Genomic DNA, 230,686 nt, shown 5'->3' with positions numbered 1-230,686 from the left:
GAGCTGCTCATGCGGGCGCTGCTGGCCGGCGGCGACGGGGTGGCGGCAATCCGTATTTTTCGGGACACCACCGTGGCGTTGGCCGATTCCGGGATGGAACCCGGCCCCAAACTGCGGAATCTGGCCGCCCGGGCCGAGCGCGGCGAGCCCGCCGGTTCGCTGCCGTCGCGGCCGGCGATGTTCACCGGGCGGACCGCCGAGCTCGCGGCGATCACCGGGGCGCGGGGCCCGGCCGTGTGGATCAGCGGGGCGCCCGAATCCGGCAAGACCGGCCTGGCGATCGAGGCGGCGTACAGCCTGCGGACACGGTACCCGGATGGCCAATTGTTGTTGCAGCTCAATGGCTTCACGCCCAATGTGCCGCCGATGACCACCTCGGAGGCGTTGACCCGGCTGCTGATCGACCTCGGGATTCCGCCCGAGCAGATCCCGTCCACCGAGGGCGGCAAGGTCACGCTGTACCGGTCGCAGCTCTACGGCACCGCGACGTTGATTGTGCTGGACAACGCTTTATCGGCCGACCAGGTGCGGTCGCTGCTGCCGGATGCGCCCGGCTGCTTCGCGATCGTCACCAGCCGGCGCATGGGCGATCCGGACACCGGCGAGCCGGTGCGGCTTTCGCCGCTGCCGCCGGAGGACGCCGTCACGATGTTCCGCGCCTTGGCCGGCGCGCACCGCATTCGCGGCAAGACGGCCGAGGTCGCCGAGGTGGTCAAGCGATGCGGGTGCCTGCCGATGCAGATCAAGGTGGCGGCCGCTCTGTTCCGCCGGCACGACAGTTGGCCGCTGGAAAACCTGTTGCGGCAGTTGCCCACCAGCGGCGCCGCCGCGGTCGAGGCGTCGTATCAGCAGTTGGATGCCCAGCAGCAGAACACGTTCCGCCTGCTCGGCCACGCGCCCGGGGATCTTCATGTGACGGGCGCGGCGGCGCTGGTGGACAGCGACGTCGCCCTGGCCCAGCTCCTGCTCGACGCGTTGCACGAGGTGTGTCTGCTGGAGGAGATCGCGCCGGACCGGTATCAGATGCTGGACCCGGTGAAGGAGTTCGCGGCCGGCCGACCCTCGGAATCCACAAAGGACGCCTGGCTGCGGCTGCTCGACTACTACCTCGTGTCGTTGCTCAGGGCGATGAAGTCCGGCTACCCCTTCGACCAGCAGCCGACCGTGGACAGGTTGTCGGCCGTAGCACCCAGGTTCGCCGACGCCGACGAGGCTGTGGCGTGGATCGCCGCCGAGCGCGGGAACCTCGTCGCCGCGATCCGCTATGCCGCGACAAACGGACTACCCGAGCACGCCTGGCGGCTGGCCGTGCTGATCTGGCGCTACTTCAACACCACCAACCAGTTCGAGGACTGGCTGGACACCATGGAGCTGGCCCGGGAGGTCGCCGTCGGCGACTACGGCCAGGCAAACGTGCTGCTGCGGCTGGCCACCGCGCACGACCGCGTCGGCAAGCTCGTCGAGGCGCGGGCGCTGGCCGAGCAGTCGCTGCCGCACTGGCAGCGACTCAGGGACGTGCGCGGCGAGGCCGCCAGCCTGTGCGCCATCGCCATTCCCACCATGGAACTCGGCGAGCACGAGCCGGCGATCACGCATTTCGAGGCGGCGCTGGAGAAGTACCGGCAGTGCGAGGACGTCCGGGGCCAGGCCCATGCCCTGAGCATGTTGGGCTACCTCAACCATCTCCGCGGCCGACAGCGGGTCTCGCTGGCCCAACAACAGGCCGCTGCGGTGATGCTGCGCGAAATCGGCCATGCCGACGGCCTGGCCCACGCCTTGAACAATCTTGGCGCGGTGCAACAGGAGTTGGGGCTGCTGCCCGAGGCCATGGCCAGCCACACCGAGGCGTACAAGAACGCCCGTGAGGTGGAGGACCGCGTGGCCACCGCCTACGCCCTCAACAACATCGGCAACGTTCACCGCCGGCAGGGCCGCCTGGCCGAGGCGGTTCGCTACCAGGAGGAAGCCAAGGTCGTGGCCACCGATCTCGCCGACGCCGACCTGCGCACCCAGCTGTACCACGATCGCGGCGCCACCGCCCTGGCCACCGGTCAGCTGGCTGACGCGCGCCGGGCGTTCCTGGCCGCGCTGGATCTGGCCACCGGCATGGGAAACCGGTCCTACCAGGCGCAGGCCAACCGAGGCCTGGCCCGAACCCTGCACACCTTGGGCAACCACGCCGAAGCGGTCGGGCACTGGCGGGCGGCTTCGGCGCTGTTCACCGAGCTGGAGCTGCCGGAGGCCGCACTCGTTCGCGTGGAGCGGGCCGACCTCGACTGCGCCTGCCGTTAATGGCGGTGCAGGACACGGCTCAGCGACGGGTGGATCTCCCGCACGGTGCGATGCCCGCGCCAGCGGCCGAGCGTCCGGGCCAGGTCCTTGAGGTCCATCCGGACGGTGGCCGAGTCGACGCGGGCGGCGTCGTCCAGGGTCTCGGCCAGCGTCAAGCAGCTCTGGTCGATCTCGCCGGCCAGGGCGTAGGCCAACGAGCGGCGCGCCCCGAACCGGGCCCGGTTGCGGCGGGACTCCTCCGGCAGTCGGGCCAGCTCCACCTCCAGGACCTCGGCCGCCTCGACGGTGCGGCCGAGGTCGCACAGGGCCCAGCCCCGGGCCAGGCCGATCGGATCCGGCGCGGTTGAGCCGAGAACCGGGTAACGATTGTCCGATGTGGACTGGCTCAGCAGCTCGACCGCCCGGTCCATGGCGCTGTCGCAGGCGTAGCGGTCGCCGGCGAGCGCATGCCCCTGTGCCTCACGACGAAGGGCCAGACCGCGGATTCTGGCGCTGGGGTGGCCGACTCGTTGTGCTTGCCGGGCCAGGTCGATCGTGCTCATCGGGTCGTGCCGGTAGAGGGCGAGCCCGGCCTCCCGCACGAACGCGTAGCTCTCGATCTCGCTGTCCCCACCGGCTTTGGCCAACTCCGAGGCCCGGCGGGTCCAGGCGAGGGCACCCGGGTCGTCGCCCGCCTCCTGGCTCATCCAGCCGGTGTACTCGGCGATCCTGGCCGCCAGCAGCAGAAGCCTCGACCTGGTCGGCTCCTGGCTGTTGACGGCCAGCGCCGTTGCCGTGCCGACCTGGGCCTTGAGCGAATCCAGCACCACCACCGGGCTGGTCCGCATGCCCAGGGCGCGGAGGTTCTCGAACGACGCCCGCATGCCGTCCAGCACGCCGTCGTCCAGCATCGGGCGGAAGGCCGGTCTCGACCCGGCGGCCAGCGCCATGCCGACCATCGTGCCGGCCGCCAGCACCTGCCGGCGGTCCAGCGTCCGCGGCGAGCGGGCGGCCTCGATGAGCCGCCCACCCGCCTCCAGCGCCGCGTCGCACAGTTTGGCCATGGTCGGATTCGGCGGCTTGAGGTCGTTCTCGATCTTGCTCAGATAACCCTTGCTGTAGTTGACCCGCCGGGACAGTTCGCCCATCGAAAGACCGGCGGCGTCTCGGCATTCACGCAGCAGTTCACCGAACGACTCGTCCACGGGCACCTTCCCTGACGACGTGTTCCGATTACACCACAATGGTGTCGCCGGCCGCGACCGGTTCGCGGCCGGCGTCCGCGATCAGCCGTGCCAGGGGTTGCCGCCGTCGGTGTTGGCGCTGGTCGTGGTGGGCGGCGGCGGGGTCGGGTCGTTGCCGTCGGCGCGGTGGACCACGCCGCCGGCCGCCGCGCCGAAGACGATGCACAACGCGATCACGGCCGCACCGACGCCGGCGAGCAAACGGGACACAGAAGTGGACATGACAAATCCTCCTGGCGAGAGAAAGTGATTGCCGGGGCGTTGTTTCCGGGAATTCCGGCGCCCACATCAAGGATTCGTCAGAGTGATCGCGGCAACAATGAGGTGACCGTTTCCCACCGCGATGGGAAACGGGAAACGGTCGGATCCACCGGTCGTCCACTTCCCGTAGACACCGTGTCCGGATCCTGCCCACACACAGCGGAACCGGAGCACCAGGAGGTTGGAGTGGACTACGACGTTGCCGTGTCGTTCGCCGAGGAGCAGCGGGACGCGGTCGGGGAGGCGGTCGAGGCGTGGCGGCAGCGGGGGCTGACCGTGCTGCACGGTCCGGATCAGACACACGAATGGTGGTCACACAAGGAAAGCGGCGACCTGCCGGACGCCCGGGTGCGGTTCTTCGTGCCGTTCGTGTCGTCCGTGGACGACTTCGCGGCGGCGATGCTTCGCGCCGTCAAGGCCGGGGACGAGCACGTGCTGCCGGTGTTGGCCGGCTCTCTTGAGGTTCCCGCCGAGTTGTCGCACCCGCATATCGCCTACCTGCGCGACTCCGAGGGCCTCACCGAAGCGCTGGCCGCCCGCATCGAGGCTTCGTCCTTGTCGGCCCCCGTCGCGGATATCGTCACCGGGGCCCGGGAATTCGTTGCCCCCGCTGCCGTTCCGGCGACCTTCAGCCGTTACGCCGAGCAGGACGCCGCCATGCGGTACCTGGGCGAGCAGTTCGCCGCCGCCCTGCCTGGTCTCTCGCGGCGCGGCTTCGCCGGCACCGCGCACGTCGGCGACGCCCGGATCTCCGTACGTATCGAGCGGGCCGGGGACACCTTGTACGCCTTGGACATTCAGCGCGGCGGCATCGGCGGCGACGAGACCGTCAACTTCGTCGTCGGCCGCCACGACGCCGGTAGCGCGTGCAGCAACGGCTGGGCCCGGCCCGTCTACGACCTCTCCGCGGGCGCCGCCGTCCTTGAGCTGCACGACCTTTCGGTGTTGGGCCGGGGCGCCGAGCCTCGGTCGTACCGTCGCGAGGAGCTGTTCGCCGCCCTGTGGCAGCGAATCAACACCGTCCTCGCCGCCACCATGGGATGAAACGCCAACGGGTTCCCCACCTCCGGTGGGGAACCCGTTGCTAGTCGCGCGCCCGGTCGAGAACTTCCTCCAGCCGCAGCGGACTCGGTGGATGGTGGCTCAGGCACAGGGGCGTCCTGATCTTGCGGAACCCGAACTTCTCCCCCGTGGCGTAGAACTGCCCCCGCTCAAGCCGGGAGATGTCCGCCACCCCACTTCCCTTGGCCCGCGCCATTTCCGTCGCCGCCGCGATCTGCGCCGGGCTGTTGAGCCGCCCGAAGAACTGCGTCGTGGCGTTGCCGACGACCTGGTTGTGCACGCCTTTCGGCGCCTGCGTGGCCAGGATCAGCCCCAGCCCGTACTTGCGGGCCTGCGAGGCCAGCAGGATCGTGCTCTGCGTGCTGGCCGTCAGATTCCCGGACGGCGCAATGGTCTGCGCCTCGTCCATCACGATCAGCCCGCCCAGCGGCCGGTCCGTCGCCGGGTTCCGCTTGACCCAGGCGAACACCTCCAGCTGCAACTGGCTCACGAACCCCTGCCGCTGCTCGTCTGCCGGCAGTCCCACGAAGCTGATCACCGACACCCGCGCCCGCTTGCCTGGCGACGGCGTCAGCAGCAGCTCCGGATCCGTCGGCGTGCCGCTCCCGCCCAGCAGCGGGTCGTTGACCATCGCCGCCCTCAGCGTCTCCGCCAGATCCGCCGCCGTCGCCGTTCCCGTGTTGAGTTGGCTCACCCCTTCCGGCAGCTCGGCCAGCGTCTCCACGAACCCTTCCAGGTCCCGGTTCCCCCTCCTCGCGTAGTACGTCAGTGCCTCCCTCAGCACCGCTTTCCCCCGCTGCGCCGCCTTCGACGCCCCCGTCAGCCCCGCATGCGGCACCAGCCTCGCCACCGCCGCCTCCACCGCCGCCTGGAACTCGTCCACGTCCTCCCGGACGCTGTCGAAGTCAGGCAGCGGTTGAAAACTCAGCGGCCTTCCGCCCGCCCTTCCCGGCGTCCACACCACCACCTCGGTGTTCGCCAGGTACTCCTTCGCCCTCTCTCCATCCCCTTCCCCCCACCCTTCCGGCCTCTCCGGCCAGGCATCCCCCATCCTCGCCAGATCGTTGTTCGGGTCCAGCACGATCGCCGACACCCCGCGCAGCGCACACTCCTCGACGATCCTGCGCAGCAGCACCGTCTTCCCGCTCCCCGATCCCGCGAAGATCATCACGTGCTTCCGCAACGACTCCAGCTCGATCCGCACCGAGTCCAGCACAATCTCCGCCGGCGCGTCGGACGGGCTCTCAGCCACTTCCGGCTCTGCTGTCGGCCAAGCCGGCTCCGGCTTCGCCGCATCGACCGGCCCTGCCGGGGCGGCCTGCTCCTGCGCATCGGCTTGCCCATCCGGCGTCGCCTGTTCCGCCGGCGCGACCTGCACCGCGCTGGCCACGGGGGTCGCCGGCGGCGGCCGCGTCTCCCGCCGCGTCGCCGCCCCCGACCCTTGCTCCGGCAATATCTCCCGCAGAAACGTCGTCGTGCTCACCGGCTTGCGCGCCACCATCCACGCGAACAGCTGCGGCGTGTGCTCGGCCAGCATGACCTTGAGCGCGCTCAGCGTCTTCAGGTCGTCGTCGGAGATCTTGATCTGGCGACCGCCCGCCGCTTCCACCTCGGCCACCTCGGCCTTGGTCTTGTCGCCGCTCCAGCCGTCCGTGCCGTTCTGGATCAACACCAGGTGCCGGTTGCTCACGCCCAGGCGGACCTGGGCCGCGTCCCGTGCGCCCCGCACCCGGCGCAACACCCGGTTGCCATGGCTGCTCGCGATGAACCGGAAGCTCCAGAACTCCTTGACATCGAGGCGCTCGTGGACCGTGCGCCGCAGGCCGGCGTGCAGCGCGCTGCCGTCGGCGATGTCCACCTCCCACTCCATGGCGTCGTTGCCGACCTCGTTGACCCAGGCCTTCAGCCCGGCCATCAACAGCGCGGGCATCACGTCGTTCTCGTTATGCTGTTTGAGATCGTCGATGGTGACGGCCGCCCGCTCGCGCAGCTTCTGGAAGCCGGTGTCGTACTCCTGGAGGTACTCGGCCGGCGGTCCGGCCCGAACCGGCGCCTCGACCGGCTTGTCCTCGAAGGAGGTCAGCTCGCGGATATCCCCGTACATACAGGCCTCGGCGTGCGCATGGATCCGCACGAGCAGTTGCCGCGGAGTGTAAGCGGTCCACGATCCGCCGAACGCGCTCGCCGCCACCGGCCAGGTCGGATGCGGCGCGGTGAAGCGCTCCCGCTCGTAGATCACCGCCAGCCACTTCTCCACGAGCGTCCGGCCCAACCCCGGATCGCTGATCGAGCCCAGGAACGGCGTCTTGGTGAACCGATCCCGCACGGAGTCGCTGGCGATGGACTCCAGCATCCGCCACGTGTCGGGCAGACAGGCCACAATGGACAGCGTCCGCCGCGTGGTCTGGCGCAGCTGCATCAGGGCGTCGGAGATCAGCGCGATCTCCTGGACCAGCTCCGGGTTGGTCACCCGCTCGCCGGCCGCGCCCAACCCCTGGTTCACCAGGGTGTCCAACTGGTCGATGGCGATGATGCACGGACCGGTCAGCGAGAGGACGCGGGAGATGTCACGCACGAGGGTCCGCGACTCGTGCGGCGTCGCCCTGATGCCCCAGCGCTGCTCGTCGTCGTCCTCGGCCAGCCCCTTCAGGTACGCCGACCCGACGTCGAAGTGCTCGGACGCGTACAGCGCCAGCATGCGGATGATGTCAGAGCACTCCACCGCGATCCGCTCGTCCACCTTGCGCAGGTGGCGAACCAGTTCGCGGAGGCTGTCCGCGGTCAGCGCCGTCTTGTTCAGCAGGGGCTTCGACACCTGGTCCGGCACGCCGGCCTTGGCGCACAGCTGCTTGAGCAGGGTAGCGATCTGGAGCTCGCCGTCGTCGCCGCGCTGGCGGAGCTCGCTGCGCATGGCCTCGGCCAGATCGTCCCAAAAGCCTTTGCCGGTGGTCAGCTCGACCATGAAGAAGTAGCCGCCCTCGCGCTGCACGATGCGACGGGCCGTGCCCAGCAGATGGGTCTTGCCGACCCCCTTCTCCCCCTGGAGCACCAAGCCGACCGGGCTGCCGCCGTTGCTGTGCTTGGCCTCCATGACGGTGGCCCGGATACGGTCCTCGGCCCGCACGTGCAAACCGTCCACATGGGAGGGTGAGGTGTGCCAGACGTCGTCCGGCGTCTCGACGGAGTTGAACCGGACCGCCGCCAACGCCCGTCGCTGCTTCTCGGTCATAGTTCCTCGATCGCCATGAGGTGCTTGTCCTCGCCGCCGACCCGGATCGCCGCCGCGTGGTCGACCTCGGTGAGCGCTTTGGTGTTGGAGTCGGGCGCGAAGTGCACCAGGCCCGTTTTGATCATCTTCAGGAACAGGTCGTCGACCTCGGACCGGTCCACGTCGTCGAGCCGCGGCCGGAGCCGGGCCAGCCGGACCCAATCCTGGGCCGGTTCCAACAGGTCCTGATGGGCCTCGCGGATCACGGCCTCCAGACTGCCCCGGTTGATCACGTCGACGAAGTCGATGTCCCGCCACTTCAGGTACTGCGGCAGGCTGCGCATCACCTCGAACACCATGCGGGGCAGCGGACCCGACCGGTCCGGCGCCTCGACGACGCCCAGCTCCTTGACGCACCAGGTGATGCCGTCGTCGGTGATCTGGTGGACCAGTCGCCGCTTGACCGTCCAGGTCCTGATCAGACCGTCCTTGTTCAGCCGGTCCCGGCCGGGCTTGGGCAGCTCGATCTTGTAGTCCTTCCGCAGGTCCGGGTTACCCACCGGCCGGCGGGCCAGCATCAGGGCGAACAGCGTCGCCTGTTCGGCGGCTTTGTACTTCTCCGGCATAACAACACCTTTCAGACGGTGAGTCGGCGGTCGATCCGGTCGAGCAGCGCGCGAACCTCGGCCGAGAGCTCCGCGGGCAGCGCGACGGAATGGGCCCGTCCACGGGTCTTGCTGAGCAGTTCGAGGTCGACGGAAAGGTCGTGCAGCAGAGCCAGATCGCCGGAGTTGAGGGCGCCGGTCATGCCGGCGACCGTCTCGCCGACCAGTGCCAGCCGGCCGGAGTAGGGAAGCTGCGTAGGCAGGTTCCGCAGCGCCGCCGCGGCCTCCCGCAGGGCTTCACGATCGGGGTTGGCGATGTCCTGCGAGGCGGTGATCAGCTCGTACAACTCCCGGGCCACGCCCGGCCCCAATTTCAGCGGCCGCAGGTTGCGCAGGAAGCCCGGCAGGCTTTCACGGTCGCCGCCGCGGGTCAGCACGAGGAACAGCTGGCGCTGCCCGTCCCCCGGGGCAAGGGTCTGGCGCAGGAAGTGCTCGGCCTCGTTGACCTGCCAGCGAGTCACCTCGCCGTCCACCACCAGGCACAGGTGCTTGGCGAACAGCGGCGACCGGTCGAGGAACTCCGGCAGCCCGGACAGCGACTGATCGGCCCGCAACCCCAGCCGGATCAGCTTGTCCACCAGCTCGGCGGCATCGTTGGCGGCGGAACGGGGGCTGGAGACCAGCAGATCCAGGTCGAACTCGTCGTGGTTGGCCCGTGCCTCGGCCACGTAGGCGTCCCGGTTGTCGGCCAACAGGTCGGTGCGGTCGAAATGCTGCGCGATGACGGCCGCGACAGTCTCCAGCGCGTAGGAGAGCTGGTCAGCCGACGGGGTCAGCTCCTCAAGCGTGGCCAGTTGCTCGCCGAAACTCCAGTAGGAGACATACGGCAGCGTGAGATGCCGGAGCATCGCGTCATCGGACATCGGCTTGGCCAGCCAGTTGCTGAACAGTGGCTTGACGACACCGGCGCACCTGCTCTGCCAGAACTCGGCGCGCTCGTACTCGACCCGGTTGTCCAGTCGGGACAGGACGGGGAGCACCAGGTGCTTCGGCCGGTCATAGGGCATCGCGTCCCGGGCGCGATCGGCTCGCTCCGCAATGTCCACTACATCTCTGAGGTTCTGCTCGTTGGCGGTGAACACCACGACGAGTTGGTCAGGCAGATGCGCGGTGCAGATCCCGGCGGTGTCGGAGATGCCGGTACGGCTGTCGATCAGCACGAAGTCATGGTCGGCGGTCCACTGCTCGCGGCACCGTTCCAGGAATGTCGCGAACCCCCGGTCGTACAGGTCCGCCCAGTCCACGGCCTGCACCCGCTCCGCGTAGTTGCGATCGACGCGGCCCGCCGCCAGCAAGGCCAGGCTGCCTTCGACATCGAGCTGGACCGCGTGCGCGCCAGGAGTCGGCTTGCCGGCGAGGAAGTCGGAGGCCAGGTCGATCACACCGCCCTCCGGCGGGTCGACCATGACCTTCTCGAAGTAGTGATGCAGGCCTGGAGCCTCCAGGTCCCAGTCGATGGCAAGCACGCGGTAGCCCCAACGCGCGAGTAGCACCGCGACGTTGGCCAGTGTCGAACTGCGGCCCACCCCGCCCTTGTACGAGTAGAAGGTGACGACGGTGCCGGTCATCGGCCGAACCTGGGCAACTTCGCCGGCGGCATGAGGACCGGACTCGGCATCTCGATGATCGGCCAGTCGGGTTGCCAGTCAGGCACCTGCTTCAGCAGCTCCACGATGTCGGCCGCCAGCGCGCGAACCATCGCGAAGAAGGGCACGTAGTCCTCGCTCTTGCGGAACGCGGGAAACGGAACCGCGAACTTCTTGAAATCCCACCACGAGACGTTTCTCCCGTCAGGCGGGAAGTTCTGCGAGTCTGCATAGAGAACCGAGCAGATCAATCCCTGCGGAATCTCCACCGTGGTCAGGCCGAGCATCCGCTGCCGTTCGCGCATGCTGTGCCATTCCGCCATGCACCACTGCGACTGGAAGTAGTGCGGCGCCAGCACCTGGACCATGATCTTGCTGCGCTGGAGAGCGCGTTGCAGGCTCGATGGCCAGTCGACCGCCTTCGGCATGGTGTAGTCGACATAGATCATCGGGGTCGGGGCGATCTCGTCGGCCAGGCAGACGTTCAACGCCGGAAGGAAGTGGTTCTGCATCCATTCGCGGGCGCTGCCGTGACGGCTGTAGCTGATGAATATGTCGTACTCGTAGCCGGACACGCGACCCATAATAGGCACGGATCGAGCGTCGAAAACAGGCATAAAAGTGGTCATTTACGGCATTAATGGGCGGGAAGTTGACAAAAAGTGGGCATTGTCGCTGAAAAGCGGGAGTGCAACCTGTCGGCGGGTGGCGCGTCCTAAGGGCCATGCGTAGGTTCTCACGAGCGGTGCTCGTTTTTGTGACGGTGGCGACGGTGGGGGCGCCGGCGGCGGTGGCGGACACGGCGCCGGGGCCGGTGGTGGACACGGTGACGGCGGCGGATCAGGCGGCGGCGTTGACGTACTGGACGCCGGAGCGGATGGCGGCGGTGGGGCAGGACGCGAACGTGCCGCCGGAGCGGCTGGCGAAGCCGTGGGTGGGGGCAGCGCCGAAGGGGGTGGGGCGGTTCTTCTTCACGGAGGAGCCGGGCGGCGACAGTTGGTGCACGGCGACGGCGGTGCCGAGCGTGAACCGGGACACGGTGGTGACGGCGTCGCACTGTGTGCACCCGGGGTTCACCAGGAACGACACGGAGATCAAGGCCAAGAACATCGTGTTCGTGCCGGCCTATGACCGCGGCCGGGCGCCGAAGGGGGTGTTCGCGGCGCGGGCGTTCGTGGCGCCGGCGGAGCACTACCTGATGCCGTACGACATGGCGATGGTGGTGCTGGCAACGCAGCGCGGCAAGCATGTGGCCGACGCGACGGGCACGCAGCGGATTGCCTTCAACACCAAGCCGACGGGGCCGGCGAACATGCTCGGATACTCGGGGTCGACGCTGGCGCGCGGGGAGTTTCTGATGCGCTGCACGGTGACGGCGACGTTCTTCAACAACGGGGCCGGCGATGGCTGGCAGACGCCGTGCGACATGGCGGGCGGCTCGAGCGGCGGCCCCTACCTGGCCGACTTCGACGGCCGGACCGGCACGATCTTCTCGGTGGTGAGCCGGGGCGGGTTGGACGACGACCTGCACACCACCAACCTGGAGGGCCCGACCATGGGTGACGCGGCGAAGGAGGTCTACGCCGAGGCGTCGGCGATGTGACGGCACGGGGCGGCGGGCCGAAGCCCGCCGCCTGGTCACGACATCGCCGCGAGAACCTTGGCGGTGTCGACGAACTGCTCGAAGCGCACGATCTTGCCGCCACGCACCACGAAGTGGTGGGCGACGCGGACGTTGATCGCCTTGCCGGTGGCCTTGTTGGTGGCCGTGTAGCGGGCCAACACCACGACGTTCTCGCCGTCGACGACGTAGGTGTCGTCGTGGGCGGTCCAGCCGTCCCAGTCGGCGGCGAGCTTCTCCATCACGTTGGCGGTCACGCCCTCGGGCGTGCGATACGTTCCGGCCAAAGGGAAACCGGCCATCTCGGTCCACTCCACGTCCGGTGCGAGGGTGTCCCGCAGCGCCGCCAGGTCGCCGGCGGCCGAGGCCAGGTACTGGCGCCGCACAACCTCCGCGGCGCTCACCCCCAGCTCATTTCGCCCTTGGCCACCTTCGGGCCGAGCTGCGCCGCGATCAGCATGCCGTGCTCGGGGTAACGGCTGGTCAGAACCTCGGTCAGGGCAGCGCCGTCGGCGGCCGCCGCCAGCTCCCGCTCGAACGTGACGAGGTACTCGCGGGTCGCGGAGATCGCCGTGACGTCCGCGGGCGCGTCCGGCAGACGGTGCCCCGGCACGACCAACTGGGCGTCCAGCGACGCCATCTCGTCCAGCAGCTGGATCCAGGCGGCGCGCTGCGACGGCTTCGGAGTGTCGGCCACCCACACGTGTTCCCGTTGGAACAAAAGGACTCCGCCGAGAATCACGCCGTCCTCCGGCTGCCACAGGTAGTGCCGGTCGGCCAGTTCGGCCGGGCCGCCGCGCAGCTGAAAGCACTTGCCCTCCAGCTCCAGGTCCCCGGTCAGCGGCTTGATGTCGACCAGTTGGGTCGGCAGGTTCGCGCCGACATGGGCCCAGGCCACGAGCTTGCCCTCATAGCTGTGTCGGATGTGCTCGATCACCGGCGGCGTCGCCACGAATTCGGCCTCCGGGAAGGCATCGGCGACGACCTCGGCCCCGAAGTAGAAGTCGGGGTCGCCATGACTGACGAACACCGTGGTCAGCCGCTTGCCCGAGTCGAGGATCTCGGCCACCAGGCGGTGCCCGTCGGCCCTCGTGAAGCCGGCGTCGACCAGCATCGCGTCGTGCTCGCCGGTGACCAGGGTGGCGGTCTTGTTCCGGCTGCCGACCGGGAAGTCGAGATCCAGGATCTTGTAGTCGAGTGTGCTCATGGTGCCCTCCTCGTGACCTGACACCTGACTCAACAGATTCTGACGCGTCAGATATTTCCCTGAGGAAGTGACGTGGGTCACCGCAGCTGGGGCAGGGCGTCCCGGGCGGCGTGACCGAGAATGCGCAGGTCAGCGAGGAACTGGGCCCGGTGTTCGACCGGCAGCGGGGCCAGGAAGTAGCGCTCGATGTTGGCCAGGTGCACCCGGGACGCCCGGACCACGATGTCCTCGCCGAGCGGCGTCAGCCGGACCAGCCGCCCCCGCCGGTCGCCCGGATCGTCGGCCCGCGCCACCAGCCCGGCCGCCGCCATCCGGTCGACGAGCCGGGTGACGCCGCCGGTGGTGAGCACCTGCTCCCGGCCGATCGCCCCCATCGACAGCCCCGGCTCGCCGGCGCGGCCCAGGATCAGCAGCACCTCGTACATGAGGTGACTGATCCCGAACTCGTCCTCGATGGCCCGCCCGAGGATGTGCCCCAGCCGTCCCGCCACGCCCAGCAGCCGGCCGAAGGACACGATCAGCTCGTCGCTCGCCGCGTCCTTCGCCGTCGAGATCTCCGCCCGCTCGTCCACGCCCCCGATCATGCCCGACGGCGTCGGGATCAGCCGCGGAGGACGGTTCGCCACGCGACGACGGCGCCGGCGGCGAAGACCACGCCGCCGAGCAGGACGCTGAGGTGGTAGCCGGTCATGAAGTCGCCGGTGCCCGTGACGAGGGCGCCGAAGATGGCGACGCCGAGGGTGCTGCCAACCTGACGACTGGAGTTGAGGGCACCGGAAGCGGTGCCGGCCATACCCGCCGGGGCGGCCTCGATGGTGGCGGCGGTGGCCGCCGGCATGGTGTAGGCGGTGCCGAAGCCGATGGCCAGCAAGGGAAGGATCAGCAGCCAGTACGGAGTGGCGGTGCCGGCGAAGATCATGGCGAACAGTCCGAGCGCACCGGTGAGCAGCCCGATGAGCATGACGGGGCGGGGCCCGAACCGGGCGGTGTGCCGCCCGGCCAGGGCGGAGGCCAACGACGCGATGCCGGGCTGGGGCAGCAGGGCCAGCCCGGCCAGCAGCGGGGTGAAGGCCCGAATGTGCTGGAAGTACAGGGAAAGCAGGAAGAGCTCGCCGTAGAAGCCGGTGTTGATGGCCGCGCCGACGAGCACGGAGCCGGTGAACTCCCTGCTACGGAACAAGGACAGCGGCAGCATGGGATGACGGCGGCGGGATTCCACGACGACAAAAACGATGCCGCCGACCATGGCGGCGGCATAGGCCCAGAGGGCGCCCTCGATGAGCCCGAAGGCCAGGCCGCCGACGGCGAGAATGCTCAGCACCTGCCCGGAAAAGTCCAGCCCGACCCGCTCCTGCGGACGAGGCGCGACAACATGGCGCAGCGTCAACACAATCGCGGCGACGCCGACGGGAACGTTGAGGAAGAAGATGACAGGCCAACCGATCCAGCCGGTCAGCACACCGCCGAGCACCGGCCCGAGCCCGGCGGCGATGCCGCCCATGCCACCCCACACGCCGATGGCCCGGGCCCGAGCGGCGCGGTCGTGATAGGAGGCGTTGATCAAGGCCAGCGAGGTCGGCAGCACGAGCGCCGCGGCCAGGCCCTGGACGAGGCGAGCGGCGTTGAGCACCCACAGGCTCGTTGCCAGGCCGCAAATCGCCGATGCCAGCACGAACAAACCCAGCCCGCACAGGTAAACCCGACGCGCGCCGAGGCGATCTCCCAGCGAGCCCGCGGACAACAGCAGACAGGCGAACACCAGCGTGTACCCGTCGAGCACCCATTGCAGGCCGCTCGCGGAGGCGTCGAGGTCACGCCCGATGGCGGGCAGGGCGGTGGCGACCACGGTCGCGTCCAGGGGAATCATGAAGAATCCCAGGCAAAGCGACACCAGCGGCCAGCGTCCGGTGGAAGAAGTCACCGTCCACGCTAACCCGATGTCGTTTCGGCCGCAGACGAAGCGGCCGCGTAACGACGGGCCAGCGCTGCGAAGGCGTCCTTGAGCTCGGGCGGGCCGACGACCTCGATGTCCGCGTCGAATCGGCCGAAGGCGGCGGCCAGCCCGGGCCAGGACCAGGCGCCGAGCACGACACGGCAGCGATCGGGACCGAGCGCCTCGACGACGCCGTTGCCGATGAAGTCCACGACCGCCTCGGCCGGACAGGCGAGGATGACCTCGCCACGGCACGGCCACGCGTCGATGCCCTCGGATCCCTTGAAGCGGCCCGCGACGAAGGTCGCCACGTCGCCGCCAGGCAGGTCACGTGGCGTGAAACGCGGGCCGGTGGGCGTGCGGGGCGCGATCCGGTCGACGCGGAAGGTGCGCCAGTCGTCGCGTTCGAGGTCCCAGGCCACGAGATACCAACAGCCGCTCCAGGTCACGAGGTTGTGCGGCTCGACCCGTCGCAACTCGGCCTTGTAGTCGAAGCGCAGCACCGCGCGAGCGTGCACGGCGGCGCTGACCGCCATGATCACGGCGACGTCGACCGACGGGTCGCTCACGGACAGGGCCGTGACCTGCAACGCATCGATACGGTGCCGGAGCCGCGACGGCATGACCTGCCGGATGGTGCTGAGCGCCCGAGCGGCGGCCTCGCCGACGCCGCTGGTGGTGATGGCGGTCTGCAACGCCACGGCCAGCGCCACCGCCTGCTCGTCGTCGAACAGCAGCGGCGGCAGCTCGGCGCCGGCGCCGAGACGGTAGCCGCCGTCCGGTCCCTTGATCGTCTGGATGGGATAGCCCAGCTCACGCAGGCGATCCACGTCCCGCCGGACCGTGCGGGGGCTGACTTCGAGGCGGTCGGCCAGCAGCTGCCCGGGCCAGTCGCGGCGCAGCTGGAGCAGGGAAAGCAGCGACAGCAGCCGCCCCGAAGTTTTCGGCATGACGTCAGAGTAGCGGCCACTACCTGTCCACTACCCCTGTCAGAGTTGTCCCATGACTGAGACCACCGACCTGCTCGCGGCCCTCGCCGCCGCCCGATCCGCCCTGGTCAGGACGGCCGACGGGCTCACCGACGAGCAGGCCGCCGCCCGCCCAACCGTCAGCTCGCTGTGCGTCGGCGGCGTGATCAAGCACGTGCTGGCCACGGAGGAGCAGTGGCTGCGCTTCACCGTCGAGGGCGCGTCGGCCTTGCCGCACGAGCTGCCCAACGGCGTCACCTGGGCCGACATCATGGCCGGCGCCGCGCAACCTCCACAGTGGATGATCGACCACCAGAACGGTTTCCTGATGCTGCCCGGCGAAACCCTCGCCGACATTCTCACCCGCTACGAGAAGGTGGCCGCCCGCACCGCCGAGATCCTGGCCACCGCCGACCTCGACACCAGCCACGCGCTGCCGCCCGCCCCCTGGCTGGAGCCCGGCGGCTCGTACAGCGTCCGGCGCGTGATCATGCACGTCATCGCCGAGACCGCGCAGCACGCCGGGCACGCCGACATCTTGCGGGAAAGCCTGGACGGGCAGAAGTCCGGCTGATGACCGTCCTGTCCCAGCGGGCCCTCAACCGCGCCACCCTGGCCCGCCAGCTGCTGCTCGACCGCGTCGACCTCCCGGTTCTCGACGCGGTCGGGCATCTCTGCGGGCTCCAGGCGCAGGAGCCACAGGAGCCGTTCATCGGGCTCTGGTCGCGGCTGCAAGGCTTTTCACCCTCGACGTTGTCGGATCTCCTTGTGCAGCGCCAGGTTGTGCGTACCCACCTCATGCGCCGCACGGTTCACCTGCTCACCGCCGACGACGTGCTGGGCTGGCGTTCGCGGCACGATTTCATGCTGCGCCAACGGGTTCTCAGTACCTACCGCCGTGAGCTGGCCGGCGTCGACCTCGACGAGCTCTTCGCCGCCGGCCACGCCGTCATGGCCGACGGGGAACCCCGCACCATGGCCGAGCTCGTGCAGGCCACCAACCGTTGGCCCGAAGTTCCCCCGCGGGTCCTCGGCGAGCTGCTCATCGCCGCCCTCGTGCCCGTGGTCCAGATCCCGCCCCGTGGGCTCTGGCGTGGCAAAGGCGGCGTACGCAACGTCCTTCTCACGTCCTGGCTCGGCCGCCCCCTCGATCCCGCCGACGCCGGGCCCGCCTTGGTCCGCCGCTACCTCGCCGCCTTCGGCCCGGCCGCCACCGCCGACATCCGCGCCTGGTCCGGCCTCGCCGGCCTGCCCGCCGCCGTCGCCGCCCTGCGCCCCGAGCTCGTCTCCTTCCGTGACGAGCGCGGCCGCGAGCTCCTCGACCTTCCCGACGCTCCTCGCCCCTCCCCCGACACGCCGGCCCCCGTGCGCTTCCTGCCCGCCTTCGACAACGCCCTGCTCGGCTACGACGACCGCACCCGCATCGTCGACGACGCCCACCGCCTCGTCTCCGTCGCCGGCACCCGCGTCGTCCTCGTCGACGGCCGCGTCTCCGCCACCTGGTCCCTCTCCGCCGACGCCGTCGCCGTCACCCCGCTCCGTCCCCTCACCCGCGCCGAACGCACCGCCGTCGCCGAGGAGGCCGACCGGCTCGCCGCCTTCCTCACCTGACGTCCAGCCGCATGCCGATCCGGTCCCGGAACGGCATGTTCTGGCTGACCAGCTGGATCTCCATCTGGTCGAGCCCATCGGTCGTCGACGCCAGCGTGAAGGCCTGCTCGCTCAGGTCGAAGCCGATCGGGTCGTAGAAGGCCCGGGCCCCGGGTGGCAGCGTGATCGAGTAGTGCAGCCGGGGAACGGGGTAGGTGAGCACCACCGTGTAGTCGTCCGGCACCCGGTCGACAATCAGCGGGCGGGCCCGCTGCGGCCAGAAGAACTCCATCACCACATGGAATTCGCCACCCCGAGGAATGGGATTCGAAAAGTGCACCAGCACTTCCATACGCCCGTCGACCAGCCATGTTGTCGTCACATCCCGGCGGGTGCCGCCGATCTCGCCGGAGATGACGCTTCGGACTTGAACCGTCACGCCTTTGCGGTGCCTGGTCGGCTGTCCCCACGCCGGCCCGGTGCGAAATCGAAAGAAGCTCAGATTCTCACAGACTGCGACCGACCGGAGCGTGATCGAGGAGAACAGGTCGCCGTTGCTCTTCACGGTCATCACCTGTTTCCAGTCGACGACCTTAAAGTACGACGCGCGGGTCTCCATCAGGATGTTGCAGTACTGGGCGATCAGCCGCCGGCCGACCTCGCTCTCACGCCGCCACCGCGCCTCGCCCGCGACCAGCGCGACCACCAGCCCCATGGTGGCGAGGATGACGGCGACGATCGCCGCTCCCTTGATCGCCGCATCACCGAACAGCGCGCTGAGCGACCCGCCGAGCGCCAGTATTCCGAGCGCCCCCTCGACCAGCCCGAGCACGCCGGCACTGGCGACGAACCGGGTCAGCCACTCGACGAAACTTCGCATCACGACGGTCCCCCTCGACTCAAGGCGAGCGCCTCCTCAACAAATGGCCTGGACTTGGTCCGTGTGTAGCGGACGAAGGTCACGGTCAGTACACATGACACCCGCCCGGCGCAGCGAAATCGCCCGTCAAAGCGCCGATCGGCGGTGACGCGCCGACCATTCGGCGGAAAGCGGAGACGCCCTGGCCCAATCCCGAAAATCAGGGACAACTCTACACACGACAAGGGCGGGGATCCACGGATCCCCGCCCTTGCGACGTCAATAAATCAGGCCCGGCGCGTGCGGCAGAGCCGTCTCGGGCTCGGAGTCACTTGTCGGGGCTGCCCTCGTCTCCCAGCAGACCGGCAACAACGAGGACAAGATTGGACACCGCTACCTCCAAGGACCCCGACAACGACTTCGATTGAACGGACAACTGGAAATGGATCATGCACGACCCCCGAGCACCCACGCAAGCGGGGCGGCGCGGCGGCCGATGGGCCGTGCACACGAATGGACGCTGGGCCGCACCGGGAATGCAAGCCCCTGGTCACGGCCGACACGGTTCGGCCATCACCGCCGACGCCTTTCCAAAAACCGAGACAACCTCACTCCTTCGAGTGGCTACGACAGGTCCACGGGAGTGCCGGCGCGGTAGACGGCGGAGACGGAGCGGACGGCCGTGAGGTCGGAGGTGGGATTACCGGACACGGCAAGCAGATCGGCGTCGTAGCCGGGGGCGATGCGGCCCTTGCGGGCGCCCAGACCGCAGGACTCGGCGGCCAGGCGGGTGACGGAGGTGAGGACCGCCGAGGGGGAAAGGGCGGAGAAGCGCTGGAATTCGGGGAGGCCGTGGGGAAGGCAGTGGTGCGGCTTGTACGCGATGATGCCGGCGTCGGAGGAGCAGACGACACGGGCGCCCTCGCGGAGCATCTGGGGGAGGAAAGCGCGGGCCTTGATGACATGGGGCGGGGTGGGCGGGGTGTCGTCGCCGAGCAGGCGGCCGGCGGTGACGCCGACGTAGGTGCCGGCGACGATGATCTCACGGATGGTGCCCCAGTCGGGGGTAGCGCCGTCGGGGGTGAGGAAGGTGGCGTGCTCGATGCCGTCCACACCGGCGCGAACGGCGTCGCGGATGCCGTCGCCGCCGTGGGCGTGGGCGGTCACGGGCAGCCCGACGGAGTGGGCGGCGTCGACGATGGCGCTGAGCTGGTCGAGGTCGTACTGGGACTGGTGCGGGGAGCTGCCGGCGGTGATGCCGCCGCCGGTGGCCATGACCTTGACGACGTCGACGCCACGGGCCAGCCGCTCGGCGACGGCGTCGATCAGGGCGTCACTGTCGGCCGGCACCTCGCCGCCGAGGAACCAGCAATGCCCGCCGGGCGTGGTGATCGGCGGTCCGGCGGCGAGGATCTCGGGCAGCAGCCCGGAAGTGCTCTCCCGGAGGTCGACGGCGAGGTAGTCCCGGTCCCCCAGATCGCGCACGGTGGTGATGCCGGCCCGCAAGGCCTTCACGGCATGCCGGCGCATCCGCTCCAGCAGGTCCTCGCGCGGCAAGGAGGTCATGTCCCCCACGGTGTCGCCGCCGGGCTCGAAGACGAGATGGGTGTGGGCGTCCACCAGACCCGGCATGAGCGTCACGTCGCCGAGGTCGACAACCTCAACGGCCGCATCGTCGAAGCCGACGATGCGGCCACCGTCGAGCACCACGGTCCGCGGACCGTGGTGCATGGTGTCGCCATCGAATAAGCGCGCGCAGCGAAGACCGATCACGCGGTGATCATGACACCACCGGCCCGATAGTCCGCCACGGCCTCCCGACGCGCGGAGGTGTCCCAGCCGAGCCGCGCGCCGACGAGGTCGGCCACCTGGTCCAGGCAGGCCTGGCCGCGTTCCGGGTACTCGAAGGCGATGCGGGTCCGCCGGCTGAGGACGTCGTCCAGGTCCTGCGCGCCCTCGTGGGTCACGGCATGCACGATCTCGGCCGCGATGTACGCCTCGGCGCCGGCCAGCGGGGCCGCAAGGGCGGGATCCTGCCGGATCAGCTCCACCACTTCGGTGACGGCCGAGCCGTAGCGGTTCAGCAGGTGCTCCACTGTGGACACCGAAAGGCCGTTGCGCGAGGCGAAGGCGATCCGGTCCGCCCACAGCTCGCGGTATCCGACCGCGCCGTGGATGGGCAGCCGTGCGGTGAGCGAAGGCGCAACGCCGCCGAGGCCGTGCACCGCGGCGTTGACGACGTCCGCCGCCATGACCCGGTAGGTCGTGTACTTCCCGCCGGCCACCACGAAATGCCCGGGCGAGGGCGAGGCGACGGCGTGCTCGCGGGACAGCTTGGCGGTCTCGCTGTTCTTTCCGGCCAGCAGCGGGCGAAGCCCGGCGTAGGTGCCGACGATGTCATCGACGGTCAGCGGCTCGCGCAGCACCTTGTTCACGTGCTGCAACAGATATTCGACGTCCTCATCCGTGACGGTCGGCCGGTCGGGCGCGTCCGAGTAGGGCGTGTCGGTCGTGCCGATGATCCAGTGCCGGCCCCACGGGATCACGAACAGCACGCTCTTCTCGGTGCGCATGATCAGCCCGGTCTCGAGCTCGATCCGCTCCCGGCGCACGACGATGTGCACGCCCTTGGACATCTGGACCCGGAAGCCGGGGTTGGCCTCGGTCCACACGCCGGTCGCGCCGATCACCCGACGCGCCCGGACACGAATCTCGTTGCCGGAAAGGCCGTCCCGGACGACAGCCCCCACGACACGGTCGTCGGAGCGCAGCAACTCCGTGACCTCGGCCCGATTCAGCACAGTCGCGCCGTGCTGGGCAGCGGTTCGGGCCACCATCATGGTGAAGCGGGCGTCGTCGACCTGCGCGTCGTAGTAGCGCACGGCCCCGGTGAGCGCATCCGGCCGCAGGCCCGGCGACATGGCCATGACCTTGGTGCGGGACAGGTGCTTGTGCATCGGGACCGAAGTGGCGCCGCCGATGGTGTCGTACAGCATCAGCCCGGCGCCGACATAGGGCCGTTCCCATCCCTTGTGCGTCAACGGGTACAGGAACGGCACCGGCTTCACCAGGTGCGGGGCGAGGCGCTTGAGCAGCAGACCCCGCTCCCGCAAAGCCTCGCGTACCAACGAGAACTCGAACTGCTCCAGGTAGCGCAGCCCACCGTGCACGAGCTTGCTCGACCGGCTGGAGGTTCCCGATGCCCAGTCCCGCGCCTCGACCAGCGCGACGGACAGGCCCCGCGAAGCGGCATCCAGGGCGGCGCCGACACCGACGATGCCACCGCCTATCACGAGCACGTCGAACTCGGTCTCGGCGAGAGTGCGCAGCGCCGCCTCGCGATAGCCGGCATCCAGCCTTGCGGACATCGGGAACTCCTTCTAGTCGATCATTCAGCGCACGTCGTCGTCGACCCAGTCGAACGACTTCGTGACCGCCTTGCGCCAGTTGCGGTAGACGCGTTCCCGCTCGGACGAGTCCAGCGCCGGCGTCCACCGCTTGTCCTCGGCCCAGTTGGCCCGCAGCTCGTCCTCGCCGCCCCAGTAGCCGACCGCGAGCCCGGCGGCGTAGGCCGCGCCGAGCGCCGTCGTCTCGGCGACCTTGGGCCGCACCACCGGAACGTCGAGGATGTCGGCCTGGAACTGCATGAGCAGCTCGTTGACGACCATGCCGCCGTCGACCTTCAGCTCGGTCAGGGCCACGCCGGAGTCGGCGTTCATGGCGTCGAGCACCTCCCGCGTCTGGAAAGCAGTAGCCTCCAGCACCGCGCGGGCCAGATGTCCCTTGCTGACGAAGCGGGTCAGGCCGACCAGCGCGCCGCGGGCGTCGGAACGCCAGTACGGGGCGAAAAGGCCCGAGAAGGCCGGCACGAAGTAGGCGCCGCCGTTGTCCTCGACGCTGCGGGCCAGGCCCTCGATCTCCGAGGCGGAGCCGATGATGCCGAGATTGTCCCGCAGCCACTGCACGAGCGAGCCGGTGACGGCGATCGAGCCCTCCAGCGCGTACACCGGGTCCTGCGAGCCGATCTTGTAGCAGACGGTGGTGAGCAGGCCGTTGCGGCTGGCCACCTTCTCGGTGCCGGTGTTGAGCAGCATGAAGTTGCCGGTGCCGTAGGTGTTCTTGGCCGTGCCGACGTCGAAGCAGGCCTGGCCGAAGGTGGCCGCCTGCTGGTCGCCCAGGATGCCGGTGATCGGCACGCCGTTGAGCACACCGACGCCGACCCCGTAGTGCTCGGAGGAGGAACGGATCTCCGGCAGCATCGACAGCGGAATGCCCATCTCCGCGGCGATCTCGGCGTCCCAGTTCAACGTGTCCAGGTCCATCAGCATGGTCCGGGACGCGTTGGTCACGTCGGTGACGTGCACGCCGCCGTTCGGGCCGCCGGTGAGGTTCCACAGCGTCCACGTGTCGGTGTTGCCGAACAGCAGGTCGCCGTTCTCGGCCTTGGCCCGGGCGCCCTCGACGTTGTCGAGGATCCAGCGCACCTTGGGGCCGGAGAAGTAGGTGGCCAGCGGCAGGCCGACCTTGGCCTTGTACCGGTCGGCCCCGCCGCCCAACGCGCCGAGTGAGTCCACAATGGACTGCGTGCGGGTGTCCTGCCAGACGATGGCGTTGTAGACCGGCTCGCCGGTGTGCCGGTCCCAGACCACCGCGGTCTCGCGCTGGTTGGTGATGCCGACGGCGGCCAGGTCGCCGATGTTCAGGTCGGCCTTGGCCAGCGCCTGGCCGACGACGTAGCGGGTGTTGGCGGTGATCTCGACCGGGTTGTGCTCGACCCAGCCGGCCCGCGGCAGGATCTGCTCGTGTTCCTTCTGCCCCACCGAGACGATGGCGCCGGCGTGGTCGAACACGATCGCACGCGTGCTGGTCGTGCCCTGGTCGATGGCGAGAATGTGCTGTGCCATAACGGATGCCCTTCCGATCAGAACGCGACGTGGGAGACGAGACCGGCGATGACACCGCCGACGAGGGGGCCGACGACCGGCACCCAGGCGTAACCCCAGTCGGAGTTCTTGGGCTCCGTGGACCGGGGTTCTCCCTTGTAGCGCAAGGGAAGGATGGCGTGCGCGATGCGCGGCCCGAGATCACGGGCGGGGTTGATGGCGTAGCCGGTGGGGCCGCCGAGGGAGGCGCCGATGCCGACCACCAGCATGGACACGGCCAGCGGGCCCAGGCCCGAGGGCGTCTTGCCGAACGACAGCACCACGAAGACCAGCACGAACGTCCCGAGGATCTCGGTGACCAGGTTCCAGCCGAAGCTGCGGATCGCCGGGCCGGTGGAGAACACGGCCAGCTTCTTGCCCTCGTCGGGCTCCTCGTCGAAGTGCTTCTTGTACGCCAGGAAGCACAGGCAGGCGCCGATGAAGGCCCCGACCAGCTCCCCGGCCAGATAGACCAGGGTCGAACCCAGCGACACCGCGACACCGGGGGCGTACGTGCTCGCCCCACTGGTCAGGATGCCGATGGTGACGGCCGGGTTGAGATGCGCGCCCGACTTGAACGCGACGTACACGCCGGCCATCACGGCCAGGCCCCACCCGAAGTTGATCAGCAGCCAGCCGCCGTCGAAGCCCTTGGACTTCACCAGCAGCACGTTGGCCACCACACCGGCGCCGAGCAAGATCAGCAAACCGGTGCCGAGCACCTCGCTGAGGAACACCGCTCCTAGAGCCACCCACTTCTCCATTCATCGTTGAACGGCCACCCACCCCCAGTGAGTGAGGGGAACGTAAGCAGCGGTGATCCGACCCTCAACGGGCAGCGGTCGACAATGTCGAACGGTGACTCACACCACAGAGTGGTCATCCGATTACTATCCGACGATCTCGCGGCTGAATGCGTCCCCTACCGTGTCCCGTCGCACCTCCGGGCGTTCGACATTGCCGACAACGTGCTCGTTTGATTAGCTGACGCCGTGCCCGGCCCCATCCAGTCCATCGAGCGTGCCGCCGCCATGCTGCGGCTGCTGGCGCGCGGCTCCGGCCAGTACGGGCTGGCCGAGATCGCCGCCTCGCTGGGCCTGCCCAAGGGCACCGCGCACGGCATCCTGCGCACCCTGCAACGGGTCGAATTCGTCGAACAGGACCAGGAATCCGGCCGCTACCGCCTCGGCGCCGCACTGCTGCACCTGGGCACCAGTTATCTCGACGCGAACGAGCTGCGCTCACGCTCGCTGAACTGGGCCGACGCGCTGGCCGCACGCAGCGGCCAGGAGGTGCGGATCGGGGTGCACCACGACGGGGCGGTCCTCGTCGTGCACCACGTCTTCCGGCCGGACGACACCATGCAGACGCTGGGCGTGGGCGCGATGCTTCCGTTGCACGCCACCGCCTTCGGCAAGGTGCTGCTGGCCTACGACGCGTCGCTGAGCCGCGATCGCGAGCTCACCTCGTTGACCCGGCGCACGATCGTGTCGCCGCAGGCGTTGGAGCGGGTGCTGACCCAGGTGCGGGCCAGCGGCTGGGCCAGCGAGGCCGAGGAGTGCATGCCGGGCGAGGCCAGCATCGCCGCGCCGATCCGCGCGTTCGGCGGCCTGGTCGTCGGCGCGATCGGCGTTTCCGGTGCAGTGGACCGGATCTGCGATCCGGCCAGCCGGCCCAAGCCGAGCCTGGTGAGTCAGGTGGCCAGCGCGGCCGAGGCCGTGTCCCGGGCGTTGACCGACTGAGCGGGGATCATGGCGCAACGGTATGTGATGGCGATCGACCAGGGCACCACCTCCACCCGGTGCATCCTGTTCGACCAGAGCGCCCGGCTGGTCTCGGTCGTGCAGCGGGAACACCGCCAGTACCACCCGCGGCCGGGCTGGGTGGAGCAGGACGCCGTCGAGATCTGGCGCAACGTCGACCGGATCCTGCCGCAGACGCTGCGGGACGGCGGCGTGGGCGCGGACCAGGTGGTGGCGCTGGGCATCACCAACCAGCGCGAGACCGCCGTGGTGTGGGACCGAAACACCGGTGTGCCCGTCGGGCGGGCCATCGTGTGGGAGGACATCCGGACCGAGGAGCTGGTCGGCGAGCTAACCGCCCGCCCGGACAGCGCCGGCATTCGCGACCGCTGCGGTCTGCCGCTGGCCACGTACTTCTCCGCACCCAAGCTGAAATGGCTGCTGGACAACACTCCTGGACTGCGGGAGCGGGCCGCGCGCGGCGAGCTCCTGTTCGGCACCATCGACACCTGGCTGATCTGGAACCTCACCGGCGGCGTGAGCGGCGGCCTGCATGTCACCGATGTCACCAATGCCAGCCGCACCATGCTGATGAACATCACCACGCAGGCGTGGGACGACGAGCTACTGTCCTTTTTCGACATTCCCGCGTCCATGCTGCCGGAAATCCGCGCGTCCACGGAGATCCACGGCAAGACCACCCGCGTGGTTCCCGGCATCACGATCGCCGCCGCGCTCGGGGACCAGCACGCCGCCCTGTTCGGGCAGACGTGTTTCGCCAAGGGCGAGACCAAGTGCACCTACGGCACCGGCAGCTTCCTGTTGATGAACACCGGCGACACGCTCGTGAAGTCCGAGCACGGGTTGCTGACCACCATCGGCTATCAGCTCGGCGGCGAGCCCGCGACCTACGCCCTGGAGGGGTCGATCGCCGTCACGGGTTCGCTCGTGCAGTGGTTCCGGGACAAGCTCGGGTTGATCCAGAGCGCCCCGGAGATCGAGACGCTGGCCCGGACCGTGACCGACAACGGCGGCTGCTACATCGTGCCGGCGTTCTCGGGCCTCTTTGCGCCGCATTGGCACAGCGAGGCGCGGGGCATCATCGTCGGCCTCACTTCGTACATCTCCAAGGGACATCTGGCCCGCGCCGTGCTGGAAGCCACGGCGTGGCAGACGCGTGAGGTCGTCGATGCGATGGCCGCCGAGTTGGGTGTGTCGTCCAAGGCGCTGAAGGTGGACGGTGGCATGACCGCCGATCACCTGTTGATGCAGACCATTGCCGACGTGCTGGATGTTCCTGTGCTGCGGCCCATGGTGGCCGAGACCGTGTCGCTCGGCGCCGCCTACGCCGCCGGTCTGGCCGTCGGTTACTGGCCTGACCTGGAGGGCTTGCGCCGCAACTGGCATCTCGCGGCGCGCTGGACTCCACAGTGGAATGCCGACGACCGGGATGCCGAGTACGCCAACTGGAAGCGGGCCGTCGAACTTACGTTCGGATGGGCGAAGCCGAGGCGTCCGCGCTGACGCTAGGGTGGCCCCCAGGGGATTCGGGGGCAGCGGACGCCGTGGTGGCGTCACCCCGGACCGGGTGGGGTCAGATGTCGAAACGTGCTGTGCTGCTTGCGGTTCTGACGGCCGTGACCGCGATCGTGACGGTGGCCGCGCCGGCCGGCGCCACGACTCCGGCCACCAAGTTCACCGCCGTGACACCGCAGCGGGTGTTGGACACCCGGGACGGCACCGGGGTCGGCGTCGAGGGCGATCACCTGGTGTTGGACCTGTCCGGCTCGGTGCCGGCCGGGACGGCGGCGGTGGTGCTGAACCTCACCGGCGTCGAGGCGAACGTGGACAGCTTCGTGACGGTGTGGCCCGACGGGCAGCAGCGGCCGAGCACGTCGAACCTGAACGTGTCGCAGCGGCAGACCGCGGCCAACCTGACCACGGTCTCGTTGCCGGACAGCCGAAAGCTCGACATCGCCGTGCGCGGCGATCTCGGCGTGGTCGCCGATCTCCAGGGCTACTACGCCGGCAACGGCTCGGGCTATGTCGGGCATTCGCCCCAGCGGGTGATGGACACCCGCACCGGCCGCGGTCCCCTCGGCCCGCACGAGTCCACCGTGCTGGACCTGTCATCCGTGCTGCCGCCGACCGCGACCGCCGTCGTGTTCAACCTGACCGCCACCAACACCACCGCCCCGACCTTCGTCACCGCGTGGCCCGACGGCGTCGCCCAACCGGCCGCGAGCTCCTTGAACCTGGCCCCCGGCTGGACTCGGGCCAACCTGGTCACCGTCGCCGTGCCGCCCAGTCGCAAGGTCGACCTGTACAACCATCTCGGCTCCGTCGACCTCATCGCCGACGTGTCCGGCTTCTACGTCAGCGACGCCGGCGACTGGTTCTTTCCCGGCGTGCCGCAGCGGGTCATCGACACCCGGGACAGCCACCCCGTCGGCCCGGGCGGCGTGCTGGCCGTCGACGTCAGCCCGCAGACCGTGCTCAGCGCCGACGCCGTCGCCGTGAACATCACCGCCACCGACGCCACCGCCTCGACGTTTCTCACGGCGTGGCCGGGTGATTCCACCCGGCCCGACGCGTCGACGCTGAACCTGGGCGCCGGCGAGACGGTGCCGAACATGGCGATCGTGAGCCTGTGGCAGCGGTCGTTCGCGGTGTCCAACCTGGCCGGCTCGGTCGACGTGGTCGTCGACATCGCCGGCTACTTCTCGGCCGACCGGCCCTAGCGGATCTCCAACCGCCGCCAGCTCCACAGAAACACCAGCGCGGCAACGATCGATCCGGCCGAGGCCAACGACTGCGCGGACAGGTAGATGATCCACGTGTCGTCCCGCAGAGCACTGTCCAGGCCGTCACGGGCCACCAGCACGACGGTGAAGAACACGCCGAAGGCCAGGAAGAACACGCCGACAAGCGCGGTGAACGTGACGATGAGGACCCGGGGGATGCGGCGCTTGCCGTCGTGACGGGAGACCAGACCCCGCCGGGCGAGCCACCAGGAGGCGAGGCAGCCGAGGGCCAAGGCGATGGCGTCGGCGGCGAGGGTGTCGGAGAGGCGGTGCCACTTGGCGGTGACGGTGTAGGCGCCGACGCCGACGGCCCAGGACAGGACGAAGAACAGCGCGACCCCACGCCACCGGTAGGGCACGACGATCAGGGCGGCGAACAGCACGGTCATGGCGATGGTGGTGTGGCCGCTGGGCAGGCTGTTGTCGGCGTAGTGGCCGGTGAGGGAGACCAGAGGCGGCCGGGGCAGGACGTAGCGCTTGAGGCCCTGGGTAATGATCTGACCGGCGACGATGACGCCGACGGCGGCCAGCGCGAGCTCCCACCGGCGGCGCAGCAGGCCGATGGCGGCGATGAGGACCACGGCTACGGCCAGGGAGTACACGGTGATCTGGTCCAGGCCCTGGCTGGCGTTGCCAGCCTCGGTGGCGCCGACCTGGTCGGCGCCGCGCAGGGCGGCGTTCTCCAGCTCCTGACCGACGGGCGTGAGCACGGCGAGCACGTAGACGAGGACGGCGACGACGCCGCTGCCGATGGCCACGTGCAGCCAGCGACGGGCGGGCACGTCCTTGCGGTCCTGGGTCGAGGACTCCGACTGAAGCACAGGCGGCATGCTATCCACAGTGGACCGGGGGCGGTGACCTGCGGAAATCCGGCCAGCAACGTCCGATCAAGGCCCACTCTGCGCCAGTGACGCCCACACGGGAAGTGAACCCCTTTCACGATTACTGTGCGAAACGGTCTAAGGTGAGCCGCCGTGGAGATCACCCACTTGCGCTACTCGGTTCCCCCGACCGGGCTCACGGAGGTGTACCGGCCATGACCAACCGCCAGAAACGCACCGTGATCATCACTGCCGCGATCCTGGGGCTGTTCTGCCTCGGCATGGTGTTCTGGGCCGTCACCCGCTCGCCCGATCCGGTCGCGGAGCCGGTGCCGTACCCCACCACCTCGGCGGCCAGCGCGACCTCGACGACACCGAGCTCCACCACTGCGACCACGACGTCGGCGCCCCCGACGACGACCACGACAACGACCACCACCAAGGCGCCGGCCGCCCCGCCGAAGACCACGGCGAAGCCGCCGGCCGCTCCCCCACCCCCGGCGACCACGCACAATGCCCTCTGCCAAGCCGGCGAATGGCAGCGGGACACGGCCTACGACAGCGGGGCATTGGTCCAGCACAACGGATCCGAGTGGTACGCCCACTCGTGGAACTACAACGCGGAACCCGGCGCCAACGCCGAGAACGCGTGGATCCGCGCCATCCAGTGCTGACCGGCAGCCGGTCAACGCCACCGGCCTAGTCCGACAGCAAAGGCTGTTCCTGCAAGGCATTGAGCACGAGGTTGACGGCCGCCCGGCGGGGCGAACCCCGCCGCACGACCGCCGCGATGGTGCGGGTGACGGGAACGGCGAGCTCACGGGTGACGACGCGGTAGCGGGGATCGACGGCGAGACCGGGCAGCAGTGCGATGGACAGCCCGGCCTCGACGTGCTGCAGCGTCATGAGGTAGTTGCTGAACCGGCACACCACCCGCGGCTCGAAGCCGGACTCGCGGCACAGCCGCAAGGTCAGATTCGCCATGTACGACTGGGGAATGTCGAGCGCCCACGGCTCGGCGGCGTAGTCGGAGAGGACGGCGGGGCCGCGCGGGACGTTGCGGTCGGGCGAGGCGACGAGCACGACGGGATCGGCGGCCAGGGGCACGATGTCGAGGTCGGGGCCCAGCGGCAGCTCGACGAAGTCGGTGGTCGTGATGATCACGTCGGCGTCGCCGCCGCGCAGGGCGGGAATGGACTCGTGCGGCTCCAGCTCCAGCAGCTCGACGTCGAGCTGCGGATACCGCTGCACGGCCGGCACGGCGAGGGTGTGGATGGCGCTCTGGAAGGCCCCGAGCCGGACCAGGCCGGCCGGCTCGTCGTGCAGGCCGCGCAACTCGGCCTCGACGGTGTCCATGTGGTCGAGGATTGCCCGCGCCCGCCGGGCCAGCAGCTGGCCTGCGGGCGTGAGGCGAACCCGCCGGCCGGTGCGTTCCAGCAGCTGGGTGCGGGTTTCCGTCTCCAGCACGGCCAGCTGCTGGGACACGCTGGAGGCCGACAGGTTGGCGTCCAGGGCGACCGCGCGGATGGTGCCCAGGGTGTCGAGCCGGCTCAGCAGCCGCAGCCGCCACGGGTTCAGCATGCCGCCCATTGTGCGGCTCAGCCGTACAACCAAGCCGGAATTGTGAGCTGGACGTGTCGCTCGCACGGCTCCTACCGTCGAGGGCATGGCCGACTTCTGGACAGACGCCGACAAGCACCTCGTCCGCTACGCGGGCCGGGCCGACTTCACCCGCGAGATCATCGCCCGCGCCGAGGGCAGCTACGTGTTCACCGAGGACGGCCGCAAGATCCTGGACTTCACGTCCGGGCAGATGAGCGCCATCCTCGGCCACTCGCACCCGGAGATCGTGGCCACCGTGCACCGCCAGGCGGCCACGCTGGACCACCTGTTCAGCGGCATGCTCAGCCGCCCGGTCGTGGACCTGGCCCGCCGCCTCGCCGAGACCCTGCCGGCCCCACTGGAGAAGGTCCTGCTGCTGACCACCGGGGCCGAGTCCAACGAGGCGGCGATCCGGATGGCCAAGCTGGTCACCGGCGGCCACGAGATCGTGTCCTTCGCCCGCTCCTGGCACGGCATGACCCAGGCCGCCGCCGGCGCCACCTACAGCGCCGGCCGCAAGGGCTACGGCCCGACCGCGCCCGGCAACTTCGCCCTTCCGGCGCCGGGCGCGGACTGGCAGCAGCAGCTGGACTTCGGCTTCGAGATGATCGACGCCCAGTCGACCGGCAACCTCGCGGCCTGCATCGTGGAGCCGATCCTCAGCTCCGGCGGCGTGATCGAGCCGCCGCTCGGCTATTTCGCCGCCCTGCACCAGAAGTGTCGCGAGCGGGGCATGCTGCTCATTCTCGACGAAGCCCAGACCGGCTTGTGCCGCACCGGTTCCTGGTACGCGTTCGAGCGGGACGGCATCGTGCCGGACATCCTCACCCTGTCCAAGACGCTCGGCGCCGGCCTGCCCCTGGCCGCGGTCGTGACCACCGCGGAGATCGAGCAGGAGGCCCATGATCGCGGCTACCTGTTCTTCACCACCCACGTCTCCGACCCACTGCCCGCCGCCGTCGGCAACACCGTCCTGGACGTCCTCGTCCGCGACCGCCTCGACGAACGGGCCCAACAGCTCGGCGCCGTCCTCCGTCAAGGCCTGAAGGAGGTCGCCGCTTCGCACGAGGTCGTCACCGACGTTCGCGGCCGCGGCCTGCTGGCCGGCCTGGAGTTGATCTCCGACGACCTCGGTCAGCGGGTCACCCGCCGCTGCCTGAACTGGGGCTGCACATGAACATCGTGCAGCTGCCGGGCATGGGCGGCGTCTTCCGCATCGCCCCCGCCCTGACCGCCTCCGACGAGGACATCGCGCTGGGGTTGACCATCCTCGACCAGGCCATCGGCGACGCGGTCAAGGCCTGATCAGCGTGGCGAAGGCGGCCAGGACGAGCTGACGTACTGGCCCGGCCGTGGGCGATGAGGACCGCCCACCACAGCAGCACGCCGGTGGCGAGCGCGCGCCGGTCAGAGTTGGCGGCTAGCGGCCCAGGGGCGCTCGACACGCCCCCAGGCCGCATTTCAGGCCGCAACGCACAGCGGCCGACCCTCGCGCAGCGGCAATTCCCCGCCCCGCCAACGGTTGCGCAGCAGCCGGTCGTGCGAGACGACGACAACCGCACCGGAGTAGTCGGCCAGCGCGGCCTCCATCTCCTCCACCAGCGTCAGCGACAGGTGGTTGGTCGGCTCGTCCAGCAGCAGCACATCCACCTCCTGCACCAACAATCTCGCCAGCGCCAGCCGGCGCTGCTGCCCGATGGACAGCGAGCCCACCGGCGTGCGCAGGTCGGACTCGGCGAACAGGCCCAGCGACATCAGCCGCTCCGCGTGCTCGTCGGCGGTGCCGACCCGGCCCTGGGCGAACGTCGCCAGCACGCCGCGTTCCGGGTGCCGGACCGTGTTCTCCTGTGGCAGGTAACCGATCCGGCCGTTGGGGGTCACCGTGCCGGTGTCCGGTCGCAGCTCGCCGGACAGCACGGCCAGCAGCGTGGACTTGCCCGCCCCGTTCGGCCCCGAGACGAACAGCCGCTCACCGGCCGACACCGTGAGGTGATCGACCGCCAGTCGGCCGGCGACATGGACGTCGGACAGCTCGATCACCGCGCCCTCGGCCACGCCGCCGGACAGCGGTGCGTTGAGCCGCAACGGATCCGGTGGCTTCGGCACCGGCTCGGCCCGCAGCCGGTCGAGGCGTTCGGCCGCGCTGCGCACCCGAGTGTAGATGCTGGCCTGCACTCGCTGGCCGTCCCCGTTGTACTTGCACTTGTTGTGGTCCTTCATCGCACGGCCGGGTGCGACGCGATACGCCGTGGTCGCGCCCCACTGCGTCCAGTGCTCGATCTCCCCGGCCCACTCGGCGTACTGCTGCTCCCAGCGCTGCCGGGCGGCCCGCTTCTCGTCGAGATAGCCGGCGTATCCGTTGCCGTAGCGGGTGATCGCGCGGCGGTCGCCGTCCACCTCGATGATCGCGGTGGCCACCCGTTCCAGCAGCAGCCGGTCGTGGGTGACCACGACCAGCGTGCCCCGGTGGGCCCGCAGCCGGTCCTCCAGCCAGCTCAGCGCCTGCGCGTCGAGATGGTTGGTGGGCTCGTCGAGCAGCAGCAGCTCCGGCTCGGCCGACAGCACGCCGGCCAGCGCCAGCCGGGCCTGCTGGCCGCCAGAGATCGTCCCCAGTGGACGGTCGCGATCGAGATGGCCGATGCCCAGCGCGGACATCGCCGCCGCCACCTTGGCGTCGGCCCGGTAGCCGTCGCGGATCTCCAGCGCCGTGAGCAGATCCCCGTACGCCGCGAGGCCACCCTCATCCAGGGTCTGCTCGGCCTCGTGGATTTTCCTTTGCAGTTCTCGGACCTCGGTCAGGGCGGCGTCGATCGCGTCTCCGACGGTGGCCGTCGGCGACAGGTCGAGCACCTGCCCGAGGTGCCCGACCCCGCCCGGCGCCTCGACGATGATCTCCCCGTCGTCCGGCCGCTCCTGGCCGGCGATCAGCCGGAGCAGCGTGGACTTGCCGGATCCGTTGTCGCCGACGACACCCACACGTTCCCCCGGACGGACCGTCGCGGAGACCGCGTCGAGCACACGCCGGTGGGCAAAGGACTTGCTGACGTTCCGAATGGTGAGCTGAGCTGACAAGGCGGCCTCCTGAGTTCGATGTGGACGGTCGGACGTGGCCTGCGACGCGCGATCACCGCACGGCCCTCCTTCTCTCAGGTGTTATGCGACCTTGCCGTCGGCGAGCACCAGTTCGGCGCCCTGCCATGTCTTGCGCAGCCACCGGTCGTGCGACGCGATGACCACCGCTCCTGGCGCCGACCGCAGCGCCTGCTCCAGTTCCTCGGCCAGGCCGAGGGACAGGTGGTTGGTCGGCTCGTCCAGCAGCAGCACCTCCGGCGGCCGGGCGATCAGCACCGCCAGCGCCAGCCGCCGCCGCTGCCCGATCGACAGCTGCCCCACCGGCCGGTCCAGATCCCTCCCGGCCAGCAGACCCAGTTGGGACAACGCGACCGCTTGCTCTCCGGCCGCCGCCGCGTAGATCTGGCGCGGCGTCTTCGTCTGGTCTGCGAAGGCAACGTCCTGCTCCAGCAGGCCGATCCTCACGCCACGGGCTCGGTGCACCACGCCGTTGGCCGGAGTCAGCTTGCCCGCCAACACTTTCAGCAACGTGGACTTGCCGGCCCCGTTGCCGCCCCGCACCATCAGCCGGGCCGAGGTCGTGACGTCCAACTCGTCCAGCTGCAGCCGGCCCGGCAGCTGCACGTGTCGCAGCGACACGGCCAGCTGGTCCGGCAGCGTGTTGCCGGTCAGGTCCGCCTTGAACCGCAACGGTTGCGGCGGCCGCCGGACCTGCGCCCTGGTCAGCTCGTCCAGCCGCTGCTGGGCGTTGCGGACCCGGCGGGAGATCTGCTTCTGCACCCGCCCGCCGTGCCGGTCGTAGGCGGTCTTGTTGTTGTCCTTCATCGCCCGGTGGTGGTTCACCTGGCGCGCGGTGACGTTCACCGATTCCTTGAGCTCGGCCAGCTCCGTCTGCTCCTGGTCGTACTGCTGCTCCCAGCGGGCCCGCTCGGCCCGCTTGGCCGCCAGGTAGTCGGTGTAGGCGCCGCCGAAGCGGGTCGCCCCGCCGCGGGCCGGGTCCAGGTCGAGGATGTCCGTGCACACCGCGTCCAGGAAGACACGATCGTGCGAGGCCACCACCACCGTGCCCGGCAGCTTGGTCAGCTGCTGCTCCAGGAACGTCACCGCCTCGTCGTCGAGGTGGTTGGTCGGCTCGTCCAGCAGCATCACCCGGGGCTGCCGGATCAGCAGCGCGGCCAGGCCCAGCCGGGACCGCTGCCCGCCGGAGAACTGCGCCAGCCGCCGGCTCGGGTCCACTTCGGACAGTCCGAGCCCGGCCAGCACCAGCTCCGCGCGGCGGTCCGCGTCCCACAGGTCGTGGTCCTGCGCCCACTCCAGCACATCGCCGTACTCGGCCAGGACTTCGTCGTCCTCGGGGTCGCGGGTCATCCGCTCACCCAGCTCGTCCAGCCGCCGCCGGGCCGCCCTGATGTCGGCCAGCGCGTCGTCGATGACGTGCCGCACCGTGTCGTCCGGGCCGAAAGGCAGTTCCTGCAACAGGAATCCACAGTCCGGCGGCCGGCTGACCGTGCCGGCGTCGGGCTCTTCGTCGCCCGCGAGCAGGCGCAGCAGGGTGGACTTGCCCACGCCGTTGTCGCCGACCAGGCCGAGCCGCTGGCCCGGGGATGCCGTCAGTCCGACGCCGTCGAGAACGCGCCGGTCACCATAGGTTTTGACCAGGTCATGGGCGTGCAGAAAGGAAATATTTGACATGCGACACCTACCGCGGAAGGAACGGGATGCGGAAAGCCCGCCGGGCCGTCGGCGACTCTCAGGTCGCGGGCCGCGGACGCGGGCTGGGTGCGAAGTCAGTAAACCATGATGGCCACAGTCTGGCAGCGAAGCTCGTGTGCGTCAACAGTTTGTCTCGGAGCCGGCCTCGACTTCGGCTCTCAGCAGCCATTGAGCATGGTGGTCAGCGCCGTCCAGGTCGCACCGTCGTAGGGCCGAACCACTTGCCCGCCATGGCCACGCAGGCGCCGTTGGTGGTCACGCTCGTGCCGTCGCGCTTGAGCACGGTCTCGCAGGTGTCGCAGGTGCCCGGCGGTCGTGCAGGTCACCAGGGCGAGGGATAACGGGCGGCCGGTCTTGGCCATGGTCGGGCCGCTGCTCAACACGTGCGACCGTGCCTGTCGCCAGTTTTCGCCGCCCACCTGCCTCGCAGTCACCCTGTTGTCGCAGCGTCTTGCGTGGAGGTTGGCAGTGCCCGCGCCGGCCGGACACCAGCCAGCATCCGGGCAGGCCAGTGCCTGGCTTCTCTACGCCGTTTCTCCGAGCCCGTCGGAGAACACCGGCCTGGCGTTCACCATCTTCACCGTCCACCGACTGTGGTGGATCAATCGGTGGTGGGATCCGCACAGCAGCACCATATTGTCCAGACTCGTCGGTCCTCCGTTCGCCCACTCGACCACGTGGTGGGCGTGGCACCGCGCCGGTTCCGTCTGGCAGCCGGGGAACGCGCAGGTGCCGTCCCGCTCGATCAATGCCTTGCGGATCGCCTTCGGGGCCGTGCGCTGCTGCCGCCCCACATTCAGAATCTCTTTGCCGGCCCCGAGCACCAGCCGCATCACCGTACTGTCACAGGCGATCCGGCGGGCTTCCGCCGCGCTCATCACACCCCCACCCTCGACCTTCGCCACACCCGTGTTGTCCATGAAATCCTGGAACGACATCGACAACGTCAGATGCGGCCGCTCACCGCCCTGCTCCGGCAAGCCTTCACTGCGGGAGGCCAGCTCGATGATCTCCACGAACGCATCCCCCTGCCGCTCCGCCGTCGTGCGCGGATCCTTGCCCGAGGTCGGCTTGGCCAGCGCACTGAGCATCGCCGCGATCTTCGCCCCGTACTCCTGGTCGAGCATTCCCCAGAACACCATGCTGCCGTCCAGCTTGCGTTCGAAGCGGAACTCCCGCTTCGGCTCCCGCAACTCCCGGTCGTCCGGCGCCTTGCCGTCCTGGTCGAGGTGGAACAGGATCCGCTGCGCGATGTTCTTGAACTCGCCCTCGTCGAACTGGACGTTCTCCAACAACGACGCCTCAACCCGGTCCCGCTCGACCGCCGGCGCTATCCGCAACGTCTCATGGATGACCTTCAGATGCTCCCGGTCCAACACCCCGCCGCGACCCGCCTCACGGATCGCCTCGCTGTGGAACAATTCCGCGTATCGAAGCCGTTCACGGGCTTCCCTGATGGTGAGCCGCCAGCGGATCACCATTGTCGACACGATCGAGGTCCGGTCCTCCTTCGACCTGCACGACCGGTCCCACACCTCCCACACCCGCTCCAACTGCTGGATGTAAAGCGCCCGATACAGGCTCTCGGCTTCCTCGCCGGCTTGCCACAGCTCCAGTTCGCCGTGCTGCCACCCTTCGGTGTCGGCAGGGAATTCAGGATTCGCTGACATACCCCCATTCTACTACCCTTCTGTGATCGACTTCCGTTACACACCAACCTATACACGATCGTGCGGCCTGCAATCCCTTCGCTGGAAAACGCTTTCCAACTTCCCGTGCAACACCTCCCTCACCATGATCGGACCCCCACCCTTCGGCCCGTCCCAAGCCTTCTGTAAACGCACTCACCCACCAAATCGATGCCGCGCAACGCAACCCGCTCACCCACTCACCGAGCGCCCCCTCGCTCCAGCACCGCATGCCGAAGAGAGAATGATTGTTGTGCAAGCAGAGACGGCAACCGCGCGGTGCGGACGCCCGACGCACCACCACGGTTCAGAAGCCACCAACAGCCGAGGAAACGGCAACTACAAGGAGCCGCCGCCGGCCATCAAACAACGAGATCGCTCGTCGCCATACCTGGCAACCAACCGACGGGCAACCGCGCGGTGTGGACACCCGAAGCACCGCCACTCAAGAATCGACACCCCACATGAACCAGCCGCTAGTTCCTCAGCGGGGCCTGGATGGTGCGGCCGTTGTTGAGGGTGGCCCGGACGTAGTTGGTGGAGGGCTGGCTGCTGTCCTCGGCGATGTTGTCGCGGACGATGAAGGTGCCGTCGCCGACCACGCCGGGGGAGACGGAGTTGTCGGGGCCGAGGAGGTCGATGGTGGCGACGTCGTGGGTGGCGATGCCGAAGTGGATGTGTTCCTTGGCGTAGTTCATGGAGGTGAGGTAGTCGAAGGGGCGGTCGGGGGTGAGCTGGGAGTAGAGGTCGGTGTCCTCGGGGGCACCGCCGATGAGGCCGGTGCCGTGGCCGTTCTCGATGGTGCAGGCGGCGGCGGTGCGATTGGTGCGGATGACGAGGAAGCCGAGCTGGGGGGAGAGGTCGAAGCGGGCGCCGGCGCGCCAGGCGGTGGGGTCGGGCATGTTCTTGCCGCTGCGGACGCATTCGCGGACGAGGGGGGACTGGCCGGAGGCGACCTCGGCGTCGTGGCCACGGAGCTGGGTGAAGGCGACGGCGACGGCGGCGGCGAGCACGACGACGGAGGCGGCGACGGCGAAGGGGGCGCGCAGGGAACGGCTCCGGGTGGCGAGCTGAGGCTCGATCTGCTCGGACCAGAGGCGGTCACGCAAGGCCTCGGGCATCTGACGCCGCTCCGGAAGCTCGGGAGTCTCGTTCATCGGCCCTCCTCCTCAAGACCCATGCCGCCCAGCAGGCCACGCAGGCGGCTGCGGGCCCGGGAGACCCGAGCCCGCACACTGACTTCGGCGATGCCGAGCACCTCGGCGGTCTCGGCGGTGGACAGCTCGCCGAGCAGGCAGAGCTCGACGGCCTGGCGCTCGCCCTTGGGCAGCTTGTCGACGGCGTCGAGCACGACCCGGAGCCGGCGGTCGGCGTCGATCTGGGCGGCGACCTCGTCGGCGTGGTCGCGGGCGGTGTCGTTGAGCGGGACCCGGGTCAGCACCCGCGAGAACCGGCCGGCGCGGCGGAACTCGTGGCGGGCCAGGTTGCTGGCCACGGTGTACAGCCACGGCCGGGCGCTGGAGTTGACCAGGGTCATGTCGCCCAGCTTGCGCCACGCGGCGAGAAAGGTCGACGACGTGAGGTCCTCGGCGGTCGACCAGGAGCCGGTCAGCCGGTAGGCGTAGTTCCACACGGCCTCGGCGTGCCGCTGGTACAGCTCGCCGAAGGCCGCACGGTCACCGCGCGCCGCGCGCTCCCACAGCGTCTGGTCATCACACGGCGGCGGATCGCCCCAGTCAGGCGTCTCCACCAGTCGCACGTACTCTCCAGCCGTCGTCACACCGGGTATGTTCCCGGCCGGCCCGCCAGCGTTGCGTCAGTTCTCAACCGCATCGCCGCGCGGGACGAGACCCCCGGCCGCCCCCGAAGACGGCCGGAGTCTCATCCTAGCCGCGGAACGGGCCGGAAACGACGCCGCCGTTGGCGAGGGTCACTCGAATGTGGTTCGTGGTGGACGCGTTGCTGTTCTCGGCGTCCTTGGCCAGCACGGCGAAGGTGCCGTCCTTGACCACGGCGGCCGCCTCGGACTTGTTCGGGCCCACCAGGGTGACGCCGGTGACGTCGGTGGCGGCGATTCCGAAGTGGACGGACTGGTGCGCGTAGTTCATGGACGTCAGGTAGTCGAACGGACGCTGGGCGGTGAGCTTGCCGTAGCCGTGGTTGTCGATCACACCGCCCATCAGGCCGGTGCCCTTGCCGTCCTCGATCACGCACACGGCGGCGTTCTTGTCGTCGCGGATCACGAGGAAGCCGTGGTTGGCGTCGAGGTTGATCCGGGCGCCGGGGCGCCACGAGGCCTTGTTGGCCACGTCGCCGGCGGTGCCGAGGCAGTCCTGAGCGATCTTCGCGTCACCGGTGAGGGGGCTCTGCAGCGCCTGGGAACCGGCGGCCGGCGTGGGGGTCGAGCCCGGCACGGCGGCGAAGGCCATCGCGCCGCCCACGGCGAACACGCCGAGCGCGGCCGTCATGGCGAGGGTCATGGTCAGCTTGTTGGTCGTCATGCCCGGTGTGTTCCCGGCCGCCACGACAGCGTTGCGTGATGCGCGTCATGGTGGCGGGCCCGCGCGCCCGGTCAGCCCGAGACGAGGTCGAACTCGTTGCCCTCGGGATCGGTGAGGGTGATCCAGTGCGCGCCGAACTCCTCGAACTCGGCGCCCCTGGTCGCGCCGATCGACACCAGGCGCTCGGCCTCGGCGTCCAGGTCGGACGTCATCAGGTCGAGGTGCAGCCGGTTCTTCGCCGACTTTCCCTCCGGAACCGTGAAGAACATCATCCGAGGCGGACCGGGCTGCTCGTCCTGGACGCCGACGGAGGCGAAGGTGGCCGATCCGCCGGCGTCGACCTTGCGGTCGGTGACCCGGGCCCAGAACTCGGCCAGCTCGGCCGCGTCGCCGCAGTCGAAGGTGATCGCGTAGACGGTGCTGCTCATTGTGGTGCTCCTAATCGGTAAGAGAGGCGACGGGCCAGCAGACCTCGGTGCGGTGCCGCGACTCGTCGCCGGTGGTGATCAGATAGGTCTCCCGGATCGGGCCGTCGGCGCCGATCTCGCGCTGGGCCACGTACGTGCCCAGGGCGCTGTAGGTCTGGTCCAGCTCGCCGAACGGCCCCCGGTGCAGGGTGACGGCCAGGTCCGCGGCGGGGAGCAGGACGGCCTCGACGGCGCCGCGCCCGGCGGGATTGCCCAGGACCGGGACGTAGGCCAGCACGTCGCCGATGTCCTCGGCGAAGAACTCCTCGTGGTAGAGGCAGCCGTCCGGCCCGGCCCGGTGCTCGCCCACGGCCGCGTGCAGGCGGTCGAAGGCCTCGGCCCACCACTGCTCGCTGTCGTCCATCGAGATGCGGTCCCTGATGGCCAGGACCGGGACGGCCGGGACCGAGCGGCACTCGACTTCGATGGGCTGCGGCTGCCGCTCCAGCAGCAGCCGCAGCGAGCTCACCGCGGCCTGTGTCCGTTCCAGCTGCCGCTCCACCCGACGCAGATGGGCGGCGATCAGCTCGTTGCGCGCCGTGACGTCCGGGGCGGCCAGCACCGCCCCGACCTCGTCCAGCGGCATGCCCAGATCCCGGAACCGCCGGATCGCCTGCGCCGTTCCGGCCTGGCCCGGCTCGTACAGCCGGTACCCCGTGCCGGGGTCGACCTCGGCCGGCACCAGCAGGCCGAGGTCGTGGTAGTGCCGCAGCGCCTTGACGCTGAGATAGGTCATCCGCGAGAAGTCGCCGATGGACAGGAGGACCGCCATGAACGCATCATCGGCCCTCCTGTTACAGGAGGGTCAAGGAGCTACCCGGACGGGTCAGACGATCGGGCCGTGCCGCTCGACCACCTCGGCGGTGGCGTCCCGGTCGAAGGCGTCGCGGCAGCGGCCGGGTCGTCGCGGGAGTCGGATATGGGGCCGGGCCGGCCCGAGGGCCAGGCCCGGCCGAGCGGAGTTCCGTCGAACGAGAAGGCCTACCAGGGCGGCCCGGACCGTGTGCTCATGCCCGTCCTGTTCCCGCTGGTCACGAAGGCGTTGCACGAGCAATGTCATTGAGGACAGAACCTGTCCGCAATGACGCCTAGGGTGGTGTCCATGGAGATCAGAATCGAGCTCGTGATCCTGCCGGTGTCCGATGTGGACCGGGCGCGGGACTTCTATGTCGACAAGATCGGCTTCACCCTCGACCACGACCACACGGTCAGCGACGAGATCCGCTTCGTGCAGCTGACCCCGCCCGGCTCGGCCTGCTCGATCGCCTTCGGCAAGGGCCTGACCACCGCCGAGCCCGGCACGGTGAAGGGGCTGCAGGCCGTGGTCGACGACGCCGACAAGGTCCGCGCCGAGCTGGTCTCGCGCGGCGCCGACGTCAGCGAGGTGGAGGACCTGGCCTGGGGCCGGTTCGTCCAGTTCGACGACCCGGACGGCAATCACTGGGCGTTGCAGCAGATCGTCAGGCCCAGCTGAGTAGTAACAATTGAAACAGGCGATTCGTCGTGTAGACAGGAATCTGTCTCGGCGAGCCGCCACGGCGAGGCGGACCACGAACCCCTGCCAACCGTGGAAGGCCAATGAAGACTCGCCACGTCACCAGACTTCTCGCCGTCGCGGCGGTGCTCGCCGCCGCCGCGATCGGCGCCCCGTCCGCCCAGGCGGCGACCGGAACGATCACGGGCATCGGCGGCAAATGCGTCGACGTCGCCGGCGGCGCCGGCGCCAACGGCACCCGGGTGCAGCTGTGGTCGTGCAACGGCGGCACGGCCCAGCAGTGGACCGCCGGCGACGACGGCACGATCCGGGCCCTGGGCAAGTGCCTGGACGTCTCCGGCGCGTCCACCCTCAACGGGGCCAAGGTGCAGATCTACGACTGCAACGGCACCGGCGCGCAGCGGTGGACGGCGTCGGGCGGCCGGCTGGTCAACGCCGGCTCGGGCAAGTGCCTCGACGCCACCGGCGTCAGCAGCGCCGACGGCACCCTGTTGCAGATCTGGACCTGCGGCGGCGGCGCCAACCAGCAGTGGACCCTGCCCACCACCGGCACCCCGCCGACCGGTGGCCCCTGCCCGAGCGGCCCCTTCGACAACCCGCTGCCCACGCCGAACCCGACCGCCACGAAGATCAAGGACGGCTACAACTTCCTTGAGGGCCCGGTCTGGGACGCCGCCAGCCAAACCCTGCTGCTGACCGACATGCACGACGGCGCCGGCGCGCAGAACGTGCAGCCGTCGGACATTCTCCGCTTCACGCCGGCCACCAGCGCCTTCGTCACCTTCGTCACCTTCGTCACCAACTCCGGCAGCAACGGCCTTTCCCTGAGCCGGGACGGAAAATCCGTCATCGCCGCCACCCACGACCAGCGCAGCGTGTCCGTCTACGACCTCGCGACCAAGCAGCGCAGCACCCTGGCCGCCAGCTACCAGGGCCACCAGTTCAACTCGCCCAACGACGTCACCGTCGGGGCCGACGGCACCGTGTACTTCACCGACCCCGACTTCCAGCGGGCCGACCGTCCGGACCAGATGTCGGGCCACACCGACGTCTTCCGCGTGCGCAACGGTGTGGTGTCACTGATCGACGACTCCATCAGCGAGCCCAACGGCATCGAGCTCTCGCCCGACGGCCGCACCCTGTACGTCGGCGGCAATGCCACCGGCAAGATCTACAAGTACCCGGTCAACGCCGACGGCAGCACCGGCGCCCGCAGCGACTTCGTGGCACTGGGCGGCACCGACGGCGGCACGGTCGACTGCGCCGGCAACGTCTACCAGGCCACCTTCGGCGACGGGAAGATCCACGTCTTCTCCCCGGCCGGCAAGGCTCTGGGCACCATCAGCGCCGGACAGAACACCACCAACGCCGCCTTCGGCGGTCCCGACGGCCACACCCTGTACATCACCTCCGGCAGCCCGTCGAGCGGCGGCGACACCGGAAACTACGGCCTGTACAGCATTCGCCTGAACGTCCCGGGCTGGCCGTACTGACCGACCGAGGCGAGTCCCGCTCTGCCGGAAACCGTATTTCGGTGTGCCGGAGAGCGGGACTCGCGGGGGTTCAGCAGGTGATGGTGCCGCGGCGCAGGGCGTGGCCGCCGTCGTTGCCGTCGTCGGACCAGTAGACGGGCTTGCTGCCGCTGACGCACTCGTCGGCGCCGGCGACGGAGAAGCCCTCGTTGTTGTAGTTGGACATGCCGCTGGGCCGGTTGTAGACGGCGGCGGGGGCGAAGGCCCCGGCGGCGTTGATCTTCATGGTGCGGTGCTGGCCGTCGCAGGTGTTGTCACACACGACCCACAGGCGCGAGGCCTGGGGCTCCCACTGGAGCTCCATGACGGCGCTCATGCCGCTGCTGACGGACGCGATCCGGGTGAAGGATCCGTTGTCCTGCAAGACATAGCCGTAGATCATGCCGGTACCCTCGACGCTGACGAAGAACACGCCGCCGGTGTGGCTGCCGTAGTGGCTCGGGGTGTAGGCGGAACCCGTTGAGGCGTCGGCGAAACCGGCGGCGGTGAGGGTGTCGTCGGAGATCCAGGTGATGCCCTCGAAACCGAGGTTGGGGTCGACCGGCGGCAGGTCCTTGGTGAGGTTCCACTCCCGGGTGGCGGTCAAGGAGGTGCCCGTTCCGCTGACGTCGTACCGAAGCACCGAGGTGCGGCTGGTGCCGGAGGCGTCGCCGTCGCGCTCGGTGGAGACGAAAACGCCGCCGGCGGAACCGGATCCGGTGAGGGTCACGCCTTCGTCATCGGGAGTGCCGGAGCCGTTGGTGTAGTGCACCGACTTGCCCTTGGACCAGCCGTTGGCGGTGTCCGGGGTCCAGTTCGACCCGTTGCGCACCAACCGCCACAGCTTGCCGGAGTTCTGTGCGGCCCACAGCACGCCGCCCTCCTGGTACAGGCCGCTGAGGTCCTCGCCGAAGACGTTGGCCGCGTCGGCCGTCGACACGGCGCCGCTGCCGGGCCAGGACACCGGGCCGGTGGTCGTGCCGCAACTGTTCGGCGCGCCAAGGGTCACGGCCGCCGACTTCAGCGCGCCCGCGCCGTCCGGGCACCGTGACCAGGACGGATCGGACTTCGTGCTCCAGCTGACGCTGTCCACCAGCGTGCTGCCGTCGGCCCGGTACAGGCGGGCCTTGTCGCTGTCCCCCAACCCGAACGCGCTGTGCACGTCGAACGCCTTCGCCGCGCCGGCGGCCAGGCTCGTTCCCGTGGCGATCTTGTACTTGGAGCTGTCCTTGTCGTCCTTGAGGATCCAGCCCGAGATGTCCACCGCAGCCGAGCCGGTGTTGTACAGCTCGATCGAGTCGTTGACGGAGCCGGTGGTCACGACCTCGTTGACGCGGACGGTGTCCGCGGCCGCGGCGTCGGCCGGCGCCGCACTCAGTGCGGCCGCCGCCAGCATCGGTCCGAATAACAGGACCAAGCCACGGCGTGTACGCGATTCGCTCACGAAACCTCTCCCAGGTAGAGGGCAATCGGCAGTCCCAGGTTCCCGGGACCGGCCGAATGTCCACAATCCTGTGAGTGGTTTTCTGCTGAACTACGGTCGAAATACTGGGGCGGAAGGGATCATTCGCCGGCCGGCGGCTGCCACAGCTCGAACTTGTTGCCCTCGATGTCGTGGGCCCAGCCGAAGCGGCCGTAGTCGGTGTCGCTGACCTCGTCGGACACGGTCACGCCGGCCGTGCGCAGCTGGGCCAGCATGGCGTCCAGGTCGGCCACCCGGTAGTTGACCATGGAGGACTGGGTGGGCTCGCCCAGGTGCTCGGCGTCGGCGTCGAAGATCGCCCACGTCGTCGAGCCGCCCGGGGTCCACGCGAACTGCTTGCCGCCCCACTCGCCCATGTCGACGCCGAGATGCTCGGCGTACCAGGCCCGCAGGGCCTCGCCGTCCCGCGCCCGAAGGAAAACCCCGCCGATGCCGGTGACTCTCTCCATCGGCGCAGTCTCCCCCACCGACCGCCCGTACGACAGGGTCGACGCGCCGTGATCCGGCCGCGCCCAGCCCCAGGCCGGCGCAGGGCGCCGCTGGCGATGAGAGGCGGATCGCTCGCGCTTTGATCACGCGACCAGGCGCAGCCAGGCGGTGGCCAGTGCGGCGTGGCCGGCCGGCGTGGGGTGGATGCCGTCGGCGGCCCAGTGCTCGGAACCGGTGCCGGCGGCCAGTTCGGCGAACATTCCGTCGGCCGCCAGGAGATGGGCGTCGTACCGGCGGGCCAATCGGCGTACGGCCTGGATCTTGGGATCGAGGTCGGCTCGCCACTCCTTGCGCTCCGCCTCGCCGATGAGCACGGAATTGCGGCCGGCGCGCATGACTCCGCCGGTCGGCAGCAGGAAAGGCTCGATGAGGACGAGCTCCGTGCCGGCCTCGGCCAACGGCGCGAGCAGGCGGTCGTAGCCGGCCTCGAAGTCCTCCACGGGAATCTTGTGCCCGTCGGGATCCAAGGTGTGCCAGCCCATGTCGTTGACCCCGACCAGGATGGACACGACATCCGGCCGGGCGGCGAGAACGTCGGCGGCCCAACGGTTTTCGAGGTCGGCCACGCGGTTGCCACGGTAGCCGCTGTTCAGCCACGTCACGGGCCGGTCCGGGTGCCGCAGCCCCCACTCGCCGGCGATGCGCAGCGGGTAGCCGTAGCCGAGGCTCTCCTCGGTCTCCAGTCGAAAGCAGTCGGTGATCGAGTCACCGGTGAACATGACCGTGCAGCCGGCGCGAAGGGTGATCGTCATGGGAGTGTTCCTGACTTCAGGCGGAGACAAGGACTTCGGACGAGATCGGCAGTGGGCCGCTACGGAAGAGCAGGCCGGCCACCAAGGCGCTGCCGAGGAAGACGGCGGCGGCGATCCAGAACACGAGGTGGTAGCCGGCCAGAGTGGCCGCGGCGGTGGCCCCCGGGTGCGCCGAGAGGCACTGGCCGATTGCCGTCGTGGCAAGGGAACTGAAGACGGCGGTGCCGATGGAGCCGCCGATCTGCTGGGCGGTGGTCACGAGGGCGGAGGCCACGCCGGCGTCGTGCGAGCGAACTCCGCTGGTCGCCGCGTTCTGCACCGGGCCGAAGATCAGCCCGAAGCCGATGCCGGTGACGAGCAGGGCCGGCAGGACGGATCCGGCGTAGGTGGAGTAGGTCCCGATGCCGGTCAGCAGGGCCATGCCGATGGCCGCGAGCACGCAGCCGATCGGGACCAGCGGCCGGGGTCCGGTGCGGGGCAACAGAACCGCCCCGGAGAAGACCGCTCCGAGCATCACCGAGCCGATCATCGGGAGGAACGCGAAACCTGTCTCCAACGGCGTGTATCCCAGCGTGTTGGCCAGGTAGTAGGTGAGGAACAGGAACACCGCGAACATCCCGGTCCCGGAGATCGCGAGCGACAGGTACGCGGCCCCGCGGACGCGGTCCAGGACAACTCGCAGCGGCAGCAACGGAAACTCGGTCCGGCGTTCGATCAGCACGAAGGCGACGAGGAGCAGCGCGCCCACGACCACCGGGCCGAACGTGCGAACGTCCTGCCAGCCGTGGGCCTCGGCGGTGCCCAGGCCGTAGACGATGCCGATCAGGCCGAGCACCACGGCGATGGTGCCGGCGAGGTCGGGCCGACGCCGCTCCGGCCGATCGCCGTCGCGCAGAAACACCATCCCACCGACAAAAGCGACCGCTGCGATGATCAGGTTGACGTAGAGGCACCACCGCCACGACAGCCCCTGGGTGAGGACGCCGCCGAGCAGCAGACCGAGGGCCCCGCCGGCGCCGGAGATCGCGCCGAAGATCCCGAACGCCCGACCGCGTTCCTTGGCGTCGTCGGCGAAAGTGACCGACAGCAGCGACAACGCCGCCGGCGCGAGCATCGCGGCGAACACGCCCTGGCCGATGCGGGCGGCCAACAGCATCGAGAAGTCCCCGGCCGCGCCGCCGAAGGCCGAGGCGACCGCGAATCCGCCGACGCCGATCAGGAACAGCCGCTTGCGTCCGAAGAAGTCCGACAGCCGGCCGCCGAGCAGCAGCAGGCTGCCGAACGCGAGCGCGTAGCCGGTCAGCACCCACTGCCGGTAGTCGGCGGGAAAGCCCAGATCCCGTTGCGCCGTGGGCAAAGCGATGTTCACGATGGTCGAGTCGAGGATGTCCATCAGCTGGGCGAGGCTGAGAACCACGAGGGCGAGCCAGCGGTTCATGGCAGCAGCACCAGCTTTCCTCGCACCAGGCCGGCCTCGCCGACGCGATGCGCCTGGGCCACCTCGGTCAGCGGAAACGTCCGGCCGACGGGCAGGGTGAACCGGCCGGACTCGATCAGTTCGCCGATCTGGCCGAGCACGTGCAGCGCACGGCCGGAATCGCCTCGGCTGAACCGAACGCCATGCCGTTGCGCGCCGGAGAAGTCGGCGATGGTGATCACGTGCTCCGCGCCGGCGGTGAGGCCGATGAGCTCCGGCAACACGCCGCTGCCGGCCACATCGAGCGCGAGGTCGACGCCGCCGAGCGCGCGGACCCGCTCCGCCATGCCGTCGCCGTAGGCAATGGGTTCGGCCCCGAGCGAGCGCAGCAAGTCATGGCTGACCGGGCTGCCGGTGCCGATCACGCGGGCGCCGCGAACGACGGCCAGCTGCACGGCGGCGCTGCCGACGCTGCCGGAGGCGCCGTTGACCAGCACCGTGACGCCGTTCTCGACGCCCAGCTGGTCGAGGGCCCGCGCCGCCGTCTCGATGGCGGCCGGCAGGGCGGCGGCCTCGGCGAAGCCGAGGGTCGGCGGCATGGGGGCGTAGTGGGACAGCACCGTCAGCTCGGCCTGGGCGCCGCTCATAACCGAGAACCCGAACACGGCGTCCCCGACCGCGACGGCCGAGACGCCCTCGCCGAGCTCGTCGACGATGCCGGCCGCCTCGTGGCCCAGGGTCTGCGGCAGCTCCTGGTCCATCAGGCCCTGGCGCTTCTTCCAGTCGCTCGCGTTGACGCCGGCCGCCCGCACGCGGATCCGGACCTGGCCGGGACCCGGGTGCGGATCGGGCAGGTCCACGATCTGGAGCACCTCGGGACCCCCGAACCGGCTGAACTCGACCGCCTTCATGCAGTTGCTCCCTTCGGCGCCCGGTCCGTCCGGGCAGGGGCAACACTGGCGGGGTCCGCTCACACGGCGCGGGCACGGGGCTCACACCGGCCGAGCCCCGATGTGAGGCGTGCGCGAAGATCGGGGCATGAACGGGCTTCGGGTCACGCTGCTCGGCGCCTTTCGGGCGTCGCGCAGCGGCGTCGACCTGCCCGTTCCCGGCGCCCGGTTGCAGGGTCTGGTCGTGCGGCTGGCGCTGGCCGGCGGGCGCGCGGTCGAGCCGAGCGTGCTGATCGACGCGATCTGGGCCGAGGATCCGCCGGCCGACCCGCCGCACGCGCTCCAGGCCCTGGTCTCCCGGTTGCGCCGGACCCTCGGCTCCGCCGATGACGTCACGCAGGTCGCGGGCGGTTATCGGCTGGCCGTGGAGGACGTGGACGCGCTGCGGTTCGAGCAGCTCGCGGCTGACGGCCGTGAGCGCCTGCGCGCCGGGGCCCACGACGCCGCTGACGTGCTGGGCGAGGCCGCAAAGCTGTGGGGCGACAGCCCCGGCGTCGAGCCCGCGACGGTCGCCGCGGTGGCACCGGCCGCCGCGACCCGGCTGGCCCAGGTGTCGATCGAGGCCGTCGCCGACCTCGCCGGCGCCGAGTTGGCGCTGGGTCGGGCCGACGCGGCCGCGACCCGGCTGACCGCGTTGCTGGCCGACCATCCCCTGCACGAGCGCGCCGCCGCGTTGCTCATGGACGCCCTGGCCGCCCAGGGACGGCAGGCCGAGGCCCTCGCTTCGTACGAGCGAATCCGCGAAGCCCTGGCCGACGAGCTCGGCACCGACCCCGGGGCCGCCCTGCGCGAGCGGCACCTGCGGCTGCTGCGGGCCGAGCCGGTCGTGCCGACCGCTCCGAGCAACCTGCCCGCGCCGCTGACCAGCTTCATCGGCCGTGAGGACGACCTGGCCCGGATTGACGCACTGCTCGCTGCCGGACGGCTGGTCACCGTGCTTGGGCCGGGCGGCGCCGGCAAGACCCGCCTGGCCGTGGAGGCCGCTCGCCGGCGCGAGGGCGCTTGGATGATCGACCTCTCCTCGGTGACCGAGCCGGCCAAGGTCGGTGCGGCGCTGTTGGCGGCGATCGGGCTGCGCGGCACGGCGTTGTTCGAAGGCACGCCGCGTAGCGAGTTGGACGTGCTGGTCGAGCAGTTGAGTGGGCGGGAAAGCCTGCTGCTGGTGGACAACTGCGAGCATCTGATCGACGCCGTGGCCCATCTGCTCTCGGCGTTGTTGGCTCGCTGCGCGGGGCTGCGGGTGCTGGCCACCAGCCGGGAGTCGCTGTCCATCGACGGCGAGGCGCTGGTTCCGCTCGGGCCGCTCCCCCTGCCTGCGCCGGCCGCCGACGTCGAGCAAGCCCGGCGGACCGCGTCGGTACGGCTGTTCACCGAGCGGGCGGCGGCCGTGCGGCCCGGGTTCGCCCTGGACGAGCACAACCTAGGCGAGGTGCTGCGCATCGTCCGCGACCTCGACGGCCTGCCGCTGGCGTTGGAACTTGCCGCGGCTCGACTGCGCACGCTCACGCTGGCCGACCTCGCCGCCGGGCTGTCGGACCGGTTCCGTCTGCTGACCACCGGCAGCCGGACCGCCTTCCCACGGCATCGCACGCTGCGTGCGGTCATCGCGTGGAGCTGGGACCTGCTGGACGAGGATGCGCGGTTCGTCGCGGAGCGGATTTCCGTGCTGCCGGGCGGAATCACGCCAGCCTCGGCCGCCGCGGTCTGCGCCATGGGCGACGTCCGTGAGCAGCTCGCGGACCTGGTCGACCGGTCGTTGCTCCAGCTCAACCCGGACACGGGCCGGTACCGGATGCTGGAGACGATCCGGGAGTACGGGCAGGAGAACCTGGGCCCCGAGGTGCGGGACCGGGCCGCCCGGTACTTCGTCGAGCTGGTCGCCCGCAACGATCCGCTGCTGCGTGGCCCCGATCAGCTCGAAGCCCTTCGAGTACTGCGGGCCGAGTACGACAACGTGCTCGCCGCGCTGCGTCACCTCTGCGACATCGCCGACGCCGACGGCGCGGTCGGGCTCGCGGTGAATCTGGCTTGGTACTGGCAGATGTTCGGCCGCGACAGCGACGCCGCATACTGGCTGGGGCAGGCGGTCGCGGTGCCGACCGAGCGTCCGAGCGACGTCGCCGAGGGGATGCTGCTCCACGCCACCGCCACCCCGAGCGCGCTGGCCAACGACCTGGTCAACGACCGGCGCGAGAACCTGCGTGCCCTCACCGACCGGCTGCTGGGCCATCCCGGGCTGCCGGGCTTCGGCGGCGCGCTGACCGTGCTGCGGCTGGCCTTTCTGGAGGACACCGAGGCGTCTCGGGCGGTCATCCAGGGCGTGATCGACGGCCCGGACGGGTGGCTCGCCGGGCTGGCCCGCTTGTTCCGGGCGCGGGCCGAGGAGAACGACGGCCGGCTCGACCGGGTGCGCGAGGACGTGGCCGCCGCCCTGGACCGCTTCACCGAGGCCGGCGACCGATGGGGGTTGGCCAGCGCCCTGCCGATGCGGGCCCTGCTGCGCCAGTACGACGGCGATCTCGACGGGGCGCTGGCCGATCTGACCGAGGCCAAGCGCCTCGCCCGTGAATTCGGGTCGCTCAGCCTCAGCGACGAGATCTTCATCGACCTCCGCCTGATCGACCTGCACCTGCGGCTCGGGCACACCACACGGGCGACCGAGCTGATCGCCGCCACCCGGGACCACGCGGCCGGCTCGGCCTTCACCGCGATCCTGCTCGACACCCGGGAGGCCGGTTTCCGGGTGCGGCTCGGAGAACTGGCGCTGGCGGGCGAACTGGTCGCCTCCGCCGAGGCCCGCTTGTCCGCACAGCACGCATTCGACCGCGACCACGGGCAGGCGTTGGTCAGCACCGTCCGGGCCCAGCTCCGCCTCGCCCTCGGCGACCTCCCGGGCGCTTCTGAGGCCGTGCTGAGGGCTTACGCCGCCGCCGTCGGCGCCATGGACATGCCTGTCGTCGCCACGGTCGCCGTCACCGTCGCCGGCCTCGCGGCGTCGTCCGGGCAGTTCCTCGACGTCGCCACCATCCTCGGCGCCGCCGCCCGCCTGCGCGGTGCCCACGACCCCACCGATCCCCAGGTCAACGCCCTGACGCGCCAGGCTCAGGACGCCCTCGGCTCGGGTTTCGCCGAGGCCTACGACAGCGGCTGGCGCTTGGACACCGCCGGGGCCTTGGCCGTCAGCCGGCCCCGATAGCGCGGAAAGCGGCGTCCAGGGCGCTGATCAGCGGGCGTGGGTCGCGGTGGATGTGGGACAGGGCGGTGCCGCCCTGCATGGCGCCGAGCAGGATCAACGCAGTCTCCGAGGGGTCGCGGTCGGCGGGGACCTGACCGGCCTGTTGGGCCCGTGCGACCAAGGCGGCGATGGCGGCCTGCCAGCGGGCGAAGAGGTCGGCGTAGAGCAGGCGCAGGGGCTCGATCTCGCCGACCTGGCCGGCGAAGGAGCCGAGTGGGCAGCCGCCGAAGCCGGCGCGTTCGTTGGCGGTCAGGAGATCGGCCCGCCACCGGCCGAGGTCGGCGCATGAGTCGTCGGCCAAGGACGGCTGGGCTCTGAGCACTACGGCCAGCTGGTGTTCCAGCACGGCGGCGCACAGGTCGCCCTTGCTGTCGAAGTGCTGGTACAGCTGGGATTTCCCGGTGCCGCTGGCCCTGAGGACGTCGCCCAGCGCGGTCGCGGCCATGCCTCGCTCGTGCATCAGCTTCGCCGCGGCCGCGACCAGTCCGTCCCTGGTTCGCTGCCCCTTTGACGTGACCGCCATGCCGCACCTCCGATTCGAATGTACCGTACGGTCTATTAGAGTGACAGGGAGGCACCACCATGGCCGATCGCGGCGACTTTCTCGTGGAGACGGACTGGCTCCACGACCACCTCGACGACGGTGAAGTGCGCGTGGTCGACATTCGCGGCTCGGTGCCGCCGGTGCCGACGCCGGGCGCGCCGGCGGCGGCCGGGCTCGGCTACGAGGGCGCGTACGACGAGTACGCGGCGGCGCACATCCCCGGCGCCGTCTATCTCGACTGGACAAAGGACATCGTCGATCCGGACGACGAGATCGCCGTGCAGGTCGCGACCGCCGAGCAGTTCACGGCGGCGATGGAACGGGCCGGTATCGGCGACGAGCACCTGGTGGTCGCCTACGACACGCATCCCGCGTCGACCTTCGCCACCCGTCTGTGGTGGGCGCTGCGCTACTACGGCCACACTCGCGTTGCCGTGCTCAACGGCGGCTTTGCCAAGTGGCAACGCGAAAACCGGCCCGTGAACGGCGAGATCCCCTCCCTCGCGCCGGCAACCTTCACCGCCCGGGCACAGCCGTCGCTGCGGGCCACCGCGCCCGACGTCGTCTCGGCCATGGCCGACCACCGGACAACCATCGTCGACGCCCGCGATCCCGGCCAGTACACCGGCGCGGTCGTGCGCCCGGGCAACCGGGCCGGGCACATCCCGGGCGCGATCAACATTCCCCGTGAGGACCTCGTCGACCTCTCCACCGGCACCTGGCTCTCGTCCACTGAGCTGGCCGGCATCTTCGCCGACGCCGGGCTCGCCCCGGACCGCCCGATCGTGGCCTACTGCAACGGAGGCGTCGCCGCCGCGTCCGTCCACTTCGGACTGGCCGTCGCCGGCTACCCTCACGTCGCCAACTATGACGGCTCGTGGAACGAGTGGAGCGCCCGCACCGACCTGCCCGTGGAGGTCGACCAATGATCACCGAGATCGCCGTGCTCACCGCGCTCCCCGACCGGGCCGACGACCTCGGGCAGGCCATCACCGCCGGCATCACTCACGTCCGCGCGGACCCCGGTTGCCTGTCGGCCCAGGTCCTGCGGGGCGTCGAGCAGCCCGACCGATTCGTCGTCACCATCGCCTGGTCGTCCCTGGAGGCCCACGTCGACGGCTTCCGCGGCAGCCCCGCCTTCGCCCGCTGGATCGGCTCCGTCAAGCCGTTTCTGGCCGCCAGCGAGACCCAGCACTACTCGGCGTGCTAGTTACGGCTCCCAGGCGATGAGCTGGTCGAAGATGGTGGGATCGCCGTCGAGCTTCAGGGCGTCCATGGAAACACGGCCGTAGAAGGCCAGGACCAGGTCGCTGGCCGTGGCTGTCGCGGCGGCGTCGGCCGGCTTGTCCGCTGTGGTGACGCGGGCGCCGGCGGAGGAGAGCTTGACGCGCCAAGAGGGGCCATCGGTGACGTGGTAGTCGATGTCGGCGGCGTCGTGGGGCCAGGCGTCGGCGGTCGAGACGCAGGTGACCAGGAACTCGTCGACGCCGTCGAGGGCGACCTCGTCCGGCAAGGGCTGGGCGGCGCCGATGGTGAGCTGGGCGTCGTAGGTGTGCAGCGAGATCTCCTGGACCTGGTGCCGGGCGACGGCGCCGGCGGTCCGCGGCGACTGCGAGGTGCCCCACCACGACCAACACCCGGCGTCCGGACCGGCCTCCCGCAGGGCGGCCAGCAGCTGCTCCGCCGCATCGGCCAACCAGGCCAGCATGGCCTCACGCTCGTGCGGGACCTCCACCTCGGGCCGCGCCGGCCGGACGTCCGACGGCCCGGCGGCGACGATCCCGGCCCAGAAACGCCGTCCCTGGCCCATGTGGTGCACCAGATCGAGCAGCGTCCACTCGGGACAGGTCGGCACCGTGACGCCGAGATCGGGCGCGGCGGCGATGGCGGCCCGGAACGCGGCCGACCGTTCGTCGATCAGTCGCAGCAGGTCAGGGAAGGCAAGCGGGGTTTCCACGACCGCTGTATACCATCGCGGTCGGTGCACGGCCCAACGGTTTTCTCACCCGAAGCCCTCACGGATCAGCAGACCGGCGCGGCTGAAGAACAACGCCGTCTCGGGGTCCAGGGGCTCGCCAACGCAGTGGATACTCAGCAGCCGGCCGCCGAGGCGGGAATACAAGGCGGGCAACAGGGTTCGGCGTTCCTGGCGGGAATGGTCGTCACTGCGTTGCAGGCCCTCGAAAACGGCGAAGACGGAGAGTGGACCGGCCACCAGCTCCGACTCCAGGGCGCGGCGAAGCATGTGCAGCAAAGGCGCGCCGGCAACGAGATCCGTGGCCTGGACGGCAAGGAGATCCGCCAACACGTCAGCGGCGCGCAGCGACGCGGCGCAGTGGACCCGGCCGCCGGCCCGGACGACGGACAGCGCCCCGGCGGCGACCGCGTCGAGATCCTCGGTGGCGAGCAAGGCCGTCCCGCCGTCAAAGGACTGCGGGGCAACGGAAAGCCGTGACCAGGCGAGCACCAGATGGTACGGCGTGACCACGCCGTCGACCATCGTGTGCTCGCCGTCGGCCACGGCCGCGACCGCCCGGCCCAGCTCCGCGTGGGTCAGCTCCACGTCCGACGAGCTCAGGGCGAGTGGGACGGCTGGAGCCGAACTCGGTGCGGGGAACACGAAGTCCGACATCCAACTGGCTCCTCACGGGGATCGGTTACGTACATCGTCGACACGGTCACCCACCGCGTCCACATCGTTGCGATGACAGGAAAATGTCACCGCCCGCAGGCGACGGGCCCGAGCGCCTCGTTCTTCAGCGCGCCGAGGCCGGTGTGCAGGTAGTAGGCCCAGTAGCCCAGGTTGTCGCCGTAGCGGCTGCGCAGCTTCTGGTTGTCGTAGCCCTCGCCGTAGACCTTGGCGGTGGCGTCGGCGAACGCGGGCATGTCCAGCGGCACGAAGTCCATCCGACCCAGGCCGCGCAGCAGGATGGCGGCGGCGGAGAACTCGCCGACGCCCTTGATGCCGCGAAGGGCCTTGGTGGCCTGCGTGTAGGAGGCGGCGCGCAGGTAGTCCTCGCCGATGTCCAGCAGCCCGTCGACCAGGCTGGCCAGGTACTCCGCCTTGCGCGCGTTCTTGACGATGGCCAGCCAGTCGGCCACCTCCAGCTGCCGCAGGTCGGTGAGCTCGGGAAACGCCTGGAACTCGAGGCCGTCGTAGCTGATCTTGCGGCCGAACATCGAGGTGATCCGGCGCTTGAGCGACGTGGAGACGTTCTTCGGGGTGCGCTGCGACAACACGGCCCAGACGCCGATCTCGGCCACCGTGAGGAAGCGGACCTGGTGCAGCCCCCACAGCGCCTTGACCAGGCGGGCGTAGTCGGGGTGGTCGCCGTCGGCCTGGGCGTAGAACTCGGTGAGGTCGTCGGACAGGCTGAGGTAGCCGTCGATCTTGTCCAGCACCTTGGCCCGCAGCCCGTCGGCGATCGGCCGGTCGGAGGTCAGCTCGAAGTCGACGCCGCCGTCGGTCGGCGTCACCCGGAACACCACGGCCTGCCCGTCGATGGCGATGGCCTTGGTCAGCGTGTCCTCGGTCATGACCTGGTCGCCGCGGCAGGCGCCGAAGCCCTGCAAGAAGCGGATCGACGTGCGCAGATCGAACGGCTGGGCCGCCGGCAGCACGCCGGAGACCGTGGTCGGGGCGATCGTGCTGGTGGTCATCGCGGGCTCCCTCGGTTGTCGTCCGCACCGAAGGTAGAAGGCATGTAGGTCAGAACATGTCCCACATCGATGGCATATTTATCGGTATGACGGACACGCCGGCCCGACTGCTCACGCTGCTGTCGCTGCTGCAGACCCCACGCGAGTGGCCGGGCAGCGAGCTGGCCGAGCGCCTCGGGGTCAGCGCCCGCACCATCCGCCGGGACATCGATCGGCTGCGTGAGCTGGGCTATCCCGTCGAGGCGTCGATGGGCGCGATCGGCGGATATCGCCTGGTCGCGGGCCAGGCCATGCCGCCGCTCCTGCTGGACGACGAGGAGGCGGTGGCCATCGCGGTCGGCCTGCGCACGGCGGCCGGGCACGCGGTGGACGGCATCGAGGAGGCGTCGGTCCGGGCCCTGGCCAAGCTCCTGCACGTGCTGCCGTCGCGGCTGCGGCACCGGGTCGGTGCCCTGAACGCGGCCACCGAGCCGCTGCTGGGCAGCGGCGGGCCGACCGTCGACCCGGACGAGCTGGCGGTGATCGCGATGGCCATCGCCAACCGCGAGCGGCTGCGGTTCGGCTACCAGGCGGCCGACGGCAGCGAGACCCGGCGGCTGGTCGAACCGCTGCGCCTGGTGTCGACCAAGCGGAAGTGGTACCTGGTCGCCTGGGACAACGAACGGTCGGACTGGCGCATCTTCCGCGTGGACCGGATGCGGAACTCGCAGCTCACCGGGGCCAGGACCACGCCCCGTGAGCTCCCGGCCAAGGACGCGGCGGCGTACGTGGCCAGCAAGTTGTACGAGCGGTCGCCGACCTACAGGGCGGTGGCGACGCTCCATGCGCCGATCGACGAGGTGCGGCGGCGGATGGGCGGCGCGCGGGCCGAGCTCGAGGTCGTCGACGAGCACAGCTGCCGGCTGCGCACCCGGGCCGACTCGCTCGACTGGATCGCCTTCCGGCTGGCCATGCTGGGCTGCGACTTCGAGGTGCACGAGCCGCCGGAGCTGGCCGCGTACCTGCGGGGACTGGGCCGTCGGGTGATCAAGGCCGCGGGCGAGCCGGAGGACGTACAACTTCCGACGTAGCGGCATGACGCTTTGCACCCAAACCTCGCCCGCACGCTGGCTGCCGCCGCCTGCACGCCCCTAGCCTCGATGGTGGGAAAGTCCTGTCGTCGAAGGAGGAAACCGTGACCGCGATGCAGTCGGCGCACGCCATCGACGAGGAAACCCTGAACCTGTACCGGCTGACGCTGCGCTACGACACCCTCGACAGCGAGCTCGTCGCGCGTGAGGCCGACATCCCGCAGGACCGCGCGGCCGACGCGCTGGCCCGGCTGCACGCCGCCCGGCTCATCCAGCCGGTCGGCGTCGGCGGGCATTTCCGTCCCACGTCGCCGGAATGGGCCGAGGCGGAGCTGCTGACCCCCGTGCTGGCCGAGATGTACGCCAAGCAGCGGTTCATCGAGGAGACCCGCAAGACCTTGCAGGGACTGGGAACCGTGTACCGCGAGGCGCGGGGCAACGGGCCGCTGGGCGAGGACTTCACGTTCCTGCCTCCGGGCGACGCGGTCAAGGCCGCCTGCTACCGGCTGATCCAGGAGTGCACCACGGAGTTCGCCGCGACCCACCTGAGCTCGACGGCCGTCGGCGATGTGCTGCCGGACGAGACGGAGATGGCGCGGCGCGGCATCTCCGTGCGAACCCTGGTGCAGCACAGCGTGTTGGCCAAGCTGACCGTACAGTCCTATGTGAACAAGCTGACCGTCGCCGGCGGAGAGGTGCGTGCGCTGCCCCAGCTGTGGTTCCGGCTGGCGATCTTCGACCGCCGCACGGTCCTCGTGTCGGCCGGCCCCGGTGACGAGGCGGCCGGCGCGGTGCTCGTGCGCAATCCCATGGTGGTGGCCCGGGTGCACGAGGTGTTCGAGCACCTGTGGGGCACCGCGACGTCCGATATGGACGGTGAGAGCGGGCGCGGTGAGCTGGCGTCGTCGCAGCTGCGGGCGGCCGTGGCGCAGATGCTGGCCACCGGCTGCACCGACGAGGTCTCCGCCCGGCGGTTGGGGATGTCGCTGCGGACCTACCGGCGGCACGTCGCCAACATGATGACCGAACTCGGCGCCCGCACCCGCTTCCAGGCCGGCCTCCTGGCCCGCGACGCCGGCCTCCTCCCCGCCGTATAAGCGCACGTCGAAAAGGCCGGCACCCATGGGTGCCGGCCTTTTCGCTTACCCCCGCGAGTCCCGCCCAGCGTCACACCGAAACCCGGTTTCGCGCAGAACAGAGACCCGAGACTCCGTTCTGCCCGCAACCGTATTTCGGTGTGCCGGAGAGCGGGACTCGCTGAGGTCTGCTTCGGGCGTGGTCAAGGCCGTCCACTCTGGGCTGGCGGCTTCGGCCCGCCCCTTGCCGGGCGCGGGGTTGAAGGCTCTTGCCCACCCAACCCATCGGTCGGCCCTGCTCATCGTCGGCGGCGTGCCCGGTGATCCTCATTGCTGGTGGTCAGAGTGGGCTGGGGCCGGCCTTGCCGTCCGGGAGAGCTGGTTTCGGCAGAGGGAATGGGTGGGCGGAGCCCGTGGTGTGGGGTGGAGAAAGCCGCCGGCCAACGGGGACAACTTGAGTTGCCGGGACGGCCCACAACCTCGGGCGGCAGGATCGACCGGCGATGTGCTTGAAACCGTATTTCGGTGTGACGGAGAGCGGGACTCGCGGGGGGAAAGAAAGACGCAGGTCCTGGGAGGGGGCCCGGGACCTGCGTCATGGGGAAGGGTCAGGAGGCCGTGGCCGGCTTGACCTTCTTGGGCAGGGCGAACATCAGGGCGAAGGCCAGGATGAGGCCGCCGGCCACCCACCAGAGGCCGTGGCTGAAGGCGGTGCTGTAGGCCGCGGCGCGGTTGGGGTCGGTGGGGGCGATGTTGCCGACGGCCCCGAAGAAGGCCACCGACACCAGGCCGAGGCCGAAGGCCCAGCCGATCTGCTGCACGGTGCTGATCAGGCCGGAGGCGGAGCCGGAGTGCTCGGCCGGCACGTCGGACAGGATGGCGTCGGTGATCGGCGAGATGATCAGGCCCATGCCGAAGCCCATCACCAGCAGCGCGGGAATCATCTCCCACGTGGTGATGCCGGTGCCGATGCCGTTGACCAGCAGCATGTAGACCAGCACGCCGACGGCCATGACCAGCGCGCCGGCCTGGAGCACCTTGCGGCCGAACTTGGGCACCAGCACGGCGACGGACACGCCGGCCGCGCCGCCGACGGCGATGGAGAACGGGACGGCGGTCAGGCCGGCCTGCAGGGTGTCCCAGCCGAGGCCGGTCTGCATGTACAGCGTCCAGATCAGGAAGAAGATGCCGGTGGTGGCGCCGAAGACCAGCTGGACGCCGATGCCGGCGGCGAAGCTCTTGATACGGAACAGGGACAGCTCGACCAGCGGCGAGCCGTCGCGGCGCATCTTGGCCCGCTCGAAGGCGACGAAGCCGACGAACACGGCCACGCCGGCGGCCATCAGCGCGAACGTCCACAGTGGCCAGCCGAGCTGCTCGCCCTGGGTCAGCGGGAACAGCACCAGCAGCAGGCCGGCGGTGGCGAGCACGGTGCCGACGATGTCGATGCGCAACGCGTTGGGGCTGCGGGACTCGGTGATGAACTTGGCGCCGAGCACCAGGCCGGCGATGCCGATGGGCAGGTTGACCAGGAAGATCGGCCGCCACTCCAGGCCGAAGAGGTTCCACTGCGTCAGCAGCGCGCCCAGCAGCGGGCCGGCCACGGCGCCGAGGCCGACCATCGCGCCGTACATGCCGAACACCTTGCCCCGCTCCTGCGCCGGGAAGGTGACGTGGATGATCGACAGCACCTGCGGCACCATCATCGCGCCGGCCACGCCCTGCAGCACTCGGGACGCCACGAGCATGTCGGGGCTGACCGCGAGGCCGCACAGCGCGGACGCGACGGTGAAGCCGCCGATGCCGAGCAGGAACAGGCGCTTGCGGCCGAAGATGTCGCCGAGTCGGCCGCCGGTGATCAGACCGAGCGCGAACGCCAGCGCGTAGCCGCCGGTGATCCACTGGACGGCGCTGAACGAGGCGCCGGTGTCCCGCTGGATGCTGGGCACGGCGATGTTGACGATGGTGACGTCGACCAGGTCCATGAAGGCGGCGGTCATCACCACCGCGAGGGCGAGCCACCGGCGGCGATCGGCCGCGGCGGGCGCTGTGGGAGCCACAGCGGTGGGGGCGATGGTCATCCGTCTCTACCTTTCCTGCGCTTCGAGTGGAGCAGCGGTGACGCTAGCCCCGATGTAGGCCAGTTCCCGTCCTACTTCCGGACCGGGTGTTTCGGTGCGGACCCGGCGCGGCCACCACATGGCCTCCCCCAGGTCCAGGGTCAGCGCGGTGACCAGCACCGAGCGGACCACGAACGTGTCGATCAGCACGCCGACGGCGACGGTGAAGCCGAGCTCGGCGGCGAACACCATCGGCAGCGACGCCATGGCGGCGAACGTGCCGGCCAGCACCAGGCCGGCCGAGCTGATCACGCCGCCGGTCGCCGTCAGGCCGGTCAGCGCGCCCCGCCTGGTGCCCAGCCGCCGGGATTCCTCCCGCACCCTGGTCACCAGGAAGATGTTGTAGTCCACGCCGAGCGCCACCAGGAAGGTGAACGCCTGCAACGGGAACGCGGCGTCCATGCCGCCGAAGTGGAACACGTGGTCGAACACCACGGTGCTGATGCCCATGGTGGCGGCGAAGGACAGCACCACGGTGCCGACCAGCACCAGCGGCGCGACGATCGACCGCAGCAACAGCACCAGGATCGCCAGCACGACCAGCAGGATGGCCGGGATGACCACGAGCGAGTCGCGGGCGGCGCCGTCCTGCATGTCCAGCGTGATGGCCGAACCGCCGCCGACCTCCGCCTCGGCGCCCTTGATGCCGTGCACGACGTCACGCACCTGCCGCGCGGTGGCCAGCGATTCCGGGCTGTCCGAGGCCGCCCGAGGCGTGGCCATGACGAACGCCTTGCCGTCCTTGGCATCCAGCTGCACGACCGTGGCGATCGTGGGCAGCAGGGACAGCGTCAGCCGCACCTGGTCCGAAGTGGACGAGTTCACCACGACGCAGATCGGATTGCCGGCGCCGGCCGGAAAGTGCTGTGTCTGCAGCTGTTCGCCGGCGACGGCCTCGGTGACCTTGGTGAACTGGTCGTCCTGCGGGATGCCTTCGGCGTGCAGGCCGACCATGCCCAGCGCGAACGAACCGAGCACGACCGCCGTGCCGATCCAGGTCAGCCGGGGCTTGCGGGCCACCAGTTTCCCAACACGGGCCCAGATTCCCTCGCGGGCCGGCGGCAGCGAGCCGAACGCCGGCCGCACCGGCCAGAAGATCCACCGGCCGCAGATCACCAGCAGGGCCGGCATGAGCGTCATCATCGCCAGCAGGGCGACCACGATGCCGACCGCGCACACCGGACCGAGGCCGCTGGTGGAGTTCAGCGTGGCCAGCATCAGCACGAGCAGGCTGACCGCGACCGTCGCGGCGCTGGCGATGATCGCCGGGCCGGATCGGCGCAGCGCCGCCGCCATCGCGTCGTGACGGTCCACGTGCAGCCGCAGCTCCTCGCGATATCGGGCCACCAGCAGCAGTGCGTAGTCCGTGGCCGCGCCGAACACCAGCACGCTCAGGATGAAGCTGCTCTGCGAGTTCACGACGATGCCGGCGTACTTGGCCAGCACCGCAATCACCGCCTCCGAGGCGAACACCGCCACCACGGCGGTGATCACCGGCAGCAGCCACAGGGTTGGGCTGCGGTAGGTGAACAGCAGGATGGCCACGACCACCAGCACAGCGATGATCATCAGCAGGTCGGCGTCGCCGAACGCCTTGCCGGAGTCGGAGGCGTAGCCGCCGGGGCCGGTGACGTGGCTGACCAGACCGCCGGAATCCTTGCCGGCTATGGCGTTCAGCGCGTCGACCACCTTGGCGATGCCGGTCCAGCCGGACTCGCCGACCCGCACCGGAACCACGGTGGCCACGGCCTTGAGGTCGTCGGACACCAGTGGCAGCTGCACCTGGCCGGTCACGTCCGGCACGTGCTGGAACAGCACCGCGTCGGCGTTGACCTTCTTCAGGTCGGCCGGGGTGAGGCCGCTCGACCGGGCGTAGACGACGATGGTCGGCATGGTGTCGCCGGCCTCGAACTTCTGGGCGGCGGCCAGGAACCTGGCCGACTCCGACGAACTCGGCAGCCACGCCGAGATGTCGTTCTTCTGCACCGAGCCGAGCATCCCGGCCAGCGAGAAGGCCGGCACGAGCAGCGCGATCCAGGCCACCAGCACGACCCACTTGGCCCGGCGCCCACCGGGCAGGGCAACGATTCTGTGGAACATGACTCAGCCCTCCTCAGGTGTGGTAGACGTCGATGTGCCAGCGGCCGTCGGCCTGGTTCACCGTGCGGACATGCCATTCCACGGTGATCGGGATGCCGTTGATGATCACGTAGAAGTCGGCGGCCATGGTGACCTTCCCGGTGCCGTCGCCGGTGTGCGAGGACCAGTCCTTCAGGGCGTCGTAGGCGAATCCGCCGTAGTGGCAGGTTCCGCCGGTGGCCGACACGGCCGCGCCGTCGTAGCTCAGTCCGAAGTCGACGGACGCGTGCCAGGCGTCGCAGCTGTAGGCGGAGCACAGCTGCACGGTCCGAGCCGTCTTCGTCGAGGTGAAGGTGGCGATGTTGACGCAGTCGGTCTCCGGCACGCCTTCGGGGTACTTCTTGTGCAGGAAGGCGCATTCTGCGGTGGAACCGGTGTAGCGGACGCTGGTGGTCCCCTCGGCCGGCGCGTCGGCGTTGACGATGAGCTTGCCGGACAACGGAGACGTGGCGCCGACGATGCTGTCGCCGACCGGAGCGGCCGGCGCCTTTCCGGTTCCGCCGAGGAATGCGGTGGACACGCCGAGTGCGACGACCGCCGCGGCCACCGCCAGCATGCCGGCTCTGCGTACTCGGGACACTGTCGTGTTTCCTTCCTTTTCCCGGCATGGTCAAGTCTGCCCAGCCCGGCCGGCGCCGGGAAGGCGGTGGAACTGGCACCCTGCTGCCTGGCAGCTTCCTGCCATCAGGGCGTCGCGGTCACGACGACCAGTGGTAGAACTGCTCGGCCATGGCATCGCGCGGGGAGCGCCAGGTCTGCGGGTCGTAGGGCTCGATGTGGTTGGCCAGCTTGTCGTTGACGTCGACGAAGAGCTCGTGCCCGCGCACGTCCTCGACCCGCTGCGGGCCCTGCTCGTCGGTCTCGAACAGGTGGAAGTACAGGCCCTGGTAGCGGAACAGCTGGCGGCGGGTGACGCCGACCAGCCCGGGCAGGGCGGTCCGGTCCGACTCGGTGAAGATGTCGGCGACCCGCCCGGCCGCGTCCGGCGTCATCCGGGCGACGATGAGCGTGGTGGTCATGACGGCCTCCGATCAGGTGGGAATGAGCTTGGGAAGCTTGGGTCTCGCGACGGACCAGCGGGTGCGGATCGGGCGCTCGACGAAGGTGTAGAGCAGCCAGGCCAGGCCGAGGCTGACCAGCAGGTCGATGGCGATGATGCCGAAGGCGGCCGGGATGCTGAACAGCTGTCCGTTGCGCAGCAGGGTTCCGCCGCCGAACACCACGATGCCGTGCACCAGGTAGAAGGAGTACGACATGTCCCCGAGCTTGGCCCATATCTTGCCGCGCAACAGGGAACGCCGGTTGTGCACATCGGTGGCGGCGGCCGCGGTGACCAGCAGCGCGGCCGGCAGGATCTCCACGAAGGCCAGCTCGTAGGTGAACGGCAGCAGCAAGCCGACCGCGCCGGCCACCAGGTAGATGGCGATGGCCGGCACCAGGCCGAGGTTGATCCAGCGGCCGGTCTTGATGATCCGGCACATGATCATGCCGAGCACGAAGTCCAGCATGCGGGTGGGCGGCGCGGTGTAGACCATCCAGAACTGAGTCATGCCGATGGGCGAGGAGAACGGGAACTGCGGCGTGTTCGGCACCAGGAAGTTGGAGATGGTGGAGACCACGAACACCGTGGCGACGATGCCGCCGACCCACCACCACAGCCGGCTGGGCGCGATCTTGTTGACCCAGCGCAGGATGAACGGGAACAGCAGGTAGAACGGGATCTCGCAGGCCAGCGACCAGGTGGAGCCGTTGAGGGCGGCCCACACCTCGTAGCGCGGCACCCAGGACTGCACCAGGAAGATGTTGGGCAGCACCTGCCACAGCGCCGCCCCCATGCCCAGCAGGCAGATCAGCATCGTGACCAGGTGGCCCGGGTAGATACGGACCAGCCGGCGGCGCAGGAAGCCGCCGTAGCTGTCGGTGGGCTTGGCCAGCCAGGTCAGCAGGAAACCGCTGAGCACGAAGAAGAACGAGACGCAGCCGAACGCCGCGACCCGGAACACGGCCTCGAAGGCGTCGCCGAAGGCGGTGTCCGCGAACGGGTTCACACCCGGCAGGGGCAGCAGGGAGTGGTCCATGAACACGGTCAGGGACGCGAACACCCGCAGGCCGGGCAGCGTCGCCAGCCGGAGCTTGGACGGTTTCGGTTGGTCGGCAGAAGTCGATACCGAAGTCGACGTAGGGGTCGACGCGGGGGGAGCCGATCCGGTGGATGCGGGGATCGTTGAGGTCATGGCACGGCTCGTTTCCTCTGGAGTCGTCTCAGGCGGCCGCGCGCAGCCGGTCCTCGGACAGGCCGAGCAGGCGGACGGCGTTGCCGGTCAGGATGTCGTGGGTGTCCGCTGTGGACAGACCGAGATCGGTCACGGTCTTCACCAGGTCGGCGACCTCGTGCGGCAGCGGCGGAGTGTCGGTGCCGAACAGCACGTGGTCGGCACCGAACACGGACACGTTGGCGCGCAACGCCTGCGTGCTGTGCGAGGCCGTGTCCACCCAGATCTGCGAGAAGTAGCTGCTGGGCCGGCGGGGCAGGGCCGGCTTGCCGGCGGCCGCCCAGTGTCGCGGGGAGTGCGCGAGATCGAGCCGGTCGGCCAGCAGGGCCAGCGCCCCGCCACCCGTGGCCGCGATCACCCGCAGGCTCGGGTCGTTCTCGAACCGGCCGCCCATGATCAGGGTGGCCAGGCTCAGGTGCACGTCGGTGAACCGGGCCAGCTGCTCCACCAGGCCGAAGTGGCTCAGCGCCGGGGATCCGACCGGCTCGGCCGGCGGGTGCAGCATGATCGGGACGCCGGCTTCGGCGGCCAGGGCGAAGAAGCCGTCCGCGCCCGGGTCGTCCAAGAAGCGCCCGCGCACCGATGTGTTCACGATGAAGCCGACGAACTCGGGCCGGCGCACCAGCTCCGCCGCCGCGGCCAGTTCGGCGTCCGTCCCGAAGGGATTGACGTAGGCGTAGGCCAGCAGGTGATCGGCGTGCGCGCGGACGGTCTCGCCCATCCAGTCGTGGAAACAGGCCAGCTTGTCCGCGGGCTGCGCGTAGTTGTCGAGGCCGGGGATGCGGGTCATGGTGCCGAAACCGACCGGGCTGCCGACCACGGTCAGCCCGATGCCGGCCGCGAGCTTGCGCTCGATCATGCCGTCGATGTCGCCGAGGCTGGGCGGCATCGGGTACTTGGCCAGCAGTTCCGGCGCGGTCACGTGGCCGTGCACGTCGATGATCACGACGCCACCGCCGGCTCGGTCGGCCGCACCACGGCGACCGCGTCCAGGTGGCCGAGGCCGGCCGCCACACCTTGCCGGAACAGCTCGCCGGAGGCGACGGTGACCGGGGCCGAGACGCCGTTGGCGGCGGCCAGATCGGTGGCCAGGCGGAGGTCCTTGTCCATCAGGTCCAGCCGGAACGCCGCCGGCTCCAGGCGGCCGGCGTTGACCAGCATGCAGCGGAAGGCCACCACCGGCGAGCTGTAGCCGCTGCCGCCCAGCACGCCGAGCACGGTCGCCCGGTCCAGGCCGGCGGCCGCCCCGATGTCCACCGCCTCGGCCAGGCCGGCCAGCTGGACGCCGAGGAACAGGTTCAGCGCGATCTTCATCTGCGCGCCGGATCCCCACTCCCCCAGCACGTTCACGTCCTTGCCGATGGCCTCCAGCAGCGGCCGGGCGGCCTCGATGTACGGCTCCGGGCCGCCGACGAGGACCCGGAGCTGGCCGCCGCGGGCGTGGTGCGGGTTGCCCAGCACCCGCGACTCGACGAATCGCAGGCCCGCCTTCTCCGCCAGCGAGCCGATTTCTCGGGCCGACTCGGCCGAGGTCGTGCTGGTGTCCAACACGAGCGCGCCCTTGGCCAACCCGTGCACGGCGCCGTCCGGTCCAAACAGGACAGTCGTCACCGCATCCGCGTGGGCCAGGCTGACCAGCACCGCGTCGGCACCTCGCGCGGCCTCGGCCGGCGTGGCCGCGGCGACGGCTCCTCTTTCCAGCAACGGCAACAACTTCTCCGTGCTGCGGTTCCACACCCGCAGCCGGTGGCCCTCGTCCAGCAGCCGCTCGGCCATGCCGGCGCCCATGGCGCCGGTGCCCAGCACGGCGATCGTCGAAGTCATGGTGGTCTTTCCTCCTAGGAGCTGGCGGTGACGCCGCCGTCGACGTACAACACCTGTCCGGTGACGAAGCTGGCCTGCGGCGACGCGAAGAACGTCACGGCGGCGGCCACCTCCTCGGGACGGGCGAAGCGGCAGGCCGGGATGCGGCGGATCATCATGGCGGTGAACTCGTTGTCCACGCCCGCGGTCAGCCCGGTCGGCACGAACCCGGGCGCGACGGCGTTGACCGTCACCCCGTGCGCCGCCCACTCCGTGCTGAGCTGCTTGACCAACAGGTTCACGCCGGCCTTGGACGCGCCGTAGGCGGAGAACCCGCGCCGGCCGCCGTATTCGCCCCGGGTGGAGGACAGCAGCACGATCCGGCCCGGCCGGCCGGCGTCGACCATCTCCCGGCCGACCGCCTGGGCCAGCCAGAAGCTGCCGGACAGGTTGATGCCGATCACCCGGTCCCACTCCTGCGGCGAGACCTCCAGCGCCGGGCCGTGGGCGTCGATGGCGGCCAGGTTGACCAGCACGTCGACGGCGCCGAGGTCCTCGGTCACATCCGCGACGAGCCGGTCCACGGTGACCTTGTCGGCCAGGTCCACCGTGTACGGAAAGGCTCGCACGCCCTGTACACGCAGTTCCTTGCAGGCGATCTCGGCGCTGCTCAGCGTGCGGCCGGCGACCGCCACCGTGGCACCCTCGGCTCCCAGCTGGTCGCAGACCGCGCGGCCAATGCCGCCGTAACCCCCTACCACCAAGGCAATCCGGTCAGACATCGGCCAGCTCCTCGTCGTGCCGGCGGCTGAGGATGCAGCGCATGCTGGCCGAGGCGAAGAAGGCGGCGGTCTTCTCCGGGGTGGACATGTCCCGCTCCTCCTCCAGGTACTGCTCCAGCGCCGTCTCCAGGTCGCGGACCTCCCGCTGCTGGCCCATGTGCTTGGCCACGTCGATGAAGTCACCGTCGAACTCGATCACCCGCACGACGGTGTTCTGCCGCATGAACACCGAGGTTCTCTTGAGCAGGCCGACAACTTCGCCGGCGGCGTCGCGCACGGTGTGGTCAGGCCGACCACTGCGCTCGAACAGCCGGATCACGTCGTCCTCGGTCCCCCGCCGGACGTTCCAGGTCAGCGCCCACTGCTGTGACATCGTGGTACCCCTCGCTCTCGATTTCGTCGTTCCAGAAGTACGGGTCCGGCACGCCGAGCAGGGCCGCGCCGTACCAGGCGAACCAGTCGAGGACCCGCGCGGCCGCCGGCGTCATGCCGGGCGCCCCACCAGGATCGAGTTGGGCGGGTTGATCTCGACGATCTCGTCGAGCGCGAAACCGGCGCGGGCGAACAGGTCCCGCCACTCCGCCTCGGTGCGCTCGACGCCGCCGACGTTGACCATCATCTCCACGTCCATGAACTTGGCGAAGCCCCATCCGTTGAGCGCCGGCACCACGGCCTCGATGACCAGCAGCCGCGCGTCCGGCCGGTCGCCGATGGCCCGGCGCACGCGGCCGAGGATGTCCGCGCACTGGTCGTCGTTCCAGTCGTGCAGAACGCTCTTGAGGATGTACGTGTCGCCGCCGCCCGGCACGGTCTCGAAGAAGCTGCCCGCGGCCAGTTCGACGCGGTCGCCGAACTCGCCGGTCACCGCAACGTCCACAACGGACTGCTGGTCGAACAGGATGGCCGTGGTGTCCGGGTTGGCCCGCAGGATCTCCGAGACCAGGAAGCCCTGGCCGCCGCCGATGTCCACGACCTTGCCGGCGGTCGAGAAGTCGTAGCGGTCGGTGATGTCGCTGATCGAGTCGCCGGACAGGGCCAGCATCGCGCCGTCGAAGATCTGCTGGCTCTCCGGGTTCTTGGCCATGTAGGCGAACATGTCCGGCACGTCGTTGAGCTGGTTGAACACCGGGGCGCCGGTGCGCACGGTGTCGAGGATCCGGCCGTAGGGGCGCCAGGTGAAGTCCTCGCCGAAGAAGATCACGGCCTGGCGCAGGGATCCCGGCACGTCGGCGCGCAGGAACTCGGACAGCGGGGTCTGGCCGAAGCGGCCCTCGGTGTCCTCGGCGAACACGCCGACGCTGGCGATGGCCCGCAGGATCCGGTGCAGCGACCGGGCATGCGTGCCGGTGGCCTCGGCCAGCTCGGCCGGCTTGCGCGGGCCGTCGGCCAGCAAGTCGGCCACGCCGAGCTTCGCCGCGACGTACAGCGACTGCGACACCCACTTGCTGGTGGCCATCAGCAGGATCTGCGCGGACTCCGGCAGCAGGGCGGTGTCCGGCGGGTCGGCGACGAGGCCCTCGTGCACAACCGGGGTCTCCTGAACCTGCGTCATCTCAGATCTCCTTCAGCGAGTAGGCCACTTCGTGGATGTTGCGCTCGACCGCGCCGGCCCAGTACGGCCGCAGCGGGGTGGTGGTCTGCTTGTGGATCGGGGCGTCCTCCCAGGCCAGGAAGGCGGCCGTGTTCTCCCACTCGGACAGCAGGATGTAACGGTCGTCGTCCGCGGTCGGCCGCAGCAGCTCGTCGCGGATGTGCCCGGGGGTGCCGGCGACCTTGGCGGTCACCTCGGCGTAGGCCGCCTCGAACTGCTCCTCGTCGCCCTGGCGAATACGGGCGAGCACCATCACTCGTGCGGTCACTGCTGTGCTCCGATCTCGGCTAGTTCCATCCGGGCGCTGCGCCGCAGTGCGGCCAGCGGGGCGGTGACGCGGTCCTGTTCCTCGCTGGTTTCGAAGCGGTGGAAGGACTCCCGGTCCGTCCAGTCGCTGGTGATCACGAACTCGGTGACGCCGTCGGCCAGGTCGCGGGCGGTGATGGCCTGCCCGAGGCAGCCCTCGACGGTGGCCGCGTAGTCGGCGGCCGGCCGGCACCGGGTGATGAACTCGTCGGCGTCGGTGGTGCCGACCTGCATGGTCAGGGTCATCCGGACGGCCATGCTCAGATGCCTCCGTCCACGTAGAGCAGTGCCCCGTTGACGAAGCCGGACAGGTCGCTGGCCAGGAACAGCACCGTGTCGGCGATGTCCTCGGGCTGGCCGAGCCGGCCCAGCGCGGCCAGGTTGGCGTAGCGGGTGCGCTGCTCGGGCGTGAGCCCGGCGACCTGGTCGGTCTGCACGATGCCCGGCGCCACGCTGTTGACCCGGATCCGACGCGGACCCAGTTCCTTGCACATGGACCGGGTCAGGCCGTGCACGCCGGCCTTGGCCGCGGTGTAGTGGGTCCGCTCGGGCATGCCGACCCAGGCCACCGCCGAGGTCACGTTGACGATGGATGCGTTGTCCCGCAGGCGAGGCAGCACCGAGCGCACGACGAGGAACATGCCGGTGAGGTTGGTGTCCACCACCCGGTGCCACTCGTCGAGCTCCATGCCCAGCAGCGAGGCGCTGCTGACGACGCCGGCGTTGTTCACCACGATGTCCAGCGCCCCAACGCGTTCCGCGAGCGCGGACACCTCGGACTCGTCGGACACGTCGGCGAAGGCGACGGCGTGCTCGCTGGACAACGCCTTCAGGTCCTCGGCCAGCTGGTCGGCGGCCTCGCTGGGGCGGGAGCCGACCGCGGTGACGGTGGCGCCGTGGCGGGCCAGCGTCAGCGCGGTGGCCCGCCCGATGCCGCGGGTGCCGCCGGTGACCAGCGCGGTCTTGCCGGTCAGATCGATTCCAGTCACGACATGTCTCACATTCCGCCGTCGACCATCAGGGTCTGGCCGTTGACGTAGGAGGAACGGTGGTCGGCGAGGAAGGCAACGACCTCGGCCAGCTCGGGCGACTGCCCGATGCGGCCGAGCGCGCACTGCCCCTCGTAGCGGGCCTTCAGCTCGGGATTGAGGCCCACGGCCGACATCTCGGTCTCGATGATGCCGGGCGCGATGGCGTTGACCCGGATGTCGCGCCGGCCGACCTCGCGGCTGAGCGCCTTGGTGAAGCCGATCAGCGCCGCCTTGCTTGCCGCGTAATGAGTCTTGCCGGGCGCGCCGGTGATGCCCAGGCCGGAGGTGATCGTGACGATGCTGGCCCCCGGGCCCATCAGCGGCAGCACGGCCCTCGTCACCAGGTACGGCCCGGTGACGTTGGTGGCGAACAGGGAATCCCAGTGCGCCCGCTCGAGATTCTCCAGCAGCGCGAACGTGGTCACGCCGGCGTTGTTGACCAGCACGTCGATGCCGCCGAACTCCTCGGCGCAGCGGGCGACCGCCGCGTGCACCTGCTGCTCGTCGGAGATGTCGCACTGGAGCGCGATTCCCTTGGGGGACGCGGCCTCCAGCTCCTTGGCCAGCAGCTCCGCCGCCTCGCCCTCGGTGCGGTACAGGCCGCACACGCGGACGCCGTCGGCCAGCAGCCGCTGCACCACGGCCTTGCCGATGCCCCGGCTCGCGCCGGTGACCAGTGCCGTGCGAGTCATGCCGTCCTCCCGCTCGTGGTCAGTTCGTTGTCCCAGTCGGTCTCCTTGGACACGATCGGGATCAGCCGCCGGCGGTCCAGCGACTGCTGCTCCTCCGGCTTGATCCAGTCGCCGAAGCCGCTGCCGGTCGGCGCGGTGCGCATGATGCGGATGAAGCCGCTGCGCACCCGGCCCGGCACGGTGCCCCACTTGACCAGCGCCAGGTGCTCCGGCGAGCGGGCGAAGTCCTGCAGCGCCTCGTAGCTCTCGAAGAAGGCGATGGCCCCGGTGGTCAGCGGGAACTTGAACAGTCCCTTGTGGAACACGAAGCCCGGGGTCCGCTTGAGCCGGCGCATCATCTTCCACACCAGCGGGCCGCCGGTGAGGAAACCCTTGAGTGTCAACCGGGTCTTGCTGATGAACAACACCTGCGCCCGGGCCTCGTCCGGCATGAGCTCGAAGTCCTGGGTCAGGCTGACGGGAAGCCGGCTCATGACAGCGCCTCGTCCTTCAGCGCACCCAACCCCGTGTGCAGGTAGTACGCCCAGTAGCCCAGGTGCTTGCCGTAGCGGTCGCGCAGCAGCTGGTTGTCGTAGCCCTCGCCGTAGACCTTGGCGGTGGCCTCGGCGAAGTTGGGCATGTCCAGCGGCACGAAGTCCATCCGGCCCAGGCCGCGCAGCAGGATCGCGGCGGCGGAGAACTCGCCGACGCCCTTGATCCGCCGCAGCGCCTTGGTCGCCTCCTCGTACGGGGCGGTGGCCAGGTAGTCCTCGCCGATGTCCAGCAGGCCGTGCACCAGCGAGGCCAGGTACTCCGCCTTGCGCCCGTTCTTGACGATGCCGACCCAGTCGGCCGCGCTCAGGTGCTGAAGATCGGTCAGCTCCGGAAAGGCCTGGTAGTCAGAGCCTTCGAAGCTGATCTTGCGGCCGAAGTTCTGGGTGATCCGCCGCTTCAGCGCCGTGGAGACGTTCTTGGGCGTGCGCTGCGAGAGTATCGCCCACACGCCGATCTCCGCCACCGTGAGGAAGCGAACCTGGTGCAGGCCCCAGAGATTGCGCACCAGCCGGGCGTAGTCCGGGTGGTCCTCCTGGGCCAGCGCGTAGAACTCGGCCAGGTTGTCCGACAGGCTCAGGTAGCCGTCGATCTTGTGGCAGACGATTTCCCTGGTCCGGTCGGAGATCGGCTCGTCGGAGTGCAGCACGTAGTCCACGCCGCCCCGGCGGGAGGCGACCTTGAACGCGATGGCCTGGCCGTCGACGGCGATCGCCTTGGTCAGGCTGTCCACGGTCATCACCTGGTCGCCACGGCAGGCGCCGAAGCCACGCAGGAAGCGGATGGACGTCCGCAGGTCGAACGGCTGGGCGGCGGGCAGCACACCCACGACCCGGGTCTGCCCCAGAACCGCGGTCACGACACGACCTCCTTGACGGCAAGGGAATCCAGGGCCGCGCGGATGCCCGGCAGGGCGTCGTCGGACCGGATCACGGTGAGCACGCACAGGTACGGATCGGCGACGATGGTCAGCAGCGACTTGTCCCGCGTGCCGAACCCGTAGGCGGCGCCGAGGATTCCCTGCCAGTCCAGGGCGAGCCCGATGGCCTCGTCCTCGCCGGTGGCCACCAGCCCGGCCTCGACGCGCAGCCGCGTCGCCCGCTCGACCTGCTTGGCCCGGCCGCCGGCGATGTCGCGCTCGGCGACCTTGCGCAGGCTGCGCGGCACGCCTTGCAGGTGCGCCACCTGGATGATGGGCACCTCCGCCGTCGCCGGGTCGGTGCGCAGCGCGTCCACCAGGTCGTGGCCGGCCTTCTGGGTGATCCGGTTGCCCAGCACGACCACCAGCGGCCGTCCGGCCTTTGTGGACAGATCGACCTCGGTGTCGCCGACGCCCGGCAGCACATAGCCGCGCAGGCTCTTGGCCGCCGCCGCGCCCTCCACGGTGTTCTTGATCAGTTCCAGCTGGATCGCGCTGTTGCTGTTGATCCGGTCGCGCATGCCGGCGTCGTCCACCGGGGCGCCGGGCTTCATCTGGAAGTCCTGCACCCAGCGCATCACCGTGCCGCCGTCGGCCGCGGGCTCGTAGGTCCAGCGGATGTTCATGTACTCGAAGGGACCCGTCTCGACGCGGCGGGCCACGACCGTGCGGGCCGCGCGGTCCAGCTCGCGCTCGGACACCCAGCTCCACACCCGGCCCTGCTCGTCGGGGTGCATGGTGAGCCGGAACTTGACGTAGTCGGCCTTCTGCTCGATCACCTCGGCCTCGGCGTACTCGCTGAACAGCCGCGGCCAGCCGGGGACGTCGTTGGTGATGTCCCAGACCAGATCGAACGGGGCGTTGAGGTGCACGGAGTTCTCGGTACGGGCAGCCATCTCCTACACGGTCCCTTCGACGGAAGTGGTGGCCAGCGCGGCCCTGATCGCCGCGAACGCGCCGGGTTCGGTGACCCGGGCCAGTTGCCGCTGCTCGTGGTCGAGCACCAGCACCACCGGCGTGCGGTCGGCGGCGCTGAAGCCGAAGCCGCCGGTGACCTCGCCGGTCCAGTCCAGCGCGATGTTCAGCAGCGTCGACTCGTCCACGGCCGGCGCGCCCAGCGCGGCCCGGCGGGCGGCCAGGTCGGACAGCTGCGCGCGGTAGCCGGCGGTGATGTGCCGGGTGGCCATGGCCTGCAACGGCTTGGGCACGTCGCGCAGGCAGGCCACCTGCACGACGGGCACCGACATGGTCTGCGGGTGCGACCGCAGCGACTCGATGATCTCGTGGCCGGTCTTCTGGGTGTGCCTGTTGCCCAGCACCACGACCAGCGGGGCCCCGCGGTGGGCGTCGAAGTCCACCGCGGTCCCGTTGACGCCGGGAATGACGTGGCCGGCCAGGGGGTTCGCGCTCACGTCAGCTGTCCACTCGCAGCACGGTGGTCAGGAAGTGCAGCGTGGCGGTGGGCGTCTTGAGCTCCTCGGCGTCGGCGTCGGTGATGGTGACGCCGAAGCGGTTGCCCAGCGCGACCATCAGGTCCAGGTGCCCGAGCGAGTCCAGCTCCCACTTGTCGTACAGCGCGTCCAGGTTCTCGTTGAGCTCGCGGGCGGTGGTGGGGAAGCCGCCCTGCGTCATCAGCTCGGCCAGCGTGGCGACCAGCTGCTCGGTGCTCAGACCCGACTTGCTCGGCGCGATGGTCATGGTGATTCTCCTTGTCTCTAAGGGGTTTTCTCGGCCTTGCGCAGCACCACCGCGGCGTTGAAGCCGCCGTAGCCCCTGGCCAGCACCAGGACGTGCCGCAGGTCGGCGGTGCGCAGCTCGTGCACCAGGTCCAGGTCGACCGCCCACGGCGCCTTCTCGATCGCCGGCGACGGCGGCAGCTCGCCGTGGAACAGCGCCAGCGCGGCGGTGGCCACGTCCAGCGCCGCCGAGCCGGCGTACATGCGGCCGACCAGCGTCTTGGGCAGGCACACCGGCACGGGCCGTGCGCCGAAGACCGTGCGCAGGGCGGCGATCTCGGCCTGGTCCAGGTCCGGAGTGGCGGCCCCGTCGGCAAAAACGGCGTCCACGTCCTGCGGCTGCACGCCGGCGTCGTCCAGCGCCAGCCGCGCCGCCCGCGCCAGGCCGACACCGCTGGCCCGCTCGGTGGTGTGCCGCCCGTCGTGCGTGGCCGCGTAGCCGGCGACCTCCGCGTAGATCCGTTCCGCGCCACGGTCTTCCGCACGGGACTGCTCCTCGACGAGCAGCATCGCGCCGCCCTCGCCGACCACGTGTCCGGCCGCCGTCGTGGAGAACGGCAGGTACGCGGCCATCGGGTCGTCGATCAGCGACAGGCGTCCGCCACGCAGCTGGCAGGCCAGCGCGTACGGGCTGATCGGCGCCTCGGTCGCGCCGGTGACGACGGCCTTGGCCTCGCCCCGCCGTAACACTCGCCGGCTCAGGCCGATGGCGTCGAGGCCGCCGGCCGACTCGGTGGCCAGCACGCCGCACGGCCCCTTGGCGCCGTGCTTGATCGCCACCTGGCCGGTCGTCGCCGCGTAGAACCAGGCGATGGACTGGTAGGCGCCGACCGCGTGCGGGCCGTCGGTCCACAGCTTGTGGATCTCGCGCTGGCCGAACTCGTTGCCGCCGGAGCTGCTGGCCGTGATCACGGCCGTGTCGTAGGGGTTCTCGCCCGGCGACTGGTGTCCCGAGTCCTCCAACGCCTGCCCGGCCGCGACCAGACCGAGCTGGGTCCAGCGGTCGGTCTGCGCGGCGATCCGGGGCAGCACGTGCTCGGCGATGTCGATGTCGTGCACCTCGCCGCCGACCCGGCACGGGTAGTCGGTCAGGTCGAACCGGCTGATCCAGCCCAGTCCCGACACGCCTTTGCGCACCGCGTCCCAGTACGTCGCCGTGGTGGCGCCGATCGGGGTGACCGCGCCGATGCCGGAGATCACCATCTTCAGTGCGGTCATCGGTCCACCAACTCCCTGCTCATCACCAGCGCGGACTGGAAGCCGCCGAAGCCGCTGCCCACCGTGAGCACGTGCTCCAGCCGCGCCGGGCGGGCCTGCAACGGCACGTAGTCCAGGTCGCACAAGGGATCCGGCTCGTGCAGGTTGGCCGTCGGCGGCACCGCGTCGTTGGCGAAGGCCAGCACGCAGGCCGCCGTCTCGATGGAGCCGATGGCCCCGAGCGAGTGGCCGACCATGGACTTGATGGAGCTGACCGGGGTCCGGTACGCGGACTCGCCGAGGCTGCGCTTGAACGCCGCCGTCTCGTGCCGGTCGTTCTGCTTGGTGCCGGAGCCGTGCGCGTTGATGTAGCCGATGTCCTCGGCGTTGAGCCGGGCCTGGCGCATCGCGCGGTCGATCGCCTCGGACATCTCGATGCCCTCGGCGGTCAGCCCGGTCATGTGGTGCGCGTTGCCGGTGCTGGCGAAACCCGTTACCTCGCAGTAGATGTGCGCCCCGCGGCGGCGGGCCGACTCGTACTCCTCCAGCACGAGCGTGGCCGCGCCCTCGCCGAGCACGAAGCCGTCCCGGCGTCGGTCGAACGGCCGCGACGCGGTGGTCGGCTCGGCGTTGTTGGGTGAGGTCGCCTTGATGGCGTCGAAGCAGGCGACCGAGATCGGCGAGATCGGCGACTCGGCCGCGCCGGCGATCATCACATCGGCGGCGCCGTCGGCGATCAGCGCGGCGGCGTGGCCGAGGGCGTCCAGGCCCGAGGTGCAGCCGGTGGACACCACGGCGGCCGGGCCGCCCGCGCCGAACGAGGCCGCGATCTCGGCGGCCAGGCTGCTCGGGACCAGCGCGTCGTACATGAACGGGTGCAGGAAGCGCAGGTCGGCCGACCACTGCGTGGCGTTGTCGGAGGCCGGCAGGTACTCGTCCTCCAGGAGCACGGTGCCGCCGACGGCGGTGCCCATGGACGTGCCGACGCGGTCGAGGTCGATGGCGTCCCAGTCCAGCCCGCAGTTCTCCACCGCTTCGCGGGCGGCGACCAGCGCGTACTGCACGTACAGGTCCATCCGCCGCAGCTCGCGGGCGGTCAGGCCCATCTGGAGCGGGTCGAAGTCGCACTCGGCGGCGATCTGCGAGCGGAACGTGGACGCCTCGAAGCGGGTGATGCGTCGGGTGGCGGTGCGGCCGTCGACCAGCAGCGACCAGAACTCCTTGGCCCCGATGCCACCGGGCGCGACGACGCCGACGCCCGTGACGGCGACCCGTCTGCCGGTCATGACTGCCCCGCGTTCGGACCCACGGCGTTCGGGACCACGGCGCCGTGCTCCTCCAGGTCGACGTGGCCCAGCTCCGGCCGCGGCGCCAGCGGGCCGAGGTGGAAAACGAGGAACGCCTCCTCGTCGCCGGTGTTCACCAGCCGGTGCGGGGTGTGCAGCGGCACCAGCAGGCCCTGCCCGGCGGTCAGCGCCACCGACTCGTCGCCGAGGTCGGCCCGCAGCCGGCCCCGGACCAGGAACACGAATTCCTCCGAATACGGGTGCTTGTGGGAGGCGATGTAGTCGCCGGGCGCGACGGTCGCCACCCCCATGAACCCCGACGTCGAGCCGACGGTGCGAGGCGACAAAAGCGTGCGGATCTCGCCGCCTCGCCGCGTGTCGGCGGGGACGTCGAGCATGGAAATCGGCTTGAGACCCGATGCGAGCACGAGCATCTCCCTACGGTTGCGCAGAATTCTTTCTCGACGGGTTTTCCCGACAGAAGTCTGCGCAGAGCCGGCGCGGAAACAAAGGGGTTTCCGATGGCATCAAGATGCCAGGAAGTCCCCTATTAAGTGATCGACACTTCTTTCGCAATTAATCGGAGGATCAACAGGGTATGAGTCGAAGGTTGTAGCGGTGCTACGTCCGAGGGCGCTGTTTGGTCACGCCGGCCGCGGATAGATCTATGGCGGCGACAACAACCGCCAGGCACCACGTTACCGACCGCAGCAAATCAGGCACACATTGCATTCTTGGTGAACCTTCGCACACACACGGTGATCGAGGAGACGCACAGTGTTCGTTGACCTGACCGCCCCCAGCCGGCTCCGGCTGCCGCTCACGCCCATGGCCCGCACGTTCCGGGACTGCCTGTCGGAGGCCCGGCCCGTCGTGCAGTTCGTCTTTTTTGTTCGACTGCTGGCCGGCGTGGCGCTGGCGACGCCGTGGCTGCACGGCGTCCGATCGGAAACGCTGCTGCTCGGAGCGCTGTCGTGGGGCTGCGCTGTGATGTACGTGTATTTGTTCAACGGCGCCTCGGACATCGTCGAGGACCGGGCCTCGCACAAGGACCGCCCGATCGCCCGCGGCGAGCTGTCCCGGGTCACGGCGCTGAGATGGTGCCAGGGGTTCGCCATCGCCGCGATCGTGACCGGTGTGCTCATCGGATCGCTGTTCGCGCTGCTAGTGCTGGCCATGCTGGCGCTGGGCCACGCCTACTCCGCACCCGGCATCGCGCTCAAGCGGCACTGCCTGGGGGCGGCGGTCGTCGCGGCGTTGGGCGGGGCGCTCACGTTCCTGGCCGGCCACCTGCTCGGCGGCGGCGGTCTCGCCAGCCCTGACCTGCTGCTTCTCGCCGCCGCGATGTCGGCGTGGATGGGCGGCGTCGGCTCCGTGGCCAAGGACTTCTCCGACACCGAGGGCGACGCGGCGGCCGGACGGCGGACGCTGGTGCTGGTGTGCGGCGAGCGGATCGCCCGCATTGTCGTGGCCGGATGCGCACTCTCCGTGTCTACATCGTTTACCGCCGCGGCGTGGCTGTGGATCCCCACACTGCGTTTCCCGGCCCTGGTAATGCTGATCGGTTCCCTTTGTGTCGCCTTCCTCGCACTGAAGGGTCGCCAAGGGATGCAAGGGTCCAACGCACGTCACCCGTATCGGGCATTCATGGCCACGCAATACGCCGCTACTCTGTCCGTTATGTCCATCTAGTTAACCTGACTGTCACAGACTCGTTATCAGTGCACCTCACCTATACAACCCGCCCTGTTACAGTTGGCCGGTGACGCTGTTCGCAACGGGGAGGGGGCGGCGTTCACCGGGCAGTGTGGGGGGAGTCCGCAGTGGAAACGTCGTCGGCCAGCGAGGTGGCGGACATTCTCGACCGAGAGTGCGACGCCGTCATTGTTCGTTACGAAGCTGAACTAAGCATCATGGGAAGCCGCCTCCTGCAGGATCCGAGAACCCAGGAGGAATGCTTCCGGCAGGCCCGGGGGATCATTTCCGACATCGCGCGGTCGCTGCGCGGGGAGCCGGCGCTCGGGCTGGGCCTGTCCAAGGACATCGGCGTTTCGCGGGCGTCCAACAACATCCATCCCAGCGAGTCGCTGCGCGCCGCGATGGCCTTGTTCGAGGCCATCACCACCACCGTGGCCGACATCGTCGAATCGCCGCACGACGTGCTGGCCCTGGCCCTGGCCACCAACAAGCTGGTCTCCCAGCGCATTCGGATGGCCTCCAGCTCGTACATGGGCTTTCTGCTGGAGAGCATCGAGCAGACGCACCTGCGGGAACGCAAGCGGATCAGCCGCGAGGTGCACGACCGCATCGGCGGCAACGTGGCGGCCGCGCACCGGCAGATCGAACTGGCCACGGCGCTGCGGCCGACCCAGCCGGACCGGGCCGACGAGTGGACCAGCGGCGCCGAGCTGACCTTGCGGCACACCCTGGGCGACGTCCGCCGTCTGGTGTCGGACCTGCGCACCTGGGAGCCCGAGGGCGGGTTGGAGAGCTCGCTGCGCAGCTATCTGGACAGCGCGAAGCCGGCCGGCATGGAGTACGCGCTGCGGGTGAACGGGGACGAGTTCAACCTGTCCTCGGAGATCAGGGGCGAGGCGTTCCTGATCATCCGGGAGGCCGGCCGCAACGCGGTGCGGCACTCGAAGGCCGGCAGGCTGCTGATCCAGGTCAACATCACGCCCAACGAGCTGTACGCGTTCATCGAGGACGACGGCGTCGGCGTCGACATGGCGTGCAAGCAGGGCATGCGCAACGCCGGCCTGTGCTCGATGCGGGAGCGGGCCGCACTGCTGGAAGGGGAGATCGTCATCACGAGCCAGCTGGGGCGGGGCACCCGGGTCGAGTTGCTCATCCCGCTCAGACATGCGGCGGACGGCGATGCCTGAGGCGCCGACCAGGGTCGTGCTCGTCGACGACCACGCGCTGTTTCGCGACGGTGTGAAGCAGATCCTCCAGTTCGAGGAGGATTTCCGCATCGTCGGCGAGGCGGCCGACGGCGCCGCCGGCGTCGAGGTCGTGCAGCAGACGCGGCCCGATGTCGTGCTGCTGGACGTCGAGATGCCCGGCGCCCACGTGACCGAGACGGCGGCCCGGATCCGCCAGGTCAGCCCGGAAACGAAGATCATCATCCTCAGCATGCACGACGAGCCGGCCCTGGTGAACCGCCTCGTCGGCCTCGGCGTCTGCGGCTACCTGCTCAAGAGCGTGACCCGGCTGGAACTGCTCTCCGCCGTGCGCAGCGCCGCCCGCCACCCCGACCAGGTGATCCTGTCGGTGTCCCGGGAGTCCTTGATGAGCAAGGACAATCCCGTGCCCGACACGCTGTCCACCCGGGAGCGCGAGGTGATGGAGCTGACCGCCAAGGCCATGAGCAACTCCCAGATCGCGGCCCGCCTCAACATCTCCGAGGCCACCGTCAAACGCCACCTGTACAACGTCTTCGGCAAGCTCGGGGCGGTCTCCCGCATCGACGCCGTGAACAAGTACTACAACCGTCAGCCCGGCTGAGCGAGCAGGCTTTCCATCCGCTTGACGTCTTTTCCGCGGTGCTGCGCGGTGTACAGGGCCAGCGCCCGGGCCCACGCGGCGCGGGCCTCGGCCGAGTCGCCAAGATCGAGATGGGTCTGGCCGATGCGCTCCAGGGTGTTGGCTTCCTCGTACGCGTCGTCCAGTTCCTGACAGCGCCGCAGCGCCAGCTCGTAGTAGCTCAGCGCCTGCCCGTCCCGGTTGGTGCGGTGCGCGATGAAACCGAGGCTGGTCAGCGCCGCGGCCTCGCCCTCGGGATTCTGGTGGCGGCGGGTGAGCACGAGCGCGGCGGCGCACGACGTCCGGGCCTGCTCGTAGTGGCCGAGGCAGGCCAGCGACCACCCGACCTGGTTGAGCGAATCGGCCTCCCACGCCGGCAGCGCGAGCTCCCGGAACAGATGCAGGGCGCGGGCGGCGTGCTCCAGCGCCTGGCGGTGTTCCTCCCGGTGCGCCCAGGTCACGCCGAGCGCGTGGTGGACGTGGGCCTGCGTGCGCCGGTCGCCGCCGCGTTCGGCCATCACCTCGGCCAGCCGCAGGTGCTCGATCGCCTCGGTATGCTCGCCGGCCCGCGCATGCGCCCGGCCCAGGAACAACAGCGCCCACGTGTGCTTGCCGGGGTCGTTGAGGTGGCCGGCCGAGGCCAGCGCCGCCCGCCACGCGCTCAGGTCCTCGTGCAGCAGCCCGCGCCGGGAGTAGAAAACCGCCAGGGCCCAAGCCATCCGCCACACGACTTCGTGCCAGCCGTGCTCGCCGGCGAACCGCAGCGTCGCCGCCAGGCAGGCGCTCTCGGCGTCGAACCACGCCATCACCGCCGCCTCGTCGGGCAGCGGCTGCATCAGGCCGCCGCGGCCGGGATCGATCGGCGGACGGTGCGGCGCGAGCAGGCGATCGCCGGCGATCGCGGTGTCGGTGTAGCACTCCACCAGCCGTCGCAGCGCCTGCTCCTGCTCGATCTGGTCCGTGTGCCCGCGGCCCTGCTCGACGGCGTGCAGGCGGACGAGATCGTGCATGCGGAAGCGACCGGTGGCCGAGCCGTGCAGCAGCGAAACCCGTTGCAGGCTGCGCAGGGTCTCGCCGGCCTGGTCCGGCGGCAGCCCGAGTAGGCAGCTCGCGGCGGACAGGCCGATGTCCGGCCCGGGCGCGAGCCCCAGCAGCCGGAACGCGCGCGCGTGCCGCGGCGACAGGGCGGCCGAGGACCACGACAGCACGACCCGGACGCCGGTGGTGGAGTCCTCCTCCAGCACGCCGAGCCGGGTCGTCGCGTCCCGCAGCTCGGCGGCCATGGCCGACAGCGGCGACTCGGGCAGCGTCTGGGCCCGCCCGGCGACGATGCTCAGCGCCAGCGGCAATCCGGCGCAGCGGGCCAGGAACTCCGTGACGGCGCCGGGTTCCGCGTCCAGCCGGGCCGAACCCAGCCGGCCGGCCAGCAACGCCCGCGCCTCGTCGTCGGACAGCATGTCCAGGCGTACGGGATGCGCGCCGTGGGCCGTCACGAGGCCGGCGAGCCGGTCGCGGCTGGTCACCAACACCGTGCACGAGCTGCTGCCCGGCAGCAGCGGGGCGACCTGGGAGGCTTCGACGGCGTTGTCCACCACCAGCAGCATCCGGCGGTCGGCGACCAGGCTCCGGTACAGCCCGACCTGCGCGTCCCATTCGGTGGGGATCTCCGCCGGGGCGACCCCGAGCGCGGCCAGGAAGCCCCGCACAGCGGCCTGCGGGCTGATCGGCTGCCCCGACGGATCGAAGCCGCGCAGGTTGACGAACAGCTGCCCGTCGGGAAACCGGGCGAGGTTCTCGTGGGCCCAGCGCAGGGCCAGCCACGTCTTGCCGATGCCGCCCGTGCCGCTGATCGTCAGCACCGTCATCGCATCCGTGCGCGCGTCGAGAGAGGCGCTGAGCACGTCCAGTTCCCGTCGCCGGCCGGTGAACGGCGACGGCGGGGCCGGGAGCTGGCGCGGCACCGACGCCCGCGGCTGCGGCTCGGGCCGTGACGGCGCGTTGGTCAGGATCCGCTGGTGGAGCTCCCGCACCGACGGACTCGGGTCGACGCCCAGCTCCTCGGCCAGCAGCTCGCTGAGCTCGCGGTAGGCCGACAGCGCCTCGGCCCGCTTGCCGGCCTGGTCCAGCGCCCGCATCCGCAACGCCCAGAACCGCTCCCGGAACGGGAACCGGCGGACCAGCTCGGCCAGCTCCGGGACCACGGTGTGGTGGCGGCCGCGGCCGAGGTCCACGTCCAGGCGCAGCTCGACCGCGGCCAGCCACTGCTCGGTCAGCACGGGAGCCACGTTGCGGCGCAACGACTCCGACGGCACGCCCAGCAGCGGCTCGCCCCGCCACAGCGCGAAGGCCTCGGCCAGCGCCTCGCCGGCCCGGTCGAGCCGGCCGTCGGCCGCGTCCTTCTCGGCCTGCCGGGTCAGGTGCTGGAAGCGGTGCAGGTCGACGCAGTCGGGGGCGATGTCGAGGAGGTAGCCCTCGGGACGGGTGAGGATGAGCTCCGGGGCCAGCAGCCGCCGCAGGCGCATGACGTAGTTGCGCACGGTGTTCTGGGCGCCGGCCGGCGGATCGGTGTCCCACAGGTCGGCCACCAGCCGCTCCACCGGAACCACTCGGTTCGGGTTCGTCAGCAGCGACACCAGGAGCACCCGCAGCTTGGCCGCCGGGATCTCCAACGACTCGCCGTCCCGACGGACCCGCAGTGCCCCCAGGACGCCGAAGTCCCAGCCCGCCGTCACGCACACCCCCAGGTAGTCACGCTCAGCGTTCACCGTGCCACAGCTTCCGGTCACGCGTCGAGCCGGCGGCCCTCACAGCGTTCTTGAAGGCGCTTGCAGCCCCTTTGCAGCGGCCGTTCCTAACGTCGTCCCCGTCCCCGGAACCACGGGGTGGACATGCCAGAGCCAGGGGGGATCCGATTTTGTCTTCCGCAACCAGAACCAGACTGTTATGCCGTTCCTTCGCCGCCGCGATCGCCGTGGCCGCCGGGCTCACGGTGGTCGCCGTCCCCGCGCTGGCGGCCCCGTCCGCGCCGCACACCATGACGGCCGCCGCCTCGACGGTCAACGGGCAGATCACCCGCAGCGAGGTCCTCACCCGCTCGCAGTCCTGGATCGACGCGCAGGTGCCGTACAGCCAGACCTCGCCGTACTCCAACCAGTACGGCAGCTACCGCTCGGACTGCTCGGGCTTCGTGTCCATGGCCTGGCACCTGGACCAGGCCTACACGACGTACTCGCTGCCGCCCATGATGACGACCATCGCCCGGTCCGACCTCAAGCCCGGCGACGCCCTGTACCGCCAGGACAGCGACACCCAGCACATCGCCCTGTTCGTCCGCTGGTTCGACGGCGCGCACACCCAGCCCGTGGTGCGGGAGGAGGCGAACTTCGGCGAGGTCGCGAAGGAGGACAGCTGGCCCGCGTCCTGGGCCAACACGTTCACCCCCAAGCGGTACGTCAACATCGTCGACGACCTGCCGTCCGGCTCCTCATCGGTGACCGCCGTCGGCGCATCCGGACAGCGTGCGTTGTTCGCCCGTGGCGCCGGCGGCGACGTCGTGACGAGCTGGCAGCAGCCGGACACCACCTACGGCCCGTGGGTGAGCCTCGGCGGCAACATCACCAGCGACGTGACCGTCGTCGGCGACTCCGGCTCCCGCGTGCTGTACGGCCGTGCGCCTAACGGCAATGTCGTTACGTCCTGGCAGAACCCGGACACTACCTACACGCCGTGGGTCAGCCTCGGCGGCAACATCACCGGCAACGTGACCGTGGTCGGCGCACCCGGCGACCGCGCCCTGTTTGCCCGTGGGGCCAACGGCAACGTCGTCACCACCTGGCAGCAGCCCGACACCACCTACGGGCCCTGGGTCAGCCTTGGCGGCAACATCGGCAGCGACGTGACAGTGGTCGGCGACTCCGGATCCCGCGTGCTGTTCGCCCGCGGCGCCGGCGGCGACGTCGTGACGTCCTGGCAGCAGCCCGACACCAACTACACCCCGTGGCAGAGCCTCGGCGCCCAGATCGCCGGCAACGTCACCGTGGTTGGCGCGCCCGGTCAGTGGGCGGTGTTCGCCCGAAGCACCGGCGGCGACGTCATCAGCACCTGGCAGAAGCCGGACACCAGCTACGTCTCGTGGGTCAGCCTCGGCGGCAGCATCAGCAGCGACGTCACCGTCGTCGGCGACTCCGGATCCCGCGTCATCTACGCCCGCGGCAGCAACGGCAGTGTCTTCACGACCTGGCAGCAGCCCGACACCACCTACGGATCGTGGGTCAGCCTCGGCGCGCTCGTCACCGGCAAGGTCACCGCCGTCGGCGACCCCGGCGACCGCGCGCTGTTCGCCGAAGCGACCGGCAACGACGTCATCTCCAGCTGGCAGCAGCCCGACACCACCTACCACTCGTGGGTGAGCCTCGGCGGCCACCTCGCCGGCAACTGACCAGGGGGACACCGTGAACACCGAAACCACGCGCCGCCTCGGCGTCGTCACCGGACTCGCCATGATCGCCATGGGCGGACTGACCGGCGTCGCCACGGCCCAGCCCAGCTCGGCCCAGCAGGTCAACGTCATCGGTCCGCACGTCCAGTGCTTCGGCGGCGGGCCCACCGCCCGCGACAGCGCGATCGCCGACGCCGTGCGCGGCCGGCTGACCGCCAAGCTGGCCGCCGGGATCTCGGCCGACCAGGCCTCCTGTGCCCGGGCGATCTACGAGAACACGATCGCCCGCGGCTTCAGCACCCACGCCGCCCAGATCGAGATCTGCGCCGCGATCGTCGAGTCGGAGCTGTTCGACGTCAGCGGGGGCGACGGGACCAGCGTCGGCCTGTTCCAGATGACCAGCGGCAAGGGCACCCCGGCCCAGCGCGAGGACGTCAACTACGCGGTCGGCTGGTTCCTCAACACCATGGTCGGCTACCCGTGGCCGGACGGCGGCAACTGGGAGACCCACCAGGTCGGCGACGTCGCCCAGGCGGTCGAGGGCTCCGGCTTCCCGGACCGGTACGCGCCGAACGCCAACGACGCGCAAACCATCCTCAACGCGGTCATAGCGCAGAGCTCGGCCGGCGCGTCCTCGTCGGTGACCGCGGTCGGCGCATCCGGACAGCGGGCGCTGTTCGCCCGTGGGGCCGGCGGCGACGTCGTCACGACCTGGCAGCAACCCGACACCACCTACGGCCCTTGGGTCAGCCTCGGCGGCAACATCACCGGCAACGTCACGGTGGTCGGCGACTCCGGCTCGCGGGTGCTCTACGGCCGGGCGCCTAACGGCAATGTCGTTACGTCCTGGCAGCAGCCCGACACGACCTACACGCCCTGGGTCAGCCTGGGCGGCAACATCACCGGCAATGTGACCGTGGTCGGCGCACCCGGGGACCGCGCCCTTTTCGCCCGTGGGGCCGGCGGCGACGTCGTCACGACCTGGCAGCAACCCGACACCACCTACGGCCCTTGGGTGAGCCTCGGCGGCAACATCGGCAGCGACGTGACCGTGGTGGGCGACTCGGGCTCGCGGGTCCTGTTCGCCCGCGGCTCCGGCGGCGACGTCGTCACCAGCTGGCAGCAGCCCGACACCAACTACCACTCCTGGGTCAGCCTCGGCGCCCAGATCGCCGGCAACGTCACCGCCGTCGGCTCACCAGGACAGTGGGCAGTGTTCGCCCGAAGCACCGGTGGCGACGTGATCAGTACCTGGCAGCAGCCCGACACGAGCTACGTCTCGTGGGTCAGTCTCGGCGGCAGCATCAGCAGTGACGTGACCGTGGTTGGCGACTCCGGTTCGCGGGTGCTGTTCGCCCGAGGCAGCAACGGCAGCGTCTTCACGACCTGGCAGCAGCCCGACACCACGTACGGATCGTGGGTCAGCCTCGGCGCGCTCGTCACCGGGAACGTGACCGCCGTCGGCGACCCCGGCGACCGCGCGCTGTTCGCCGAAGCGACCGGCAACGACGTCATCTCCAGCTGGCAGCAGCCCCACACCACCTACCACTCGTGGGTCAGCCTGGGCGGCCATCTGGGCTGACCGACCACACCAAGCGGGTCCCGGACTTCCCCAGGTCCGGGGCCCGCCTTCCCGTGCGTGATGACCAAGTGATGCGCGCGTCATCGGCACATGTCATCCTCCAGCCGCGGTATGTCTCGCGACTGGGGGGTGCGCGTTGGGTCGGCTGTTTCTCGTCAACGGACCGGAACGTGCGGCAGCCCAGCAGTTCACCGCCACGGCGGCGCAAATGGCTGTGGCCAGTGTGCACCTCGTCAGCGAATCCGCCACCGGTGCCCTGCACGCCCAGGTCCGCGCCGACCTCCACGACCCCGCCAGCACGGTGGCCGACGCCCGGCTCGACCTGGCGGTGCTCGGCGAATCGCGCGAAGGCTGGGTGAGCTTCCACCTCGACGCCGCCACGATCGCGGGCCGCACGTACTTCCTCGTCGTGCAGGCGGTCGACGCCGCCGACGACGTGGCCTGGAGCGGCATCGACGCCGATCGGCCCGACCTCCCGCCGTCATGGCAGCACCGGGACGGGTGGCACCCGTGCGAAGCAGGGGCCCGCCTCACGTTCGGGATGGACCCGCTCGGCCCGTCCGGCCTGCTCACGGCCGGTCTGCTGACCAATGGGACGACCAGCAGCACGACCACGGTCGCGGTGAGTCCGGCGGAAGCCGACGGCACCGCCTACGTCCCGGACAGCAACGTCCTGCGGCTGCCGAGCGGTGAATGGCGCTATCTGCCCGAGCACGCGACCGAGCCGGTCACCGTGCCCGCCGCCGACCTCGGCGCGGTCAGGTCGGTGGCGGCATCGCGGGCATGGCTGGCCCGCGGCCGCGTTCCCGGGCGCACCACCGAGCAGCGAGCGGCCGCCGCGCGGGCCCTGCTGTCCATCCGCGCGCTCCTCCAGCCCAGCGGCGCCGTCGCCGCGGCCTGGGTCGACGCCTGGAAGTACTCGTGGCCAAGGGATTCCAGCGCCGTCGTCACCGCGCTCGCCGCGACCGGCCACACCGATGAGGCGTACCGGATCCTGGCCTACAACGCCCGAACCCAGCGCTCCGACGGCACGTGGGACGCGCGCACCGAGCTCGACGGCTCGGGGCCGCCGGACGACCGCGAATGGCAACTGGACGCCAACGGCTGGGTTTCGTGGTCGGTGTGGCAGTGGCACCAGGCGGCGGGCGATGATCGGCAGTTGGCCGCGCTGTATCCCATGGTGCGCAAGGCAACCCGCCATGCCGTGAACGCGCTCGACGACGAAGGCCTGCCGCCGCCGGGCCCGGACTACTGGGAGATGCCCAGCACCGCCACCACCATCGGCACCGCAGCTCCGCTGCTCGCCGGCCTGCGGGCCTCCGCCGACCTGGCCCGCCGCAGCGGCCACACCGCCGACTCCGACGCGTGGCAGGCCGCGGGCGACCGCCTCGCCGACGGCATCCGGCGGCACTTCGCTCCCCTGGGCTACCCGCGAACCGCCGACGGCCGGCACGGCCGGGACTCGGCCATCGCCTTCCTGGCCCCGCCGTTCAACCAGCCCCCGCCCGACCTGGCGGCCGCCCTCGACTCGACGCACGCCGCACTGGCCCGGCCCGGCGGCGGCATCAGCCCCGGCGACGACGCGGCCCAGCACTGGCCGAACGCCTGGACGCCGTCGACCGCGACACTCGCGCTGGCCTTCGCCGGCGTCGGCCACACCGACACCGCCGGCCGGCTGCTGGCGTGGATCCTGGATCACCGCACAGTGTTGGGAGAACTCGCCGAACAGGTCGACCCGGCCGGCAAACCGACGTCGGTGGCGCCGCTCGTGTGGACCGACGCCCTCGTGCTGCTCACCCTCACCCAGCTCGACGGCCCGCCGCTGCCGACGCCACCCGAGCGCTGACGGAGTCCTTGTGATCGAGTTTCGTGTGTTGGGGCCGGTCGAGGTGTGCGCGGACGGCCGGTCGCTGCCCATCGGCGGCCCGAAGCCACGGGCGCTGCTCGCCGCCCTGCTGCTGGCCCGGGGCCGCGCCGTCGCCGTGCACGAGCTCAAGCGCGTGCTGTGGGACGGGGAGCCGCCGGACACCGCACCCGGCGTGCTCCAGAGCTACGTTTCGGCCCTGCGTAAGGCTTTGAAGCAGGCCGGCGCCGACGTGACGATCGTGACCCGGAGTCCGGGCTACCTCATCGACGCGGCCGGGACGGTCGACCTGGCCCAGTTCGAGGACCTGGTGCGCGCCGGCCGGGCCGCGGCCACGGACGGCCAGCACGTCGCGGCGGCCGCGGCGTTTCGCGACGCCCTGGCCTGCTGGCGTGGGCCGGCGCTGGCCGAGACCACCGGCCTCTGGTTACAGGCGGAAGCCGAGCGGCTGGAGGAGATCCGCTGGACGGCCGTGGAGGAATGGGCCGAGGCCACCCTGGCCGCCGGCGCGGGGGCCGGCCTCGTCGCCGACCTCACGCGGCTCGTCGCCCAACAGCCGCTGCGGGAACGGTTACGTGGTCACCTGATGCACGCGCTGGTGCAAGCCGGGCGGCAGTACGAAGCGCTGGACGTCTACCACCAGGGACGCCGGATCGTGTTGGCGGAGCGCGGTTTGGAGCCGGGCCGGGACCTCCAGCAGCTGCACGAAGCCATTCTCCGCAGCGACGAATCCCTGCACGCCCCCGCGGCCGTGGCCATGGCACCTGCGCCGCCACCGACGACGGTGTGGAACGTGCCCGGCCAGCTGCCGCCGGACATCCGCGACCTGACCGGACGGGACCGTGAGGGCGACGCGCTGTGCGCGGTGCTGACCAAGCCCCAGGACGGCCCGGCCGTGATGCCCGTCGTGGTGATCAGCGGCCCGTCCGGGATCGGCAAGACCAGCCTGGCCATCCGGGTCGCCGGCCGGGTGCGGTCGACCTACCCCGACGGCCAGCTCTACGTCGACCTGGACGCCTCCGAGCGGGCCGGCACGTCGTCGGGCGAGATCCTGGCCCGCTTCCTCCGCGCCACCGGGCTGCCGCCGCAGGAGGTGCCCGCGTCGGCCGACGAACGGCTGGACCTGTTCCGCAGCCGCCTCGCCGCCCGCCGGGTGTTGTTGTTGCTGGACAACGTGATCACGCTCGCCCAGCTGAACTCGCTGCTGCCCGGCGGCTCCGCCTGCGGCGTCATCGTCACCAGCCGCCGACGGCTGGTCGCCTTCCCCGCCGCGGCGGGGGTCCACCTCGAACCACTGTCCACTTCAGACGCCGTGACGCTGCTGGGCACCACCGCCGGCGCCGACCGCGTGACGGCCGATCCGTTGACCGCCGAGCACATCGTCGAACTGTGCGGCCACCTTCCGCTGGCGGTCCGCACCGCCGGCGCCAAGCTGGCCCTCCATCCACAGTGGACCGTACGCGAGCTGGAACGGCGGCTGGCCGGGGAACGCGAACGCCTCGACGTGCTCGACGCCGGCGAGCTGCGGGTGCGGCCGAGCATCGCGCTGGGCCTGGACGGCCTGCCCGAGGTCGGCCGGTGCGCGTTCCGACGGCTCAGCATGCTCGACGCGCCCTCCTTCGGCACGTGGATGCTGGCCGCGGTGCTGGACGTTCCGGCGTCCACTGTGGAGCGTGTCATCGAGACGCTGCTCACGCACTACCTCGTCGAGTCCATCGGCTCCGACCAGACCGGGCAGCCCCGCTACCGCATCCACCACCTGCTGCGCGTGTACGGGCGCGAGTTGGCCCTGGCCGAGGAGCAGCCCGACGAGCAGGCCGCGCTGCTGCTGCGGGTGATGTCGGGCTGGCAGATCATGGTCAGCCGGGTCGAGACGCCGATGCTGTTCGGCGTGCTTCCCGTGCCGCTGCCCGACGACCACGGCTGGCAGCCGCCCGAGGACGCCGTGCTGGCGGCCGTCACGGACCCGGAGAACTGGATCGAAGCCGAGCAGGAAGCCATGGCCGCCGTGGTGGGCCAGGCCGCCGCGGCCGGGCTGGCCACCCACGCCTGTGCGCTGGCCGCCAGCCTGTTGTCCTTCCTGTCCGCCCGCAACCACTTCGTGGACTGGCTGCGGGCCCAGCAGGTCGCCGTCGACGCCGTCAGCCGGGTCAACGACCGGGCGGCTCGGGCGCCTTTGCTGGTGCGGCTGGGCGAACTGGCCTACGAGCGCGACGCCCTGGCCGAGGCCGGCCAGTACTTCGCCCGCGCCATCGAGGAGTTCGAGCTCGAAGGCGAGGCCCAGGGCCTGGCCACCGCCCGCGCCGGGCTCGCCACCGTCCACAGTGAACAGGGCCGGTTCCGTGAGGCGATCTCCCTGTGCCAGCAGGCTTTGCCGACCTTCACCGCCGAGTCCGACGCCGCCGCGCTCGTCTACCTCCACAACGTCATCGCCCGGGTTCACCTGGAGCTCGGCGAGTTCTCCCCCGCCGCCGACGCCGCCCGCGCCGCCCTGGCTCTCGCCCAGTCCTCCGGCAACCGCCAGGCCGAGGCCTTCGCCCTGCGCAACCTCGGCCTGATCCACCGTGCCCAGGACGACATCCCGCCCGCCGTCGACTACTGCCGGCGCGCCCACACCCTGCTCACCGAGTTCGGCGGCCGGCTCAGCCGCGCCTACGCCTGCCTGTCGCTGGCCAAGTCCCTCATCCGGGCCGACCAGCACGAGGAGGCCAAGGCCCTGCTGGACTGGACCCTCGACACCTGCCGCGACCTGCGTGACGACTTCGGCCAGGCCCTCGCCCTGCGCACCTTCGCCGAGCTCTGCCTGGCCCAGAACTCCCTGTCCGCCTGCGAGACCTACGTGTCCGAGTCCCTCCGCCAGTGGCGCCGCATCCAGGCTCCCCTCTGGCATGCCCGGACCCTCACCGTCAAGGCCGACCTCGACGACCGCCGCGGCCGCTACTCCGACGCCATGGCCGCCCGCGCCGAGGCCGCCGAGACCTTCGCCGCCCTCGGCTGCCGCGAGCAGTACGAACTCCACGCCGCGGTCGTGTCCCCCTAGGTCTCGCCAGCGGGCGGCCGAGGACGCCTGGTTCTCGACCGGCCCCGGCGCGGCGATTCCCTGACGGTGTGACCTGGGCGAGGATGGGCGGCATGACACTGCCTGCCCTCCCCGAGGCGTCCTTCCGGCGCGTGCTGTGCGTCGTCGCGCATCCCGACGACATGGAGTACGGCACGTCCGCGGCCGTCGCCCGCTGGACCGCACGGGGCATCGAGGTCGGTTACCTCCTGCTCACGCGGGGCGAGGCCGGCATGCCGAACCCGCCCGAGGAGACGGCTCGCCTGCGGGTCGCCGAGCAACGGGCCGCCTGCGCGGTCGTCGGCGTCAGTCACCTGACCATCCTCGAACACCCGGACGGCGTGCTCGTCTACGGCCTCGACCTGCGCCGGGACATCTGCCGCGAGATCCGTCGGTTCAAGCCCGACGTCGTGCTGGGCGGCAGTCACGAGGTCGAGACGCCGTTCGGTTTCGACCAGGCCGACCATCGCGCGGCCGGGCTGGCGACCCTGGACGCGGTGCGCGACGCGGGCAACCGCTGGGTCTTCCCGGAGCAGATCGACGACGAGGGCCTCGAACCGCACTCCGCGCGCTGGTTCATCGTCACGGGGCTCGGCGGCTCGGCGACGCACGGCGTCGACGTCACGGGCGAGCCGCTGCGCCGCGGCATCGCCTCGCTGGAGGCGCACGGCGCGTACCTGGCCGCCCTGCCGAACCATCCCGCCCCCGCGGACTTCATCCCGAAGTTGGCGGCGATGGGCGGCAAAGCCCTGGACGTCGAGCACGCCGTCCTGTTCCGCGCCCACGACCTCCAGGCGCCGCCGGAGTTCTGACGAGAGGCGAGGTCATGACCGAGCACACCGTCCGGGCCACGCCCGCCGAGCGCGCAGAGTCGCGACCCGGCGACGACATCGTCTCCCCCGCCGACGTCGTGATGGACCGCGGCTTCACCGTCGACGCGCCGCCCGACAGCGTCTGGCCGTGGCTGGTCCAGCTCGGCAAACGCCGCGCCGGCTGGTACTTCCCCCGCGCCGTCGAGCGCTTCCTGCCTCCACGCCGCCGCGCGCTGCGCCGGCTCGACCCGCGCTGGACGACCCTGGCCGTCGGCGACGTCATCCCCGACTACGGCCGCGACGAGACGTTCGAGGTGGCGGCGATCCAGCCGCCCCACACCCTGGTCTACACCTCGCGCCGTGGCCACACCCTAGTCAGCTGGTCGATCACCCTGCGCCCCTTGGACACCACCCGCACCCGGGTCCTCCTCCGCCTCCGGCTGGGCCCGGTGAAACATCGCCGCCTCGCCGACACCCTCGGCGGGTTCTTCGACTTCGCCACCATCGCCGGCATGGCCGCCGGCCTCCGGGAACGCCTGGAGGTCACACCGGATTGACCGCGGTCTCGACGCGCAGCTGTTCGAGCTGGAGGGCCAGGTAGCGCTGGATGACCGCCCGCTCGGTGGGGGAAAAGGCGGCGAGCAGGGCCTGAAGCGGTGCCGTGGACGACGGGGATCGGCTTAGCACCAACACCTTTCGACGATCGTGGGGGTGGCGGGCACGGCGGACGAGGTCGGCCTGTTCGAGTCGGTCGAGGACGCCGGTGACGGCGCCGGTGGTCAGGCCGGTGAGTTCGGCGATGCGGCCTGCGGTCAGTGGGGGATCGCTGAGGGCGACCAGGTCGAAGACCTTGTGGTCGATGGCGGACAGGCCCATGCGGTCGGCGGACCGGGTCCGCCGGAGGGCGGTGAGGGTGGCGAGCTCGCAGGAGAGGCGGGCGAAGCGGGCGAGCTCCTCGGGTGGGATCGGGTGGATCGGCGCGGAATCGACCGAGGGAAGGCGGCGGTCGCCGGGTGGGCCGGCGACCGCCGTCGTGCTCATCGGTCCTTCTCGGCCACGAGCACGTAGTCGTTGCCGATGCTGGTGATCCGGCGGCCGGCGGTGTAGCGGAAGCCGGCCTTCTCGACGCGGGCACGGCAGTCCGAGACGGTGTACTCGGAGCCACCGGTGACCAGGGCGACCTGGAGGCTGCCCAACACGGTGGGCAGGTCGGGCCGCTCGTCGTCGAGCATCTGGTCGTAGACCACGACGGCGCCGCCGGGCCGCACGGCGGCGAAGGCCCGCTCCAACAACCTCTGCCGGTCGTCGGCCTCCCAGTCGTGCAGCACATGGCCGAGGATCACCACGTCGGCCTCGGGCAGCGGGTCGACGAAGAAGTCGCCGGCGTGGAAGCCGACCCGGTCTCCGACACCCCGAGCGACGACGTGTTCGTCGAAAAGCGGTTGCACTGGCGGCAGTTCGAAGACGACGCCGGTCAGGTGCGGGTGCCGGTCGACGAGGTCGGCGGCAACGGATCCACGCGCGCCACCGACGTCCACAAAGGACTTGTACTGGTCCCACTTGACGAACTCGCCCAACTGCGGGCCGATCGTGGCGTGGGCAGAGTCCATGTGGGACAAGAACTTCCGCGCCGCGTCACGGTTGCCGTACAGCCGCTTGAACGCCTCCGGGCCGCCGGCGCCGCGGGGCTTGCCGTCCCGCAGCACGTCGGTGAGCAGGCCCCACAGCTGGTAGTGCTTGGCGCTGGTGGCCATGATGGTGTCGCCGAGGTACACCGGGCCACCGGTGACCAGACACTCCTGCGCGGCCTCGGTGTTGCGGTAGAGCCCGTCGGTATGCTCGACCAACTCCAACGCCACCAAGGCATCCAGGAAGTCGCCGAGCAGCCGGGGATGCAGCCCGAGCCGGTCCCGGATCTCGTCAGAGGTGGCCTCGGCCGACGCCAGCAGATCGAAAAGGCCGACCTCGACGGCGCTGTGCAACACCTTGGCCTGGGCGAAAACCGTGCTCAGCCGGCCGACCGCGACCGAGGCCTTGGCCATCTTCGGGGTGATCTTCATGGTGCCTCCTAGTCGATCCTCGGCCCGGGCCGGGACTGCGGGTCGCCGCGGTCGGCGGGCACGTCAAGCTCGATCTCCAGCGGATCGACGGGGGTCGGCACGTCGTGGAACCGCGGCATCACCTCCTCGGTGAACAGCCGCAGGGACTTCTCGCTGACCTTGCGGGCCTCGTCGTCGTAGTGCGTGTTGTTGAACGACAGCATCAGGTTGCCGACGCCCATCTCGACGTACGGCCGCAGCTGCTCGGCGACGCGGTCCGGGGTCCCGTACACGCACCAGGCGTCGATGTACTCCTGGCTGGTGTAGCTGGGCCGCTTGAGCGTCGGGTCCACGCCGGCGATCTCGCTGGCCTGCCGGTAGAAGGCGGCTCGCCGCTCGTGCGTGCGCTGCATGCCCTCCAGGGTGACCATCAGGTCGGCGTGGGCCTGCTCGTCGGTCTCCGAGATCTGCACGCACTGCAGGCTCAGCGTGGTCCACCCCATGCAGTCGGCCAGCACCTCAGGGGAATGTCCAGCCGCGGCAAGGGCTTCCCGGTACGAGCGGAGCCGGCCGACCAGCTTCTGGTGGCCGCCGAAGGAAGCCAGGAACGCGGGCCAGCCGTTACGGGCGGTGCGCTGGATGCTCTGCTCCCGCATGGCCACGCCGGCCAGCAGCGGGTGCGGATTCCGGTAGGAGGCGGGCATGATCCGGTCCACCACCGAGCCCCGGTAGTAGTCGGTCGCGAACGTCACCGGCGGGTCCTGGGACTGCTTGGCCCACAAGCGCATCGCGATGTCGAGGTTCTCGTCGAGCATGGTGCCGGTCTGGTCGGCCATGCTCACGCCGAAGCCGATGACCTCCTCGGCCAAGCCTCCGCTGCCGACGCCGAAGATCACCCGCCCCTTGGTCAGCTGGTCGAGCAGGTTCATCTGCTCCACCAGCCGCACCGGGTGGTGGGCGGGCACGACGACGACGGCGATGCCCAGGTAGGCGTTGTTCAGCTGGGGCGCGAGGTGGCCGGCGAACTGGAACGGGTCGCTGCTCATCGGCGAGTAGCCGGTGAAGTGGTGCTCGGGCAGGAAGATGCCGTCGAAACCGGCCTCGTCGGCCCACAGCGACTGCTCGACCATCGAGTCGATGATCGCCCCGTCCTCGTGGGGCCCGGGCGAGCGCGGGAAATGGATCAGCGAGAAGCGCATGTCACGCCACCGGGGTGAACTCGACGGGCAGCTGATCTAGGCCGCGCATGCCCAGGCCACGCCACTGCGCCGGACCGCTCAGCCGCAGGTCGGGGAACCGGCGCAGCAGGGTGCCGATGGCGATCTCACCCTCCATCCGGGCCAGCGGCGCGCCGAGGCAGCGGTGGATGCCGGCGGTGAACGCCAGGTGCGGATTGGGGTCGCGGGTGATGTCCAGGCGGTCCGGGTCGGCGAACACCGCCGGGTCGCGGTTGGCCGCGTGCAGCGAGACCAGCACGCAGTCGTTGGCCTGCACCTGGACGTCGCCGATGGACATGGCCTCACGGGGGAAGGTCGCCACCGCGGAGAACGGCGTCTGGTAGCGCAGGAACTCGTCGACCGCGGTGGGCAGCAGCGCCGGCTTCGACCGCAGCAGCGCCAGCTGGTCGGGATTGGTGAACAGGGAGTACATCCCGTTGCCGATCAGGCTGGTGGTGGTGATGTAGCCGGCGACGAGCACGGTCATCAGCAGCGTGACCAGCTCGGTCTCCTCCAGCTTGTCCTCGCCGTCGCGGGCGGCCACCAGGGCGCTGGTCAGGTCGTCGCCGGGATTGCGCCGTTTCCGGGCGACCAGCTCGATGATGTACGGGTAGGTGAGCTTGAAGGCCTCGATGCGGGGCTCGATCTGCTCGCCGTCGACGAACTTCGCGGTCCGGCGCCGGACGTCGGCGCGCTCGTCGGCCGGCACCCCGAGCAGCTCGGAGATCACGGCGATGGGCAGCGCGAACGCGAACTGCTCCATCAGGTCGGCCGTGCCGGCGCCGGCGAAGGCGTCGATCGTCTCGTCGGCCATCCGCTGGATCGCCGTGCGCAGCCCCTGGACCCGGTGGTGGGTGAAGGCCTGCTGCACCAGCTTGCGCAGCCGCGTGTGGTCCGGCGGGTCGCTGTCGAAGTTCAGCGGCCCCTCCTCGTCGGGGTGCCGGCGGCCGATCCTCGGGTCCGACAGCACGCGCTTGGCCAGGTCGTATCGCGTGACCAGCCACGCCTCCGGGTTCATCAGGAACGCGGCCTGCACCTTGGTGACCGGCTCGGTGGCCCGCAGCGCGGCCAGGGTGGGATAGGGGTCCGGCACGAATTCGGGACTGAAGGGCTCCGGCAGCGTCCGGCTGTCGATCGCAGTCATGGTCCGCCCTCGGTGGTGGGGATGGTGGCTGCGACCGAGCGTCGGCCGGTCGGCTAGAGCCGCGATCGAAGCACGGTGGACGGGACGTCTCAGCGCGCTGTGCGCGTGCTGACAGCGGCGGCGTCGATGGTGGGCACAACCCCGGCCACGATCGAGGAGTTGCCACCGATGCCTGAATCCACCACTGCCGCGGCGCCCCCGGGCGGCGGTCCCCCGGCCTTCGAGGCGCCGGCGATGAGCAAGCGCCAGGTCTGGACCGTGCTGATCGGCCTGATGCTGGCCCTGCTACTGGCCGCGCTCGACCAGACCGTGGTGTCGACGGCGCTGTTCACCATCGTCAAGGATCTCGACCCGGTGCACGGCCTGAGCCAGATCTCCTGGGTGGTCACGGTCTACCTGCTCGCGGTGACCGCGTCGATGCCGCTGTACGGCAAGATCTCCGACCTCTACGGCCGAAAGCCGGTGCTGATCTTCGCGCTGGTGCTGTTCCTGGCCGGCTCGGCGCTGTGCGGGCTGGCCTCCGGCATGGGCTCGCTGATCCTGTTCCGCACCATCCAGGGCCTGGGCGCCGGCGGCATGATGAGCCTGGTCATGGCCATCATCGCCGACATGATCCCGCCGCGGGAGCGGGGCCGGTACTCCGGTCTCGGCGTCGCGGTGATGGCGGTGGCGTCGGTGGCCGGCCCGTTCGCCGGCGGCTTCTTCACCGAGGCGCACACCCTGTTCGCCGTCACCACGTCGTGGCGCTGGGCGTTCTGGATCAACCTGCCGATCGGCCTGTTCGCGCTGGTCGTGGTGACCGCGGTGCTCACGCTGCCGGTGCGCCGCAGGGGACATCGGATCGACTTCCTCGGCGCGGCGCTGATCGTCGGCGCGGTGTGCGCGACCCTGCTGGTCACGGTGTGGGGCGGCAACCTCTACGACTGGGCGTCGACGCAGATCGTGTCGCTCGCGGTCGCCGCCGTGCTGCTGTTCGTGGCGTTCTTCTGGTGGGAGAGCAAGGCCAGCGAGCCGATCTTCCCGCCGCGGCTGTTCCGGCTGCCGGTGTTCCGCACGGCCAGCGTGCTGCTGTTCATCATCGGCTTCGCGATGATGGGCTCGATCGTCTACATCACGCTGTACCTCCAGCTGGCCGACGGGCTGAGCCCGACGTCGGCCGGTCTGCACCTGATGCCGATGACGGTCGGCATGGCCATCGCCTCCATCGTCGCCGGCCGGCTGGTGTCGAAGTTCGGCAAGTACAAGGTGTTCCCGATCGTGGGCACCGGGCTGGCCGCGATCGCGATGGGACTGATGAGCCTGCTCGCGCCGGACACCTCGGCCACCACGCTGAGCCTGTACCTGGTGCTGTTGGGGCTGGGCCTCGGCCAGGTGATGGGCATTCCGCAGCTGGCCGTGCAGAACTCGGTCGACCCCGGCGACATGGGCTCGGCCACGTCGGCCACCTCGTTCACGCGGGCCATGGGCCAGTCGTTCGGGGCGGCGGCGTTCGGCGCCATCCTGACCGCCCGGCTCGCGGTGAACATGCCGGCGGGCATTCCCGGCATCGGCGCGAACGGGGCGCCCAACGTGGCGCAGGTCCGTGCGCTGCCGGCCGCACTGCAGACCGAAGTGGTGGACGCCTTCGTCAAGTCGGCGGACACCGTGTTCCAGGTGACGGCGGCCGTGCTGGTTGTCGCCTTCGTGATGGCGCTGCTGCTCAAGGAGCTGCCGCTGCGCAAGCGGGCCGGGGCAAAGTAGTCCCGGCCGTCCCGGATGTCCACCGCGTTTCGACCCCCTCTCGAGATGCGGTGGACATCTTTTTGCGGTGCCCTTGAAGGGAGCAACATGACCCAGTCGCCGCCGGCGCCGCTCACCCGCGAGTCCCTGATCGACACGATGCTGGCCTATCGCCGGACCGCCCTGCTGCGCGCCGGGCTGGAGTTGCGGGTGTTCGACGCCCTCGCCGAGCAGCCGGCCGACGCGACCGCCGTCGCCGCCCGACTGGGCGTCCGCGAGCGGGGGGCGCGCATTCTGCTGGGCGCGCTGGCCGCCGTCGGCCTGTTGGTCACCGATGGCCCCCGCTTCGCCCTGCCGGACGGCGCTCACGACCTGTTGGTCAGCACCGCGAAGGGTTACGTCGGCGCGGGCGTCCAGGTGGCGGCCAGCCAGTGGGAGTGGGACGCGCTCGGCCGGCTCACGCAGGCGGTCCGCTCCGGCGGCCCGGTCACCGAAGCCGACGCCGAGGCGCCGGGTTTCCCGTTCTGGCAGGACTTCGCCGAGCGCGCGACGTTCGCCACCGACGCCGGGGCGGCCTTCCTGGCCGACCAGCTGCGACCGTGGGCGGAGCGCAGAGACAGCCTGGACGTGCTCGATATCGGTTGCGGACACGGCCTTTTCGGCTTCGCGGTGGCGAAACTCCTGCCCGCCGGCCGGGTCTGGAGCCTGGACTGGCCCGAGGTGCTGCCGATCGCCGCCCGCAACGCCGAGCGGGCCGGGCTGGCCGGGCGCGCCGAGGCCATCGCCGGCGACGCCTTCCAGGTTCCGCTCGGCGGCCCGTACGACGTTGTCGTGCTGGGGAACCTCTTGTTCCAGTTCTCCGAGCGGCGGGCCGCGGAGCTCCTGGCCCGGGCCGCGGCCGCGGTCAAGCCGGACGGACAGCTGGTGATCGTCGGCTTCACCACCGGCGACGCCCCGCCGGAGCGGAACTACGGGGCCCAGCTCATCTCGCTGCTGATGCTGCTGTGGACCGCCGAAGGCGAGGCCCACTCGACGGCAGCCTACGAGAAGTTGCTGACAGAACAAGGTTTCACCGACGTCGCGGTATGCGCCAAGCCGGGCGTGCAGCACCGTGTGATCCGCGCGACCCGTTGACCCGAGCCAACTTTCGCTCCCGAACGTGTCAGCGGCCCGTGCGCATGGTGACAGCGGACCGGACGACAGTGGCGACAGCCCGATCTTGTGACCGCAGACGGAGATGAGCACATGGACCAGAACGCAGTTCCGGACTACGACGTGGTGGTCGCCGGCGGCGGCCCGGTCGGCCTGATGCTGGCCGCCGAGCTGCAGCTGGCCGGCGTCCGGTCGCTGGTGCTTGAGCGCCTGACCGACCGGGCCGAGTTGCCCGACGGGGTGCGCGGCATGCACGCCCGCACCCTGGAAACCCTTGACCGGCGGGGAATGCTCGAACAGTTCATGAACGCCTCCGACCGGCCGGCGCCGGCCGGCAAGCACCGGGTGATGTCCGGCACCCACTTCGCCGGCCTGACCCTGCTGGAGCTGGGCACGCTGGACAGCGACCACCCTTACGCGCTGGTCAACACCCGGGAGCGGATCGAGCAGCTGCTGGAGCAGCGGGCCGTCGAACTGGGCGCCGAGATCCGCACCGGCCACGAGGTCATCGGGCTGCGCCAGCACGACGACGGCGTGACCATTGACGTCGACGGCCCGTCCGGCGTCCACCAGCTGACCACCCGATACCTGGTCGGCTGCGACGGCGGCCGCAGCAAGGTGCGCAAGGCCGCCGGAATCCCCTTCCCCGGCAACGATCCCACCGTCACCGCGTACGTCGGACGGGCAACGATCGTGGAGCCGCACGACCTGCCGACGGGATGGCAGCGCACGCCCGGCGGGGCGATGCTGCGTGGCGGCGCGGGCAGCGGCATCCTGCTCATCGAGTTCGACGGCGCGCCGGCCGATCGCGACATCCCCGTGACGCTGGCCGATTTCCAGGCGAGTTTCCGCCGGGTGACGGGAACTGGGCTGACGTTGACCGACCCCCAGCACCTGCGCCGGTTCACCGACAACAGCCGGCAGGCCGACGGCTACGTGCACGGCCGTGTGCTGCTGGCCGGCGACGCCGCCCACGTGCACGCGCCGTTCGGCGGGCAGGGGCTGAACCTCGGGTTGCAGGACGCGGTGAACCTCGGCTGGAAACTGGCGGCCGCGGTGCAGGGGTGGGCGCCGGACGGCTTGCTGGACAGTTATTCCGACGAACGGCATCCGGTGGCGGCCCGGGTGCTGCACAACACGAGGGCTCAGGTGGCGCTGATGAACCCGGACCCGCGGGTGACCCCGCTGCGGGAGATGTTCGCCGAGTTGATGCTGCTGGACGAGACCAACCGCTATCTCACCGAGCTGATCACCTGCGTGAACGTCCGCTACGACGTCGGATCGGACGAGCAGCGGCCGCATCCGCTGCTGGGCGCCTTCGCGCCCAATCTGGCGCTGAAGACCGAGAACGGGCAGACCACGCTGGCCAAACTGCTACGCGCCGGCAAGGCGCTGCTGCTCGACATCGCCGGTCGGCCGGACCTGCGCTCGACGGGGGCCGGCTGGGCTGACCGGGTCCAGATCGTGACGGCGCACTGCGAACGATCCCTTGCCGCCGAGGCGCTTCTGGTCCGACCGGACGGCTATGTGGCATGGGTGGCGCCGACGGCGGCGCACCCGCAGGACGACCAGCGGACGCTGCGTTCCGCGCTGCGAACCTGGTTCGGGACCGCTCGCGCATAGCGGTCACGGGTGGCGCGCGTCGCCAGGCGCGCCACCCGTGGCAACTACGGCAGCAGCACCACCTGGCCGGCATAGCTCAGCCCGGAGCCGAAGCCGATCAGCAGGGCCGGCGCGCCGCTGGGCACCGCCCTGTCGGCGAGCAGCTGGGTCATCGCCAGCGGCACGGAGGCCGCGGAGGTGTTGCCGGTCGTGACCACGTCGTGCGACACCACCACATGCTCGGGCACCGCCAGTTGGTCGACCAAGATGTCGATCATGCGCAGGTTGGCCTGGTGCGGGATGAACGCGCCGAGATCGTCGATGCCGATGCCGGCGGCGGCCAGCGCCTGCCGTGCCGCGTCGGCGATGCGGGACACGGCCCACCGGAACACCCGGCGGCCGTCCATCCGCAGCATCGGCTTGGGCAGTGTGGTGTCGTCCCGGAAATCGCCCCAGGCGGCGGTCATGCTCAACGCGTCGAGGCAGTCGCCGTCGGCCCCGCGCACGACCGGGCCGATGCCCACTGTCGCCGACGGCCCCACGACAGCCGCGCCGGCGCCGTCGGCGAACAGGAACGAGATGCCCCGGTCGGTCGGATCGACGATGTCGGTCATCCGCTCCACGCCGATGACCAGCACGTGCTCGGCATTGCCGGTGCTGACCATGTCGCCGGCCACCGCGAGTCCGTTGCAGAAGCCGACACAGGCCGCTGACACGTCGAATCCGCCCGCGTTGTCCGCGCCGAGCGCGTGGGCTACGGCGATCGACAGCGGCGGCGTCTGAACCAGGTTGGAGGTGCTGGCCACCAGCACACAGTCCACTTGGGACGGATCGACGCCGGCGTCCTTCAGCGCGGCGGCCCCGGCCTCGACGGACATGGCCAGCAGGGTCTCGTCCTTGTCGGCGAAGCCGCGCACGCGGATGCCCGACCTGGTCGTGATCCACTCGTCGGACGAGTCGATGCGCCGGCAGATCTCGTCGTTGCCGACGCCGCGCCGGGGCCGGTAGGCGCCGAGGCCGGCGATCCGGCTGTGTCGGGTGGCGGGGGTTCGCAGCGTGGTCATCGCGGATCGGCTCCTTCGGACACGGTGGTGCGGCGACCATCGGCCACCGGCCTGGAAGGCCGGTCGAGGCGGCGTGGATCCCGGGCGGCTCCATCCCAGCTCCAGCCCGGTTCGAGTCGCCGATACGACAGTTCCCGCAGACGCCCCGCCCGGCCGGTGGGGCTCGGCGATGGGGAGCGACGCCATGAGTCAGTACACAGTGGACGATCTGAGGAAGACGGTCAGCACCTGTCTGGGCACGGCGAACGCGCAGGCACTGGCGCAGGACCGGCTGGAGCACCCGTTCACCGATCTCGGCTACGACTCGCTGGCGGTCTACGAGATCGCCACCAGGATCGAGGACGAGCTGGGGCTGGCCATCTCCGACGCCGAGATCGACCGGCTGAACACGCCGGCCTCGCTGCTGGACATGGTCAACAGCAAGCTGGCCGGGGTCTGAGGGGACCGTGGTGGCGCGACGAGTGGTGATCACCGGCATCGGCGTGGTGGCCCCGGGTGGCCTGGGCCGCAAGGCGTTCTGGACGCTGCTGACCTCCGGGCGGACGGCGACCAGGACCATCTCGTTCTTCGACCCGTCCCCGTTCCGCTCGCAGGTGGCGGCCGAATGCGACTTCGACCCGGTGCGCGAGGGCCTCACGGTCCGGCAGGCACGCCGGATGGACCGCGCCACCCAGCTGTCAGTGGTGGCGACCAGGGAGGCGGTCGGCGACAGCGGCCTCGCCTTCGCCGATCTCGATCCGCACCGGGTCGGGGTCAGCGTGGGCAGCGCGGTCGGCGGCACCACCGGGCTGGAACGCGAGTACGTGGTGATGAGCGACACCGGCCGGAACTGGGTGGTGGACAGCGACTACACCTCGCCGCACCTGTTCGGCTTCTTCGTGCCCAGCACCATCGCCGCCGAGGTGGCATGGGAGGTCGGCGCCGAGGGGCCGGCGACCCTGGTGTCCACCGGCTGCACGTCGGGGCTGGATGCCGTGGGCTACGCGCGGGAGCTGATCGAGGAGGGCAGCGCCGACGTGATGATCGCCGGCGCGACCGAGGCGCCGATCTCGCCGATCGCGGTCGCCTGCTTCGACGCGATCAAGGCGACCACCTCGTTCAACGACGATCCCGAACACGCGTCCCGGCCGTTCGACCGCACCCGCAACGGTTTTGTGCTCGGTGAGGGCGCGGCCACCTTCGTGCTGGAGGACTACGAGCACGCACGGGCCCGGGATGCCCACATCTACGCGGAAATCGCCGGCTACGCGTCGAGGTGCAACGCCTATCACATGACCGGCCTCAAGCCGGACGGCCGGGAGATGGCCGAGGCCATCGGGTCGGTGCTGGGACAGGCGCGGCTGAACCCGACCGACATCGACTACATCAACGCGCACGGCTCCGGCACCAAGCAGAACGACCGGCACGAAACGGCCGCGTTCAAACTCAGCCTCGGCGAGCACGCGTACCGGACCCCGGTCAGCTCCATCAAGTCCATGGTCGGGCATTCGTTGGGAGCCATCGGGTCGATCGAGGTCGCCGCGTGCGCGTTGGCCATCGAGGACGGCATCGTGCCGCCGACGGCCAACCTGCACGAGCCGGACCCGGAGTGCGACCTGGACTACGTGCCCCTGGTGGCTCGGGCACGGCGCCTGGACGCGGTGCTGAGCGTGGGCAGCGGCTTCGGCGGCTTCCAGAGCGCCATGGTGCTGACGCGGCCCGGCGGGGCGGGCGGCACATGACCGGGCCGGTGGTGGTGACGGGGCTGGGTGTGTTGGCCCCCAATGGAATCGGTGCGGAGGACTACTGGGCCGCGACGCTGGCCGGCCGCGGCGGGATCGCGCCGATCAGCACCTTCGACGCGTCCGGCTATCCGTCCCGGCTGGTCGGCCGGATCGAGCCGTTCGAGGCGGCGGAGCACATCCCCAACCGCCTGCTGCCGCAGACCGACCGGGTCACGCAGCTGGCGCTGGCCGCGACCGACTGGGCGCTGGCCGACGCCGGCGTCGATCCGGCCGCGCTGCCCGAGTACGACATGGGCGTGATCACGTCGAACGCCTGCGGCGGCGTGGAGTTCACCCATGTCGAGATCGAGAAGCTGTGGACCGTCGGGCCCGGCCACGTCAGCGTGTACGAGTCCTTCGCCTGGTTCTACGCCGTGAACACCGGCCAGATCTCCATCGCGCACGGCATGCGCGGGCCGAGCGGAGTGCTGGTCGGGGAGCAGGCCGGCGGCCTCGACGCGGTCGGCCACGCCCGCCGGCAGGTCCGCAAGGGCATCGGCCTCGTGGTCAGCGGCGGCCTCGACTCGGCGCTGGACCCGTGGGGCGTGGTCGCGCACATCTCGGGCGGCCAGGTCAGCACGGCGACCGATCCACGACGGGCGTTCCTGCCGTTCGACCGGGAAGCGGGCGGCGGGGTGCCCGGTGAGGGCGGCGCCATCCTGATCCTGGAGGACCTGGCCGCCGCCCGCCGCCGGGACGAGCGGCCCGTGTACGGCGAGGTCGTCGGTTACGCGGCGACCTTCGACCCGGCCCCGGATTCCGGGCGGCCGCCGGGCCTGCGCCGGGCCGTGGAGCTCGCGCTGACCGACGCCCGGATCAATCCGTCCGATGTGGACGTCGTCTTCGCCGACTCGGCGGGAGTAGCTGAGCTGGACCGGATCGAGGCGGACGCGATCGCCGACGTGTTCGGCCCCGAAGCGGTGGCCGTCACGGCGCCCAAGTCGATGACCGGACGGCTCAGCGCCGGCGGCGGTCCGCTCGATCTGGCGACCGCCCTGCTGTCCATTCGGGACGGTGTGATTCCGCCGACGGCCAACGTTTCCGACGTGCCCGCCGAATATCGGCTGGATCTGGTGCGCGACCAGCCCCGTGACGCCGACGTGCGCACGGCACTGGTGCTGGCCCGAGGCGCCGGCGGCTTCAACTCCGCGATCGTGCTGCGTGCCATGCCGTGACAGCAGCCATCGCGTCCTCACGGGACAGCGCGGCGCCCCGACGGTAGGCGGCCTGGTAGCCGGCGGCCCCGAGTTCCTCGGCGGCCGCGGCGGCCAGCCGTCGAACGTCGGGGCTGCCGTCGTCGCCGACACCCCGCAGCACGGTGCTCCACCCCAACGCCGTGGCGGCGTGCTCGGGATCTCCTTCCTGCAAGGCGATTCCGGCGGCGCCCTCGACCGCGCCGGCGATGGTCACCGGCTCCCCCTCGGCCAGCGCGGCGGTCATCGCCTGCCGGTGCCAGCGGCCCGCCTCCGCGTGACCGCCCTCGGCCCCGGCCAGATATCCCAAGCCCGTCAGCACGACCACTCGCAGCTGGTCCACGTCCGCGGCCGTGCCGAACAGATCCAGCGCCACCTGGTAGTGGTGGCGGGCGACGGCGTTGTCGCCGGACAGCCGGGCGACCTCGCCGAGTCCACTGTGGGCAAACGCCTGATTGGTCACCGAGCCCCGGCGGTCGCCGAGTTCGAGGGCGGCGTTGAGATCGGCCCGGCCGCGCTCGGGATCGCCGGCCAGGGCCCGTTCCAGGCCGAGCCGGGCCATCAGCTGCGGCACGTCGTCACGGGCGTCGAGCTCGATGGTCAGCCGCAGCGCCTCTTCCAGGGCCAGCACCGTGCCGGCGTGATCGCCGCGGGTGGCCCGCATGCCGCACAGGGAACTGAGCGTGGTGGCAAGCCCCCACCGCTCGCCGATGGCCCGGAACGCCTCCAGCGCACCGGTCAGATCCCGTTCTGCCGCATCGAAATCGCCAGCTCCCTGGGCCAGCCGCCCTCGCAGCACCAGCGCGAAGGCCCGCCCCCACGGATCGGGCTGCTCCAGCGCCCGGTCCAGGCTGCGGGTGGTGGCCTCCAGGTCGCCGCTGAGCAGCGCGGTCCGTGACGCGACGAAGAACAGCACCGGATGATGCACCGCGGCCGCCGCGGCCGTGTCCAGGCCGGGGTTGCCCAACGCCAGGAACGCGGCGGCCACCGCACGGGCGTCGGCCGGCGGCTCGCCGGGCACGGCCAGCGCGGCGGCCAGCCAGGTCGCCGCCTCCGCCTGCTCGCCACGGATCCACCACAGCCAGCCCAACGCCGCGGCCAGTCGAACCGCCACCTCGCCGTCGCCGTCGTCAATGGCCCAACGCAGGGCCGCCAACAGGTTTCCGTACTCGGCCCGCAGTCGGGCCAGCCAGGTCAGCTGGTCGGCGGCGCGCAGCCGAGGCTCCGCCGCCTCGGCCAGTTCGAGCAGGCAACGGGCCTGCCGTGACCGCACCCGCTCGGACTCGCCCGCCTCGACCAGCCGCTCGGCCGCGTAGGCCCGGATGTTCTCCAGCATCCGATAGCGCACGGTGTCGGCGTCGCGCACCGTGTCCACGAGCGACTTGTCCACCAGGCCCGACAGCAGCTCCAGCACATCCTCGGCCGGCACGCCCTCGCCGGAGCAGACCTGCTCGGTGGTCTCCAGCGTGGTGCCGCCGGGGAACACCGACAGCCGCCGGGCCAGCGTGCGCTCGGCCTCGGTCAGCAGCTCCCAGCTCCACTCGACGACCGCGCGCAGCGTCTGGTGCCGGGCCAGCGCGGTCCGGCTGCCGCCGGTGAGCAGCCGGAACCGGTCGTCCAGCCGGGCCGCCACCTGGGACGGCGAGAGCGAGCGCAGCCGGGCCGCGGCGAGCTCGATGGCCAGCGGCAGGCCGTCCAGCCGCCGGCAGATGTCGGCCACGGCGTCCACACTGGACGAATCCAGCTCGAACCGGGGCAGCACAGCCCGCGCCCGGTCGACGAACAGCCGGACGGCCTCGGGCTGCGGCAGCGGCGAGACCTGGCACAGCGTCTCGCCGGTGATGCCCAGCGGCTCGCGGCTGGTGGCCAGCACACGGACGTCGGGGCAGGACGACAGGATCTCGTCGGCCAGCCGGGCCACCACGCCGATCATGTGCTCGCAGTTGTCCAGCACCAGAAGGGTTTTTTTGCCGGCCAGCGCCCTGGTGATCCGGGTGACGGCGTCGTGCGCCTCGGGGGCGGCGTCCAGCAGGGTCGTCCCGCCGGCGCTGACGGCGGCCAGCACCGCCTGGTGGACCTCCAGCGGATCGCCGACGGCGGCCAGCTCCACCAGCCACACCCCGTCGGGCATCCGGCCGACCAGCCGCGCGGCCGACTCGGTGGCCAGCCGGGTCTTGCCGGTGCCGCCGGCGCCGACCAGGGTGACCAGCCGCGAGCCGGCCAGCAGCGCGCCGACCCGGTCGGTCTCGCCGTCCCGGCCGACGAAGCTGGTGATGGGGGCCCGCAGGTTGGTCATGGGCTCAGTCCGGACCACCGGCGACAGCGAGGGATCCCGCCGCAGCACGGCCAGGTGCAGCTCGGCCAGCTCCGGCGACGGGTCGATGCCCAGCTCGTCGGACAGCCGCTGTCGGGTCCGCTCGTAGACGCCCAGCGCGTCAGCCTGCCGCCCCAGCCCGTACAGGGCCCGGATCAGCTGGCCGTGCAGCCGCTCCCGCAGCGGGTACTCGTCGCACAGCGGTTCGAGCTGGCTCACCGCCTGCGCGTGCCGACCCAGGCGCAGTGTCGCCTCGACGCGGTCCTCGGTCGCGGCCACCCGCAGCTCGGCCAGCCGGGTGGCCGCGACCACCGCGAACGGGGCCTCGGTCACGTCGACCAGCGCCGGCCCGCGCCAGAGCTCCAGACCCGAGTTGAGCAGGGTCGCGGCCGCCTCGACCCGGCCGGCCGCCAGCTCCTGGCGGCCTTCGCCGGCCAGCCGCTCGAACCGGTGCGCGTCGATCTGCTCGGGCGGCAGCACCAGTCGGTAGCCGGCCCGCTGCGAATCGATCACGTTGTCGATGCCGGCGTCCTGAAGGGTCCGCCGCAGCCGTGACACCAGGGACTGCAGGGCGTTGACCGCCCCGGTGGGCGGCGAGTCGCCCCACAGGCCGTCGACCAGCGTCTCCACCGGGATCAGGCGGCCGGTGTCCAGCGCGAGCCGGGCCAGCAGCGCGCGCAGGCGCGTGCCGCCGAGGCGGACCGGTTCCCCCTTGGCGGTGCGCACCTCGACCGGGCCGAGCACCCACACCAGCACCGGAACAGTCTGACAGAGCGGGTCGATCAGGTCAGGTCGTCCCGGCTGACCTTGCGGTCGAGCACCTGCCAGTCGCCTCCGCGGCGCACCAGCACGTCCTCGCACACCGTGCTGAACCTGATCTCGGCCTGCCCGCCCTTGGGGGTTTGCAGCACGACGGCGTAGCTGCGCGCGGCGACGGAGCCGTCGTCGTTGGGACGCACCGACAGCATGCCGATCCAGTGCCGGCGCACCAGCCCCTGCTCGGTCAGCTCCGTGACCGTGCGCTTGGCCGCGGCGGCGATCGCCTCGCGGCCACGGGCCGGCTCGGGATGCGCGTTGGCCTCGAACACGCCGTCATGGGTGAACGTGCCCGCCCACTCCTGCACGTCGCCGTCGTCGAGCAGCTGCATCTGGGTGGCGTAGAACTGCTCGATCTGCGGGTACAGCTCGTTCATCGCGATCCCTCCAGAGTTCGGCCTTCCTGACGCCGAACCTGGCCGTGACGGCTCGCGTCCGGCTCGAACCGCGATGGACCGGCGGGCTCCGCCGGTGTTCCAGCCGCGTTCGAGCCGGGGCGAACAGCCTTGCCCCACAGCGTTTGTCTACGAAAGGTGGGGACATGGCCGACGAGACCGAGGGCGCGAGCAAGGCGATCGCGATCACCAGGTTCACCGTCACCGGCGAGCCCGAGCAGTTCGAGCGGGCCTTCCTGGCGCACTCCGAGTTCGTCCGGGCCCAGCCGGGCTTCCGGCAGTTCCAGGCCCTGCGTTCGGTGCTCTCGTCCAAGGTGTACGTCAACGTGGGCTGGTGGAGTGACCTGGAGAGCTACCAGAAGGTACTGGCCAGCCCCCGGTTCCAGGCCGACGCCGGCTCGATGGCGGCGCTGGTCACGGTGGAGCCGTACCTGACCACCAAGGTGGCCAACGGGCTGGCCATCCGCACCGAGGCCGACGGCGAGCAGGTGCAGGGCTACAGCGACGAGCGGCTGGTGGTGTTGACCCGCTACACCGTCACGGGCGACGCGGACGCCTTCGCCGCCGAGTTCAAGGCGCACACGGAGTCGCGCCGCAAGCAGGACGGCTTCATCTTCCACGAGGGCGTCCGCGCGGTGAACCAACCCGCCGTCTTCCTCAACCTGGAGTGGTGGATGGACGCGGCGGCGTATCGCAAGGCCGTCGAGGGCGAGCAGCTGCGGACCGAGATCACGGCCATCGAGAAGCGGGCCGTCATCGACGTCGACCAGGCCCACAACTTCGCCAACGGCGAGCCGATCACCAGCTGAGGGGAGTCCCGGATGGCCGGCAAGACCGTCACCGAGCGGGCCACGGTGATCACCAGGATCACCGTGCGCGGCGACATCGACGAGTTCGAGCAGCGCTACGAGCGGTATCTGTCCTTTCTGGAGGGACAGCCCGGCATGCTGGTCGCCCAGCTGGCGATCTCCGTGCAGGAGAAGGGGGTCTACTACGAGCTGACCCGGTGGGACACCGTCGGCGCCTATCGGACGTCGGCGGCCACGCCCGAGTTCGCCGAGTTCTTCTCGGCGGTCGCCGACCGGTCCGACACGGACGTGACGATGACCGCGATGCAGGTGTCCACCGGCGCGTTCACACACAACGCATCCAAGGACGTGGCCGGTGCGGCGCCAGCCCGGTGACGGCGTCGGCCTCGGCATCGAGGGGCGGGTCGCGCTGGTCACCGGCGCGACCCGCGGCCTCGGCCTGGCCGTGGCCCGCAAGCTGTGCGCCAGCGGCTGCGATGTGTACCTCAACTACGGTCACGTCGACGAGGACGCGGAGTGGGCGGTCCGGTCGCTGGAGGGCCTGAAGGGCTCGGCCAGTATGCTGCGGGGCGACGTGCGCCGGCCGGGCGCGATCGCCGGGCTGGTCGAGACCGTCGTGGCCGAACGCGGCAGCCTGGACGTGTTCGTGCACAACGCCGCGAGCTGGCACCCGATGTCCTCGGCCGAACCGGTCGCCGCCGATCTGCACGCCGACATGGCCATGGCCCTCGACCCGCTGCTGCACGGCATCACCGCGCTCCGGGCGGCGATGCGGGAGGCGGGCGGCCGCATCGTCGCCGTCTCCAGCGTCGGCGCGCAGCGGGTGATCCCGGGCTACGTCAGCCTCGGGCTGGCCAAGGCGGCGCTGGAGAACCTGGTCCGGTACCTCGCGGCCGACCTCGCGGCCGAGGGCATCGCCGTGAACGCGGTGTCCACGGCCAAACTGGACAAAGCGTTGTCGGCCAAGAAGTCGGCGCCGTACGACCTGCCGACCGCGCTGCTGGCGGCGCGGACTCCGGCCGGCCGGCTGACGGTGCCGTCCGATGTGGCCGACGTGGTCGCGTTGCTGTGCACCGACGAGGCGGCCTGGATCCGCGGTCAGGTGCTGCTGGTCGACGGCGGTCTCGGCCTACGCGTCTGACGACAACGCGGGAAAGGGCCCCGGTTCCACGGAACCGGGGCCCTTTCCCGCGTTGTCAGCTGGTCAGCGAAACCAGGTGGTCCAGCGCGGCGCTGACGTCGGCGGCGAGCTGCTCACGGTCCCGCCCCGCCACCACCGTCTGTTCCAGCGCCACCTCGGCACCGTCGGCGGTCGCGGCGACCCACCAGCTGCCCACCACCAGCGGCTCCCCCTGTTTGAACACCAACCTGTTGCCCGGCAGGGGAAGGCGATGCACCTGGTCGACGCCCGGCCAACGGTCGAGCTGGACCAGCACGGCGAACACCTCGTCCACCGGCCGCCGGATCAGCGTGTGGTCGCGGACGCTGACCGTGGCCGCCGCCAGCCGGGGCAGGCTCTCCCCGATCCGCTTCAGCTCGGCCAACTGCGCGCCGACGTTGCGGTCCAGGTCCTCGGCGAACCGGCCACCGTCGTCGCCCAGTCGGAAGTCGTGCCGCAGCTCGACCACGCACCCGCCACCGGGCGCATGGCCGAACGTCCACTCGCCACGCATCCACCGCACCGGCGGTCGAGGTGAGTCATGCTCGAAAACGATCCGCCGGCCGTCACGGTCCAGGGTCCGCCGCGCACGCCAGGTGCGGATCGAATCACCGGCGATCACCCACCGCTGCAGGACGTGGTCGGTGTCGCTGCCCTCGGTCCGCTCCAGGTGCAGCACGGTCGGAAACAGCCTCGGCGCCATCGCCGGGTCGGCGATCAGCTCGTACAGCACGTCCGGCGCGGCGTCCACCACGGCCTGGTGGCCCAGGCTGCCGTCGGTCACGGTCGCCGCGCCGGGCTCTGGGTGAGCGCCGGGTCCCGGACGATCACCGGGGCCAGCACCTCGTCGATTCGGTCGAGCAGCTCCGACCCCAGTCGCACGTCCACCGCCTTCACGTTGTCCGCCAACTGTTCCGGGCTCGACGCGCCGATCACGGCCGCGGCCACGGCGTCGTCGCGCAGCACCCAGGCCAGCGCCAGCTGCGCCATCGACAGCCCGACCTGCGCGGCCAGCGGCCGTAGCGACTGCACCCTGGTCAGCACCTCGTCGTCGAGCAGGTTGGACCGGCGCAGCCCCTCGGCGCCGCCCTGTGCGTCGGTCACCCGGGAGCCGGCCGGCGCCGGCCGGCCCGGCAGGTACTTGCCGGTCAGCACGCCGCCGGCCACCGGCGACCAGACCATCTGGCCGATGCCCAGCTTCCGGCTGGCGGGGATCACCTGATCCTCGATGACCCGCCACAGCATCGAGTACTGCGGCTGGTTGGACACCAGAGGCACACCGAGCCGGCCAGCCAGCTCGGCCGCCGCGCCGAGCTGCTCGGCTGTCCACTCGGACACTCCGATGTAGAGCGCCTTGCCGGCCCGCACCAGGTCGGCGAAGGCCAGCATCGTCTCTTCCAGCGGCGTCTGGAAGTCGTAGCGGTGCGCCTGATAGAGGTCGATGTAGTCGGTGCCCAGCCGGCGCAGCGACGCCTCGGCCGACTCCAGCACGTGCTTGCGGGACAGGCCGCGGTCGTTGGGGCCCGGCCCGGACGGCCAGTACACCTTGGTGCAGATCACCGCGCCCGACCGCCGATGCCCGGCCAGGGCCCGGCCGAGGACCTCCTCGGCCCGGCCCTCGGAGTAGACGTCCGCGGTGTCGAAAGTGGTCACTCCCAGATCGACGGCCGCGTGCACACAGGACCGCGCCGCCGATTCGTCGAGCTGGTTGCCCGCGGTCAGGGAGTTGCCGTACGCGATCCGGCTGATCACCAGGCCGCTGTTGCCCAAATGCTGGTACTCCATGGGAAAACGCTCCTCTCCTCGGCGGGCTCAGCAACCGGCGATGGCCACCTGGTCCAGGAGCAGGCCGTCGCCGCGCAGCGGCCTGTCGAGGACCGGGTCCGACGACAGCAGGGCCTGGTGCAGGCGCTGCATCTTGGAGGACGGTTCGAGACCCAACTCGTCGATCAGGGCCGAGCGCAGCCGGTGGAACACGTCCAACGCGTGCGGCCGCCGGCCGGATCGGTAGAGGGCGACCATCAGCTGGGCGTGAAGGTTCTCGTGCATGCGGTGCTTGGCCGTCAGTCCGGCCAGCTCGGCCAGGATCTCGTGGTGGCGGCCCAGCCGCAGGTCGGCCTCGATCCGCTGTTCGAGCACGGCCACCCGGCACTCCTCGAGGTGCAGGATCTCGGCCTCGATCAGCCGACCGGCCTTGATGTCCACCAGCGCGGGGCCCGACCACAGGTCCAGCGCCTCGCCCAGCCGGCGGGTGGCCAGCTCGTTGTCCCCCTGGGCCAGCCACCGGCGGCCCTCGGCCATCTTCTCCAGGAAGGCGTCCAGGTCCAGCTCCCCGGGCTGGACGCGGAACAGGTAACCCCCGGTCCTGGTGACCAGGATCTCCAGTGAGACCCGCTGGCTGGCCGGTGCGAGCGCCCCCCGCAGCGACCGGCGCAGCTGCAGCACGTACGTCTGCAGTGTGGTCAGCGCGCTGACCGGCGGGGTGTCGTCCCACAGTTCCGCGATCAGCGCGGACACGGGGACGACCTTGTTGGCGTGCAACAGCAATGTCGCGAGCACTTGTCGTGGTTTGGCCGCGGACGGGGTGATGACCTGCCCGTCAACGGCCAGCGATAATGGGCCAAGAACCCGGATATCCACAAGAACCCCCCACTCTTTGGTAGCGACGGCGCAAGCCTTGGTCGCATCCCGGCAATGTTGGTAGGTTAGGGACAGATCGTCAACCAGGTGCGAGAAGTTTCCCCTGTGCCCGACTGTTTCGACAGGCGTGTAATACTTACTCGCGGTTTAAAGCTTGTCACAACGTCTCGCACGATCCTTGAAGACCGGTCAACCTGACTATGACTAACCTTTACCTTCGGTTGAATAAATCTTGGCCTTAGGCGCCGAAAACGATGAACACTCAGCGTGGACACCGGCCGCGGACGACCGTCGGCCCAGCCGGCTTCAACTCTGGTTCAAGCGTCACTCTAGCGGCATTAGCGAGCCTCGTCACCGAACCCGGTCCGGCATTCGACCCGTCACCACGCCGGCCGGCTCGACCCGGTCGAGTACGGGAAAGGCGCCACATCGACGATGTTTGCCTCAATCGCTGAAGAAAAACCGAAATCCGGCGTGCACGGAGTGTCGAAATGAGCCGCAGGGTTGTCATCACCGGAATCGGCTGCGTCGCGCCCGGTGGCATCGGAAAAAAGGCGTTCTGGGAGCTGATCACCGCGGGCGAGACCGCGACGAGGACGATCTCGCTGTTCGACGCCTCCCCTTTCCGGTCCCGGATCGCCGCCGAATGCGACTTCGATCCGCTGGCCAACGGGCTGACCCACCAGCAGGTCCGCAGAATGGACCGGGCCACCCAGTTCGCCGTCGTCGCCGCCCGCGAGGCGGTGGCCGACAGCGGCTTCGAGCCCGACGAGGCCGATCCGACGAGGACCGGCGTGACCATGGGCAGCGCGGTCGGCTGCACCACCGGGCTGGAACAGGAGTACGCCGTTGTCAGTGACGCCGGCCGTGCCTGGCTGGTCGACCACTCCTACGGCGTTCCGCACCTTTTCGACCATTTCGTGCCGAGTTCCATCGCCGCCGAGGTGGCGTGGCAGGCGCACGCTCAGGGGCCGGTGGCAGTAGTGTCCACCGGCTGCACTTCCGGCCTGGATTCGCTGGGCCACGCCGCTGGTCTGATCCGGGAGGGCTCGGCCGACGTGGTCGTCGCGGGCGGCACGGACGCCCCGATCTCCCCCATCACGGTGGCCTGTTTCGACGTCATCAAGGCCACGACGCCGCGAAACGACGATCCGGCACACGCCTCGCGGCCGTTCGATCTCACCCGCAACGGTTTCGTTCTCGGCGAGGGCGCCGCGGTGTTCGTGCTGGAGGAGTTCGGGCATGCCGTTGCCCGTGGCGCGCACATCTACGCCGAGGTGGCCGGATTCGCCTCCCGGGGCAACGCCTACCACATGACCGGGTTGAAGGCGGACGGCCGGGAAATGGCCGAGGCCATCACCGCGGCATTGGCACAGGCCCGGCTGCCCACGACCGACATCCACTACGTCAATGCGCACGGATCGGGCACGAAGCAGAACGACCGGCACGAGACCGGCGCGTTCAAACGAAGCCTGGGCTCCCATGCCTACGCGGTGCCGGTCAGCTCGATCAAATCGATGATCGGGCATTCGCTCGGCGCGGTCGGCTCCATCGAGATCGCCGCCTCGGCATTGGCCATCGAGCACAACGTCGTGCCGCCGACGGCCAACCTGACCGAGCCCGATCCCGAGTGCGACCTGGACTACGTGCCGCTGACCGCCCGTGAGCACCGGGTGGACGCGGTGCTGAGCGTGGGCAGCGGCTTCGGCGGCTTCCAGAGCGCGATGGTGCTGGCCCGGCCGAAGGAGGCGGGGGCGTGACCGCGGCGGTGGTGACCGGCATCGGTGTGCTCGCGCCCACCGGCGTCGGCGTCGAGGACTACTGGTCGGCGGCGCTGGACGGGCGCACCGGCATCGGCCCGGTCACCCGCTTCGACGCCAGCGGCTACCCGGCCCGGCTGGCCGGCGAGGTGACCGGCTTCGAGGCGGGCGAGCACCTGTCCAAGCGGCTGCTGCCGCAGACCGACCGGATGACCCGGATGGCGCTGGTCGCCTCCGACTGGGCGCTGGCCGACGCCGGAGTGGATCCCCGTGAGCGCACCGATTTCGACATGGGCGTGGTCACGGCCAGCAGTTCCGGCGGCTTCGAGTTCGGCCAGCGGGAGCTGGCCAAGCTGTGGAGCCACGGCCCCGACCATGTCAGCGCCTACCAGTCGTTCGCCTGGTTCTACGCGGTCAACACCGGGCAGATCTCCATCCGACACGGCATGCGCGGCCGCAACGGCGTGCTGGTCACCGAGCAGGCCGGTGGCCTCGACGCGGTCGGGCAGGCCCGTCGGCAGATCCGTGACGGCGTCGGGCTGGTCGTCTCCGGCGGGGTCGACGGCTCCCTCTGCCCCTGGGGCTGGGTGGCCCAGCTGTCCAACACGCGCCTGAGCCACCACGACGACCCTCGCCGGGCCTACCTGCCGTTCGACGCGGACGCCAGCGGTTACGTGCCCGGCGAGGGCGGCGCGATCCTCGTGATCGAAAACGGCGAACAGGCTCGCAGTCGTGGTGTCGGCTACGGTGAGATCGCCGGTTACGCCAGCACTTTCGACGCCGGACCGGGCGCGGACGGGGAACCGGGACTGCGCCGGGCGTTGACGCTCGCCCTGGCCGATGCCGGGATCGATTCGTCCGAAGTGGACGTGGTGTTCGCGGATGGGGCCGGCGTGCCGGAACTGGACCTCGCGGAGGCGCGGGCGATCAACGACGTGTTCGGCCGCGGCGGCGTGCCGGTCACGGTGCCCAAGACGGCGACCGGCCGGCTGTACTCCGGCGGCGCCGCCCTCGATCTGGCCGCCGCGCTGCTCACGATCCGGCACGGCGTGATCCCGCCGACCGTGAACGTGTCCGGGCCCGCCCCCGGCTACGACCTCGACCTGGTGACCGGCGCGGCTCGAAGGCTGTCCGTGCGCACCGCGGTCGTGCTGGCCCGGGGCTACGGCGGTTTCAACGCGGCGATGGTGCTGCGTGCTTGGTGACCACTCGAAGCCGGGAGGCGACATGCTTGTCCGAGAACTGACCATCGACGACTTCAAGCACATGCTGCGGGAGGCGGCCGGCGAGGACGAGAGCGCCGACCTCGACGGCGACATCCTGGACATCGCCTTTGACGAGTTGGGCTACGACTCGTTGGCGCTGCTGGAGGTGGCGGCGCTGGTGCAGCGCCGGTTCGCGGTGCTGCTGGCCGAGGACGCGGTCACCGGCATCGGGACGCCGAGGGAGTTCGTCGGGCTGGTCAACCGCACCCTCGGGCAGGCGGCGTAGCCCGACGTCCCGGGCGATCTCCACGCCGGCGCCCGACCAGGCGGGCCGGGTGCCGGGCCAGGGATGTCGACGTCCGCTGTGCCGCGGGCGGCCGGCCCGCGGCGGGCGCAGCACCTCGCTCGTGGAAGACCAGTTCGCCGGTCGGTGACAACACAAAGCGGTGCGCCACATCGTCTGTGGCGCACCGCTTCTGGCGTTCCGGCTCAGGACAGGGCCGCGCCGGATCGGGTCGGGTGCACTGCCGCCAGCGCGCTGTCCAGCTCGTCGGCAGTAGACCCTCGGGCGGCGAGGTAACCGTCGGGCCGGATGAGCAGCCAGGAGCCGGGCGCGGCGGCCACATCCCTGGCCAGGCGACCGCCGCCTTCGACGGGGTATACCGAAACCCAGTCACCCCAACGGTTTTCCGGTGCCGAGCCGACCGCGAGCAGAGTCCAGGCGGTGCCACGCAGCCGTTCCACCAACATCGCCCACTCCGGGTCCCTGACACCCGCACCGTCCACTCGGGACACACGCTCGCCGGGAAGAACCACGGTGCCGGGACTGTCCGTCTTGCTCAGCGGGCTCTCGCCGTAGCCCAGGGCCAGCCCGGACATGCCGCCCATGATCTTGGCCTGGATCCGGCGCTTCAGCGGGGTCAGCACGTTGACCATCCCGAAGATGACCGGCAGGAGACCGGCCACCACCGGATTCTTCAGCTGCACCAGGTAGGTGGCCACCTTGGTCGAGTCGAGCAGTTTGCGGCCCACCGGCACCCGCTCCTCGGAGTAGGTGTCCAGCAGCTGCTGGCCGGCCTGGCCGTGCACGACCATCGCCAGCTTCCAGGCCAGGTTGTAGGCGTCCTGCACCCCGGTGTTCATGCCCTGCCCGGAGGCCGGGCTGTGCACGTGGGCCGCGTCGCCGGCCACGAAGCAGCGGCCCGACCGCATCTGCGGGATCATCCGCTGCTGGATGGTGAACACCGAGACCCAGCTCGGGCGGCGCACGGTGACCGGGCGGCCGATGCCGTTCGAGATCATCTCGGTGAACCGCGCGGCCACCGCCTCGTCGCCGAGATCGGTCGCGGCGCCGGTGGTGTCCAGCAGCCGCCACTTGCCCGGGTCGGGGAACGGCACCAGCATCACCGTGCCGGTCTTCGTGCGCATCCAGTGGATGCTGCCGCGCGGCAGGTCGGTGTCCACCACGGCGTCGGCCAGCAGCCACGTCTCCGTGGAGTCGCCGATCAGTTGCAGCCCCAGCCTTTTGCGCACGGTGCTGTGCCCGCCGTCGCAGCCGACCAGCCAGCCGGCGTCCACCCGGTCCGTGCGGCCGTCGGCGTGCTCCAGCACCGCGTGCACGCCGTGCTCGTCCTGGTCGAACTCAGCCAGCCGCACGCCCCACTCGACGTGCACGCCGAGCCGGGCCGCCGCCGTGCGCAGCACCTCCTCGGTGATCACCTGGTCCACCATCAGCGTGAACGGGTACCGGGTCGGCAGCTTCGAGTAGTCGGTCTCGAACCGGGTCAGCGTGCGCCCGTTCTGGTGCAGCGTGAAGTTCTCCACCCGTTGGCCGCGCCCCACCAGCTCGGGCAGCACGCCCAGCTGGTCGTAGATCTCCAGGGTCCGGGCGTGAGTGGCCAGCGCCCGGCTGGTCGTCGCCGGGCCCGCGGCGGCGTCCACCAGCCGGACCGCCACCCCGCGCCGGGCCAGCTCGTAGGCGGCGGTCAGGCCGACCGGGCCGGCGCCGACAACCAACACCGGGACACAATCCGTTGCCTGCTCAGCATCCTGTGCCATGCCGGCCAGGGTGGCGGCCGCCGCTCGGGGTCCGGTGGAGCACCGATGGAAGCCGGTCGTCCACCGCGTTTCGAGCCCGGTTCGAGGCGTGCCCGCCAGTTTTGGCCTCCGACAGCGAAAAACCGGCGAAGGAGGCGGTATGGCCGACGGCTCACGGGTCGCCCTGGTCACCGGCGGCACCAGCGGAATTGGGCTGGCCTGCGTGAAAACCCTTGCCGAGCAAGGATTCCGCGTGTTCCTGTGCGCCAGGGACGCGGAGCGCGTCGCGGCCACGGTCAAGGAGCTGCGCGACGGTGGGCTCACGGTCGGCGGGACGACCTGCGACGTGCGCTCGGGCTCGGACGTGCGCGGTTTCGTCCAGGAGGCGGTCGACGAGTTCGGCCGGATCGACGTCCTGGTCAACAATGCCGGGCGCAGCGGCGGCGGCGTGACCGCGCAGCTGGACGACGAGCTCTGGCACGACGTGATCAACACCAACCTCAACGGCGTGTTCCTGGTCAGCCGGGAGGTGTTGACCACCGGCGGCATGCTCGACGGCGGCCACGGCCGGATCATCAACATCGCGTCCACCGGCGGCAAACAGGGAGTGGTGCTGGGCGCGCCCTACTCGGCGTCCAAGCACGGCGTGATCGGCTTCACCAAGGCGCTGGGCCTTGAGCTGGCCAAGACCGGTGTCACCGTGAACGCGGTGTGCCCCGGCTACGTGGAAACCCCGATGGCGCAACGGGTCCGGCAGGGCTACGCGGCCGGCTGGTCGACGACGGTCGAGGACGTGCTGGCCCGGTTCGAGGCCAAGATCCCGCTCGGCCGGTACTCCACCCCCGAGGAGGTCGCCGGCCTGGTCTCCTATCTGGCCAGCGACATCGCGGCGGCCATCACCGCGCAGGCGCTGAACGTCTGCGGCGGACTCGGCAACTACTGACAGGAAGGACCGGCACTCATGGCGGACAACGGCAGCCAGCACACCGTGCACGAGGTCACCGTCGACGCGGACGCCGCGGTGGTCTACGGCCTGATCGCCGACGTGGCCAGGTGGCCGCAGATCTTCGCGCCGACGGTGCACGTCGACCACGTGGAGCGGGACGGGGACCGGGAGCGGATCCGGATCTGGGCCACGGCCAACGGCGAGGTCAAGAACTGGACCTCGGGCCGACAGCTGGACCGGGCCAACCTGCGCGTCCTGTTCCGGCAGGAGGTCTCGCAGCCGCCGGTGGCCGGCATGGGCGGCTCGTGGGAGCTGACGCCGCTGTCCGCCGGCCGCACGCGGGTGGTGCTCAAGCACGACTACACCACGGTGACCGAGGCGCCGGCCGACCTGGACTGGGTCGCCAGGGCCGTGGACCGCAACAGCACCGCGGAGCTGGCCGCGCTCAAGGCCGTCGCCGAGCTCGGCCCGCGGCTGGACGAGCTGATCTTCAGTTTCGACGACACGGTGGCCATCTCCGGCGATCCGGCCGTCGTCTACGACTTCCTGCGCGACGGCGCGCGGTGGCCTGAGCGGGTGCCGCACGTGGCCCGGCTGGAGCTGCGGGAGGACGTGCGCGGCATCCAGCTGATGGAGATGGACACCAGGACCGCCAACGGATCCGTGCACACCACCAAGTCGGTCCGGGTCTGCTTCCCGCACGACCGCATCGTCTACAAGCAGGTCGAGGTGCCGCCGCTGCTGCTCGCCCACACCGGGCACTGGCTGGTCGGCCCGGACTCGGTCACGTCGCGGCACACCGTGACGGTCAACCAGGCGGCCGTCACGACCATCCTCGGCGCCGACGCCACCGTCGCCGACGCCCGCACCTTCCTGCGCAATGCCTTGGGCGGCAACAGCGTCACCACGCTCAAGCACGCCATGGCCTACGCCGAGGGCAAGCGCAATGGCTGAACGGACCGCCGACAGGATGCTGGCGGCGACCGCCGCCCGGCATCCGGACCGGGTGGCCGTGCGGTCGGCGACCGGCGCGCTGACCTACGCCGAGCTCGACGAGGCGGTGACCCGCTGCGCGCGGGCGCTGCGCACCCTGGTCGGGCCGTCCCGCCAGATCATCGCGCTGGCTTCGCTGCTGGACATGTCCTTCGCCGTCGCCTATTACGGGATCATGCGCAGCGGCAACATGGTCGCGCCGATCAACCCGCTGCTGCGCGAGCCGGAACTGCGGCACGTGGTCGACACCTCGCAGGCGCGGCTGGCGATCGTCAACCAGGACGTGGCCGACCGGCTGTCGGCCATGCGGGCCGAACTGCCGTCGCTGACCGAACTCCGGCTCATCGGCGACGGAGAACCGCTGCTGGCGTCGGTGACGCCGGCCGACGGCCCGCTGCCGGCCACGCGCCCGGACGACGTGGCCGCCGTGCACTTCACCAGCGGCACCACCGGCCCGTCCAAGGCCGTCATGCTGACCCACGACAACATCACGGTGAACGCCGGGCAGGTGGCCCGCGCGCACCATCTCGACCACGACTCGGTCAGCCTCAACTTCTTGCCTACGTACCACCCGATGCACCTGAACTCGGCGGTCATGGTCGGTGCGGCCCAAGTGCTGTGGACCGATCCCGACGTCGCCAAGTCGATCGGCGCCGCGAACGAGTACCACGCCACCCACTACTACAGCCTGCCCATGCGGCTGACCCGGCTTGCCGCCGATTCCCGGCTGGCCTCGCTGTCGCTGCGGACCGTCCGCATGATCGCCTCCGGCGGCTCGGCCCTGGCGCCGGCGGTGGCCCGCACCCTGTCGGATCACTTCGGTGTTCCCGTTTTCCAGGGCTACGGGCTGGCCGAAACCTCGCCGCTGACCCATTCCGACGGTCCGGTCGGCACCAGGCCCGGTTCGGTCGGGCCGCCGGTGGACGGGACGGAGTGCCGCATCGTGCAGGTGGACAGCCGGGCGGTGGTGGGGCCCGGCGAGCCCGGCGAGGTGCAGGTGCGCGGCCCGCAGCTGATGAAGGGCTACCTCAGCGCGCCGGACAGCTCGTTCACCGACGCCGACGGCTGGCTGTCCACAGGGGACGTCGGCCACCAGGACGCGGACGGCTACCTGTTCCTGGTCGACCGGATCAAGGACGTGTTCAAGTGCGACAACTGGCTGGTCTCGCCGTCGCAGATCGAACAGGTGCTGGCCGGCCATCCCGCCGTGGCCGACTGCGTGGTCGTGGACTGTCCGGACGAGTTCTCCGGCGCCGTGGCCACCGCGATGATCGTGCGCTCCGGCGCGGACGGCGCGGACGAGATCGCCGCCTGGGCCAACGAGCGCATGCCCTACTACCAGCACCTGCGCCACATCGAGGTGGTCGAGCGGATTCCCCGGTCCGCCAACGGAAAGCTCCAGCGGCGGGAGCTGCGGACGCGGTTGACGCAGCTGCGGGGCGAGGGCACGTGACCGACGATCTGCGGTGCGACTTCTGCATTGTCGGCGGCGGACCGGCCGGTCTCACGCTCGCGCTGCTGCTGCTCAGGTCGGGCGCCCGCGTCACCGTGGTCGAGAAGTCGACGTCACTCGACCGCGAGTACCGGGGCGAAATCCTGCAACCGGGCGGCATGGCGCTGCTGGCCGGCCTCGGCGTGCTGGACGAGGCCCGCGAGCGCGGCAGCTTCGAGCACCCCCGGTTCCAGCTCGTCGAACGGGACCGGGCGGTGCTGGACATCGACTACCGCCGGCTGCCGGCGCCGTACAACTGCCTGCTCAGCGTGCCCCAGCGGCATGTGCTGGAGGTTCTGCTCGACCGCTGCCGGCGGCATGCCGGCTTCGACTACCTCGCCGGCCACAAGGTGACCGACCTGGTCCGGGACGACCGGGTGCGTGGCGTGGTCGCCGACGGCAATGTCGTGCTGGCGCACTGCGTCGTCGCGGCCGACGGCCGGTACTCCAAAACCCGGCGGCTGGCCGGGATCGACACCCGGCGGCTGGAGGCGTTCGACCACGACGTGCTCTGGTTCAAGCTGCCGCGGCAGCCGGACAGCTCGCCCAACGTGCAGGTGTTCCGCGCCGCGGGCAGCCCGGTTCTGGTCTACCGCAGCCATCCCGACCAGATGCAGGTCGGTTGGACGTTGCCGCACAAGGGATATCGTGCCGTCGCCGAGCGTGGCGTCGACTATGTCAAGGCGCAGATCGGCCTGGCGCTGCCGGGTTGTGCCGACCTCGTCGACCGGACCATCACCAGCCTCAAGGATCTCAGCCTGCTCGACGTGTTCGCCGCCGCGGCACTGCGGTGGGCCGACGACGGCCTGGTGCTCATCGGCGACGCCGCGCACAGCCACGGGCCGATCGGCGCCCAGGGTATCAACCTGGCCATCCAGGACGCGGTGCTGCTGCATCCCGTGCTGATGGCGTCGCTGAAGGCCGATGACGCCGGCGCCCGGTTCTTCACACCACACGTGGCCGCCCGGCGGCGTGAGATCGACAAGGTGACGCGACTGCAGACCGTGCAGGGCAAGGCAATGCTCTCGCACGGCCGCGTCGCCTCGTTCGTCCGCCCCAAGGCCGCCCGCGTGCTGGCCCGCACGCCGGTCTACGGCCGGGTGCTGCGCCGGCTCGCCTTCGGGGGATCCGGCGTCCAGATCGCCACGGAGTTGTTCGTCAGCAACGAAAGCGCTGGGGGTGTCCGTTGAGACTGATCGATCTGTCCTCGCCGGTGGACGCGGGTGGCTGGGAGCCGGAGCCGATCTCGATGACCGTCATGTCCCCGGCCGCCGGGGCCGAGCACCTGCGGTCGGAGATGGCCGAGCACTTCGGCATCGACTTCGACCCGTCCGTGCTGCCCGACTCGGAGTTCCTGTCCATCGACACACTGACCTTGACCACGCACACCGGAACCCACGTCGACGCGCCCGCGCACTACGGCTCCAAGGGCCCCGACGGCCCGCCGATGACCACCGACCAGCTGCCGCTGGAATGGTTCCACAACCCCGGCGTCGTGCTCGACCTGACCGGGGCCGGCACCGGTGTGGTCGGCGCGGAGTTCGTCGAGAAGGAGCTGGCCCGGATCGGCTACACGCCGTCGCCGCTGGACATCGTGATGCTCAACACCGGGGCGTCCCGCTGGGTCGGAACCACGCGGTACTTCACCGATTTCGTCGGCCTCGACGCCGAGGCCGTGCACCTGCTGCTCGACCTCGGCGTGCGGGTGATCGGCACCGACGCGTTCAGCCTCGACGCCCCGTTCACCGACATCATCCGGCGCTACCAGGAGACCGGCGACCGCTCGGTGCTGTGGCCGGCCCACTTCGCCGGCCGGCAGCGGGAGTACTGCCAGATCGAGCGGCTGTCCAATTTGGACGCGCTGCCGGCGCCGTTCGGCTTCACCGTCTCCTGCTTCCCCGTCAAGATCGTCGGGGCCGGGGCCGGCTGGGCCCGCGCCGTCGCGATGGTCGAGGACTGAGGCCGCCGTGGGCGCGATCGGGGTGCTCGGGACCGGCGGCTTCGTGCCGTCACGAGTGGTGGACAACACCACCGTCGGCCAGTGGTGCGGCGTCGGCGAGGACTGGATTCTGGAGCGGACCGGAGTGCGCCGCCGTCGCTACGCGCGGCCCGATCAGCCGACGTCGGAGCTGGCCATCCGCGCCGCCGCGCCGCTGCTGACCGACCCCTCGCGCTGCGAGGCACTGCGGATGGTCATGCTGGCCACCTCCACCCCCGACCGGCCCCAGCCGGCCACCGCCTCCGCGGTGCAGGCCGGTCTGGGCCTGTCCGGGGTGGCCGCCTGCGACCTCAATGCCGTGTGCTGCGGTTTTCTCTACGGTCTGGTGCTCACCTCCGCCCTGCTCGCCGCACAGGGCGGCACCGGCCTCGTCATCGGCGCCGACCGCTATTCGTCCATCATGGACAGAGCCGACCGGCGCACCGTCACCCTGTTCGGCGACGGCGCCGGTGCGGTGCTCCTCGGTCCCGTGCCCGACGGCTACGGCATCCGGGGCAGCAGCCTCGTCGGCCACGGCGAGCTCCGCGAACTGGTCCGGGTGCCCGAGGACCGCCGCCTGTTCGAGATGCAGGGCCGTGCCGTCAAGGAATACGCCCTCGACCTCATCCCCAAGGTCGCCACCGAGGCCCTGACGGCCAGCGGCCTGGCGTTGGACGACATCAGCCGTTTCGTCTTCCATCAGGGCAATGTGCGCATGGTCGAGGCCTGCGCGGAGGCCATGGGAGTCGGCATGGACCGCGTGCCCCTGACCGCTCCGGTCTTCGGCAACACCGCCGCGGCGTCCCTCGCCCTCACCCTCCACCACGCCGACCTCGAACGCCCTTTCCGCCGCGGCGAGCACATTCTCCTCGCCGGCGTCGGCGGCGGCATGACGGCCGGCGCCGTCGTCCTCACCTGGCACTAGAAACTCGGCCGTGGGCGTCGTGATCGCCCGCCCCTGGTCAGCATCGTGCCGGCCAAGGCCCGATCGCCGAAACGTCCATCCATAGTGGACTGTCAGCGCGTGGCCAGCGGCACGAGCCGGCGGTCACGAGCGAGGGCGCCCGCGGCCGTGGCGGCGACCAGCACGGCGACGGCCGTCCACAGCGCCGCCGAGAGGGACAGCGTCGTCGACATGACGGTCAGGGTGGCGATGCCCAGGACCAAACCCAGTTGCCGGGTGGTGGTGAGCGCGCCCGCGGCGGGGCCCCGGTGCTGTTCGGGGGCGGCGCTCATGGCCAGGTTTCCGCTGGGTGCGATGTAGGCGGTCATGCCCGCGCCGCACAACACCATGCCGGGCAGGAACCAGGCGTACGAAGCGCCGGTGGCCACGGCGGCCGTCAGGGCGGCCAGCCCGATGGCTTGCAGGGCAAGGCCGACGGTGATGATCCGGCGGGCGTCGATCCGATCGGACAGGGCGCCCACCACCGGGGCGATGAGGATCACCAGCCCGGTCCAGGGCAGGATGCGTAGGCCGGTGCTCAGCGGCGAGAAGCCCAGCGTCAGCTGGAAGTAGCGCAGCAGCAGGAAGATCGCGCCGAACAGGCCGGCGTACATGAGCAGGCCGGCCAGGTTGGACATGGCGAAGACGGGCAGCCGCAGCAGCCGGATCGGGAAGGCCGGCGTGGGGGTGCGCAGTTCCCACCCGACGAAGGCGATCAGCCCGAGGACGCCGGCGGCGAACGCGAGCGGGCTGGCCAGCAGCAGACCGGCCACGACGCCGAACAGGCCGGCGGCGGACAGCGCGACGCCGACCAGGTCCAGCCGGACGGCCGTGCCGCGCCCCTCGTCCAGCGCCCATCGGATGAGCGGCACCAGGATCACCCCCACCGGCACGTTGATCCAGAAGATCCATTGCCACGACAGGTTCTGCGTGATCGCCCCGCCCACGATCGGCGCGGCCACGATGGCGACGCCCTCCAGCGCGCCGAGGGCCCCGATCGCGGCGCCGCGCCGTTTCGCCGACACCGCGGCGGTGACGATCGGCAGGTTCAACGGCAGCACCAGTGCCTCGCCGGAGCCTTGCAGGACCCGCATCACGATCAGGGCGTCGATCGATCGCACCGACGCCGCGGCGGCGGACGCCAGCGTGAACACCGTCAGCCCGATCATGTACATCCGCCGTCGGCCGAATCTGGCGCCCAGCGCCGCCCCGGTCAGCAGCAGGGCCGCGTACGGCAGCGTGTAGGCGGTGACCACCCACGCCTGCCCTTCGACGCCGGCGTGCAGGTCACGGCCGATCGCCGGCAGTGCCGTCAGCACGACGAGGCCGTCCAGCGCCGACATGAAAAGGCCTGTCCCGCAACAGATGACCGCCCAGGCCGACCTCGTCACCGCTGCCACCGGCCACGGGTGTCCAGCAGCACGAAGAAGTCGGCCACCCCGAGCACCGTGTCGTGGCTCGGGGCGCCGCACACCATCGCGCCGATCCGCAGGTAGTGCCGCAGCGGCTGGGGGATCTCCACCTCGCCGTGCGTCTCGATGCCGTCGGATTGCCACGGCTGCAACGGAGTGACGCGCAACCGCGCCGGAGCCAGGTGTTCGGCGGTGATCATCTTCTCGATGCTCGCCGCCGTCACGCCCCCGTCCTTGAGCGACACGAACGGCACTCCGGCGATCCACGTGCAGTCCATCTCGCGGGCCAGCCGGAAGACCGCCGTCGCGAGCATCGCCACGACACCGCCGTCCCGATGGTCCGCCCGCACCCCGAGCCGGCTGAGCTCCAGCATGGTCGGCCGGATCTCCCGCAGCGCCGACAGATCGAACCGCTTCGACGAGTACGTCCGCTCCCGCACGCCCGGCGGAAACACCCGACACGTCGCCACCACGTCCCCGCTGGCGTTCTCCCGCACGATCAGATGCGTGCACAGGTCGTCGAACTCATCCCGGTCGAGCCCGTCCACCTCCGTGGGCAGCGCCATCCCGTACTGCACCGTCAGCAGGTCGCGCCGCAGCCGTTGCGCCGCCGCCACCTCTTCCGGATCCCTCGTCACGACCAGCGCGTACTTCGCCGCCACTTTTCCGCCCCCAGCAGTCAGCCGATCACCGTCTCCCTTGATCTTCACGGCCCACCACGCCCCCCGGTTTCGCCCCGCGGGCAAAAAACCGCGACACCCTGCCCGCCGTGCCGCCGCGTGGCCCGGAAATATTCTTCGAAGAAGTTCGGGCGGAGGTGTCGGATCGGGGCGGGGGTGTTCGTAGCAGGGGTGAGGCCGCCCGCAGGGGGCGGCGCCGAGGCGAAGGAATCGCGATCATGAAGCTGACGACCATGACCCAGGTGACCCTTGACGGCGTGACGCAGGGCAACGGCGGCGCGTCGGACGAGGACCGCAGGAACGGCTTCGACCGCGGCGGCTGGGCCCGGGGCGCGGGTGACGACGGGACCAGGGCGTTCATCGCGGAGACCTACCTGCGGGCCGAGGCGTTCCTGCTCGGACGGCGCACCTACGACCTGTTCGCCGGCTCCTGGGGATCGATCGACGAGTTGCGCGCGCACCCCGTCGGCGTGGCCCTGAACCGGGCCCCCAAGTACGTCGCCTCGACCACGCTCACCGCGCCGCGCTGGGAGAACACGACCGTTCTCGGCCGTGACCTCGCGGCGGCCGTGCGTGAGCTGAAGGCCAAGCCCGGGGGTGAGCTTCAGGTGCACGGCGGCGGCATCCTGACCCAGTGGCTGCTGGCCAACGACCTGGTCGACGAGATGACCCTGATGGTGATCCCGGTGGTGCTCGGCCAGGGCGCGCGGCTGTTCCCGCGCAACGGCCCGGATCTCGCGCTCGACCTGGTCGAGTCGCGGGTCGACTCGAAGGGCGTGGCGATCCAGGTCTACCGGCCGGCCGGTCGCCCGCGGTACTACACGGCAGGCTGACGTCCCACACCCGTAGGAGAGGATCTCCCCATGCAGTACCTGCTTTCCGTGATCCACGATCAGGCCACGCTCGCCAACCCGGACGAGGACGCGGCGATCGACGTGTTCAACGAGCGGCTTCAGACCGAGGGCTACTGGGTCTTCGCCGGCGGCCTCGCCGCGCCCGACACGGCCACCGTCATCGACAACCGTGGCGGGGAGGGAATGGTCACCGACGGCCCCTTTCTGGAGTCCAAGGAGTACCTCGCCGGCTTCTGGGTCATCGAAGCCGCCGACCTCGACATGGCGCTCGAACTCGCGGCCGCGGGGTCGAAAGCCTGCAATCGCAAGGTCGAGGTGCGGCCGTTCCTGGAGCCGTGACCGTGACCGACGTCCGCGAGGCGGTCACCCGGGCCCACCACGAGGAGTGGGCCCGGGTGGTAGCCGCCCTGACCCGGCGCTTCGGTGACCTGGACGTCGCCGAGGAGGCGGCGGCCGAGGCGTTCGCGACGGCCGTCGAGCGGTGGCCGGCCGACGGCGTGCCGCCCAATCCCGGCGCCTGGCTGACCACCACCGCCAACCGCAAGGCCATCGACCGGATCCGGCGCGAGAACAAGCGCGACGACAAACACAAGGAGGCTCAGATGGTGTCCGACGACGACCCGCACGAGCCTCTCGGCGCCATCGACGACGACCGGCTCCGGCTGATCTTCACCTGCTGCCACCCGGCGCTGGCGATGGAGGCCCGTCTGGCGCTGACGCTGCGTATGGTCGGCGGCCTGACCGTGCCGGAGATCGCCCGCGCCTTCCTGGTCGCCGAGGCTGCCATGGGGCAGCGGATCACCCGCGCCAAGGCCAAGATCAAGGCGGCCCGCATCCCGTACCGCGTGCCGTCCGCCGCGGATCTCCCGGCTCGCGTCTCCGGCGTGCTGACCGCGCTTTTTCTCGTGTTCAACGAGGGCTACCTGGCGACCGGCCCCGACACCGATCCGCTCCGTCACGACCTGACGGCCGAGGCGATCCGGCTCACCCGCCTGATCCGCGCCCTGCTGCCGGACGACGGCGAGGTGGCCGGGCTGCTGGCGCTGATGCTGCTCACCGAGGCCCGCCGCACCGCCCGCGTCTCGGCCGGCGGCGAACTCGTCGCCCTCGACGAGCAGGACCGCGGCGCCTGGGACACCACGCTGATCGCCGAGGGCCACCGGCTGGTGCGCGAGCGCCTGGCCGCCGGGGTCGCCCCCGGTCCGTACCAGATCCTCGCCGCGATCAACGCCGTGCACACCTCCGCCCGCGACATCCGCGACACCGACTGGTCACAGGTCCTCGCCCTCTACGACCAGCTGGTCCGCCTCGACTCCTCCCCCGTGGTCGCCCTCAACCGGGCCATCGCCCTGGCCGAGATCGACGGCCCCGAGGTCGCGCTGGCGGCCGTCGACCGCCTTGAGCCCAGGCTGACCGGGTACCACCCGTACCACGCCACCCGCGCCGACCTGCTGCGTCGGCTGGGCCGTAGCCAGGAGTCGCGCGCGGCGTACGACAAAGCCATCGAACTCGCGGGCAACACCGCCGAGACCGCCTACCTGACCCGCCGCCGCGACCAGCTGGGGTAGGTCTCAGCTCGTCTGGGCTCGGTGCTCGGCCATGCGCGCGCGGAGGACTTCGGCGTCCGCGTGGTGCAGGTCGTCGAGGATGGGCAGGGCCTGCTGCCAGACGCGATGAGCGGCTTGGACGTCGCCGCTGTCCTGGTGGGTGTTGCCGAGGCGGATCAGCGTGTCGGCCTGCGGATGGCGGCTGCCCAGCTTCTGGTACAGGTCCAGGGCGTTCTGGTAGCAGGTGACGGCCTGCTGGTGCTCGCCGAGGTTGTGGTGGGCGTAGCCGAGGCTGTCCCAGGTGTCCGCCTCGCCGTGTCGGCTGCCCACCATGCGGTGCAGCTCGAGCGCCTTGCCGCAGTGGCGCAGCGCGTCGGCGTGCTGGCCCAGCTGGGTCTGCATCCAGCCGATCGCGTTCAGCGCGTCCGCCTGGCCCGCCTGGTGTCCAGCCTCGTGGAACAAGGCGTAGGCGGCCATGCCGTGCTCCAGCGCCTCCTCGTGGGCGCCCAGCGCGTGGGACACGATGCCGAGGTTGTTGTAGCTGCGGGCCTGGCCGGTCAGGTCGCCGAGCTGCTTGTCCAGGGCGAGCGCGCGGTGCAGGCTGTCCTTCGCGTCGGGATAACGACCGAGCCGCATGTAGGCCCGGCCCAGCTCACGCAGGGACGATGCCTGCCCGTCCGGTTCACCCGAGCGTTCGGCGGCGGCGATCGCGACGACCTGGGCGGCGGCCATCTGTGCCCAGTGCCCGGCGCGCACGCAGAAGCTGGCGACGCTGTACGCGAGTTGCCAGGCGTGGGTGTCGAAGCCGGCGGCGGCGGCGAGGTCGATGGCCGCCGGGAACACCGGACGCTCGGCCGTGAACCACTGCCATGCCTGCTCGTCGTCGATGAGCTCGGCCATGGCGACACCCGGCTGCGGCTCGGCCAGGGACAACTGGTCGTTGGGCGGGTTGAGCAGCAGCGCCGCGACGTGCGCGGTGTGCAGGTAGTGATCGAGCATGCGGTGCAGCGCTTCGCGGCGCGACTGCTCGGTCTCCTCCAGGTGGGCGTTGTCGGTCGAGTACGCCCGCAGCAGGTCGTGATAGGCGAACCGGCCGGCGCTGGGTTCGGTGAGCAACTGCGCCCTGACCAGCTCGGACAGGGCCGCACGGGCCTGACCGCGTTCGGTTCCGACGAGGCTGGCCGCGGCGGGCACCGAGATGACCGGGCCCGGGTGCAGGCTCAGCAGCCGGAACATGCGAGCCGCCGCATCGCTCAGCGTCCGGTAGGACCAGGAGAACACGGCACTGAGGTCGACGCTGGTGTCCCCGATGTCCAAGGCGTGCAGGCGATCGCGGACATCGCGCAGCTGCCCGGCCAGCTCGGTCAGCGACCGGGCGGGAGTGAGGGTGGCTCGCGCGGCGACGATGCTCAACGCCAGCGGCAGGTGCGCGGACATTTCGAGCAGGTCGCTGACGGCCTGCGGTTCGGCGGCCAGCCGCTCCGGGCCCAGCCTGCTCGCCAGCAGGTCATCGGCTTCGGCGGAGGTCATCAGGTCCAGGGCGATGGCCTGCGCGCCCTCGCTCACGATCAGGCCGCCGAGGTTGTCACGGCTGGTGATGACGGTCATGCACCGGGCCGTGCCCGGCAGCAGCGGCCGGACCTGGCTGGTGTCGCGGGCGTTGTCCAGCACCACGAGCACCCGCCGGTCGGCCAGCCGGGAGCGGTACAGCGCCGCCTGCTCGGCCAGGCCGGCCGGGATGCCCTGGGCCGGCACGCCGAGCGCGTCGAGGAAACCCCGGATCGCCTCGGCCGGCGGGACCGGCTGGCCGCTGGGGTCGAAACCCCGGAGGTTGACGTAGAGCTGCCCGTCGGGAAAACGGTCCGCGACCTGGTGCGACCAGTGCACGGCCAGGGCCGTCTTGCCGACGCCGGCGCTGCCGTTGATCGCCGAGATCACCACGGCGTCGTCCCGGTCGAGCAGGCTGGTGAGCTCTTTGAGCTGGGCTGTCCGGCCGGTGAAGCCCGCCACCGCGCAGGGCAGCTGCCGGGGCACCGGGATGCTGGGCCGGTCGTCGACCTGCGGGGCCGGGGTCGGTTCCGGGGGCGAGATCGGCGCGGGCGGGGCGACGGCGTTGCGCGCCGCCGCGAGCAGCTGTTCGCGGCGGCCCGGGTCGAGTCCCAGGGCCTCGGCGAGCATGCCCACCGAGGACAGCCGCGGCTGTCGCCGGCCCGCCTCCAGCACGCTGATCGAGTGGGCCGACACCCCCGAGCGGCCGGCCAGCTCGTCCTGCGTCCAGCCGACGGCAAGCCGACAGTCACGCAGTAGCTCCCCAAAGGCATCACTGCCCATTCCCGCCCCCCGGACACGGTCAGCCGCCGGAGCGGCACAGGCCAGTCCGACCATTGTCGGTCAGCGGGCCGCGCCGGTTCAACTGATTCGCGGAACTGGGCATGCCTGTGGGGCGCCGGTGGCTCGCACCGGCGCCCCGAGGGGGTGATTCAGAGACCGATCAGAAGTGGAGCATCCACTGGAAGTCGGCCTGGGCGTCGCTCACGTGCACGTTCTTGCGGGTGCCGTAGGCGAGCGGGTTGTTCCAGTTGTACTCCTCGACGTCGAAGGAGCCGTCCGAGTGGACCGCGTTGACGTAGGCGACGTGGCCGACCTTGTGCACGTCGTTGACGGCGATGGAGCCCACCGTCGGGGTCTTGTTGACCGAGACGCCGACGCGGCGGGCAGCGTCGTCCCAGGTGCCGGCGTTGCCCCAGGTGGTGCCGCCGTAGGAGTTGCTGAAGTTGGACACGCCGAGCCGGCTGGCGATCCGGTAGGCCGCGAACGCGGTGCAGTTGTCCTGCGCGAAGCCGCGGGCGTTGCCGTCGTAGTCGTTACGCGGAGTCTGCGAGCCGCCGCCACCGCCGGTGACGAACTGGTGGCTGGCGTTGTTGTTCTTCAGCGTGGCGTTGAGGTTGGCCTTCGCGCCGGGGGCGATTTCCTGGCTCGCCCCGCCGAAGCCGCTGTTGAAGTAGACCACCACGGTGGACGAGGAGCGGTTCCACACCGACGCCGCGTTGTTCTTCACGCACACGCCCTGGCCGGCGCCGGCGCTCTTGAAGTCGTAGCAGGACGGCTCGGTGGCGCCGAGGTCGCTGATCGAGCCGGTGAAGTCGGAGACCGAGCCGGCCTCGTTGCTGTTGTAGTAGTAGCAGAACTCCCCGCTGTCGCAGACCCCGTCGCGGCTCGCGGCGAAGGCGGGCGCGGCGGTGACGGCCAGGGTGGGGATGGCCAGGGCGAGGGCGGTGCCGGCGACGGTGAGCATCGTGCGTACGTTTCTCACGGTTTTCCCTTTTCGTGAAGTGTCAGTGGGTGGGGAGGACGTCCGGCGCGCCGGTCAGTGCGTGCGCTGGTAGTCCTCCCAGGTCTGGATCGCGATCCGGGGCCCGTCGTCGGCGCCGTGGTTGGCGAGACCGTTGAAGCCGAGGTAGTAGTCACCGATCTGGTTCTGGGCCTGGGTGGACAGGTCGGTGTCGTTGATCGCCGCGGCGTGGATGTGCCACGGCCAGTCGCCCTGGGTCGGGTTGCGGACCCAGGCGGCGAAGCCGACCTGGCGCAGGGCCTTGGCGACGGAGGTCTTGGTGGCGGCGGACATGCCGTCGACGTTGACGTCCACGACACCGCCGCCGTCGTGGGTGCCGGCCGAGGTCGGGTCGCCGCCGGGGTTGTAGGAACCCTGGTCGAGCTTGAGGGTCCGGCCCAGCAGGCGCTCGGCCTCGGTGAGCATCGCCTGGGTGCGGGTGTTGATGGTGTAGCCGTCGCGCTTGACCTTCGCGCCCGGTCCGATGACGCGGGAGACGGTGAACCGGCCCTGCCCGAGCGCGGTCAGCGAGCTCTGGCCGGGCAGCCCGTTCGCGGCCAGGCCGCTGTACCCGAGCGAACGCTGGAAGGCCGCGTACGCCGTGATGGTCGTGGTGCCGAAGTAGCCGTCGACCCACTTGGCGTCCAGCAGGTTGCGGGCCTGCAGAGCCTTCTCCACGGCCAGCACGGAATCGTGGGCGCCCGGGGTCTGCGTGCTGTCGGCGCGACGCGGGTCGATCTGGGCCGCCAGGACGGTGGCTTCCATGTCGACGACGGGCAGCGCGGCGGTGGTCTGGGCCGATCGCGGGGTGACCGCCGAAGCCGGCATCGCGGTCAACGCCAGGCAGCCCAGGGCGGCGACGCCCGCCAGCAGCCCCGTGACGGCGCGCCGGGTCCTCGTTGTGGTGTCCATGCTGAGTTTATTTCCGTTCGTTCGAGGATCGGCCCGGTCAGCCACAGCGCTGGTCGGTCTTGCCGTCACTGTCGTAGGAGCCCCAGGCGAGGGTGCCCGTGGCGTAGGTGCACCGGCCGGGCCCGTAGAAACCGGGCGACCAGAGCTCCGCCTGGCGGGTGTCGACGGCGCTGTTGGCGACGGGGTTCGTCTCCACGCCGGGCGAATGAACCCAGATCTCGCCGACCACGATGGTGAAGGCGCCGGGGTGGCTGTCGCGGAAGGACTGCCAGACGTAGGCGTAGGCGAAGTTCTCCTGGCAGGACGGCGACCAGTACTGCTTGATGGACATGGCCGACTGCCCGTGCTCGTCGGGCACCACCTTGGTGCTGCCCACCTGATAACGGTCGGAGCAGGAGGCGGCCGTGGCGGCCGATGCCGGCGCGGCCGCCGCGACGGCCGGGGTCACTGCGATGGCAAGCGCGGCCAGTCCGGCGGCGACGTGCGGAATCGAACGCTGCATGGCTTTCTCGTTCTCCTGTGGGGGGCGGGTTCGCCAGGTCAGCAGCGGACGTCGGTCACCGCGCGCGGGTCCCCGGGGTCCGGCCAGTCACCGGTGCCGCTCCAGCCCAGGGCCTGGGTGCACTGCGACAGGGTGGAGGCGCCGAAGGACCAGATCTCGACAGGATTGGCCTTGATGCCGCAGCTCTCGTCCTCAAGGGTGTGCCCGCCATTGGTGACGATGGACGTGCAGACGTTCCAGCTGCTGTGGGTGGAGCGGTAGCCCTCCCACATGTACAGGTAGGCGTAGTTCTTGTTGCAGCCCTTGTACTGCTTCACCGAGGCCATCGTCTGGCCGCCTGTGGTGATGTACGCCGTGCTGCCGATCTGGGTGACGCTGGAGCAGCCGGAAGGAGTGGAGGCCTGCGCCGTTCCGGCGGCGCCCACGAGCACCGGCACCGCGAACGCCGCGACGGCGGCCATCCTGGCGATTTTGGACATGGAGGTGCCCTTCGTTCTGGGAGCGGGGCTTTTCGCCGTCGGGGCGATGAGCTTCTGTCTGCCGGGGCCGGCCGTTCCTGGTCTCCCCTGCCGTTGAACAACATCCTGTCCGCCCCGCGGCGGAACCTCCATGACGACAGGTTGACGTTCGCCTGGCGTTGGCCCTGCGCGACCGAACGCCGGGTCGACGCCCGGCGGCGCGGCGCCCGAAGTTCCGCCACGATGTCAGCCATGACATCGCTGCCGCCCGCTGACACCGTCGCCCGATTTGTCCTTCGGGCGCGGCGGATCGGTGCTCACTCCCTGCTCCGAGACCCGGAGGCGCTCGCCCGGCCCGCCGACGAGGAGGTGTTCGAGTCACTCGCGGCGCGGGTGCGGCCACTGACCTCGAAGCAGGAGTCGACCTTCTATCCGAAGGTCCTCAGCGCGATCCGGCGGCTGCTGGACGCCGCGTCGACGTCGACCGAACAGCGACTCGGCCGGCTCGGTGACCTGCGGGCGGCGTGGAAGGCGCTGAAGGTGGACGACACCGACGCGACCGGCCCGGTGACGGACTCCGAGCTGGCCGCCGGCTCCTCCTTCGGTGAGCGTCACCTCGCGGCCGTGAACGCCGTCTCGCGTGTCGCCGCCCTCACCATGGAGACCTTGCGCTTCATCGAGCAGCTGCGGGACGCCGGCGCCGTCACGGTCGACGGCCAGGCGTGGACGGCCGACGTCGTGCTGGCCCGTCCGGCCACCGTGTACATCGCCCCACCGAACACCGAGATCTCTCCGGTGTCCGAACCTTACGACGACCTCGACGTCCCCCAGGAGCCGCCGACCCGACCCCGGATGCTCCACTCCGTCCCCGCCCACCAGCTCCGTATAGAGCTGAAGGCGTCCGACGGCTCGTCCATCGCCGTCTACCAGGCGACCGTCCTGGACGAGGTCGTCGAGGACAACGTCCGGACCTGGCACCTGATGGTCGACGACGGCGTCGTCCTCCACGTCGAGATGCGCAGCGAGGACGACGGCACGATGGAGATGGCGGCGAAGGTGCTCACCGCCAACGAGGATCTTCGAATCGCCCACGCGGCGGGCATCCTGGAGCTGAAGCTGTGCCGTTCCGTGGTGCTGGTGTTCGGCGAACCGGGCCCGGATTCCGTCGGCATCCCCCTGCAGACGCCGGAGCCGGACAAGGTGCTCCGGCTTCGGGAGACCACGGAGTTGCTGGAGGACCTCATCGAACTCGAGGAACTGACCGGCCAGGAGATCGGTCAGGTCGTGCGGGGGATCCCCCTGCTCGATCGAGTGCGCATCCGTCAGACCAGGCTGCTCTGGGCCGGCCAGGTCGTGCAGTGGGACCGGGCCCTCGGCCAGCTGATCAGCCGCGAAGGCACGCCCCCGCGCTGGGCCCCGGTCGAGCCGGCAGTCCTTGAGGTGGGCGGCCTGAAGATCCCCATGCCGGCACTCCGTCTCGGACACCGGGACGCGACCTGGCACGACCACGGCCCCGCCCCCGAGTTCGGCCCCGACACCCGCCGCTTCACCGCCACCCTCCCCTCCGGCACCACCAGATTCCTCGCCTGGTCACCGCAGACCCGACCCGCCGAGCCCGACGCCGTACCGCCGGCCGGCGACCCCTGGGGCCTCACCGGCATCGACGAAGCCGCCTGCCCGTTCTGACCCCCGACGCAGCCCTGACCCGGACGAGGTCCGCCGGCGTGACGCCGCAGTCAGCTGTGCTGTTCGTTGCCCAGCAAGGCCAAGGCGTTGCGGATGCCTTGTTCGAGCAGAGCGTCGGAGAGTTGCCGGTCGGTCAGGGCGCGGGAGAGCTGCAGTGTCCCGGCCAGCATCGCGAGGAGGCTGAGCGCCTTCACTCGGGCCGTGGGTGGATCGTCGGGGGCGACACGAGCGGCGATGCCGTCGATGACCAGCAGGACGCCGTCGGTGTAGGCCTGCCTGGTGGTGTCGGTGCAGCGCCCGATCTCGTCGAGCAGGGCGGCGTTGGGGCAGCCGTCGCCGGGGTTGTCGCGGTGCTCGGCCGAGAGGTACCAGCGCACGATCTGGTGGAGTCCGGCCAGGCCGGGTTCCGCCTGCGCGACGACGTTCGCGTTGAGGGCCTGCAACTGGTCGGCGATCGCGGTGGCGACGAGGTCGTCCTTGGACGTGAAGTGGGCGTAGAAGGCGCCGTTGGTCAGCCCGGCGTCCTTCATCAGCGTGGAGACTCCGGAGCCGTCGATGCCGTCTCGCTTGAGCCGGCGCCCGGCCGTCTCGATGATCCGCTGCCGGGTCTCCTGCTTGTGCTCGCCGCTGTAGCGCACCATGCGTTCCTCGCCTCCGCCGGCCGATCATATGGTATTTCACTCGTAAGCCAATGGTCGGCCGCCGGATCAGCGTTCCCGGGCGAGGAATTCGAGAGCCTTGGCAACGAACTCGCCGTGGTACTGGAAGATCCCTCCGTGCCCCGCGTCGGGGTAGATCACCAGTTCGCTGTCGGGCAGGCGCCGCGCCAGGTCGGCCGAGTTGGTGGTCGGCACCATCCGGTCGGCGTCGCCGTTCGCGACGAGCACGGGCTGGCGGATGGCGGACAGGTCCGCCGGCCGCGCCAGGCCCCAGCGGTGGATGGCCTTGAGCTGCGCACCGTAGGCCCGCAGGGAGATCGTCTTGTCCCGGTTGGTCTTGCGTTCCTTCAACCGGGCGAGGAACTGCTTGCCGGCCCGGCGTCCGTTCGCGGTCCGGGTGAAGAACAGGAACTGCTTCGGGTCCTGTGCCGTGAGTAGCCCCCGGAGAGCGTCCAGGTGCGAAATCCTGGTCACGTTCTTGATGCCCTCGCCGCCGGCCGGGCCGGTGCCCGCGATGATCAGCTTGCGGACGAGCCGGGGTTCGTCGGCGGCGATCAACTGGGCGATCATGCCGCCCATCGAGAAGCCCAGCAGGTCGACCTCGGGGAAACCCAGCGCCTTGATGAAGGTGACGGCGTCGTGCGCCATGGCCTCGATGGTGTTCGGTGTCGCGCCGGTGGACGCGCCGACGCCGCGGTTGTCGAAGGTGATGACCCGGCGTGCCGCGGCGATGCCGTCGACGACACGGGGATCCCAGTTGTCCAGGGTCGCGGCCAGGTGGGTCAGGAAGACCACCGGTACGCCGGCGTCCGGGCCGAGCATGCGGTAGGCGAAATCCACGCCTCCGGCGGAAACCGTGCGGGTCGGTGTGTCCTGATAGGACGCCCGAGCGTCCTCTCGTGCTGCTTGCGGGTTGTTCATGGCTGTCCTCGTCCGTCGTTGGGGTGGCCGTCCGGCCGTGATTGAAGTATGGTCATAATTCAATGACGACCGCAAGTGGTCGGCCGCACGAGATGAGGAGAGCGGGAACACATGAAGGCATTCATCGTCGAGCGCTACCGCGAGGACGGCCTGCGCGCCGCAGAGCTGCCGGAACCCCAGCTGGGCGCCCATGACGTCCTGGTGAGCGTCCGTGCCGCCGGCGTCAACCCGCTGGACGCCAAGATCCGCGACGGCGACTTCAAGCTGATCCTGCGCTACCGTCCGCCGTTCGTGCTCGGGCACGACGTCGCCGGCGTCGTCACCCGCGTCGGATACGCGGTGCGGAAGTTCAAGGCCGGCGACGAGGTCTACGCCCGGCCCCGGGACCACCGCATCGGGACGTTCGCCGAGCTCATCGCCATCCACCAGGACGACGTCGCCCCCAAGCCGGCCTCGCTGTCCATGGTGGAAGCGGCCGCGGTGCCGCTGGCCGGGCTCACCGCGTGGCAGGCCCTGGTCGAGCGCGCGAACGTGACGGCCGGGCAGAAGGTCCTCATCCACGCCGGCTCCGGTGGCGTGGGCACGATCGCGATCCAGCTGGCCAAGCACCTGGGTGCGACCGTCGCCACGACCACCAGCACGTCGAACGTCGAGTGGGTCAGGGCTCTCGGCGCCGACCTCGTCATCGACTACAAGCACGAGGACTTCGCCGAGGTCCTGTCCGGCTACGACGTCGTTCTCGACCCGTTGGGCGGTACGAATCTGGCGAAGTCCTTGACCGTGCTCAAGCCCGGCGGCCTGGCGATCGGCATCGCCGGCCCGCCCGACCCCGCTTTCGCCCAGCAGATCGGCGCCCCGGCGTTCCTGCGCGTGGCCATGACCCTGCTGAGCCGTCGCATCCGCCGCCAGGCGAAGCGGCTAGGCGTCCAGTACTCGTTCCTGTTCATGCGGGCCGACGGAACCCAGCTGCGGGAGCTCACCACCCTCATCGACCCCGGCCACCTGCGCCCCGCCATCGACCGGGTGTTCCCGTTCGACGCGACGCTCGACGCCGTCACCCACGTCGACCAGGGACGCGCCAAGGGCAAGGTCGTAGTGACCCTGGAGTAGCGCACAGGTGTTGTGGCCCGTGACTGTTCGGCCGTTCCACGGGATCCTCGTCCAGGCGTTGTCCTCGCGCCGCGATTCACGACGCGCCACTCGGCCAAGCGGCTTCCGAGCCCGCCGCAGTGGACGCCGGACTCCCGAACTGAAATCGGTGCGGCGCTGCCAAGGAAAGCCCCGTTCGACGCTCGCCTCGTCGGCGACCTTCCGCATCCGCGGCAGCCGGACTTCTCAGCTACAAGATCGCTTACGGTGGCCGCCCAACGGCACAGAGCTGCCCATCGCGCCCAACGCCGAGAGCGCACACCAGACATGTCACACCCGCCACCTCTTCGCCCTGCTACGCCTGGTCGGCACGAAGTCCGTGCATTAAGACGATCAAAATCCCGCCACGTTGCCCCCGGGCGAACGGCTACGCCGAACGCTTCCTGCGCACTGCCAGAACCGAGCTCATCGACCGCATGCTGATCCTGAACCAGCGGCACCTCAACGCCGTACTCGCCGAATACGTCCAGCACTACAACAGTCGACGGCCGCACCGGTCCCGCGAGCTCCGCCCACCCCGGCCGACCCACCCTGCGGCCAACTTGAACTCCCAGCGGATCAAGCGACAGCGCCTCCTCGGAGGCCTGATCAACGAGTACGAACGAGCCGTGTAAAACCACTGGTCAGCACCGGTGACAGACTTATGGAACCCCACAAGCTACCGCCGCGTACCGAGTGCTCACCGTACGACCGCATCGACGGCAACGGCACTGCCACGGGCGAGCAGAACCGGGATAGTCAACCAGCGGTTCCAGGCCGGCCGCCTTCATCACCGCGACCGCGTCCTTTGCGTCTACGGCAGTCCCGCGCAGTACCCGCAGGCCGCGTGGCCACGCTGCACATTGCCGAGTCGCGGTGTGACCACGTGCCCGCATCGTCGGCAGCGACGGTCATCTTGGCCACTGGAGCGACCGCACGCGCCAGCTGACCAGACCACGCAGGCCCGCGGAGTCGAACGGCAGGGCATCCGCGAACGACAGCGCTGTGCGGAGGTATTGACGAGCAGCGCGGCCACGTGTCGCCGCTCCGCAGGATCCAGGCGAACAGTGGCCCCAGATCGCCTGTGCGGCAAGCACATCGTTCAGCCCGACGAACCCCTGCGACGTGTTGCCAACAACGACAGCGGCCGTCGGAAAGAACCCATCGCCAGACACGCGGACCGGAATCACCCGAATGGGGTGGAGCAAATCGTGACCCTATTTCGCGCGGATCATGGTCATGCTCCAGTTTGCTCCAGTTACGTCATCCACTGTCCACTTGGGACGAAAATACAAGACCGCCCCCAAACCTAGTCTTCCCAGGTTAGGGGGCGTATCTAAACTATTCAACGATTGTGGAGCTGAGGGGACTCGAACCCCTGACCCTCACACTGCCAGTCTGGTTTAGACAGTGCCCCTGACCTGCGGAAACAGAGAATCGCCACGTCAAACCCGTTGCAGTCACTGCACTTGAGTGCCGTACAGTGCGGTTCAATGTAGGTTCAACAGACATCCCTGCTCCAGTTTTGCTCCACCACGTCCGGTGTGGAGCCCGACATCCGGCCGATCTGGCTTGCGCCATAGCCCTCTGTCCCAGCGGTGACCGAGATGACGGCGGCGTTGATCCTAGAAGGAGAGGAACGGACTTGGCGACTCGTGCCAGGTCACCACGAGCTGCTCACGGGCACGCGTGCAAGCGACGAAAAGTAGGCAGCGTTCTCGTTGCCGATCCAGCTCGTGCGTCTGTGCGTCCTCGCCGAGCGGAGTGACGGCGTTCAACGCGGGCATGTACCGCGCGCCCACCCCCACTACCACCAGGCAGCGAAACTCAAGTCCTTTCATGCGGTGCATCGTGCCGACAGAGATCTCCGTGTCTGTAGGTTGCCCGTCAGCCAGCAGATGGGCAGGTAACTGCTCAGAGGTCAGGAACTCCTGGACCCGCTCGCTGAGCCAGTTCGAACGCACCGCCACGCCGATCTCACCGACCTGGACGCCCGACTCCAGCCACTGCCGGATCTTGGCGCCTACGAACCGGAACTCCTCTTCACGGGTGTGAAAACCGCGCAACTCCGGCGGCTGCCCATGCAGCTCCGAACGGCAACCCGCGATGGAGTCCAGGCCCCCGTTCATGTCATCGATCCGCTCACCTCTGAGTAGTCCCAGACTCCACGCAAGTATCTCGGCCGTGGTTCGGTAGTTGATCGTCAGTTTCGTCGAGCGTCCGGCAACCCGGATGCCGAACTCGCTGAGGTTGACGAAGTTCTTGTAGATGCGTTGATGCGTGTCTCCCGCGGCGAAGATGTCGTCGTCGCCATCGGGAACGACGGCACGTAACAACCGCCAAGCCTCAGGACTGAGATCCTGCGCCTCATCCACGACGACGTGTCGATACGGCTTGTCCACTCCCCGTTCGAGCAAACTTACGGCCTCCGCGGTCACCGTCTCGTGAGTCCACAGGTTCCGGTCGCGCAGACTCGTGTCGAACTGCTGGAGCGCTGACCACACCTGTTGCCTCTGCTGTGCCCTCAGCCGCCGGCCACGGCCTACTCGGCTCGCCGCGAGGTACGTCTCCTCGGTGCTGATGCGCTGCCCGAGCACCACTTGACGCCACTCCTCGGCCAGAAAGCTCTCGGAAAAGGGCAGATCAAGGCGTTCCACGAGTTGCTTCCACATGGCCTTCTCGTCGGCAGCCGACAGCATCGTCGGCACGCCGTGTTCTTCACGGAACGCACGGTGCGCGACCTGATCGACATGTGCGACTTCGATGCAGGCGGCGACCTCGGCCGACGCGACGAGCAACTTCAGACCGGCACGCAGGGAGTCGGCAAGTGTGGACGTGAACGTAGTTACCAGAACTTTGCCGTGACCGTACTGAGCGAGGTGATGCGCACGGTGCAGAGCGACGACGGTCTTCCCCGTGCCCGGCCCACCGGTAACTCGCGCTGGACCTCGATAGCGTGTCTCGACGACCGCCCGCTGTACTGGATGTAGGTAGATCCGCCACGACGCAAACGGGTGCCGAAGTATCGCCATGAGCTCGTCGGGCCCGTCCACGAGCACGATCCGGTCGGGGCTACGTTTGACCGCCGCGTCGATATCCTCGGCGTCCACCGCGCCTTCCACCAGAGCCGCCCCCAACTCCGCCCACACTTCTTCCGGGCTCAGCCCGGCCGCAAGCCCGAACAGGACGTCCCATTGAGTCGGGGGTAGGAACGATCTTGCCGCATCCAGTTGGACCGGGTCGGTCAGTACGCGGGCGAAAGACAGTGTCTGGTCATCCACACCAAGTCGTCGTAGGTCTGCGTCACCGACCTGCTCGAACAGCAGATGGCTCTCATATGCCGCCATGTCCGACAGCGCCGGGATGGTCTCGTCGATCGCCACGACGTCGCGGATCTCAATGCGTCCGGTCGCGGCGTTGACCGACGCCGTGCGGCGCTGCGCCCACACGTAGGCGTCGTCGTGCGGCAGCACCTTGAGCAGGACGTAGGTGTCGCCTGAGTCTGGCGCCAGCACGACACCCCGCCAGAACTGTGTGATCCGGATGGATCGGAACCTCGGGTCCCGGGCGTTGACGATCTTTTCGAGGTTCCGACCCGACTGCGAGTCCTGTTCGAACTTGCCGAACACCTCAGTGACCCGATCTTGCACCGGCTTCTCCAGCCGCGCGAAGTCGCGGAGGAACTCCTTGTCGATGGCCAACCGCGCCACTGGCGCACCTCCCTCACAACGGACTGGCGAACAAGGCGAGCTCAGGATCGTCGATGGGCACGACGAACCGCCGGTCAAGGAATCGGTTGCCGCGCTCGCACGTCGTCTCGGACACAAACAAGCACACGTGGCAGGCCGCGCCGTGTAGGTAGTCGGCATGCGGCTGCGGCAGCCGCTCCCGGCACAGCGGGTCGGACGAGCAGCGCATGGCGTCGCGCAGGGCTCGGCGGGTCAACCGCACCAGCCGGTCGGGCTCGGCCTGCGACACCAGGCCGCCGAGCGTGCCTTCCGCGTCCGGCACGGCGGTGTAGATCAGGATGCCGCTGCGGGGGTCGTCCTCGGTGCCGGCGTAGATACGTTCGGACAGGCTCGCGGAGCTGTAGCCGCAGTCGAGGGCGATGGTCCGGATCAGCAAATGCGACAACGTGTGCAGGGCGATGTAACGGGGACCGGGCCAGTGCTTCATCGGATCGAACGGGCCGGTGATCCGCTCGGAGTACCGGTTCTCCCGGAAATGTCCGTAGGCGCTCTGATGGCGACGGATGGCCTCGCTCTCTGCGGTCCGAGCCACCCACTCGTCGAGCAGGCCATCCGGGACCCGCAGGAAGATACCCTCGCCACGGACCTCGCTCGCCGGCAGCCATTTCGGAGCGGACCGTGACAGCGGGGCTGGCTGCACCAGTTCGGGATCCTCCGGATCCGGGGCGTCCAGCCGAGTGAAGCCGACCAGCGCGCGAACCTCACGCAGCCGTTCCACCTGGAGGACGTCCGCGAAGATCTCCTTGAGCGCATCCGGCACTCCGGCCGGGTCCCGACGTGCCGTGAACTCGTCCGACGGCGGTGGCAGTTGCGCCGCCGAGAAGATCTCCCACTCGGGCGTGCGCAGGTCTGGATAACCGCCCCTGTTCTCTTCGGCGGCGCCGGCCTTGCGGGCCCGCACCACGTCCGCGGCGTCCCCGATCTCGTCGTCGGTCCACCGTTCGAGCTCTCGAAACGCGGCGACGTTCTCGCGGCCGTACGGGTACATCCCCCGGGGCAGTTTGTCCAGCTGTGCCCAGTGCTGCTCGACCTTGAACTCCAGCTCGCTCGCGTCGGTCTTGGGCACGGCCAACGCGGACAGAGTCTGCGCGAACCACTGGTTCGACGCGCCGATGACCAACACCTTCGGCCGCTGGTCGCACCCCTGGGCGTCAAAGGTCGCCAGATGCGGATTCCGGCCACGGCAACGAGGCAGGTTCTGCTCGCCACGTGTCCCCATGGCCTCGCGCATGTTTCGCGACGCGCGGCAGCTCAGGCAGCGGATTGCCACGTTGGCGCCGATGTTGCCGCCCCTGTCCTCCATCAGCAGGCGCGGGTTGGCGGCACGCTGGCACTGGTCGCCGCGGTGCACAAAATGCTGGTATGGAAACTCGTCCAGGTGGCCCGCCGTGCAGGCGAGAACGAACCGGGCTGCCACCGCGAGCGGCTTGCGCCCGCTCTTCTTGCGGCCACACGTCTCGTGGAAGAATCGCGCGTCATGCGGGCGGCGCGGGTTGTCGTTCTCGAACCCGAAAACCTGCGACTCGAGCGGTGCGAGCTCATTGCAGGCGGTGCACCTCAGCCACGCGGGGAACGGCATCACCGGCACGCCGACACGACTGGCCGGTCCGCGCGGGTCGGCATCAAGGCCGTCCATCCATGGTGCCGGCCGCAGCTGCTCGACGTGTTTGTTGCCGGGCAGCGCTCGCACACCGGCGAGCAGCCGGGGTTCGGCGATCGGTTCCCACTCGGCGATCCCGTCGTAACTCCAGTCGTCGAGTCCCCTGACCAGCACGGGAAAGTTCGGCAGGTCGACGAGGGATCCGACACCGCTGGTGAACATGAGGTGGCTCGGCCGCACTGAGCCGACCCGGCGCCGGTACTGGGCGCACATCACGCACCGCCCCGTCCGGCCGGCTCGGACAGCGCCGAGTCCCCCATCTCGTCGCCGTCAGGGGCGTCGTCGTCCTCGCCGTCGGCCGGGGCGAACGACCAGGCCGGCGCTTCGTACATCGGCTGGAGGAATTCGCCGCTGCCGGACAGGACCAGGTTGATCTCATTCTCGGTCTCGCGCATCGACTGCCCGACCGTGGTGTCGGTCCATCTGCCTTCGCCGGCTTTCCGGAGCAGGCCGATGAAGCGTTGCGTCGCGGTGATGTTCTTCTCGTAGCCGAGTGCGCTGGCGCTGGTCTTGGCCAGGTTCCAGAAGTTCTCGATGGTGGTGATCCGCTCCTGGAGATAGCGCCGGCCACGCTCATCGTGCACTGCATCCGCGCGGGCGAGCATGCGGTCGATGACCTGCCGCACGAGCGGACCGTCGAGATCGACGTTCTGCGCGTCGGCGTTGCGGGAGTGGTTCTCCGCGATATTGCGCACTGCGGCGACGAAAGTCGCCGTTGTTCCCCTATCGAGGGAGCGCCGGGTGAACGGCGTGACCGACAACGCCTCCACCTGTCGGTAGAAGGTCGCGTGGTAGTGCTCGAAGTCCTCGTAATGTGCCAGGTCCCGCGGCCGTGTCCAGTTGTACAGGGTGACGACCAGGCCCGGGCGCCCCGGGTCACGACCGACCCGGGAGGAGGCCTGGATGTACTCGGCAGTGTTCTTCGGCTGTCCGGTCACCACCATCAGCCCGAAGCGTGCGACGTCCACGCCGACCTGCAACATCGAGGTCGCGAGCACGACGTCGACGGGCAGTCGGTCATCCCGGCGACGGGCTGCCCACTTCTCGGCGACCGGATGCGCCAGCATCTTGTTCCTGCCCCGGCCCGAGCCACCTCGGCTGGCGCTCATCACGTCTTGCCAGTTCTGGTTGATGGCGCGACGGCGGTCGCTGGTGTCGAACTCCGGATCGAAGCCGATCTCGAGCCGCTTGAGCACGTCGCTGATGTCGCCGGAGGAGATCCGCGACGTCAGTTCCTGGATGGTCAGCATCGACGTGCCGCCAATCAGCCGATCGGACAGGCCTTTGCTGCGGCCGTGTCTGCGGACCCTCGTCGCGACGTCGTCATCGAGGTAGCGGCGCATGCCGGCCAACTCCCTGGTGGCGTTGAAGTAGCCGACCAGCGTCAGGTAGGGGTCCGCCGCCGCGCCGTGGGCGTCAAGCAGGGTCTGACCGGCGATCAGCAGGATCTCGGCGAGCCTGATCTCGGCGGACTTGAGCCGAATGCCGTGCGCGCAGACGCCGAGATACCGGCGGCCCGGGTTTGCCTCGGTGACCTCAACCTGCTTGGAGAAGAAGGTGTCAGCGACGTCGACGACCTGGGGCGGGAAGATCTCCAGCCGGCGGCCGAACACGCCACGCACCTGGTCAGTGGCGCGCTTGGTGGTCGCGGTGGACGCGACGATCTTCGGACCGGCCGAAGCGCCGGACGGCGTGGTCCACGTGCACAGCTGGTCGACCGCCGATTCGAACAGTCCGACTGTGGTGCCCAGCGCGCCGGAGATGAGGTGCAGCTCATCCTGGATGACCAGGTCAGGTGGGCGCAGGCGCGGCACCGGTTGGCTGGTCACCGCCGGCAGCTGCCCCTTCGTCTGGTGTTTGCCCGAGCATTCGGTGCGCGCGTCCAGGTCGTCGTGTCGGTAGCCGTGTCGAGGGCAGCGTTGTCGTACTCGGCCGAACAGCATGCCGGCGTAGCCCTTCCACGGTAGTTGGGCGAGCTTGTCGACGGTGGCGATCACGAGGCTGGGTAGGTAGCGGTAGATCTCCTCGTCCACGGTGAGGATCGGCAGCCCGTCAGTGGAACGAGTCCGGGAGAACGGGCAGGCGGTCTTTCCCTCGGCATTGGCGCAGAACAGCAGCACCCTTCGGGTGTTGGCATCAGGATGCAAGTCGCGGTGTGCCGCGAGTTGGGTGCCGCACCAGGGGCACGACAGCGTCTGCAGCACATTGGCGCGTTTACCCTCACCGGCCTCGCGCGCCTCAGCGATCTGCTCCTCGGCCTGCCCGAACCAGTTCGGCGAGACGCTGCCGCCGACCCACAAGCCGATGCGGAACGGCTCGCCACCCCAGGTGGACTCGTCGTCGCGGCGGATCATCTCGGCCGCGCACACCAACGCGGCGGCACGTTGAAACTGTTGTGCGGTCAGCAGTCTGAGCGTGTACCGCATCAACACCGCCACACCGGCTGACCCGCTTCGGGCTTGCTCGCCGGCGCCGACCATGCGCTGAAGGCGCCGGATCGCGAACGTGAAGGCCGTCAGTCCGAGGTACGCCTCAGTCTTGCCGCCGCCGGTCGGGAAGAAGAGCAGATCGACCACTGCATCGCGGTTCGCCGCGCGTTCCGGATGCTCGATGACGGCCAGGGGCGGCAGGTTGAGCAGCACGAAGGCGAGTTGGAAGGGCCGCCACGATGCCGCCTTCACACCGCGACCGTCCACAGTGGCCTTAGCGTTGGCGTACTCCACGGCGGGGTTCTCTCGCAGTCGTGAGATCTCGGTGTGTCTGCGCTGATCGGCCATGGCTTGGTTGGCGAACCGGAACGCCCGCAACGCATCGGCGTGACCGGGTTTCGCGACATCGGTCAGCAAGGCAACGCCCGAACGGATCCGATCGGCGGCACGACGTGCGGCAGTCACGGCGTCGCTGGCTGCAGCACGTAGAGACTCCGGCAACGCGGATATCCCCGCCTGCTGTTCGTCGAGCCAGGCTTCATACCCATCGGCGAGCGGAGACAAGCCAGCTCGCAAGTCGTCCAGATCGGCGACAGCGAGCGCGTCCATCGACAACTCCGCCGCAGCCAACGGCGTGCCGTCGCCGACCGGCGCCACAGTTGCCGGCACGTCGTAGCTAGGTAGCCATGTCGTCGTCAGCCTATGGGCGCGGCGGCGCGACACATCGTGCGCTGCATGTACGGCAACGTTGTGCCCGTTCGCATACTTGAGCTGGTGGCGGTACAACAGCCGCAGATGCGCCTCCTCAGCATCGTCCACAACGCCAGCGGTGTCTTCCATCGCATCGTCGATCGGCAGAAAGATCGGCGCCACTCCATCCGCCGCCATCACCACCAGTCGCGTCTGGAACAGCCACGCCGTGTCGGCATTGCTCGCCGGCTCCTGCTGGCCGTTGACAAGGATGACCTCGACGGTCCGCTGGCCGTGGGCGGTCCGGATCGCCGCCGCCACGTAGACCCCCGGCGTCCGGACGTCATCCATCGTCAGCGGGAAGTACGGATCACGGTCTCCGTTAAGCCGGATCTTCAGCGAGAACTCACGCTGTTCCCGCGTCCATGCGGTCCGCTTGCGCCCCTCGTCGTCCACGGTCTCCTGCCGGCAGTACTCGCCCCACGACACGGTGGCATGCACGACATCAACGCTCGCGTCGACGCAGAACGACATGCCCATCGATGACGCCCAGATGCGGCCGAGGTTTTGCGGTGTCAGCACTTCCGGCAGCTCACCCGCCTCGTCGCCCCGGACTTCGCCGTGGACGCCCATCTCCGCATCAGACACCGAATCGGCGTCCTGGACCGTAGAGCCAGGTTGATGCTTCGGCCCCAACATGCCGACGAGGTAGCGCTCCCTCGGCCCCATCGCTCTGGGCCCGAACTGTTCGCTGTCGCCATCCCACGGGCCCAGCAGGTCACGCTCGATCAGCTCGTGCAGCTTGTCCCGTACCACGAAGGAGGACACGTCGTCGAACCGCTGCGGAGTGTCCAACGGCGACACCTGGTTGGTACTCATTACAGAAGCCCCTGTCCATTCGGCGGCTTTCGCGGTTTCCGCTTCGGTTTCGCCAGGACCCCACTGGCCACCTCCTCGGCGTGGCGCTCGTGGTTGAGCTCCAACAGGCTGTCCAGGACCTCCCGCTGCGCCGCCGGGCCGATCGTGTACCGGGTCTCCCGGCCCACCGGATGAAACCCGTGATCCAAGCCCCCGACCTTGGCGATCCGCTCCTCCCAGCCGTAGGCACGAACGGTGGCCTCGTCGATGGACCGGTGAATGGCCCGCAACTCAACGATGTCATCGTCCTCACAGGACGGATCGAACACCAGGTTGTACGTCTTGGTGAGTCCCGCACCGCGACACAGCATCACCTCGCGCCGAAACTCGTCCAGCTCACCCCCCAGCACCCGAAGCTCATTTGTAAGCACCGGAAGCGGGAATGTCTCAAAAACGTCAGAAGGCGTGTAGCGAAGATCGGCCTTCATCGAGGATGCATACGCCTTCGCCCACCAGTAATGCAACACGCTCGACAGCAACGCCAACAACGCCGGATCCTCGCTTGCAAAAACAACAATCATCTCAGACAAGACTTGCCGGGCCGACACTAGCACCGGCATAGCCGTCCTACTCACGCGAGCAATCGCCAAAATCCGATCAAGATCGGATATAGCATCGGTCATCGTCGGCCGCTTTTCTGCATATTGCCACCAATTTACCCGATAAACTTCCCGATTATTGCGACCCCTCTCCGGCTTAACCAACCGAGTAACCCTGCTATAACAATCTTCATACTCTCGAGCGCGTTCCTCTGGCCAATTGTGGAAATTAATAACCCATCGCGAGGCGGAACAATCAGGAAGCGAGTTTAGATCTCGGCCACTAAGGTAAGGAAAAAGCACTTCCGCATTTCGATTGTCGATCGAAATTAACCTCTCAGCCAGCTCCGGATCCATCGTAAATCCCAAGCCAAGTATGTTCGAGCCTTGAAACGCGCTCCCCTGATTAACGATCAGCCGATACGGTTGCCCAGCGGCTCGCGACACTAGGTCGAGCGAAGAATTAATGGCCGACACCACCACCCCATCAGCCAAGCACTCAGACGCCTCGCCGAGCACCTCTCGGGTTGTGGTGATGATGCAGCATTCCAGCGCCGAGCTCCTACTCGGCCACGGCGTGCTCTTGATCGATTTTCGGATGACCACCCCAGAAGTCAACAGCTGATCGAGTCCAACTTCCCTGGTATCACCCTGGGCGAGCGTTTTGGTCGCAATCAGGCCTGCGTGCCCATTCTTCCTAATCAGATCATGTGAGCGCAAAGCAAAATAGGCAATCAGATCAGCACTGCCACGCACACCACGCCCTACAACATGAACCAGGTACTCACGGTACGCACGTCCTAAGACGCCTGTGATCATCTGGCCACCTAGAAATGGCTGGTTGCCGATCACTGCGTCGAAGCCTCCCTCTTCGAAGACGTCGGCGAAGACCAGGGGCCAGTGCACTGGTTGACGTGGCAGACCCGGGTCCACGCTGTCCGTGCGCAGCCAAGACGTTGCCTTCGCCTGTGCCGCCTCGGTGTCGCCGTCGCGGCGGATGCCGTCGGCCAGGTAGGCGGCTTCGACGGCGGCACGGTCGATGCCCCTCAGACCATCGGATGCGTTGGCCAGGACGGCGCCGGTGAGTACGTCGGCGATGAGGCTCAGCTCGCGGAGGTCGTCCCGGCTCTCCTTGAGCAGCTTGCGACGGTCGTCGAGCCAGTCAAGCGGGCCACCTAACTGCTCCAGGTCCATGATGCGTCGACGGGTGTCGGCGGACTTGTGCAGCAGGGCATCGGTGCTCTTGGTCCAGTAGAAGAGATCATGGTGCAGCTCACGGCCCCGGGCCGGGTCGATGTGCATGTGCCGCAACTGGTCCGTCGACGTGATGCCGAGTAAGGAGTCGCCAGCGACAAGGCGGTCATCAAGGAATGTGAAGGGGCGCTGGGTGTCCATCGACACGAGCCACAGGGACACCTTGGCGATCTCGACTGCGGTGGGGTTGATGTCCACGCCGTAGAGACAGCGTTCGATGACACTCCGGCGAGCGTCGATGACAACGGGATCGTCCTGGTGTTCGCCGACGGCACGAGAGATCTCGGCATCCAGGGCTTGCCGGTCGCCTTCGCGCGCCCGGGCTTCGACCAATCGGTCGCCCAAATAGAAGGCGGCCGAGACCAGGAATGCACCGGATCCCATGGCGATGTCGGCGACCTTGAGGGCGAGGATTTCCTTGCTCGTCTTGAGTTTCCAGCTGCTGCGATCAGCGGTCTGCACCGGGCCGGGCTTGTAGACCAGCGGCTCAAGGGCGTCCTGCACGACGCGTTCGGCCAAATGACGCGGCGTGTAGTGGGCGCCAGTGTTCTTACGGTACGACGATTCGGTGACGAACAGCTCACCGGGCATGATGACAACCGGCTGTCCGCGCAGATCGCGGCGGATGATCCGGGAGAACGGCAGTAGGCGCTCCGCCAGATCACGATCGCCACGGCTGGCGGCCAACAACACGCGAAGGTGCTCTTCACGTTCGCCAGCGGGCAGGGGGCCGAGCCGACGTTGGAGCGCGCCGGCCGAGCCGATCCCGGATGACTTATAGTCCTCGGCGAGCTTGGCGGCCAACTCAATTCCGGTGCGAGCGGCGGCATCCTCCAACTCGCGTAGCGAAACCTCTTCCTCGAAGCCAGTTCTGCCGATGAGGCTGACGATCACGTCATGGGCACGGTATCCGTCATAGCCGAGAAGGCCTTCATATACATAGCCAATTTGCTCGACTTCCAGTTCACGGAAGGACAGCTTGCGACGTTCACGCGAACGTCCCGTACCGGTCTCGACATACTGCACCGCCCGAAGCATGTGCAGCATGGTCCGGTCGTCAATAGTGTCCGGCAGCCAGGAGTACCGTTCGGAGTCGAACAACGAACCGTCGTGCGGGTACATCGACAGCCGCGGATGGTCGACGCCCCAGTACACGGCGTGGAACAGTGCGCGAAGACGGTGCCACGCGGCAAAGCTGTGTTCGAGGTCATCCTCACCCTCGTCGAAGCTGCGCTTCTCGAGGGCTTCACACAACCGACCGACCGAGTACGACTCCGCGTACAGCGCATTGTCGGACGGAAGCATCTTGCGCTCTTCCGCGAACAACAAAAAGACTATTCGCATCATGACCGAAACGGCTGCGCGGTAGATCTCCTCGGCGTCGACGTCCTGCAAGTCCGCCTCACCACGTTCCCGCTGCGCGGTGTCGGCCCGGCCGATGGCCGCCACGAGGAGTTCAACGGCCTGACGGACCTGGACTCCGAGCGCTTCGGTGATCTCCTCCTGCGATCCCTCGCTCGCCGCCAACAGGGCGACGAGCGTCTCGTCCGCCGGAACGCCGAAGAAGCGGCGCCGGCAGAGGATCGACCGGAAGGCACGGACGACGTCTCGCTCGGCGGCATCGTTCCAACCGACGGCGTCGAACGTCGCCGTGGTGGTCGTGCCGTTGCGTGGTGCGCGGATGAGGGTCCACCAGCGCCCGTCGGTCACCAGCCCCAGGGGCACGTCCCGGGCCCGGCAGAGCTGCGCCAGCCGATCCGCCGGCGTTGCCGTCCACGCCTCGTCCTTGACCCGGCCGGTCGGGTTACTGCCGGCCGGGCACATCAACCCAAGCAGCCGGATCGACGCGGCATCGACCTGCCCCCCCGGTTCAACCAGCGCGAAGGTCGGCGCGATCCGAGTGTCGTGCTCGTCCACGTCAAGGGCCAACTGCTGGAGTTCCTCTTCCCACCGCAGTTCGCTCGCCCAACCCAGCAGCTCCCCGAGCATGTAGTCGACCCAGTTCCGTTGGGCGGCAACGGGATCAACCTGCCAGTTCGCGTGCTCACGGCGGAGTTGTTCCCGCGCTGGCTTCTCCAGCGCGTCGAGCGTCGGCCACGCGGTTCGCAGCACCGGCAGCGAAAGGAACGGGCCGTTGGTGTCGACCAGGCTCAGCCACTCGCGGTGTTGTTGCACGCCGTCCGGGACGCGACCCCGTCGGGCTGTGCCGGCCATCAGTCGACCGGCTTGTCGGCCGATGGCGCATCGGGGTCGTCTCGTTCACAAGCAGGCTTGGGCATCATCGAGTGGCCTCCCGCTTCGGCACGACAAACACGATGGCAACCGGGAACTTGTGTGGCGTCGGGTTGTTGTACCGTCCAGCGATCACCTCAAGCTCACGATCACGCTCCGCCTCAAGATCGGCCAGCCGTCGGCTCCACAGCTCACGGTCCCGGCGATACTGCACCCGCTCCGCCTCAGTGGCCTTCGTGATCTCGGCGCCGAAGAGGGTGTCCTCCCGCTCGTCCTCGGCGAGCGCGGCGCGCAGGCTGGCGGAGAACTGCTTGATCACCGCGGTGATCCGATCGCATTCGGTCCGCTGGCGTTGGCTGAGCTTCTGTTCCAGCGATTCCAGGCGGATGTTGGAACGCCAGTCGATGGCCGCGCGGAGGCCGTCGACTACCCGTGGCCACCGCTCGACCATCCGCCCCTCTACCAGCTTGGAGGCAGCGGTCCCCGAACTTAACGCGCGGTTAAGGATGCCGCCGAGCACGGTGAGGTTCTCCAGGCGCCGGAATCGCCCCGCCGCCGGCGCCCAGCCCCCCGCGTAGAGGACCTCCTCGTGCAGCCGGACGCCGTCCGCTCCGACCAGCACGAACCGTGAATACGCGCCGACCAACACGTCCTCCAACGCGGGATCGTCGCTCACCACGGAAGTGACGCGGTGCAGCCCGACCTGTTCGTTGGACACCGCGGCACGCAGCAACCGGGTGGACATGGCGACCAGCGGGTGGTTGAGATGCGCCAGTACGACGTCATCTCGTCCCCTGGCCACCTCGGCGTCGAAGGTGATCGGCAACTGGCGCGCCGGCTCCTCGCGACGCCGAGTCTCGGTGACTTGGAGCTTCTCGGTGAGGCCCGCGGTCGCGCGCGTCCAGGAACCAGTCAGCGTCGGGACATCGAACATGCCATGGGCAAGGCACTTCTCGTCCGAATGCGGTCGCAGCGCCTGCTGCCTGGCCAGCCTCAGCGCGGTGCCCACTACTCGCTCAACCCGTGCCGGCGTGATGCCCAGCTCCGCGACTGTCGCCTCTAGGCTGTCCCGCAGCCGACGCACCTGTTCACGTACCTTGGACTCGGCGGGCACTCGGTCCTTGCCGGACCCGGCCGATTCGATGTCGAACTCGGCATCCTTGCCCAGCATTCGGCGTTGGACAGCGTCGGCCAGCACTGCGTTGACCGCCCCCAGGTCGGCCTCCACCTCGCCGACCTTCTTCGCTACCCGGGACAGGAACTCCAGATCCGCCTCGTAGGTATCGACGGCTCCTTCCCAGCCGGTGCCGACGAAGTGCCAGATCTGCGGGGTCTGCGTCTGCCCGTAGCGGTCGATTCGGCCGATGCGCTGCTCAAGTTTGTTCGGGTTGAAGGGAATATCGTAGTTGATCAGCTGATGGCAGTACTTTTGAAGATCAATTCCCTCCCCCGCCGCATCCGTCGCGATCATGATCCGGACCGGATGCTGGGTCGGATCCTTCTGGAACGCGAGGCGTAGCTGCTCACGCTCGTCGGTGCTCATGCCACCGTGCAGCAGCGCGAGACGATCGCCGGCAAGGCCCTCCTGACGTAGCAGATTCGCCAGCCAGAGCTGGGTGTCGCGGTACTCGGTGAACACCACCACCCGGTCAACGGTCCAGTGCCGGCCAGGCTTGCAAAGCTGCCGGAGAAACTTGATCAGCTCGGCCGCTTTGGCATCGGGCTGCGCTTCCTGCGCGAGGGCCCAGTCCCGCATCCGCTCCAGCAGAGCGACTTCGTTGTCGTCCGCGTCCGGTTGCATCGGCCGGGTCCGCCCAAGTACGTCGTCTTCCGCCTCGGCCAACTGCTCGTCGTCGTACGCGGCGACGTCGTCGAAGAAATCCGACAACCACTCGAGCACATCGTCATCGGGTTGTGCCACAACGCGATTACGGACCTTGAGGGTCTCCAGATAAACCCGCACAGTGTGCGCGAACGCTGCGGGGCTGGAGAACAACCGCTTCTTCAGCAGCAAGGTCACCAGGTCAGTTGCCTTGCGTCCGCGTGGAGTGGCGAGCTTGCCCCTGCGCACCCGAGCGAACCGGGTGAGCAGCTGGTGGATCTCCCGCTCGCTCTCGGGGTAGCGCACCGGGATGGCCTTCGCCTCGCGGGCGACAAATCTTGGCGAGCCATCGGCATTCACGATGTCCCGCTTGAGTCTGCGCACGACAGTGCCCAGCACCGCGGACTTGTCCGGCGGCATGCCGCGCATGAAGCGCTGGTCGTCGAGAATCTCCAGCAGGGCCGTGAACGACTCCGGGTAGCCGTTGTGTGGCGTGGCCGACAGGAACAACCGGTGGGTGAAGTGCGGCGCCAGCCGCCGGATCAGCTTCGTCTGCTGCGAGTCGACCGCGTAGACCTGCTTCGGGGCGGCCGGGGCGACATGGTGAGCCTCGTCAAGGATGAGTAAGTCGAGGGTTCGCGGGTACGTTGGACCGTCCGGCGGCAGCACCTCGTCGAGCAGCCGTTGTGCCTTCGCACCGCGCAGCCAGGGCAAGCTGATGATGGTCAGCGGGTAGACATTCAACGGGTTGGCGGCGCTGCCGTACTCACGACGGACCTGGGCACAGCGTTGGGAATCGATCACCGTGAAGTCGAGGCCGAACTTCTCGGCCATCTCGTCCCGCCACTTCACGGTGAGGCCGGCCGGGCAGACAATCATGATCCGTTTGGCACGGTGGCGCAGCAACAACTCCTGAGCCACCAGCCCAGCTTCCACGGTCTTACCCAGGCCCGTTTCGTCCGATAAGAGGAGGTTCACCCGGGGCGCGTCTACGGCCCGGGCGACCGGCTCAAGCTGGTAGTCCTCAATAGCCACACCGGACCGAAAGGGAGCCTGGAGCGTTCGCACGTCGGCCGAGGTCACCGCCGACCATCGCACGGCGTCAAGGAACGCGGCCAACTGCTCAGGCGGATCGAATCCGCCCTTGTCCACTTGAGGCAGTGAACCGACTGGGAGCCGTTGTCTGGCCTGCTCGATCTCCCAGATGACTTCCAACGTCTCGCCGTAGCGATCGTCCTCGACGCTGTTCAGCACGACCACTGTGCTGCCGGGAGACGGGTCGACCTCACTGATCACCCAACGCTGACCGCGAACAGCGACCAGGTCGCCTGGCTGCACAACACTCGTCGTCAGGCTCGGCACGGCCACCTCCCCTGCCCGGCCGAATGCCACGCTGCACACGGAAGTCCAGCGCTCCATCGGCCGAGGTACAACTTCTACCTTGGTCCATCTCTGGTGGTCCGTCCAGCGGCCATCCAGTTTTGTCTCAGCGCTGCGCGGCGGCGATTCGTTACTGTCAGCGCGTTGTACAGCGACGCTCTTGCTCCAACCGGATGGCCACTACTCCCCAATCACCGCAACGGTTCCGGATACTGTCGGGCCCACCGCGCCGGACGTCGTAGGAAGCAGAGTTCACCCGGATGGCGCACACCACGGATGTGCGACACTCGAAGATGACGCCTTTCTGGAAACCAGCAGTGTTCGGCCGCGCACGCTGACAACCGCGAACAACCGTCGGACCAGTTAACGAACAGACAGAGGAAGACTTAAGGCGACGCCGGCCGGGCCCCACAACTAGACAAGACGGCATGCCGTAGTCATTCAACCACGCAGGGTTGCCCATTGCGCGCTCAACGCCGAGAGCGCACACCAGACCTGTCACATCCCGTCCTCACAGCGGAGATCGACATGGCCTGGACAGAACAGATCGGCCCGCACTCCTGGCGCGTCCGCTACCCCACCGCAGACGGCCACACCGCCTCCGTCTCCGGATTCACCACCAAGAAAGCCGCCGCCGACTACGCCCACGACATCGAGACCGACCAACGCCGCGGTACCCGGATCGCCCCCGCGCACGGCCAGACGACCGTCGCCGAATGGGTGGCCACATGGTTCGCCGCCCTCGACCTCGACCCCCGCACCCTGGACAACTACCGCAGCATCCTGCGCTGCCACATCCAGCTCCGCTGGGGCAACACACCACTCAGCGACATCACACCCTCGCCGTCAATAAGTGGATCACCGAACTCCACCAACGCGGCTACGCCACCTCCACCATCGCCGGCATCATCAAGCTGCTCTCGATGCTGCTCACCGATGCCGCCGACGAACACCTCATCCCCGACAACCCCATCCACAAAAGACGTCGGCGCGGGCGACGCAGCCACCGCATCGAACCCGAGAAGATCTGGGCAACCCCAGAAGAAGTCGTCCGCATCGCCGACCAGGCCACCGCGCTCGGCGGCGAGGCCGCCGGGTTACTGATCATCACCGCCGCCTGGACCGGCTGCCGCTGGGGCGAACTCACCGGCCTGCACCGCAACAACCTCGACCTCAAGCGCGGCCTGCTCATCGTCGACCCGCACGTCGGCGCCCTGCACGAGAGCGCGCACACGCGCTGGCTAGGCCCACCCAAGACCGCCTCCTCTGCGCGCACGATCACCCTGCCGCCGTTCCTCGTCGACCTGCTGCGCAACCACCTGCAACGGCACGACGGCGAGTTCGTGTTCACCACCGAGAGCGGAACCTGGTTGTGGCGCAGCACCTTCATCCGCCGCGTGCTCAACCCCGCCGTCAACGGCAACCTCGACCGCGCCAACCCACGCATGCGGACCTACCCGATCCGGCCCGGCCTGACCTTCCACGGCCTACGACACAGCCACAAGACCTGGCTCATCGCCAGCGGCGCCCCTGAAATCGCCCAAGCTCGACGGCTCGGCCACCACCTGCACAACCGCGTCGTCGAGGTCTACTCACACGTCGCACCCGAAGTCGAACAACGACTCATCAACGCACTGCAGCGACGCTGGCACACCGCGACGACAATGGTGCAGACACATCCAATCGCGCCAGAACCCGCTCCGCGGCATCTCACCAGCGGCATTGCGGCATAACGAAATGACATGCCCCTCACACCGCCGGTGAGAGGGGCACCACGACCACGCAGGCAACACCCTCGAAGAACGATCAACCTGGAGGAACCTCCTCCAGAACTCCTCCATAGGGGCAGAATGCCAGAACCTAACGGCGATCGCCGCCGCAAAACAAAAAGCCCGCCTGATCAGCTAAAACCGCTTGATCAGACGGACTCAAACAAAGAGTGGAGCTGAGGGGACTCGAACCCCTGACCCTCACACTGCCAGTGTGACCCGCGACGACGGTAGACAGTGCCTCTGACCTGCAAAAACAGAGAATCACCACGTCAAACCCGTTGCGGTCACTGCACTTGAGTGCCGTACAGTGCGGTTCAACGTAGGTTCAACACACATCCCTGCTCCAGTTTTGCTCCAGACGATCCAGTGTGAAGCGCATGCAATCCCTTGTGCCACAGCGTACTCCGGTCGCAGCCTCGACGCGACTCAGCGCGCGTCAGCCTACGACGACGACGTCGTTACTCCGTCCGCGCCGATGGCACCATCAACCATCCAGCCAAGATCAGCGGTGATACGGCAGGGCTTCGTGTCCCGTCTCGGCGGCGCGGACGGGTTCGGCGTGGACAGTGGCGGCGGCCAGTCGGGGCACGAAATACACGAGTTCGTACTCGACATCGTGCGTGACGCGGTGCGCCTGCTCGGACAGTGAGCATGGCGTCGACGGGTACCGACCTGTCGCTTGACCTGCATGGACGTGGTTATCGGCCCGCACAAGATGATCACACACCGGGGTTGTCCGTCCGTCGCGACCACGAACTTGATCACGCAATCTGCCTCAGAACCATCGAGCGCGGCAGGCGACAATCAGCGACCACCGTACCGTGATCCAGCGAGGGCCATCCCTCTGGACGCTCCGATCAGACGCCGGAGGGTGCTCGGCGGCGTGATCAACGAGTACCGGCGAGCCGCCTGAACTGGCCGGCGAAACACCTGGCCACTGCCCACGCGTCGACCTTTGGCACGGTACAAGGTCGGCTTCCGCGCCGCCGCCGTCGTCGTCAATCGCGCATCGAGCTGGGCCACCCAGTTGGCAAGCGCCCCAACGAACGGTTATTACGAGACGTCCCAAGCCTGAAGGTCGGGACTGACGAGACCCGCAATTCGTTCTGGCACATGAGCGAACCGATTGCGATGAAGGTGCACCGTGGTGAGGCTTGTCAGGGCGTTGAACGACTCGGGAAGTTCGGTCAGCCGATTGTCGTAGACGTGCAGGATAGCAAGGTTGGCGAGGGCGCCGAGTGACTCGGGTAGTGCGAGGAGCCGATTGTCATGGATATACAGCTGGACGAGACCGGTGAGAGTGCCGAGCGACTCGGGCAATCTGGTAAGGCGATTTCCGTATAGACTCAGCGCCGTGAGATTCTTTAGTCGCCCGAGGCAGTCCGGCAAATTGGCGATCTGATTATTGTAGAGGCTTAGCACAGTAAGTCCGGTAAGCTGGCAGAACCATTCCGGTAGATCGCCAATCCGATTGTCGCCGAGGTAGAGCTCGGCGAGGTAGACAAGCGATTTCAGGGGCGCGGGCACGTCAGCAAACTGGTTGAATCCGAGACGCAAGGTGTTCAACTTGAGCAGAGCCTCGACGGATTGGGGTAGCCGTGTCAGTTCATTGCTTGCCAATCCAAGTGAAATCAAGCCAGTAAGGCTCCCGATAGATTCGGGAAGCGTCGCGAGCCGGTTGTAGTCGACGTTCATCTTAGTCAGTTGACTAAGGGCGGTTATAGACTTCGGAAGTGCGACGAGGCGGTTGTGATGGACGTTGAGCTCAGTAAGTCTGGCGAGGGAGCCCATCGATTCGGGCAACACGGCGATACGATTATGGTGGATGTTCAGCACCGAGAGGCTGGCGATAGTATGGATCGAATCTGGAAGTTTGGTCAAACCAAGGCCTGAAATGTCCAGCTCGGTCGCTCCGGTGTGCAGCGCCCTATGAATACGACGCTCCGCCTCGACTCGCTGTTCGAGCATGACCACCTCCTGCGATTGTTCACCGAGTGTCACCGATGCGGATCTAATTCACGCGCCCACCTGCAGTCTCGCCGCCAGGTCGAGCAACCCGGCGAGCAACTCACTATTTCTCATGAGACCGTTGTGATGAAAGGCTTCCGTCGTGATCACACGAGCATTTCCCGTCATTTCGATCGTTCGCTGTTGAAGATCGTTCGGTGTATACGGGTCGTCTGCGTAGAGCAACGCTATGAGAGGGATTTTGTTGTTCGCCAGCTGCGCCGGATCGTACATTTCCGACATATCTGCGGCCTGTGCCAGAAGATCGGCGGCGGCCATGAACGGCCGGAGTCCCGCAACCTCTTCGAACATCCACGGAAACATCATCTCGGCGAAAAGGAGGAGTGGATTCGCCTTCTCATCAAACTCCGGAAAATTTGCGAGCATACGTTGGGCGGCCCAGTTTGTTGCGAATCCTGGTCGTGCGTAGATGAACTCCTGCAGCGCGTAGATCGGGTTGCCTTCAAATCCGGTCGTCCGGAGAATCGCGCGTTGGAAGGGTTCGGAGATGCGCCCACCGTCCCATGCGCCCGCAATGACGCGGTGTAAACCCTCGAACCAGTCGCTCATGCCGAAGTCGCGGCCCATCAGGCGCATCCGGCGTGTTGTCAACCGGTCTCCGTTCGGCAACCTCACGTCGTTGTTGTCCAGGTGGTCGGCAAGCCGGCGGAGTAGCTTGACGTCTTCCGGGTACCGTTGGAAATAAGCTTCGTTCTTCTTTACCGCTTGAGCGTAGGTGCGGGCATAGACATCGTCTGCAGTCGCGCCCAGGCTGGGGACACCGCCGGATACGATGGCCGAGCTCACGCCGTCCGGAGCGGTCGACAGATAATTGAGGGCGATGAAGCCCCCGTAGCTTTGGCCCAGCAGTGTCCAGGGGCGGCCGCCGGCCACCCGCAGACGGAGCAGTTCGGCGTCCAGGACGATGCTGTCGGCGCGGAAATGCCGGATATAGGAAGCGATGTCAGCGGCGCTTCGCCCGATGGTGGTCTCCACCGTGATCGGCGTGCTTCGGCCGCCACCCCGCTGATCTAGCAGAAGGACCCGATGCCCCCGGAGCGCGGCCTCCAACCACCCGGTCGCACCTGTGGGCCTTGGGGTCCGGCCGCCCGGTCCGCCTTGAAGGAAGAGCAGCCACGGCAGGTCTCGGTGTTCGTGGTCGGCCGACACCACCTCCTGCGCGAAGATCTCGATCTGCGGGCCACTCGGATCGCCGTGATCCAGGGGAACCACGACGGTGTGGTCTTTGATCACGATTCCGGCGTGCGAAATTCGGACGCCACCGAGTCGCGAGGGGTACTTGAGAAGCTGGTCTCGGCCGGGCTCGGTGGGGATGTTGGCCGGCAAAGCGCGACTTGCCGGCCGGTGCCCCAACGCGGCGGACAGTCCGTGCTCGCCGATGAGAGGCACGAACCGTGCGAGCGCCCTCAGATCGCCGTCGGCGACCGTTTCGAGGACCTTCTGTCGCCATCGCTCGTAAGGCACGATGTCGAGTACGCGACCGGCGGCGCGGATGTTGTTCGCCAGCTCCCGCCACAACACGGGGTAGCCCGCGACGACATGGTCGGCGCCGCTAGCCGGATGCTCGCTCAGTGCCGTGTCCACCAGGGCTGCGGCGAGGCTGTCGACCGGCGTCGCCGGGATCGCGAGGTCGAGATCTGGCGCAAGGTTGAGTGCGATGCACGCCCGGATCAGCGCGGTGAGGAAGTCGCGGTCGTCCTGGTCGCCCGGCTGCTCGGCGGTGAGTTGGCCGTGTCGGTGGATCCGTCCCGGAATACCGCGCCGAGCCGCCTGCATCACGTAGCCTTCCGCCACCGCTAAGGTCTTGCGCATGGCCCCCACGAGTTCGGGGAGCCCTGGTTCAGTGTCCGCAGACCATCCCAGCTCCGCGCTCCATGAGCTGACGCTCAGCGTTGACACGAAGTGCACCGGCTTGACGGTTGCGGTTCCGGCGAAGCGCAGAACCTCCTGGGTCCCGAGCACGTTGACCGAGAAGAGCCGGCCATATGCCGCCAAGGGATCCATGAGGGCGCCGTTGTGCACGACCAATTGCGTGCCATTGCTCAGGTCCCGGTAGGTCTGCGGCTCTAGTCCGAGATATGGGCGCGCGAGATCACCACGTGCGACGACTAATCGGTTCGGGTCGCCCGACCACTGCAGCCTCTCGCGGAGCTGCTCGCGCGCCTGCGCAGGGGCGGCGTGGTCGACGATGACGTGGACTACTGTCGCCGACCGGTCCAGCAGTTCTCGCACCAGGCCCAATCCGGTACGAGTTGTCGCCTCGGTGACAAGGACGCCGGCGGCGGGTCGGTGGGCGACCTGGCGCCCGGCCCAGCGGATGTCGGCCGGAAGTGTGGCCACCGCACTGAGGGACAAGCCGATCTCCTCTTCCGACTCGCCGGCCGCGCTGTCTCCGGTGAGCCGGACCAGGGAGCGGACCGTGGGCTCGGCGAGGAACCGCTGCAGGTCAACGTCGACGCCGGTCGCGGCCGTCCAGCGTGCGGCCATCTCGACGGCCGACACCGATGTGCCGCCCAGCTCGAAGAAGTTCGACCGCGCCTCGATGCGCTGGCGGCCGAGGAGCTGCGCCCACAGCTCGGCGGCCGCCGCCTCGGCGCCGCTTGCGGGGAGATCGGCGGCCCCGTCTGTGGATCCGACGTCGGCGTCGGCCGGGAGCCGCGCCCGGTCGACCTTCCCGTTGGGCAGTTTCGGAAGATCATCGACGACGACGAACCTCGACGGCACCATCGCCGGGGCCAGCCGCCGTGACAGGAATCGGCGCACGTCGGCGGACAGGGCGGATCGGAAGTCGCCGTCAACCGGATCGTTGGCCGTGTGGGCAGAGCTGCTCATGCGACTCCAGTCAGGACAGTCTGCGGAAGGTGATGTCGATGTGATCTGGACGGCCGGATCGCGCCGGGCCTACGTGGGTTATCACCCGGTGCCGGGCACCAAGATCGACCAAGTCGGCCGGATCCGCCGCGCCATCTGTTGCCACGTCCCACACTGCTCGTGCGATGTCCCATGCGGTGGCGTCGCCGGACGCGGTTTCGAGCGCGTGGAGCACTGCCCGCGGCTTGGACAGCCGAGCGTTGGGGACGTCGGTGACCAGCAGCGAGCCGTTCGCCTCAATGGCGGCCACGAACGTGGACAGACCCTCAAGCGCATCAGGTTCGTCCGGCCGCCAGGCCGAGCGGACCGCGGCATCGGCCGTCCAGAGCGCAGCCGGGGAATCCGGGCCGACGATGGTCACATCCCATCGGAAGCACGACATCACCGTGCGGGTCCGTTCCGTCTTGCTTTCCGCCAAGACGGTGACGCCGTCATGGCGTTGCACCAGCGAGTCGAAGAAGGATCGGCTGAGGCACAGCTCCCGCTCGCCCCTGACGAGATGTTCGACGGCCGCGCGGAGATCCGAGGCGGGGGTCAGCGGCTTGGCCCGCCATAGTTCCACGTCGGCATGGAACATCCGCAGCAGCCGCGCGTCGCGAACGTCACCTACGAAGACGGCGCCGCGCCTGCCGGCGACACGGATGGCTTCATCCAGTACCCGGGTCAAGTAGTCGGTGCTCGGGAAGTACTGCACGACCGAATTGAGCACGACGACGTCCGCTGACGCGTCGGGTAGCTCGCGCAGCGTGAGAGCGTCTCCCACGCGGAGGTCGACGCGCGCCGGATCGGCGAGTTCGCCGAGCAAAGATCGGGCGGCGTCCAGGGCTGCGCCGGAAGCGTCGATCGCCAGATAGCTCTCCGCCTGCCCGCCGAGGCTGCGGACCAGCAGCCCGGTGCCGGATCCGATGTCGATGATCCGTCGGGGTGCGAGGCGTCGGACTCGGTTCGTCCAAGCAGCGCGCCACTGCTCCATCACATCGACGGGGAAGGGCGCGCCCGTGTAGTTGTCCACCCAGCCCGGGAACCTCTCGTTGCTCTCCTTCACATAGGAGGCGTCCCAGGCTCGCTGCCAGCGGTCGAGTCGCTGGCGCTCGCGGACCGTTCGGCCGGGCGCCGGCTGCAGATGTGCGATCAGCTCGTGGCCCCGCTCCGGATGATGGCGATAGGTGACTGCGGCAGCGGCGAGGTCCGGATGTTCGGAGAGCACGCCCTCGATCTCGTCGAGCTCCACTCGATGCCCGAGGATCTTGACCTGGCGGTCGTCGCGTCCCAGGAAATCGAGACGGCCGTCGTCACGCCAGCGGACCTGATCGCCGGTTCGGTAGTAGCGGCCGGACGCGGGCTCAGCGTTTTCGACGAACCGCTCGCTCTCCAGATCGGGGCGGCGGTGGTAGCCGGCGGCCACGCCCTCCCCGCCGATCCACAGCTCGCCGGAGACCCCGACGCATGCCTCGTTGCCGAGGCCGTCCACCACGACGAGGCGGGTGTTAGCGATCGGACGCCCGATTGGGACGGTGACGGTGTCCTCCGCGCGGTGATCCAGTTCGTGCGCGGTGGACCAGACGGTGGTCTCGGTCGGTCCGTACATGTTGAAGACGCGTACGTGCGGCAGCGCTCGTGTGAGGGTGTCGGCCAGGCTGCGGGACAACGCCTCGCCGCCCACCAGCAACGCGCGCAGACCGGACAAGGCTGCGAGGACTTGTGGCCGGATGGCCAGAGCGGTGAAGAGCGAGGGCGTCGCCTGGAAGAGGCTGGGCCGAAACTGACGTGCCAGTGCCCCCAGCGACCGGCGGTTGTCGGCGAGGTATTCGACGACGCGCTCCGGAGCGATGAACGTCGAGGCCCCGCTGGCCAACGGCCACACCATCTCGAGAACGGATATGTCGAAGGACACGCTGGTCACGGACAGGAAGCGATCATCGGCGTGGATGCCGACCAACCGGTCCATCCCGGCGAAGAGATTGGCGACGTTCGCGTGCTCGACGACTGTGCCCTTCGGGCGGCCGGTCGTTCCGGATGTGTAGATCACGTATGCGGCATCGTGCGGTTCCACGCGCGCCGACGTGGCGTCGGCCAGGGCCGACTCGATCGCCGACCGGTCGTCGTCCAGAGAGACGAGGCGGACGTCGGCGGACGGCGGCGTGATACCTGATCCGACAATCAAGCAGACCAGGTCGGCGTCCTGCGCGATGAAGTCCAGTCGCTGCGGTGGAAAATCGGGGTCCAGGGGCACGTACGCCGCTCCCGTGGCGAGCACCGCGACCAGAGTCACCACCAGCTCGACGCCTCGATGCACGCAAACACCGACTCTGTTCCCGCGTTTGACGCCCAGGGACCGTAGATGGTTCGCCAAACGGTTGACCCGACGGTCGAACTCGGCGTAGTCGAGCGAGGTGTCGGCGTCACAGACCGCCAGCTCGGCAGGACGGTGGACGGCGTGCCGGTGCACCAGTTCGGGCACGGAGGTGAACGGCTTCAACGGCTCGGCCGGGCCCACGCTCCATGCCGGCAGTCGCGCCAGGTCGGTCGAGCTTCGGATCTCCGCCGTCGTCGCGACCGCGAGTGGATCTCCGGCGACAAGCGCCAGGGCCCGCTCGTAGTACCCGACAAGCCGGTCGACGACGGACGAGTGCACTCGCCGCGGATCCACCGTCATGTCGATCGCCAACTCGTCCCCGACGGTGACGTCGACGGCGAAGGCGAACGGTCCGGTCTCACAGCGGTGCCCGGCCAGAGGATTCCCAGCCGACCGCGCTCGTCCGAAGCTCACCAGCGTGTCGGGGTGCACGGCCGGCGGCCGCTGGTGGCGAGTGGCCTCGCGGCGAGCTGATTCCGTTTCTCGCTCGACGACCTGCCGCGCAAGTTCGATCCAAGTCAGCGAGCTGAGATTCAGGCCGATCGGAATGGGATTCGCAGCGTCGGCGTCCTGCACGACGGCCGTGACATGTGCGTTCGATGTGACTGAACCGAGTACGCGCACATGCGTGGCGACGATCAGAGCTGGTAACGGAACTGTGTGGCGTTGTGCGATGTCGGCGAGTCGCCGCACCTGGTCGGCCGGAATCGTCAGGTGGAGGTGGACGGCGTCCTCGTCCGGCGTTCCCGCGGCACCCGGCCCGGGCACTGGGCTCGAGTCGGCATCGGCTGGCGGGTCGTGCCGGAATTCCGGCGGAGCGGCGGCCGCTGTGCCCCGATTCATGCCGGTTGCTCCGCCGACGGCTCCTGGGCGGTGTCGACCGGGCGGCGCACGGTTTTCACGACGACGGGCAGAATCGCGACGATGCCGAAGAGGACACCGCCCGCGACCATCACGCTGGTCTGGCCGAACAAGGACGCGACGGGCACCGCGGTGATCTGACCGAGTGGCACCGCGAGGTAGGACACGAGGTCGTCATAGGACGAGACCCGGGAGATCAGAGTCGGCTCGACCCGTCTCTGCAGCGAGGTCTCCCAGATGATGGCCATCACGCCCTGGCCCAGTCCGGCCAGCAGTGCCGCCGGGATGAGCAGGTAGATGTTCGCCCACAGGCCGAGGACGATCATGGGTATTGCACCCATGGCGTAGGCGAACAGGCCCACGGGCAGCGACCAGGTCATGGGCAGCCGGTACATCGCCGCGTTCGCCGTCAGGAGTCCGACGGCCCGAACGCTGAGCACCACGCCCCACGATGCCGCGCCGATGGAAGCGAGCGCGATCGTCGGCCCGAGGACGTTCCAGACTCCGACATAGATGCAGTTGGTGACGGCGAAGGCGATCACGATGGTGGACACCCAGCGCAGCGACCGGAACGCTGTCCAGCCCTCCCGCAGCTCGTGGAAGAAGCTCGTCACCTTCCGTGGCACACGAGCAGGCAGCTGGAGCCGGGCCAGGAAAAAGGCGGCGGCGACGTAGCTGGCGGCATCCACGGCGATCGCCCATCCTCCGCCGACCGCCACCACAACAACACCGGCGATCGACGGACCCAGGATCGTCGTGCCGGTCTTCACGGAACCGAGCAGCGAGTTGGCCCGTTGCCGGCGGGGCGGGTCCACGAGCTGGGGCACGATTCCCCGCAGCGCGGGTGAGGTGAACGCGGTCAGCACTCCGTTCAGGAACGACAGCGTTGCGATCGTCGTCAGGTCGTACGCGCCCGTCAGCAGCAGCACGGCGACGGTTCCCTGGGTGACCGCGGCCCCCAGGTTCGACGTGAGCAGAATGGCCTTGCGGGACCACCGGTCCGCCAGCACCCCGCCGACGAGCAGGAACACCAGCATCGGCAGGCTTCGCGCGGCCAGGACGATGCCCAGTTGGTCCGCCGAGTTCGACGACTTGAGGACCGCGAAGGCGAGTGCGACCGGAGCCATGGAGCTACCGAGCAACGAGACCAAGCGGCCGAGGAAGAACAACCGGAACTGCGGATCGCGCAGTGGCCCCGATGAAGTCCCGGAATTCGGGCTGTCCGTGGTCATCGCTTACGTCGCTCCACTTCTGGTGGCAGGGAGTCACGGTGCTGGGCTACGTCCACGCGGTCGACGCGCGGGACGCCAGGCCGGGCGTCAGTGACTCTTCAGATCGTGCAGTGCGTTGGTGAGATCGACGGCATCGTCGATGAGCCGTGCGCAGTGGTCGATGTCGGCCCCCTCGACGAGAACCATCGCGACCCCCATGGTGCTGGCCAGCATCTCCTTCATGCGTTGGCCAGGCTGGACGGTCATCTGGACATGGCAGACACCGGGCAGCGCCGCGATGTCGGCCTCCGTCACGCCGCTGATCGCGCCGGGTCGGATCGGGAGACAGACGAAACCGACCGCCCGGTCCGCGCCGGCAACGGTGGTCGGCGCCAGTGGCTCCGCCCCGATCAGCAGCCGCACGTGAGCCCGCCACGGGTTGACGCCGATCGTGCGCTCGGCCGACATGGGGGCTAGCACGCCGGCCGGCCGCCAGGCGAGTTCTCCGGCGGTGAAGTCGCCGGGCTTGCCGAACACCTCCAGGTGGAAGACGCCCCACCGGCCGCCGAGCGCTTCGACGGCCGCCTGCGCGAACTCCCCGGCCTCGGCGTAGACATCGGGGAACCGCGCGACCGGGTAGGCGACCGACCTCAGTGTGGAGCCGTGCTTCGTCTCGATTAGCGGCGCCAGGTACCGGGAGACCAGGAGGTGGTCAACCCGCCCGTCGATGACGGAGCCGTCGAAGTGCCACTCGTCGCCCTCCTGCTTCTCCTCGACGACGGCATGGCGTAGTTCCCGACTGTCGTGCAATGCCTCGAAGACGTCCGCCACCGTCGGGCAAGCCTGGACGAGCCGGCTCCCGCCCAGGGACGGGGGCTTGACGACGAACGGCGCGCGCAGGCCGGCCAGTGCCTCGCGGACCTCGTCGACGGAACCAGGCTCGTTCGTGAACGTCATGTGCCGAGCGGTCGGAACACCGTGCTTCCCCCACAGTGATTTCTGCACAGCCTTGTCACGGCCCGCCATCGCCGTCTGCAGGTCGATCTTGCCCGGACGGCCGAGAATACCATTGAGTATCGACGCCGTCACGACCGCCAACTCATGGCATGGGATCACTACGTCGACCTCGTCGGCGATCCCGAGGTGCAGCAGCACCGACCAGGCCGTTTCCGGCGCGTTGAAGGCGGAAATGAAGCCGCGGTGCGCGAAGCGCTCGGCGTTCGCCTCGACGTAGGGTCGGTTGAAATCCTGGTAGAGCACGCTGACGGTATGACCGAGCTCGTGCAATTCATCCACGACCTCGGGGCGGGTTCCTAACAGGACGACGTGCATGACGCCTCCTCCGTCGTCTCGAAGATGATGTCCCTCATGAGCTCATTCGGACCGGCCGCGATGGTCGCGGCGGCGGCGTCGCGGTAGATACGGGCGGCCACCGAGTCGTCCGAGTAACCGGCTGCGCCGTGATACTGCATGCAGACTCGGGACGCGGAGACCGCGAGCTCGGTCGCCCGAAGTTTCACGATGGACGCGACGTCGGTCTCCAATCGCCCTTGGCCGTACCGGATCGCCGCTCGACGGGCGTAGCACCGCACGACTTCGAGTTCCGCCACGAGATCGGCGAGTGCGTGCCGCACGGTCTGGTTCGCGGCGAGCGGCGCGCCGCCGAGGTGACGGTGGCGGGTGAAGGATCGCGTCGCCGCGATGGCGTGTGCCGCACCGCCGATCGCCAGCAGGCCTGCGACCAGCCTCTCGAAGTCGAGTGCCGCCATGAGATACGACAGGGTGTGGCCAGCCTTCCCGATCAACCGATCTCCGGAAACGCGTACGTCCGCCAAGGTGATCTCACACATGTCCGCGGCGCGCCAGCCCAGCATCGGCTGCGGCGTGACGGTGAGGCCGGGCGTGTCCGCGTCGATGATCAGTAGTCCGGATCCACCGAGTGCCCGGCCAGGTTTGGCCGTGGTGCGGGTTCTGGCCAGGCAGATGTAGAAGCCGGCCTGTGAACCGTTGGCGACGTAGGACTTCCGACCGGAGACCCGGTATCCACCGTGGCCGTCCGGGTCCGCACGCGTGGCGAGGTTGTTGAGGTCCGTGCCGGCGTCAGACTCGCTCAACGCCAATGCCGCGATCTGCTCGCCACGTCGTGCGGGCGCCAGGAATCGCTCGTGCTGCTGGGGCGATCCGAAGCGCGCGAGGTAGAAGGTAGCCATGCACGCGTGCACGGCCACTGCGGCACGTATGCCCGCGTAGCCGGTACGTCCCAGCTCCTCCATCAACACTGCGGTTTCCTGGAACCCAGGGCCGGAGTGCGGAACGCCGAGAAGACCGTGTTCGGCTAGCAGACGCCACCCGTCGGGTGGGATGTGCCTGCGCGCCTCCCAGTCGTCCGCGTTCGGCAGCACCACCGCCTCCAAGGCTGCGACCAGGCGTTCACGGATGCGCCGCTGCTCGGCCACGGCAGCATCCTCCTCAAGTCCTACTGGGACATGATGATTAGTCATAGTGATGCCCCCTGCCTGGCGTGCAGGGCGAGGAGAACCTGGCGATCCACCTTGCCGTTCGGTGACCGCGGTAGCTCGTCGCACAGGTGGATACCGGCCGGCAGCAGGTAGGACGGGAGAGCGGCGGCAAGCCGCTCCCGCACCGATCCCGCGGTGCAGCTCGGGTCTGCCGGCACGACGAAGGCAAGGAGCTGCCGTCCTGTCGAGCCATCGTGCACACAGACGAAACTGTGACGGACCTGAGGATCACGGCCGAGATGGTGGGCAAGCTCGCCCGGTTCTATCCGGAAGCCGTTGATCTTCACTTGATCATCGACACGCCCCTCGAACACGAGTCGCCCGTCGTTGTCGATGTGGACGAGATCCCCGGTGCGGTAGAGCCGCTCCGTGCATCCCTCGACCGTGCGCACGATGAAACGCTCGGCAGTCTTCTCCGGCATGCCCAGATAGCCGTGAGCAAGCCCGTCACCGGCGAGCAGCAGCTCACCGGTCTCGGCGGGCGCGCACAACCGTTCGCCGGCCACGATGTAGGCGCGAGTGTGCTGAATCGGTCGCCCGATCGGCACCTGGGCATCGTCGACGGGGAGCGTCGAGACCCGGTGGGAGGTGGCGAAAGTCGTGCTCTCGGTCGGTCCGTACACGTGGACCACTCGGCCGGCACCGTATCGCGCCAGGGCGACTCGCATGTGCCTGAGCGAGTGGTGCTCACCTCCGGTGAGGATCTCGTCGACACTATCGAGGGCGTCGGGCGCTTCGTCGACAATAGAGTTGAACAGCGCTGTGGTGAAGAAGGCCGTCGTCACCCCGTGCTCGACGATGACGCGCTTCAATTCGGACAACCGCAGGAACTCGTCGGGATAGAGAACACAGGTTCCACCGGCGAGTAGGGCTCCCCAGATCTCGAACGTCGCTGCGTCAAAGGTGACCGGCGCCAACTGCAGGAGCCGGCGTGTCCTGTCGAGGCGCGCGTAGGTGGCACCGGACACGAGCCGGAGAACCGCCCTGTGTCCGATCAGGACACCTTTCGGCCGGCCCTGCGAACCTGACGTGAAGTTGACGTAGGCGGCATCGCCCGCCGGGACCGGAGTGGGGCGGCGGCCGGCTTCCGCCGACTCCAGGGCAACGGGGCTCAGGTGCGGCAGACGGCTGTGGATGCTTCCGACACGATCCGTCGCCACGACCGAACAGCCCGCCTGCCGCAGCAGAGAAAATACCCTTTCATCGGGCCAGGTCGTGTCGACCGGCAGATACGCGGCCCCACATTTGAGGATCGCGAGCAGCCCAGCGATCATCTCGGGACTACGACGGGCACAGAGCCCGACGATGTGCCCGGGCCGCGTTCCCGCGTCGGACAGTCGCACCGCTATCGAGTCGGACAACTCGTCGAGTTCGCGATAGGTCAAGGTTCGTTCGCCGCACTCGACGGCGATGCCCTCGCCGGTTGCGGCCACATGCGATCGGAACACGTCGGGGATACTGCGCTGCTCAACAAACGCGGTGGCAGCACCATTTAGCGCCCGATGCGCTGCGCCCGCCGTGTCACCGCCGTGTAGTTCGTCCACCAGTCCACCACAATCGGAAGTAGATCAACAGCAGTAGTTCTGCGCGGCGTGCGCCGGCAGCAGCCCGTGCTCGGGAGAGGATCTCGGGCTGCTGCCGGCGTCGCCTGGCCGCGCCGACGTGATCCGCAGGCGGCCCTTGGAATGCCGGGCCACACTACTGTTCTCCGTTACCTCGCCCCTGCCTCTCCGACGGTCCGACGACCACGGGTCCACGGTTGCGCACAATGGCCGCCGCGATATCCCGAAGCGCACTGCTCTCGTAGATGTCCTCGGGCGGCAGGCAGTCCTCACCGAACTCGGCCTCGGCCCGCGCGACGAGCCTGACCGCGGTCAGGGAAGTGCCTCCCATCGCGAAGAAGTCGTCCGTGCCGCTCTCGATTGGCAGTCCGAGATCCCGACACGCGTCCAGGACCCACCGTTCGATCTCACCCGCCGACTGCACGATGCTCTCCTGCCCCGTGGTCATGAAAGATCCGCCGTGGAGCGGACAGGGAACGTGAAACCATCCACGGTCTCCTGTTTGAAACGGTTGTGACCGAACGTGTCGGCACCCGCGACCAGCACGTTCCCGAACCCGTCCAGGCTCGCGGTACCGCCGAACTCCTCCAGTCCATTCGAATACGGGTACACGCGGACCGACGTCGGCAGGTACCGGGCGGCGAAGCCCAACCTCATCTGGTCGGTCAGGCCAGAGTGAGGGTGGGAGGCGTGCATCAGCGTCGACCAGAATATGATGAACTGGCCCTGGCGCATCACCTGCGACACCGCCGCCGACTCGTCCGGCGCCCAGTCGGGATCCTTCTGGAGCTGTCGGTAATCGTAACCGAAGAAGCCGCGCCGCACGCCGACCTTCTCCTTGTTATTGATCGTGACCGGGGCGTAGTCCATGGTCTTGGACTCGTCGTAGTTCATCACGTCATGGGTGCCGGGAATGAACTGCAGGCAACCATTCTCCACGGTCGCGGGCGTGAACGCGGCCCATACCGTGATCGTGCCGCCGAACATCGAGTCGGTAGGCCATTCGATCTGCGGCTTCTTCGAACCTGCGACGTTGGCGAAGTTGTCCGCCTGATGCCAGTCGGTGCCCTCGTCCCCCGGGTACTTCGGAAAGAACTCGCTGCGCCAACATAGGACGTCCGGTCCGAGGATCGAGGTAACCCGGTCCACGATCTCGGGGCGGCCGATATGCCGGGCCAGGAACTCGACGTCGAGATGGCGGTCGTAGTTGGCGAGATTCGTCACGCCGGCCATCGCCGCGCCCTGCCCGTAGACCGCCCGCTTAGTGTTGAGCAACTTCGGCCGCAGTCGGCGCAGGTTCTGCTCCATCTCGTCCTCGCCGTAGAGATCGAAGGGACCAATGAAGCCGTCGCAGTGAAACCGACGCAACTCATCGGGCGTCAGCGAGAATATCGAGCTTGCGTTGTCCATCTATAGCCCCCTTAAATTGTCGATGGTCGCACATGACGGCGATTCAGTCCTTGATTGCCAGTTGTGGAACGATATCGCCGCCATTCTCGATCGACTTCAACTCCTGCTCAAAACCTAGTGAAATAGACCAGCGGTAGAGCGGAAGAGCGGCACCTGTCGTGACGACGGCAACCAGGACAAGAATGGCGAAGACCGTCTGGTTGATCATGCCCTCGGCGAGGCCGATATTGATGAATATCAAAATCATCAGCCCGCGGGCGTTCATCAGCGCGCCCATCGCCGCCGATTCCCGCCACGAGAATCCGGTAACGCGCATAGCGGTCGCGCAACCGACGTACTTGCCAATGAACCCGGCTGCGAGAATGATCACGAACGCCATGATGCCGCCCCAGCCGAACCCCTCGAAGTTGGTGTTCAACCCGGAGTAGACGAAGAACACCGGCAGCAGGAGCACGGACACCGCTTCCATCATGCGGCTCTGGATCGCCTGCCGAAACGCGAGTGAGCGCGGCATGGCGGCACCGGCGATGAACCCGCCGAACACCGAATAGATGCCGATGTAGTCGGTGAAGTAACCGGACAGCAGCACCAGGGCGACCACCAGGAAGAGCGCGTCCCAGCCCATCTCGCCGGTGCGTTCCACACGTCGCCCGAGCGGCCGCAGCAACCTCGCCACGCCGAATAGCATGACCACCGCGAACAGAGCGGCGAGCCCGATCGTCATCAGCGCGTGCTCGGAGGAACCCATGTGAATGGCCGACAACACCGCGAGGATGCACCAGGCGACGGCGTCGTCGACCGATGCGCTCAACAGCGCGATCCGCCCAAGTCGGGTGTGCTCGATTCCACGCTCGTAGACGATACGAGCGAGCATTGGGAAGGCGGTGATGGACAACGCGCCGCCCAGGAAGAGCGCGAACTCGACGACGCTGACGTTCGGGCGCGACAGCGAGTCGTAGAAGGCCACGGCACAGCCGGCCCCGAGAAGCACCGGGAGGGCGATGCCGAAGGCCGCCACCGACGAGACGGTGCGCGCACTCTTGCCTGCCGATGGGTGACCGTGATCGATGCCCACCCCGACCAGGAACATGTAGAGCGTCAGACCGACGGTACCCAGCAAGTAGAGGATGGACTTGACCTCCGGCGTAAAGATTTGAGCGTGTACGCCGGGAAGAAGTGCTCCGAAGAGCGTGGGACCGAGCAGGATGCCCGCAACCATTTCGCCGAGTACTCGGGGTTGCCGTAGCAGGACAGCGAGGCGTCCACAGAGGCCCGAGGCCACGACGATGATGACCAGCGCAGGCAGGAACTGCAGCGTGAGCTGCAGGTCCTTGTTGACGGGCGCTGCCTGAGCGGCAGCACCCACCGTGCCTTCCGGCAGGTGCAGATAAAGCGTCTCGACGAGCGCCTGGGTCGACGTCACCGTGCGACGCTCAGTTCAAGAGAGGAGTCGAAGAACTCCCGGAGCGCGTCGACGTGCCGCTTCGGGTGCCACCAATGGTTCTCGAGATCGCTGGGCAGGTGGATCTCGGCAACCACCTCGTCGCCGACGACCTGTCGGACCACCGGGTGGAAGTAGCTGGAGACCGGCCGCGCGTCCGCGAGTTCCTTGACGCCGTCGAACGCGGCGCGGGGATGGGTGCCGTATTCCAAGGTGGCGAGGAAGACCTTGTCCGCGGCGGCGAATCCGCGCTCACGCACGTGACGGACCGGCATCTCCTGGTAGTGGCGTGCCGGCCCGGCGGGCGGGACGACGACAACGTCGGCAAGCGTCCCGAACTGCTGCCAGAGGGCCGAGGACTGGTTCAGGTTGGCAAGCAGGGCATGCGTCAGCTCCGCCGGCTCGGGCGCCACTTCCCGACTGGGCCAAGGGCTTGCCTCGTAACGCTCGGCCAGCACGTGGCTCAATGCCCGTGCGCCATAACGGAAACCGTGGATGAAGCCGCTGGTCGAGTGTTTGAAGTCGACCGACTGAGTGACTGTTCCCGCGAAGTACAGCCCTGGCACGTTGATGGACTCGTACGCGCCGGTCAGGGCCGGAAAACGGTCATTGACGGTGCGCGCCGGCAGACAGTCCTCCGCGAAGGCGGACGAGTCGAAGCGGAACCCGGTGCAGACGATCACCCGGTCGTAGGAGAGGACCCGGCGGCCTCCGGTGAACTGGAACTCGACCTGGTAGGCGCCGTCGCTCTTGGCGATCGATGTCACCGGTACGTCGAGGATCGCGTTCCCCAGCTTCAACTCGTACGTGTCGAGGAAGTTGTTGTTGACCGCCCGCAGGTGGCCTACGAAGTGCGTGTGCCAGGCCAGCCGCACCGGATTGGGACCGGCGACGTGGATGGTGGCTGCGGTTTCCATGAGACTGTCGGCAGTTTCGAAGGCCGAGTTGCCTTTGCCGAGGATCAGGACCCGCTGTCCGGTGAAGTCCGTCGGGTCCGTCGTGACGGTGGCGTACTGCTCGGCATGTTCGATCCCCGCGATCTCGGGCGGGTTTGGGGTCACTCCCGTGCACATGATTATCCGCTTGGCGGTGAACACGTCACTCCGCTCTGTTGTCACCGCGAAGCCGCCGTCGCTCTTGGCGATACGTGTGGCCTTGGCCCCGAACTCGACACGCAGGCCGCACTTGTCGACGAAGTCACCCAGGTATCGGACGAGGTCGTCCGCGCACGGGAAGTACTTATCGCTGTATCGGGTGAAGAGCAGGTCTGGGTCGTCGGACAGCAGCGAGTTCCAGTCCACCTTCATGTTGAACTCCGGATCCAGGCTGCCCGTATGGCGCTTGTTGACGGAGATCAGCGTGCGATGCCGGGGGTAAACCGAGAAGAAGGCTCCCGCCTCTGTGCTGGCCTCCAGGACCGTGTAGTCACAGCCGCGGCGCTCGAGAAAGTATGCGACCTGCAATCCGGCCGGACCTGCTCCGATCACCAGATAGTCCAGTGTCACGTTCGACATGTTTTATCCCCCAATTCTGGCAGCTTTCGGCGTGCACCCGGCTCAGACGAAGGCGGCGGGCAACCTGACCAGATTACGCAGCGTCGCCGAATGCATGTATTCTTCCTCGCCGGACAGCCGAAGGCGGTCGCCGAATTCGAGCACGAAGCGGATGAGCTCCGCGATCCATGCCTGGGCGAGTCTCGCTCCCAGACACACGTGTGGCCCCCAGGCGAACGTCAAATGCTGGTTGGGCGACCTGTCGAGGATGAGCTCGTCGGGGTTGTCGAACTTTCGGGGATCCCGGTTCGCCGCGGCCATCATGGTGACCAGAACGTCGCCGGGCTTGATGGTCACATCTTGAATCTGCGTTTCGACCACGGCGACCCGCGCCGTGGCCTGCGCCGGGCTCGTGTAGCGGAGCAACTCGTCCACGGCGAGAGCCATCGCGGACTGATCGTCGGCGTCCAGGGCGCGGACCTCGGACAGGCCGCGCTTCAGCAGCTCATGGATGACTGCGCCGCTCGACGCGTACACCGTACTGAAGCCGGCGTTGTATGTAGCGAGCAACGTGTTGCGAACGTATGGTTGGGGCATCTGCGCGACTTCTTCGTCGCGATAGAACACACCCAACATACCCGCGCCGCCGAGCCGCGCGTCGAGCCAGCCGTCCATTCTGGCGCGCAGCGCCGACCCGGCCGCCCGGCCTGCCGGCAATCGTGATGGATCGAGGCCGCTGTCCATATTCCGTGTCAGGCCTTGATAGATAGGCGCGTACGTCTCCTGCGTGAAGTCGTCGACGCCGAAGACTTGGTTGATCACCTGGATGGCCGCAGGTCCGGCCACGTCCTGCATCAGGTCAAACGTGCCGCCTTTCGCGGCCTCCTCAAGTTTCTCCGCCATCAGGCTCCGCGCATCGGCGCATACCTGCCGCAGTCGCTGGGCGTTCAGTGCCTTAGTCGTGATGCCTTTCAGTGCTGCCTGCTCCGGCGGGTCCTGGGTCTGGATGTTTAGCTTGTCGTCCGGGATATCTGCCCCCACGCGCCGCCGGTCGCGAGCGAAGGTGGCGTAGTCGCGCAGGACACGATGGCAGTCGTCGTACCTCGTCAACACCCATGACTTCATCCCGTCGTGCCAATACACCGGGTCGTGATCCCGAAGTCGCGAGTAAATGGGATACGGGTCCTGAATCGAGGCCGGATCCAGGGGATTCCATTCTATACTGTCTTGCACAGGCTGGTCACTCCTTGACGAGCGGAGGATTGGGACACTACGCCTGTTGAGGGCGGCGTCGCAGCTAGCTGGTCAGAGCCCGAATTTGCGTCATCGAACACGGCCAGCGATCGCCGGCCGTCGAGCGGCGGGTCGAACGTGCAAACCCGGGCGACCCGCCGCTCGAGCACTCAATTACACCGGATCGCCATGGTCGTAGCTCATGCCTACCTCCTCTCGATGGTCGACGTCAGGAGATGAATCCGATCGGGCGGCCACCTGTCCGATCGGATGTATTGTGGATGACTGCGGTCATGTCAACCGAGGAATCTCCTCGGTTGACCGGACCCGGACCGCACCGACAGTTTTGGGGGACATCTTCACCACTCCCGCGATGGCCTGGTCCAACCAGTGCGGATGGCTGTGCGTAATACGTGTCGCGGTGACCTTCCGGTCAGCCAGGGGCCGGTGACTGACTTTGGAACCCCACACGATCAGGCGGTGGCCCGCGCGGAGTCGGCCAGCTCGTCGGCAAGCCGCCGCCAGCCGTCGGCGTAGCGCTTGTTCTCGTCCAACTCTGAGCCGGCCTCGTCGAGCAGCTTGTTGATCTTGTCGCTCCCAATCGCGGCGTAGTCCTCCCCCGAAAGGCCCAGATCCCAGCGTAGGAGCCGGCGCGTTGGCGGCGACCGACTGGGACACCAGTTGAAGACTGTCTGCCCGGCACTACCCGCATGACATCCACCGTCTACTCTAGTGAGGCCGAAACGACAATCACGACATCACCAAAACCGCGATCGCGGCAGCACGTTCCCCTCTGGTGTGCTATCGCGACCACGAGTGTCGACGCCTCTCCTTTGTTCACCGATCAGCCTGCCAGGGCCAACTACTCGCACGCAATCGGTTGCCTACTCGGCACCCGAGATGCCACCCCGATCACAGCAGTCATTCCACATGGTGACCATTTCCGTGTCAACCAATTCTGACGGCCGGCCAAGGCCTAGCCTTACCTACATGTCGTCACCCAAGATCGATGCCGCGCGCGTCGAGTATGTTCTCGACTGCCACCTGCGTAGCCAGGTGCCCGGAGCCGCCCTGGCCCTGACTCATGCCGGTGAACCAATACTCACCAAGTGCTACGGCCTCGCGGACCTGGCGCGACGGCAACTAGTGCAGCCGACAACTGTGTTCCGTTTGGCCTCACTCAGCAAGCCCTTCACCGCGCTGGTCATCATGCTGCTGGAACGGGATGGATTGCTCGACGTGGACGCGCCGATCCGCTATTATCTGCCAGGTTATCCAGCGCACGCCGCGCGAGTGACGGTCCAACACCTGCTGACCCACACATCGGGAATCCCCAATTGCACCGGCCAGCCCGGCTACGTCGACATCATGTCGAACAGCCGCCGCACCGACGCCGATCTGCTGGCCTGCTTTGTCGAGGCTGGACTGGATTTCGAACCCGGCTCGCGCTATGGATATAGCAATTCCGGATACCGCCTGCTGGACATGATCGCCGAGCAAGTCACTGGAATGCCCTTCGGCACGATCGTGACCGAGCGCATCTTCGCGCCGGCCGGAATGCACCACTCCCTCCTGCTGAACGACACCACCAATACGTCGGACCTCGCCCGCGGCTACACCGGCAGCGCCGACAGCTTCGGCAACGCGGCCTATGTCAACATCGCCCTGACCGGCGGGGCCGGCGGCATCGGATCGACGCTGGAGGACCTCCTCCGGTTCGACCAGGCTCTGCGCACGGAATCGATCGCCGACGCTGCCCTGCAGCGTCGCCTGTTCAGCCCTACCCGACTTGCCACGGGTCGGGCAGAGGGGTACGGCCTCGGCTGGAAGCTCGGCGCCTACCGTGGCCACGGGTTGATCTACCACGGCGGTGCAATCCAGGGCTTCACATGCCTCTACTTGCGGCTGCCGGACGACGACCTCGGCATCATCCTGCTGACCAACCTGCAAGGCTTCCCCGCCAGGAACATCGCGCGGCGACTGATCGACACCGTACTCGAACAACCCCCGGTCGAACGTCCGCTGATCCCACTACCGCAATCCGCAGTAGACTCCCGCGCGGGCGCATACGCCAACACGGACCACCGGCTCGACATCACCGCCGAACTGGGCCACCTGATCGTCTCCTTCCTCGACCGCTGCCACCGCATGGCACCCGTCGACCGGACGATCTACGTCGCGCAGGACGATCCCGACATCACCCTCACATTCCACGACGGCGGGCCCGAAGCGGCCTGCACCCTGCACTACCCGCTGTGGTGGTGCACTGCCTACCGGCTCGTACCGGATGCCTGAGGACTCCTCAACCTGGGCCTCGTGCGTTACGCTGTCATGGCAGCAACTACCACGCACATTGTCCATGGGGGGAGTCATGAAGCGTTCAGTATTGACCGGGCTGCTAATCGCGACCGTCGTCGGCGTGCTCGTCGGCGTCGTGAACGGAGCAAGCAGCGCCACGGCCCCGGATCAACATCGATCAGTGAACAGCTACGTCCTCAAATACCACCCGAACAGCAGCGGCTGGGATGAGCCCGACCCGAACGCGAACCGCTGATCAGAATACCCGTATCCTTCCCCAATCACCTGCAGTGATCGGGGAAGGATCTTCTTACTCCGGGGCGGCCACGACCCGGCAGCGAACACAGTCGGCGCCCGAGTCTGCCAGAGAGTCAAGATGGTGGCGTGCATAGTCGGCGTCGATCATACCATCCGGGTATGACTCGATCGCCAGGGTCCAATGCGACCGCGCCTCGTCGAACTTCTGTCGCACCCAGGCGACGTGCGCGAGCCCCTCGTGCGATCGCGCGATATGACGGACGAAGCCGTACTTGACCGAAAACTCCTGGGCCCGCTCGAAAACCTCGGCCGCCTTCTCGAGATCGCCCGTGCTGAAGACCGCCTCGCCGAGCGTGTTCAGGATTTCACACTCGCTTTTACGCAGGCCGACCCGCCGCGCCAGGGTCAGCGCCTGTCGGCCGCAGTCCAGCGCACTCTCCAGGTTCCCCAGCGCCCGGCGCGCGTAGCACAGGCCGAGCAGGGATGCCATCCGACCGGTCCCGAAACCGGCGCGCTCACTGGCGTCGCGCACGTCCTCGAACGTCCGCTCAGCCAGACAGTGCTGCCCCTGAAGGCATTGCACCAGGCCGATGTTCCACAGCTTCAGGCAGGTGCGGCGGACGCCGCCGCCGTTGGACATCTCGATGTCTAACGCGCGCCGGCCGTGGGCCAGCGCCTCGTCGAAGCGGCCGAAATCCCGGCAGACCACACCGAGATTATTGGCGATCACGGCGTTCCGCCTCGTGCCCCGGGCCACGAGCTCCTCGGCGAGGCGGTACGTGTCGTAGGCCTTCAGCAACTGATCCTCGTTGTGGTACATGAATGCGAGGTCTACGAGCTGCCCGGCCTCACGGCCGGTGTCGCCGGTCCGACGGCTCAGCGTGAGAGCCCGCTCGATGTACGTGCGAGCCTCCGCGCTTGAACCGCGCTGCCGACAGGCGGCGGCGATGGCTTGCAGACACACGGACTGGCCGTGCAGGTCGTTGTCGGCCTCAGCGGCCCGCAACCCCCGTTCCAGCAAGGCCCGCGCGTTTCCCAGATAGTTGCGCGACTGCACGTACGGATGCATGGCGACGACGAGCTGCCAGCAGAGCCGGTGCCAGCCGTGGTCGGCGGCGAGTTGGACGACGGCGCGGAGGTTGGAGTACTCCACGTCCAGCAGCTTCATCGCCTCATCGCTCGAATACGCGGTTTTCACGTGGCTCGGCCGGTAGTCGCCGCCCGACATGCCTGGTTCGGCGTCCCCCGCCCGCTCGCCGTCCTTGAGGTGCTTGCCCCAAGTGCTAGCCGACTGGTGGTAGTAGCCCACCAGCCGGCTCTCGGCCGCGCTTCGGTCCTCTTCGCTCTCGAGCCGCGTGCACAGCTCGTTCGCACAGTCCCGAACCAGGTCGTGGAAGTAGAACCTGCCCACGGTGTCCTGCCGGACCATGTTGTCGTCGAGCAGTGTCTCCAGAACGGCTTCGGCGTCGTCCAACGGGATACCGGCCAGTGCGGCCGACGCGTACGCGTCGAAATCAGGCCCCGGATGCAGGCCGAGCAACCGAAAAAGCCGGTTCTGCTCGTCCGAAAGGTAGCGGCAGGACAGGCGGAGCGCAGACATCACGCTGCGGTCGCCGGTCTGGAGGAACTGACTGCGCCGGGCCTGGCTCTCCAGCCGCTCGACAAGATCAGCGACATGCCAGCCCTGCCGGTCGCGTAGCCGTGCAGCGGCGATCCGAATCGCGAGCGGCAGCCGTCCGCACAGCTCGACAGCCGTTTCCACCGCCTCCGGCTCTGCCGCTGCCCGGTCATCGCCGATGATCTGAGTGAACAACATTCGGGCGTCGTCGAGCGGGAGAACGTCCAGGGACAACGGGACGATGCCCTCGAGCGCGGTCAGCCGCCGTCGGCTGGTGACGACCACCAGGATGCCCGGCGTGCCGGGCAGCAGCGGCCGGATCTGGGCGGCGTCCAGCGCGTTGTCGAGGATGATGACAGCCCGCTTGCCCGCCATGTGCGAGCGCCAGCGGGCAAGCCGGTCGCCGAAGTCGGCCGGCACACTCTCCACCGGCATGCCGCAGTCGCGCAGCAACGTTTCGAGCGCCTGCTCCGGCGTGACCGGCTCTGCTCCAAGGCTGAACCCGTGCAGGTCGACGAAGTACTGGCCGTCCGGGAAGTCCTGGACGATCCGGTGGGCGAGATGGACCGCCAGCGTCGTTTTGCCGACGCCGCCCATGCCGTCGATCGCCGAGATGACCAAGGCCGTGGGTAAGGCCGCCTTCGCCTCCGACACCAGCTGCACCAACTCGGTGGCGCGTCCAGAGAAGTCCCTCGTGTCGTGGGGCAGGAAACACCGGCCCGCAGGCTCCTCGACTGGGACCGCCTCGGTGGGCGCCTCCTGCGTGGGCTCGTCCACCCGAGGCGGGCCCAGCCCGGATACAACCGCCTCGACGGTGCCGTTGAGAATGGCCGACTGCACGACACGGAGCTTTGCACCAGGCTCAAGTCCCAGCTCGTCCACCGTCAGCCGCCGCCCCCGGTCATAAACCTCGAGCGCGTCTGCCTGACGCCCGCTCAGGTGCAGCGCCAACATCAGCGTGGCGCGCAGCGACTCACGCAGTGGGTGCTCGGCGACCAGACCGCTCAGCTCGCCGATGATCGCGTTCGCCTCGCCGACTCTCAGCCGCAGCGACGCGAGATCCTCCACGGCCGTCAGCCGCTGTTCCCGGAGGCTTGCGGCCGCGATGTCGATGGACGGGCCGTGCAGGCCGGACAGCACGTCGCCGCGCCATGTCGCCAGCGCCGCTCGAAGGTGGGCGATCGCGGCGTCCAGCCGGCCGCGCGACTCAGCGAGCTTGGCCTCGTGAATTCGCCGCCCGAATTCTTCCAAGTCGACCGACGCCGCCGGGGCTTCCAGCCGATATCCGGCCTCGGTTGTCGTGATTCGCAGGCCCTCGGTGGATGCGACGAAATTCCGGCGAAGACTGCCAACGGCGTTGTGCACCTGCTGCCGAGCCGAATCGGGTGGGGCATCCCACAGCTCGTCCACCAGGCGCTCGAACGTGACGAGCCGATTCAGGTTGAGCAGCAGCAGAGCCAGCAGTTTTCGTTGCCGCGTGCCGACGACTCGTATCGACTGCCCCTGGTCCCTCACGTCCAGAGGACCCAGGATCAGGAACTCCACGCGGTCTCCCCCCACGTTCACCCGCCCGGCCACCCCGTCGTCGAACGGCCGCCCGCGAACCCGGGCCGACAGGTGGATACACAACGCCGCCGCCGAACGACGACGAACGTAGGTGACCTACACCACTTGCGCTACCGCCACTCATACGTATGGGACCCGGCCGAGTCTATCAGAGCCGCCCTCAAGTGGCTCGGAGTAGCGAAGACTCGGCCAAAGGTCCCGCTTGACCAATCCCCCCACATGGAGGACTGTATGGCGGAGGAAAAATGGGGGGCGCGATCATGCAAATCGATGAGGTGGGTTCACCGCACGCCGTTGACCAGGAGACCGACCATGCCCGTCGCGGGCTGGGGCTTACGCTCACGATCCTTCTCGTCAGCTTGCTGATATCCATGCTGGCCCAATGGGGTGGCGACATCGCACCAGGGGTGCTCGGCGACCGCCTTGACGCCTACGGCGTACTATGGCCGCAGACCTGGTCGTTTTTCACCGATCTCGGCGGGAAAATCGTTCTCCTGGCCTATCGGGTGAGCCCGGACGGCAGGCACCTCACTGTTGAGACACAGCGCCAAGAATGGTCCGACTTCTCCTGGGGGCTCGACCGGGCCATCGATTCAGCGGCCCTCGAGATCACAACATTGGCCCAGGAGATTCCCGACCGATACTGGCGGGCTTGCGATGTCGCGAATCCCGCCGAGTGCGGACCATTTCCGCCGTCGGCGAGTCTCGCCCTGAAGAACGCGTCGACGGCGCCGACCCTGTGTGGGCCCACAGTGATAGCCATCGATCAACCGAATTTTCCGCCTTCTGGAGACCTGCCAACCTCGCCGCGGCATGTGACACGGGTTGCATTGGTGAACCTGACGTGCGCACGGTGAGCGAGGCGGCCCGACTCGTGAGTCGCGCAGGGGCCGTCTTCGACCCGCGATCCCGTTGGCTGGCGGTCAGCCGGTCAATGCTCGCCCTTGCGACGCTGACCGAGATCCTGTTCACCAGCGATTCGGCCCTATTCAGCGATGCAACCGGGTTGACCCCCGGCATGCAATGCGACGGCGTGCGAGCGCTTTCGCTATGGTGTCTCGACAGTGACGTGACCGGCCATGTCCTGATCAGTCGGATCGTCGCTGTCAGCATACTGGTGATGGTCGCCGCCGGCTACCGTCCACGCTGGACGTGCATTCCCCACTGGTATGTCACCTGCAGCCTCACCGCGAGCATGACGGTGGCCAACGGCGGAGACGGTGCCGCTGCAGTGCTCACGCTGCTGCTCATTCCGCTCTGTCTTGGCGACGATCGGGTTTGGCATTGGGCCGCACCGACCCGGCCGCTCGGCGCGTACTGGCGGGGCAGCGCATTCGCCGCGCAGCTCGTGATCCGGCTTCAGGTTTGCATAATTTATACCACTGCAGCCTCGACAAAGTTGGCCGATCCGGCCTGGCGAAGTGGCCGCGCCTTCTACTTCGCAGCGAATGACCCTTATCTGGGCATTCCAACCGCCGCCTCCCGACTGATTCTACCCTCGCTGGAAGCACCATGGCTGATCAAAACCATCACCTGGTCGGTTATAGCCGTGCAATCGTTGATAGCACTAACCATCATCGGTCGCCGTAGGATGCGCGCCGTCGCCGTTGTGCTGGTCGCCGCGCTACACTTGTCAATAATCGCCGTCATGGCTCTACCCAGCTTCGGATTGATTATGATTGCGTTCGCACTGGCCGCTTTCGGTCGAAATTCCGCGGGCACCGGGGTCGAACGACGAGAGGATCATCATCATCGTGGAACCTCAAACCGATATCGGGCCGTGCGATCCGAACCAGGCGGATGAGGCCACGCTTGCCGAGTACTACGAATTGATGGTGGCCAGCGCGAAGATCGACCGCCCGCATGAGCCGACCACGAGCTATGAGGCAGTGATCGGCCGTCTACGCAGACCCGGCCCCGGCGCCTACACCATGCGATACTGGTTCGCATATCAGACCGGCAAAGTGGTCGGACACATGACGCTGAGCCTGCCGATGCTGGAGACCCCACATCTCGCCTCTATCGAGATCACCGTGCACCCGGACTTTCGCCGACGGGGAATAGGCAGCGATTTTCTGCGTACGCTTTTCCCGGTGCTACACGCCGAGGCGAGGACCACCGTCGAGGGCTGGTGGATCACTGGAGGCAGCGTCGGCGAGCAGTGGGCCCTCGCGCGCGGCTTTCAGCTCACGCACGCGGCCGTAGGCCAGCGGCTGGCCCTTCAGGAAGTCGACCCGTCTCTGTGGGCGATCGAGCCGCCGGCCGGATACCGCATCCAGCAGTGGATCGGCCATGCCCCCGATGCTCTCCTCGCCTCGTACGCAGACGCGCGCGCCGCCATTCACGACGCGCCCCTCGGCCAAGCGGTCCTCGAGTCGCCGGAGTGGACCCCGGACCGGGTTCGGCTCGCCGAACAGGTCCTGCGGGCAGACGGTGTGGAGCAGCGCGTGGTCGTCGCCGTCCATGAAGGCTCCGGCACCGTGGCCGGCCTCACCGAGCTGAAACTGCCCCCGTACGCCAAGGGTGTGGCCCAACAGCAGGACACCGCTGTGCTGTCCGCACATCGCGGCCACGGTATCGGCGCGTGCATCAAGGCGTACATGATCAGGTGGCTCCTTGCCAGTCGCCCCGACATCACTGCCATTCGGACCACGACCGGTGCCAGGAACGTTCACATGATCCGGATCAACCACGCCCTCGGATTCGTCACGGTGCGTTCCTGGGTCGTCGTGACCGGCGAGCTCTCCAACTTGGAAGCCCGGCTCTCGAGCTGAATCGCCACGCCGCCGAGTACGCTCGGCATTTCAACGACCACCGGCCACGCCAGAGCCTCAACCAACAGCCACCAAACCATGATCGGGCCAGTGTCATCCCGTTGGACGCTCCGATCACACGCCGAAAGGTTCTCGGCGTGTGATCAACGAGTTCCGGCGGGCTGCCTGAGCTGGCCGGCGAAATACCTGGTCACCGCCTACGCGTCGACTTTTGGCACGGTACAGGCCCACGTGTCTCGCCCCGGTCTGACAACACGCGAGCTGATCACCCTCGGTAGTCCGCTGCTTGATCCGCCAAGTCAGGTCACGAGTAGGTTGACGTAAGGGCGGTTATCGGCCCACCGCCCATCGCACTGCGCTGACCAGCGCAAACAGAACACGGCCGCGGTCGGCCCGGCTCCAGACGGAACTGGGGTGCCGCCGCCAAGCCATGCCGACCTAACCGGAGAAGCCAAGCCCGCTCGATGGCCGCGGCCATCCCGTTCCCGGACAGAGGCGGGGACTGGTCAGCTCCTCCCAACTAAGCGCAAGGTGAGCTTCCTGCGGGCGCCCCATAGCCGGCGAGAACAGCGAACTGTGGGTGCCCATTGTCAGCGCTTCCCGTGCGCAGGTTCGAATTCCACCGTCGGTGACCTCTTAGGTGTGAACCAAGGACGCCATAGTGCGCCGACCTGCGGAAATGCAACTTCCGCAGGTCGGCGCGGGTCTGTTCAGAGTCGTTGAATGCCGTTCAGGGCCGTTGTGCGCGCCTGTCTGCTCCCCATTTGCTCCCCGTGCTGCTCCCCGACGGCGTGTAGCCGCCACCGCGGTCCCGACCTATGCAAGCTCGGGCCCAGCCTCTTGAACCCGATCGGATCGATGAGCTTGCGATACGCCGGCGGGGCCGGCTGGCGGCGTGCTTCATGAGTATCGGCATGCCACTTGATCTGGGTGGACGTGTTCTCGACAAGCACCAGGCCGGCCAATCCTGGTTATTCGAGATCTCTAGCGTGCCGCCCGTATACGTGTCAGCGCTTGCGACGACGAGGCCCCAATTGCGTCAGCCAATCTTCTGGAGAGGATGGATGTGTCGCTGGTTGAACCCACTCGCCCCAAGGGTCTGGGTTACGGGGCGCCCAGGTCCGTGGAGGACCTAGCTCGAGTACCTCGCGGATCGCGGCGGTAAGGGCCGGTGCCCCTGAACGAGTCACGTGATTGAGGACCAGCGGCATGCCACCGGCGTCCACTCTGGGATTCCATGTGCGGCACGTGACCTGGCAGAAGCCGGACATCTCGAAGAGCACGGAGGAGCACACTATGGTTCCGTCCTGGTCTGACAACCAGCACAGTCGGTCGCCGGCGACCAGCCGCTCCCGGCCGATCAGGTGTCCGTTTGGTGTAGAGCAGTCGCGATTGAGGTACGGAACCGGGTCCTCGTAGCCATCGGGATCATTGTCGCTCACACCATGGATCTTCTGTGCGTCGCCAACGACGTGGAGTTCCAGGAGGTCGCCATCCGCGTGTGCCTGCCACACGTCGACGATCTTCGCGGCGTTCGACAACACTCCGTCCTCGTAGGCGGTGATGACGAACAGTTGGTCGGCCTTCAAGGGCAACGTGATCCGGTCCCCGTCGCGCAAGCGGTGCACTACCGGCATCGGCCGCCAGGATCTGATTCCGGATACCAACTCCTGGCAGTAGCGAATCGCTTCCTCGGCGGTCGTGTGATCCACGCGGAAGAATTCGCGGTTCGGAGCCACGCGGTGGACCGCGAGAAGCCGGTGTACAGCTTGCTCCACCTCACGAGGACGCGATGTGACAGTTCGGTATAGCAGCTCGAAAGGGTACGGCACCTCGGTGCTGAAGAGCTCCCCGGCCCGATCTTCCGGTAGTCGGTCCGTGTAACCGATCTTGACCATGTCCGCGAAGGCCGGATTCCGCTTCACGTAGACAAACCCGTTGCTTTGACGTACGCGCACTGGTGGCCCCTCACCGTTTCGGGACGACCGTGTGGTGCGACGCTCGCTCTCGGCGGAGGGGGCTATCGTCGTCTGAGGGGTCTTGACGTCTAACGTGAGTCGTCCGCCCGCGCAACCGGCGGAGCTGATCAACATTTCACGCGCGCCCGGAATGTTCACCAGTTGCGGACCGGTGATCTGCCGCCCAGTCTGGTCCCGCGAGCGCATATCGCCGTCGCCCTCGGCGCCCATTCCACTCGGCAGGAGTTCGCTCACGGCTATCGAAGTGATCTCAGTCAGGCGATGCCTGAGCTCACGGCTGATCGTCGCCCGCAGGGTGCCTAGGTGAGCGGGTCTCGGGTCGTCATCCTCGTCGCTCGGGTCCCTGACGATGTCGATACAGATGCCGTCACGCCGACCGATAACCAGTAGCTCGCCGACATGGACGGGATTGGTGAGGTCGAACGTGAAATGGGCGTCGAGTCCCGTCGAGCTCGTCCGAGGTTTGCGGCAGATCAGCTCGAGCCGCTGCGGTGAGGCGGGTTCTGAGTCGAGGCCCAGGGGCAGGATGCCCTCGACGAGAGCCGCGGCGGAGGCGCGCTCGTGGTCTTCGTCGCGCACCGTGATGGTCCACCAGGGCAAGGGGCCCCACATGCCATGTGCGGTCGCCAAATCATGTACCAGTGGCCGTGCCGTGGTGGTGCTCAACGACTCCAGTAGCGCTGCGAGATGGTTGTCCTGGGCGTGTTCCTCATCGCTACGCTCGCGGACCAGATCGCGTTCGAGGGTGCTCAGCTCACCGATGGCCCCGGTCACCCGGTCGATCTGGTCTTCGATGATCTTGAGGGCGCGGGTGATGGGCGGTCGCAGGCTTGATTCCACCTGATCGTACGTGCGGCGCAGAAACTGCCGAGCCTGGATGCCGTTGATCAGGTCGCTGCCAATGGTAAACAGGTGCCCGGCGAGCGAGATGTCGAACGGTAGCCGGCCCATCCAGAGCTCCCAGGTCTGCTGGCTCGCCGGGGTGCCACTAATGCCAAGCGCTGCGAAATTGCCGACTCTGCCGTCGGATTCGGCCCGCAGCGTCGCCCAGATGTCGGGATATCCCTGTAGCGGCGCCGCTGGGCGGGACAGACAGCCGTCAAGCCAGTGACGATCGCGTACGCCCCACCGTCGCACCAACTCGCGTCTAACGTGGTTCTTAGGGTTCGCAGCCAGTCGCCGTTCTGACCAGACCTCCAGCAAGAACCGATAGGTAGTCTCAGGGCTCCATGGACGAAGGCCGTAGTCCAGCGGCAGTGGCCCTGTGATCCCGTCGTGCTGCAACCGTCTGTGGACGCCATCAACCAGATCGGACAGTGCTCCCGATTCCGAGGTGGCGAACACCGCGCTGGTCGTCAACGCCTCCAGAACGTCGTCCTTCGAGCGTCCATTGGCGGCGAGGGTGGCGATCCGTGCGATCAGGAGCGCGCGCACAAGAGCTGGTTCGCCAAGTTCGGCACCGTGGCTCACCGAGTCGAACGCGGGGTGGGTGTCCAGCACTCCGACGATGCTGGCGCAGGTCGAAGCGATCCACTGGTGTCGTTGCCCGGCAACATCGTCTCTGGAAGGCACAGCCCGAGTGTCCCGTGCGTCACTCGCGTAGATGACAGGGGGTATCGCGGCACCCTTGGACTGCCCTTGTGTGTGTGTGTGTGTGTGGTGGGGGGTACCGATGATGTCGCGTAACGCACTTGACCTCGTAGAACGTCTGAAGCTACTGGTCAGTATCGGTGGTTGACTCTGGAATCTGACACGCTGAACCGGTTTGGCCTGGCGTTCTCGTAGGGAGGATCGCGTGGAGTTTGGCGGGTTGGCCGAAATTGTCGGGGTGTTGTCGTAGCCTCGGGTGGTGGGTTACTCCGGAGAACGATCAGCCGTGACTGGCGGCCGAGGGCCACTGCTGGTTGTCAACTTCCTTCCAGCTCGGTTCGACGGGCGGGTCGTTGACGCTGGCACGTTGCCCTTCGAGACGCCGGACAGGTTGCGCGCTCTTCGTGAGGAGCTTCGCACCTCCCACGTGGTCGTCAACCGTGGTAGGGAGGTCGTGTGCGTGCCCTTTGCATCGGGGGCGGAGGTCATCGGTGAGCGCACGGCAGTCACAGCTGCTGGTCCCGATGTTGTCGTACAGACCAGCCTCCTCGAAGCGAGCCTGCGGCGGATTCTCACCGAGAAGTGGAAGTACGAGCTGAGGCGGAATGGCCCGCTGACGTTCGTGTCGCGAGTGGCTGGTCGCGACCTGTTGGCGAAGGCCCTGGGGCGTGAGCTTCCCGGGTTGCACGTCTTTCCGGAGTACTCGCTGGACGTACGCCGGCACGGTCCAGGCGGGTTCCCCGGCGTCGTGGTCGGGCTGAAGACGAGATACGAGATCGACCTTTCAGTTGGTGTGCTCCTGCGGCGCGGCGTCCAGGTGGACGGGTTGTACGTGCTGACGGAATCATCGTCGGCGCGCGCCTGGCCGTTTCAGGACGCGCACGCGCGACGCCGACTCGTGGGGCAGGTCGTCGCCGTTGACGGTGCCAAGTTGCGCGTGCGTTGCCGCGATGGCGAGGTGGAACTGGACGCGGCGGAGTCGTGGATCGAGTCGAACAAGGCCAACTTCTACGCTGTGCTGCGGAAGGCGTGCGGACGATCCTACGAACGGGACTTCGACGCCCTGGAAGCCCAGGTGGTCGGCCTGACCAACGCGGAGCAGCGTATTGCGGACACGAACCGGATCGCGGCCAACCTGATCGGTCTCGGCAAGTTCGACATCGGCAACGGATTGACGGCCGAACTGGGCACGTCACTGAGGCTGACCAGCACGCAGCATCCTCACGTCCGGACGCTGGACGAGCCGACGTTCGTGTTCGACCAGTCAGGGGACAAGACGGCACCGTTCCCGGAAGCCGGCCTGACGAAATTCGGCCCACTGGACGCTGAGTCGTTCACACCTAAGGCGCCCCACATCGCAGTGGTGGTGCCGCGGCAGTTTCAGGGCAGGGTGGAGACGCTGTTGGAGAGGTTCCGCAACGGCGTCCGGGGATCGAGCGCCTACGCGGAAGGGTTCGTGCGGAAGTTCCGGCTGACCGACTGCACCTTCAGTTTCACGGTGTTTGACGGCGACGCGCGGGACGCGGCCGCCTACCGGCAGGCGTGCCTGACTGCCCTCTCGAGGGACGAGCAGATCAACCTGGCGTTCGTCTTCACTAGCGCGGTGCAGGAACATCAGACCGGCGACGACAGTCCATACCTCGTGTCGAAGTCGACATTCATGGGCCAGGGCATCCCGGTGCAGGAGTACCAGGTCGAGAACATCACCGGCGACAGCACCCTCGCGTACCCACTCTCGACGATGGCGCTAGCGTGTTATGCGAAGCTGGGCGGCACGCCGTACGCGATCAGCGACCGGGGACGGCCGATGGCCAGAGAACTGATCTTCGGTATCGGCAGCGCGCAGGTAGCCGATGACCGGATAGGCAAGGCGGAGCGGTTCGTCGGTATCACAACGGTGTTCAACTACGACGGCCGTTACCTCGTATCCAACGTGTCCAGAGAGACACCGTACGAGCGGTACCCGGAAGCGTTGCTGGACGCGCTCCGGACGTGCATCGCCGACGTGAAGGTGCGTCAGGGCTGGCGGTCCGACGACTTCGTTCGGCTCATCTTCCACGTCTTCAAGCCGTTGAAGGACAAGGAGGCGCGGGCGGTCAAGGAACTGGTCACCGAGCTGACCTCGGAGTACGCAAGCGTGGAGTTCGCGTTCGTCACGGTTGTTGAGGATCACCCGTGGCTCGTCCTGGACGAGAACTCCGATGGTGTGAAGGCTGGCAGGGGTACGAAGGGGAAGCGTGTTGCTCGGCGCGGTTTCGCCGTGCCGATCAGCAAGCATGAGCTGCTCGTGACGGTGAAGGGGCCGCGGGAGATGAAGAGCGACAAGCAAGGCGCTCCGAAGCCGCTCCTGCTCAAGCTGCACCGCGAGTCGACGTTCACCGACATCGATTACCTCGCGGGCCAGGTCTTCCGGTTTACGGCCATGTCCTGGCGCCGTCCCTATCCCACCAGCAAGCCGGTCACGATCTCCTACTCCGACCTCATCGCCGGTCTGCTGGGCAAGCTGCGTCACGTGACCAACTGGAACTCGGACATGATCTACATGAAGTTGCGCTTCAGCAGGTGGTTTCTGTGACAGGGGCCGAGGAAACGATCTTCGGTGCACAGCTCGCGGCGTGGCGCCACAAGGTCGAGGCCGTAAACGTGCCAGGCAATGTAGAAGGTCTCTTCGCCCGGTACGTCCTCAGCGAAACCGCTCAGATCCGATGGAAGGTCGACTCGGAGACCTCGGGGTGGCTGGAGGCGAACGCCGACCGGATGGACGTCCCGTCAGCGCTCGCGGTGCTGGGCTATACAGCGGCCGCGCAACCGGCGCTGCTTGCCGACTTCGCCGACGTCCTCGTGACCGGCATTGAACGGTTGATGAGGCGAGACCCGTACCCCGGCGACCGTCTCACCTTCCTGTACTCCGCCCCGATTCTCATCGGCGTGTACCTCGCGGGGCGCGCACTCCAAGACTGCCTGCCCTCCTTTCTGCCTTGGCTTCAGGACGTGTTCAATGACCCTCGCCGGAAGCCGAACGACGCCTGGCTCGACCTGATCCACCTGCACCTCCAAGCAGAGCTCGCCCATGAGCCGGCCGAGATCCCCGACCTCGCGAGCATGTCCGGGGACGAGCTGGCGGTCGCGTTCTTCATGCTCACCTCCGGCACGGGGACCACTGGTCTGCCGGCGGGCGAGTTGCGCGGCGTTCAGCAACGTGCGGCGCAGACGTTCCTTCGCGCCAATCCGGACGAGGTCGACGGCCGGAAGGCGGCTCTCTGGCTGCTCTTCGGCGAGCGGCTCGCGATGGATAGTGCCGAGCAGTTGGTGATCAGCGCGTCGCAGGTCGGTCTGGTGCTCCGTCGCTTCCCGGCAGCGTTGCGCAGGTGGAGGTGGGACGACGACACGCTGAAGGACCCGATTCGCTGGCGGATCGACGCGGAGCGCGAGGTCCAGGACATCCTGTGGATCATGCTTCGCGCGGTTTTCGACGACGTGGTCGACGAGGACACCCTGGCCAAGCTCGGGCGCAGCAGCTACCGGGCCGACTTCGGGCTTTCTCGTCTCGCACTGCTGATCGAGGTCAAGTACGTGCGAATGTCCAGCGAGTTCAAGAAGATCGAACAGGAGGTGATGGTTGACTCGGTTGCATACCTGAAGGACGAGCGTTACAAGGAGATCATCGTCTTCATCTACGACGACTCGTCATCTGTGGAGCAACACGACCTCTCCTGTCGCACGTTGCTCGCGGTGCCCGGGATCGTCGACGTGATCATCGTGTCCCGCCCGGGCATGATCCCTCCCGCCGACCACCGTTCAGGCCGACCTGCCGAGCGCGGAAGCCAATCGTCGAGGAAAACCAGCGCTGCTTCAAAGCGCAAGGCTTCGAGATGATACTCGGGCAGTGACTGCGAGTTACTCGGCCCATCTATTGCGCTTGCCGTGCTGACCCGTTAAAAGCCTGTACCGCGCCAGAACTCGACGCTGCAGCCGTGACCTGGCGTTACGTCAACAGCGACACACCAACATGATCACCTCCCGTGGCGTTCCGTGTCTTGTACTTGCTCGCAGTTCGGGTGCTCGGATGGCTGATGCTGCTCTCTGGCAACAGGACCGCGTTGATCGCCGAGGTGCTGGTGCTGCGGCACGAGGTCGCCGTGCTGCGTCGTCAGGTCGGCCGACCCCACATCTTACCTGGCCGGACCGGGCGATCCTGTCCGCCCTCACCAGGCTGCTACCACGCTCGCTCCGGACATGCCGCATCGTCAGGCCAACCACACTCCTGGCCTGGCACCGCCGTCTGGTCCGAAAGAAGTGGACCTACCCACAGCGGACAGGGCGCCCACTCCATCAAACCCGGGGCGGGACATACTCGCCGCGGCTCCCGAAGGCAGGCGTCCCAGGCACCAGGTTCGGCCTTCGCGGTGGTCACGCAGAGGATCTCGCCTTACACGGTGGCATGCCCCAGGTGGGCAAGGCCGGATCTGCGACGTGGCCGGCGAGGGTGTCCGCGATCAGCCCATGTGGACCAGCGCTGGTTCCCGCGTACACGCCGCCAGGGCACGGACCTGGCCATGGTCCAGGCCCCGGGACCGGGCGCATGCGGTAGGGCAACGGCGGAGCCTGACACACCGCGGTGGCCACCAGCAGCTCGCCTCGATGCGGCGCGACTCGCGGGTAGTCCTGGCCGGGAAGGAACCGCTTGTGGCTTGGCGCTGTGGAACCGCCGCCCCTGGGCAGGTGGAGGCCTCCTACCCTTTGATCGTGGAGCGGCCGGTCAGCGTCCCGATCTGTGCCGCGCGTGGTGGGTGTGGACGATCCGCGGGGTCCTCAGTAGTTCTCTCTCACGTACTCGTACGTTTTGTTGAACAACTCGCCGGTCACGGGGAGTCCGAAGTTCTTCAACGCGGCTCGCAGTTCCTTGCGGACCTTCTTGTCCCCGGCGTCGCTCTCGGTCCATCCGGTGTAGGCGACTTCCTGGACGATCGAGTCGATCCGAAAGACGATGTCCGGCACGATCTTGTGCAGGCCCGGAGGCGTATTCTCCTCGACGATCTGGGTGAGCGCGCCGCGTTTCGGGTCGACCAGTGGCTCCAAGTCCTCGAGGCGGCCCTCCTCGGCTGCCCGGTCGGCCGCGACGACGTCTTGGGCGATCTGTAGCGCCTGTTCCAGGAACGCCAGGGATTCCTCCACGCTGGTGATGGCCTTCTGGCGCAGCTTCTCGATGCGGTCGGCGAGGCTCTGGTAGACCGGGCTGTCGGACTCTTCCAGACGGCGCCGCAGCCGGCTTTCAATGCTGTCCAGGACTTCCTGGTACACGTCGCCGGGCTTCAAATCCGGTGCGTCGATCTCCGGCATCTTCAACTGCTCGGCGATCTTCTTGATCAGTTCGAGGCCAGCCGCGTCGAGCGTGACGTTCTTCGTCCGGTTCGCACGCACCGTCACACCGGTCATGTGGCCGTGGACGAGATCCTGTGTCTTGGCGCCGAGCCGCTCCCATAGGAAGGCCTTGGACACGTCCTTGGGCCGGATCGACTCGTATACCTTCGCCAGCCAGTAGTAGGTGCCCTTGAACGGGGTGAGCATCGGGTTGGGGTCCAGGAACTCCCACACTGTCTGGATCGATACGAACCCCTCGACGAAAGCGTCACGCTGGGCAGTGCCGTCCTTGATCCGCTCGTGCGCCTGCGCCAGGGAGGCGAAGCCGGAGTCGGTCTTGTCGATGCCCGCGAACATCGCGTCGAGTTTGGTCAGGTCGCCCATGAACTTGGCGACCAGCTGCGAGAGGTCAACGATGTGGGGTTCCTCTGGCTCCCCTGTCTTGGACTGCGGGCCGACCAGCGATTCACCGATCGCTTTGGCCAGGCCGATGTAGTCAACGACGCGGCCGTAGTCCTTCCGCTGCCCGGTGACGGGGTTCTTCCACGGACGGTTGGGCCGCGTGATCGTCTGGAACAGGTTCGCGGCCTTCAACGGCTTGTCCAGGTACAGCACACCCTCGATAGGGGCGTTGAACCCGGTCATCCACTTCGCCGTGACCACGACGAAGCACAGCGGGTCCTCGACCTTCTTGAAGCGCCGCTTCAGGGTCTCCTCCTGCTCGTCGGTGAGCAGGTACGGCTTCAACGCGGCGGGAGTGTCCTTGGAGTCCGCGACGTGCATCACGACACCCACTTCGCGTTCCTGCCCACCGGGCATCCGCGCGACGGCGCCACGACGGCCCAGCTCCGCGTCGATGGCCTTCGCGTAGGCCACGACGAGCCGCTGGTTGTAGGCGACGACCTGAGCCTTCTGCCCAAGCGGCGCGACGTACGTTAGGTAGTGCTCGACGATGTCAGCGCAGACGGCAGCGATCCGCTTCGGGTTGGACAAGACGGTCTCGACGTGGGAGGCCTTACCGGACAGGTAGACCTTCTCGTCCTCCTCTAGTTGCTCCTGGTCTGCCAGTTCCTCGAACGCCTCGTCCAGGTCTTCCTTGTCCAGCTCGAAACCCACCGAGCGGCCCTCGACGATCACCGGCTTGGTGAACCCGTCGAGGATGGAGTGCTCCATCGTGTAGCGACTCATGACCAGGCCGGGGTCCTCCGGGTCACCGAACAACTTGAAGGTGGACCGGTCCTTGTCCTTGATCGCGGTACCGGTCGCGCCGAAGAACTTGGCGCTCGGGACCGCCGCCCGCCAGGCCTTGCCGAACTTGCCTTCCTGGGTGCGGTGGGCCTCGTCCACCAACACGATGATGTTCGACCGGTCGCTGAGGTGACCGGCCTCCGCGAACTTGTGGACGGTCGTGATGACGACCCCGGGCTCGTCCCGCTTCAGGATCTTCCACAGTTCCCGTTTGTTCCCCGGCACCGACATGCGCGGCATCCCGGCCGTCTCGAACATCTCCGCGGTCTGCCGGACAAGGTCCTTGCGGTCGGCGATCACCACGACAGTCGGCGAACCGACCGCCGGATCCCGCAGAAGACGCGAGGCGGTGAACGCCATCAGCTCGGTCTTCCCGGAACCCTGGTGATGCCAGATCAGTCCTCCCGGACGACCTTCGAATACCTTCGCGTGGATCGCCAGCGCGGCCTCGAACTGCGGGTACCGCGGCAGGAACTTCACGTCCTGTTCGGAGGCGTCCCGGGCATGCCGGTACATCGCGAAGTCCTTCAACATCGGAAGGACCACCCGCGCCGAGAGCAGCAGCCGGGCCGCACGTTCGACCCGGGCCGGGCCGGTGAGCTTCGGGTCGTCCGTCGTCGAACCCCACCTCGCCCACATCTCCGAGTCCGGATCCGGGTAGCACCGGATCGGAGCCATCCGGAAATCCAGGCCTTCGGTGGCGACGTTGAAGACGTTGGTGGCGAAGAACTGCGGGTACTCGACCTCGTAGGTGCCATAGATGTCCTTGGCCGCGTTGACCCACGATACCTGTTTCTTCACCGGGGTCTTGGTCTCCGCCACGACCAACGGGAACCCGTTGACGTAGTAGACGACATCGAAGCGGCGGGGCTTGACGGCCCCCGTGATGGTGACCTCGTCGGCCACGACCAGCCGGTTGTTCTCCAGATCACCGAAGTCGATGAGCCGCCGCGGCACATGCTTACCGTCAACGGTCACGAACGAGTGATCCCCGCGCAGCATCACTGTGAGCCGCTCGTTGGCCGCCACCAGCCCGTTCTGCGCGTCGAGAATCGCCTGATTGATCTCGAACAGGACCATGTCAGCCGACTCCGGGTCCTCGACAAGATCCGGGTTCAGGGCAAGGAGCGCCTCACGCGCCCACGGCTCGATGACGACATCATGCTCACCCCGAGGCAAGTCGACCCCGGGAACATGCTCCCAGCCCGCATCCTCCGCCCAGTCCAGCAACGACGTCTGAATCGTGCTCGCCTCGGTGAACCCCATATCAGGAAACCGCCCCCAGCAGGTCGTCGTAGGACTCAGGGATCTCGATCTCCTGGTTGAGGAGAGCTGTCAGAAGGGTCGAGCGGAAGGCGCGCAGGTGGGTGAGTTCCTCCTCGGCTGCTCGCACCGCCGTTTCAACGGCGTCCGCGCGCTGCACGAGGTCTACCTGCTCGGCCCGGTCGGGTATCTGGATGACCCGAGCGATGTAGTCCTTCACCGACAGGTTGGTAATGCCAGTCGTCCGGCGGCTGTAGTTACGTGTCAGTCCCTGGTTCCAGTCGTGCTGGAGACGCCAGAACAGGTAGCGGGGTTCTACACGAGCTGGGTCTGGGCGCATCAGTCGTTGAAAGTCGGTGGGAATGCATGGAGAGAGCCCCGAACCGGCGATGACCACACGACCAACGGGTTGGTCTGCTGAGCCCCCTGAGCGTTCCAGGATGATGTCGTTCTCGTGAACCAGTCGCGAGTTGATCTGCTTCAATGTGAATGAACGGACCGGCGAACCGTCCGTGACGAAGTCGCTGGTGCCGGGCGCATAGATGCGAGGACCGAGCGCGAGGACGTCAACCTCGGATTCACCTTCGGGCGATCCCCAGATCCCGCCGACGACGTGCGAACACAGGTTCACAATCGCGGATTCGTGGCCGTTGGTGTTCTCGAAGGACTCGGCGAGTAGACGATTGTGGAGATGTCGAGCCGAACCAATCTCTGCGCGAAGCGCCTGCACCTGAGCGTCGACGGTAGACATAAGGTGGACGATGCGGTGCTGCTCGCCAATAGGTGGCAGGGGGACCCGCCAAGCCTCGAAGTCGGCTTCCTTCCAGCGTGCCCGCCCCTCCGAGCCGGCTCGAGAGTTCGCGATGGCACGGAGGACCGACTCTTGCCGGAAGTACAACAGTAGGAATCCGGCCAGAAGCCTGCCAGAATCTGTCGTATATAGCGGAAACTCGTTAGTCGCCAGCGCTCCGTCCAAGCCGTCCGGAACGACGTCGAATGCACCCTTCTGGGTGTCGATGCGGTTGAAGACGAAGTCTCCGGCCGTCGCACGGTAGAGCCGCTTGGCTTTGATCGTCTCAGTCGTTCCGATGCCTCGGTCGTATGCTCCCTTGCCGTACCACCGCACGCCCATTGTTCGATACTCAAGGCCGTCCATCAGTTGAATGATGTCCTTGCGCTGGGTTGTGACGGACCCCGCGGAGACCCATGTCCACTCATCCATTGGGTACCCCGAACAAGCTCAAGTCGATCCCGGCCGCAGCGAGCCGTGCGAACATCGCTTCCTCGGCCTCCAGTCGCTTCTGCCGGGCGTCGGCGTACGCAACGAGAGCGGTGCCCAGGTCCGCGGTTTCCTCGGCGGCGACCTTGATGTACCTACCGATGTTGAGGTCGAAGCCGTTGTTCTTGATTTCGTCGAACGGCACCAGGCGAACGTTCGCGCCGCCCTCGCCGTCGGGATCTTCGCCGGTTTCGTAGGCTTCGATGAGGACCTTGATGTCCTCGTCGGTCATTCGATTCTGATTCTTGCCTTTGACGAAGCGTGCCGAGCCGTCGACGAACAGGACGTGGTTCTTCCGTGCTTCGGTCTTCTGGTCACGGAATACCAGGATGCAGGCCGGGATACTCGTCGAGTAGAAGAGGTTGGGTGGCAGGCCGATGACCGCGTCGAGCAGGTCCTTCTCGATCAGGCACTGCCGGATGCGGGCCTCGGCGCCGCCACGGAACAGGACGCCGTGCGGCATGACCACGCCAACCCGGCCGGACCCCGGCTGTATCGACGAGATCATGTGCTGGATGAACGCGTAGTCGCCGTTCTTGGCTGGCGGGACACCGCAGAAGGCGCGCGGGTCGGCGGGCCAGCGGTCGGCGCCCCAGTCCGTCAGCGAGAACGGCGGATTGGCGATGACCACGTCGAACTGACGCAGCGCGCCATTCGCGTCCTTGAACGCCGGCGCGCGCAGGGTGTCGCCGCGCTTGATGTCGAAGTCCTCGATCTCGTGCAGGAAGAGGTTCATGCGCGCGATCGAGGCGGTCGTCAGGTTGACCTCCTGACCGTAGACCCGGAGGGTCCGGTGATCCTTGCCTTGCTCGCGCACCTGGTTGATGGTCGCCACGAGCATGCCGCCTGATCCACAGGTCGGGTCGTGCACAGACTCCCCTGGCTCCGGGCGGAGGACACCGACGATGAGGTTGACCACCTCTCGCGGGGTGAAGAACTCACCGGCCTTCTTTCCGGACTCGTCCGCGAAGTTCTTCAGCAGGTACTCGTAGCCCGCCCCGAGCAGGTCATGGCTTACGGTGGAGGGGTCGAGACGGATCTCGTTGAACGCCTTGATGAGTCCCAGGAGAGTCGACTCTGGGATGCGTTCCTGGTTTCCCCATGAAGCATCGCCGAAGACACCTGCAAGCGATCGGGGGTTCGCCTTCTCGATGCGTTGGAAGGCCTTCGCGATCTCGGCGCCCAGGTTGGTGACCTTTGTGGTCGCCTCGCTCCAGAGCGTGTCTGCGGGCATCTCGAAGCGGTGGTAGTCGCCCTCGATCTCGTCGTTGAGGCCGTCGCCGTAGTCCTTGAGCGCCTCGGCGTGCTCGTGGACCCAGGTGTCGCTGATCCACTTCCAGAACAGCATGGGGAAGACGTACGTCTTGAAGTCGGCAGGATCAACCGGTCCGCGAAGCGCGTTCGCGGCCTGCCAGAGGCGAGCCTCCAGGTCCTGCTGCGTGATGGTCACCAGGGGTAGGTCCTTCTGCTCGGAGTGATCTCATTCTGTCGGAGGGGTCTGACAGGAGTTGACCCTTCCCTCGGTACCGCTACCGCCCCACACCGCGAGGGCACTGCCGAAAGCCAGGTCAAGCCACAGCTGCCGGCACGTCGTCTCCGCACCACCGTCATCGCCATCGGCCGCTGTCGCGAACAAGGCGGTGCCCTGACGACGGTGCTGGTGTAGATCGTGGCGGTTGCGGCGCCCTCGTGTGCACTGGTGGAGCCACCATCGGCTGCTCGGTCGCTATCAACGCAGTTGCCAATGCAGGCGCGGCAGCTGCTCGTGCGCCGCGGGGCGCGGGGCAGGTCGTCAGGGAGTGACTGCTCACTTACGATCCTTGATCACGTCGTGGACGAGGCCCAGCGATTCTCACAGCATGCCCCGTACGCGCACATTCCAGGACATCGCTGACGCGACAGTGGACGCTACTCCGATCAGTCGCCGACGTTGCGGTGCCCGAGGTCGCGCAGGGAGAGGGGGCGGGTGCCTCCGGTGCTGGTGCTGGTGGGGTTCAACGATCGTGCGGCCGGAATCGATCACGCGGTGGGCAGCCTCGACCTTGTACTCGGCCGTGTAGGACCGGCGTTTGCGAGGAGGCATGAGGACATCCTTCCAGCAGGACCGCTGATCCTGCTAACTCGGTGTCCACTACCCGGGGTGAACCTCACTCGCTAGGCGGGCTCGGGGAAGATGGCAACGGCGCGGCCCTCGGACTGGTGGTCAGAGCTCGATCGGCCGGTACTCCATCGCCTTGTCCACGATCTGCTCGGCGGTGAGGTTCTCCTCACCCTCCGCGGGCCAGAAGATCAGGTCGGAGATGTGCGGGTTGGGCAGCGAGCGTTCGAGCTGGCCGATCCAGTCGCTGGCCTCCGCGTCCTCTCCTTCGCCTCGCTTGAGCCGCTCGACGAGGGCGATCATCTCTTCCCGGGTCAGGCGTTCCATGTGATCTCTCGCCTCTCTCATCCGTAGTGGTAGCTGCGGTCGAGGACGTCGCGGTGGAACTGGGGTGTCACGACGACAATGTTGCGCATGTCGTAGACGCCACCCCCGTGCTGGATGGGTGTCACGTGGTGCAACGCGTAGTTCCTCACCTTACCGACGTGCTGACTCTTGTGCGCGAACGGCGAGAGCTCGTTCTGCATGCGCCGGACGCCATCGGCGCCGAACTCCTTGGTCAAGTGCGGGTCGTTGCCGACGGCCTTCCAGAACGCCTTGCGGAAGTCGTCGAAGGTGTTGAACTGCTGGCCCTGCAGCTGGCGGGCGATCTGGCCGGGGATGCGGCCGGCGTTACCGTGCGAGCCGCGCAGCCACTTGCCCTTGACGTCGGCGAGGCCCTCAGCGCCGGTGGCGACGCCGGGCTGGTTGCGCGGGTCGTTGCAGCCGGCCAGGCCGAGCGGGTCGAGCCAGTCGATCGGGTTGGGCACGTAGGCGTTGGGGTTGGGACCGGCGTCGAGCCCGAGCGGATCAGGGGAGAGGTAGCCGGCAGTGTCGGGGTCGTAGTAGCGGAACAGGTTGTAGTTGTGGCCGGTCTCGGCATCGAAGTACTGGCCGGGAAAGCGCAGCGGGCAGTACGCCTGCTGGCCGGGTGCGAGCTGCCCGCCCCACAGGGTGGTCTGCTGCCGCCAGGCGATCGCGCCGTAGCCGTCGACGAGTTCGTGTGGGGTGCCGATCAAGTCGGTGACGATGGCGTAGAACTGGCTGTCGACCCACTCCTGCGCCGTCTGGATTCGCTCAGTCTGGGTGATCGGGGTGAACCCGCCGGGCTGGTAGTCCCAGGTGATGGCCTGACCGCCGGAGTGGATCTGCTCGACCAGCGTCGCGCCGTCCCAGACGAACGTTGTCTTCTCGGCGACATGTCCGTCGAGGCCGAGGCGCAGCTTGGCGATGCGGCGGCCGAGTCCGTCGTAGCGGTAACGCCAGGTGACGCCGTCGGGTGTGGTGACGGCGGTGAGCCGGTCGTCGGCGTTCCACGCGTACCGCCAGGTCCGGGTCTGGCCGGACGACGTGCGGGTGTGCCGGGCGATCACGCGGCCTTGGCCGTCGTGCTCGTAGCGGCTCGCGCCCGCGGCGCGGGGGAGGGTGCCGGCGTGGACGCGGTCGGGAGCGGTGAGAACCCCGTTAGGGCCGTAGGCGTACTGCTCGCGTTGCTGCGGCGTGGTGACAGCGGTGACCCGGCCGACGGCGTCGAGGTCGAACTCCCGGATCCCGGCGACCTGGTCGACGATCGCCGTCACGGCGGAGTCGGCGCGCAGCCGGTAGGCGCGGCGCTGGACCAGCCGTTCCTGCCCGGCTGGACCGGGTGTGGTCAGGGCCTGGGCGCGTAGGCGGTGGTTGGCGTCCCAGGTCTGCGTCAAGGTTGCCGCGCCGAATCGGCGGCTGGTCTCGTTGCCGGCGGCGTCGTAGCCGAAGGCCATGGCTTGCCCGCCGGCGGTGAGCTGCGTGGCCAGGCCAGTGGCGTCGTAGCTCCACCGGGACACCGCGCCGGTCGGGGTGGTGCGGGCGATCTTGCGCCCCATGGCGTCGTAGGCGCTGAGTAGCGTGCGGCCGTCGCACGTCTCGGCGACGACCTGGCCGAGCACGTCCCGGGTGAAGGTGAGTTCCGTGCCGTCGGTGGTGGCGCGGACCAGCCGGTCGGCCGGGTCGTACTCGAAGCTGGTGATGGTGTCGTCGGACTTGCGGCGTACGAGCCGGCCCAGCACGTCGTGGGTGAACTGCGTGGTCTGGCCGGCCCCGTTGGTTCGCATGACGAGCTGGCCGCACGCGTCGCGGGTGTAGCTGAGGCGGCGGCCGTTGACGTCGGTCTCGCCGATGATGTTGCCGGCCGCGTCGTGCTCGTGGTGCCAGACCAGCCCGGCCGGATCGGTGACCGCGATGGGCCGCAGTTCGGTGTCGTAGGCGTATTCGGTGCGCACGCCGCCCGGCTCGGTCCGCGCGAGCGGCAGGTCGAAGCCGCCGTACTCGGTGGTGAAGACCTCGCCGATGCCGTTGGTGTAGCTGGTTTCGTTGCCTTCTCCGTCGTACGTCCAGTGCTCGCTGGTGCCGTCGGGCAGGACGCGTTCGCTAAGCCGGCCGTCGATGGTCCAGGTCATTCGGGTGAGGCCGCCGAGGGCGTCGGTGATGGCGACGATCTGGCCGAGCTGGTTGCGGTCATGCCGGCTGAGCGCGCCCAGCGGGTCGGTCACGGCGATGGTCTGGCCTGAGGCGTCGCACTCGAACTGGGTGGTCGCGCCGGTCGGGTCGGTGACAGCTGCGAGATGGCCGTTCTCGTCGTAGTCCAGGCGGGTCGTCGCCCCGGTTGGATCGGTGACGGCCACGACGTTGCCGTTGTGGTCGAACGACCGGCGCCACTCCGACCCGTCTGGCTCGACCACCATATCCGGCAGGCGGTTTTCGCCATACACGGCAACGGTCTGTGTGCCGTCGGGGCGGGTGAGTCGTTGCAGGAAGCCGGTTTCGGTGTACTCGTAGCGCGTGACGCGGCCCAGCGCGTCGGTGCGAGCCAGCAAGCTGTCGTAGGCGTCCCACTCGGAGACGGTCTCGCCGCCGAGCGCGTCGACGATCCGAACGACCTGCAGTGCGTCGTTGAAGTGGTAGGAGGTGTTCTGCCCCAACGAATCGGTCATGGTGGTGACCGATTCGCCGTACTCGAAGGAAGCGTTCAGGAGGCCGTTGTCGCCCTCGCCGGCGACGCAGTGACCCATACCGTCGTAGCGGTACCGGTAGGAATGGCCGTTGCGGTCGGTCCACTGCGTCAGCCGTCCGTCGGCGTCGTAGGCGAACCGGTACGCACGGCCTTCCGGGTCGGCCACCTCGATGAGGTTGCCGTCCTCGTCGTAGCCGTAGCGGACGGCCGGTGCGCCGGCGACGGACAAGCCGACCACCAACCCGTCCAGCGTCGCGATGTCGACGACGTAGCCGCCAGAATGCCGCAGTCGCAACGGATTCCCGCCGGCATCGCGGTCGAACTCGACGCGATGGCCGATCCGGTCGCCGATCATCGTCAAGGTGCCGTCGGCGGTGAAGGTCAGCTCTCGGCCCGCGTCGAGGTCGGCCAGCACGTATCCGTCACCGGCCCGCCGCAGCGGCCAGCGCGGGCCGTCGACCGGCAGCACCGGGTCCTCGCCCGGAGCGGGGTAGGCCAGCAGCAGGCCGTCCTCGCCGACGAACACCACGCCCTGGGCGTCGACCTCTAACCGCTGATCGAGCGTGGACGCCCACGAGGGCCCGAAAAGCCGGCCAGCGCGGTAGGACGACTGGTGCGTGCGCGACAACAACAGCGCCAGCACGCCCGGCAGCGCTAGGTCGAGCTGGGTCATCAGCACGTCGCCGGTGACCAGATCGACCGGGTCACCGCCGACGCACTTCTTGGTCTTGGGGATGCCGCCAGGCCGCGTGTTGTCGCCCAGTTGCCGGCGGGCTGACCGCCCCGAGCCCCGCGAACCACCGACCCGGCTCCCGGACCGCTGGCCGCCACCTCGTGGATCGATATCGCCCTTGGCGTCCGGGTGCAGCCGCCGCAGCCCACTCGCGCCCCGGCCGTCGGCCTCCTCGTACAGGTCGGCGGTGGTGCCCAGGCGTTTGCCGGCGCTCTGCACGACCCGGCCGCCCTCGCTGAACACCTTGCCGGTGACCTGGATTCCTTTGCCCATGGCTTTCGCCACCACGGCGCCGATGCCCGACCGGTCGCCACTGGCGTGCGAGACCAGGTTCTGGCCGGCCGTCTGCAGTTTCTCGCCGCCGTCGGCCAGCTTGCCGCCGAAGTCGCTGAGCTTGCCGCCCGACCGACGTAAGTGGTCGGGATGCGCGTTGATCTTGCTCACGTGTGCCTCCCCGAACGACCGTGGCTGGCCGTCGTCACCGCCGGTGGGCCGCCAAGACGCGGTGCATCTCGTACAGCTTGGACGCCAGCACGTGCGGTGTGGCGGGCGCGGCGGTCAGCCACACCTGGCCGCCCGTCGCGTGCTGGCGCTGCACGAACCAACGCCCCGTGTCGGTGTCGATCACGTTGAGCGGGAACGGACAGCGATGCCGGCGACCCAGCTCATCGCGGACCGCGACGTACAACTGGGCGGCACACCGGCGGGGCTGCGCGACCAACCGCTTCAACTGCTGCACGGCGGGATTGCGTTGCTGGCCGGCGAAGACGCTGAACTCCTCATCCCCGCGACCACGTCCGGCGCCGTCGATGTCGCTGGCCGGCACGGTGATCGACTGCCCATGCCCGGCCGCGGCATGAGGCAGCTGCGCGACCAGAGCGTCCGCGAGCGCGTCGGGGCGCACTGGATGCAACCCGAGAGTAGCGCCGTTGAGGACCGCGAGCACGCCTTCGTTGCCGGCCGCGGCCGCCAGCGCCGACACCGGCTTCGGGCGCTGCCGGTCACCGATCCAGGCGAAGAACTCGACCGCAGGCTTGGCCAGCGCCCGGAAGGTGTCCAGCAGATCGGGGTGCACACCCCGGGCCGGGTCCAACAGCCCGGCCTGGCTCAGCTCCTGCCCGGCCTGGACGGTGGCCAGGGCCAGTCGGGCGCCGCTGCTGGTGTCCACCGGCACGAACAACGACTCGTGCTGGACGTCGAATCCCTCCGACATCCACGTCACCGCATAGGTTTGCGCGGCCAGGGCCACACTGGATCTGATCACCGCTATTCGCCGATCACGCCGCCGGCCGGCATCGCGGGCGGCAGATCGCCAGCGATCTCATTGCCGTTCTCCTCGGTGACTAGGTAGGCGGCCGTCCTGTGCTCGGCGTCCGCTTCCTTCTTACCGCCCCGACCACCGGCACCTGGGACACCCGTACCGGCGGCCCCAGCGGCTCCTCGGGCACCGCCCATACCGGCCCGGCCGGCCATCGCTTCCTCACCAGCGCCGACGCCGGCCGCGTTGCCCGCGCCGGGGCCGGAGCCCCGCCCGACACCGGACGCCCCGCTCCGCAGGCCGGAGCCGCCCGACGCTCCACCGGCGCCGCCTGCGGCCGATCCGCCAGCGCCGAAGCCGCCCTGACCGTAGCCGCCGGCGAGCCAACCGCCCGAGCCGGACCGGGAGCTGTCCGTGCCGCCGCCGTATCCACTGGGGTTCTGCCAGCTGGGGCTGCCGCCACCGGGGCCCGACCCCCCGGGCCCGTTGTAGCTGGCGAGATCTGTCGAGGACGGCGGCGAATAGCCCGGCGGCGTGGCGTATCCCGGTGGCGTGACACCGGACTGCGATCCTCCAGGACCTCCTGGAGGGGACCCGGCCGGCGATCCGCCTCCGGGTCCTGAGACCGTGCTGGCATGCCTGGTGTTGCCGCTGGGCGGGCCGGAATACGAGCGGGGCTCGCTGATCCCCGGACCGTACGTGCCGGTGGGGCCGGCGGGTGTTCCTTGCGGGGTGGCGGTCGCGCTGCCGTCAGAGGGGATGGACGACGCGTGCGTCTTGGTCGGCGGCTGGTAGTTGGTGTAAGCCTGCTGGTTTCCATGCGCGCCAACCTGATAAGCCGCGACCTGGGTGGCGGTGTCCACCTGGCTGATCGGGTTGATGTCCAGCGGGTTGACCTGCGGCGGGTTGTCCGCCACCTTCACCACAGAATTCTTGGTGCTGCTGAAGGTCTGCACCTGGTTGCCGTAGGCCGCCTGTTTGGTCGCCGCGTGCTGACCGATCGCGGTCAGCGTGGCGTTGGCGGTCTGGAAGGCCTGCTGGGCCTGTTCGGCGGCCTGGCCGCTGCATCCGTTGGCGAGCAGGGTCTTGGCCGAGGCGACCGCGGTCGCGCTGTCGGTCAGCGAGGTGTTGATCGACCCGAGGGTGGCATGCGCGGTTTGGTAGGACTGGGTGTCGGGGCCTTCGTGGAACCAGCTCCAGATCTGTTTGGGATCCATGCCCGGCAGCGCGCCGTCGAAGAAGATCTGGTCGGCGGCGGCGTCCATGCTTTGCTCGATGCGCTGGCCCCCGGCGGAATCCCCGGTGAAGACGGTGTAGACACCGCCAGTGGCCCAACCGGCGGCGTGCCCGACGGCCTTGCCCGTCTCGTCCACGCCGTGCACCACCGCGTTGCCGGCGTCGCTGAGCGCCTTCCCGGCCGCATTGAGCAGGTCCCCGAACCCCATTACTTCCCCGCCTTGATCGTCGCGATCACCGCTTCGGCCACAGCTCGGACCCGAGGACACGGATTCGACATGTCCGGCGACTTGTCCGCACCGGTCTTCAGTTGACCCTCGACCGTGATCTCCTGCTTGTTGCTGACGCCGATGCCGATCTGGCAGTCGCCCTGTGGACGCGCGTCATCGGTCATCGCGATCAACGCCGGATAGCCGCCGATATCCTGCTGCGGCTCGAAGACCGGATAGTTAGCTTTCTGGCTGTACGGACCTGACAATCCCTGGCCGGCCGTTACGATGTACACGGTCAGATTCATCTTCGAAGGGCCGTCCTTGTCATGCCAGTGGCAGACAGGGCCAAGAGCATCCGTGAGATCAGGCTGGCCGGCCGCAGAGATCGTCAACTGCTGGAGTTGCGTGGCAGCCAACACCGAACACGGCGTCTTCTGGAAAGCAGTCGTGTCTAGCGGGTTCGCGACGTTCGGCGTGCCGGGGGGAAGCGCACCCGCCGAGGACGTCGAGGTCGGCCCAGGCGTCCCACCGACGGACGACGGGGTGGAGCAGCCGGTCACCATCAGCACGGCCCCGGCCACCACTGCTATCGCTGCGCGTCGCACTAGTCGTCCTTCTTCTTCAGCCCGTGAGCGCCAGACTGGTCGGCGTCGGTGTACAGCTTCTTCATCGCCGTCAGATTGTCGATGATGTCCTGAAGCTCCTGTTGAGCGGTGGTGATGTCCTTGGTCATCTTCGGATGCGACGCCTGCATCGGCTTGTGAAACGTGTTGACCGTCACCGGATCATTCCCCGGTGCCACCGTGCGCTCCAAGGTCCGCGACTTCGCAATGACGTCATCCAGCTTGTCCCGCTCAGCCGTGACCATGTTGATCACCTGTTGGATCACGTCCGGGTCAGCGGACATCCCGTCGCCCAAGTCAACCCGCGCCATGCCACGACCCCCGTCGCGTAGTCCCAGACCCATCAGTGCAGGTAGACGCAGCCCGTCACCCAACGGTTCCCGAGAGTACCGAACTCGTGCACGTGCAGTGCCCCCTTCTCCACCGTGAGTAATCCGCTGATCGGGTGACACTCGGCACGGCGCGGTGTGACCGTTGGCAACCACCCTGCCGGTGAGCTGGCTACCCTCGACGCGCACCCCGTCGAGCAAGGAGGACCGGCCCGTGGCCGATCGGCTGCCGCCCACCTCGTTCTGCGTGCTGGCCCGATGCGGACGCGAATTGGCCGACACCTACGAGGAAGTCCTCACGCGCCAGCACGACGCTGGCGTGCTCCAGATCATCGACCGCGGCGCCGTGACCACCAAGAAGGAGCCGATCCGCCGCTGGCGGGTCCGCTGGGGACAGGGGGCCAAAGCCGTCCGCGCCGTGGTGGTGATCACCGACCACGATTTCAGCCAGGACGAGCTGCTCTGCTTGGTCCGCGCTGACGCCCCGCATGCCTGGACCGGGCGCACCGAATCCCCGCTGTTCACCCTAGGCCTGAGCGACTACCCACTGCGGGACAGCATCATGGGCTACCACTTCTTCGCGTGCGAGGCCGGCAAGGGCCCGGACTTCGCCGAGAACCTCGCCGAGACCATCACCGTCGACATGCGGGGAACGCCGCTGCTGCTGATCCCCGCCCAGGGCGACCTGCGGTCGGTCTACGGCCGGTTCAGCCGTGCCACGGCCGGCGTTCTCGGTTCCCTCGAGCTCAGCCCTGAACTGTCCGACGCGGTCAACGCTCTGCTCCCCGAGCATCTGCGCACCGATTCCAGCGAAGTTCGCTTGTACCTTCCGCCCGGCTGCGACGCGGACCAGCCCACGCTGGCCATCCCCGCCGAGCGCCTGCACCGGCCCGCAGAATGGGGCCGCCTGGCCGAAGCGAGCATCGCCTGGTCGTCGTGGCGGACCGACAGCCACGCGTTCCCGCTGACCGTGGCCATGTGGGACCGCTTCCTCAACGAGGCGTGGGCCGGCGACGAGCGGGTGATCATCGGCGGGGCCGACGCGCCCAGTGCGGCGGTTCGCTGGATCACCGCCCCCGACGAGAGCGGCAAACAGATCCTCCGCCAGCGGCTCAAGCAGTCCACCGACGAGGCGGACTCGGCCCGCACTCGGGTCGCCAGGCTCCAGGACGACACCCAGCGGCTGTCCGTCCAATTGGAACGGTCCGAGCGATCACGCCGCCGCCTGACCGACATCGTGCTCCGGCACCGCCGCGCCCACCACGACGCCGTCACCGCGTTGCGCCGCACCACCGTCGGCGAGGCGCTGCGTCAGGCCGACGACGCCCGCGCCGAGCGCGACCTCTACGCCGAGGAACTCCAACGGGCCGAGGACGAACTGGACGACCTACGCCGCCGCCTGGCTTGGCAGACCGCGGCGCTGGCCGAGCTGGGCCGCCCGGCCGCCGACATCGCGCCCGCCGCGCCGACACGGTTTGCCACCTTCGCCGACCTGATCGACGCCGCCACGGCCGAGCTGACCGGCCTGGTCATCGGGGACCAGGTGGCCGACACCGCCGCCTCGCTGGACGGCAACCTGCGCACACCCCGCTGGCTGCGCCGCACCTGGAACGCCCTGTCCGCGCTCAACGCCTACGCCGCAGGCGACTTCTCCGGCGACTTTACGTCCTATGTGGACAATCACGGCGGCGAGTTCGGCCTCCCTCCGTCGCTGGTGGCCCGGTGGGAGTCACGGATGGTCGACACCACCGACCGCTTCCGCGCCGCCCGCACCTTCCCGGTCCCAACCGAACTGGACGACAGCGGCTGGGCCTACTTCCCCGCGCACATCCGGATCGACCGCGGTGGTGGTGTCGCGCCGCGCATGCACTACCTCGACGACACCCGTGGCCGCACCGGCCGGGTGCACATCGGCTATCTCGGCCCACACCTGCCCAGCCCGCTGACGAACTAAAGCCCTGGCGGGGCAATGCCGGCACGTCGAGCCAGCGCCTGCAGCACGTCGTAGTCCATAGCCACGATGGGTTCCCGGAATGGATCGAATTCCCGGAGGTCGAGTTGGAACCACCGGGGCCCGTCATGGCTGACGGCCAAGATGGTGGTGGTGTGCTCCAACCCAACCAGGATCGCGTCGTTCGGTCCGCCCCCGTAGGCGTAGACGGACTCACCCGGCCAGTCCCTCCCGCCAGCACCGTCGATCCGATTGACGATCAGCCGCAACAGCTCGCCGACGGTTACATAGTCAGTCATAGTCGTTCTCCTGCAACGGGATTAGTGCTCGGCACTTATGACATGTTTGTTCGGCAGGTGCCACGTCCTACCCATTCGAGGCTTGTCGTACGTTCGGATGATCACTAGGTGCGGTTCTGGTGGGGGCCTGGCTTGGGGGCGGTCGCGGGCCTGGGGAACGTGGGATTGGGCGCGGCCAGCACGCGTTGGAAGTCGGTCCACGCGTCGGAGGCGTCGCGCCAGCTCAGCCCCGCGAATGGGTCGCCGTCGTCTTGGTCGGGATTGTGTGGACGCAGCACGAGTTCCACTACCCCGGAGCGTGCGTCACCGTTGTCGTGGTCGGGGATCGTCAGGGTGAGGCGGTCGTTGTGGAAGTAGTGCGGTCGCGGGCTGTGCCCGGGGATGCCGAACAGCGGGTGCAGTAGCAGCCGGGCGACCGTACCCAGGTGCAGGGACGCGGCGACCGGGCGCGGCTCAGCGGTATCGGACGCCGGCAAGACGGACACGGCGGATTCGGTGGGCCACTCGATCGTGGTGGTCGTGCGTCCTCGGGTCCACGCTCGCCACCACCTCACGTCGCGGAACACTCCGCCCCGGCGCAACAGCGCGCTGTTGAGCGCGACGGGGCCTGGTGCTCGGTGCCGGGTGGCCATCGTGAACTGCTCGGCCTCGGTCAACGGAGTTGGGTCGTTGCCCAGCCAAGCCAGTTCGCCCAGCGATCCGATCACACGGTCGACGAAGGTCAGCGCGGCCGTCCAGTGCCGCCAGGACACGTTGGACAGCATGATCCGCGCCTGCGGCTGGTCCACCAGGTAAAGGTCAACGTGCCGGCGGCACACCTCTGCCCGCAGTCCCGGGACACCCGTGACAGCCCCGCCGATCTCGCGGGGCATCAGTTCCGCCAGCAGCGGCCCCAGCACGCCCCCGTATAGGTGCAACACCATCTCGTCACGGCCGGGGCGCACCATGCGAAAGATCCGTGCCGGCCGACCCAGGTCGGCGGGCTGACGCAGGTACAGGTAGTTGACGGCCTTGCCGGCAGCGGACAGCACAGCCGATTCCAGTTCCTGTTGAGCGGGATCAGTCGTGTCATGCAGAAGTGCTTGGCGGACATGAGGAGGTGGCGGCGGCATCTCGTCATGGCCGAACAAGCGGGCCATGTGGTTGTGGTCGAGGATCTCGTGGAGTAGCGCGCGGTCGTCGGCGGTGAGCCGCTGGACGCCGGACGTGACCACCGGCAGCAGTGAGGAGTCGGTCTCCCCGGTGTAGGCCCGCCGTAGTAGGGCAAGTCGGCGCACCAGCGACAGTCGGTGGGGCATCGTTCCTTCTTCCTGCTGATGGTCACCGTGTCGCAGTGGGCACGAATACGTTGCCGGATAGCAGTCGCGTGGCGTTTCTCAGATTGGTGTCGTAGGCACGCGGCACCGGGATAACGGTCATGCACAGAAGTCGTGGCAGCGGCTGGACTTCGTCGCGTCCGGGCAGCCGATCGGCGGAGTCCTGGACGCCTGCTGCACGCGGCAGGCGTCGATCGCCGGTCGACAACGCACGAGCTGGCTGGTGCGTGTCGTGCTTGACCGCCGTGTCGGTCTCGCACGCGTACAGCCGGTGCAAGCCCGCCATAGGGCCAACGAGGCTCAAATGGTGTGGCATGACCATCCCCTTGAAATCGACCACAACCAACACCAATGATCATCGATCCCACCATTTGAGCAATCCATGTTCGCGCCACATCACCGACTATGCGCATGACACATAACGGTTGCCACAATTCAGTGCTACCCTGAAAACGGCGGCCAGCCGTGAGGTCCGACAGATGCGTGAGCGGGGGTGGCGATGGGCTCCCATGAGCAGGTCAGGCTGTGCTCGTGCGGTAAGCGCATCGCTCGTGACAACAGAGGCCGGATGTGCTTCGCCTGCGCGCAGTCCGCCCTGGTCAGACGTAGCGAAGTACCGGAGGTGCCGCCCGAGTTCTGGCAAGCCCCGTACATGCGCGAGGCGCTGGCGGCGCGGAATATCGGAGCCGTTATGCGCGCGTTCCGAACCCACCCCCACCATCCGGCGCTCATCTCTCAAGAGACTGCCGCACTTTGGGTCGGGCTGACTCAGTCACAGCTCTGCCGGACCGAGAACAACCCGAGGATCGTCGATCTGGACAAGCTCGTCAGATGGGCTAGAGTTCTTCGTATTCCTCGTGACCTACTCTGGTTCCCGATGCCGGAGGACTTGACGGAGCCGGACGACGAACGTCTTGTCGACGAATGCCTGGCGGACAGCAACGCGGCGGCGCAGGATCCGGCGACGGACCGCGGATGGAGCCAGATGAGCCCGCTCACCCGACGTGCGCTTCTCACTCGCGGCGCAGTTGCCGCCGCACTGCCGGTGCTGTCGCTTGACGAGGCGCAGCACGTCGCGGCAGCTCTCGACGCCGCTCGTCGCTACCTGGACGGCAGCGTTGTCGAATACTTCCGTCGTCAGCTCGACAAGTGCAAGACCGATGACGGCGATCAAGGTCCTGCCGACACGCTGCCGACCGTGCTGACGATCGTGAACGCCATCGACCGGCACGCGCGTGAGGTGAAGCCCGATGTCCGGCGAGAACTCCTTCGTTTGGGCGCCGAGGGAGCCGAGTTCGCCGGCTGGCTCTACCGGGATGTTCGTGATCCAGTGCTGGCGACGTTTTGGCGCGACCGAGCCACGGAGTGGGCCCAGGTGTCCGGCGACCTGGCGATGCAGGGATACGTGCTGCTGAAGAAGGCCCAGGCGGCATACGACGAACGTGATGGCGCGGCAATGCTGTCGCTCGCTGAGGCCGCGCAGTCGAGCACGTGGCACCTCCCGCCACGGGTCCGAGCCGACGCTGCCCAACAGGAGGCGCGCGGATACGCAATGACCGGCGGCGACGATGATCTCGTGCAGCGTAAGCTCGACGAAGCGCACGAGCTGCTAGCGAACGCCGGCGACGACGGTCATGCACTGGGGGCGCACTACAACCAGGACCTGCTCACCATGCAGACGGCCCTGTGCCACACCGAGGCCGGCCAGCCTCGTCGAGCCGCCGAGCTATATCAGGAGTGGTTGTCCGCCAAGAGCTTCTCCCCCAGGGACTACGGCTACTTCCTGTCACACATGGCGTCGTCGCTCGCGCTGGCCGGCGAGCCGGATGCCGCGTCGGCGACCGGCCTGAAGTCGGTCGCACTGGCCCGCAAGACCAAATCGACGCGCACGATCGAGGAACTGAACGGCGTCGTAGCCCGACTTGACCGTTGGCGTGGCAGGACGGCCGTGCGCGACTTGCGGGAAGCGCTGCGCGTCTAGGGCCTCCTACCGGCGCAGCCAGTCCGCGACTGTGCGGATGACGTGGGCCTGCCACTCCTGGCTCTGCGGGTTGGCGTAGGTCGGATCGTCGTGGACGGCGAAGCCATGCTGGGCACCATCGATCTCCACCAGCTCGTGCTCGCCGCCGAGCTGTGCGGCGGCGGCGCGGGACGAATCGATCGGGATGAAGGTGTCCTTGGTGCCGTGCACGATCATCGTCGGCGTGGTGATCTCGCCAAGCACCGTGTGCGGCTGGATCCACCGGATCTCGTTCAGTAGCGGCCGGCCAAGCTTGAACGTCGGCGAGTGCGGGATAAAGCCCTCGGTGGCCAACTCGGCCGCCGCCTCGTCGTCGATGCTGTCGTCGTGCCAGTACGGCTTGTCGTCGATGAACCGCTTCTTGTAGTTCAGCAACGGGTTGAACAGCACCAGGTGGTCCAGCTCGATCGCTCCACGTGCGGCGTAGTAGCCGCAGATGCCGCCCGAGAAGCTGGCGCCGAGCAGACTCACCGAGCGGGTGCCGACGTGGGACAGCACGTCGTGGACGTCGTTGAGGATTGCCGACAGCGTGAGGTCCTCCTGCCGACCTTCGCTCACACCGTGGCCGCGGAGATCGAACCGCAGCGAGGCGACGCCGGCATCGGCCAGGCCTGCGGCCAACCGGGTGAAAAAACCGGCTTCATCCTGAGTCACACCGCCGCCATGCACGAGCACGACCGAACGGTCGGCGTCTCTCTCCGGTGTGACCAACGTGCCGGAGAGCCGCAGCCCGTCACGGGTACGAATGATGGTGCTGGTAGACGACACGAGCGACCTCCTCGATGACGGGCTGACGATCCAATGCTCTCAGGCCGCCGAACCCATCGCCGGGCTGCGCCATCTGAGCGGTGATGAGGTACCACCAGGCACAGCTCGTTCTCGACCAGTGGCGAAGGCTGAAGACATTGCGCCCCAATGGGGTTGTCCACCGCAGCGGTCGAGTTGCGCTGATCATGTCGGTGTCATGCAGACCACAATCAGAGCACCAGCAAGGAGAAACGGACCCATCGGCAACGGCGAGTCCCGTGTTCGACGTCGGGTGATTCGCAGAGCAACCCAGGCGACTGCCGCATCACGCCTGCGAGGCGGCGGCCGCAGGCGCAGTGTGCCGCACCTGCTGCTGGGCACGCTGCTCGTGATCGTTTGCGCGGGGGTGTTCGTCGTTTGGTCGCTGACGTCCGACACTCGGGAACCGGTGTTGGCTCTGGCCCGGCCGGTCACGGTCGGGCAGGTGTTGACGGCGCAGGATCTCAAGCAGGTCAACGTCGTCGTCGATCCTGGTGTGTCCGTTGTGGACGCCAGCCAGGCCGCGAGCGTGGTCGGCAAGGCGGTGTCCACCAGTCTGACCGTGGGCGCGTTGCTCACGCCGGACGCGGTGGGGTCTGGCGGTGTCCCGGCTGCGGGGCAGGCGTTGGCGGCGTTGTCGTTGAAGTCCGGGCAGTTCCCACCCGAGGTCGGACCTGGCGCGCACGTGTCGGTGGTGTTCGTGCCCGGCCAGGTCGGCGGCGCGGTCGCGAGCGCGCCGACGGCGGATCCGTCGTCGGTGTGGCCGGCGGTGGTCACCAGTGTGACCTCGCCACCTAACCAGCAGATCACGGTGATCTCGGTGCTGCTGGGCGAGTCGGCGGCCCGCCAGGTCGCGGCGGTGCCCGCGGGGCAGCTGTCCGTGGTGATGGTGTCGGGAGGTGGCCGCTGATGTTGGTCACGGTCGTGTCGGTCAAGGGTGCGCCAGGGGTGACCACGTTCGCGGTCGCGCTCGCGGCCCGGTGGCCGGCGCCATATCGGCCGGTGCTGGTCGAGGCCGACCCCTCCGGGGGCGACCTCGCCGCCCGGTTCTCGCTGGAGTCCGCACCGGGATTGCTGACGTTGGCCGCGGCGGCCCGACGCAGCGGTGATCCGGCGCTGGTGTGGCAGCACGCCCAGGCCATGCCCGGTGGGATGCCGGTGCTCGCTGCCCCGCCGGACGCCGACCGTGCACGCGGGGCGCTGTCCGCGCTGACGGCAGATCCTACTGCCGGGGCGGGGGTGGTGCGGGCGGCGGCGAACATGCCGGACACCGTGCTGATCGTGGACTGCGGGCGCGTGGACGTCGGATCGCCGGCGATGCCGATCGTGCGGGCGTCGGACGCGATGATCCTGCTGACCGGCGGGCATGGGGACGATCTCGCGCACTTGGCCCGCCGGCTGCCGGCGATCGGCCGGTGGTCGGCGCGTCCGGTGCTGTTGTTGGTCGGCGATGGATACTCCCCGGCCGAGGTCGCGCGCGAGCTGGGTGTGGCGCCGATGGGGCGGGTGCCGGATGATCCGCAGGGCGCGGGCGTGTTGTGCGGGCGGCCCAGTGGGAAGCCGTGGAGGCGTAGCGGGCCCGCGCATTCACCGCTGGGACAGTTCGCGCACGCGGTTGCGGCACAGCTGGCAGCCCAGCAGGCACCCGTGGCACTCCCTCATCAGGCGGCGGCGCAGAGCCGGCCGGTGCCGGTTCTGCGGTCGGTGCCTGGGGTGCCGGACAGCCCGGTGGCGGTCCAGGGTGTGCGGTCTGCCCCGCTGCCCCAAGGCCTCCTGCCTTTCACCAATACCAGCCCACGGGGCGGAGCGGTGTCATGACGTACCCCCCGAACGGCAACGGATTTCCGCCCCCGGTTCCGCTGCGCCCTTACCTGCCACACCAGCAGCACGGCGGGTGGCAACAGAGTCCGCCACCACACCAGCCGCCACCACCGGGCTACGCCGCTGTACCTGCACCGCATGCTGACGGCGCACCCGAGCCGGTCGACCTGTCGGCCACCGCCGGGCGGCTGCGCCAGCACCTGCGCGACACCCTGGGCACCGAGCTGCCCCAGCGAGTCGAGGCCCAGCAGCGGCGCACCGGTGCACCGGTCAGCCGCGAGGCTCGGCGCCAGTTGGCGCAGGAGATCCTGAACGACGCGGTCGCCGTGCACACCGAACGCGAGCTCGACGCCGACCGCCCGTTGGTCGACGGCCCGGTCGAGCAGCAGGTGATCAGGGAAGTCATCAACGAGCTGTTCGGCATGGCCGGGCTTCAACCGCTGCTGGACGACACAAGTGTGGAGACGATCAACGCCAACCGGTTCGACCGGGTCTTCGTCCAGTACAACGACGGCCGCCGCGCCCAAGTCGCCCCGATCGCCTCCTCGAACGAGGAACTGACCGACCTGGTGCGGCTGCTCGCTGCTCGCGCCTCCAGTCAGGAGCGGCGGTTCGACCAAGGCTCGCCCGCGGTCAACCTCCAGCTGCCGGGCGGGGAGCGGTTGTTCGCGGTGATGGCGTTGACGGCGGGCGGTGTGACGTCGCTGTCGATCCGCCGGCACGGCTACCTCACCGTCACCCTCCCCGAACTCCGATCGAAGGGCACGATCGACGCCGGCCTGCAGGAGTTCCTGCGCGCCTTGGTGCGGGCGCGGAAGAACGTGCTGATCACCGGCGGCACCGGCGCGGGCAAGACCACCCTGCTGCGGGCGTTGGCCGCGGAAATGGACCCGATGGAACGCATCGTGACCATCGAGGACGCCTTCGAACTCGGCCTGGAACTCGACCCCGACATCCACGCCGACGTGACCGCCTTCCAAGCCCGCGAGGCCAACATCGAGGGCGAGGGCGCGATCTCCCAGTCCGAACTGGTCCGCTGGGGCCTGCGCATGTCGCCGGACCGGGTGATCGTCGGCGAGATCCGCGGCCCCGAGGTCATCCCCATGTGCAACGCCATGTCGCAGGGCAACGACGGCTCGATGGCTACCCTGCACGCCTCCAGCTCCCGCATCGCCTTCACCCGCCTGGCCTCCTACGCCGCCCAAGGCGTCGAGCGGCTTCCGCTGGAGGCAACCAACCTGCTGGTCGCCTCCGCGGTGCATTTCGTCGTGCACCTCGCGCGCGGCACGGACCGCACCACCAGGGTGGTGTCCTCGATCCGCGAGGTCGTCGGCGCCGACGGCCCGCAGGTGGTCTCCAACGAGATCTACCGGCCCGCATCCGACCGACGTGCCCATCCCGTGGCGGGGGCGCTGCGGACCGACACGCTCGACGACCTGGTCGACGTCGGCTTCGACCCCGCCGCGCTGGAGCGGCCCGAAGGCTGGTGGGCGTCGTGACCGTCACCCTCACCACCGCGTTGGCCGCGGCGCTGGGCCTGGGGGCCGGTGCCGGTGTGCTCCTGCTGATTGTCGGTGTCCGCGGCGTGGATCCCGACCGGCCCCGGCGGTTCCCGCTACGCCGGCGACAGGGCGCTCCAAGTGATCAACGCCAGGCGGTGCGGAACGGACTAGCGATCGCGGTCGGCTGGGTCGCCGGCGTGGCGACAGGGTGGGTTGTCGGCGCTGTGTTGGCCGGCGTGGCGTGCTGGGCGCTGCCGCGGGTGCTGGGCCGCGACCCGCAGCACGCCCGCCGGGTCGCGCGCATCGAGGCGATCGCGACGTGGACGGAAATGCTGCGCGACACGCTGTCGGCTGCCTCCGGGCTGGAGCAGGCGATCCTGGCGACCGCGCCTTTGTCTCCGCCGGCCATCCGCCGTGAAATCGCCGCTCTGGCTGCACGGATCGAGAACGGGGACCGGCTCGCTCTCGCCCTGCGCGAGCTGGCCGACCAGTTGGCTGACCCGACCGGTGACTTGGTGATCGCCGCGCTCGTGTCAGCTGCCGAGCAACACGCCCGCCAACTCGGCGACCTGCTCGGGTCACTGGCGCACACCGCCCGCGAGCAAGCGTCCATGCGGATGCGGGTGGAAGCCGGCCGCGCCCGGACCCGCACGTCGGTGCGGGTGATCGTGGGCACCACGCTCGGTTTCGCGGTCGCCGTGGTGCTGCTCAACCGCCCCTACCTGTCTGCCTACGACTCGGTGGTCGGCCAGGTTGTGCTGCTCGGTATCGGCGCGTTGTTCTGTCTTGGATTCGGCTGGCTGGTGCGGATCGCGCGGGTCACCGAGCCGACACGATTCCTCGCAGCCGGCCAGACCGCTGTGCCCGATCCCTTGCAGGGTAACGAAAGGCAGGTGGAACGCCTGTGATCACCGCACTGATACTGGGAATCGGCCTGGGCATCGGCCTGTGGGCGGTGGCGGTGTGGGTGTTTCCGCCACGCCCGGCATTGGGTGTCGTGCTCGGGCGACTGAGTGCACCACCGGCACCTGCGCCGATTGTGGCCGCTGAGGACGCAGGGTGGGCGGCCTGTATTGGTCGTCCGTTCATCGGGCTGCTGCGTGCTTTCGGTCTGCCGGGTGACCGGTTGTCCCGTGACCTTGCGGTGATCGGGCGCCCGGTGGCCGCGCACTTGGCGGAGAAGGCGGCCTTGGCCATTGCCGGTCTTCTCGCGCCGGTGCTGCTGCAACTGTTGCTGATGCTGGCCGATGTGTCGCTGGGCGTCGAGTTCCCTGTAATCGCTGGGCTCATGCTCGCTGTTGTCGGGTTCGTTCTTCCCGACCTGCAGGCCCGTTCGGATGTGGCGAAGGCACGGACCGGATTTCGCCACGCCCTGTCTGCCTACCTGGACCTGGTGTGGATCACCTTGGCTGGAGGAGCCGGTGTGGACAGCGCGTTGAACGACTCGGTGGCCGTCGGCCGGGGGTGGGCGTTCGAGCAGATCCGCCGCGCCTTGGACACCGCGCGGCTGACCCGCACGACGCCGTGGGCGTCGCTGCGGCAACTCGGCGAGGAACTGGCTGTCACCGAGCTCGCTGAGTTGGCGGCCTCGGTCAGCTTGGCCGGCACCGAGGGCGCCAAGGTGCGTGCCTCCCTGGCCGCGAAGGCCGCCGCGTTGCGCACCCACCAGATCACCGACGCCGAAGGCGACGCGATCGCAGCGACCGAGCGTATGTCGCTGCCCGTGATGCTGTTGTTCCTGGGGTTCTTGGCATTCATCGCATACCCGGCGCTCACACAAGTGCTCAACGGACTCTAGAACTCCCTGCGGGGGCGTGATCGCTGTGGACAGCACGATGGAAGGAAGTGACAACGATGCACCCCTATCTTCTCATGTTGTGGACGCGGCTGCGCGCTCGTGTCGAGGTGCTGCGCCGCAATCCCGAGGCTGGGTACTCCACCGAGACCGTGCTGGTGACTGCGCTGCTGGTCGTGCTCGCGCTGGCGGTGATCGCGGTCATCGTCACGAAGGTGACCACCAAAGCCAACGGAATCGACCTGGGCTAGTCATGACCGCCCGCACGATTTCCCAGACAGCGCAGCACAAACGGCCGCGGCGCCGGTCCCACGCGGCTGTGCTGCGCCAGGTGCGCCGTGTGCTGGTGGGTGACCGGGGCTCGGTGAGCGCCGAGCTGGTGATCGCGATCCCGCTGGTGTTGTTCATGCTGCTGGCAATCGTGCAGTTCGCTCTGTGGTCGCACGCCACGCACATCGCGCAAGCCGCAGCCGCGCAAGGACTCGCCGCCTGCCGCGCGCAGGACGGCACCGCCGCTGACGGTCAAGCCAGCGCGCAGCAACTGCTTGACGAGCTGGGGCGGGGGCCGCTGACCGACACGAACGTGTCAGCCAACCGCACCGCCGATTCGGCGTCCATACAGATCACGGGCATGGCCTCGATGGTGATTCCGTTGCTGCATCTGCCCGTCCACGCCGAAGCCGCTGGGCCGGTCGAGCGGTTCGTGCCCGACCTCGCGGGCGGGAGGTAGACCGTGGACAACACGCTGAGTTCAGTGCCGCCGGCGACGCTATCGCGCCCGTCGTCCCGGCGGCAGGACCGTCGTCCGGGCGGTCCGCCGTTGCTGGGCTGTCGCCGTCGTGCGCGATGGGTGGCGTGGTGGCGCGATGACCGGGGTTCGGCCGCAGCCGAGGCCGCCTTGGCGGTGCCGCTGTTGATCGTGCTGCTGCTGTTCGTGGCCGTGGTCATCCACCGTGGTGTGGACGCGCGGCTCCGGCTCAACGATGCCGCGCATCAGGCGGCGCGCGCCGCAAGCATCCAACGCACCAGTCCGGACGCGATGACCGCGGCGCAGTCGGCCGCTACCACCGCCTTGCCCGCGGGCAGTGTCGTGTGCGCGTCGGTGAGCGTGGACACCGCCACCGGCGGCATGGTGCCCGGCGGTGTGGTCACCGTGACCGTGACCTGCACGGTGAACTTTGGCGACGCCCTGCTGCTGGGCGTCCCAGGACAGAAAGTCGTGTCCGCCACGGCCAGCGAGCCCATCGACATTTTCCGCTCGTCCACCGTAACAACCCTGGGTGGTTCGTCATGACCGGCCATGGGCGCCACCAACGGCCAACAGGATGGCGGGACCTAATCGGTTGGTGGCGCACCGTCGTACGGGTGTGGTGGGCGGCAGATGAGGGGCGGGTGACCGCGTTCGTTGTGGTGCTGACCGTCGCCATCCTCGGCTTGGCTGGCCTCACCCTGGATGGAGGGTTGGCGCTGGCAACCAAGGTGAAAGCTCACGACCAGGCCGAGGCCGCCGCGCGGGCCGGCGCTCAAGCTCTCGACCTGACCGCATACCGCGCCACCCACACGCTGCGTCTGCTGCCTGCCGACGCGGTCACCGATGCCCAACGGTATCTGTCCACAGTAGACGCAACCGGTTCGGTCAGCGTCGCCGGCAACACCGTCACCGTGACGGTCACCGCCACCCAACGAACCCAACTGCTCGGGCTGATCGGCATCGAGAGTTTGACGGTGCACAGCCAAGCCAGCGCCAGCCCCGAGCGCGGCGTGCTGGCACCGGAGCCTTAACCACGTCCTGCTGCTACGCCCACCAACAGAGAAAGAGACCAGGATGCCCAACTTTGACGAGATCGACCAGCGCGTCCAGGAGATCGACGCCCCGAGGACCGCGAAGCGCAAGGCCGCGTGCAAGACGATCAAGGAACGTGCCGGCCGCCGGGCGGCCTTGCTGGAAGAGCTGGCAGCCACCGAGCGAGACATCGGGGACGCCCTCGCGACCGCTAGTGACGTCATGGACGTCAACGAAGCAGCCCTCATCACCGAAGTACCCGCAAGCGACCTCAACCACTGCCTGGCAGCCCACCAGACCACCCGCACCAAGCGGAAGCGGTCAACCAGCGGTGCCGATCCGAAGAACAGCACGAGCCGAGAGAAGCCCACGGCACGGACACCGAGAAATCACCACGCACAGACGCCTTCGGAACTGTCACCGCCGCCGACCGATTCCGCGACTGAGTCAGAGCATGTCGCCGCAGAGGTCGCATGACGGCAGACAGACGATCAAGCCCCCGGCCACTCGGATCCCTGCCTTTCTTGCTATGCGGGTGCCGGCAGAGACATAAGCCTTGTAGCGCCAAGGAATCGAGCAAGACATGACCGCACCATCGCGCCGCGGCCGCCGCAGGCCGGCACAGTCGCCGGGTCCAGTTCGCCGGGCTTGGCGGATACTCGCCGTCGTCATGGGGTTTTTCGGTCGGCTGCTGCGCGGTCTGATCGCCGTCGCGGTGCTGGCCGCCCTAGTCTTCGTCCTGCCGTGGGCGCTGGTGCACTACATCGGCTGGCCACTGCCGCACCACGTGCCGACCTGGCCGGAGGTAGGGGACTTCCTACTTTCTGCGATGAGCACGACGTTCGTGGTGGACTTCCTGGCCTGCGCCTGCTGGATCACCTGGTTCGCCTTCACCGTCGACGTCCTGCGTTGCACCGTCGACATCGCGCGCAACATGCGCTGGCCGGACCTGTCCGAAGCCGGACCCATGCACACCCTCGCCGGCGTGCTGGTCGGCGCCGTCCTGCTGTCAGTGCTGGGCAACCGGCCTACCCCCGCCCCGAGCCCGACGTTCTCCGGCACGCTGGGCACAGGGTCTCCGGTTGTAGCGACCGCACCGGCCTGGTCGAACCCGGCTCAGCCGAGCACCGTCATCGTTCGGCAGGCTGCGTTCACGACTCCGACGGCGGAGGGCGCCACCACCGTCGCGAGCGCGAGTGCCGCGCCGACGCGACCGGTGTCGGTGGTCGTGCGCGCCCCAGTGAACGGCGTACACGACAGCCTGTGGCGGATCGCGCAACGCACTTTGGGTGACGGGGATCGCTGGCCGGAAATCTTTCGTGTCAACGAGGGCAAGCCCCAGCCCGGTGGGCGAACGTTCACCACGCCCAGCCTGATCTATCCCGGGCAGGAACTCGACCTCCCCGCCGAGACCACCACACCACCGCCGTCACCGCCACCTCCGTCAGCCAGCACGCCATCGCCGGCGCCCACGCCGACGAGCCCGCCACCAACGACCTCGCCACCACCTACGTCGCCGCCGGCGAGCGGGCATACCACCACGCCAGCGCCCACCGACGAACACACGCCGGCCGCGAGCAGCGGCACGCAGCCCGCGTCGACGCGGGCGCCGGGCTTGTCGTGGGGGCCGGAGGTGTTCGTCAGTCTCGGGTTGGCCGCCGCGGTCAGTGCTGCGCTCCTGGTCGCGCGCCGCCGATACCGGGCCCGGTACCGGCCTGGCGGCGACGACCAGGACGACTATCCGGTCGCGCCGGTGGTCTACCAGCTCCGGCTCGCCCATCTGCGCGCCGACCACGACGACGAGATCGACCTCGACGACGACGACCACGACGAGCCCGCACAGCGCCAGCACGGTGCGGTCGCCCCGATGCGGGTGATTGGCAGCGTCGAACCTGGCAGCGGTGAGGACCCGCTACGCGCGCCGCGGTTGGGGGTGCGCGACGGCCGCGAGATCGCGCTGAACCTCGCCACCGCCCGCAGTCTGGGCCTGTTGGGGCCCGGTGCGCCGGCGGCGATCCGCGCTCTGTTGGTCACCGGCCTCACCACGGCACGTGCAGGGCGGGACCACGGGGCCGGCGCTCGGGTGGTGGTGCCCGCCGAGGATCTGGTCGCGGTGCTGGGACGCGCCGCCGCGGCCACGCCGCTGCCGGCCGCTTTGTGGGTGGTCGACAGCCTCGACGACGCGCTGAACCTGCTGGAGTCCGAAACGCTCGTGCGCGCCGGCATCACTCCCATCCGAGCCCCCGCTGAGCAACCGCCTCTATGGCCGCCGCTGGTGCTGGCCGCGCAAGTTCCCACCCAGCAGCGCACACGGCTGCAGGCGGTGCTGGACAACGGGTCCGGCTTTGGCATCACGGGCCTGCTAATCGGCCAGTGGCAGCCGGGCGTCACCGCCTACGTCCGTGCTGACGGCACGGTCTCCGCGACCGGCTCCGGCCTCGGCGAAGACCTGCGCGGCACCACGATGTTCCGACTCGGCGACGACGACACCGCGTCGCTGCTCGCCCTGCTGCGCCAGGCCGACCCGCAACCTGCGCTGGATATGCGGGAGCCGGCCGTGCCCCAGCCGCGTCCCCGCACCGCGCCGGCAGCGCAGCCTCCCCTGAACACGCACACGCCCACTCGCGAGCCTCGCCGGAACGGCGCCGAATCGCTGTCTTCCACCGAGTTGGAGATCACCGCCGAGACCCCGACGGCGACGGCTGCTGACACCGAACTGGAGATCACCCGCCCCACAGCCGGCACCAGTCTCGATCCCGCGAGCGTGACGGAACAGCCCGACCGAGGCACGCCATCGAGCGCTCCGACCACCCAGAGAAGCGCCAGCGCAGACGGCACGGCAACCCAGAACGCCGAGCCGCCCGCCACAGCGGCCGGCCAGGCCCACGGCGCCACTCCGGCCGTGGCACCGCTGCGGGTCGCCGTATTCGGCCCGCAGCGCGTGTTCTGGCGGCCTGACATCACCCAAGCCAACACCGACAGGGCGGCGGAGGAGTACGAGATCACCGGAGCGTTGCAGCCCAAGCCCCGTGAGCTGATTCTCTTTCTGGCCCTGCACCCCGACGGCGCCACCCGGGAATCGGTCGTGTCGTCGTTGTGGAGTGACCATCCCGAGGAACGCTCGACTAACGCGCTGAACACCACGCTCTCGCGGCTGCGCCGCGCGCTGCACAGCAGGACAGCCGGCGCGGTGTCGGACATCGTGCTCGCCGGAGAGGGCCGCTACCGCCTGGACCCCGCGCTGGTGGAGGTCGACTACTGGCGGTTCGACACCGCCGCGACCGGCCGACGAGCCGCTACCACCGACGAACAGCGAGTGGCCGCCTATCGTGCGATGGTCGACGCCTACGGCGGTGTGCTGGCCGAGGGCATGGACGCCGAGTGGATCGATGCCACCCGCGAGGCGATCCGTCGGGACGCCCTGAACGCGGTGAGTGCGCTGGCGCGCGCTCTGGTCGAGCGCGACCCGCAACAGACGCTGGATCTGTTGGAGGTGGCGCGGGCGTTCGACCCGCACAACGAGTCGCTCTACCGCGACATCATGCGGCTGCAGGAACGGCTCGGACAGTTCGACTCCATTCCGCGGACGCTGACCCTGCTGGCCACCCGGCTGGCTGAAGTCGACGACAGCCCGACCGAGGGCACGGTGGTCCTGGCCGACCGGCTGCGGCACCGCCACGATGCCGCCGGCGACGAGGCCCGAACGGCACCGGTGTGAGGCCGTGGATGGTCAGTCCTCATCGTCGTCGCCGGTGTCGCCGTCGTCGAGTTCAGGCTGGCGGCGATATGCCTGCGCGTTCGCGATGAGTTCGGGGTGCCCGTCGACCCAGGTCAGGGCGCGGTCGGCGATCTCCAAGAACTCGAGCACCTCCGGCGTCAACGAGTACATGACCCTCGCCGGGAAAGTCTCTGTGCTGCGTGTGCGCGTCAGAAGCCCTTCATCGGTCATCTTTTTCAGATATCGCGCAAGAATGCTATCGTGCAGGACGGCGTGTTTATCCGACCATTCTTCACCGATGGAATACGAGCTAATGGTGGAAAGTATCTCTAGCCGTCGCAGAGGCCCGTTCGCGAGCGCGGCCAGGATGGCCGGCGTCCACTTGTCACCGAAGAGGTACTTCAGGTCATACAAGCCCCGAAGAAACCTCTCGTCCCCCACTGCCATAGCGCCTCCCGTGTATGGACACGACCCCCGTCGCGCCTTGTCGTCAAGCTGGTCGGCAGCGCGGCGCCGCAGCGTCGCCGGAGAGGCCGTGTCTGGTCAGGGCCACCACGCCTCCTGGTGCTCCTCCCCGCGCCGCGTCCGTGAAGTCCTCCACGTTACGCCGAACGGCGGATCCCGCCCACCGTATTCCTACTCAAATCAACCACCCCATCGATGTCACCCGTAGTAGCTGAAGTCGAGATCAACTGCACGCAAAGTGACTGCCGTTGGGGGTTCATACGGGGGATCATCTTGGGGTTCATACGGGGGATCACGTTAGACGACCACCCCCTACGCCTCCTGAAGGCGCTGGTCATCGGGGCCGTAGGGGGGTCCGCTGGTATCCCAGACTCGCTTGTCCACAAGCCGGTAGACACATCGGGGCGGCCTGGGTGGCTGGCTTCCGTGATTGTTCGGTCTGGTTGTTTCGGTCTTTCAACTCCCCTTTTGTGGCCCTTGCATTCCGTGTTTCTTTATTTCATTTTCGGCCCGCCGGCCGCTCTGTTTGTCGCCTCGGCCTGTATCGCCTGTCCATGGTGGTCGACGTATGGCCGGCTTGTTGACCTGCGGGAATTGATGGCGGGGTCGGCCGGAATTGTGACCGTACGGACGGCTTATTATTCGCCGTCGAATCGCGGCCACGCGCCCGAAAAGAGTCTTGAAAATGGGCGGCGTTTACCATTGCGCGCGGCGCGGCGACGAGTCATAATTGAATTGTCGCCGGGGAACCGGAAACCGCGCCGAATAGCACACCCGGCGCGAGCCATGTCGACAACACGGGAGCCAACAATGGTCCACGTATACAGCTATTGCCTCGCCCATCATCGCGGCGGAACCGCCACCGCCTACTGCGCCTGCGGATGGTCGGCGACGCGCGGCACCGCAAAAGCCGCCGACGCCGCCGCTGAATCGCACAACGCCGAACGCGCGGCCGCTGCCCGACGGCGCAACACCGCCGAGCTGGTCCGCATCGTGCTCAACCAACAGGGGTGCGCGCGATGACCGTCATCCCCACCACCGACGACCTCGTCGACTACCTACTGGCGCACGGGTTCACCCCCGGCCACAGCCGGGGATGGTACGAGCACACCGACGGCCGCGCCCGTGTCGACGTGACCAACGCCGAGGTCATGGGATTCACCGTCTACGCCTTCACCTGGTCGTGGGGCGTGCGGTGGACCGCCCAGCTCTACCAGGCCCCGCTGCCCGTGGTCGTCGCCGCCCTCACCGCCGCCCTCGTCTAACCACCCCCGCCCCATGTCGCGCGTCACCCGGAAAGGACCACCCGCGATGACCACGCCCACCCCACCCCCGGCACCCGCAACCGCCGCCCCGTCCGGCGGGCCGGCATCCCGGCTGCGCAACGGTGAGCTGCGCGCGATGGTCGCGCGGGTGCTCGCCGACGCCGGCACGCCCCTGACGCCCCGCGTGATCGCGCACACCCTGAACCGGTCGTCCGGCGCGGTGGGCAACGCGTGCAAGGTGTTGGCCGACCGGGGCGAGGCCGAACTCGTCGCGACCGCGCCGCTGGCCTACCGGGCGACCGCGACCACCGCCTCGGCCGCCGCCCCCACCGCGCCACCCGCCCCGCCGGGCACGCCCCGCCCGCGCCACCCGAAGAAGACACCCGCCGCCACGCCTACCTCGCCCGCCGCCACGCCAACGGCCACGGCCGCGCCGTCGGGGGCGAGCGGTTCGGCGGCACCGGTCACCGGTCCCGTGATGCGCCCCAACGGCATGGCTTACCACCCCCGGCAACTGTCCGGGATGCCGGACATCACCGCGCTGCGCAAGCTCCGCGACGCCGGGATCCCCGCCCTCATGTACGGACCGCCCGGCACCGGCAAGACCAGCGTGATCGAGGCGGCGTTCCCCGACCTCGTCACGGTTCCGGGCGACGGGGACACCACGGTCGCTGACCTGGTCGGTGAGTACACCCAAACCGGCGACGGCCGCTACGTGTTCGTCCACGGCCCGCTGGTCCGCGCGATGCGCGACGGGCGGACCCTGTTTATCGACGACGCCACCCTGATCCCGCCGACCGTGCTCGCCGTCGTGTACCCCGCGATGGACGGCCGCCGCCAGATCATCATCAAGGCCAACGGCGGCGAAACCGTTGACGCCGCCCCCGGTTTCTACGTCGTGGCCGGGCACAACCCCGGCGTGCACGGCGCGGTGCTCACCGACGCCCTGTCGTCGCGGTTCTCCGCGCAGATCCACGTGTCCACCGACTACGACCTCGCCACCCAGCTAGGGATCGACCGCCGCGCGGTCAAAATCGCCCGCAACCTGGCCACCCGACAGGCCAAAGGCGAAGTCGGCTGGGCACCGCAGCTCCGGGAACTGTTGGCATTCCAAAAGATGGCTGAGGTGTTGGGCGTGAACGCCGCCGCCGGGAACCTGGTCGGCACCGCCCCGGAAGACGACCGCGCCACCGTCGCCGTCGTGGTGCGCGACGTGTTCGGCGGCACCGTCGCCCCGCTGTCACTGGGTTCCCGCGTCTAAACCCCGCCCCCGTTAACGGCAACCCCGCCGAACCGTCCCGAAAGGACACCCGCCGCGATGAGCACCCACCTCGCCGCCGATCCGACCGCCACCGGTGCGGCTGTGTTCCCCGCCCGCCCCGAATGGCTCACGCTGTCCGCCGCGTTGGCCGACGAGGTGGGCGTGATCGCTGACCGGGAGGACCTCCTCGTCACGATCGCACCGGGTGCGGGTGGCGGTGCCCCGGCGTGTTTCTACCCCGCCCGCGCGCTGATCGAGGTCGACGGCGTCCACCTGGGTGTCGACCCCGGCACCGTCGCCCCCGCCAACCTGTCCGACCGCCCGCGCTACGCCATCACGTGGGGGCTGTTGACCCACGAATGCGGGCACGCCAAACACACCGCGTGGGACCCGCCCAACGGCGCGCCGCCCGGCATCGTGGACGCCGCCATGTTGTTGGAGGAGCCCCGGATGGAGGCCGCCCACGTGCGCCGCCGCCCCGATGACCGGCACTGGTTGCGGGCCTCGGCGCGGGGCATCGTCGCCGCCGACCTGGACCTGTTCACCGATCCCGCCCGCGCGCCGCACATGACCCGACACGACGCGGCCAGCGCCGCCGCGCTGTTGCTGGCACGGGCCGACGGTGGGATCCTCACCACCGCCGAGGTCGCCCCGGTCGCCCGTGTCATTGACGACGTGCTCGGTACGGACACGGTGGGGAAGTTGCGTGCGGTGTGGCGCAAGGCGTTGCGCACCGCCGACGACGACGGCGACCGGATGCTCGAGCTCGGGCGGCAGTGGTGCGCGATCGTCGGCACCGACCCGAACGCCACCCCCGACCCATCCGGTAGCGCGACCGGGTCCGGCACCCCGTCGCCGTCGGGGAGTGCGTCCGGTGGCACCTCGTCGCCGTCGCCGTTGGCGGGCGCGATTGCCGCCGTGTTGGACGCCGTGGCGGCGGCGGTCGCGGGGGAGAAGGCACCGCAAGACCCCGCCGCCCTAGCGGCGACCGCACAGGCCCGCGAGGACGCCGCGAAAAAAACCGCTCACAGGGCCGCCCGGTCGGTGTTCGGCCGCGCGCCCGGTTCCCGCACCGGGCGCACCGCCTGCACCGGCACCCGCCCGCCCACCGACGCCGAACGCACCGCCGCGCGGGTGTTGGCGCGCGCCCTGTCCACCGCCGGGGTCCGCGACCGGGTGGCGGTCAAGACCACCTCGATCCTCCCGCCCGGACGCCTTCGGATGCGCGGCGCGCTGGCCGCCGACGCCCAACGCGCCGCTGGAGCGATCCCGACCGCGCAGCCGTTCACCCGCACCACCCGCACCCCGGTCCCGACCCCGCCGCTGCGGCTCGGGATCGCGTGCGACGTGTCCGGCACGATGGGCTGGGTCGCCGACCACGTGGCCTCGGCCGCGTGGATCCTGGCCAACGCCGCCCGGCACACCACCGTGCCCGCGCACACCGCGACCGTGATCTTCGGCAACCACGTCCGCCCGCTGACCCTGCCCGGCACGGCCCCCGCCGTGGTCACCGAGTTCGAATCGGACGACAACTGGGAGGACATCCCCACCGCGATCGACGCCCTCGACGGCGCGCTCGGGCTGTCTACCCCCGGTGCGGCGCGGCTGCTTGTGGTCGTGTCCGACGGCCGATTCTGCCCGGACCCGCGCCGCGACGGGCAGCGCAAGCTGGACCGGTTGCGCGCCAACGGGTGCGCGGTGCTGTGGCTGACCACGCAGGCCACCGACACACCACTGAAGGGCGCGACCGTGCACCAGTTGACCGACCCCGCCACCGCCGCCCGCGCCATCGGGCGCGCCGCCACCGCCGCCCTACGCGCCACCACCGGCTGACCCCGCCCGGCCGGGGGGCGGGGTCCACCCGCCCCCGACCACCACCAACCGTCCAACATCAGAGGTGATCACCGTGAAGGACAACGACATCGCCACCGTGGGCGACCTGATCGCCGCCCTCGCCGACTACGACCCCGCCACGCCCGTCCGGATGGCCACCGAGTCCGCCGTGTTCATGGACCACACCGTCGGCCGTGTCGTGTGCGTCCCCGGCGACCCCGACAACGACTGCACCCTGCCCAACGACGCGCCCGTCGTGCGCATCGGCACGGGCGAGGCGTACTGCTGCCTGCCCGACAACGCCGCCGCCGCGTTGGGGTGGTCGTGATGACCACGACCATCCCGTGGGAACTCGCCACCGGACTGGCCGCGCGCGCCGTGCACGCCGCCCGCGCCCATCGCGCCGCCGACCCGCACGGGTTCCACCGCCGCCACGACGACCCCGAGGCGTGGAACCAATGGGCACGCCGCGCCCGTGTTACCCGCACGATCACCGCCGCCCTTCAGGTCCCGACCGACATCGTGCTCGTCACCGACGACCCGCACCGCACCTACCCCACCCGCACCGGACCGGTGCCCGGCGACCTGATCACCATCACCGACCCGGCGACCAGACGCGCGTGGAGGTTCATCCCCGACCACACCACACCCGGCGAAGGCTGGCTTCTGCTGGACCGCTGTCCGAGCTGCGAGGCCGAGGTTCCCGTCGCTCGAATCGCCACACTGGCCGACCTGGGCGACTATCTCGACCCCGACACCGACACCTGGGTCATCGACGAGGCGCGTGACGCCGCGCTCCATCAACCCGGCTGTGTGTGCGCCTCGCCCACGGTCGGCGGCTGAATGAACCCGCGCCCGAGTCCGGCGCATCGCGAACGCACGCCCGGAGAGCACCTTGCCGAAGGAGGACCTCGTGTCCAGCAACCCCACCTCCCGCACTCGACCGACCGCCCACCTCCGCTACGCGCTGCCCCCGGACGCCGTGGTCCTCGTCCCGGCACCACCGGACGCCGTGCCGATGCGCGCGCCCGCCGGGGCGTGGGGGCTGGTCGTGGTGGCGGTGCGGACCACACCCGCCGCCGCAGCCCCGGTGCGGTTGGTCGGGGACCCGCCCGCCGCCGACTCCGCGCACACCGATATCGCCGAGGTGTTCGCGGGGCGGTGGCTGCCCGAACCGCCACCCGCCAACCGGCACGACGGGGACGTGGTCGTGCGCCTGCACGCGCCCACCGACACTCACGACCCCTCCTTGACCGATGTCGAGGTCCTCGCCGCCGCTGACGGCGTGTGGAACACGGTTGGCACGTGGCGGGCGGTGGGCGCGCGTTGGCCGCACGAGATCGCCCTGTCGGTGTTGGCGCGTATGCGCTACCTCGCCGACGCCGCACTGGACGACGCGCTGTGGGCGGCGATGGCCGGTCCGATCGCCGACGCGTTCGGCGTGACGCATCTCGTGGCCGACCTGTTCGGCGAGTCCGCGGGCTCGCCGGCGCCTCGCCGCCGAGCACCCGACGCCCTCGCGGCGTTGATCGAGGCCGGGCTGGTGACCGTCGGCGAGCAGCTCGTGTTCGACGCACACACCGCCACCGTCCGCGACGGCGGAGTCCTACACGACGGCGGCCCGCACGCCTACGCCGTGTCCACCGTCAGCGCGTTGGCCACCAGCCTCACCGGGGACACGGTTAACGGCTGGCACCTGTGGCGTCGCGCCCGCGATCGCCGCCTGCTTGCCGAGCTGCGCACCGAACTCGCCATCCGCGAAACCCCGATCGGCCCGACGAAAGGCTTGTCATGACCACCGTGATCACCCAGCGGGACGAGGCCGCCGTAGCCACCGGAATGGCTGGTCGGCGAGTTCGCCCGCCACCAGCACGACGCCCGCACCCAGGCCGCCGGGCTGATCTGCGACCTGGAGCACGTCCTGAACGGACGCACCCCGACCACGCTCGCCTCCAGCAGCGGCTCCCACCGCCACGACGTCGCCGTCGCCGCGATGGACGCCCTCCGCAGCCCGCTCACCACCGCCGTCGCCCTCTACCACTGCGCCCACCCCACCACACCCTGACCCACACCAACAGCAAGGAGTCCACAATGGACGCAATTGTCCTGGGTGCCGGGATCCTGCTCTGGCCCCGCCACGAACGCATCAGCGACCGGTACGGCACCATCACCCTCCACCACGCCCCCGACGACCGGGGACCAGACACCAGCCCCCGTCACCGACCCGCCGTTGGGCACCCACGGCCGGATGGTCGCCGTCATCCTCGACACCCGCGCGTCGCCGCACTGCGGTGATCTGGCGCGCGGCCTGAGCCCGCACACCCCGACGGTCGGCGACGAGATCGCGCTGGGCACCGGCACCTTGTTCACCGAGGACACCGACGCGGTGATCACCGAGATCGGCCTCCGGCCCGATGACGGCCCCACTCACGACTGGCTCAACCCCGAGGCGCTCTACCGCTGCCACAGCCAGACCGTCCGGCTCGAACTACACCCCAGCGGGCACCGATGACCACCACCGCCGACTTCTACGACGGTCGCGGCTTCTCGGCCGTGTGGCTCGGCTCGCTCCAAGGCGACGCCGACCCGAACACCGTGCGCACCGTCGCGTGTGGACGGTTGCTGTTGGACGCGACCGACCCGTTCACCTACGCCGACGCCGTCACCGACCTGCTCCACGTGTGGGCCGACGAAGACCTCGGACACGGCTACCACCCACGCGACGGCTGGCCGTGGTTGTGGCCCGACAGCACCGAAACCGACTGGGTGTTCACCTTCGACCACGGTCGGGTGTGGATCACCACCGGCGGCAGATGAGATTGTGCGCAGCCAGATCTCGTTCATCGAGGTCTAGGTGTTGCCGCTGCTGGCCGCACTCGGGCTGGCCGTGCCGGTCCCGAAGGGCTCCTGGTGGGCACATCTGACCGACCAAGCCCACCCGCCCTCCCGATAGCCCCGGACCCCCGTACGCCGCTGATTCGCCGGGGCTGATCCCGACGGCGCGGACGTGACTGTGGTTGCGCCCCGACGGTGATCACCGTCGGGG

The 230,686-nt window shown here is 68.9% G+C and carries 193 protein-coding genes, 1 tRNA gene and 2 pseudogenes (1 of these 196 cut by a window edge); 83 read left to right on the top strand and 113 right to left on the bottom strand.

Going from position 1 to position 230,686, the window contains the following annotated elements; genetic code table 11:
• Window positions 1-2,292, top strand: partial view of a tetratricopeptide repeat protein gene (locus tag AB0M73_RS05870; protein ID WP_363887350.1) — the 3' portion only. 558 nt of this gene lie to the left of the window's left edge; 2,292 of the gene's 2,850 nt are visible here — the last part of the coding sequence; the start codon falls outside the window, past its left edge; the stop codon is at window positions 2,290-2,292.
• Here AB0M73_RS05870 and AB0M73_RS05865 read toward each other — a convergent pair.
• Together AB0M73_RS05865 and AB0M73_RS05860 are read right to left on the bottom strand one after the other, a co-directional pair.
• Window positions 2,289-3,476, bottom strand: coding sequence for a helix-turn-helix transcriptional regulator (locus tag AB0M73_RS05865; RefSeq protein ID WP_363887348.1), 1,188 nt, complete (start codon window positions 3,474-3,476; stop codon window positions 2,289-2,291). The genes AB0M73_RS05870 and AB0M73_RS05865 overlap by 4 nt on opposite strands.
• 81 nt (window positions 3,477-3,557) lie before the next feature.
• Window positions 3,558-3,737 (bottom strand): hypothetical protein, encoded by a 180-nt coding sequence (locus AB0M73_RS05860; RefSeq protein WP_363887345.1) that lies wholly within the window; start codon window positions 3,735-3,737, stop codon window positions 3,558-3,560.
• Window positions 3,738-3,962: 225 nt separating this feature from the next.
• Here AB0M73_RS05860 and AB0M73_RS05855 point away from each other — a divergent pair, with 225 nt between their 5' ends.
• Complete coding sequence (locus AB0M73_RS05855; protein ID WP_363887342.1) at window positions 3,963-4,820, top strand: hypothetical protein; 858 nt, start codon at window positions 3,963-3,965, stop codon at window positions 4,818-4,820.
• Between the two features lie 40 nt (window positions 4,821-4,860).
• Here the strand turns inward: AB0M73_RS05855 and AB0M73_RS05850 are convergent, their stop codons facing one another.
• The 4 genes from AB0M73_RS05850 to AB0M73_RS05835 are packed head-to-tail and all read right to left on the bottom strand — an operon-like array spanning window position 4,861 to window position 10,872.
• Window positions 4,861-8,067: a DUF87 domain-containing protein gene (locus AB0M73_RS05850; protein WP_363887340.1), complete on the bottom strand. Its 3,207-nt coding sequence runs from the start codon at window positions 8,065-8,067 to the stop codon at window positions 4,861-4,863.
• Window positions 8,064-8,672, bottom strand: a complete 609-nt coding sequence (locus AB0M73_RS05845; RefSeq protein ID WP_363887338.1) for a hypothetical protein — start codon at window positions 8,670-8,672, stop codon at window positions 8,064-8,066. Before AB0M73_RS05845 ends, AB0M73_RS05850 begins: the two co-directional genes overlap by 4 nt.
• 11 nt (window positions 8,673-8,683) lie before the next feature.
• Window positions 8,684-10,279, bottom strand: coding sequence for an AAA family ATPase (locus tag AB0M73_RS05840; RefSeq protein ID WP_363887336.1), 1,596 nt, complete (start codon window positions 10,277-10,279; stop codon window positions 8,684-8,686).
• Window positions 10,276-10,872: a TIR domain-containing protein gene (locus tag AB0M73_RS05835; RefSeq protein ID WP_363887333.1), complete on the bottom strand. Its 597-nt coding sequence runs from the start codon at window positions 10,870-10,872 to the stop codon at window positions 10,276-10,278. Before AB0M73_RS05835 ends, AB0M73_RS05840 begins: the two co-directional genes overlap by 4 nt.
• Window positions 10,873-11,021: 149 nt before the next feature.
• On the opposite strand from AB0M73_RS05835, the gene AB0M73_RS05830 reads away from it, so the two are divergent.
• Entirely contained in the window at window positions 11,022-11,900 is an 879-nt protein-coding gene (locus tag AB0M73_RS05830; RefSeq protein WP_363887330.1) for a hypothetical protein, read from the top strand.
• A 35-nt stretch (window positions 11,901-11,935) separates the two neighbouring features.
• Here the strand turns inward: AB0M73_RS05830 and AB0M73_RS05825 are convergent, their stop codons facing one another.
• The 5 genes from AB0M73_RS05825 to AB0M73_RS05805 form a co-directional block, all read right to left on the bottom strand.
• Window positions 11,936-12,322: a nuclear transport factor 2 family protein gene (locus AB0M73_RS05825; protein ID WP_363887328.1), complete on the bottom strand. Its 387-nt coding sequence runs from the start codon at window positions 12,320-12,322 to the stop codon at window positions 11,936-11,938.
• Window positions 12,319-13,125: an MBL fold metallo-hydrolase gene (locus AB0M73_RS05820; RefSeq protein ID WP_363887325.1), complete on the bottom strand. Its 807-nt coding sequence runs from the start codon at window positions 13,123-13,125 to the stop codon at window positions 12,319-12,321. Before AB0M73_RS05820 ends, AB0M73_RS05825 begins: the two co-directional genes overlap by 4 nt.
• Before the next feature lie 77 nt (window positions 13,126-13,202).
• Window positions 13,203-13,751 (bottom strand): MarR family transcriptional regulator, encoded by a 549-nt coding sequence (locus AB0M73_RS05815; protein ID WP_363887322.1) that lies wholly within the window; start codon window positions 13,749-13,751, stop codon window positions 13,203-13,205.
• Window positions 13,727-15,016, bottom strand: coding sequence for an MFS transporter (locus AB0M73_RS05810; protein ID WP_363887472.1), 1,290 nt, complete (start codon window positions 15,014-15,016; stop codon window positions 13,727-13,729). The genes AB0M73_RS05815 and AB0M73_RS05810 overlap by 25 nt, the downstream gene beginning before the upstream one ends.
• A 38-nt stretch (window positions 15,017-15,054) precedes the next feature.
• A complete protein-coding gene (locus AB0M73_RS05805; protein WP_363887320.1) occupies window positions 15,055-16,008 on the bottom strand; it encodes a YafY family protein in 954 nt (317 codons plus the stop codon).
• A 52-nt stretch (window positions 16,009-16,060) separates the two neighbouring features.
• On the opposite strand from AB0M73_RS05805, the gene AB0M73_RS05800 reads away from it, so the two are divergent.
• Together AB0M73_RS05800 and AB0M73_RS05795 are read left to right on the top strand one after the other, a co-directional pair.
• Complete coding sequence (locus AB0M73_RS05800; protein ID WP_363887317.1) at window positions 16,061-16,600, top strand: DinB family protein; 540 nt, start codon at window positions 16,061-16,063, stop codon at window positions 16,598-16,600.
• Window positions 16,600-17,637: a winged helix DNA-binding domain-containing protein gene (locus AB0M73_RS05795; protein ID WP_363887315.1), complete on the top strand. Its 1,038-nt coding sequence runs from the start codon at window positions 16,600-16,602 to the stop codon at window positions 17,635-17,637. The genes AB0M73_RS05800 and AB0M73_RS05795 overlap by 1 nt, the downstream gene beginning before the upstream one ends.
• On the opposite strand, the gene AB0M73_RS05790 is transcribed toward AB0M73_RS05795, so the two are convergent.
• The 5 genes from AB0M73_RS05790 to AB0M73_RS05770 form a co-directional block, all read right to left on the bottom strand.
• A complete protein-coding gene (locus AB0M73_RS05790; RefSeq protein WP_363887313.1) occupies window positions 17,630-18,496 on the bottom strand; it encodes a hypothetical protein in 867 nt (288 codons plus the stop codon). The two genes, AB0M73_RS05795 and AB0M73_RS05790, sit on opposite strands and share 8 nt — an antisense overlap.
• A 603-nt stretch (window positions 18,497-19,099) precedes the next feature.
• Window positions 19,100-20,206: an amidohydrolase family protein gene (locus AB0M73_RS05785; RefSeq protein ID WP_363887311.1), complete on the bottom strand. Its 1,107-nt coding sequence runs from the start codon at window positions 20,204-20,206 to the stop codon at window positions 19,100-19,102.
• 38 nt (window positions 20,207-20,244) lie between these two features.
• The gene (locus tag AB0M73_RS05780) at window positions 20,245-21,843 is read right to left on the bottom strand and encodes a glycerol-3-phosphate dehydrogenase/oxidase (protein WP_052394978.1); all 1,599 of its coding nucleotides are present in this window, start codon (window positions 21,841-21,843) and stop codon (window positions 20,245-20,247) included.
• Window positions 21,844-21,867: 24 nt separating this feature from the next.
• On the bottom strand, window positions 21,868-23,379 hold the full coding sequence (gene glpK, locus AB0M73_RS05775) for a glycerol kinase GlpK (protein WP_363887308.1): 1,512 nt from the start codon (window positions 23,377-23,379) through the stop codon (window positions 21,868-21,870).
• 17 nt (window positions 23,380-23,396) lie between these two features.
• Complete coding sequence (locus tag AB0M73_RS05770) at window positions 23,397-24,149, bottom strand: MIP/aquaporin family protein (protein WP_043729925.1); 753 nt, start codon at window positions 24,147-24,149, stop codon at window positions 23,397-23,399.
• 240 nt (window positions 24,150-24,389) lie between these two features.
• On the opposite strand from AB0M73_RS05770, the gene AB0M73_RS05765 reads away from it, so the two are divergent.
• The 3 genes from AB0M73_RS05765 to AB0M73_RS05755 all read left to right on the top strand — a co-directional run bounded on the left by AB0M73_RS05765 (window position 24,390) and on the right by AB0M73_RS05755 (window position 27,880).
• Window positions 24,390-25,139 carry an IclR family transcriptional regulator gene (locus AB0M73_RS05765; protein ID WP_043718668.1) on the top strand — a complete coding sequence of 250 codons (750 nt, stop codon included), beginning with the start codon at window positions 24,390-24,392 and terminating at the stop codon, window positions 25,137-25,139.
• 9 nt (window positions 25,140-25,148) lie between these two features.
• Entirely contained in the window at window positions 25,149-26,663 is a 1,515-nt protein-coding gene (glpK, locus tag AB0M73_RS05760) for a glycerol kinase GlpK (RefSeq protein WP_363887303.1), read from the top strand.
• A 74-nt stretch (window positions 26,664-26,737) separates the two neighbouring features.
• Window positions 26,738-27,880: a hypothetical protein gene (locus AB0M73_RS05755; RefSeq protein ID WP_363887301.1), complete on the top strand. Its 1,143-nt coding sequence runs from the start codon at window positions 26,738-26,740 to the stop codon at window positions 27,878-27,880.
• Here AB0M73_RS05755 and AB0M73_RS05750 read toward each other — a convergent pair.
• Window positions 27,877-28,773 (bottom strand): phosphatase PAP2 family protein, encoded by an 897-nt coding sequence (locus AB0M73_RS05750; protein WP_363887298.1) that lies wholly within the window; start codon window positions 28,771-28,773, stop codon window positions 27,877-27,879. The two genes, AB0M73_RS05755 and AB0M73_RS05750, sit on opposite strands and share 4 nt — an antisense overlap.
• Window positions 28,774-28,979: 206 nt before the next feature.
• Here AB0M73_RS05750 and AB0M73_RS05745 point away from each other — a divergent pair, with 206 nt between their 5' ends.
• Complete coding sequence (locus AB0M73_RS05745; protein WP_363887296.1) at window positions 28,980-29,438, top strand: hypothetical protein; 459 nt, start codon at window positions 28,980-28,982, stop codon at window positions 29,436-29,438.
• 25 nt (window positions 29,439-29,463) lie between these two features.
• Here AB0M73_RS05745 and AB0M73_RS05740 read toward each other — a convergent pair whose 3' ends face one another.
• Window positions 29,464-30,345, bottom strand: a complete 882-nt coding sequence (locus tag AB0M73_RS05740; RefSeq protein WP_363887295.1) for a LysR substrate-binding domain-containing protein — start codon at window positions 30,343-30,345, stop codon at window positions 29,464-29,466.
• Window positions 30,346-30,430: 85 nt separating this feature from the next.
• Between AB0M73_RS05740 and AB0M73_RS05735 the strand changes: the two are divergent.
• Window positions 30,431-31,671 (top strand): annotated as a pseudogene (locus AB0M73_RS05735) (aspartate aminotransferase family protein).
• 156 nt (window positions 31,672-31,827) lie between these two features.
• On the opposite strand, the gene abc-f reads toward AB0M73_RS05735, so the two are convergent.
• The 8 genes from abc-f to AB0M73_RS05695 all read right to left on the bottom strand — a co-directional run bounded on the left by abc-f (window position 31,828) and on the right by AB0M73_RS05695 (window position 40,579).
• Entirely contained in the window at window positions 31,828-33,438 is a 1,611-nt protein-coding gene (gene abc-f / locus AB0M73_RS05730; protein WP_363887292.1) for a ribosomal protection-like ABC-F family protein, read from the bottom strand.
• An 81-nt stretch (window positions 33,439-33,519) separates the two neighbouring features.
• Window positions 33,520-35,130, bottom strand: a complete 1,611-nt coding sequence (locus tag AB0M73_RS05725; protein WP_363887290.1) for an ABC-F family ATP-binding cassette domain-containing protein — start codon at window positions 35,128-35,130, stop codon at window positions 33,520-33,522.
• Between the two features lie 545 nt (window positions 35,131-35,675).
• On the bottom strand, window positions 35,676-36,821 hold the full coding sequence (locus tag AB0M73_RS05720; protein ID WP_363887288.1) for a DUF222 domain-containing protein: 1,146 nt from the start codon (window positions 36,819-36,821) through the stop codon (window positions 35,676-35,678).
• A 494-nt stretch (window positions 36,822-37,315) separates the two neighbouring features.
• Window positions 37,316-37,996, bottom strand: coding sequence for a hypothetical protein (locus tag AB0M73_RS05715; RefSeq protein WP_363887285.1), 681 nt, complete (start codon window positions 37,994-37,996; stop codon window positions 37,316-37,318).
• Complete coding sequence (locus AB0M73_RS05710; RefSeq protein WP_043718685.1) at window positions 37,993-38,598, bottom strand: RNA polymerase sigma factor; 606 nt, start codon at window positions 38,596-38,598, stop codon at window positions 37,993-37,995. The genes AB0M73_RS05715 and AB0M73_RS05710 overlap by 4 nt, the downstream gene beginning before the upstream one ends.
• Window positions 38,599-38,725: 127 nt before the next feature.
• Window positions 38,726-39,340, bottom strand: coding sequence for a hypothetical protein (locus AB0M73_RS05705; protein ID WP_363887283.1), 615 nt, complete (start codon window positions 39,338-39,340; stop codon window positions 38,726-38,728).
• Between the two features lie 71 nt (window positions 39,341-39,411).
• Entirely contained in the window at window positions 39,412-39,768 is a 357-nt protein-coding gene (locus AB0M73_RS05700) for a VOC family protein (RefSeq protein ID WP_363887280.1), read from the bottom strand.
• Between the two features lie 10 nt (window positions 39,769-39,778).
• Window positions 39,779-40,579, bottom strand: coding sequence for a MerR family transcriptional regulator (locus tag AB0M73_RS05695; RefSeq protein ID WP_363887278.1), 801 nt, complete (start codon window positions 40,577-40,579; stop codon window positions 39,779-39,781).
• Between the two features lie 69 nt (window positions 40,580-40,648).
• Between AB0M73_RS05695 and AB0M73_RS05690 the strand changes: the two genes are divergently transcribed.
• From AB0M73_RS05690 to AB0M73_RS05680, 3 genes are all read left to right on the top strand, one after another.
• Window positions 40,649-40,870, top strand: coding sequence for a hypothetical protein (locus AB0M73_RS05690; protein ID WP_363887276.1), 222 nt, complete (start codon window positions 40,649-40,651; stop codon window positions 40,868-40,870).
• Window positions 40,871-40,909: 39 nt separating this feature from the next.
• On the top strand, window positions 40,910-41,281 hold the full coding sequence (locus AB0M73_RS05685) for a glyoxalase superfamily protein (protein ID WP_363887273.1): 372 nt from the start codon (window positions 40,910-40,912) through the stop codon (window positions 41,279-41,281).
• A gap of 104 nt (window positions 41,282-41,385) precedes the next feature.
• Window positions 41,386-42,795: an SMP-30/gluconolactonase/LRE family protein gene (locus AB0M73_RS05680; protein ID WP_363887271.1), complete on the top strand. Its 1,410-nt coding sequence runs from the start codon at window positions 41,386-41,388 to the stop codon at window positions 42,793-42,795.
• A gap of 70 nt (window positions 42,796-42,865) precedes the next feature.
• On the opposite strand, the gene AB0M73_RS05675 is transcribed toward AB0M73_RS05680, so the two are convergent.
• The 5 genes from AB0M73_RS05675 to AB0M73_RS05655 all read right to left on the bottom strand — a co-directional run bounded on the left by AB0M73_RS05675 (window position 42,866) and on the right by AB0M73_RS05655 (window position 47,865).
• A complete protein-coding gene (locus AB0M73_RS05675) occupies window positions 42,866-44,230 on the bottom strand; it encodes a lamin tail domain-containing protein (RefSeq protein WP_363887269.1) in 1,365 nt (454 codons plus the stop codon).
• 146 nt (window positions 44,231-44,376) lie between these two features.
• A complete protein-coding gene (locus AB0M73_RS05670) occupies window positions 44,377-44,745 on the bottom strand; it encodes a VOC family protein (RefSeq protein WP_363887266.1) in 369 nt (122 codons plus the stop codon).
• A gap of 123 nt (window positions 44,746-44,868) precedes the next feature.
• The gene (locus tag AB0M73_RS05665; RefSeq protein WP_363887264.1) at window positions 44,869-45,537 is read right to left on the bottom strand and encodes an SGNH/GDSL hydrolase family protein; all 669 of its coding nucleotides are present in this window, start codon (window positions 45,535-45,537) and stop codon (window positions 44,869-44,871) included.
• 16 nt (window positions 45,538-45,553) lie between these two features.
• Window positions 45,554-46,975 carry a DHA2 family efflux MFS transporter permease subunit gene (locus AB0M73_RS05660; RefSeq protein ID WP_363887261.1) on the bottom strand — a complete coding sequence of 474 codons (1,422 nt, stop codon included), beginning with the start codon at window positions 46,973-46,975 and terminating at the stop codon, window positions 45,554-45,556.
• A complete protein-coding gene (locus AB0M73_RS05655; RefSeq protein WP_363887258.1) occupies window positions 46,972-47,865 on the bottom strand; it encodes an NADP-dependent oxidoreductase in 894 nt (297 codons plus the stop codon). The genes AB0M73_RS05660 and AB0M73_RS05655 overlap by 4 nt, the downstream gene beginning before the upstream one ends.
• Before the next feature lie 127 nt (window positions 47,866-47,992).
• Between AB0M73_RS05655 and AB0M73_RS05650 the strand changes: the two genes are divergently transcribed.
• Window positions 47,993-51,100 carry a BTAD domain-containing putative transcriptional regulator gene (locus AB0M73_RS05650; RefSeq protein ID WP_363887257.1) on the top strand — a complete coding sequence of 1,036 codons (3,108 nt, stop codon included), beginning with the start codon at window positions 47,993-47,995 and terminating at the stop codon, window positions 51,098-51,100.
• Here the strand turns inward: AB0M73_RS05650 and AB0M73_RS05645 are convergent.
• On the bottom strand, window positions 51,084-51,662 hold the full coding sequence (locus tag AB0M73_RS05645; RefSeq protein ID WP_363887254.1) for a TetR/AcrR family transcriptional regulator: 579 nt from the start codon (window positions 51,660-51,662) through the stop codon (window positions 51,084-51,086). The two genes, AB0M73_RS05650 and AB0M73_RS05645, sit on opposite strands and share 17 nt — an antisense overlap.
• 59 nt (window positions 51,663-51,721) lie before the next feature.
• Between AB0M73_RS05645 and AB0M73_RS05640 the strand changes: the two genes are divergently transcribed.
• Window positions 51,722-52,612: a sulfurtransferase gene (locus AB0M73_RS05640; RefSeq protein WP_363887252.1), complete on the top strand. Its 891-nt coding sequence runs from the start codon at window positions 51,722-51,724 to the stop codon at window positions 52,610-52,612.
• Window positions 52,609-52,893: an antibiotic biosynthesis monooxygenase family protein gene (locus AB0M73_RS05635; protein WP_363887250.1), complete on the top strand. Its 285-nt coding sequence runs from the start codon at window positions 52,609-52,611 to the stop codon at window positions 52,891-52,893. The genes AB0M73_RS05640 and AB0M73_RS05635 overlap by 4 nt, the downstream gene beginning before the upstream one ends.
• On the opposite strand, the gene AB0M73_RS05630 is transcribed toward AB0M73_RS05635, so the two are convergent.
• The 3 genes from AB0M73_RS05630 to AB0M73_RS05620 form a co-directional block, all read right to left on the bottom strand.
• Entirely contained in the window at window positions 52,894-53,640 is a 747-nt protein-coding gene (locus tag AB0M73_RS05630) for a maleylpyruvate isomerase N-terminal domain-containing protein (protein ID WP_363887247.1), read from the bottom strand.
• Between the two features lie 45 nt (window positions 53,641-53,685).
• Entirely contained in the window at window positions 53,686-54,315 is a 630-nt protein-coding gene (locus tag AB0M73_RS05625) for a hypothetical protein (RefSeq protein ID WP_363887244.1), read from the bottom strand.
• An 86-nt stretch (window positions 54,316-54,401) separates the two neighbouring features.
• The gene (locus AB0M73_RS05620; protein WP_043718705.1) at window positions 54,402-55,343 is read right to left on the bottom strand and encodes a hypothetical protein; all 942 of its coding nucleotides are present in this window, start codon (window positions 55,341-55,343) and stop codon (window positions 54,402-54,404) included.
• An 86-nt stretch (window positions 55,344-55,429) separates the two neighbouring features.
• Here AB0M73_RS05620 and AB0M73_RS05615 point away from each other — a divergent pair, with 86 nt between their 5' ends.
• Entirely contained in the window at window positions 55,430-56,413 is a 984-nt protein-coding gene (locus AB0M73_RS05615) for a YafY family protein (protein WP_363887240.1), read from the top strand.
• 104 nt (window positions 56,414-56,517) lie between these two features.
• On the top strand, window positions 56,518-57,510 hold the full coding sequence (locus AB0M73_RS05610; protein ID WP_363887238.1) for a hypothetical protein: 993 nt from the start codon (window positions 56,518-56,520) through the stop codon (window positions 57,508-57,510).
• A gap of 587 nt (window positions 57,511-58,097) precedes the next feature.
• Here the strand turns inward: AB0M73_RS05610 and AB0M73_RS05605 are convergent.
• The 22 genes from AB0M73_RS05605 to AB0M73_RS05500 form a co-directional block, all read right to left on the bottom strand.
• Window positions 58,098-59,570 carry an MFS transporter gene (locus AB0M73_RS05605; protein ID WP_363887235.1) on the bottom strand — a complete coding sequence of 491 codons (1,473 nt, stop codon included), beginning with the start codon at window positions 59,568-59,570 and terminating at the stop codon, window positions 58,098-58,100.
• Window positions 59,571-59,576: 6 nt separating this feature from the next.
• Window positions 59,577-61,709, bottom strand: coding sequence for an MMPL family transporter (locus tag AB0M73_RS05600; RefSeq protein WP_363887232.1), 2,133 nt, complete (start codon window positions 61,707-61,709; stop codon window positions 59,577-59,579).
• A gap of 13 nt (window positions 61,710-61,722) precedes the next feature.
• Complete coding sequence (locus AB0M73_RS05595) at window positions 61,723-62,328, bottom strand: hypothetical protein (protein ID WP_363887230.1); 606 nt, start codon at window positions 62,326-62,328, stop codon at window positions 61,723-61,725.
• Window positions 62,329-62,446: 118 nt separating this feature from the next.
• Window positions 62,447-62,767: a TcmI family type II polyketide cyclase gene (locus AB0M73_RS05590; RefSeq protein WP_363887228.1), complete on the bottom strand. Its 321-nt coding sequence runs from the start codon at window positions 62,765-62,767 to the stop codon at window positions 62,447-62,449.
• Window positions 62,768-62,779: 12 nt separating this feature from the next.
• Complete coding sequence (locus tag AB0M73_RS05585) at window positions 62,780-63,982, bottom strand: acyltransferase (protein ID WP_363887226.1); 1,203 nt, start codon at window positions 63,980-63,982, stop codon at window positions 62,780-62,782.
• Between the two features lie 28 nt (window positions 63,983-64,010).
• Window positions 64,011-64,967, bottom strand: coding sequence for an amidohydrolase family protein (locus AB0M73_RS05580; RefSeq protein ID WP_363887224.1), 957 nt, complete (start codon window positions 64,965-64,967; stop codon window positions 64,011-64,013).
• The gene (locus AB0M73_RS05575) at window positions 64,964-65,845 is read right to left on the bottom strand and encodes an NAD(P)-dependent oxidoreductase (RefSeq protein ID WP_363887221.1); all 882 of its coding nucleotides are present in this window, start codon (window positions 65,843-65,845) and stop codon (window positions 64,964-64,966) included. Before AB0M73_RS05575 ends, AB0M73_RS05580 begins: the two co-directional genes overlap by 4 nt.
• A 14-nt stretch (window positions 65,846-65,859) precedes the next feature.
• Window positions 65,860-66,606 (bottom strand): SDR family NAD(P)-dependent oxidoreductase, encoded by a 747-nt coding sequence (locus AB0M73_RS05570; protein WP_363887219.1) that lies wholly within the window; start codon window positions 66,604-66,606, stop codon window positions 65,860-65,862.
• Window positions 66,599-66,979, bottom strand: a complete 381-nt coding sequence (locus AB0M73_RS05565; protein ID WP_363887216.1) for a SchA/CurD-like domain-containing protein — start codon at window positions 66,977-66,979, stop codon at window positions 66,599-66,601. The genes AB0M73_RS05570 and AB0M73_RS05565 overlap by 8 nt, the downstream gene beginning before the upstream one ends.
• Before the next feature lie 111 nt (window positions 66,980-67,090).
• The gene (locus AB0M73_RS05560) at window positions 67,091-68,158 is read right to left on the bottom strand and encodes a methyltransferase (RefSeq protein ID WP_363887213.1); all 1,068 of its coding nucleotides are present in this window, start codon (window positions 68,156-68,158) and stop codon (window positions 67,091-67,093) included.
• A gap of 1 nt (window position 68,159) precedes the next feature.
• Complete coding sequence (locus tag AB0M73_RS05555) at window positions 68,160-68,465, bottom strand: antibiotic biosynthesis monooxygenase family protein (protein WP_157494645.1); 306 nt, start codon at window positions 68,463-68,465, stop codon at window positions 68,160-68,162.
• The gene (locus tag AB0M73_RS05550; protein WP_052394997.1) at window positions 68,462-68,761 is read right to left on the bottom strand and encodes an antibiotic biosynthesis monooxygenase; all 300 of its coding nucleotides are present in this window, start codon (window positions 68,759-68,761) and stop codon (window positions 68,462-68,464) included. Before AB0M73_RS05550 ends, AB0M73_RS05555 begins: the two co-directional genes overlap by 4 nt.
• 2 nt (window positions 68,762-68,763) lie before the next feature.
• Window positions 68,764-69,492, bottom strand: coding sequence for an SDR family NAD(P)-dependent oxidoreductase (locus AB0M73_RS05545; protein WP_232240864.1), 729 nt, complete (start codon window positions 69,490-69,492; stop codon window positions 68,764-68,766).
• 8 nt (window positions 69,493-69,500) lie between these two features.
• A complete protein-coding gene (locus AB0M73_RS05540) occupies window positions 69,501-70,226 on the bottom strand; it encodes an SDR family NAD(P)-dependent oxidoreductase (protein ID WP_363887207.1) in 726 nt (241 codons plus the stop codon).
• Window positions 70,223-70,699 carry a hypothetical protein gene (locus AB0M73_RS05535; RefSeq protein ID WP_363887205.1) on the bottom strand — a complete coding sequence of 159 codons (477 nt, stop codon included), beginning with the start codon at window positions 70,697-70,699 and terminating at the stop codon, window positions 70,223-70,225. Before AB0M73_RS05535 ends, AB0M73_RS05540 begins: the two co-directional genes overlap by 4 nt.
• The gene (locus AB0M73_RS05530) at window positions 70,696-71,616 is read right to left on the bottom strand and encodes a hypothetical protein (RefSeq protein ID WP_363887202.1); all 921 of its coding nucleotides are present in this window, start codon (window positions 71,614-71,616) and stop codon (window positions 70,696-70,698) included. The genes AB0M73_RS05535 and AB0M73_RS05530 overlap by 4 nt, the downstream gene beginning before the upstream one ends.
• Window positions 71,613-72,572 (bottom strand): SRPBCC family protein, encoded by a 960-nt coding sequence (locus tag AB0M73_RS05525; protein ID WP_063753542.1) that lies wholly within the window; start codon window positions 72,570-72,572, stop codon window positions 71,613-71,615. Before AB0M73_RS05525 ends, AB0M73_RS05530 begins: the two co-directional genes overlap by 4 nt.
• A gap of 3 nt (window positions 72,573-72,575) precedes the next feature.
• Complete coding sequence (locus tag AB0M73_RS05520) at window positions 72,576-73,088, bottom strand: hypothetical protein (RefSeq protein ID WP_363887198.1); 513 nt, start codon at window positions 73,086-73,088, stop codon at window positions 72,576-72,578.
• Between the two features lies 1 nt (window position 73,089).
• Window positions 73,090-73,374, bottom strand: coding sequence for an acyl carrier protein (locus AB0M73_RS05515; protein ID WP_043718726.1), 285 nt, complete (start codon window positions 73,372-73,374; stop codon window positions 73,090-73,092).
• A 17-nt stretch (window positions 73,375-73,391) separates the two neighbouring features.
• Complete coding sequence (locus AB0M73_RS05510) at window positions 73,392-74,630, bottom strand: beta-ketoacyl synthase N-terminal-like domain-containing protein (RefSeq protein ID WP_363887195.1); 1,239 nt, start codon at window positions 74,628-74,630, stop codon at window positions 73,392-73,394.
• Window positions 74,627-75,895, bottom strand: a complete 1,269-nt coding sequence (locus tag AB0M73_RS05505) for a beta-ketoacyl-[acyl-carrier-protein] synthase family protein (protein WP_363887193.1) — start codon at window positions 75,893-75,895, stop codon at window positions 74,627-74,629. The genes AB0M73_RS05510 and AB0M73_RS05505 overlap by 4 nt, the downstream gene beginning before the upstream one ends.
• On the bottom strand, window positions 75,892-76,329 hold the full coding sequence (locus AB0M73_RS05500; protein ID WP_363887191.1) for a cupin domain-containing protein: 438 nt from the start codon (window positions 76,327-76,329) through the stop codon (window positions 75,892-75,894). Before AB0M73_RS05500 ends, AB0M73_RS05505 begins: the two co-directional genes overlap by 4 nt.
• A 343-nt stretch (window positions 76,330-76,672) precedes the next feature.
• On the opposite strand from AB0M73_RS05500, the gene AB0M73_RS05495 reads away from it, so the two are divergent.
• The 3 genes from AB0M73_RS05495 (at window position 76,673) to AB0M73_RS05485 (ending at window position 79,402) form a co-directional block, all read left to right on the top strand.
• Window positions 76,673-77,587 carry a UbiA family prenyltransferase gene (locus AB0M73_RS05495; RefSeq protein ID WP_363887188.1) on the top strand — a complete coding sequence of 305 codons (915 nt, stop codon included), beginning with the start codon at window positions 76,673-76,675 and terminating at the stop codon, window positions 77,585-77,587.
• 221 nt (window positions 77,588-77,808) lie between these two features.
• Window positions 77,809-78,780 carry a histidine kinase gene (locus AB0M73_RS05490; RefSeq protein WP_363887186.1) on the top strand — a complete coding sequence of 324 codons (972 nt, stop codon included), beginning with the start codon at window positions 77,809-77,811 and terminating at the stop codon, window positions 78,778-78,780.
• The gene (locus tag AB0M73_RS05485) at window positions 78,773-79,402 is read left to right on the top strand and encodes a response regulator transcription factor (protein WP_043729967.1); all 630 of its coding nucleotides are present in this window, start codon (window positions 78,773-78,775) and stop codon (window positions 79,400-79,402) included. Before AB0M73_RS05490 ends, AB0M73_RS05485 begins: the two co-directional genes overlap by 8 nt.
• Here the strand turns inward: AB0M73_RS05485 and AB0M73_RS05480 are convergent.
• Complete coding sequence (locus AB0M73_RS05480; protein ID WP_363887183.1) at window positions 79,390-82,185, bottom strand: BTAD domain-containing putative transcriptional regulator; 2,796 nt, start codon at window positions 82,183-82,185, stop codon at window positions 79,390-79,392. The genes AB0M73_RS05485 and AB0M73_RS05480 overlap by 13 nt on opposite strands.
• Window positions 82,186-82,334: 149 nt before the next feature.
• Between AB0M73_RS05480 and AB0M73_RS05475 the strand changes: the two genes are divergently transcribed.
• The 6 genes from AB0M73_RS05475 to AB0M73_RS05450 all read left to right on the top strand — a co-directional run bounded on the left by AB0M73_RS05475 (window position 82,335) and on the right by AB0M73_RS05450 (window position 91,731).
• Window positions 82,335-83,858 carry a hypothetical protein gene (locus tag AB0M73_RS05475; protein WP_363887181.1) on the top strand — a complete coding sequence of 508 codons (1,524 nt, stop codon included), beginning with the start codon at window positions 82,335-82,337 and terminating at the stop codon, window positions 83,856-83,858.
• Window positions 83,859-83,871: 13 nt separating this feature from the next.
• Complete coding sequence (locus AB0M73_RS05470) at window positions 83,872-85,440, top strand: hypothetical protein (RefSeq protein WP_363887180.1); 1,569 nt, start codon at window positions 83,872-83,874, stop codon at window positions 85,438-85,440.
• Between the two features lie 208 nt (window positions 85,441-85,648).
• Window positions 85,649-87,286, top strand: coding sequence for a hypothetical protein (locus tag AB0M73_RS05465; RefSeq protein ID WP_363887177.1), 1,638 nt, complete (start codon window positions 85,649-85,651; stop codon window positions 87,284-87,286).
• A 10-nt stretch (window positions 87,287-87,296) separates the two neighbouring features.
• Window positions 87,297-90,344 (top strand): BTAD domain-containing putative transcriptional regulator, encoded by a 3,048-nt coding sequence (locus AB0M73_RS05460; protein WP_363887174.1) that lies wholly within the window; start codon window positions 87,297-87,299, stop codon window positions 90,342-90,344.
• 83 nt (window positions 90,345-90,427) lie between these two features.
• The gene (locus AB0M73_RS05455; protein ID WP_363887469.1) at window positions 90,428-91,174 is read left to right on the top strand and encodes a PIG-L deacetylase family protein; all 747 of its coding nucleotides are present in this window, start codon (window positions 90,428-90,430) and stop codon (window positions 91,172-91,174) included.
• Window positions 91,175-91,188: 14 nt separating this feature from the next.
• Window positions 91,189-91,731, top strand: coding sequence for a hypothetical protein (locus AB0M73_RS05450; protein ID WP_363887172.1), 543 nt, complete (start codon window positions 91,189-91,191; stop codon window positions 91,729-91,731).
• Here the strand turns inward: AB0M73_RS05450 and AB0M73_RS05445 are convergent.
• From AB0M73_RS05445 to AB0M73_RS05430, 4 genes are read right to left on the bottom strand one after another with little or no spacing between them, the layout of a single operon-like run.
• Complete coding sequence (locus AB0M73_RS05445) at window positions 91,718-92,215, bottom strand: MarR family transcriptional regulator (RefSeq protein WP_363887170.1); 498 nt, start codon at window positions 92,213-92,215, stop codon at window positions 91,718-91,720. The two genes, AB0M73_RS05450 and AB0M73_RS05445, sit on opposite strands and share 14 nt — an antisense overlap.
• Complete coding sequence (locus AB0M73_RS05440) at window positions 92,212-93,234, bottom strand: methyltransferase (RefSeq protein WP_363887168.1); 1,023 nt, start codon at window positions 93,232-93,234, stop codon at window positions 92,212-92,214. Before AB0M73_RS05440 ends, AB0M73_RS05445 begins: the two co-directional genes overlap by 4 nt.
• Window positions 93,235-93,242: 8 nt before the next feature.
• The gene (locus tag AB0M73_RS05435) at window positions 93,243-94,412 is read right to left on the bottom strand and encodes an LLM class flavin-dependent oxidoreductase (RefSeq protein ID WP_363887165.1); all 1,170 of its coding nucleotides are present in this window, start codon (window positions 94,410-94,412) and stop codon (window positions 93,243-93,245) included.
• Between the two features lies 1 nt (window position 94,413).
• Window positions 94,414-95,574 (bottom strand): cytochrome P450, encoded by a 1,161-nt coding sequence (locus AB0M73_RS05430; protein ID WP_363887162.1) that lies wholly within the window; start codon window positions 95,572-95,574, stop codon window positions 94,414-94,416.
• A 168-nt stretch (window positions 95,575-95,742) separates the two neighbouring features.
• Here AB0M73_RS05430 and AB0M73_RS05425 point away from each other — a divergent pair, with 168 nt between their 5' ends.
• The 3 genes from AB0M73_RS05425 (at window position 95,743) to AB0M73_RS05415 (ending at window position 100,068) form a co-directional block, all read left to right on the top strand.
• Window positions 95,743-97,314 carry an MDR family MFS transporter gene (locus AB0M73_RS05425; RefSeq protein ID WP_363887159.1) on the top strand — a complete coding sequence of 524 codons (1,572 nt, stop codon included), beginning with the start codon at window positions 95,743-95,745 and terminating at the stop codon, window positions 97,312-97,314.
• 87 nt (window positions 97,315-97,401) lie between these two features.
• The gene (locus tag AB0M73_RS05420; protein WP_363887156.1) at window positions 97,402-98,427 is read left to right on the top strand and encodes a class I SAM-dependent methyltransferase; all 1,026 of its coding nucleotides are present in this window, start codon (window positions 97,402-97,404) and stop codon (window positions 98,425-98,427) included.
• Between the two features lie 111 nt (window positions 98,428-98,538).
• On the top strand, window positions 98,539-100,068 hold the full coding sequence (locus AB0M73_RS05415; protein WP_363887154.1) for an FAD-dependent monooxygenase: 1,530 nt from the start codon (window positions 98,539-98,541) through the stop codon (window positions 100,066-100,068).
• A 44-nt stretch (window positions 100,069-100,112) separates the two neighbouring features.
• Here AB0M73_RS05415 and AB0M73_RS05410 read toward each other — a convergent pair whose 3' ends face one another.
• Entirely contained in the window at window positions 100,113-101,111 is a 999-nt protein-coding gene (locus AB0M73_RS05410; RefSeq protein WP_363887152.1) for a beta-ketoacyl-ACP synthase 3, read from the bottom strand.
• Window positions 101,112-101,295: 184 nt separating this feature from the next.
• On the opposite strand from AB0M73_RS05410, the gene AB0M73_RS05405 reads away from it, so the two are divergent.
• The 3 genes from AB0M73_RS05405 to AB0M73_RS05395 are packed head-to-tail and all read left to right on the top strand — an operon-like array spanning window position 101,296 to window position 104,049.
• The gene (locus AB0M73_RS05405; RefSeq protein WP_363887150.1) at window positions 101,296-101,550 is read left to right on the top strand and encodes an acyl carrier protein; all 255 of its coding nucleotides are present in this window, start codon (window positions 101,296-101,298) and stop codon (window positions 101,548-101,550) included.
• A 10-nt stretch (window positions 101,551-101,560) separates the two neighbouring features.
• A complete protein-coding gene (locus tag AB0M73_RS05400; RefSeq protein WP_363887147.1) occupies window positions 101,561-102,832 on the top strand; it encodes a beta-ketoacyl-[acyl-carrier-protein] synthase family protein in 1,272 nt (423 codons plus the stop codon).
• Entirely contained in the window at window positions 102,829-104,049 is a 1,221-nt protein-coding gene (locus tag AB0M73_RS05395; protein ID WP_363887144.1) for a ketosynthase chain-length factor, read from the top strand. The genes AB0M73_RS05400 and AB0M73_RS05395 overlap by 4 nt, the downstream gene beginning before the upstream one ends.
• Here the strand turns inward: AB0M73_RS05395 and AB0M73_RS05390 are convergent.
• Complete coding sequence (locus tag AB0M73_RS05390) at window positions 104,015-107,137, bottom strand: BTAD domain-containing putative transcriptional regulator (protein ID WP_363887142.1); 3,123 nt, start codon at window positions 107,135-107,137, stop codon at window positions 104,015-104,017. The two genes, AB0M73_RS05395 and AB0M73_RS05390, sit on opposite strands and share 35 nt — an antisense overlap.
• 26 nt (window positions 107,138-107,163) lie before the next feature.
• The gene (locus AB0M73_RS05385) at window positions 107,164-107,574 is read right to left on the bottom strand and encodes a nuclear transport factor 2 family protein (protein WP_363887140.1); all 411 of its coding nucleotides are present in this window, start codon (window positions 107,572-107,574) and stop codon (window positions 107,164-107,166) included.
• A 164-nt stretch (window positions 107,575-107,738) separates the two neighbouring features.
• Between AB0M73_RS05385 and AB0M73_RS05380 the strand changes: the two genes are divergently transcribed.
• From AB0M73_RS05380 to AB0M73_RS05370, 3 genes are read left to right on the top strand one after another with little or no spacing between them, the layout of a single operon-like run.
• A complete protein-coding gene (locus AB0M73_RS05380; protein ID WP_363887138.1) occupies window positions 107,739-108,401 on the top strand; it encodes an antibiotic biosynthesis monooxygenase family protein in 663 nt (220 codons plus the stop codon).
• 12 nt (window positions 108,402-108,413) lie between these two features.
• Window positions 108,414-108,776 carry an antibiotic biosynthesis monooxygenase family protein gene (locus AB0M73_RS05375; RefSeq protein ID WP_363887135.1) on the top strand — a complete coding sequence of 121 codons (363 nt, stop codon included), beginning with the start codon at window positions 108,414-108,416 and terminating at the stop codon, window positions 108,774-108,776.
• Complete coding sequence (locus AB0M73_RS05370; protein ID WP_363887132.1) at window positions 108,757-109,542, top strand: SDR family oxidoreductase; 786 nt, start codon at window positions 108,757-108,759, stop codon at window positions 109,540-109,542. Before AB0M73_RS05375 ends, AB0M73_RS05370 begins: the two co-directional genes overlap by 20 nt.
• A 55-nt stretch (window positions 109,543-109,597) precedes the next feature.
• Here the strand turns inward: AB0M73_RS05370 and AB0M73_RS05365 are convergent, their stop codons facing one another.
• Genes AB0M73_RS05365 through AB0M73_RS05355 form a run of 3 tightly spaced genes read right to left on the bottom strand, consistent with a single transcriptional unit; the run spans window position 109,598 to window position 112,200 of the window.
• Window positions 109,598-110,344 carry an aromatase/cyclase gene (locus tag AB0M73_RS05365; protein ID WP_363887129.1) on the bottom strand — a complete coding sequence of 249 codons (747 nt, stop codon included), beginning with the start codon at window positions 110,342-110,344 and terminating at the stop codon, window positions 109,598-109,600.
• A complete protein-coding gene (locus tag AB0M73_RS05360) occupies window positions 110,341-111,345 on the bottom strand; it encodes an aldo/keto reductase family protein (RefSeq protein WP_363887126.1) in 1,005 nt (334 codons plus the stop codon). Before AB0M73_RS05360 ends, AB0M73_RS05365 begins: the two co-directional genes overlap by 4 nt.
• A 27-nt stretch (window positions 111,346-111,372) precedes the next feature.
• A complete protein-coding gene (locus tag AB0M73_RS05355) occupies window positions 111,373-112,200 on the bottom strand; it encodes an AfsR/SARP family transcriptional regulator (RefSeq protein ID WP_363887122.1) in 828 nt (275 codons plus the stop codon).
• Window positions 112,201-112,691: 491 nt separating this feature from the next.
• Here AB0M73_RS05355 and AB0M73_RS05350 point away from each other — a divergent pair, with 491 nt between their 5' ends.
• From AB0M73_RS05350 to AB0M73_RS05340, 3 genes are read left to right on the top strand one after another with little or no spacing between them, the layout of a single operon-like run.
• Window positions 112,692-113,960: a beta-ketoacyl-[acyl-carrier-protein] synthase family protein gene (locus AB0M73_RS05350; RefSeq protein WP_363887119.1), complete on the top strand. Its 1,269-nt coding sequence runs from the start codon at window positions 112,692-112,694 to the stop codon at window positions 113,958-113,960.
• The gene (locus AB0M73_RS05345) at window positions 113,957-115,165 is read left to right on the top strand and encodes a ketosynthase chain-length factor (protein ID WP_363887116.1); all 1,209 of its coding nucleotides are present in this window, start codon (window positions 113,957-113,959) and stop codon (window positions 115,163-115,165) included. Before AB0M73_RS05350 ends, AB0M73_RS05345 begins: the two co-directional genes overlap by 4 nt.
• 22 nt (window positions 115,166-115,187) lie before the next feature.
• Window positions 115,188-115,451: an acyl carrier protein gene (locus tag AB0M73_RS05340; RefSeq protein ID WP_363887115.1), complete on the top strand. Its 264-nt coding sequence runs from the start codon at window positions 115,188-115,190 to the stop codon at window positions 115,449-115,451.
• A gap of 203 nt (window positions 115,452-115,654) precedes the next feature.
• Here AB0M73_RS05340 and AB0M73_RS05335 read toward each other — a convergent pair whose 3' ends face one another.
• Window positions 115,655-117,223 carry an FAD-dependent oxidoreductase gene (locus tag AB0M73_RS05335; RefSeq protein WP_363887112.1) on the bottom strand — a complete coding sequence of 523 codons (1,569 nt, stop codon included), beginning with the start codon at window positions 117,221-117,223 and terminating at the stop codon, window positions 115,655-115,657.
• A gap of 139 nt (window positions 117,224-117,362) precedes the next feature.
• On the opposite strand from AB0M73_RS05335, the gene AB0M73_RS05330 reads away from it, so the two are divergent.
• The 6 genes from AB0M73_RS05330 to AB0M73_RS05305 are packed head-to-tail and all read left to right on the top strand — an operon-like array spanning window position 117,363 to window position 123,536.
• Entirely contained in the window at window positions 117,363-118,145 is a 783-nt protein-coding gene (locus AB0M73_RS05330) for an SDR family NAD(P)-dependent oxidoreductase (protein ID WP_363887110.1), read from the top strand.
• An 18-nt stretch (window positions 118,146-118,163) separates the two neighbouring features.
• Entirely contained in the window at window positions 118,164-119,102 is a 939-nt protein-coding gene (locus tag AB0M73_RS05325) for an aromatase/cyclase (protein WP_363887107.1), read from the top strand.
• A complete protein-coding gene (locus AB0M73_RS05320; protein ID WP_363887105.1) occupies window positions 119,095-120,594 on the top strand; it encodes an AMP-binding protein in 1,500 nt (499 codons plus the stop codon). Before AB0M73_RS05325 ends, AB0M73_RS05320 begins: the two co-directional genes overlap by 8 nt.
• Window positions 120,591-121,823, top strand: coding sequence for an FAD-dependent monooxygenase (locus AB0M73_RS05315; RefSeq protein WP_363887103.1), 1,233 nt, complete (start codon window positions 120,591-120,593; stop codon window positions 121,821-121,823). Before AB0M73_RS05320 ends, AB0M73_RS05315 begins: the two co-directional genes overlap by 4 nt.
• Window positions 121,820-122,593 (top strand): cyclase family protein, encoded by a 774-nt coding sequence (locus AB0M73_RS05310; RefSeq protein ID WP_363887101.1) that lies wholly within the window; start codon window positions 121,820-121,822, stop codon window positions 122,591-122,593. The genes AB0M73_RS05315 and AB0M73_RS05310 overlap by 4 nt, the downstream gene beginning before the upstream one ends.
• A gap of 7 nt (window positions 122,594-122,600) precedes the next feature.
• Window positions 122,601-123,536: a ketoacyl-ACP synthase III gene (locus tag AB0M73_RS05305; RefSeq protein WP_363887098.1), complete on the top strand. Its 936-nt coding sequence runs from the start codon at window positions 122,601-122,603 to the stop codon at window positions 123,534-123,536.
• 92 nt (window positions 123,537-123,628) lie between these two features.
• On the opposite strand, the gene AB0M73_RS05300 is transcribed toward AB0M73_RS05305, so the two are convergent.
• Together AB0M73_RS05300 and AB0M73_RS05295 are read right to left on the bottom strand one after the other, a co-directional pair.
• The gene (locus AB0M73_RS05300) at window positions 123,629-124,897 is read right to left on the bottom strand and encodes an MFS transporter (protein ID WP_363887095.1); all 1,269 of its coding nucleotides are present in this window, start codon (window positions 124,895-124,897) and stop codon (window positions 123,629-123,631) included.
• Window positions 124,898-124,941: 44 nt separating this feature from the next.
• The gene (locus AB0M73_RS05295) at window positions 124,942-125,676 is read right to left on the bottom strand and encodes a GNAT family N-acyltransferase (protein WP_363887093.1); all 735 of its coding nucleotides are present in this window, start codon (window positions 125,674-125,676) and stop codon (window positions 124,942-124,944) included.
• 188 nt (window positions 125,677-125,864) lie between these two features.
• Here AB0M73_RS05295 and AB0M73_RS05290 point away from each other — a divergent pair, with 188 nt between their 5' ends.
• Genes AB0M73_RS05290 through AB0M73_RS05280 form a run of 3 tightly spaced genes read left to right on the top strand, consistent with a single transcriptional unit; the run spans window position 125,865 to window position 128,068 of the window.
• A complete protein-coding gene (locus AB0M73_RS05290; RefSeq protein WP_363887091.1) occupies window positions 125,865-126,479 on the top strand; it encodes a dihydrofolate reductase family protein in 615 nt (204 codons plus the stop codon).
• A 30-nt stretch (window positions 126,480-126,509) separates the two neighbouring features.
• Window positions 126,510-126,839 carry a YciI family protein gene (locus tag AB0M73_RS05285; RefSeq protein ID WP_363887088.1) on the top strand — a complete coding sequence of 110 codons (330 nt, stop codon included), beginning with the start codon at window positions 126,510-126,512 and terminating at the stop codon, window positions 126,837-126,839.
• 2 nt (window positions 126,840-126,841) lie between these two features.
• Window positions 126,842-128,068, top strand: a complete 1,227-nt coding sequence (locus tag AB0M73_RS05280; RefSeq protein ID WP_363887467.1) for an RNA polymerase sigma factor — start codon at window positions 126,842-126,844, stop codon at window positions 128,066-128,068.
• Between the two features lie 3 nt (window positions 128,069-128,071).
• On the opposite strand, the gene AB0M73_RS05275 is transcribed toward AB0M73_RS05280, so the two are convergent.
• The 5 genes from AB0M73_RS05275 to AB0M73_RS05255 form a co-directional block, all read right to left on the bottom strand.
• Entirely contained in the window at window positions 128,072-130,378 is a 2,307-nt protein-coding gene (locus AB0M73_RS05275) for a tetratricopeptide repeat protein (protein WP_363887085.1), read from the bottom strand.
• Between the two features lie 160 nt (window positions 130,379-130,538).
• Window positions 130,539-131,360 carry a CHAP domain-containing protein gene (locus AB0M73_RS05270; protein ID WP_363887082.1) on the bottom strand — a complete coding sequence of 274 codons (822 nt, stop codon included), beginning with the start codon at window positions 131,358-131,360 and terminating at the stop codon, window positions 130,539-130,541.
• Between the two features lie 54 nt (window positions 131,361-131,414).
• Window positions 131,415-132,206, bottom strand: coding sequence for a peptidoglycan-binding protein (locus tag AB0M73_RS05265; protein WP_363887465.1), 792 nt, complete (start codon window positions 132,204-132,206; stop codon window positions 131,415-131,417).
• 121 nt (window positions 132,207-132,327) lie between these two features.
• A complete protein-coding gene (locus AB0M73_RS05260) occupies window positions 132,328-132,792 on the bottom strand; it encodes a hypothetical protein (RefSeq protein WP_043718752.1) in 465 nt (154 codons plus the stop codon).
• 38 nt (window positions 132,793-132,830) lie between these two features.
• A complete protein-coding gene (locus AB0M73_RS05255; RefSeq protein ID WP_363887079.1) occupies window positions 132,831-133,271 on the bottom strand; it encodes a hypothetical protein in 441 nt (146 codons plus the stop codon).
• Between the two features lie 231 nt (window positions 133,272-133,502).
• Between AB0M73_RS05255 and AB0M73_RS05250 the strand changes: the two genes are divergently transcribed.
• Window positions 133,503-134,936 (top strand): hypothetical protein, encoded by a 1,434-nt coding sequence (locus AB0M73_RS05250; protein WP_363887077.1) that lies wholly within the window; start codon window positions 133,503-133,505, stop codon window positions 134,934-134,936.
• Window positions 134,937-134,986: 50 nt separating this feature from the next.
• On the opposite strand, the gene AB0M73_RS05245 is transcribed toward AB0M73_RS05250, so the two are convergent.
• Together AB0M73_RS05245 and AB0M73_RS05240 are read right to left on the bottom strand one after the other, a co-directional pair.
• The gene (locus AB0M73_RS05245) at window positions 134,987-135,577 is read right to left on the bottom strand and encodes a TetR/AcrR family transcriptional regulator (protein ID WP_363887075.1); all 591 of its coding nucleotides are present in this window, start codon (window positions 135,575-135,577) and stop codon (window positions 134,987-134,989) included.
• A gap of 66 nt (window positions 135,578-135,643) precedes the next feature.
• Window positions 135,644-136,516, bottom strand: a complete 873-nt coding sequence (locus AB0M73_RS05240; RefSeq protein ID WP_363887073.1) for an alpha/beta hydrolase — start codon at window positions 136,514-136,516, stop codon at window positions 135,644-135,646.
• Between the two features lie 111 nt (window positions 136,517-136,627).
• On the opposite strand from AB0M73_RS05240, the gene AB0M73_RS05235 reads away from it, so the two are divergent.
• Window positions 136,628-137,626 carry an NADP-dependent oxidoreductase gene (locus tag AB0M73_RS05235; protein WP_363887071.1) on the top strand — a complete coding sequence of 333 codons (999 nt, stop codon included), beginning with the start codon at window positions 136,628-136,630 and terminating at the stop codon, window positions 137,624-137,626.
• A gap of 236 nt (window positions 137,627-137,862) precedes the next feature.
• Window positions 137,863-138,279: an integrase core domain-containing protein gene (locus tag AB0M73_RS05230; protein WP_363887463.1), complete on the top strand. Its 417-nt coding sequence runs from the start codon at window positions 137,863-137,865 to the stop codon at window positions 138,277-138,279.
• Between the two features lie 990 nt (window positions 138,280-139,269).
• On the opposite strand, the gene AB0M73_RS05225 is transcribed toward AB0M73_RS05230, so the two are convergent.
• The 5 genes from AB0M73_RS05225 to drmD all read right to left on the bottom strand — a co-directional run bounded on the left by AB0M73_RS05225 (window position 139,270) and on the right by drmD (window position 154,299).
• On the bottom strand, window positions 139,270-141,354 hold the full coding sequence (locus AB0M73_RS05225; protein WP_363887068.1) for a UvrD-helicase domain-containing protein: 2,085 nt from the start codon (window positions 141,352-141,354) through the stop codon (window positions 139,270-139,272).
• Window positions 141,355-141,367: 13 nt separating this feature from the next.
• Window positions 141,368-143,266, bottom strand: a complete 1,899-nt coding sequence (locus AB0M73_RS05220) for a DUF1998 domain-containing protein (protein ID WP_363887460.1) — start codon at window positions 143,264-143,266, stop codon at window positions 141,368-141,370.
• A complete protein-coding gene (gene drmA / locus AB0M73_RS05215) occupies window positions 143,266-147,051 on the bottom strand; it encodes a DISARM system helicase DrmA (protein ID WP_363887065.1) in 3,786 nt (1,261 codons plus the stop codon). Before drmA ends, AB0M73_RS05220 begins: the two co-directional genes overlap by 1 nt.
• Window positions 147,051-151,097 carry a type IIL restriction-modification enzyme MmeI gene (locus tag AB0M73_RS05210; protein ID WP_363887063.1) on the bottom strand — a complete coding sequence of 1,349 codons (4,047 nt, stop codon included), beginning with the start codon at window positions 151,095-151,097 and terminating at the stop codon, window positions 147,051-147,053. Before AB0M73_RS05210 ends, drmA begins: the two co-directional genes overlap by 1 nt.
• Before the next feature lie 64 nt (window positions 151,098-151,161).
• Window positions 151,162-154,299, bottom strand: coding sequence for a DISARM system SNF2-like helicase DrmD (drmD, locus tag AB0M73_RS05205; RefSeq protein WP_363887061.1), 3,138 nt, complete (start codon window positions 154,297-154,299; stop codon window positions 151,162-151,164).
• Between the two features lie 546 nt (window positions 154,300-154,845).
• Here drmD and AB0M73_RS05200 point away from each other — a divergent pair.
• Both AB0M73_RS05200 and AB0M73_RS05195 read left to right on the top strand, forming a co-directional pair.
• A pseudogene (locus AB0M73_RS05200) lies at window positions 154,846-155,148 on the top strand (multidrug DMT transporter permease); the annotation flags it as partial.
• Window positions 155,149-155,240: 92 nt separating this feature from the next.
• Complete coding sequence (locus AB0M73_RS05195; protein ID WP_363887059.1) at window positions 155,241-156,050, top strand: site-specific integrase; 810 nt, start codon at window positions 155,241-155,243, stop codon at window positions 156,048-156,050.
• Window positions 156,051-156,257: 207 nt separating this feature from the next.
• Here the strand turns inward: AB0M73_RS05195 and AB0M73_RS05190 are convergent.
• Window positions 156,258-156,374 (bottom strand) — tRNA-Ala (locus AB0M73_RS05190).
• Window positions 156,375-156,597: 223 nt separating this feature from the next.
• On the opposite strand from AB0M73_RS05190, the gene AB0M73_RS05185 reads away from it, so the two are divergent.
• A complete protein-coding gene (locus AB0M73_RS05185) occupies window positions 156,598-156,738 on the top strand; it encodes a hypothetical protein (protein ID WP_363887057.1) in 141 nt (46 codons plus the stop codon).
• 404 nt (window positions 156,739-157,142) lie between these two features.
• On the opposite strand, the gene AB0M73_RS05180 is transcribed toward AB0M73_RS05185, so the two are convergent.
• From AB0M73_RS05180 to AB0M73_RS05120, 13 genes are all read right to left on the bottom strand, one after another.
• Window positions 157,143-158,057, bottom strand: a complete 915-nt coding sequence (locus AB0M73_RS05180; protein ID WP_363887054.1) for a leucine-rich repeat domain-containing protein — start codon at window positions 158,055-158,057, stop codon at window positions 157,143-157,145.
• Window positions 158,058-158,105: 48 nt separating this feature from the next.
• Window positions 158,106-160,949: an alpha/beta fold hydrolase gene (locus AB0M73_RS05175; RefSeq protein WP_363887051.1), complete on the bottom strand. Its 2,844-nt coding sequence runs from the start codon at window positions 160,947-160,949 to the stop codon at window positions 158,106-158,108.
• Window positions 160,950-160,959: 10 nt separating this feature from the next.
• On the bottom strand, window positions 160,960-164,187 hold the full coding sequence (locus AB0M73_RS05170; protein ID WP_363887049.1) for an amino acid adenylation domain-containing protein: 3,228 nt from the start codon (window positions 164,185-164,187) through the stop codon (window positions 160,960-160,962).
• A complete protein-coding gene (locus AB0M73_RS05165) occupies window positions 164,184-165,437 on the bottom strand; it encodes an MFS transporter (RefSeq protein ID WP_363887047.1) in 1,254 nt (417 codons plus the stop codon). Before AB0M73_RS05165 ends, AB0M73_RS05170 begins: the two co-directional genes overlap by 4 nt.
• A gap of 87 nt (window positions 165,438-165,524) precedes the next feature.
• The gene (locus tag AB0M73_RS05160) at window positions 165,525-166,748 is read right to left on the bottom strand and encodes a hypothetical protein (protein ID WP_363887044.1); all 1,224 of its coding nucleotides are present in this window, start codon (window positions 166,746-166,748) and stop codon (window positions 165,525-165,527) included.
• Window positions 166,730-167,872, bottom strand: coding sequence for an acyl-CoA dehydrogenase family protein (locus tag AB0M73_RS05155; protein ID WP_363887042.1), 1,143 nt, complete (start codon window positions 167,870-167,872; stop codon window positions 166,730-166,732). The genes AB0M73_RS05160 and AB0M73_RS05155 overlap by 19 nt, the downstream gene beginning before the upstream one ends.
• 41 nt (window positions 167,873-167,913) lie before the next feature.
• Window positions 167,914-169,479, bottom strand: a complete 1,566-nt coding sequence (locus tag AB0M73_RS05150) for an amino acid adenylation domain-containing protein (protein ID WP_363887039.1) — start codon at window positions 169,477-169,479, stop codon at window positions 167,914-167,916.
• A 24-nt stretch (window positions 169,480-169,503) separates the two neighbouring features.
• Window positions 169,504-169,632 carry a hypothetical protein gene (locus AB0M73_RS05145; RefSeq protein ID WP_363887037.1) on the bottom strand — a complete coding sequence of 43 codons (129 nt, stop codon included), beginning with the start codon at window positions 169,630-169,632 and terminating at the stop codon, window positions 169,504-169,506.
• 1 nt (window position 169,633) lies between these two features.
• Complete coding sequence (locus AB0M73_RS05140; RefSeq protein WP_363887035.1) at window positions 169,634-169,945, bottom strand: acyl carrier protein; 312 nt, start codon at window positions 169,943-169,945, stop codon at window positions 169,634-169,636.
• Window positions 169,942-170,907 carry a chlorinating enzyme gene (locus tag AB0M73_RS05135; protein WP_363887032.1) on the bottom strand — a complete coding sequence of 322 codons (966 nt, stop codon included), beginning with the start codon at window positions 170,905-170,907 and terminating at the stop codon, window positions 169,942-169,944. Before AB0M73_RS05135 ends, AB0M73_RS05140 begins: the two co-directional genes overlap by 4 nt.
• 43 nt (window positions 170,908-170,950) lie before the next feature.
• Entirely contained in the window at window positions 170,951-172,330 is a 1,380-nt protein-coding gene (locus tag AB0M73_RS05130) for a cation:proton antiporter (RefSeq protein WP_363887029.1), read from the bottom strand.
• Window positions 172,327-173,862, bottom strand: a complete 1,536-nt coding sequence (locus AB0M73_RS05125; protein ID WP_363887027.1) for an NAD(P)-binding domain-containing protein — start codon at window positions 173,860-173,862, stop codon at window positions 172,327-172,329. Before AB0M73_RS05125 ends, AB0M73_RS05130 begins: the two co-directional genes overlap by 4 nt.
• 42 nt (window positions 173,863-173,904) lie before the next feature.
• The gene (locus AB0M73_RS05120; RefSeq protein WP_363887024.1) at window positions 173,905-174,954 is read right to left on the bottom strand and encodes a cytochrome P450; all 1,050 of its coding nucleotides are present in this window, start codon (window positions 174,952-174,954) and stop codon (window positions 173,905-173,907) included.
• A 1,110-nt stretch (window positions 174,955-176,064) separates the two neighbouring features.
• On the opposite strand from AB0M73_RS05120, the gene AB0M73_RS05115 reads away from it, so the two are divergent.
• Together AB0M73_RS05115 and AB0M73_RS05110 are read left to right on the top strand one after the other, a co-directional pair.
• Window positions 176,065-177,369 (top strand): serine hydrolase domain-containing protein, encoded by a 1,305-nt coding sequence (locus AB0M73_RS05115; RefSeq protein ID WP_363887022.1) that lies wholly within the window; start codon window positions 176,065-176,067, stop codon window positions 177,367-177,369.
• 76 nt (window positions 177,370-177,445) lie between these two features.
• Window positions 177,446-177,628, top strand: coding sequence for a hypothetical protein (locus AB0M73_RS05110; RefSeq protein WP_363887019.1), 183 nt, complete (start codon window positions 177,446-177,448; stop codon window positions 177,626-177,628).
• Between the two features lie 54 nt (window positions 177,629-177,682).
• Here AB0M73_RS05110 and AB0M73_RS05105 read toward each other — a convergent pair whose 3' ends face one another.
• The gene (locus AB0M73_RS05105) at window positions 177,683-180,793 is read right to left on the bottom strand and encodes a BTAD domain-containing putative transcriptional regulator (protein WP_363887016.1); all 3,111 of its coding nucleotides are present in this window, start codon (window positions 180,791-180,793) and stop codon (window positions 177,683-177,685) included.
• A gap of 266 nt (window positions 180,794-181,059) precedes the next feature.
• Here AB0M73_RS05105 and AB0M73_RS05100 point away from each other — a divergent pair, with 266 nt between their 5' ends.
• Genes AB0M73_RS05100 through AB0M73_RS05090 form a run of 3 tightly spaced genes read left to right on the top strand, consistent with a single transcriptional unit; the run spans window position 181,060 to window position 183,588 of the window.
• Window positions 181,060-181,671, top strand: a complete 612-nt coding sequence (locus AB0M73_RS05100; RefSeq protein WP_363887013.1) for a hypothetical protein — start codon at window positions 181,060-181,062, stop codon at window positions 181,669-181,671.
• Complete coding sequence (locus AB0M73_RS05095; RefSeq protein ID WP_363887010.1) at window positions 181,659-182,618, top strand: sporulation-delaying protein SdpB family protein; 960 nt, start codon at window positions 181,659-181,661, stop codon at window positions 182,616-182,618. The genes AB0M73_RS05100 and AB0M73_RS05095 overlap by 13 nt, the downstream gene beginning before the upstream one ends.
• The gene (locus tag AB0M73_RS05090; RefSeq protein ID WP_363887007.1) at window positions 182,569-183,588 is read left to right on the top strand and encodes a GNAT family N-acetyltransferase; all 1,020 of its coding nucleotides are present in this window, start codon (window positions 182,569-182,571) and stop codon (window positions 183,586-183,588) included. Before AB0M73_RS05095 ends, AB0M73_RS05090 begins: the two co-directional genes overlap by 50 nt.
• Window positions 183,589-184,595: 1,007 nt before the next feature.
• On the opposite strand, the gene AB0M73_RS05085 is transcribed toward AB0M73_RS05090, so the two are convergent.
• Entirely contained in the window at window positions 184,596-187,139 is a 2,544-nt protein-coding gene (locus tag AB0M73_RS05085) for a GIY-YIG nuclease family protein (protein ID WP_363887005.1), read from the bottom strand.
• Between the two features lie 277 nt (window positions 187,140-187,416).
• On the opposite strand from AB0M73_RS05085, the gene AB0M73_RS05080 reads away from it, so the two are divergent.
• Both AB0M73_RS05080 and AB0M73_RS05075 read left to right on the top strand, forming a co-directional pair.
• Window positions 187,417-189,732, top strand: a complete 2,316-nt coding sequence (locus AB0M73_RS05080) for a hypothetical protein (RefSeq protein ID WP_363887002.1) — start codon at window positions 187,417-187,419, stop codon at window positions 189,730-189,732.
• Complete coding sequence (locus AB0M73_RS05075) at window positions 189,729-191,033, top strand: hypothetical protein (RefSeq protein ID WP_363886999.1); 1,305 nt, start codon at window positions 189,729-189,731, stop codon at window positions 191,031-191,033. The genes AB0M73_RS05080 and AB0M73_RS05075 overlap by 4 nt, the downstream gene beginning before the upstream one ends.
• Before the next feature lie 936 nt (window positions 191,034-191,969).
• Here the strand turns inward: AB0M73_RS05075 and AB0M73_RS05070 are convergent.
• The 9 genes from AB0M73_RS05070 to AB0M73_RS05030 form a co-directional block, all read right to left on the bottom strand.
• A complete protein-coding gene (locus AB0M73_RS05070; protein WP_363886996.1) occupies window positions 191,970-195,032 on the bottom strand; it encodes an HsdR family type I site-specific deoxyribonuclease in 3,063 nt (1,020 codons plus the stop codon).
• Window position 195,033: 1 nt separating this feature from the next.
• The gene (locus AB0M73_RS05065; RefSeq protein ID WP_363886993.1) at window positions 195,034-196,185 is read right to left on the bottom strand and encodes a restriction endonuclease subunit S; all 1,152 of its coding nucleotides are present in this window, start codon (window positions 196,183-196,185) and stop codon (window positions 195,034-195,036) included.
• Between the two features lie 58 nt (window positions 196,186-196,243).
• Entirely contained in the window at window positions 196,244-197,758 is a 1,515-nt protein-coding gene (locus tag AB0M73_RS05060; RefSeq protein ID WP_363886990.1) for a class I SAM-dependent DNA methyltransferase, read from the bottom strand.
• A gap of 753 nt (window positions 197,759-198,511) precedes the next feature.
• Window positions 198,512-198,733, bottom strand: a complete 222-nt coding sequence (locus tag AB0M73_RS05055) for a bacteriocin immunity protein (protein WP_363886987.1) — start codon at window positions 198,731-198,733, stop codon at window positions 198,512-198,514.
• Between the two features lie 17 nt (window positions 198,734-198,750).
• The gene (locus AB0M73_RS05050; RefSeq protein ID WP_363886984.1) at window positions 198,751-202,611 is read right to left on the bottom strand and encodes a DUF6531 domain-containing protein; all 3,861 of its coding nucleotides are present in this window, start codon (window positions 202,609-202,611) and stop codon (window positions 198,751-198,753) included.
• A 34-nt stretch (window positions 202,612-202,645) separates the two neighbouring features.
• A complete protein-coding gene (locus AB0M73_RS05045) occupies window positions 202,646-203,389 on the bottom strand; it encodes an ESX secretion-associated protein EspG (RefSeq protein ID WP_363887458.1) in 744 nt (247 codons plus the stop codon).
• A 44-nt stretch (window positions 203,390-203,433) separates the two neighbouring features.
• Window positions 203,434-204,870, bottom strand: a complete 1,437-nt coding sequence (locus AB0M73_RS05040) for a hypothetical protein (protein WP_363886982.1) — start codon at window positions 204,868-204,870, stop codon at window positions 203,434-203,436.
• Window positions 204,870-205,436 (bottom strand): DUF3558 domain-containing protein, encoded by a 567-nt coding sequence (locus AB0M73_RS05035; protein WP_363887456.1) that lies wholly within the window; start codon window positions 205,434-205,436, stop codon window positions 204,870-204,872. Before AB0M73_RS05035 ends, AB0M73_RS05040 begins: the two co-directional genes overlap by 1 nt.
• Before the next feature lie 41 nt (window positions 205,437-205,477).
• Window positions 205,478-205,807, bottom strand: a complete 330-nt coding sequence (locus AB0M73_RS05030) for a hypothetical protein (protein WP_363886979.1) — start codon at window positions 205,805-205,807, stop codon at window positions 205,478-205,480.
• Between the two features lie 232 nt (window positions 205,808-206,039).
• Between AB0M73_RS05030 and AB0M73_RS05025 the strand changes: the two genes are divergently transcribed.
• Entirely contained in the window at window positions 206,040-207,779 is a 1,740-nt protein-coding gene (locus AB0M73_RS05025) for a hypothetical protein (protein WP_363886976.1), read from the top strand.
• Here AB0M73_RS05025 and AB0M73_RS05020 read toward each other — a convergent pair.
• The 3 genes from AB0M73_RS05020 to AB0M73_RS05010 all read right to left on the bottom strand — a co-directional run bounded on the left by AB0M73_RS05020 (window position 207,776) and on the right by AB0M73_RS05010 (window position 209,740).
• Window positions 207,776-208,075, bottom strand: coding sequence for a hypothetical protein (locus AB0M73_RS05020; RefSeq protein ID WP_363886973.1), 300 nt, complete (start codon window positions 208,073-208,075; stop codon window positions 207,776-207,778). The two genes, AB0M73_RS05025 and AB0M73_RS05020, sit on opposite strands and share 4 nt — an antisense overlap.
• Window positions 208,076-208,179: 104 nt before the next feature.
• Window positions 208,180-209,373, bottom strand: a complete 1,194-nt coding sequence (locus AB0M73_RS05015; protein WP_363886970.1) for a hypothetical protein — start codon at window positions 209,371-209,373, stop codon at window positions 208,180-208,182.
• A 22-nt stretch (window positions 209,374-209,395) separates the two neighbouring features.
• Complete coding sequence (locus AB0M73_RS05010) at window positions 209,396-209,740, bottom strand: hypothetical protein (RefSeq protein ID WP_363886968.1); 345 nt, start codon at window positions 209,738-209,740, stop codon at window positions 209,396-209,398.
• Between the two features lie 303 nt (window positions 209,741-210,043).
• Here AB0M73_RS05010 and AB0M73_RS05005 point away from each other — a divergent pair, with 303 nt between their 5' ends.
• Window positions 210,044-211,372, top strand: a complete 1,329-nt coding sequence (locus tag AB0M73_RS05005) for a helix-turn-helix transcriptional regulator (protein WP_363886965.1) — start codon at window positions 210,044-210,046, stop codon at window positions 211,370-211,372.
• 6 nt (window positions 211,373-211,378) lie between these two features.
• On the opposite strand, the gene AB0M73_RS05000 is transcribed toward AB0M73_RS05005, so the two are convergent.
• Window positions 211,379-212,179 (bottom strand): alpha/beta fold hydrolase, encoded by an 801-nt coding sequence (locus AB0M73_RS05000; protein ID WP_363886963.1) that lies wholly within the window; start codon window positions 212,177-212,179, stop codon window positions 211,379-211,381.
• Window positions 212,180-212,516: 337 nt separating this feature from the next.
• Here AB0M73_RS05000 and AB0M73_RS04995 point away from each other — a divergent pair, with 337 nt between their 5' ends.
• From AB0M73_RS04995 to AB0M73_RS04945, 11 genes are all read left to right on the top strand, one after another.
• On the top strand, window positions 212,517-213,107 hold the full coding sequence (locus AB0M73_RS04995) for an SAF domain-containing protein (protein WP_363886960.1): 591 nt from the start codon (window positions 212,517-212,519) through the stop codon (window positions 213,105-213,107).
• Window positions 213,107-214,015 carry a chromosome partitioning protein gene (locus tag AB0M73_RS04990; protein ID WP_363886959.1) on the top strand — a complete coding sequence of 303 codons (909 nt, stop codon included), beginning with the start codon at window positions 213,107-213,109 and terminating at the stop codon, window positions 214,013-214,015. Before AB0M73_RS04995 ends, AB0M73_RS04990 begins: the two co-directional genes overlap by 1 nt.
• Entirely contained in the window at window positions 214,012-215,517 is a 1,506-nt protein-coding gene (locus tag AB0M73_RS04985) for an ATPase, T2SS/T4P/T4SS family (protein ID WP_363886958.1), read from the top strand. Before AB0M73_RS04990 ends, AB0M73_RS04985 begins: the two co-directional genes overlap by 4 nt.
• A complete protein-coding gene (locus tag AB0M73_RS04980) occupies window positions 215,502-216,428 on the top strand; it encodes a type II secretion system F family protein (RefSeq protein ID WP_363887455.1) in 927 nt (308 codons plus the stop codon). Before AB0M73_RS04985 ends, AB0M73_RS04980 begins: the two co-directional genes overlap by 16 nt.
• Entirely contained in the window at window positions 216,425-217,318 is an 894-nt protein-coding gene (locus AB0M73_RS04975; protein ID WP_363886956.1) for a type II secretion system F family protein, read from the top strand. The genes AB0M73_RS04980 and AB0M73_RS04975 overlap by 4 nt, the downstream gene beginning before the upstream one ends.
• 56 nt (window positions 217,319-217,374) lie before the next feature.
• Window positions 217,375-217,566 carry a hypothetical protein gene (locus tag AB0M73_RS04970; protein ID WP_363886953.1) on the top strand — a complete coding sequence of 64 codons (192 nt, stop codon included), beginning with the start codon at window positions 217,375-217,377 and terminating at the stop codon, window positions 217,564-217,566.
• Between the two features lie 89 nt (window positions 217,567-217,655).
• Window positions 217,656-218,045 (top strand): TadE family protein, encoded by a 390-nt coding sequence (locus tag AB0M73_RS04965; protein ID WP_363886951.1) that lies wholly within the window; start codon window positions 217,656-217,658, stop codon window positions 218,043-218,045.
• A 3-nt stretch (window positions 218,046-218,048) separates the two neighbouring features.
• A complete protein-coding gene (locus AB0M73_RS04960) occupies window positions 218,049-218,609 on the top strand; it encodes a TadE/TadG family type IV pilus assembly protein (protein ID WP_363886950.1) in 561 nt (186 codons plus the stop codon).
• A gap of 98 nt (window positions 218,610-218,707) precedes the next feature.
• Entirely contained in the window at window positions 218,708-219,097 is a 390-nt protein-coding gene (locus AB0M73_RS04955) for a pilus assembly protein TadG-related protein (RefSeq protein ID WP_363886947.1), read from the top strand.
• Between the two features lie 43 nt (window positions 219,098-219,140).
• Window positions 219,141-219,575: a hypothetical protein gene (locus AB0M73_RS04950; RefSeq protein WP_363886944.1), complete on the top strand. Its 435-nt coding sequence runs from the start codon at window positions 219,141-219,143 to the stop codon at window positions 219,573-219,575.
• Window positions 219,576-219,852: 277 nt separating this feature from the next.
• A complete protein-coding gene (locus tag AB0M73_RS04945; RefSeq protein ID WP_363886942.1) occupies window positions 219,853-222,816 on the top strand; it encodes a BTAD domain-containing putative transcriptional regulator in 2,964 nt (987 codons plus the stop codon).
• A gap of 12 nt (window positions 222,817-222,828) precedes the next feature.
• Here AB0M73_RS04945 and AB0M73_RS04940 read toward each other — a convergent pair whose 3' ends face one another.
• Window positions 222,829-223,263 carry a winged helix-turn-helix transcriptional regulator gene (locus tag AB0M73_RS04940; protein WP_363886939.1) on the bottom strand — a complete coding sequence of 145 codons (435 nt, stop codon included), beginning with the start codon at window positions 223,261-223,263 and terminating at the stop codon, window positions 222,829-222,831.
• Between the two features lie 828 nt (window positions 223,264-224,091).
• Here AB0M73_RS04940 and AB0M73_RS04935 point away from each other — a divergent pair.
• From AB0M73_RS04935 to AB0M73_RS04895, 9 genes are all read left to right on the top strand, one after another.
• Window positions 224,092-224,304, top strand: a complete 213-nt coding sequence (locus AB0M73_RS04935; RefSeq protein WP_363886936.1) for a hypothetical protein — start codon at window positions 224,092-224,094, stop codon at window positions 224,302-224,304.
• A complete protein-coding gene (locus AB0M73_RS04930; protein ID WP_363886934.1) occupies window positions 224,301-224,546 on the top strand; it encodes a hypothetical protein in 246 nt (81 codons plus the stop codon). The genes AB0M73_RS04935 and AB0M73_RS04930 overlap by 4 nt, the downstream gene beginning before the upstream one ends.
• Window positions 224,547-224,592: 46 nt before the next feature.
• Window positions 224,593-225,807, top strand: a complete 1,215-nt coding sequence (locus AB0M73_RS04925) for an AAA family ATPase (RefSeq protein WP_363886931.1) — start codon at window positions 224,593-224,595, stop codon at window positions 225,805-225,807.
• 57 nt (window positions 225,808-225,864) lie between these two features.
• Window positions 225,865-227,640 carry a hypothetical protein gene (locus AB0M73_RS04920; RefSeq protein WP_363886928.1) on the top strand — a complete coding sequence of 592 codons (1,776 nt, stop codon included), beginning with the start codon at window positions 225,865-225,867 and terminating at the stop codon, window positions 227,638-227,640.
• 73 nt (window positions 227,641-227,713) lie between these two features.
• On the top strand, window positions 227,714-227,968 hold the full coding sequence (locus AB0M73_RS04915; RefSeq protein ID WP_363886925.1) for a hypothetical protein: 255 nt from the start codon (window positions 227,714-227,716) through the stop codon (window positions 227,966-227,968).
• Window positions 227,968-228,483 carry a hypothetical protein gene (locus tag AB0M73_RS04910; RefSeq protein ID WP_363886922.1) on the top strand — a complete coding sequence of 172 codons (516 nt, stop codon included), beginning with the start codon at window positions 227,968-227,970 and terminating at the stop codon, window positions 228,481-228,483. The genes AB0M73_RS04915 and AB0M73_RS04910 overlap by 1 nt, the downstream gene beginning before the upstream one ends.
• A gap of 70 nt (window positions 228,484-228,553) precedes the next feature.
• A complete protein-coding gene (locus AB0M73_RS04905; protein ID WP_363886920.1) occupies window positions 228,554-229,435 on the top strand; it encodes a hypothetical protein in 882 nt (293 codons plus the stop codon).
• Between the two features lie 453 nt (window positions 229,436-229,888).
• Window positions 229,889-230,152 (top strand): hypothetical protein, encoded by a 264-nt coding sequence (locus AB0M73_RS04900; RefSeq protein ID WP_363886918.1) that lies wholly within the window; start codon window positions 229,889-229,891, stop codon window positions 230,150-230,152.
• The gene (locus AB0M73_RS04895) at window positions 230,149-230,457 is read left to right on the top strand and encodes a hypothetical protein (RefSeq protein ID WP_363886915.1); all 309 of its coding nucleotides are present in this window, start codon (window positions 230,149-230,151) and stop codon (window positions 230,455-230,457) included. The genes AB0M73_RS04900 and AB0M73_RS04895 overlap by 4 nt, the downstream gene beginning before the upstream one ends.
• The last annotated feature ends 229 nt before the right edge of the window (window positions 230,458-230,686 follow it).

The organism is Kutzneria sp. NPDC051319, assembly GCF_040682195.1.
In the GTDB taxonomy this organism is placed as follows: domain Bacteria; phylum Actinomycetota; class Actinomycetes; order Mycobacteriales; family Pseudonocardiaceae; genus Kutzneria.
This window is presented reverse-complemented; position numbering and strand designations above follow the sequence as displayed.

Excerpts from the sequence above, each read along its gene's own strand:
- AB0M73_RS05795 (WP_363887315.1), top strand. The coding sequence starts at position 16,600 with ATGACCGTCCTGTCCCAGCGGGCCCTCAACCGCGCCACCCTGGCCCGC.
- AB0M73_RS05015 (WP_363886970.1), bottom strand. The coding sequence starts at position 209,373 with ATGCCCCACCGACTGTCGCTGGTGCGCCGACTTGCCCTACTACGGCGG.
- AB0M73_RS05585 (WP_363887226.1), bottom strand. The coding sequence starts at position 63,982 with ATGACCTCAACGATCCCCGCATCCACCGGATCGGCTCCCCCCGCGTCG.
- AB0M73_RS05420 (WP_363887156.1), top strand. The coding sequence starts at position 97,402 with ATGACCCAGTCGCCGCCGGCGCCGCTCACCCGCGAGTCCCTGATCGAC.
- AB0M73_RS05490 (WP_363887186.1), top strand. The coding sequence starts at position 77,809 with ATGGGAAGCCGCCTCCTGCAGGATCCGAGAACCCAGGAGGAATGCTTC.
- AB0M73_RS05590 (WP_363887228.1), bottom strand. The coding sequence starts at position 62,767 with ATGACCACCACGCTCATCGTCGCCCGGATGACGCCGGACGCGGCCGGG.
- AB0M73_RS05255 (WP_363887079.1), bottom strand. The coding sequence starts at position 133,271 with ATGTCCAAAATCGCCAGGATGGCCGCCGTCGCGGCGTTCGCGGTGCCG.
- AB0M73_RS05285 (WP_363887088.1), top strand. The coding sequence starts at position 126,510 with ATGCAGTACCTGCTTTCCGTGATCCACGATCAGGCCACGCTCGCCAAC.
- AB0M73_RS05375 (WP_363887135.1), top strand. The coding sequence starts at position 108,414 with ATGGCCGGCAAGACCGTCACCGAGCGGGCCACGGTGATCACCAGGATC.
- AB0M73_RS05210 (WP_363887063.1), bottom strand. The coding sequence starts at position 151,097 with ATGGCCGGCACAGCCCGACGGGGTCGCGTCCCGGACGGCGTGCAACAA.
- AB0M73_RS05020 (WP_363886973.1), bottom strand. The coding sequence starts at position 208,075 with ATGACTGACTATGTAACCGTCGGCGAGCTGTTGCGGCTGATCGTCAAT.
- AB0M73_RS05500 (WP_363887191.1), bottom strand. The coding sequence starts at position 76,329 with ATGCTCGTGCTCGCATCGGGTCTCAAGCCGATTTCCATGCTCGACGTC.
- AB0M73_RS04895 (WP_363886915.1), top strand. The coding sequence starts at position 230,149 with ATGACCACCACCGCCGACTTCTACGACGGTCGCGGCTTCTCGGCCGTG.
- AB0M73_RS05540 (WP_363887207.1), bottom strand. The coding sequence starts at position 70,226 with ATGACTCGCACGGCACTGGTCACCGGCGCGAGCCGGGGCATCGGCAAG.
- AB0M73_RS05170 (WP_363887049.1), bottom strand. The coding sequence starts at position 164,187 with ATGAATCGGGGCACAGCGGCCGCCGCTCCGCCGGAATTCCGGCACGAC.
- AB0M73_RS05680 (WP_363887271.1), top strand. The coding sequence starts at position 41,386 with ATGAAGACTCGCCACGTCACCAGACTTCTCGCCGTCGCGGCGGTGCTC.
- AB0M73_RS05350 (WP_363887119.1), top strand. The coding sequence starts at position 112,692 with ATGAGCCGCAGGGTTGTCATCACCGGAATCGGCTGCGTCGCGCCCGGT.
- AB0M73_RS05065 (WP_363886993.1), bottom strand. The coding sequence starts at position 196,185 with ATGGACGGCCTTGAGTATCGAACAATGGGCGTGCGGTGGTACGGCAAG.
- AB0M73_RS05625 (WP_363887244.1), bottom strand. The coding sequence starts at position 54,315 with ATGTCGGACTTCGTGTTCCCCGCACCGAGTTCGGCTCCAGCCGTCCCA.
- AB0M73_RS05005 (WP_363886965.1), top strand. The coding sequence starts at position 210,044 with ATGCGCGAGGCGCTGGCGGCGCGGAATATCGGAGCCGTTATGCGCGCG.
- AB0M73_RS05030 (WP_363886979.1), bottom strand. The coding sequence starts at position 205,807 with ATGGCGCGGGTTGACTTGGGCGACGGGATGTCCGCTGACCCGGACGTG.
- AB0M73_RS05260 (WP_043718752.1), bottom strand. The coding sequence starts at position 132,792 with ATGCAGCGTTCGATTCCGCACGTCGCCGCCGGACTGGCCGCGCTTGCC.
- AB0M73_RS05235 (WP_363887071.1), top strand. The coding sequence starts at position 136,628 with ATGAAGGCATTCATCGTCGAGCGCTACCGCGAGGACGGCCTGCGCGCC.
- AB0M73_RS05110 (WP_363887019.1), top strand. The coding sequence starts at position 177,446 with ATGAAGCGTTCAGTATTGACCGGGCTGCTAATCGCGACCGTCGTCGGC.
- AB0M73_RS04950 (WP_363886944.1), top strand. The coding sequence starts at position 219,141 with ATGCCCAACTTTGACGAGATCGACCAGCGCGTCCAGGAGATCGACGCC.
- AB0M73_RS05560 (WP_363887213.1), bottom strand. The coding sequence starts at position 68,158 with ATGACGCAGGTTCAGGAGACCCCGGTTGTGCACGAGGGCCTCGTCGCC.
- AB0M73_RS05055 (WP_363886987.1), bottom strand. The coding sequence starts at position 198,733 with ATGGAACGCCTGACCCGGGAAGAGATGATCGCCCTCGTCGAGCGGCTC.
- AB0M73_RS05395 (WP_363887144.1), top strand. The coding sequence starts at position 102,829 with ATGACCGGGCCGGTGGTGGTGACGGGGCTGGGTGTGTTGGCCCCCAAT.
- AB0M73_RS05360 (WP_363887126.1), bottom strand. The coding sequence starts at position 111,345 with ATGGAGTACCAGCATTTGGGCAACAGCGGCCTGGTGATCAGCCGGATC.
- AB0M73_RS05440 (WP_363887168.1), bottom strand. The coding sequence starts at position 93,234 with ATGAAGATCACCCCGAAGATGGCCAAGGCCTCGGTCGCGGTCGGCCGG.
- glpK (WP_363887303.1), top strand. The coding sequence starts at position 25,149 with ATGGCGCAACGGTATGTGATGGCGATCGACCAGGGCACCACCTCCACC.
- AB0M73_RS05135 (WP_363887032.1), bottom strand. The coding sequence starts at position 170,907 with ATGGACAACGCAAGCTCGATATTCTCGCTGACGCCCGATGAGTTGCGT.
- AB0M73_RS05435 (WP_363887165.1), bottom strand. The coding sequence starts at position 94,412 with ATGCGCTTCTCGCTGATCCATTTCCCGCGCTCGCCCGGGCCCCACGAG.
- AB0M73_RS05650 (WP_363887257.1), top strand. The coding sequence starts at position 47,993 with ATGAACGGGCTTCGGGTCACGCTGCTCGGCGCCTTTCGGGCGTCGCGC.
- AB0M73_RS05860 (WP_363887345.1), bottom strand. The coding sequence starts at position 3,737 with ATGTCCACTTCTGTGTCCCGTTTGCTCGCCGGCGTCGGTGCGGCCGTG.
- AB0M73_RS05195 (WP_363887059.1), top strand. The coding sequence starts at position 155,241 with ATGCTGCTCACCGATGCCGCCGACGAACACCTCATCCCCGACAACCCC.
- AB0M73_RS05720 (WP_363887288.1), bottom strand. The coding sequence starts at position 36,821 with ATGTCAGCGAATCCTGAATTCCCTGCCGACACCGAAGGGTGGCAGCAC.
- AB0M73_RS05335 (WP_363887112.1), bottom strand. The coding sequence starts at position 117,223 with ATGGCACAGGATGCTGAGCAGGCAACGGATTGTGTCCCGGTGTTGGTT.
- AB0M73_RS05570 (WP_363887219.1), bottom strand. The coding sequence starts at position 66,606 with ATGTCTGACCGGATTGCCTTGGTGGTAGGGGGTTACGGCGGCATTGGC.
- AB0M73_RS05840 (WP_363887336.1), bottom strand. The coding sequence starts at position 10,279 with ATGACCGGCACCGTCGTCACCTTCTACTCGTACAAGGGCGGGGTGGGC.
- AB0M73_RS05220 (WP_363887460.1), bottom strand. The coding sequence starts at position 143,266 with ATGTGCGCCCAGTACCGGCGCCGGGTCGGCTCAGTGCGGCCGAGCCAC.
- AB0M73_RS05565 (WP_363887216.1), bottom strand. The coding sequence starts at position 66,979 with ATGTCACAGCAGTGGGCGCTGACCTGGAACGTCCGGCGGGGGACCGAG.
- AB0M73_RS04935 (WP_363886936.1), top strand. The coding sequence starts at position 224,092 with ATGGTCCACGTATACAGCTATTGCCTCGCCCATCATCGCGGCGGAACC.
- AB0M73_RS05250 (WP_363887077.1), top strand. The coding sequence starts at position 133,503 with ATGACATCGCTGCCGCCCGCTGACACCGTCGCCCGATTTGTCCTTCGG.
- AB0M73_RS04925 (WP_363886931.1), top strand. The coding sequence starts at position 224,593 with ATGACCACGCCCACCCCACCCCCGGCACCCGCAACCGCCGCCCCGTCC.
- AB0M73_RS05265 (WP_363887465.1), bottom strand. The coding sequence starts at position 132,206 with ATGCCGGCTTCGGCGGTCACCCCGCGATCGGCCCAGACCACCGCCGCG.
- AB0M73_RS05140 (WP_363887035.1), bottom strand. The coding sequence starts at position 169,945 with ATGACCACGGGGCAGGAGAGCATCGTGCAGTCGGCGGGTGAGATCGAA.
- AB0M73_RS05385 (WP_363887140.1), bottom strand. The coding sequence starts at position 107,574 with ATGAACGAGCTGTACCCGCAGATCGAGCAGTTCTACGCCACCCAGATG.
- AB0M73_RS05830 (WP_363887330.1), top strand. The coding sequence starts at position 11,022 with ATGCGTAGGTTCTCACGAGCGGTGCTCGTTTTTGTGACGGTGGCGACG.
- AB0M73_RS05575 (WP_363887221.1), bottom strand. The coding sequence starts at position 65,845 with ATGACTTCGACGATCGCCGTGCTGGGCACCGGCGCCATGGGCGCCGGC.
- AB0M73_RS05800 (WP_363887317.1), top strand. The coding sequence starts at position 16,061 with ATGACTGAGACCACCGACCTGCTCGCGGCCCTCGCCGCCGCCCGATCC.
- AB0M73_RS05790 (WP_363887313.1), bottom strand. The coding sequence starts at position 18,496 with ATGCGAAGTTTCGTCGAGTGGCTGACCCGGTTCGTCGCCAGTGCCGGC.
- AB0M73_RS05845 (WP_363887338.1), bottom strand. The coding sequence starts at position 8,672 with ATGCCGGAGAAGTACAAAGCCGCCGAACAGGCGACGCTGTTCGCCCTG.
- AB0M73_RS05320 (WP_363887105.1), top strand. The coding sequence starts at position 119,095 with ATGGCTGAACGGACCGCCGACAGGATGCTGGCGGCGACCGCCGCCCGG.
- AB0M73_RS05640 (WP_363887252.1), top strand. The coding sequence starts at position 51,722 with ATGGCCGATCGCGGCGACTTTCTCGTGGAGACGGACTGGCTCCACGAC.
- AB0M73_RS04970 (WP_363886953.1), top strand. The coding sequence starts at position 217,375 with ATGCACCCCTATCTTCTCATGTTGTGGACGCGGCTGCGCGCTCGTGTC.
- AB0M73_RS05670 (WP_363887266.1), bottom strand. The coding sequence starts at position 44,745 with ATGGAGAGAGTCACCGGCATCGGCGGGGTTTTCCTTCGGGCGCGGGAC.
- AB0M73_RS05290 (WP_363887091.1), top strand. The coding sequence starts at position 125,865 with ATGAAGCTGACGACCATGACCCAGGTGACCCTTGACGGCGTGACGCAG.
- AB0M73_RS05665 (WP_363887264.1), bottom strand. The coding sequence starts at position 45,537 with ATGACGATCACCCTTCGCGCCGGCTGCACGGTCATGTTCACCGGTGAC.
- AB0M73_RS05525 (WP_063753542.1), bottom strand. The coding sequence starts at position 72,572 with ATGGCTGCCCGTACCGAGAACTCCGTGCACCTCAACGCCCCGTTCGAT.
- AB0M73_RS05780 (WP_052394978.1), bottom strand. The coding sequence starts at position 21,843 with ATGTCCGCAAGGCTGGATGCCGGCTATCGCGAGGCGGCGCTGCGCACT.
- AB0M73_RS05275 (WP_363887085.1), bottom strand. The coding sequence starts at position 130,378 with ATGGGCAGTGATGCCTTTGGGGAGCTACTGCGTGACTGTCGGCTTGCC.
- AB0M73_RS05455 (WP_363887469.1), top strand. The coding sequence starts at position 90,428 with ATGGGCGGCATGACACTGCCTGCCCTCCCCGAGGCGTCCTTCCGGCGC.
- AB0M73_RS05655 (WP_363887258.1), bottom strand. The coding sequence starts at position 47,865 with ATGAAGGCGGTCGAGTTCAGCCGGTTCGGGGGTCCCGAGGTGCTCCAG.
- AB0M73_RS04990 (WP_363886959.1), top strand. The coding sequence starts at position 213,107 with ATGTTGGTCACGGTCGTGTCGGTCAAGGGTGCGCCAGGGGTGACCACG.
- AB0M73_RS05070 (WP_363886996.1), bottom strand. The coding sequence starts at position 195,032 with ATGGGGTTCACCGAGGCGAGCACGATTCAGACGTCGTTGCTGGACTGG.
- AB0M73_RS05635 (WP_363887250.1), top strand. The coding sequence starts at position 52,609 with ATGATCACCGAGATCGCCGTGCTCACCGCGCTCCCCGACCGGGCCGAC.
- AB0M73_RS05465 (WP_363887177.1), top strand. The coding sequence starts at position 85,649 with ATGGCTGTGGCCAGTGTGCACCTCGTCAGCGAATCCGCCACCGGTGCC.
- AB0M73_RS05180 (WP_363887054.1), bottom strand. The coding sequence starts at position 158,057 with ATGCTCGAACAGCGAGTCGAGGCGGAGCGTCGTATTCATAGGGCGCTG.
- AB0M73_RS05125 (WP_363887027.1), bottom strand. The coding sequence starts at position 173,862 with ATGTCGAACGTGACACTGGACTATCTGGTGATCGGAGCAGGTCCGGCC.
- AB0M73_RS05745 (WP_363887296.1), top strand. The coding sequence starts at position 28,980 with ATGACCAACCGCCAGAAACGCACCGTGATCATCACTGCCGCGATCCTG.
- AB0M73_RS05175 (WP_363887051.1), bottom strand. The coding sequence starts at position 160,949 with ATGAGCAGCTCTGCCCACACGGCCAACGATCCGGTTGACGGCGACTTC.
- drmA (WP_363887065.1), bottom strand. The coding sequence starts at position 147,051 with ATGAGTACCAACCAGGTGTCGCCGTTGGACACTCCGCAGCGGTTCGAC.
- AB0M73_RS04910 (WP_363886922.1), top strand. The coding sequence starts at position 227,968 with ATGACCACGACCATCCCGTGGGAACTCGCCACCGGACTGGCCGCGCGC.
- AB0M73_RS05850 (WP_363887340.1), bottom strand. The coding sequence starts at position 8,067 with ATGACCGAGAAGCAGCGACGGGCGTTGGCGGCGGTCCGGTTCAACTCC.
- AB0M73_RS04920 (WP_363886928.1), top strand. The coding sequence starts at position 225,865 with ATGAGCACCCACCTCGCCGCCGATCCGACCGCCACCGGTGCGGCTGTG.
- AB0M73_RS05325 (WP_363887107.1), top strand. The coding sequence starts at position 118,164 with ATGGCGGACAACGGCAGCCAGCACACCGTGCACGAGGTCACCGTCGAC.
- AB0M73_RS04900 (WP_363886918.1), top strand. The coding sequence starts at position 229,889 with ATGGTCGCCGTCATCCTCGACACCCGCGCGTCGCCGCACTGCGGTGAT.
- AB0M73_RS05515 (WP_043718726.1), bottom strand. The coding sequence starts at position 73,374 with ATGACCATCGCGCCGAGCAAGTCGGGTCTGAGCACCGAGCAGCTGGTC.
- AB0M73_RS05300 (WP_363887095.1), bottom strand. The coding sequence starts at position 124,897 with ATGTCGGCGCTGGACGGCCTCGTCGTGCTGACGGCACTGCCGGCGATC.
- AB0M73_RS05755 (WP_363887301.1), top strand. The coding sequence starts at position 26,738 with ATGTCGAAACGTGCTGTGCTGCTTGCGGTTCTGACGGCCGTGACCGCG.
- AB0M73_RS05450 (WP_363887172.1), top strand. The coding sequence starts at position 91,189 with ATGACCGAGCACACCGTCCGGGCCACGCCCGCCGAGCGCGCAGAGTCG.
- AB0M73_RS05035 (WP_363887456.1), bottom strand. The coding sequence starts at position 205,436 with ATGGTGACCGGCTGCTCCACCCCGTCGTCCGTCGGTGGGACGCCTGGG.
- AB0M73_RS05620 (WP_043718705.1), bottom strand. The coding sequence starts at position 55,343 with ATGACCACCAGCACGATCGCCCCGACCACGGTCTCCGGCGTGCTGCCG.
- AB0M73_RS05715 (WP_363887285.1), bottom strand. The coding sequence starts at position 37,996 with ATGAACGAGACTCCCGAGCTTCCGGAGCGGCGTCAGATGCCCGAGGCC.
- AB0M73_RS05685 (WP_363887273.1), top strand. The coding sequence starts at position 40,910 with ATGGAGATCAGAATCGAGCTCGTGATCCTGCCGGTGTCCGATGTGGAC.
- AB0M73_RS05700 (WP_363887280.1), bottom strand. The coding sequence starts at position 39,768 with ATGAGCAGCACCGTCTACGCGATCACCTTCGACTGCGGCGACGCGGCC.
- AB0M73_RS05505 (WP_363887193.1), bottom strand. The coding sequence starts at position 75,895 with ATGACCGGCAGACGGGTCGCCGTCACGGGCGTCGGCGTCGTCGCGCCC.
- AB0M73_RS05330 (WP_363887110.1), top strand. The coding sequence starts at position 117,363 with ATGGCCGACGGCTCACGGGTCGCCCTGGTCACCGGCGGCACCAGCGGA.
- AB0M73_RS05605 (WP_363887235.1), bottom strand. The coding sequence starts at position 59,570 with ATGACCATCGCCCCCACCGCTGTGGCTCCCACAGCGCCCGCCGCGGCC.
- AB0M73_RS05340 (WP_363887115.1), top strand. The coding sequence starts at position 115,188 with ATGCTTGTCCGAGAACTGACCATCGACGACTTCAAGCACATGCTGCGG.
- AB0M73_RS05645 (WP_363887254.1), bottom strand. The coding sequence starts at position 51,662 with ATGGCGGTCACGTCAAAGGGGCAGCGAACCAGGGACGGACTGGTCGCG.
- AB0M73_RS05820 (WP_363887325.1), bottom strand. The coding sequence starts at position 13,125 with ATGAGCACACTCGACTACAAGATCCTGGATCTCGACTTCCCGGTCGGC.
- AB0M73_RS05750 (WP_363887298.1), bottom strand. The coding sequence starts at position 28,773 with ATGCCGCCTGTGCTTCAGTCGGAGTCCTCGACCCAGGACCGCAAGGAC.
- AB0M73_RS05380 (WP_363887138.1), top strand. The coding sequence starts at position 107,739 with ATGGCCGACGAGACCGAGGGCGCGAGCAAGGCGATCGCGATCACCAGG.
- AB0M73_RS05115 (WP_363887022.1), top strand. The coding sequence starts at position 176,065 with ATGTCGTCACCCAAGATCGATGCCGCGCGCGTCGAGTATGTTCTCGAC.
- AB0M73_RS05160 (WP_363887044.1), bottom strand. The coding sequence starts at position 166,748 with ATGCACGTCGTCCTGTTAGGAACCCGCCCCGAGGTCGTGGATGAATTG.
- AB0M73_RS05245 (WP_363887075.1), bottom strand. The coding sequence starts at position 135,577 with ATGGTGCGCTACAGCGGCGAGCACAAGCAGGAGACCCGGCAGCGGATC.
- AB0M73_RS05415 (WP_363887154.1), top strand. The coding sequence starts at position 98,539 with ATGGACCAGAACGCAGTTCCGGACTACGACGTGGTGGTCGCCGGCGGC.
- AB0M73_RS05535 (WP_363887205.1), bottom strand. The coding sequence starts at position 70,699 with ATGAGCCGGCTTCCCGTCAGCCTGACCCAGGACTTCGAGCTCATGCCG.
- AB0M73_RS05705 (WP_363887283.1), bottom strand. The coding sequence starts at position 39,340 with ATGACGACCAACAAGCTGACCATGACCCTCGCCATGACGGCCGCGCTC.
- AB0M73_RS05510 (WP_363887195.1), bottom strand. The coding sequence starts at position 74,630 with ATGACCGCACTGAAGATGGTGATCTCCGGCATCGGCGCGGTCACCCCG.
- AB0M73_RS05600 (WP_363887232.1), bottom strand. The coding sequence starts at position 61,709 with ATGTTCCACAGAATCGTTGCCCTGCCCGGTGGGCGCCGGGCCAAGTGG.
- AB0M73_RS05410 (WP_363887152.1), bottom strand. The coding sequence starts at position 101,111 with ATGACCACGCTGCGAACCCCCGCCACCCGACACAGCCGGATCGCCGGC.
- AB0M73_RS05550 (WP_052394997.1), bottom strand. The coding sequence starts at position 68,761 with ATGGCCGTCCGGATGACCCTGACCATGCAGGTCGGCACCACCGACGCC.
- AB0M73_RS05165 (WP_363887047.1), bottom strand. The coding sequence starts at position 165,437 with ATGACCACGGACAGCCCGAATTCCGGGACTTCATCGGGGCCACTGCGC.
- AB0M73_RS04940 (WP_363886939.1), bottom strand. The coding sequence starts at position 223,263 with ATGGCAGTGGGGGACGAGAGGTTTCTTCGGGGCTTGTATGACCTGAAG.
- AB0M73_RS05805 (WP_363887320.1), bottom strand. The coding sequence starts at position 16,008 with ATGCCGAAAACTTCGGGGCGGCTGCTGTCGCTGCTTTCCCTGCTCCAG.
- AB0M73_RS05695 (WP_363887278.1), bottom strand. The coding sequence starts at position 40,579 with ATGGCGGTCCTCCTGTCCATCGGCGACTTCTCGCGGATGACCTATCTC.
- AB0M73_RS05100 (WP_363887013.1), top strand. The coding sequence starts at position 181,060 with ATGGGGGGCGCGATCATGCAAATCGATGAGGTGGGTTCACCGCACGCC.
- AB0M73_RS05725 (WP_363887290.1), bottom strand. The coding sequence starts at position 35,130 with ATGTCAAATATTTCCTTTCTGCACGCCCATGACCTGGTCAAAACCTAT.
- AB0M73_RS05615 (WP_363887240.1), top strand. The coding sequence starts at position 55,430 with ATGACGGACACGCCGGCCCGACTGCTCACGCTGCTGTCGCTGCTGCAG.
- AB0M73_RS05740 (WP_363887295.1), bottom strand. The coding sequence starts at position 30,345 with ATGCTGAACCCGTGGCGGCTGCGGCTGCTGAGCCGGCTCGACACCCTG.
- AB0M73_RS05660 (WP_363887261.1), bottom strand. The coding sequence starts at position 46,975 with ATGAACCGCTGGCTCGCCCTCGTGGTTCTCAGCCTCGCCCAGCTGATG.
- AB0M73_RS04930 (WP_363886934.1), top strand. The coding sequence starts at position 224,301 with ATGACCGTCATCCCCACCACCGACGACCTCGTCGACTACCTACTGGCG.
- AB0M73_RS05430 (WP_363887162.1), bottom strand. The coding sequence starts at position 95,574 with ATGACTGCGATCGACAGCCGGACGCTGCCGGAGCCCTTCAGTCCCGAA.
- AB0M73_RS05785 (WP_363887311.1), bottom strand. The coding sequence starts at position 20,206 with ATGCACCACGGTCCGCGGACCGTGGTGCTCGACGGTGGCCGCATCGTC.
- AB0M73_RS05405 (WP_363887150.1), top strand. The coding sequence starts at position 101,296 with ATGAGTCAGTACACAGTGGACGATCTGAGGAAGACGGTCAGCACCTGT.
- AB0M73_RS05485 (WP_043729967.1), top strand. The coding sequence starts at position 78,773 with ATGCCTGAGGCGCCGACCAGGGTCGTGCTCGTCGACGACCACGCGCTG.
- AB0M73_RS05425 (WP_363887159.1), top strand. The coding sequence starts at position 95,743 with ATGCCTGAATCCACCACTGCCGCGGCGCCCCCGGGCGGCGGTCCCCCG.
- AB0M73_RS05240 (WP_363887073.1), bottom strand. The coding sequence starts at position 136,516 with ATGAACAACCCGCAAGCAGCACGAGAGGACGCTCGGGCGTCCTATCAG.
- AB0M73_RS05445 (WP_363887170.1), bottom strand. The coding sequence starts at position 92,215 with ATGAGCACGACGGCGGTCGCCGGCCCACCCGGCGACCGCCGCCTTCCC.
- glpK (WP_363887308.1), bottom strand. The coding sequence starts at position 23,379 with ATGGCACAGCACATTCTCGCCATCGACCAGGGCACGACCAGCACGCGT.
- AB0M73_RS05040 (WP_363886982.1), bottom strand. The coding sequence starts at position 204,870 with ATGGGGTTCGGGGACCTGCTCAATGCGGCCGGGAAGGCGCTCAGCGAC.
- AB0M73_RS04985 (WP_363886958.1), top strand. The coding sequence starts at position 214,012 with ATGACGTACCCCCCGAACGGCAACGGATTTCCGCCCCCGGTTCCGCTG.